This window comes from Rhizobium quercicola (genome assembly GCF_021168455.1).
GTDB classification, from domain to species: Bacteria; Pseudomonadota; Alphaproteobacteria; order Rhizobiales; family Rhizobiaceae; genus Ferranicluibacter; species Ferranicluibacter quercicola.
Window position 1 is genome coordinate 55,377 of record NZ_JAJOZR010000007.1, and the last position, 227,933, is coordinate 283,309.

Consider the following 227,933-nt stretch of genomic DNA (forward strand, 5'->3'; position numbering starts at 1 on the left):
TTCCTGCAGGACGACACCGGCGAGCTGGCGTTGACGTTCTTCAAGGTCAAGGGCAACTGGCTCGAGAAGCAGCTGCCGATCGACGACATCGTCATCGTCTCAGGAAAAGTCGACTGGTTCAACGGACGCGCGTCGATGGTGCATCCCGACCTGATGGTGCGTGAGGAGGACGCAGACAGCATGGCCCTGGTCGAGCCCGTCTACGGGCTGACGGCCGGCCTCTCGCCAAAGACGTTGCGGCGCACGATCGAGGCGGCGCTGGCGCGGATACCGAACGTCCCGGAATGGCTGGACGAAGCGCTTCTGGAGAAACAGGACTTCGTGTCCGTCCGCGACGCCTTCATCGCCCTGCACGAGCCGCGCGACGCCACGGACATCGATCCGCGCGCCCCGGCGCGGCGGCGGCTTGCCTATGACGAATTCCTGGCGGGCCAGCTTTCCCTCTCGCTCGTCCGCCAGCGCCTGCGCACTGTGCCGGGAACTCCGGTCAGGGCGACAGGCGCCCGAAGCGGGCCTGTCATCTCCGCTTTGCCCTTCTCCCTGACGGGAAGCCAGACGGCGGCAGTGGCCGACATTCTCGCCGACATGGCCCGCGAGGAGCGCATGCTTCGCCTTCTTCAGGGGGATGTCGGATCGGGCAAGACGGCCGTCGCGCTGATGGCGATGCTCGCAGCCGTCGAGGCCGGCGGTCAGGCCGCTCTCATGGCGCCGACGGAGATTCTGGCCCGCCAGCATTTTACGACGCTCAGCCGCCTCGCAGGCCCCGCAGGCGTCAGGATCGACGTTCTGACCGGACGGACGAAAAGCCGCGAGCGCGACGCCGTGCTGGAGCGGCTGGCATCGGGGGAAACCGATATCGTCATCGGCACGCACGCCCTTTTTCAGGATACGGTCTCCTATCATGGCCTGCTGCTGGCCGTGGTGGACGAGCAGCACCGCTTCGGCGTTCACCAGCGCCTGCGCCTGACCGCCAAGGGCGTGTCGCCGCACATGCTGGTGATGACCGCAACGCCGATCCCGCGCACGCTCGTGCTCGCCGCCTTCGGCGACATGGATGTCTCCAAGCTCACGGAAAAACCCGCCGGCCGCAAGCCGATCCAGACCGTGACATTGCCGACGGAGCGGCTGGACGACATCGTGGAGCGCCTGCGCGCGGCGATCGAGGAGGGCAAGAAGATCTACTGGATCTGCCCGCTGGTGGAGGAATCGGAACTCTCGGACCTCATGTCCGCCGATGAGCGCTTCCAGATCCTCGTCGCCCGCCTCGGGCCTGTCGCGGGCCTCATCCACGGGCGAATGGCCGGTCCGGAGAAGGACGCGGCCATGCTCGCCTTCACGAACGGGGAAACCCGCCTCCTCGTTGCCACCACCGTCGTGGAGGTCGGGGTGGACGTGCCGGATGCGACGATCATGGTCATCGAACATGCCGAGCGATTCGGCCTTGCCCAGCTCCACCAGCTCCGCGGCCGCGTCGGCCGTGGCGATCAGGCGTCGAGCTGCATTCTGCTCTACAAGGGGCCGCTCAGCCAGACGGCCCATGCCCGGCTGTCCATCCTGCGGGACACGGAGGACGGCTTCGTAATCGCGGAGGAGGACCTGAAGCTCCGCGGCGAAGGCGAACTGCTCGGCACGCGGCAGTCCGGCACGCCGGGCTTCCGTATCGCGAGCCTTGAGGCCCATGCGGATCTCCTCGAAATCGCGCGGAAGGATGCGGCCTATGTGATCGAGCGCGACCCCGATCTCACCACGCCGCGCGGCGAAGCCTTGCGCACGCTGCTCTATCTTCACCGCCGCGATGAAGCGATCCGCTTCCTGCGGGCGGGGTGACGATCAGGATTCGATGACGACCGGCGCGGGCTCGGCCGCCTTGCGGCCCTTGCGCGTTGTCGCGACCGCCCCGCCTTCGGGGGGCGTGACGAGCCCGACCGAGATCACCAGCTTTGCGGCATCCTCGGCACTCATGTCGAGCGGCACGATCTTGTCGCGCTGAACGAAGACGAGGAACCCCGCCGTCGGCACGGGCGTCGGCGGCATGAAGCACGCGACCATGTCGCGGCCCATCGCATCGAACTTGGAGGCGATCTCGCCCTTGGCATCGGTGGAGATGAACACCAGTGACCAGAGGCCGGCGCTCGGATACTCGATCAGCGCCGCCTTGTTGAAGGGAGTGCCCTGTTCTTTCAGCACCGTCTCGAAGATCTGCTTCAGGCTCTTGTAGAGACCGCGCACCAGCGGCGTGCGGTTCAGCACCTGTTCGCCCAGATTGACGATTGACCGGCCGATCAGGTTCTTGCCGAGAAAGCCGATGATGGTGATGACGATCAGCGCGATGAGAAGGCCGAAGCCCGGGACCGCGAAGTTCAGATAGCTGTCCGGGTTGTAGCGCGCGGGAATATAGGGCTTTACCCAGCTGTCGGCCCAGCGCACGAAGCTCCAGGTCAGCCACAGCGTGATGGCGATCGGCGCGCAGATGACCAGGCCGGCGAGAAAATTGTTTCGCAGGCGGGTGGCAAGGGAGATGCGCGTCGGAGCTTCGGTCATGCTGATTCCATCGGCACTCGGTTCGCGGCCGCACACGAATGATATGGCCTTGCCGCCGGGCGGACAATGGCAAAAGCTGCAGTGCAACCGCGCATGCTGCAGCTGCGCGGCGCGGCCGCTATTCGACGGTCACGGACTTCGCGAGATTGCGCGGCTGGTCCACGTCCGTGCCCATGAACACGGCGGTGTGGTAGGCCAGAAGCTGGATCGGCAGCGAGAAGATCATCGGCGCGATCAGCTCGTCCACGTTCGGCAGCACGATCGTGCTCATGGTCTCCAGCTTGGAGGCGGCCGCACCCCGTTCGTCCGTGATGAAGATGATCCGGCCGCCGCGGGCCGCGACCTCCTGCATGTTCGAGATGGTCTTTTCGAAGAACCGGTCGTGGGGGGCGATCACGATCACCGGCATGTTCTCGTCGATCAGCGCGATCGGCCCGTGCTTGAGCTCGCCGGCGGCGTAGCCTTCTGCATGGATGTAGGAAATCTCCTTCAGCTTCAGCGCGCCTTCCATGGCGAGCGGAAAACTGGTGCCGCGGCCGAGATACAGCACATCGCGGCACTTGGAGAGTTCCCGCGCAAGGCTTTCCATCTTCGGCTGGATGGCGTTGAGCACGCTCGCCATGATCCGCGGCATTTCGGCGAGATGGCGCACGAGCACGCGCTCCTCCTCGATCGAGATCGTGCCGCGCGCGCGCCCGGCCCCGACGGCGAGCGCTGCGAGCACCGCCAGCTGGCACGTGAAGGCCTTGGTGGAGGCGACGCCGATTTCCGGACCGGCGAGAATCGGGAAGACGGCATCCGACGAACGCGCAATGGTCGATTCGCGCGCATTGACGACCGCGCCGATCGTCAGGCCCAGATCCTTGCAGTAGCGCAGCGACGCCAGCGTGTCCGCGGTCTCACCTGATTGCGAGATGAACAGCGCTGCGGCGTCCGGCGAGAGCGGAATATCGCGATATCGGAATTCGGAGGCGACATCGATCTCGACCGGCAGCCGCGCGTAGCGCTCGAACCAGTATTTGCCGATCAGCCCGGCGAGATAGGCCGTCCCGCAGGCCGAGATGGCAAGGCTCGGGATGCGGGCGAAATCGATGGCCGAGGCAGCGGCGCTGACGCGGTTCTCCGTGAAATCGACGTAATGCCCGAGGGCGTGCGAGATGACCTCCGGCTGTTCGTAGATTTCCTTTTCCATGAAGTGCCGGTGGTTGCCCTTGTCCACCATGTAGGCGGCGGCGATCGACACCTGGCGCGGCCGCGTGACGCGGTTGCCGTCATGGTCGAGGATTTCGACGCCATCGGCCGTCAGCACCGCCCAGTCGCCATCGTTCAGATAGGTGATCTCGTTGGTGAAGGGCGCGAGCGCAATCGCATCCGAGCCGAGGAACATTTCGTGCACGCCATAGCCGACGGCAAGCGGCGGGCCGGAACGGGCGGCGAAGATCGTGCCCGGCAGGTCGGCGAAGAGGACTGCCAGCGCATAGGCACCGGTGACCGACCGCAGCATCGCCTGCATGGCCTGCTGGCCATCAAGACCGTCCCGCCGAAGCCTGGCGAGCAGCTGCGCGACGACTTCGGTGTCGGTCTGCGTCGAGAAGGAGGCGCCGTCAGCGATCAGCGTGTCCTTGATCTCGGAGAAATTCTCGATAATCCCGTTGTGCACGACGGCGACGCCATCGGTGAAATGCGGATGGGCATTGTTCTCGGTCGGCGCGCCATGCGTCGCCCAGCGCGTGTGCGCGATGCCGATCAGGCCGGGAAGAGGATCGCCCGCGAGCTTGGTTTCCAGGTTGAACAGCTTGCCTTCGGCACGCCGACGGTCGAGCTGGCCGTCATGGATTGTCGCCACGCCCGCCGAATCATACCCGCGATACTCGAGCCGCTTGAGGGCATCGACCAGCCTCTCCGCAACGGGCCGTGCCCCGACGATGCCGACGATGCCGCACATGAACTTCTCCGATATTTCGAGCCCAGACCTTGAGCCTCAAGCTGACTACTGTTTTTTGCGCCCGGAGCAACCGGCGTATCGTCACTTTCGGTGTCAGCCGGTAACGCCGCTTGGGATGGCCGGCTGCGTCAGGCCTTGCCGCTCTTGGCGGCCTTTTCGGCCAAATAGCGCTCGCGCAGCAGCTTCGCGCGGCCGGGCTTCACCGTCTGCCAGGCCCGTCCGAAGGCCGCGGAGTCGGCCGGCACATCGTCGGTGATGACGCTGCCGGATGCGACCAGCGCGCCGTCGCCGATCGTCACGGGCGCGACCAGCGAGGAGTTCGAGCCGATGAAGGCCTGCGCGCCGATGCGGGTGACGTGCTTGTTCACGCCGTCATAATTGCAGGTGATCGTACCCGCGCCGATATTGGTGCCCGCGCCCACGAAGGCGTCGCCGATATAAGTGAGATGGTTGACCTTGGCCCCCTCGCCGATCTCGGCCTTCTTGATTTCGCAGAAATTGCCGACCTTGGCATTCTCCCCGAGATGCGCCCCCGGTCGCAGCCGCGCATAGGGCCCGACGGTGGCGCCGGCCGAAACATGCGCGCCTTCCAGATGCGAAAACGCATGGATGACGGCATCGCGCTCCACCGTTACGCCGGGGCCGAAGACGACGTTCGGCTCGACCAGCACGTCCTGCGCGAGCTGGGTGTCGTAGGAGAGGAAGACAGTCTCGGGCGCGATCATCGAGACGCCGGAGACCATCAGCGCATGACGCCGGCGCGCTTGCCAGGCGGCTTCGATGGCCGCCAGCTCCGCCCGGTTGTTGCAGCCCATCAGCTCGGTCTCGGGCGCCTCGATGGCGATCGTGCGCGCACCGGCGGCGCGCGCCACCTCCACCGCGTCCGTCAGGTAATATTCGCCCTTGGCATTGGCATTGCCGATCGCATCGAGGAATTCGAGCGCCCGCGCGCCGTTCATGGCCATCAGCCCGCCATTGCAATAGGTGATCGCCCGCTCGGCCTCCGAGGCGTCCTTCTCCTCGCGGATCGCCAGCAACGTGTCGTTCTCGATGATCAACCGGCCGTAGCCTGTCGGGCGGGCCGTGTGAAAGCCGATGACCACGACATCATCGCCCGCCGCCAGCCGTGCGCGCGCGGCCTTCAGCGGTTCGGCGGTAATGAGCGGCGTATCCCCGAAGACGACGATCACATCGTCATAACCCGTCAAGATCGCATCCCGCGCTGCCAGCACGGCATGCCCGGTGCCCAGCCGCTCCGTCTGCAGATGCGTCGTCACGGCGAGATCGTCGCGGCGCGCGGCGGCGGCCACTGCCTCGGCATCCCGGCCCACCACGAGAGCGGCCGCCGCGATGCCGGCACCGGCAAGCGCCTCCATCACATGCGCGATCATCGCGCGTCCGGCGACGGGATGAAGCACCTTCGACATCGAGGACTTCATCCGCGTGCTCTCGCCTGCGGCAAGGACCACGGCAAGGCAGGTACGGGCGTCGGTGATGGTGGTGCTCATGGCGTCTCTCCCGGTCTCGTCCGGCCGGGTCGCCAGACGTCGTTCCAGCCTCATAGAGCAAAAGATGGGGTATTGCGAAGCAGAATTCCGCTGTCGCGCGCCTGCCGACGGGGTGGCGAAGGGTATCGGCAAGGGCACACCGGACCGGCGTTAACATAATCAAAAGATCACGATGCGATAAGCAAGTCCGTCCCGAACTTTAGCCGCGTTGAGGCATTTCATGGCATCCGTCGCGAATGACACCCTCGCAGCGCCGGAAGGCCGTCGATTTCCGTGGAAACGGTCCGCGCCGGTGCTCGCGCTCGGCGTCGTGCTTCTTGCGCTGCCTCTGGCGCTTTTCAAGACCCTTCATCAGCCGGTGGGCGCGATGATGTGGGATCTCTATATCTATCTGGACGCCACGAACCGGATCGCGGGCGGGCAGATCCCCTCCATCGATTTCTTCGCGCCCGTGGGCGCTCTCGGCTACTACCTCTTCGCCGGCGCAAGCTGGCTTTTCCCGAACGGACATCCGCTCTTCCTGTCGGCCTGGTCGCTCCTCATCGTCACGGCGCCGTTGATGGCGGTGGTGCTGGTCGAGGTGCAGCGCCGCTCGCCGGCCCTCGCCTTCGCCCTGCTCGCGCCGTTCCTCCTCTATTCGCTGCTGCCCTTCAACATCGGCAGCTACTACCCCTATCCCGGCTCGGAAGGCTTCGGCATCTACAACCGGCAGGTCTGCCAGCTTCTCTACGTGCTGGCTGCGGCCCTCGTTTTCGTCAAGGACGGCCGCAAGCTCTGCGGTGTCGTCGCGGCCAGCATGCTGGCGCTGTTCTTCATCAAGATCACCGGCATCGTTGCCGGCGCTCTGATGTGCGGGATGGCGCTCGCCGCGGGACAGCTGACCCTGAAACGCTCCCTGATCGCTGCCTGCATCTTCGCAGCCAGCCTGTTCGCGCTCGAACTGGCGACGGGCGTGGTATCCGCCTATATCGGCGATATCCTCGCCCTTCTCCGCCTGAACGACGAAACGCTTCTGCCGCGGCTCTTGCGCGCCGCCTCCATGAACATCGGTGCGACCCTGGCGACGGTCGCGCTATGCTGCGCGCTCCATCTCACCGATCTTCAGCGGGTGCGCCTGTGCCTGCGCGATGCCGTGTCGTCCCCGTCGCGGCAGACGATCTCCGCCGTCTTCGATCTGCCTTTCGTCTGGATCGCCGCATTTCTGCTCGCCGGTTTGTTCTTCGAAAGCCAGAACACCGGCAGTCAGGCCCTGATCTTTCTTTATCCGCTGCTGCTCGCCATCGGCCTCGATCATGGCCGGCGGCACGGACAGACGGTGCGCTCTGCCGTGGTCGCCGTGCTCGCGCTGGCTGTCGTCCTTCCCCCGGCACTTCTCGTCATCCAGAAGGCAAGCCGCGCCTGGATCGGCATGCTGGACACGACGCGCCTCGATCACCGGAACCTGAAGACGATGGGCGCCTTCGCCGTCAGGCCGGCATTCGCGGAGCGGGCACGTCTCATGGAAGCCATGTTCGTCGAGAACCGGAAAGCCTTCGATGCTCTTGCGGCCGCTGGCGAGCCCTTCTCCGTCCTGCTGTTCAGCGATTTCGACTTCCAGTGGGCGTGGCTCGAAAATGCCGATCGCGCCATTTCCGCCGTCCGCGCCCTCGAGGCCCGCGATGGCGTCAGATTCGAAACCGTGATGTCGATCGACTTCGTCAATCCTTTCCCCTGGCTGATGGACCGACAGGCCCCGCGCCATATCGCCATCGGAGCCGATCCGACACGGGCCGTTCCGCCCCCGGGCGATGCGGAATACGACGCCATCCGTGCGGTCGATCTCGCACTGATGCCGACCTGCCCCGCCACGCCGACGCAGACCGATCTGCTCGCCCTCTACGCGCCGGCGCTTCTTCCCACCCATATCCGGGTCTCTCTCACGCCCTGCTACGACGCCTTCATCCGCAATGGCCTGCTGCCGGCGTCTTGGGGATTGCAGCAGCCATAGGGCGGCCTGTGCAATTTCTCCTTAAATTGATTCCGATTTCGAAATTTATGCAGTAAGGAACGACACGGTTTGCCACGGGGCAAACGCGTGTTTTGTCGGTTGAGGTGCGCAGTCTTATGTTGGAAATGCTGAGGAGAGGCGCCCAGACCTGGGTCGTCAAAGGCCTGTTGATCGTTCTCGTCGCCTCGTTCGCAGTCTGGGGCGTTTCGTCATCCATCGCGCCCAGTGCCTCCACGGCCGTCGTGACGGTCGGCGACGTCAAGGTTTCCCCGGCCGACTTCCGGCTTGCCTATGAACGGCAGCTGGCCCAGCTTTCCCGCCAGTTCGGTACGCGCCTGTCGCGCGACCAGGCCCGTGCCTTCGGCGTCGAGGCGCAGGTCTACTCGCAGCTTGTGGCGGGCGCGACGCTCGACCAGCTGTCGAGCGACATGAATCTCGGCCTGTCGCAGGATCGCCTCGCCACCCTGATCAGCCAGGATCCGGCCTTCCGCGCCGTCAACGGGCAGTTCGATCGCACGGTCTTTTCCAGCGTCCTGCGCAATGCCGGCCTCCGCGAGGTCGATTACATCACGAATCGCAGCCAGGTCGCCGTTCGCTCGCAGATCGTCGAAGCATTGTCGGACGGCTTCAAGGCACCGACGGTGCTCACGGACGCGCTGAAGACCTACCAGAACGAGACGCGCTCGCTCGATTACCTGCTTCTCTCGAACGCCAATGTCGATCCGATCAAGGCGCCGGCCGACGATGTGCTCGCGCCCTGGTTCGAGGAACACAAGGCCGAGTATCGTGCCCCCGAATTCCGCAAAATCTCCTATGTGAAACTTGAGCCGACCGACATCGCCAACCCGGCGTCCGTCACCGACGATGAGCTGCGCGCCGACTACGAGAAGCGCAAGGCGAGCTTCAGCACGCCGGAAACGCGCACGATCGAGCAGCTGACCTTCGCCAGCCGCACCGACGCCGATGCCGCCGCTGCCAAGCTCGCCGCAGGCACGACCTTCGATGCGCTCGTCTCCGAGCAGGGCAAGACCTCCGGCGACGTGCTCCTCGGCGATTTCACCCGCGAGCGCATGCCCGACGCGAAGCTCGGCGATGCCGCCTTTGCCGTGGCGGCGGACGGGGGCACCACGCCCGTCGTGGAGGGTGCCTTCGGCCCCGTCGTTCTGCGCGTCACCAACATTCGTCCTGCCACCACGCGGTCCTTCGACGAGGTGAAGGAAGAGCTCCGCCAGGAGGTCGCCCTCGCCAATGCGAGCAACGAGATCACCGCGATTCACGACAAGTTCGAGGATGCGCGGATTTCCGGCGCGACGCTTCAGGATGCGGCGACCGAAAGCAATCTGAAGGCCGTCTCTATTGCCGCCGTCGATGCGCGCGGAAACGATGCGCAGGGCGAGAGGATCGCCGATCTGCCGCAGCCGCAGGAACTGCTGGCCGAAGTCTTCAAGGCCGACCCGGGCAGCGATACCCTGCCGATCAATCTCGGCCGCGACGGTTATGTCTGGTTCGAGGTCGAGGACGTCATGCCCGCCCGCGATCGCACGCTGGACGAATCGCGCGAAAAGGTCGTTGCCGACTGGACGGCCGAGCAGCAGCGCACCGAACTGGCCAAGCGCGCCGCAGACCTGAAAGCACGTGTCGAAAAAGGCGAGACCCTGCAGACCATCGCGGCGGAACTCGGCATCGCCGTGGAGACCAAGACCGGCCTGCGCCGCACCGCGCAGGATGCCGCGCTCTCCCCGGCCGCCGTCACCGCCGCCTTCAGCGGCCCGAACGGCCTCGTGACCAACGCAGCCGGTACGGATGGCGAAGGCCAGATCCTGCTCAGGGTCACCGCCGTCGAGACGGCGGCCGGCGACGCGCTGGATCAGGACAGCCGTCAGGTCGACGCCATCGCCCAGGCGAGCGGCGACGATATTCTCGACCAGATGGTCACGGAGCTGCAGACCCGCTACGGCGTTTCGATCAACCAGCAGGTGGCCGAAACGGCGCTGGCGCAACGATAGGCGGACGGGATCGTATGGCGGACCTCAAACCCTTCATCGCCAAGGCGGCGCTCGGTCAGTCTCTCGACCGGGACGATGCGCGGGCCGCCTTCGAGATCATCATGTCGGGCGCGGCCACGCCCTCGCAGATCGGCGGCTTCCTGATGGCGCTCCGCGTGCGCGGCGAGACGGTCGACGAGATCGTCGGTGCCGTCGGCGCCATGCGCGCCCGCATGCTGACCGTGGACGCGCCGGACGACGCCATCGACATCGTCGGCACAGGCGGGGACGGCGCCGGTACCTACAACATCTCGACGCTCGCTTCGCTCATCGTGGCCGGCGCCGGCGTGCCCGTCGCCAAGCACGGCAACCGGGCCTTGAGCTCGAAATCGGGCACGGCGGACGCCCTCTCCTGCCTCGGCGTCAAGCTGGATATCGGGCCAGACGCGATCGCCCGCTGCATTCGCGAGGCCGGCGTCGGCTTCATGTTCGCCCAGCAGCACCATTCCGCCATGCGCCATGTCGGACCCACCCGGGTCGAACTCGGCACCCGCACCATCTTCAATCTGCTGGGGCCCCTCTCGAACCCTGCGGGCGTCGGCCGCCAACTGGTCGGCGTGTTCTCGCCGCAATGGGTGGTTCCCGTGGCCGAAGTGTTGCGCGATCTCGGCTCCGTCAGCGTCTGGGTCGTCCACGGCGAAGGCCTCGACGAGATCACCACCACCGGCACGACCCACGTTGCCGCCATCGAGAACGGCGCGATCCGCACCTTCGACCTGACCCCTGCAGATTTCGGCCTGCCGACGGTGGATCTCGCAGCCCTCAAAGGCGGCGACGGTGCGCAGAATGCAAAGGCGCTCGGCGGCGTGCTCGATGGCGACGTCACGCCCTACCGCGACATCTCGCTTGCCAACGCCGCCGCCGCCCTGGTGATTTCCGGCCGGGCCGGCTCGTTGACGGATGGCATGGCAATGGCGCGCGCGGCGCTGGAAACCGGCGCTGCCCGCGCCGCGCTGGAGGCACTCGTGCGCGTCTCCAATGCCAAGGAGGCCTGACATGAGCGACATCCTGCACCGCATCGAACTGTACAAGCGTGAGGAAATTGCGGCCGCGAAAGCCCGCGTCCCGCTCGACGACCTCAAGGCCATGAGCGCCGGACAGTCGGCTCCGCGCGGTTTTCTGAAAGCGCTGGAGGCAAAGCGTGCGGCGGGCACATACGGCCTCATCGCCGAGATCAAAAAGGCCTCCCCCAGCAAGGGCCTGATCCGGCCGGACTTCGATCCACCGGCGCTCGCCAAGGCCTATGAACGCGGCGGTGCCGCCTGCCTGTCGGTGCTGACGGACGGGCCGAGCTTTCAGGGCGCACCGGAATTTCTCACGGCCGCGCGCGCCGCCTGCGCCCTGCCGGCCCTGCGCAAGGACTTCATGTTCGAAACCTATCAGGTGCACGAGGCCCGCGCCTGGGGTGCCGATTGTATTCTCCTCATCATGGCATCGCTGAGCGACGACGACGCGCGCCGGCTGGAGGATTGTGCCGTCGACCTCGGCATGGACGTGCTGGTGGAGGTGCATGACGAGCCGGAAATGGAGCGTGCGCTCCGCCTTTCATCGCCCTTGCTCGGTATCAACAACCGCAACCTGAAGACCTTCGTGGTCGATCTCGCCGTGTCCGAACGTCTTGCGCCGATGGTGCCGGACGACCGGCATCTCGTCGGCGAAAGCGGCATCTTCACGCCGCAGGACTGCGCCCGCATGAAGGCCGCCGGCATCGGCACCTTCCTCGTCGGCGAAAGCCTGATGCGGCAGGAGGATGTGGCGGCAGCCACGAGGCTCCTGCTCTCCGATCCCGCCCGCACGCAGGCGGCCGAGTGATGTCGGGCACGCCGTTGACCCATCTGGGCGAAACCGGCGAGGCCAGCATGGTGGATGTCGGCGACAAGACCGAGACGGTCCGCATCGCCATTGCCGAAGGCTACGTCCGCATGCAGCCGGAAACGCTGCGCATCATTCTGGCGGGCGACGCCAAGAAGGGCGACGTCATCGGCACGGCCCGCCTTGCCGGCATCATGGCGGCCAAGCAGACGGCCAACCTCATTCCGCTCTGCCATCCGCTGATGCTGACCAAGGTCTCCGTCGATATCGTGCCCGACGAGACGCTGCCCGGCCTGCGCGTCGAGACGCTGGCAAAGCTCAGCGGCCGCACCGGCGTCGAGATGGAAGCACTGACGGCTGCGAGTGTCGCCTGCCTCACGATCTACGATATGGCGAAGGCGGTCGATCGCGAGATGGAAATTGGCGGTATCCGTCTTCTCAAGAAGTCCGGCGGACGCTCCGGCGACTATGTACGCGAAACGCCTATCCGCGAGACCGAATCTCCATGAGCCTGCTTCCCGTCGAAGACGCGCTGGCAAGCCTGCTGTCCGCTGCCCGCCCCGTGACGGAGACGGAAGTGGTCGCGATCGGGAATGCGCAGGGTCGCGTCCTCGCGCGAGATCTGGCATCCCGCCTCACCCATCCGCCCTTTGATTCCTCCGCCATGGATGGCTACGCGCTGCGCGCGGAGGATATCGCCGAGATCGGCGCCATCGTCACCGTCATCGGCGAATCCGCAGCCGGCAACCGCTTTCCGGGAACGGTGCTCTCCGGTCAGGCGGTGCGCATCTTCACCGGCGCGCCGGTGCCGGCGGGTGCCGATACGGTGCTGATCCAGGAGGATGCCGCGCCGCTGGACGGGCATCGCATCCAAACCCGATTCGTGCCCGCCAGAGGGCGTCACATCCGGCCGCGGGGCCAGGATTTTCGCGAAGGCGATGTCGTTCTGCGCGCCGACGACCGGCTCGACGCCGGCCGCCTGACGGTCGCCGCCGGCATGAACCACGCGCATCTCGACGTCTTCAGGCGCGTCCGGGTGGCCATTCTCGCGACCGGGGACGAACTTCTGCCGCCCGGCAGCACGCTTGGGCCCGACCAGATCATCGCATCGAACACGCTCGGCATCGCGGCGATCGCGCGGGAAAACGGCGCCGAGATCATCGATCTCGGCATCGCCCCCGACAGCAAGGCGAGCATCGAGGAGCGTCTGGCGGCCGCGCAGGACGCCGGCGCGGACATTCTCGTCACGCTCGGCGGCGCCTCCGTCGGCGATCATGACCTCGTGCAGTCGACCTTGGTCGGCGCGGGCATGGTGCTCGATTTCTGGCGCATCGCCATGCGCCCCGGCAAGCCGCTGATGGTCGGCCGCCTGGGCGACATGCAGGTGCTCGGCCTTCCCGGCAATCCGGTGTCGAGCCTCGTCTGCGGCCTTCTGTTCCTCGAACCCCTCGTCCGCGCCCTCGGCCACCTGCAGGCTCGCCATCGCCTCGCAGCCGCGACCACAGCCGGGCCGCTGCCCGCCAACGACAAGCGTCAGGATTACATCCGCGCACGTCTCGATCGTCAGTCGGACGGAAGCCTGTCGGCCACGGCCTTCGAGCGGCAGGATTCCTCGATGATGCAGACATTCGCGCTGTCGGATGCGCTCATCGTCCGGGCACCGGGCGCACCGGCCGCTGATACGGGATCGCCCTGCACCGTCCTTCTCCTGCGCGACGTCTAGGCCGATCACCGGTCGCCGGGCACGGTCAGGCATCTTTCCAAATCTGCGGCCTGCCCTATCTCTTTCGTCGGTAAGTATCGGTAACGAAGGGAATATCAGCATGAACCGAAACGGACTCTACGCCCTGCTGGGCGCCTTGGTCGTCCTTGTCATCGTCATGGGCGTCTACATCTACGACCGCGAGAAGGAACCGCAGGGCGTCGAACTCAAGATCGGCGAGAACGGAATTTCGGTTCAGGAAAACTGAGCAACCCAAAGGGTGATGCAAAGCTTACGCGTTAACGCTTTGTTAACCATTCCGGCTGATACTTGCGGTCAGGTGATCTGACTACGGATGAACTAGCAGGTCACAGAAACGTCGAGAACGAAAGGTCGGGCAACCCCCGGCCTTTTTGTTTGTCACAGGCGCAGCCTTCAGACGCACGCCCGACGCCTTACCGCTCCGTCGGCGCCACGTCGAGCTTCGACACAAGGATCTTGTCGATCCGGCGGCTGTCCATATCCACCACCTCGAACCGGTAGCCGAACGCCTCCGCAACATCGCCCTCTTCGGGCGACTTGCGCAGTTCCTGCACGAGGAAGCCGGCGATGGTCTCGTAGCTGCCATCCGAATCGATCTCGTCGATGCCGATGGTCAGGTGGATCTCGTCGATCGGCGTGCGGCCGTCCACGAGATAGGAGCCGTCTTCGCGCAGGCGGATCAGCGCATGCTCGATGTCGTCATAATTCGACGGGAGAACACCGACGATCGCCTCGAGAATATCGGCGATCGTGATGATGCCTTCGATGCTGCCATACTCGTCGACGATCATCGCCATGTTGATGCGCGAGGACTTGAACGCCTCCAGAGCCTTGAGGCACGACGCCGTTTCCGGCAGCGCGTGCAGCTCCTTGACGAAGGCGCGAATGTCGAATGCGCCGCGGGCCCCGAGGTTCAAAACCTCTTTCACGAGCACAGCGCCCAGGATCTCGCCGGTGGACGTGTCCATGACCGGATAGCGCGAATGCGAGGTCTGCTCGATCTTCGCGCGCACCGCCTCCAGCGTGTCGTTCGCATCGATGAAGCTGACCTCCGTGCGGTGCGTCATGATGGATTTGACGTTGCGGTCGCCGAGCCGGATGATGCGGCGCAGCATCTCATGCTCGGACTTTTCGATGGCGCCGCTCTCGACGCCCTCCGCCATGATCGCCTGCACTTCCTCTTCCGTCACCGCATCCTTGTTGGTGGAGACCCCGAAGACATGCATGAAGACCTTGGCGGAGCCTTCGAAGAGATAGACGACCGGCGAAACGACCTTGGACAGGATGGACATCGGCCGCGCGACGAACATGGCGATGCGCTCGGAGTTGCGCAGTGCCAGCTGCTTGGGGATCAGTTCTCCAATGACGACCGAGAGATAGGTGATGAGCGTGACGACCAGGGCGACCGAGACGGTGCTGCCATAGGGGTTGATCCAGCTGATGTCGTTCAGGATCGGTGCCAGCTTGTCGGCGATCGTCGCGCCACCATAGGCGCCGGCCAGCGTCCCCACGAGGGTGATGCCGACCTGAACGGTGGACAGGAACTTGCCCGGATCTTCCGCAAGGTTCAGCGCCAACTCCGCCCGGACATTGCCTTGCCGGGCCATTTGCCGCAGGAGCGGCCGGCTGACGGAGACGAGCGCCATTTCCGACATGGCAAAGAAGGCATTGATCAGAAGAAGAACGAAAATGACGAGCAGTTCGGACATGGATCCTCGAAAACCGATGTTCCGCGCCGTGCAGGTTTCACAGCGCGCGATATCATCGTTTCCATGAAATAGGCGGAACCGCGCAATGCAGCAAGGCGGGATACGGCAAGTTTCACCATTCTTGGCGTTGCAGACCGACGATTGTCAGCCCGCGGCCGTCTCCGGCACGTCGTCCATCGCCACGCGGACGCGCGCGCGTCCGACCCGGATGACCACTTCCATCGCCGCGCGGGCGCCAGCCTCGTCGCGGCGGCTGATCTGCTCGACGATGCGGATGTGATTGCGCGAGACGTCCTCGATGCCCTCGCGGTCGGCTGCCGGCGAGCTGAGCTTGAAGATGCCAACCAGCGCCGCCTCGATCAGACTGCCGACGCTGCGCATGAAGGGATTGGCCGAAGCCTCCGCCACGGCAAGGTGAAAGCGCAGGTCTGCCACGGCCAGCGATTCGGGCGTGTGCGCGGGATCGCCCATGGCGACGGCCAGCCGCATCATATGGCTGATCTCGGCGTCGGTCGCATGGATGGCGGCAAGGGCCGCGGCATGCGGCTCGAAGGCCATGCGAACCTCGCTGATATGCGTCAGGAAATCCTCATCGATACCGTTGTGAAAGTGCCAGGTGAGAATGTCGCTGTCGAACAGGTTCCACTGGTTGCGGGCCGTCACCCGCGTTCCGATCCGCGCCCGCGGCACAATCAACCCTTTGGCCGCCAGCGTCTTCATGGCCTCGCGCAGCACGGTGCGGGACACCTTGAAACGCATCGCCAGTTCCTGGTCGCCAGGCAGGATGGTGCCCACGGGAAACTCGCCGGAAATGATGGCCCGGCCAAGGACATCCACCACCTGCGAATGGCTGGTGCGTGTATCGACGCCCGTGATCAGCGTCTCCAGCGGACCCTTCTTCATCATTCCCCCTCGTCGGACTCGATACACTACCTGTCGCCGCAGGCCTCCCGGAACGACAGAAAAATCATATCATATGACAATATGCGTGTCTTGACGGGTGTGGTGGAATTTTCATTTCATTTCAGAATGAAATAGAATTCAAAAACAATGATGGTCAACGGAACCGGTTGTCAATGACGCGCTCCAGCAGGGCCGCCTGGACGACCCTGCTGGAATAGGTTGATGAGAATGGGCCGCATGGCGACCCGACCGGACCGGCGAGTTTCCCGTGGGCACCATCCTGCCGGGCGACCAGGAGCTGGCGATGCGTTTCAAGGTGTCCCGCACCGTGCTGCGCGAGGCCATCCGGCTTATTGCGGCAGCTTGTCGTCAACACCTTCGACGTAGAAGTTGAGGCCCAGCAGAACGCCATCCTCGGCCGTCTCGCCGTCCTTCAGCCAGACGCTGCCGTCCTGCTTCTTCAGGGGGCCGGTGAACGGCTTCAGCTCGCCCGACTCGATCTTCGCCTGCGTCGCTTCGGCCATCGCCTTCACGTCATCCGGCATGTTGGTGTAGGGCGCCATGGTCAGGATGCCATCCTTCAGGCCGTCCCAGCTCGACGTCGTCGCCCACTTGCCATCGAGGAAGGCCTGCGTGCGCTTGATGTAGTAGGCGCCCCAGGTGTCCTTGATGGCGGTCAGCTGCGTCTTCGGGCCGGCTGCGATCATGTCGGAGGCCTGGCCGAAAGCCTTGATGCCGCGCTCGGCCGCAACCTGCATCGGCGCGGTCGTGTCGGTGTGCTGCGTCAGCACGTCGACACCCTGGTCGATCAAAGCCTTGGCCGCATCGGCTTCCTTGCCCGGGTCGAACCAGGTGTTCGCCCATACGACCTTGATCTTGAAGTCCGGATTGACCGACCGCGCGCCGATGAGAAACGCGTCGATGCCCATGACGACTTCCGGGATCGGGAAGGAGGCGATGTAGCCGGCGACGCCCTTTTCGGAGATCTTCGCGGCGATCTGGCCCTGGATGTAGCGGCCTTCGTAGAAGCGGCTGTTATAGGTCGCAACGTTCGGCGCGGTCTTGTAGCCGGTTGCGTGCTCGTACATGACCTTGGGGAACTTGGCGGCCACCTTGACCGTCGCGTCCATGAAGCCGAACGACGTCGTGTAGATCAGGCCGCAGCCCGAGCGCGACAGACGTTCGATGGCGCGTTCGGCATCCGGGCCTTCCGGCACGTTTTCGAGGAACTGCGTTTCGATCTTGTCGCCCAGCGCCTTTTCCAGCTCCTGCCGGCCCAGGTCGTGCGCCTGCGTCCAGCCACCGTCCGATTTCGAGCCGACATAGACGAAGCAGATCTTGGCCTTTTCCTGGGCGCTTGCCGAGGCGGCAAAGCCGATGGCCGCCGTTGTGGCGACGAGAGCGAGGATAAATTTCTTCATTTTGGACCTCTCATGTTGTCGAAATAGATATCCGCGGCCGGTCGGATCAGCGATCCGGCACGAAGGGTTTGCCGAGCGAGGCCGGCGTGTTGATCATCGTCATCCGGCGGTTCTGCGAGATGAGCACGAGGACGACGATCGTTGCAAGGTAGGGCAACGCTGACAGAAGCTGCGACGGCACATCGAAGCCATTGCCCTGTGCATAAAGCTGGCTGATCGACACGGCCCCGAAGAGATAGCCGCCGGCAACGATGCGCCATGGCCGCCAGGAGGCGAAGACCACGAGCGCGAGCGCGATCCAGCCGCGCCCGGCCGACATGTTCTCCACCCACTGTGGCGTGTAGACGAGCGACAGTTGCGCCCCGGCAAGCCCGGCACAGGCGCCGCCGAACATGACAGCGAGGTAGCGGGTGCGGATGACGTTGATGCCGAGCGCGTGAGCCGAGGTATGGCTGTCGCCGACGGAGCGAAGCTTCAGCCCGGCGCGGCTGCGAAACAGGAACCAGTGGATGCCGGCAATGAGCGCGATCGACAGGTAGAAGATCAGATCCTGCTGGAACAGCAGCCGGCCGACGACCGGGATATCGCTGAGGACGGGAAAGACGATCTGCGGCAGCTTGATGCCCGACTGGCCCGCATAGGGCTCGCCGATCTGGCCGGAAAGGCCGAGGCCGAGAATGGTCAGCGCCAGCCCGGTCGCGACCTGGTTTGCCACCAGCGTCAGCGTCAGGAAGCCGAACAGCAGCGAGAACAGTGTGCCGGACAGAATGCCCGCGAGAATGCCGATATAGGGCGAACCGGTCGCCTGTGTCGCGGCGAAGGCGCAGACGGCGCCGATGATCATCATGCCCTCGACGCCGAGATTGAGCACGCCCGACCGCTCGGTGACCAGTTCGCCCGCCGCGGCGATGACCAGAGGCGTCGCCGCCGTGATGACCGTGAGCAGAATGGCCTCGATGATACCCATGTCAGTGTGCTCCTTCCGCGACGGTCCCGCGCGTCACGCGCCGCCAGACGATGCGGATGCGATACTGGATCAGCGTGTCGCAGGAGAGCACGAAGAACAGCAGCAGCCCCTGGAACACCCGTACGACCTTGTCGGACAGCCCGAGCGAGATCTGCGCCGCCTCGCCACCCAGATAGGTCAGCCCGAGAACGAGACCGGCGACGATGATCGCGAGCGGATTGAGCCGGCCGAGGAAGGCGACGATGATCGCCGTAAAGCCGTAGCCGGGCGAGATCACCGGCTGCAGCTTGCCGATCGCGCCGGACACTTCGGAGATGCCGGCAAGCCCGGCAAAAGCACCCGACAGAAGCATGGAAAACCAGATCATCCGCCGCGAGGAGAAGCCGGCGAACCGCCCTGCCCGCTCCGACAGGCCAAGAACCGTGATCTCGAAGCCCTTGAGCGTGAAGCGCATCATGAACCAGATGGCAAGGGCCGCGACGATCGCGAAGGCGAAGCCGTAATTGGCGCGGCCCGACGCCAGCATCTCCGGCAGAATTGCTTCCGGCGCGAAGGCGCGCGTCACCGGAAAGTTGAAGCCACCCGGATCGCGCCAGGGCCCGCGCACCAGCCAGTCGAGGAACAGCTGGGCGACATAGACGAGCATCAGGCTCGTCAGGATCTCGTTCGTGTTCATCCGCGCCTTGAGAAACGCGGGAATGCCGGCATACAGCGCGCCGCCGATCATGCCCATGACCAGCATCAGCGGCAGGACGAGGGCCGAATGCCATTGATGGAAGACCACCGGGACGATGGAGCCCGCCACCGCCCCCATGATGAACTGGCCTTCCGCGCCGATATTCCAGTTGTTCGACCGGTAACAGACGGAGAGGCCGACGGCGATCAGGATCAGCGGCGCCGCCTTGATCGCAAGTTCGTGCAGCGACCAGACCTCCGTCAACGGCTCGATGAAAAAGCTGTAGAGCGCCAGCCCGGGATCCTTGCCGAGAATGACGAACATGATCGCACCGGCGACAATCGTCAGGCAGAGCGCCAGGATCGGGGACAGGAAGGTATAGAGAAGCGAGATTTTCGGCCGTTTTTCAAGCTCAATGCGCATGGGCCGTCTCTCTCACCGTCTCGGCGGCAGCCGCCTCGGACGCCGTCGTTCCCTGCATGCCGCCCATCAGAAGACCGATCTTTTCGCGTGACAGCGCAGCGGCCGGATAGATTTGGGAGAGCTTGCCATCGTTGATGACGGCGATCTCGGTCGCCACCTCGAAGATCTCGTCGAGATCCTGGCTGATGATCAATACCGCGGAGCCGGCCTTGGCGAGATCCACCAGCGCCTGGCGGATACGGCTGGCAGCGCCGGCGTCCACGCCCCAGGTCGGCTGGTTGACGATCAGCACGGCGGGTTGTCGGTCGAGCTCGCGCCCGACGATGAACTTCTGAAGATTGCCGCCGGACAGCGAGCCCGCCGGTGGGTCCTCGCCGCTCTTGCGCACGTCCATCGCCTCCGAAATCCGCCTGGCAGCCCGCTTGACGGCACCATGGCGGATCAGCCCGAGGCCGCCCCCGCCGACGAAGGCCCTGCGATCCGAAAAGTAGCGCGCGAGCACCAGATTGTCCGACAGCGGCAAGGCGGAGACGGCGGCATGTCCATGCCGCTCCTCCGGCACGAAGCCGGCCCCCAGCGCCCGCCGCTGGTTGATGCCCTGCCGGCCGACCGGCTTCTCGCGGATGAAGACGGCGTTGTTGTCGGCGGTCGGATACTCGCCGGAGAGCGCATCGAAGAGCTCGCCCTGCCCGTTGCCCGCAACGCCGGCGATCGCCAGAACCTCGCCGGCATGCACCTTCAGACAGATGTCCTTCAGCGACACCGCGAAGGGCGTACGGGCGGCAGCCTTCAGTTGCCGCGCTTCGAGCTGCACCGTGCCCTTCGCCGACGTCCCGGACGCGCTCACATGCGCGACGTCGCTGCCCACCATCATCCGGGCGAGCGAGGCCGGCGTTTCCAGCCGCGGGTCGCAGGCGCCGGTCACCTTGCCGTGGCGCAGCACCGTCGCGCGGTCGCAGATGCGCTGCACCTCTTCCAGCCTGTGGCTGATGTAGAGAACCGAGCGTCCCTCGGCCTTGAGCTTCGCCAGCGTTTCAAACAGACGGTCGGCCTCCTGCGGCGTCAGCACGGAGGTCGGTTCGTCGAGAATGATGAGCTGCGGGTTCTGCAACAGGGCCCGTACGATCTCGATCCTCTGGCGCTCGCCCACGGAAAGGTCCGCGACGTGGGCCTTCGGGTCGAGCGGCAGGCCGTAGCTGACCGACAGGGCGGCGGCCTCCTCCGAGATCTTGCCCAGCGAAACGCCCGGATCCATCGAAAGCGCAATGTTCTCCGCGACCGTCAAAGCCTCGAACAGGGAGAAATGCTGGAAGACCATGCCGATGCCGAGGCGCCGCGCAGCGCCCGGGCTTGCGATTCGCACCGGCTGGCCGCGCCAGTTTATCTGCCCGCTCGTGGGGCCGAGGACACCGAAGAGCATCTTGACGAGAGTGGATTTTCCCGCGCCGTTTTCCCCCAGAAGCGCATGGATTTCCCCCGGCCGTATATCGAGATCGATTCCGTTGCAGGCGGCGAATGTTCCGAAAATCTTCGTCAGCTTGCTGACCGACAGCAGCGTGCTGCCAGCGCTGGGTCCGTCAACCGCCACGCCATCCCTCTCTTTCAAGCCGCAGATGCCCGGGCGCCGTTTCGGCTTCTCAGGGAATCAGCAAAGTTGTTCCGCTCGTCTTTCTGGCTTCCAGATCCGCATGCGCCTGGCTTGCATCGCCAAGGGCATAGGTCTGGTTGATATTGATACGCACTTTATGGCTCCGCACAACATCAAACAGAGAGTTTGCACACGCCTCGAGCTGCGCCCGTGTCGAGGTGTAGGTGTAGAGCGTCGGACGCGTGGCGAACAGCGAGCCCTTCTGCGATAGCACGCCGATATTGAAGGCTTCTACGGCACCGGACGAGTTGCCGAAGCTGACCCACAGGCCACGCGGCTTCAGGCAGTCGAGCGAGGCGGGAAAGGTGTCCTTGCCGACGGAATCGTAAACGACATCAACGCCCTTGCCCTTGGTGATGTCTTTCACACGGGCGACGAAATCCTCCGACCGGTAATCGATGACATGGTCGTAGCCATGCTCGAGCGCCATGGCGATCTTCTCGGGCGATCCCGCCGTGCCGATCACCGTTGCGCCCAGTGCCTTGGCCCACTGCCCGGCAATCTGTCCGACGCCGCCGGCGGCCGCATGGAACAGAAGAACCGTGTCGGGGCCGACGGGAAAGGTCTGGTTCAGCAGATACTGCGCGGTCATGCCTTTCAGCATCATCGCGGCCGCCGTTTCCAGCGGAATGTCGTCGGGCACCTTGATGAGCTGCTGCTCGTCGATATTGCGCTCGCTGGCATAGGCGCCGTCCGCGCCGGCATAGGCGACCCGGTCGCCCTTGGAGAACAGGGTGACGCCATCGCCGACGGCCGTGACGATGCCGGCTCCCTCCTTGCCCGGCACAAAGGGCAGACTCGCCGCCTTGTAGAGGCCGGTCCGGAAATAGACGTCGATGAAGTTGACGCCGATCGCCTCCTGACGGATCTGCACCTCGCCGCGCGACGGCGGCGGAACGGTTACGCCCTCGATCTTCAGGACGTCGGGGCCACCCAGCTCCCGGATCATGATTGCTCTTGCCATGGCCTGTTCCTTTATTCGCGTCCGAGGTTGGGGAAGATCTGCAGAATGAACCCGATGACGTAGAGATAGACGCCCGTGCCGACGACGCCCCAGACCACCCAGGCAGGGGTCTCGAAATGCATCAGCAACGCATAGGCGCTGAGCACCGACCAGGCGGTGAAGACTGCCAGATTGAGCGGCCGCAACCGCCGCACGCGCACCGGATGGAGAAAGCTGATCGGCATGAAGGTGAGGAACACCGAGACGAAGACGACGATGGACGCCGCAAGCTCGCTCGCCTTGATGACGAAGAGCGTGAACACCACCATGTTCCAGACGACCGGGAAGCCGGAGAAGAAATACTCGTCGGTCTTCATGCCCATATCGGCATAATAGATAGCGCTGGACATGACGATCGCGCCGGCCGCGACGAACGACCAGGGCTCGCCGATCATACCGCTCTGGTAGAGCGCGAAGGCCGGCAGCAGCACATAGGTCACGTAGTCGATGACGTTGTCGAGCGTATCGCCCGACCAGTTGGGCAGCACCTCCTTGACGCGGACCTTGCGCGCGATCGGCCCGTCGATGCCATCGACGGCGAGCGCCAGACCCAGCCACCAGAACATATCCACAAAGCGGTGCTCCGCCGCGGCAACGACGCCGAGGAAGGCGAGAAACGATCCGGAGGCCGTGAGAACATGGACCGAAAAAGCCCGGATCTCGGCGTAGGGAACCGGCTTGTAATTGAAGAACTTCATCGGCAGACGCATCCTGTGCTGACGCTTCGCGTAAACTCGGTGGGCGACCCTGATCTTGCCGGGTCATGCCGCACCGCCTCCTCCGCCGCGACGGTGTCGCTGCCGGCATGTTCGTAATATGCATCGTTTGCCCTGCCCTGCCAGCAAAAACAAGCGATTGCCGAGCACCGTCCGCAATCCGCTGTGGACGTACGCGCCACGTGCGGCAACGGCGACCATTCCAAAAACGCGCGGTCGGCGCTAGATATCGGCCGAGACCGTCGCGCTCGGCATGGCCCGCGATGACCAGAGCGGCAGGACGGCCGAAGGCGAAGGAAGAGAACCCGATCATGGAACACACCGATATCGCCATCATCGGCGCCGGCCTTGCCGGGGCGCTTGCGGCCCTCGCTTTGTCGCGCGACGGGCGCACGGTCGCCCTCGTCGCACCGATGGCGCCGCACGATCGCCGCACGACGGCGCTGATGGATGAGGCGATCGGCTTTCTGAAGAGGCTGGAACTCGGTGACGCGTTTGCCCAACTTGGCGCGCCGCTTGCCACATTGCGCATCATCGACGGCACGGATCGCCTTCTGCGCGCGCCGGTGGTCACGTTCCGCGCGGCTGAAATCGGCCTCGACGCCTTCGGCTACAATCTCCCGAACGCACCCTTCCTCGAGGGGCTGAACCGCAGGATCGAGAGCGCTCCCTCCATCACCCGCATCGATGCGAGACTGGAACACCTCGAGGAGACCGCGACGGGCTGCACCCTGACGCTGGCGGACGGCCGGTCCCTGACGGCGTCCCTGGTCATCGGCGCGGACGGCCGACGCTCGCATGTCCGCCAAGCGCACGGCATCGGGACGCGCGCCTGGAGCTACCCGCAGACGGCCGTCGTGCTGAATTTCGCGCATGAGCAACCGCACGAAAACATCTCGACCGAGTTTCACACGCGGCAGGGTCCGTTCACGCAGGTCCCGCTTCCCGGCAACCGCTCCAGCCTCGTCTGGGTGATGACGCCCGATGCCGCAGCCGAGATGCTGGCGCGGGACACGGCCGCGCTGTCGAGCGCCGTGGAGCATCGGATGCAGTCCATGCTCGGCAAGGTCACGGTCGATACCGAACCCCAGGCCTTCCCTCTCTCCGGCATGGCCGCCACCCGTTTCGGCAAGGGCCGCGTCATTCTCGTGGGCGAGGCCGCGCACGCCTTCCCGCCGATCGGTGCACAGGGCCTGAACCTCAGCCTTCGCGATGTCATGACGCTGGTCGCGATGCTCGCCGAACTGCCGACCATAGCGGCGGATCTCGGTGATCGCTACGATCGGCGCCGGCGGGCCGACATTCTCAGCCGGACGGTCAGCGTGGACCTGCTCAACCGCTCTCTGCTCACCGGCTTCCTGCCGGTACAGATGCTGCGGGCGGGCGGGCTGCAGGTGCTGTCGTCGGCCGGCGCGCTGCGCAGCCTCGTGATGCAGGAAGGCCTGCGGCCGGGCAGCGCGATCCGCTCGCTGCTGGGAGACTTACGGGAAAAGATCGGCCGGCACTCCGCCTGATCCGATCAGGGCGAGAAGGCCGGTGACGCTGAGCATGGAGAGCGCCGTCGTGATGAGAATGGTCGCGGAGGCCCGCTCCTGCCCGACGCCATACTGCTCGGCGATCACGAACACGTTCGTCGCCGTCGGCAGCGCCGCGAGCAGCACCGCCGCCTGCACCCAGACTGGCTCGAAATTCCCGGCAGCGCTCAGCACGAGGTACATGACGGTGGGATGCAGGAGCAGCTTGGCCGGAACGATATAGGTCAGCTCCACCGGCGCACGCTTCAGTGGCCGCAACCCAAGCGTCACGCCCATCGCAAACAGGGCACATGGCGCGGCCGTCGGCGCCAGCGCCTCGATCAGCCGACGGATCGCAAGCGGCGGCTGGACCTGAAACGCGGCTGCGGCCACGCCGATGGTCGTCGCCAGAATGAAGGGATGCAGCAGGATCTTGCGCAGGACGGACAGCGCGAGGCGCGCAGGGTTCTGTCTCTCGGTTCCCGCGACCGCCATCAGCGCCGGCGCCGTGATGAAGTGCGCAACGTTCTCGACGGAGAAGATCAGCGCCACCGGCACGGCCGCGTGTTCACCGAGCGCGAGCAGGGCGAGGCCCGGCCCCATATAGCCGATATTGCCGTAAGCCGCCGCCAGCCCTTGGACGGTCGCTTCCGCAAGAGGCGCACGGCGAAGCCGGAGTGCCGCCACGAAGATGAGTGTGAAGATGAGATAGGTCGCGGCGACATCGGCGATGATGAAGTCGAACCGCGTCAGTTCGTGGATGGGCGTGCGGGAAATGAGGGTGAAGAACAGCGACGGCAGGGCGAGATAGAGAATGTAGACGTTCAGCCACGCCATGCCCTCGATGCCGGGTCTTGCTGGTTCCGCACCGTCCCGGTTTCGTCGGCCGAAAAGATGGGCGGCGCCGTAGCCGAGAAGGATGAGGCCGAAAAACGGTGCCACGAGGCTGAAGATGTCGGTCATGTCGTGATCCCGCCGGCGGCCTCTGCCTGTTCAGCCGATCCGCATGAGAATCGGAAAGGTCTGCTGGAACCAGATGGAGACCGTGCTGACGAAGCCGAACAGGAAGGCAAGACCCGTGACGACGAGCAGGCCACCCATGATCTTTTCCACAAGCCCCAGATGGCGGCGGAAGCGCGACAGGAATCCCATGAAGGCGCCCGAGAACGCAGCCGCGATCCAGAACGGGATGGCAAGACCGAGCGAATAGACCGCGAGAAGCACAGCGCCGTCAGACACGGTATCGCGCGCTGCCGCCACCCCGAGGATCGTACCGAGCACCGGGCCGATGCAGGGTGTCCAGCCGAAGCCGAAAGCAAGGCCCATGATGTAGGCGCCCGACAGCGTCGCCGGCTTTCCCCCGCCCTGGAAGCGCGCCTCGCGCCCGAGCAGGCCGATGCGCAGCACGCCGAGGAAATGCAGCCCCATGATGATGACCACGATGCCGCCGATTCGCGACAGCACGTCCATATGCTGTCGCAGAAGAAGGCCGACCGACGAGGCGCCGATGCCGAGCGCGATGAAGACGGTGGAAAAGCCGAGCGTGAACAGAAACGCCGACGGGAGCACCGCGCGCCGCGTCGCGACGGATGCCGCCCCATCACCCCCCCGGAACTGATCCACGGAAACGCCCGCCATGTAACAGAGATAGGGCGGCACGAGCGGTAGCACGCAGGGCGACAGGAACGACAGTGCCCCCGCGAGCACCGCGGTCCAGATCGAGATATCGGCGATCGACAAAACCAGTTCCTTTGAGACAGTCTCGTACGCATGGCAGCCCGACTGGGCGGATGACGGTGTTACCGCGCGCACGCTTCGCCAGCAATGGTGCCGGATGCCGCATCCTGCGCCACGGCCTGTCCATCCGCGCGAAATCGCGGATCCGCGGATTTATGGGTTGACCGCAACCGCGCGCCTATGCATATCTCCGCCAACTTTCGCCGGCCGCCCAGGTGACCGGCGCGGGAGCGCGTAGCTCAGTTGGTAGAGCAACGGACTTTTAATCTGTAGGTCCAGGGTTCGAATCCCTGCGCGCTCACCACTCCCTTTTCAGACACGCTTTTTCGGCATCGTGCCACGAGATGTTTTTCTCGGGAACATTCCGTCGTCCGCATCGTTTCCGGAAAACCTAAATTACGGGACGGGCAAAGTCTCCGCAATGCAGGCCAGTCAGACGCATGGTCTCTTAACGTTGCCTTATCGAGCGCGGAACGAAAACGCATGATCCTAGTTGAGGCAGCGGCAAGCGGCTGAGATGGGAGATGGCGATGATGGAGACGTGGAAGCAACGAACCAGGAAAGGTGCCAAGCCTGACGATTATAGCGCGTTCATGGTTCGCGAACTTCTGGTCTGGCTGGTCGGTGTTCCCGTACCCATCGCAATGGTCATCGGGATGTTCGTTCTCTGACGAAGGCCGCCATATCCGCCCGGCATCGAACCCGTCAGCGATCAGACGGACACGGCTAACAGGGCGAAGGTCAAGACTGATATGGCGCAGAGCGCCGCAATGACGATCATTAACTCCTTCATCATGAATGTGTACATGGCGCAGACCCTTTCTTTGCACCGATGTAAGATCGAACGGATGTGGTGCAAGCGTCCGACGTGCAACACTTTGTGATATCCGAACGGCATCACAAGCCTTCCCCGAGAGGTGGACAGCTTGCGGACAGTTTCTCCCGGCAGAATAGGATCATCGCACCAACGTCCGGTTCACGGATCGAAAACGTGCATGAGATCAATGTTCTGGAGCGAATCCCGCGACGCGCTGCGCCGCTTGGAAGGCTTCCATCGACCGAGCGGACGCTGCTATGATGAGACCCACTTCCCTGCCCCTCGGCATTATCCTGATCGCCTCTCTCGTCGCAACGGTCCTGACCATCGTTCTCGTTCCGCACCGGGGCACCGCAGCACCCCGGGCGAGCATCGAGTCCCTTCAGCGCCTCTAGCCGCCAAGCGAAACGGGAAAGTTCGTTCGGCCTACTGGCAATCCGAAACGACGATCTTGCAGTTCGGGCAGTCTTTCGTTGCCATCGTCTCGGCTGCCGTCTGGGTCGAGCCGTAGCCGATGCCGTAATTGACGCGGTCGCCGGCATAGGCGCCGCACTGTTCGAACCATACGGCAACCTTGCAGTCATCGTTTCCGGCCGACTTGCACTCGCGAATGGCGTTGCTTTCGGCTTCCTTGCGGGAACTGCCCCAGCCCATTCCATAGCCAGCTTCGTCCGCCGCCATGCCCTGCTCGTCGTTGACCGCGATGGCGCCGAAGGCGAAGGCCGAGCTGACCGGGCCGGCGAGAAGAATGGTCGTTGCAAAGGCGATACGCAGTAAGGTTTTCATGAAATCTCCCCCAAGATCGGATGTCCCGATTGTCCTCTGGCGTCGCTGCCGGAATGGCAGAGGCCCGGAGAGATTGCTACCGGACACGACGCGACCCGACAATATCGGCAAGGCTCCCGCCGGCGCTTTAATATGGAGCATAGCTAATGCGCATGGTGAACGACGGCGTCACAGCCCCTGCAGCCTATGCGCGCGGCCGGTTGGTAGAGAAAAAGCCGCAGGTTACCTAGAACGCCATCGTCACAATCAGGGAGATGACGATGGCGGAATGCAGGGATAGCAATGGAGACAAGTGGGAAATCTATGCCTCGAATGGCTGGCGTTGGCGCCGCACGGCGAGCAATGGCGTCATTGTCGGCGCTTCGACGGAAGGCTACGTCAACAAATCGGATTGCGTCGCGAACGCCCGGCGTCACGGCATGAAATGCACGCCGGTCTGATCGTGACGCGGGAACGGTCGGAGCGCCCGCGCCGGCCGGCCCCTATTTCCCGGCGAACGGATCCGCGAGAGCTGCGTCCGGCCGGCTGATCGGGTATTTCGTACCGGACACCTTGGCCGCCATGCCCTTGGCGCCCGTCTGCTTCAGAAGCGTGCGGAAAACAGGATGCATGCCGCCGTCGACATAGGCGCTCATGGACGCGGCGACCGGCACCGGTCCGCCGATCAGCGCATCGATCGCGCGGCTCTCTTCCGCGATCTTGGCCAGCGCCTGCGGCTCGATGCCGGGCGAGGCCTCGGGGCATGGCGCCAGCGGGTCGGTCGGCTCGCCGTTCAGGAAGGTTTTGTCGAAGACGTAGCGCCCGCCGCAGGCAGAAACTTTCGGCTGGCGACGGGTGATCTCGAACGCATCGTACCCCTCTTTCAGCACCCGCCAGAAAGCGAGATTCGGATCGCCGCGATGGGCCGCCATGTTCTGGCCCGTCATGCGAAAGGGGTAGGCCTGGACCTGGAAACTCGCCTGCCCACCCTCGAGCGCCCGCGCGACGATGGCGTAGATTTCGCCCACGCCCTGGTCCGTCATGGCATAGCAGCCCGACGACGAGCAGGCGCCATGCACCATCAGCGCTTCGCCCGTGTAGCCGAGCGCGCTTTCCAGCCGGTTGGGATAGCCGAGGTTGAACGACACGTAGAACTGGGAATTCGGGTTCAGCATGCCCTTGGTGACATGGTAGAAGCCTTCCGGTGCATGCCGGTCGCCCGACTTCCGCTTCGGCCCGAGATCGCCCGACCAGCGGCAGATCGGATAGGTCTTCAGCAGAGCGTATTTCCCGCTCCGGTCGACCTTCCAGATCTCCAGTTCGCTTTCCTGCTTGAAGATGCGCACGAGCACCGGGCTTTCCGCCTTCATGCCCTTGCGCGTCATCTCGGCCACCATCTTCGACGACAGCTTCGGCGGCGCCTCCGTCATGTCGAGCGCCATGCAGCCGCTGAGCGCCATGCCGAGCGCGGCGATGGCAACGGTCTGGATGCAGGCCTTGCGAAGGGCTTTCAGGCTTGGAAATGCTGGCATGCGGCCTCTATCGATCACAATCGCGACGAAGTTGTGTCGCAGCGGCGCGCAACGCACACCCCGGACACACTCGTCCTACAGGGTTAATCTTTCCTGAACCCCGCCTCCAACAGAAAAGCCGGTGCCGGGTCTACACAATGCTGCAGCGCACCCTAACCTCTTCGCATGAGCGATATGATCACATGGCTGGACCAATCCCTGCGCTGGGTGCCTGCATGGGCCGTCAGCGTCGTTCTTCTTGCGCTGCTGTTCGGTATCGGCATCGTTGTCCACAGGATCCTGTTCGAGATCGCGACGCGGATTGCCGCGAAGTACGATCTGTTCTGGCGGTCTCTCGTGGCTCGCTCGGAGCGTCCAACCCGGCTGGTCGCCATCATGATCGCCCTGTCCTTCGGCGTCTCTATCGCGCCGCTGACGGCGTCCCAGGCGGAGACCCTGCATCATATCCTGCTGCTCGGCTTCATCCTCGTCTTCGCCTGGATCGCCAAGGTGACGCTGCACATCTGGACGACGGTCTATCTGCGGCGCTTCAAGCTGGATGCGGAAGACAACCTTCTGGCCCGCAAGCACGTCACCCAATCGCGGATCATGGAGCGCATCGCCGGCTTCGTCATCATCATCCTCGGCGTCGCCGCCTGCCTGATGACCTTTCCGGCCGTTCAGCAATACGGTGTCAGCCTTCTCGCCTCCGCCGGCGTTGCGGGCATCGTGCTCGGCCTCGCGCTCCAGCCGGTCCTCAAGAACCTGTTTGCCGGCATCCAGCTCGCCATCACCCAACCCATCCGGCTGGACGATGCATTGCTGATCGAAGGCGAGTGGGGGAATGTGGAGGAGATCACCGCGACCTATGTCGTCGTCAAGATCTGGGACTGGCGCCGTCTCGTCCTGCCGCTCAGCTACTTCATCGAAAAGCCGTTCCAGAACTGGACGCGCGAGACCGCCGCCCTGATCGGCACCGTGATGGTCTATCTCGATTACAGCGTACCGGTCGATGCCGTGCGCAAGGAGGCTGAGAAGATCGCCGCGGCGTCTCCGCTCTGGGATGGGCAGGTCATCAACATCGCGGTGACGGACCTGAAGCCCGAAACGGTGGAGATCCGCATTCTCTGCTCCGCGTCGAACGCCGCACGCGCCTTCGACCTGCGCTGCGAGATGCGCGAGAAGATCATCGGCTTTATCGCGCAGACCTATCCCGGCGCCCTTCCGCACCTGCGTGCGGAACTCAAGACGGCAGAGGCCGTCGGCAATATCACCGTCGAGACGCCCTTGCGCGCGCAGGGATGAGACAGCCGATTCATTGACCGGCGAGCGTCCCCACCGGCAGATCGTAGGCAATCTTCCCAGCCGTTTCGAAGGTGAGCGTCAGGGGGATCGTGTCGCCCGGACGAAACGGCTTGCGCACGTCCATGAACATGAGGTGCAGCCCGCCGCCTGCGAGCGTCACCGTCTGCCCGGCCGGCACGGGAATGCCGTCGAGCTTGCGCATCCGCATCACGTCGTTGTCCATCGTCATTTCGTGCAGCTCGACGCGGCCGGCAACAGGGCTCTCCACCCCGACGAGCCTGTCGTCGGACGGACCCGCATTGACGATCGTCAGCCCTCCGCCCCCGACCTTTGCGCCCGGCGGCATCGGCTTGGCCGTGCCGCCGGAGAGCGTGAGCGCGCCTGCGACGACCTGTCCGCCGCGCGTGGCGGTTTCCGCGGATGCGGCCGGCAGGGCGGCGAGCGTTAAAGACGCTACCGCCGACAGGCCGGCCAGAAGGAAAAACTTTACCGAAGGCATGTGGTCGTCTCCAGGCGCGTCCGCGCGAGAGGAAAGGATGCGACCTCATTGCTATCGCGGGGCCGCGGGAAAGCAAAGCCGGAAACGCACGCCGTCGCGCGGCGGCACCCTCGTCCGACCATGCCAGCGGCGACGAAAATCTTGGTCGTTGCGACATTTTCCGCTTGCCAAGGATGCCCTATCCTTCTTATCTGAACCCGATCTTGTTGGGAGAATCCAGCTTCGAGCTGGTGCCGAAGGAGCAACCGCCCCGGAAACTCTCAGGCCCACGAACCAGCAGGATGCCGGCAGGACTCTGGAGAGAAGCATTTCGCTCGCCGAAGGGATAACAATCTCAGGCACAGGAACAGAGGGGGCTCAATCGACGGCACGACTCTGTGCGCGTTGACACGAGCCGGCGCGCATGGCGCCAACCTGGAGACCGGATTTGGACGATCACACAGCCTTGAACGATGCCCCGCTAAAGCAGACGCCGCTGCACGCTTTGCATGTCGCGCTCGGCGCCCGCATGGTGCCCTTTGCCGGCTATGACATGCCGGTCCAGTACCCCGCGGGCGTCCTGAAGGAGCACCTGCATACACGCGACGCTGCCGGTCTTTTCGACGTGTCCCACATGGGCCAGGTCGAGCTGCGCGCCGCATCCGGCACGCTGGAAGACGCGGCTCTGGCGCTCGAAAGCCTCGTGCCCGTCGATGTGCTCGGCATCGCCGAAGGCCGCCAGCGTTATGCCCTTTTCACCGACGAGACCGGCGGCATCCTCGACGACCTGATGATCGCGCGCCTGCCCGGCCGGTTTCTGATCGTCGTCAACGCCGCCTGCAAGCATGCCGATTTCGCCCATCTGAAAGCGCATCTGGGCGACCGTTTCGAACTGACCCTGCTTGAGGACCGGGCGCTGCTGGCGTTGCAGGGTCCGCGCGCGGAAAGCGTTCTGGCCGAGCTCTGGGGCGATGTCGCCGCCATGCGCTTCATGGATGTCGCCGAAGCCGCGATCCATGACGTTCCCTGCATCATTTCCCGCTCCGGCTACACCGGCGAGGACGGTTTCGAGATCTCCATTCCCGCGGACAAGGCCGAGGATATCGCCCGGCGCCTGCTCGATCATCCCGATGTTCTGCCGATCGGCCTTGGCGCGCGCGACTCGCTGCGGCTCGAAGCCGGTCTCTGCCTCTACGGCAACGACATCGACACGAGCACCTGCCCGATCGAGGCGGCGCTCGAATGGGCGATCCAGAAATCCCGTCGCACGGGCGGCACCCGCAGCGGCGGCTTTCCGGGCGCGGGCGCCATTCTGGACGCCCAGACGAACGGGACGGCGATCCGCCGCGTCGGCCTGAAGCCGGACGGCAAGGCGCCGGTGCGCGGCGGCGCAACGCTCTATTCTGACGCGACCGGCACCACCGAAATCGGCAAGGTCACGTCGGGCGGCTTCGGCCCCACCGTCGGCCACCCCGTTGCCATGGGCTATGTCGATACCCCGCTGGCGACGCCCGGCACCACCGTGTTTGCGGAACTGCGCGGCAAATATCTGCCGATGACCGTTGCCGCTCTTCCCTTCATCACCCCCACCTACAAGCGCTGATCAGGAGCCGATCCCATGCTGAAATTCACCGACGAACATGAATGGCTGCAGATCGACGGCGACGTCGCGACTGTCGGCATCACCAAGCACGCTGCCGACCAGCTCGGCGATCTCGTCTTCGTGGAATTGCCCGAAACCGGCACGGCCCTCACCAAGGGCGAGAGCGCCGCGACCGTCGAATCCGTCAAGGCTGCCTCCGACGTCTATTGTCCGCTGGACGGCGAGATTGTGGAAACCAACCCGGCCATCGTTGAGGACCCCGCGCTCGTCAATGGCGACCCGCAGGGCGCCGGCTGGTTCTTCAAGCTGAAACTCTCCGACCCGTCGGCCGCCAATGCGCTGCTGGACGAGGACGCCTACAAGGAGCTGATCGCCTGATGACGACGCCTGTGACAACGCCGGCCGATTTCACCTTCACGGATTATCAGCCATACGATTTCGCCAACCGCCGCCATATCGGCCCCTCGCCGTCCGAGATGGACGCGATGCTGAAGGTGATCGGCTATCCCTCGCTCGATGCCCTGATCGACGACACGGTTCCGGCGACCATCCGCCAGAAGACGCCGCTCGCCTGGGGGGCGGCGCTGACCGAACGCGAAGCGCTCGACACGCTGCGCGAGACGGCGAACATGAACAAGCCGCTCGTCTCTCTGATCGGCCAGGGTTACTACGGCACCATCACGCCGCCGGTCGTCCAGCGCAACATTCTGGAAAATCCCGCCTGGTACACGGCCTACACGCCCTATCAGCCCGAGATCAGCCAGGGCCGCCTCGAAGCGTTGCTGAACTACCAGACGATGGTCTGCGACCTCACCGGCCTCGACGTGGCCAATTCCTCGCTGCTGGACGAGGCAACGGCGGCCGCCGAAGCCATGGCCATGGCGGAACGCGTGTCGAAGTCCAAGCAGAAAACCTTCTTCGTGGACGAAAACTGCCATCCGCAGACGATCGCGCTCCTGCAGACCCGCGCCGATCCGCTCGGCTGGACGATCCTCGTCGGCAATCCGTTTACGGACATGCAGTCGGCGGACGTCTTCGGCGCGATCTTCCAGTATCCCGGCACCTATGGTCACGTCAGCGACTTCACGGGGCTGATCTCCCGCCTGCACCAGACCGGCGCGATCGCCGTGATCGCTGCGGATACTATGGCACTGGCGCTCTTGAAGTCGCCTGGCGAGATGGGTGCCGACATCGCTATCGGCTCGACGCAGCGCTTCGGCGTCCCCGTCGGCTATGGTGGCCCGCATGCGGCCTACATGGCCGTCAAGGACACGCACAAGCGGTCCATGCCCGGCCGCCTCGTCGGCGTCTCGGTCGATAGCCGCGGCAACCGTGCCTATCGCCTGTCGCTCCAGACCCGCGAGCAGCATATCCGCCGCGAGAAGGCGACGTCGAACATCTGCACCGCGCAGGTGCTGCTGGCCGTCATGGCGTCCATGTATGCCGTGTTCCACGGTCCGGAAGGCATCAAGGCCATCGCGCAGAGCATTCACCAGAAGACCGTCCGGCTCGCCAAGGGGCTGGAAGCTCTCGGTTACGCCGTCGAGCCGGAAACCTTCTTCGACACGGTGACCGTCGAGGTCGGCAAGCTGCAGTCCGTCATCATGAAGGCGGCGGTGGCGGAAGGCGTCAATCTGCGCAAGATCGGCGAGACCCGCATCGGCATCAGCCTTGACGAACGCTCGCGGCCAGTCACGCTCGAATCCGTCTGGCGTGCCTTCGGCGGCGATTTCAAGGTGGCACAGTTCGAGCCGGACTACCGCCTGCCATCGGCGCTCCTGCGCCGCAGCGCCTACCTCACCCACCCGATCTTCCACATGAACCGTGCGGAAAGCGAGATGACCCGCTACATCCGCCGGCTTTCCGATCGCGACCTCGCGCTCGACCGAGCCATGATCCCGCTCGGCTCCTGCACGATGAAGCTCAACGCGACAGCCGAAATGCTGCCGATCACCTGGCCGGAGTTTGCCGAGATTCACCCCTTCGTGCCTGCCGACCAAGCGCTCGGCTACAAGGCGATGATCGACGATCTCTCCGAAAAGCTCTGCGCCGTCACCGGCTACGACGCGATCTCGATGCAGCCGAACTCCGGTGCGCAGGGCGAATATGCCGGCCTCCTGACGATCCGCGCCTATCATCTCGCCAATAATGAGGGGCACCGCGACATCTGCCTGATCCCCACATCCGCCCACGGCACGAATCCCGCCTCGGCGCAGATGGTCGGCATGAAGGTTGTCGTGGTCAAGGTCAGCGCCAACGGCGATATCGACATGGCGGACTTCCGAGCGAAGGCCGAGCAGTATGCCGATACGCTCGCCTGCTGCATGATCACCTATCCCTCAACACATGGCGTGTTCGAGGAAAGCGTGCGCGAGGTCTGCGAGATCGTCCACGCCCATGGTGGCCAGGTCTATCTCGACGGCGCCAACATGAACGCCATGGTCGGCCTGTCCCGCCCGGGCGATATCGGCTCCGACGTCAGCCATCTCAACCTGCACAAGACCTTCTGCATCCCCCATGGTGGCGGCGGTCCGGGCATGGGGCCGATCGGCGTCAAGGCGCATCTGGCACCCTATCTGCCGCGTGATCCGTCGAATCCCGACAGCGCCGGTACGGGTGCGGTCTCGGCAGCGCCCTTCGGCTCGGCCTCGATCCTGCCGATCTCGTGGAGCTACTGCCTGATGATGGGCGGCGAAGGCCTGACGCAGGCGACCAAGGTCGCCATCCTCAACGCCAACTACATCGCCGCGCGTCTGAAGGGTGCCTATGACGTGCTCTACAAGTCGGAAAAGGGTCGCGTCGCGCATGAGTGCATCATCGACACGCGCCCGCTGGCCGAAAGTGCCGGCGTCACCGTGGACGATGTCGCCAAGCGTCTCATCGACTGCGGCTTCCACGCCCCGACCATGAGCTGGCCCGTCGCCGGCACGCTGATGGTCGAGCCGACCGAGTCGGAAACCAAGGCGGAAATCGATCGCTTCTGCGATGCGATGCTCGCCATCCGCGAGGAAGCCCGCGCCGTCGAGGAGGGCCGTCTCGACCGGACGAACAACCCGCTGAAGAACGCGCCGCACACGGTGGAAGACCTCGTCGGAGACTGGGATCGCCCGTACTCCCGCGAACAGGCCTGCTTCCCGCCCGGCGCCTTCCGCGTGGACAAATACTGGTCGCCGGTGAATCGCGTCGATAACGTCTATGGCGACCGCAACCTCGTCTGCACCTGCCCGCCGCTTGAGGATTACGCCGAAGCCGCGGAGTAAGCATGAAGAAAGGCCCGCTCATCGGAAGCGGGCCTTTTCACAGCGGGCGCTCCGTCAGGCCGCCGGCAGGCTGACGATGAAGCGGGCGCCGCTCCGGTATTCCGGATCGAGCACGAGCGCGCCGCCATGGCTTTCCGCGATGCGCCTTGCCAGCGACAGGCCGACGCCGGTGCCCGGGAAGACGCTTTCGTCCCGATGCAGCCGCTGGAAGATGTCGAAGATCCTGTCCGCATGTTGCGGATCGATCCCGACGCCGTTGTCGCTGAAGGCGATATGTACAGACCGCCCCGCCCGCCACCCGTTGATCAGGAGTTCCGGCAGGATGCCCGCCCGGCGGTACTTGATGGCGTTGCCGATGACGTTCTGAAAGAGGCGCTTCAACAGTTCGGGATCGCCGATCACGTCGGGTAGGTCAGCGGCCTTGATGAGGGCGCCGCTCTCGGCGATGTGACTTTGCAGGTTCCCGAGCGTCTCCTCGACGACCTCGCGCAGATCAACGCGATGCGGGCTGATGATCCGATCGGCGATCCGCGCATAATCGAGCAGGCTGTCGACCAGATGCATGAGACGCCGCGACTTGCCGCGCAGCTGCGTCGCATAAGCCGACACATTGCTTAGTTCGTTCGAGGCGATGTCGTCAGCGATCATCTCGGCGAACATCGAGATCTGCCGCATCGGCGCCTTCAGATCGTGCGAGACGCTGCTGGTGAATTGCCCGAGTGCCTCGTTCTTGCGTTGCAGCTCCGAACTCTGCTCGGCAATGCGCATCTGCTGCCGCTTGATCTCGGTGATATCGCGCCCTACCGTAACATATTCGACAAGGCGCCCGTCCTCGAACACCGCAAGTTTCGACCAGAGGATCCAGACCTCGGCGCCGGTGGCGGACACGCGGCGCTGCTCCCGGGTGGTCGCGGGCGCTTCCGGCGTCAGACGTAGAAGGATCTCCGCCAGCGGATCGCCCGCCACGCTGAAATCGAGGCAGCTTCGGCCGACGATGGCAGCGGCCGACAGGCCGATAAAGGTGGCGAAGCGCTGGTTCACGAATGTGTAGATCAGATCGGGCGACAGGCGGGTGATGAGGTCGGGAATGGTCTCGACCAGCGTCGCATAGTCCTGCCGCTGCCGCTCCAGTTCCTGTTCGACCTTTTTCAGGTCGGTCACGTCGACGCGGATGGCAACGGTGTTGCCGTCCGCCGTCAACGTGTTCTCGGCTCTCAGCCATCGGCCATTGGTGTAGGGGAAGATTTCCGGCATTCCGTCGGCCCTGCGGAACAGCTCGACCTGGCGTCGCATCCGGGCTTCGGCATCCGGCGATCCCGGCACCACCCCCTCTTCCGCCAGGATTTCCAGCGCGAAATCCGCCGCCTGCATGCCGATCCGCAGACGCTCCCCGACAGGGCCGAAAAGCTGGCGATAGGCCCGGTTGCAGAGAATCAGCCGCTCGTCCTTGTCGTAGATCGCAATGCCCTCGGCGATCACGTCGAGCGCCGTATCCACAGCGCGCGGCGACGGGACGTCGTCCGCAGCATCGCGCAGACGTTTCGCACGAATGATCCGGATGGAGGTTTGCGATGCAGCGGCTGTGTCTGGAACCAAGATGATGCGCGTCATGCCGATGAAGCGCGTGCCATCCATGCGTCTGTAAAGAACGGACACATCATGGGCGTTGCCCGCGCCATCCGGAAAGGCCTCGTCGAGCAGCGGCGCGATCGGCTGGCCGACGATCATGCCGGCCTCGAACCCGAAAAGGACCGCCGCGGCCGGGTTGACCGAAAGGATCGCCCCACCCGGCGTCGTCACGATGACGGCGTCGGGATGATCATTGTACAGAGCCTCGAGGATCGTCCGGTCCGGAATGGGCAAATCAGCGCCTCTGCCACATAGGTGAGTTTCGGCGAACGATACGGGCGAATGATTTCCGGTCGGTTGATGTTGGATGCGAAAGACCGGTCGATCAGAACCAGCAGCGGCTCCCGCGAGCCGTCGCTGTCAACGAAACGGAAGATCCCGGGCCGCCGTCCGCTTTCAGCCGACCCGGACCACGGCCTCGCCGTTTGCGGCAAGTGCTGCAAGGTCTGCAGGCTTCAGTTCGACCGATTCGCCGCAACCGCAGGCCGATGTCTGGTTGGGATTGTTGAAGGTGAAGCCGGACCGCATCTTGGTGACTTCGAAATCCATGCGCGTGCCGAGCAGATAGAGCACCGCTTCGGGCGCAACCCACACACGGGCACCCGCATGCTCGATCAGGTCGTCCTTCGCATGGGGTTCCGTCACCAGATCCACGGCATACTCCATGCCGGCGCATCCGCCCTTCTTGATGGACAGCCGGATGCCCTTCGTGTCGCCACCCGCGTTCTCGACAATGGCGTTGACGCGCTGTGCCGCCGCGTCGGACAGGCTCATGACCGCAAAACCCATGGAAATTCTCCTTGCAACACCCGGGTTCAAGGCCCGGTGCTCTGCATTCGAATGTAAGACCCTATCGCCCGTTGATCAATACCAGCCGACGGCGACTTGCGCCTCCTCGGACATGCGATCCGGCGTCCATGGCGGATCAAAGGTCATGGACACCTCGACGCCCGAAACGCCCTCCACCGCACCGACGGCATTCTCGACCCAGCCCGGCATTTCGCCGGCGACCGGGCAGCCCGGCGCCGTCAGCGTCATGGCGATCTTCACCATCCGGTCGTCCTCGATGTCGATCTTGTAGATTAATCCGAGTTCGTAGATGTCGGCCGGGATTTCCGGGTCGTAGACGGTCTTCAGCGCGGAGATCACGTCGTCCGACAAGCGCGCCAGTTCTTCCGGCGGAATAGCCGACTGGACGATGCCGTCACGCGCATCCGCGGTTTCGCCTGTGGTGTCGGCCGGGGTCTCAAGGGTCATGCTCGTATCCTCACGCAAAGAATGTCCGTGCCTGTTCCAGCGCGGCGACCAGCACGTCGACTTCGGCGCGCGTGTTGTAGAGCCCGAACGAGGCCCGGCAGGTGGATGTGACGCCGAACCGCTTGAGAAGCGGCATGGCGCAATGAGTGCCGGCCCGCACCGCGACGCCCGCACGGTCGATGACCGTGGACACGTCATGGGCATGCACCCCTTCGATCTCGAAGGAGAAGATACCGCCCTTGCCCGGCGCCTGACCGATCACCCGCAGCGAGTTCACCGACTGCAGCCGCTCGGCCGCATAGGCAGCGAGATCCGCCTCGTGCCGCGCGATCCTGTCGCGGCCGATCCCGTCCATATAGTCGAGCGCCACACCGAGGCCGATCGCCTGCACGATCGGCGGCGTTCCCGCCTCGAAACGGTGAGGCGGCTCGTTGTAGCTGATCGCGTCTTCGCTGACGTCGATGATCATCTCACCGCCGCCCATGAAGGGTTGCATCTCGGCCAGACGCTCCTTCTTGCCGTAGAGCACGCCGATGCCCGAGGGGCCGTAGAGCTTGTGGCCGGTCATGACGTACCAGTCGCAATCGATGTCCTGCACGTCCACCGGCATGTGCACGGCCGCCTGGCTGCCATCGACCAGCACCGGGATACCGCGCTCATGCGCGATGCGGCAGATCTCCTTGACATCAACGATCGTCCCGAGCGCGTTCGACATATGCGTGATGGCCACCAGCTTCGTCTTCGGCGTCAGGCATTTGACGAAGTCGTCGATGTGGAACACGCCCTGATCGTCCACCGGCGCCCAGACCAGCTTTGCGCCCTGCCGCTCGCGGATGAAGTGCCAGGGGACGATGTTGGAGTGGTGCTCCATGATCGAGATCACGATCTCGTCGTCCGCACCAAGCTTCGGCATGCCCCAGCCATAGGCGACCGTGTTGATCGCCTCGGTCGAGGACTTGGTGAACACGATGTCATCGACGGAGGGCGCATTCAGAAAGCGCCGCACCGTCTCGCGCGACTGCTCGTAGGCATCCGTCGCGGCATTCGACAGGAAATGCAGGCCGCGATGGACATTGGCGTATTCGTTGGCATAGGCATGGCTGATGGCGTCGATGACGACCTGCGGCTTCTGGGCCGAGGCGCCATTGTCGAGATAGACGAGCGGCTTGCCGTAGACGGTCCGCGACAGAATCGGAAAATCCTGCCGTATCCGCTCGACGTCATATGCCTCTAGGGAAACCGTCTGGTCCATGGGTGCCTCTGCTTTCTGCCTCGGTGCGCGCGCGCCGGATACGATCAGGCGTGCCGCGCCAGCCATTCGGCGATGATGAGTTCCAGCGGCTCGATCAGCGTTTCGCTGTCCAGCTCCTCGACGATCTCGTCCACGAAGGCGTTCACCAGCATGGCGCGCGCCCGGTTTTCCGGAATGCCGCGGGCCTGGAGATAATAGAGATGCGTCGGGTTCAGGTCGATCACGGTTGCGCCATGGCCGCACTGCACGTCGTCGGCAAAGATCTCAAGTTCGGGCTTGGCGGAGAAATCCGCGTCGTCCGACAGCAGGAGCGTGTTGCACGCCATCTTCGCATCCGTCTTCTGCGCATCCTGCGCCACACGGATCTGCCCCTGGAACACGCCGCGCGCCCGGTCGAAGAGCACGTTGCGAATAATTTCGGTCGAGGTCGTGTTGGCCACGTCATGGCCGAGCGTGAAGGTCACGTCCGTCAGGCTGTCGCCACCCATCAGGTTGATGCCGCGCAGCTTGAAGTCCGAGCCTTCGCCCGTCACCACGCCGTGCACTTCCTGGCGAACCAGCTTGCCGCCGGCATTGATGACGAACAGCTTGAACGACGCGTTTTCGCCCAGCTCGAAATTGAGCTGACCGAGATGCGTGTCGTCGTCGCCCTGCTGCTGCAGCAGGATCCAGGTTACCTCGGCGCCCGCCTCGATGATGAGGTCGGACACGGAGGAAACGAGGCTCGGCGTGCCGTCGACCGACAGATGCCGCTCGATCACGGTCGCCTTGGAACCGGGCCCGAAGGTCACCGGAAAGCGGCTGTGGCTCTGTCCCGTGCTCTGCACGATCTGGAGTTCCAGCGGCTGAACCAGCACGGTCTCTTCCGGAATCTCGATCTCGAAGCCGTCGCGAACGAAGGTGCCGTTGATGCGGCCGATGGCATCTTCGGTATTCCGCTCGACCAGATCGCCGGCCGCCGTGCCGTCGAGCAGGCTCTCGCCATAGCGCTTGACGACGACGCCCTGCGGCGCATCGCTGACGTCGGCCCGGCCATTGAGGACCGTCAGTACGGAGGAGCCGACCGCCAGAGGTGCGACCGCTTCCGCAAAGGCAGAGCCATCGAAGGCAGGAACGGTCCGCAGCAATGCGCGCAGATCGGTATAGTGCCAGGCCTCCAGCCGCCGCGTCGGCAGACCGGCATCCTTCAGGTCGGAGAGCAGCAGGTCGCGCGCCGAGAGAACGGCGCCGTCACCGGGAAGGTCGCTGACCTGATGATTATACGCTTCCAACAGTGCCGTTTCGGCAGCCGTCCGCGTGATCGTGTTCTGAATGTTCATGAGCAAACGCTCCTTCAAGCCGCCGCGCCGATGATGTCGGCATAGCCGTTGGCTTCCAGATCCAGCGCCAGCGACTTGTCGCCGGTCTTGATGACCTGGCCCTTGTAGAGGACATGGACGGTGTCCGGCACGATGTATTCCAGCAGGCGCTGATAGTGCGTGATGACGATCACGGCGCGATCCGGCGACCGAAGCGCGTTCACGCCGTCCGACACGATCTTCAGCGCGTCGATATCGAGGCCCGAATCGGTCTCGTCGAGAATGCAGAGGCTGGGTTCGAGCAGCGCCATCTGCAGGATCTCGGCGCGCTTCTTCTCACCACCCGAGAAGCCGACATTGAGCGGACGCTTCAGCATGTCGGGGTTGATCTTCAGCTCGGCCGCCGCTTCCTTCACCCGGCGGATGAAGTCCGGCGTCTTCAGCTCGTCCTCGCCGCGATACTTGCGCTGCTCGTTCATCGCCACCTTCAGGAACTGCATGGTGGCAACGCCCGGGATTTCGACCGGGTACTGAAAGGCCAGGAAAATGCCCTTCGCAGCACGCTCCGACGCATCGAGCTCGAGGATGCTCTCGCCGTTGTACAGAATGTCGCCCTCGGTCACTTCATAGTCTTTGCGGCCCGAGAGAATATACGACAGCGTCGATTTCCCCGACCCATTCGGCCCCATAATGGCCGCAACTTCCCCGGCCTTCACAGTCAGGTTCAGTCCCCGAATGATCTCGGTGCCATCCTCGGCGATCCGGGCATGGAGGTTTTTGATTTCAAGCATTGGTCATTCCTTCCGGCGGCCAGTGGCGATCACGACCAATGGCTTATTTGATCCTGAAAGACGATGGCGAAACCGCGGTTCAACCCGCGAACGTCTCTCGGGCTTGTCCCGAGGATCTGCCATCGTCTCAATTATAATTGTCCCACGTTATCGTGTTCGCGTGAGGACGATAAAGATTGTCGAGTTCATCGATACGTTCAAACAGATCGATCCACGTTGGATTGAGGCCCTCTATCAGCTTCATTTTCCACTCCCGCCGATACCGTTTCAGCGATTTCTCGCGCTGTATGGCTATGACAATGTTCGGGTGCCGTTCGAACCACACCAGCTTTTCCGCTCTGTATTTCGCCGTAAACCCTTCGTGGACATGATCCCGATGCTCACGCACTCTACACGTCAAATCGCTCGTCACGCCTGTATAGATCACGCCGCGAGGTTTATCGGTCATCATGTAAACGAAGCCTGACAACTCTGTCTCCATGGGACCCGCATCAGATCTTCGGGACAAGCCCGAGGATGACGAGGATGGTAGGAACGCGGCCCTAAAGCCTTATCACCCCACGCTCCCCTCAAGCGAAATCCCGATCAGCTTCTGCGCTTCGACTGCAAACTCCATCGGCAGTTCCTGAATGACCTCCTTGACGAAGCCGTTGACGATCAATGCGATCGCCGCCTCTTCCGGGATGCCGCGCTGCAGGCAATAGAACAGTTGGTCCTCGGAGATCTTTGAGGTCGTGGCCTCGTGTTCGAACTGCGCCGTGGAGTTCTTCGCCTCGATGTAGGGCACGGTATGCGCGCCGCAGCGGTCACCGATCAGAAGCGAATCGCACTGGGTGAAATTGCGCGCGTTCGTCGCCTTGCGGTGAGCTGAGACCTGGCCGCGATAGGTGTTCTGCGACACACCGGCGGCGATGCCCTTGGAGATGATGCGGCTCGACGTGTTCTTGCCGAGATGGATCATCTTCGTTCCGCTGTCGATCTGCTGGTGGCCGTTCGACACCGCGATCGAGTAGAACTCGCCGCGGCTGTCGTCGCCGCGCAGAATGCAGGACGGGTACTTCCAGGTGATCGCGGAGCCGGTTTCGACCTGCGTCCACGAGATCTTCGACCGGTCGCCACGGCAATCGCCGCGCTTGGTAACGAAGTTGTAGATGCCGCCCTTGCCGTCCTTGTCGCCCGGATACCAGTTCTGGACCGTCGAATACTTGATCTCGGCATCATCCAGCGCCACGAGCTCGACCACGGCCGCATGCAGCTGGTTCTCGTCGCGCTGCGGCGCCGTGCAGCCTTCGAGATAGGACACGTAGGCGCCCTCTTCCGCGATGATCAGCGTCCGCTCGAACTGACCGGTCCCCTTTTCGTTGATACGGAAATAAGTGGACAGTTCCATCGGGCAGCGAACGCCCTTGGGTACGAACACAAAGGAGCCATCGGTGAATACCGCCGAATTCAACGTCGCGTAATAGTTGTCCGTCGTCGGAACCACGGTGCCCAGATATTTTTTCACCAGGTCCGGATGCTCGCGGACGGCCTCGGAGATCGACATGAAGATCACGCCGGCCTTCTTCAGCTCCTCTTTGAAGGTCGTGACGACCGAGACCGAGTCGAACACGGCATCGACCGCGATCTTCGACGTCTTCACGCCGGCAAGCAGTTCCTGCTCGCGCAGGGGAATGCCGAGCTTTTCGTAGATCTTCAGGATTTCCGGATCGACATCGTCGATGGAGGTCGGGCCGGGCGTGCTCTTCGGCGCGGCATAGTAGGAGATCGCATTGAAATCGATCTTCGGATAGTTCACGCGTGCCCAATCCGGCTCGGTCAAGGTCAGCCAGCGGCGATAGGCCTCCAGACGCCATTCGAGCATCCAGTCGGGCTCATCCTTCTTGGCGGAAATGAACCGGATGATGTCTTCGGACAGGCCGTTCGGGGCCTTGTCCATCTCGATCATCGATTCAAAACCATACTTGTACTGGTCAACGTCGATCAGTTTCACCTGATCGATTGTTTCCTGCACGGCAGCCATGTCATTCTCCCGTCTTGCCGGATGTCAAGGATCCGGCCCTCTGTGAGGCACGATTGTGTCGTGCCGTCTATGTAATGGGCCGAGCGGGGAGTTTCACCCTTTTTCGGCCTCGAAAACTCCGCTCTTACACGCTTTCTTCATGCCGCGGCGACAGTCGACCGGCGCCGTCCGGCAATCCGGGCGAAGATGTCGATCAGCCGGTCGATCTCCTCGACCGTCGTCGTCGGCCCCATCGAGATACGCAGTGCGCCAAGCGACGGATCTTGCCCCATCGCCATCAACACGTGGCTCTGCCCCACCTTTCCCGAAGAACACGCGGACCCGGCCGACAGCGCGACACCTTCCAGATCGAAGGCGATCTGCCCGGTTTCGGCCTTCAGGCCCGGCAGGCTGAAAAACGTCGTGTTGCCCACGCGCAGCGTGTCGGTACCGTGGATCAGCACATCCGGCGCGGCTACCCGCATGCCGGCTTCCAGCCTGTCACGCAAAGTCGTGACATGCGCAGGGTAAACGCCGAGCGCATCCTGTGCCGCACGTGCAGCTGCTCCGAAACCGGCAAGCGCCGCCGGGTTCTCGGTTCCCGAGCGATGCCCTTTTTCCTGCCCGCCGCCATGGATGAGCGGGCGGGGCATCAGCACCTCGCCCCGTGCAACAAGCGCACCCGCCCCTTTCGGGCCGCCGATCTTGTGCGAGGCGACGATGAGAAAGTCCGCACCCAGATCCGAGATCGACACCGGCATGCGGCCGACAGCCTGAACGGCATCGACAACCAGAAGCCCTCCGGCCGCTTTCACGCGCGCGGACACCTCCGCGATCGGCTGGATGACGCCAGTCTCGTTGTTGACCAGCATGACGGCAACCATCGCAATGCCTTCGTCTCGCGGATGCGCTGCAAGAGCGTGGTCGAGCGCATCGAGGTCGATCGTCCCCGTCGACGTGACCGGCAGTTCCTCGACACGATCCCGGGGAAAGCGCCCGCCTTCGCGCACGGCGGGATGCTCGATGGCCGACACATAGAGACGCCCGACACCAAGGGGTGTCCGGCCCATGCGGAACTCGGTCGTCAGCACCATGTTGGCCGCTTCCGTCGCACCGCTGGTAAACGTGACGCAAGCGGCATCGGCCGCGCAGAGCGCTGCGACGTCGCGTCGCGCCGCCTCGATCACCGTCTTCAGCCGCCGGCCTTCCGCGTGGACGGAGGAGCCGTTGCCGGTCAGGTCGAACGCGGACAGAAACGCGTCGCGCGCGGCATCCGAGATCGGCGCCGTTGCGTTCCAGTCCATGTAGATCCGTGCCGTGGCCATATCGACCGTCCGTATCCTCTCCCTGACGCAGGATTGTGCGCCGGGATCTGTTCTTGCCAAAAGCGCCTGCCGGCCCATCTAAACCGGAGCAGGCACCGCATTTTCCTTGAAGTTTTCGCTTCGCTTGCCGTAAGAGACGACACCTGCACGCACGCCGTGCCAAGTTTTGAATGGTTCTAAACTGGTTTTAGAAAAGCTGAGTGCTTTCGTCAAGACAGCTCGGCCGTCTTATCCGCTTATCGGAACCATGCTCACGCCGGAGACCCAATGCCCGAAGTCATTTTCAACGGACCCGCTGGCCGACTGGAAGGCCGCTATCAGCCTTCCAAGCAGAAGAATGCCCCGATTGCGATCGTTCTGCACCCCCACCCCCAGTTCGGCGGGACGATGAACAATCAGATCGTCTACCAGCTTTTCTATATGTTCCAGAAGCGCGGCTTCACCACGCTGCGGTTTAACTTCCGCTCCATCGGCCGCAGCCAGGGCGAGTTCGATCACGGCGCCGGCGAACTGTCCGATGCCGCCTCGGCGCTCGACTGGGTCCAGAGCATGCATCCGGACAGCAAGAGCTGCTGGGTCGCAGGCTATTCGTTCGGCTCGTGGATCGGCATGCAGCTTCTGATGCGACGTCCGGAAATCGAAGGCTTCATCTCGGTCGCTCCGCAGCCCAATACCTACGACTTCTCGTTCCTCGCACCCTGCCCGTCTTCCGGCCTCATCATCAACGGCGATGTGGACAAGGTCGCTCCGGAAAAGGACGTCAACACGCTGGTCGAGAAGCTGAAGACCCAGAAGGGCATCCTGATCACCCACCACACCATCCCCGGCGCCAACCACTTCTTCAACGGCCAGGTGGATACGCTGATGGCCGAGTGCGAAGACTATCTCGACCGCCGCCTGAACGGCGAGCTGACGCCGGAGCCTGCGGCGAAGCGCATTCGCTAAAACCGATGCCATACGTCGTTATCGATACGAATGTGCTCACAAGCGCCTGTATCGGAAGCGGCGCTTCGTCCAAGGTCATCGAGCTTTGCCTTTTGAAGAAACTGACGCCGGTTCTATCGGCGTCGCTTTTCCTGGAGTATCGGGACGTCCTTTCCCGAGCGGCGATTTTCGACAGGGCGCGTCTGGACAGTCTGGAGCGCAACCTGCTGCTGCGTGCTTTTATATCGACATGCCGATGGCACGACATATATTTCAGTTGGCGGCCCAACCTCGTCGATGAAGCCGACAACCACGTTTTCGAATTGGCTGTCGCCGCAAACGGCGCTACGATCGTCACGAACAATCTCCGGGACTTTCGGTCCATGGACCTGAAGTTCCCGGACATCGTTATCGAGACGCCCCAGTCGTTGCTGCAAAGGATGATGCCATGAACGCGATCGTCATTCCGCTATCACAGGACACCGCCGAGAAGGTCGCGCGCATTGCAGGAGAACGTGGCGTGAGTGTCGAGACACTGATGTCGGATGTTGCGGTGCATATGGTCGAACAGTTCGAAGCTCGCGAACTCTACCTTCGGGAGGCCGAACGCGGGCGGCACGAAGTCGAACTGGCACTGGAGCTTCTCAGGCGCCCTTGATCCGTCGATCACGGTTTCGGACGGAAGATACCTCCGCTCACCGGTTCCCGCACGCCCGTCGTCCCTGGGAACGTCAGCGGCAAGCCGCGCAGCGAACGCACCGCGAGATAGGCCCAGGCCTCCGCCTCCATCGCACCACCATCCAGCCCCACGGCATCGGAGGAAACGACACGGGCGCCGCTCTGCCCCGCCAGCGCCGAGAATTCGCTCATGACGACCGGGTTGAGCCGACCGCCACCCGAGATGATGTAGGTCTTCGGTCGGGCCGGCAGGTGGTTTGCACAGCGCAGGATCGCAGCACCCGTGACATAGGCGAGCGTGCGCGCCCCGTCCGCGAGCGACACCTCGCCCTTGGCAGGCGGCGCGAAATCGCCGCGGTCGAGCGAGCGCCGGATGTTGTCGGTGAAGAAGGCATGGTTCAGATATCGGGCCGCCAGATCGGGCACGACGGCGCCACCTGCCGCAATCGCGCCGCCTGCATCGAACGCCCCGCATTCATGGGCCTCGACCCACTGGTCGATCAGCATGTTTCCGGGGCCGCAGTCGAAGGCAGAAAGCTGCCCGTCGTCACCGACGAAGGTCAGGTTTGAAATCCCGCCGATATTGACGAACACGACAGGCCCGTCGAGATCGCCCGGCAGATTGGCGGCAAGCGCCCGGTGATAGACGGGGATGAGCGGCGCACCTTGCCCGCCGGCCACCATGTCCGCCGCACGCATGTCATCGACGACGTCGATCCCCGTTTCCGCCGCCAGCAGAGCACCGTCGCCGATCTGCACGGTCAAGCCATCGTCCGGCCGGTGCAGCACCGTCTGCCCGTGAAAACCGATCACATCGATACCGGAAGACTTCAGCCCCTGCGCATGCAGGAAGTCGTGCACGGCCACGGCATGCAGCAGCGTCAGGTCCCGCTCGATACGCGCAAGCGCGTCCGGACGCTCGGCACGATGCCGGATCGCGCCCGCCATCACGAGCGCCGCCTTCAGCCGTGCGCGAAAGCCGCTGTCGTAGGAGAGACCGTGGCTTGGGCCGCGCCTGACGACCGCTTCGCCGTCGGTCGTCACGAGCGCGATGTCGATCCCGTCCATGCTGGTGCCGCTCATCAGCCCGATCGCCGTCTTCACCGCCGTCATTCCTGTCCCTCCCGCCCGAATCGTGTCCGCCGTCATCGTTCGCAACATTCATGACCGAGACGGATGCACTTCGCAAAAAACAATGCTAAAGGCCCGGCTTCCGCCAGATCGAAGAGTTTACGTTTATGTCCAGGTTCAAGTCCGATTTCCTCCGCACCCTCGACGAGCGCGGCTTTCTCCACCAGCTCTCCGACGAGAGCGGGCTGGACGCGCTGTTTCAGAAGGAGGTCGTTACGGCCTATATCGGCTACGATCCGACCGCATCGAGCCTGCATGTCGGCCATCTCACGCAGATCATGATGCTGCACTGGCTGCAGGAAACCGGCCACCGGCCGCTGTCGCTGATGGGCGGCGGCACCGGCATGGTCGGCGATCCCTCCTTCAAGGAGGAGGCCCGCAAGCTGATGACCGTGGAAACGATCGAGGAGAACATCGCCTCGATCAAGCGCTGCTTTGCGAACTATCTCGACTACGACAAGCCCGGCAATGCCGCGCTGATGGTCAACAATGCGGAATGGCTGCGTCCGCTCAACTACCTCGAGTTCCTGCGCGATGTCGGCCGGCATTTCTCCGTCAATCGCATGCTCTCCTTCGACAGCGTCAAGACGCGGCTCGATCGCGAGCAGTCGCTGTCCTTCCTCGAATTCAACTACATGATCCTGCAGGCCTACGATTTTGTCGAACTGGCCAAGCGCTACGACTGCCGCCTGCAGATGGGCGGCTCGGACCAGTGGGGCAACATCGTCAACGGCATCGATCTCGGTCACCGGATGGGCACGCAGCAGCTCTACGCGCTCACCTCGCCGCTGCTCACCACGTCGTCCGGTGCGAAGATGGGCAAGTCGGCCTCCGGCGCGATCTGGCTGAACGCCGAATTGCTTCCGGTCTATGATTTCTGGCAGTACTGGCGCAACACGGAAGATGCCGATGTCGGCCGCTTCCTCAAGCTCTTCACGACACTGCCCATGGACGAGATCGCCAGGTTGACGGCGCTTGGCGGCGCCGAGATCAACGAGGCGAAGAAGACGCTGGCAACCGAGGTAACCGCGATCCTGCACGGCCGCGCCGCCGCGGAAGCGGCTGCCGAGACCGCGCGCAAGACCTTCGAGGAAGGTGGCGCATCGAGTAGCCTTCCCACCGTCTCGATAAGTGATGAGGGGAAATGGTTCTACGGGCGTTCGGCTGGCGAAATCGCACTTGCTACAAATCTTTTTCCATCGAAGTCCGAGCTGCGACGGAAGATTGAGCAACGCGGGCTGAAAATAAACGATGAAGCCATTGTCGATGCCAAACAGATAATTGCGTGGAGCAATACCTATCAGGACTCGGGAGCCTTCAAAGTTCAGCTTGGCAAGAAAATCTTCTTGGTGAAGAGAGCCTAGATATCTCCTACTGAAACTCGAAAATATTCCGGAACACCCCCGGCGCGATGATCGACAGGGGGTTGATCGTCAGGTTCGGTTTGGTGAAGGAGCCGGTCAGCTTGAAGGTGATGCCGAGCAGGCCGCGATCGCGGCCGTTCCCGAGAAGGGTGCCGATCAGCGGCAATTCGCTGAAAAGGCGGTTGAGACCATAGGCCGGCATGAAGGTGCCGGTCATATCGATCTTACCGTTGGGGTCGCGCACGACGCCCTGGAAGGTCGCACCAACATCGTTGCCGCGCACGACGCCATTGTCGAGGGCGATCTGCCCGCCGTCGAGCGCGAGATTGGCAAAGCCGCGTTCGAACTTTACCGAACTCATGTCGATATCCTTCTTGACCGCCTGGTTGAGGCTTCGCCCGTCGGATGTCGAGGGCGAGGAGACCATCGACTGCAGCCGCTGCTCGTTGACGAGCGCGAATTTGCGGATATCGAGCGTTCCGCGCCAGGAGTTGCCGCCGCGGTCCCGCAGCTTCAGATTCAGAAGGCCGCCGCGCATATTGGCGTAGATATCCGCGAACCGCGCGAGTGCCCCCGCATCGCCACTCGTCAGCTGGACGATATTGTCGGCACCGGACGCCACGAGATCGCCGACCACGGCCTGTCCGGTCGAGGTCACCGCCTTCAGCTTCAGACCCTCGATCGCCTTTCCGCGGGCGGTGTAGGAGAGGTTGACGTTGGAGAGCGTTTCCGAGTGAAACCCCTGCACGCTTTCCAGCGCGGCATCGATCGAGACGCGCTTGGCCGCGGCCTCGGACACGTCGCCCTTTGCGCCGGGCGATTTCAGGCTATCGATGACCGACCGGATATCGGCCGAGCTGCCGTTGACAGTGACGCCGTAGCCGCTCTTCTGTCGCTTGACGGACACGGCATAGTTGTCGCCGGCCGCAAGGCGCACGGAGGTGAGGTCGGCGGCGGCCAGACCGGCCTTGTCGATGGTGATCGCTCCGCCGGCTCCAAAGCTCTCGCCCGAAATTTTGAAGTCGCTGATCGACGTCACCCCGTCCTTCGTCACGGCCGACAGGCTCGATGTCGCAGGCACGCCGCGCCCCTTGCTCCAGCCGATCCACGGCAGGGAGAGGGTCGCACCCTCCAGATCGACCTTGACCACCTGCTTGTCGCCGTCCTCCAGGTTCACGTCGAGGCCGACGGGTCCATCGACGATGCCGCTGAGCCCCGGTGCGAACTTCGCCAGCGCCCCGTCTGGCAAGGTGCCGGAGACAGTGCGGCTGCGCTTGACCGTGCTGTTCGCGCCGATCGGCTCCACGGCGTCGAGCTTCATGGTCACGCCGTCCACCGCCGCCTTCGCGTCGAGCACGGCGTGCTGGGGGTCGATGCGCAGCGTCCCGTCGATATCGGAGATCTCGCGGCCGGCCATCGGCGGCTTCAGCGACACGCCGTTCAGACGCATCTCCGCCTGCCATTCCGGCGGCGGCGGGTGCTGGTCGCGGGCGAGCCCGAACCGGGCGCCGACATCCGCCGTCATGGGGCCGGAAAAGTCCTCCGCCTTGAACGGGGTCTTCTGCAGCGCCTCCAGCGGCCGGTAGCTGACGAGTTCGGCAATCGCGTCGGCTTCGCCGGAAACCTGCAGCTTCAGTTCGGCCATCAGCGGTTTGCCATAGGTATCCGGGAGGATGAGGTTGCCGCCATTCAGCGTCACCGTGCGACCGGAGGGAAAATAGGCCGTGCCGCTGGTGATATCCACATCGGCCCGCTCCCCGCGCAGCGTGAAATGGCCGGTCGCGTCCCGCAGAGGCGGTATGTCTCCGGTGATGTTGACGCGCGCCCCGCCGATGTCGAAATCGATCATGAGTTCGTCCGCGGCCAGCTCCACCGGACCGGCCGTCTCCGCCAGCCGTCCTTCCTTGATCGCGAGCTCGATCTTGCCGTTGTTGACCGTTCCGCCGAAGATATTGGCGATCACCCAGCTGCGGGCCTTCTTGCCGACCCACCAGGGCCAGAGCTGCTTGATGCCGGCCGTCTGCATGTCCGTGGTCAGGCCCGCGAAGTTGATCTGCGGCGAGGTGCTCGAAAAGGCGATCGAGAGGGAACCGGCGAAGGTACCGAGCTTGCTGGCGACGGACAGCTCGCGAAACAGCATGGCGTGCCGTTCGGACTGGAAATCGCCCGCGACCTTCGCATCGAAGGTCAGCGGCGGTTCGTTGACATCGATCGGCGCGGATGTTCCGCCCTTGACGAGCACATCGATGCTGAAACCCTTCGGTAGAGCGAGCGCCATGGGGTCCGACGGAGGCGTTGCCGGAGACAGCGTGGCCGCCGGCGCCATGGAGGCCGCACTCGTCGAATCGATGTCGCGGACGGAGCCGCTGAACGGGAACACGGACTTGCCGAGACGCACCGTCGAGGTGTTCACCTCGATGCTGCCGCGTTGAAAGTCGTAAGCGAGATTGACGTCGGACGGCAGGAGATCGGATTGCAGGCCACTCGCGACGAAGACGCCCCGGTCGAGCGCGCCGGACATGGTCAGTTGCGGGGCAACGCCCGCGCCGGCCCGCACGGCCGACAGGTTGATCGAGGCCTTGGTATCGAGACCGAAGGGCGGCTCGGTCGCGGTCTCCGCGCGGTAGAGAAGGGCCGAGGTGGGAAGGCCGGTCACGGCGCCGCCGAGACGGACGATGCGACCCTTGTCACTGTCGGCCGTCAGCTGCAGTGCCGTCGACGTCCCGTCGATCGCGGCATCGCCGCGAATCGTCATGGACCCATTCTCGGCACGGGCGAAATCGAGAGAATGAACGTCGAGCTTCACCACGCGGTTGCGCGGACCGGAAAGCGGCAGCATCACATCGGCGATGCGCACCACTTGCGTGCCGCTGCGGGCGATCAGGCTGGAGATCGTGTCCATCTGCGCGAAGACGGCCTCCATCGCCCCGCTGACATCGGCAATGCGGATGCGGGTGAGGTCGAGAGGCTTGCCCTGCGGCAGGATGGCCGGCGCGAGGCGCGCACCTTCGGCTTCGATGCGCGAGACGGAAATCTTTCCGGACAGGAGCGAAAACGGGTCGAGTTCGATGAAGACAGACTCGGTCGTCAGCAGCTGCTCGTCGGAGGCGTTGCGCTTCAGCGAGACATCCTGCGCCTTCAGCGCCAGCGCGCCGTCGCCGGTCAGGCGAACCACGGTGCTGCCGACATCGACGTGATAGGCATCGCCGAGCGCATTGTTCAGCGCCGCCTGGGCGCGCGTGTTCAGAATGCGGTCGATCCCGCCGGCTTCCACCGCGATGACGAGACCGGCGGCAAACAGGATGAGGACGCAGACGAGCCCGAGAAACCCTTTGACGCAGCGGCGGGGCCAGCGGCGGCGCGTGGTGGCATGCAGGATACAGGGATCGTACGCCTGCGCCGAAGGCAGCGAGTGCAACGCGACGATGTCCTCCTTGCGGAAAACGGTCTTTTCACCCCGGATCTCACTCATGAGCGGCGTCGGCCTCTGCGAAGGTCGAAAAATGCATGTCTCGGCAAAATCCCGTGGCTCGAGGCGTACGCCTTGTCTAACAAATCAATGGACCACCGCATCCATTCTGCCTTTCGGCAGACGATGCGGCAACCGGCGTCGGAGTTTGCGCCACGAAAACCGTGCGCGCCGATGATCGTGATGGACGACACGAGCCGTCGAATCGCCGTCCATGATCCGCCGTTCTCCCCGGCGGGGATGACGGCATGCCGCTTTGCACCATATAAGTGAGGCGACAAATGGTCGGAGCGACGTCTTTCGACGTCATCCGGCGAGAAAGCGGACGAAAACAGGAGCCAACATGACCGTTATCGCCACAGGCGCCAAGGCGCCGGACTTCACCCTGCCGCGCGACGGCGGCGGAACCGTCTCGCTTGCCGAACAGGCCTGCCGCCAGGTCGTGCTCTTCTTCTACCCGAAGGACGATACCACCGGCTGCACGGCCGAATCGATCGCCTTCACGGCCAACATCAAGGCCTTCGAAGCCGCGAACGCCGTCGTGATCGGCATGTCGCCCGATTCGGCCAAGAAGCATGACAAATTCGTCGCCAAGCACGACCTTGCCGTCATTCTCGCGGCGGACGAGGACAAGACGACGCTCGAAGCCTATGGCGTCTGGGCCGAGAAGAGCATGTACGGCAAGAAATACATGGGCGTGGAGCGCACCACGGTCCTCATCGGGCCGGACGGCATCGTCACCCGCGTGTGGGAAAAGGTGAAGGTTCCCGGCCACGCCGAAGAGGTCCTCGCCGCCGTCCAGGCCGCAGCCGCGTGAGCGACGAAGCGACGGCGGGCGATTCGGCGGAAACCGCAGCCTCCGGAAACGCAAGCCCGTCTTCGCTCGCGATGCGATCGCTGCGGGACGGCGCCGCACGCGCCATTCGCGCCGCCGATCTCGACCTCAAGGCAGACCTTGCGCAGGAGGCGGCGCGCCGCTGGAGCGAGCGGCGCCTGTCCCTGCGCTCGCCGCTGGATACGCCGGTCCCTTCGCGTCCCGGCCGCCCGGAGAAGCCGGAGCTGATCCCGCCCCAGCGCGTTCCGCGTCGCGCGCTGACGACGCTGCGCGGGCGCATCGCCCTCCTCCATGCCATTGCCCATATCGAACTGAACGCCGTCGATCTCGCGCTCGACATCGTCGCCCGTTTCGCGACGGAGCGCGTGCCGAACTCGTTCTTCGATGGCTGGATGCGGGTTGCCTTCGAGGAGGCCAAGCATTTCCGGCTGGTGCGAAACCGGCTGCGTGATCTCGGCGCCGACTATGGCGACCTGCCGGCCCATGACGGGCTGTGGCAGGCCGCGCATGACACGCGAAACGACCTGACGGCGCGGCTCGCCGTCGTTCCTCTCATTCTCGAAGCCCGCGGTCTCGACGTGACGCCCGCGCTGCAGGAGAAGATGCGCCAATCGGGCGACGACGCCAGCGCCGCGGTCCTCGACATCATCTACGAGGACGAGAAGGGCCATGTGGCCGTTGGCGCCAAGTGGTTCCGCTTCCTCTGTGCCCGCGAGGGCAAGGATCCCGCGCGGGCATTCCAGGATCTCGTGCGCGCCAATTTTCGCGGCCCGCTGAAGGCGCCGTTCAACGATGTCGCCCGCGCCGAAGCCGGCCTCACGCCGTCCTTCTACCGCTCGATGACGGCCTCGGTGAACATCTGAGCCGGGACCGGATCACGGTCTCATCAAGCAAATATTAACCTTAACAAGGTCTACTCCACGCAGGAATTTAGGGCATGCGGCGGGAGTACATTGTGTCTCAGAGTTCGGGAAGCCCGATATTCGGCAAGCGCAAGGAACAGCCGATCCTGATCCTCGCCCGGGGTGAAAAAGTCCACCACATGACGGTGCGTCCATGGATGACGGCCGTCGGTGTCTCGCTCGGCGCCCTCTTTGCCGTCGGCTACCTCGCATCAACCTCCTATCTCGTGCTGCGCGACGATCTGATTGGCGGCACCATGGCGCGTCAGGCGCGCATGCAGCACGATTACGAGGATCGCATCTCGGCGCTGCGCGCCCAGGTCGATCGTGTGACCAGCCGGCAGCTGCTCGACCAGCAGGTGGTGGAGGAAAAGGTGGAGAAGCTTCTCCAGCAGCAACAGGCCCTCACCTCGCGCCACGGCAAGCTCGGCTCCCTCATCGAGCGCGCGGAGGAATCCGGCCTGGCCGATCCCGGCACCGACAAGGCCGAGAGCGAAAAGCATGCGGACGCCACGGGCGGCATCCAGGCCATCGAACGCCTGATGGGCCTTGCCGCGAAGACGGCGCCCAAGGGGCCGGCCCTTGCCTACGCCGCCCCCTTCACCCGCACCGACGCGCGCGGCGGCGATACGATCACCGATCGCGCCGACCGCCTCTTCTCCCGCGTCACCCACTCCCTGAAGGATATCGAGCGCTCGCAGAAGGACAGGATCGCGACGCTGACGTCCGGCGCCATCAGCGCGACCGATGCCATCGAGACCATCGTCGCCCGCACCGGCCTCTCCGTCACGCCGGATCCGGCCGACGTCGATGCCGCGCGAGGCCGCAGCGACGCCGACGGCACGGATACCGCGATGGGCGGTCCCTATGTCGAGCCGGACACGACGGATGTGTTCGACCGACAGCTGGTCGAACTCGACACCGCGCTTGTGCGCCTCGAGCAGGTCCGCGGCGAAGTCCGCAAGCTGCCCTTCAGCAACCCCGCCCCGCAGAGCGACATCACCAGCCAGTTCGGCAATCGGCTGGACCCGTTTCTCGGCCGTCTCGCGCTGCATGCCGGCATCGATTTCCGCGTTGCCATCGGCACCAGCGTACGCGCGACCGCGCCGGGCAAGGTCGTCGTTGCCGGCCGTAATGGCGGCTATGGCAACATGGTGGAGATCGATCACGGCAACGGCGTCAGCACGCGCTACGGGCATCTCTCGACCATTCTCGTCAATGTCGGCGATGTCGTGAAGGCCGGGGAAGCGATCGCCCGTTCCGGAAGCACGGGTCGCTCCACCGGTCCGCACCTGCATTACGAGGTCCGGCTGCACGGCGATGCGGTCGATCCGATGCGCTTCCTCAACGCCGGCATGAAGCTCAGCAGCTATATCGACTGACGCGCTTCCCAAACGGAAATTCCGTCCCATATTCAGGGTGTTCGAGCCGGATTCCCCGACTTGACGCGTCTCGATTGCCGCAAAGCGCCAGTTTTCTTGACTTTCCGCGAGCTTGGGCCTATGAGCGCCCACGACGGACCTCGAGAGCGCGGCCCGCGGCACCAGAGTTCGTTAGAACCGGAACGGAAACAGATTTCCCTTTGACAACGTTTGCTGATCTTGGCCTGAGCCAAAAAGTTCTCTCCGCCGTCACCGATGCGGGCTACACGATCCCGACGCCCATCCAGGCGAACGCCATTCCGCCGGCGCTGATGCGCCGCGATATCCTCGGGATCGCGCAGACGGGAACGGGCAAGACGGCCTCCTTCGTGCTGCCCATGCTGACGCTGCTGGAGAAGGGCCGCGCTCGGGCACGCATGCCGCGCACGCTCATTCTGGAACCGACGCGCGAACTCGCCGCCCAGGTCGCCGAGAACTTCGAGAAATACGGCAAGAACCACAAGCTCAACATCGCGCTTCTCATCGGCGGCGTGTCGTTCGACGAACAGGACCGCAAGCTGGAACGCGGCGCCGACGTGCTGATCTGCACGCCCGGCCGCCTGCTCGACCATTGCGAGCGCGGCAAGCTGCTGATGACCGGCGTCGAGATCCTCGTGATCGACGAAGCCGACCGCATGCTCGACATGGGCTTCATTCCCGATATCGAGCGCATCGCCAAGCTCATCCCGTTCACGCGCCAGACGCTGTTCTTCTCGGCCACCATGCCGCCGGAAATCCAGAAGCTGGCCGACCGCTTCCTGCAGAACCCGGAACGCATCGAGGTCGCACCGCCCTCTTCGACCGCCAAGACCGTGACGCAGCGCTTCGTCGCCACCCACGGCAAGGATTACGAGAAGCGCGCCATTCTGCGCGATCTCATCCGGTCGCAGGACGAGCTGAAAAACGCGATCATCTTCTGCAACCGCAAGCTCGATGTAGCCGATCTCTTCCGCTCGCTGTCCCGCCACGGTTTTTCGGTGGGCGCGCTGCATGGCGACATGGACCAGAGCTCGCGCACCAAGATGCTCGCGGGCTTCAAGGACAATCAGATCACGCTGCTCGTCGCCTCCGACGTTGCCGCACGCGGCCTCGACATCCCGGATGTGAGCCATGTCTTCAACTTCGACGTTCCGATCCATGCCGAGGACTACGTCCACCGGATCGGCCGCACGGGCCGCGCGGGCCGCTCCGGCGCTGCCTTCACGCTGGTCAGCCGGCGCGACGTGAAAGCGTCCGACGCGATCGAGAAGCTGATCGGCCAGAAGATCGAATGGCATAATGGCGGTCTCGACGACCTGCCGGCGCCGATGGAGAGCACGGAAACCGGTCGCCCCGAAAAAAAGGGTGGCCGTGACGGCAAGCGGCGCGGACGCGAGCGGGAACGCGATCACGCCCCGCGCCACGTCGTGGACCACAATCCCGATGCCCCGCGTCCCTACGGCACCCGGCCGGATGGCTACAGCGCCGAGAGCTACAAGCCGGATGCGGTGAAGACGGAAGCCGGCAAACCTGTCGGTCACAAGCCTGACATCAAGACAGACGATACTCATCTCCAGACCGAACCGGTGCAGCCAAGGATTGAACCCGTGAGAGCAGAACGCAAGGCAGACCCGAAGCCGCAGAACGCCGGCCCCCGGAACCACCGCCCGGCGTCGCCTGCCAACGACGACAATCGCGACCGCCGCAACCGCTATCGCCGCGACCATGACGACGGCCCGACCCCGGTCGGTTTCGGCGACGAGATCCCCGCTTTCATGCTGGTTGCCGGCAAGGCCTGATCGGCCTGACGGAGACAGCGCAAGCGCAGCGTGTTCCATGAACCGCTGCGCTTCTTGCGTTCTGCTGGACCGGCAGGCGGCTTCGCGCCATCGTGCCTGATCATGGAGGTCGCTGTGACGACATCGAAGTCTGCCGCTCCCGGCATCGATTTTCCCGGCGTCGGCTGCGGTCTCGCCATTCTGCGGGACGATCGCATCCTGCTCTGCCGCCGGCTCAAGGCGCCGGAACAGGGACACTGGACCATCACGGGCGGCAAGGTCGATATGATGGAGGACAGCCGCTCGGCGGCACGTCGCGAGGGCGTGGAAGAAAGCGGGCTCGCGATCGGCGATGCCATCGACTTTCTCTGCGTCAGCGAGCATGTGATCGAAGCGGACCGGCAGCACTGGATCTCGCTGATCTACGTCACGCGCGATACGCAGGGTGATCCTCAGGAGACCGAGCCGGACAAGCTCTCGGATATCGGATGGTACGATCTCGACGCCCTGCCCGCGCCCCTCTCCCGCTTTGCCGCCGATGCGATCGCCGCGCTCCGGGCGCAGGCGCTACTTGGCTGAGCGGACCGCCGCGTCATAGGCCAGCCGCGCCCAGCGTGTCATTTCCTCGGGATCATCGAGCGCGGCATCGGGAATCGACCAGTAGGGCATGAACACCGGCTTCTTGCCCGCTTTTCCCGCATAGCTCCACTGGCGGGCACCGGCGGCGGCAAAAAGCGGTGCGCTCTCGCGATCCGCCTTCAGCATCAGTTCGCTGTTGAGGTCGATCGCCACGATCAGCCCGTTGCGATAGACGCCCTTGCCCCCGAACATGCGCTTGATGGTCACCGGGCCGAGCCCGGAAAAGAGATCCTCGATCGCCTCGCTATCCATGTCCTACCCCTTCAGCACGCCACCGGCCGCCGCGATCGCCTCCGGCGTGTCGAGATCGAGATGGGCGGCGGGTCCGATATCGACATCGACGACCGGCAGTCCGCCCGTTTCGATCACATGCCGTGCCCCCACATCGCCTTCGAGCGTGCGGAGCGCCGGAAACAGCGCGCGTGGCAGGATCACCGGGTTACCCCGCTTGCCACCATAGACGGCGCGCACCACCACCCGTCCACCCTGTTCTTCGAACGCCGCGATCAACCGGCGAAGATCGTCTGCCGTGACGCCCGGCATGTCCGCCAGGAGCACCAGCATTCCATCCGCCTCGGGCCCGGCAGCATCGAGGCCGGCGATCAGCGACGAGGCCATGCCCGACGCGAAATCCTCATTGTGCACGAGCACCAGATCGAGGCCGGACAGCGCCTCCCGGATCTCGCCCGCCCGATGTCCCGTCACCACCACCGGTGCGGGGCTGGCGGCAAGCGCCACCGCCGTCGTCCGGCGCACCAGCGGCACGCCGTCGAAGGTCGCCAGAAGCTTGTGATGCCCCGCCGTGCCCATACGGCTCGCCTGCCCGGCCGCAAGGACGACCGGACGCACGATCAGCGGGCTCATCGCCTGAAAGCCGTTCCCATCCGTTTCGCTGCGCGCGCGCGGACGCGGACGTGTGGGAATTTCCGCCAGAAGTCCGCCAACGCCCATGCCCGTGATCTCCTGCGCACCCACCGTCTCGCCTGCAAGAATCCGGTCCAGCACCCAGTCGAAACCGTTCTCCTTCGGGCTGCGCGCGCAACCCGGCGCGCCGATGATCCTGATATCGCCGAGGGTGCCGAGCACGAGAAGATTGCCCGGATCGACCGGCATGCCCAAATGATCGACAGTGCCTCCGGCCTCACGGATGGCCGCCGGGATGACGTCGTCCCGATCGGTCACGGCCGATGCGCCGAACACGATCACCAGACGTGATCGGGCGGAGGGTTGCGCCATGGCGTCGCGGATCGCCTTGGCCACGGCACCCTGCTCGTGCGCCACGCGGACCTCGTGCAGAAGGCGGCTTCCCGAGCGCCGCAGCCGATCCTCGAGCACACGCCGCGTCTTGTCCATCACCTGCGTTTTCAACGACGGCAGCAGGGTCGAGACGAGCGTAACGTCACGCGGGATAAACGGATTGACGGCAAAGGCCGGTCCCTCGCCCAGAATCGCCGCGGCCTCATCGGCACTTCGCCGGTCCACGGCAAGCGGAATGATCTTGATCGTCGCCACCATGTCGCCCGCCCGCACCGCCACGTGATCGGCAAGGCAGGCGAGCGTGATGGCGGGGTCGATGCGGTTGAAGCGGTCCACACGGTCGCGCGTCGCGACGAAGAGGCCATCCACAGACGCGTGGACGTTCAGGCGGCCGGTCGAGGCTGGCGAGAACGTCATATGGTCCGGTGCCAGACCCGCCGCAATCAACGTCGCCGCCGCATCCTCGCCGATATCGTCGGCCCCGAGACGGGCAACGACCACCCGATCCATGCCGATCGCCGCAAGCGCCGCCACATCCGTGGCGCCAAGCCGCGTGCCTTTGGCGAGCCTCCCCTCCGGAAGGACCACGGCATGGGCGAGTATAGCCTCCTCCGCATCGCCGAGCGGAACCGGACCGAACCTCATGCGCCGACCGTCCCAGCCACCAAGACAGTGTCCGCAACCGGTCGCGCTCGAAGCGACTGGATGATATCGGCGAGGATCGACACCGCGATTTCCGCAGGCGTCGCCGCCCCGATGGCGAGGCCGATGGGCGCGGAGATACGCGCGATGGCCGCCTGCGTCAGACCCAGAGCCTGAAGCCGCTCGACGCGTCTGCCATGCGTCTTCCGGCTGCCGAGGGCACCGACATAGAAACACCCGGCCTCCAGCGCAGCCTTCAGCGCGGTATCGTCGATCTTCGGATCATGCGTGATGGCGGCCAGCGCCGTATAGGCATCGAGCGGGCGTCCCGGCAACACGTCGTCCGGCCAGTCGGCAACAAGATCGACGCCGCCAAAGCGCTCGGGCGTGGCAAAGGCGGTGCGGGGATCGATCACGAGCGTGGAAAACCCGGCGAGGTCGGCCATGGGCACCAGAGCCTGCGCGATATGCACGGCGCCGATGATCACCAGCCGCGGCGGCGGCCGGTAAATGTTGACGAAACAGTGTCCGTCGGCACCCCGTCGCGACACGCCGGACACGAAGGCCGCTCCGACATCGTCTGGCACCGCCTCGCCCTCGGCGAAAACGTGCGTGCGACCGGTCGCAAGATCGGTCGAGGATGCCACAGCACGCCGGCCGGCGCGCCATTCGTTGAGCCGACGAAGGGACGGCAGGTCGAGCCCGGCGCCGACCGTCTGCACGAGGACGCGGATCTGTCCGCCGCAGGAAAGGCCGACCTGCCAGGCCGTCTCGTCGGCCACGCCGAAGGAGAGCACGCGCGCCTCGCCGGAGGCGATCACGTCCGCCGCCTCGGCCACCACGGCCCCTTCCACGCATCCGCCGGAAACGGAACCGTCGAAATTCCCGTTCTCGTCGATGACGAGATGGCTGCCGACCGGTCGCGGCGCGGAACCCCACGTCTCGATCACCGTGGCGAGCGCCACCGCCCGGCCCTGCTGGCTCCAGGCCTGCGCAAGCAGGAGGGGATCATGCGCCTCTACATCGTTCGTCATCGACATATCTCTGATCATGGAAACCGGCGGTTGCCGCACGATGACCGATATAGGGCGTCCGCCGTCGGTTTTCAGCAACGGGGACAGCGGATTTTCCGCGACCGCTTCGCGCCTTGTTCGCGCCGCCGGCCTCGTCGTCCTTTGCGTTCTCCGAGCGAAAACATGGGCATCCCCGCGGGAACCGGCCGTTTTCCTTTGACGCGCGTCCCCGGATTGCCGAACATGGGGAAAGCCGGCCGCTTGCATCGTCATCAAAGATGCCGAGATCCGGTCGAAGAGACGGCACGTCGTTGCGTCGTGCCCCGAAAAACCGAAAGATCCATGTCCCGCGCCCTCGTCCTCATTCCCGCTTTCGCACTCGCCGCCGGCCTGGCCTCCGGTGCTGCCGCGGCCGGGCTGAAGGTCGGTGTCGTCGCCCCCGTCGAAGGGCCGCTCGCTCTGCTCGGGCGTCAGGTCCTCGAAGGCGCGCGGTTTCAGGCGGAGGCCCGCGGCTCCGAGGTGGTCGCCATTCCCGAAACCTGCGAGGCCGGCGACGCCGAGGCCCTGAAGACCGCCGTCGCTGCGGCGGGCGCCGAGGCGCTGGTCGGCTTCCTCTGCACCGAGAGCCTCGACGCCGTCCTGCCGACGCTTGCCGGCACCGGCATCCCCGCCGTCACCTTGAGCGTCCGCTCCGATATCCTCATGGAAGACGCGCGCAAGAATGGCTGGCCGCTCTACCGGCTGGTGCCGAATGCACGCAAGGAGGTCGAGACGATTGCCAGCGTCATCCTCGAGCGCTGGAAGGGCGAGCCCCTCGCCTTGATCGACGACGGCACGATCCACGGGCGCGATCTCGTGGAAGGCGTGCGGTCGGCTCTGGCCGAGGCGGGCATGACGCCGGTCTTCTCCGATACCTACCGCCCGGCGCAGGAGCAGCAGGTCAGCCTCGTGCGCCGCCTCGCCCGCAGCGGCGCGACCCATGTGCTGATCGGCGGCGACCGGAGCGATGCCGCAATCATCGCGCGCGATGCCCGCAGTGAGAAACTCGCGCTGACGCTTCTGGGCGGCGAGGCGCTCGATGCGGCCGATCCGCCGGTCCCGCTGGCGGATGGCGTCCTCGCCGTCACGCTGCCGGAGGCGTCGACCCTGCCGCAGGCAGCCGCCACGGCGGCGGCGATGCGGGCCGCCAATATCGTGCCCGAAGGCTATGCCCTGCCGGCGTTCGCCGCCATGACCTTGGCTGAGCAGGCAAAAGACCGCGCGCTGAAGGACGGCACGCCGCTTGCCGACGCGCTGCCGAAAGCGTCCTACCCGACCGTCGTCGGACCCATCCGCTTCGATGCCGGCCACGAGCTCGCCGACAATCCCTACAGAGTGATGGAATGGCGCCAGGGCCGCTTCGTGGACGCGCCGCCGCCGGGCGAGTGAGGGCCGCGACATGACGATGCGACGTGGACCCCGCAATGCGCTGACCGATGTTCCCGGACTGGCGGTCGGCCACGCGCAGGACGAGCGACTGAAGTCCGGCGTCACCGCGATCCTCTGCGATCCGCCGGCCGTCGGCGCGGTATCGATCATCGGCGGCGCGCCCGGCACGCGCGAAACAGACCTCCTGGAGCCCCACAACAGCGTGCAGACCGTGGATGCGCTCTGCCTTGCCGGCGGCTCCGCCTTCGGTCTCGATGCGGCGTCGGGCGTGCAGGCGGCGCTCCGCGCCATGGGTCGCGGGCTGAAGGTCGGACCGGCCATCGTGCCGATCGTCCCGGCCGCCATCCTGTTCGACCTCAACAATGGCGGCGACAAGAACTGGGGCACCTATGCGCCCTATCGCGACCTCGGCTACACCGCCGCCATGGCCGCGGCGGACGAGGTCGCGACCGGCAGCGTCGGTGCCGGCACCGGCGCCAACACCGCCACCGTCAAGGGCGGCCTCGGCACCGCGTCCACCATCCTTGGCAGCGGCATCACCGTCGGCGCGCTCGCCGCCGTCAACCCGCTCGGCTCGGCGACCATCGGCGACACCGCCTGCTTCTGGGCCGCCCCTTTCGAACTGGAAGAAGAGTTCGGCGGGCTGGGCCTGCCCGTGCCCCTGCCGGAAAACGCGACGGCCATCCGCACGAAGCTCGATGCCGTCACGCCGATGGCCAACACGACAATCGCCGTGATCGCCACGGACGTCTCGCTGACCAAGGCCGAAGCCAAGCGCCTTGCCGTCGCCGCGCATGACGGCTTCTCCCGCGCCCTCTGGCCATCGCACACGCCGCTCGACGGCGATCTGGTCTTTGCCCTGTCGACGGGCCGACGGCCCGGCAATCTCAGCCCGGCGGATTTTCTCGCTCTCTGTGCCGCCGCTGCCGCCACGATGGCGCGCGCGATTGCGCGTGGCGTGCACGACGCGACCCCGGCGGAAGGCGACATCCGGCCTTGCTGGCACGACCTGCAGCCCAAGAAGCCCTGAACACCCGACATTGCCGGGCCCGTCCGCCAGTGCTACTGCAACAGCACTCGGACCGGAATCGGTTCAGGGAAGAATGATGCAGCCGCTTTCCTTGCATCGAAGCGAGGGAAACGCGTCCTGGAGATTTGAGCATGCCGCGTCCCATTCGTATCGCCCCGTCCATTCTCGCCTCCGATTTCGCGCGGCTTGGTGAGGAGGTGCGCGACGTCGTGGCGGCCGGCGCCGATTGGGTGCATCTCGATGTGATGGATGGCCATTTCGTGCCCAACATCACCTTCGGCCCCGATGTCGTAAAGGCTCTGCGTCCCGTGACGGCCGCACCCTTCGACTGCCACCTGATGATTGCTCCCGCCGATCCCTATCTCGAAGCTTTCGCCAAGGCCGGATGCGACAGCATCACCGTGCATGCCGAGGCCGGCCCGCATCTGCACCGTTCGCTCCAGACAATCCGCGGCCTTGGCAAGAAGGCGGGGGTCGCCATCAACCCCGCCACGCCGGAGGCCACTGTCGAATACCTCCTCGATACGGTCGATCTTGTGCTCGTGATGACCGTTAATCCCGGCTTCGGCGGCCAGAAATTCGTCGAGCCGACGCTCGACAAGATCCGCCGCGTCCGCAGCCTCATCGGTGACCGGCCGATCGACATCCAGGTCGACGGCGGCATCACCGAGGCAACGATCGCCACCGCCGCCGCCGCCGGCGCGAATGTCTTCGTCGCGGGGTCCGCGATCTATGGCGGCGGCTCGCCCGAAGCCTATCGCACCGCGATCGACACGCTCCGCGCGCTTGCGGAAGGCGGTCGCGGATGACCATCGACGGCGGCCCGGCGCGGCTGCCGACGGGCACGCCGCGTCCGGGCCTGAGCACGGTGATCGGAGACCGGTTGCGCGCCGGTTGGCAAGACACGCGACGCCACCTGCACCTCTCACCGGTCTGGGGGCTCATGATGTCGCTTTGCGCCCTCGTCTCCCTCTTCCTGTACGGGCGGGCCGGAACCGGCCACAGCGTCTCGGTCGTGATCCTCTATTTCCTCGGCGGCATGCTCGCCTTCCCGGTCAGCGTATTCCTCTCGCGAGCGCTGGCGTTCGGCCGGCGCGCCGAAACACGCTTTGCCGGCACCTTCCTCTGTCTGACCCTTCTGACGATCGGCTTGACGGCCTTTCTGTTCGCCATGCAGTATCGCCTGTTCTTCGCCCGCTGGCATGCGCCGTTTGCCACCCGCATCTGGTTCTACCAGTTCGCCTTCACCAGTGCGGGCGCCGTCTACCAGTTCATCGTCATGGGCGTGCGGCTTTACATGCCGATCGGGCTACCGGCACTTCTCGGCATGAGCCTGTGGCTGACGCGGGAGCGCAGGCACGAGAGCGTAAACGCCGTTCGGCGTTGAGCTTGCCGGACATCTTTGATAGAGGCTCGGCCAACGATATCCGAGAGAAAGCTGACAGCCGATGATCCCCCGCTATTCCCGGCCGGAAATGGTCGCCATCTGGTCGCCCGAATCCAAGTTCCGCATCTGGTTCGAAATCGAGGCGCATGCCTGCGACGCGCTCGCCGAGCTTGGCGTCATCCCCAAGGACGCCGCGCGCACCATCTGGGAAAAGGGCGGCGCCGCCACCTTCGACGTTGACCGGATCGACGAGATCGAAGCCGTCACCAAGCACGACGTCATCGCCTTCCTCACCCATCTCGCTGAAATCGTCGGCCCGGATGCCCGTTTCGTGCATCAGGGCATGACGTCCTCGGACGTGCTCGACACCTGCTTCAGCGTCCAGCTCGTCAAGGCGACGGACCTGCTCCTGGCCGACATGGACCGCCTGCTCGACGCCCTGAAGCGCCGCGCCTTCGAGCACAAGGACACGGTCACCATCGGCCGCTCCCACGGCATCCATGCCGAGCCCACCACCTTCGGGGTGAAGCTGGCCCTCGCCTATGCCGAGTTCGAGCGCTGCCGCGCCCGCCTCGTCGTTGCGCGTGAGGAGATCGCCACCTGTGCGATCTCCGGTGCCGTCGGCACCTTCGCCAATATCGACCCCCGCGTCGAAGAGCATGTCGCCGCCGCCCTCGGCCTCAAGCCGGAGCCCGTCTCCACACAGGTCATCCCGCGCGACCGTCACGCCATGTACTTCGCCACCCTCGGCGTCATCGCGTCGTCGGTCGAGCGCGTCGCCACCGAAATCCGCCATCTGCAGCGCACGGAAGTTCTGGAAGCCGAGGAATATTTCTCGCCGGGCCAGAAGGGCTCCTCCGCCATGCCGCACAAGCGCAATCCGGTGCTGACGGAAAACCTGACGGGCCTCGCCCGCATGGTGCGCGCCTTCTCCATTCCGGCCATGGAAAACGTCGCCCTCTGGCACGAGCGTGATATCTCGCACTCCTCGGTCGAGCGCATGATCGGCCCGGACGCAACCGTGACGCTCGATTTCGCCCTCGCCCGCCTGACCAATGTCATCGACAAGCTGCTGGTCTACCCGGACAACATGATGGGCAACCTCAACAAGTTCCGCGGCCTCGTCCACTCGCAGCGCGTCCTCCTCGCCCTCACGCAGGCCGGCGCCTCGCGCGAAGACGCCTATCGCCTCGTCCAGCGCAATGCGATGCGGGTGTGGGAACAGGGCAAGGATTTCCTGGAAGAGCTTCTCGCCGATGACGAAGTGCGGGGCTACCTGCCGGAGGCCGACATCCGCGAGAAATTCGACCTCGGCTACCACACCAAGCATGTCGACACGATCTTCCGTCGCGTCTTCGGCTGAGGCCTGACGCCGATCCGTCCAGAATCGCGGGATCGGTCGCCTTCAATAGAATGCGACCGATCTTCGCAAGGCTTTGGTGAAGGCTTCCCGATAGTTTGTAAACTGCAGCTAACATGCAGACGAGGGAGCAGCACCGACATGCCGGCACAAATGGGTATGGAACGAGAGACGCGGTCCCGCGCCAAGCTCGCGGCTCGCGTCACCTGCCGGGACAAGACGAGCTCGGGCACCGTGGTCGATCTGTCGGATGCAGGCATGAGCCTGCAACTGGCCTACGATATCAAGGCAACCCAGGGCCAGGCGGTCATCATCGAGACCGAAGAGCTCGGGCGGTTGAACGGCATGGTGCAGTGGGCACGGGGCGACCAGATTGGCGTGCGCCTGATGACCTCGTCCAACACCAGCGCCAAGATCGCCTCCTACTACAAGTTTTTCCGGTAGATGACGCGCGCGGCAGGCCGCAAACGCGGTGCGTGACGCCCGCAGGTCTTGACAACGACGGCAGGCCGACGCACATCGCGAAATCATGAAAGCTTCGGAAGCAGACATCCTCATCGTCCCCGGATACACCAATTCCGGCCCGGATCACTGGCAGACACGCTGGGAAAGCAAGCTCGCCTCGGCGCGCCGCGTCGAACAGGCGGAGTGGGTGAAGCCCGTGCGCGAGGATTGGGTCGCCCGGATGAACGAGGAGATCGCGGCGGCAACGAAACCCGTCGTCATCGTTGCGCATTCCCTCGGCGTCGCCACGGCCGTGCATGCAATTTCCAAGGAAAACCAGCACAAGATTGCCGGCGCCTTCTTCGTCGCGCCACCGGATGTCGAGAACCCGAAGATCCGCCCGAAACATCTGATGACGTTCGGCCCCTACCCGCGCGACCCGCTGCCCTTCCCCTCCATGATCGTCGCCAGCCGCAACGATCATTTTGGATCCTACGAGCATGCCGGCGATATCGCCAATGCCTGGGGCTCCATCCTCGTGGATGCGGGCGAGTCCGGCCATCTCAATGCCGAATCGGGCCACGGCCCCTGGCCCGAGGGCACGATGGTCTTTGCGCAGTTTCTCAGCCGCCTAAAGCCTTGACTTACCGCAATATCTGGGTGAATCCTGATCAATGGAAAGGTGCCTGAAGACGAAACCGTCTCGGGCGATACTCCCCAGGCTGGGCGGACGTGGATGTGACGAGCGAACCTGGCAGCCAGAGCGACCGCGCTCCCCTCGACACGGTTCCGCCGGAGGAGGTTTCCCGGCGCCTGAGGCTCGCACTCGACGTCTCCAAGATCGGCGTGTTCGATGCGGATCTGGAAACCGGGCGCGTCACGCGCGATGCCGTTCTCATGCAGATTTTCGGCTACGGCGATCAGCCGGACGAAGACGAGGGCGACCTTCTCGAAAAGACGCTTCACCCCGATGACCGCGAACGGACCTGGGCGGCGATCGATGCGGGAATCGCCTCCGGCGAGCCCTTCGTCAACGCGTTCCGCATCATCCGGCCCGATGGCGAGGTGCGCTACATCCGCTCCCGCTCCGTTACGTTCCGCGATGGAAAAGGCCACCTCCGGCTGCTCGGCGCCAATTGGGATGTGACGGACGACGTCATGCTGCAGCAGAGCCTCGAACAGGCCCGCACGCTGTCGGAGACCCGGTACGAGGCCCTGGAAAGCGCCTGGCGCGAGATCGAGCGTCGCGCCCTGCAGGACCAGCTCACGGGCCTTGCGAACCGGCATGCTCTCCTGCGCTGGCTGGACGGCCTTCCCGCTCCCCCGGACGGTCCCCGTCCCGTGCACGCCGTCCTGCATATCGATCTCTCCCGCTTCAAGGAGATCAACGATACGCTCGGCCACAGGGCGGGCGACGCCGCCATCGTTCACGTGGCCGGCCTGCTGGAGAATTTGCGTCTCGAGGAGGAATGGCTCGCGCGCATCGGCGGCGACGAGTTCGCTTTCGTGCTCGCGGCCGGCGAGCGCTCGGAGAAGGCCGCAGAGATCGCGGACGAGGTCATCCGCATCCTTGAAGCGCCCATTCCCTGCGACGGCCACCTCTGTCGCTGCGGCGTCAGCATCGGCCTGTCCCGAACCGGCGACGAGGTGGATGGACGCCAGGCGCTGATCAATGCGGCGATCGCCCTGTCCTCTGCCAAGGCGCAGAAGGGCAGCCGCACCGTTCTCTTCACCGCGGAACTGGAGAACCGCAACCGCGCGATCAAGCAGACGGCCGACGACATTCTGCGCGGTCTGGACGACGACGCGTTCATGCCGTTCTATCAGCTGCAGTTCGATGCGAAGACGCTCGAGGTCTGCGGTGTCGAAACCCTGGCGCGGTGGCAGCATCCCCAGCACGGCGTTCTCGCCCCCGACCGCTTTCTGAAGATCGCCGAAGACATCGACGCGATGTGGCGCATCGACCGGTCGATTGCGGAGAAAGCCTGCGCGGACTTTATGCGCTGGGGGCGCGAAGGTCTCGGCATCCCGCGCATGTCCGTCAACATTTCCGCCCGCCGCTTGCTCGATCCGCAGTTGCTCGCCTCCTTCCCGACGAGGAACCTGCCCAAGGGCACCTTCGTTTTCGAAATGCTCGAATCGATCTTTCTCGATGCTCTCGACGGCGAGATGGCGAAAGCCATCGACCGCATCCGCAAGGCCGGCATCGCCATCGAGATCGACGACTTCGGCACCGGCCACGCCTCCGTGCTGGGCCTGACCACGCTTCACCCCAAGCGGCTGAAGATCGATCGCGCGCTCATTGCCCCGCTCACGCGCGGCGAACGCCATCGCCTCCTCATCGCCGCGATCGTCGAAATGGGCCACGCGCTCGAGATCGAGATCGTCGCGGAAGGCGTGGAGACGCAGGCGCAGATCGATCTGCTCCGGACGATGGGATGCGACGTCCTGCAGGGCTATGCCCTCGCCCGCCCCATGGCGGCTTCGGACATCGAAGCTCTTCTGCGGGCGCGCATGGCGGCAGCCGGCGCGACAGCGCACCAGACGGAAGGATCTCCCCCTGCCGCGGAGTGACGGAGCCTGCGCCATGAGGCTGGCGCAGGCCTGCAATGCAGCGATCCGCCCGTGCCTTTCCCGCGGACGGATGAGACGCCGATTGTGAAATGGTTTCTTTTCCGCTATGGACCCGGGAGAAAACACGCCCCGACTGCACCAACGAAAAGGCGCCTCTCCCAGCGCCTGCAACAATAAGAGACAGAGTCTATGAACCGTCGCCGCCGAATCTATGAAGGCAAGGCCAAGATCCTTTATGAGGGCCCGGAGCCAGGCACGCTGATCCAGTTCTTCAAGGACGATGCAACGGCCTTCAACAAGAAGAAGCATGACGTCATCGACGGCAAGGGCGTGCTGAACAACCGGATTTCGGAATATATCTTCACGCACCTGAACCGCATCGGCATTCCCACACACTTCATCCGCCGCCTGAACATGCGCGAGCAGCTGATCAAGGAAGTCGAGATCATCCCGCTGGAGATCGTCGTGCGCAACGTTGCCGCCGGCTCGCTGTCCAAGCGCCTGGGCATCGAGGAAGGCACCGTCCTCCCGCGCTCGATCATCGAGTTCTATTACAAGGCCGATGCTCTGGACGACCCGATGGTCTCCGAAGAGCACATCACGGCCTTCGGCTGGGCGAGCCCCCAGGAGCTCGACGACGTGATGGCGCTCGCCATCCGCGTCAACGACTTCCTGACCGGCCTGTTTCTCGGCGTCGGCATCCAGCTGGTCGATTTCAAGATCGAGTGCGGACGTCTGTTCGAAGGCGATATGATGCGCATCATCCTCGCCGACGAGATCTCGCCGGACAGCTGCCGTCTGTGGGACGTCGAGACCAAGGAAAAGATGGACAAGGACCGCTTCCGCCGCGACATGGGCGGGCTGGTCGAAGCCTATCAGGAAGTCGCCCGCCGTCTCGGCATCATGAATGAGAACGAGCCGCCCCGCGGCACCGGTCCGGTTCTGGTCAAGTAAGCCGCCAGAACCCGAGAGCATACAGTTTCGAGGAAAACGACAAGTGATCACCGCACGCGTAACCGTAACGCTCAAGAACGGCGTTCTCGACCCGCAGGGCAAGGCCATCGAAGGCGCGCTCGGCGCCCTCGGTTTTGAAGGCATCGGCCAGGTTCGCCAGGGCAAGGTGTTCGACCTCAAGGTCGACACCGACGACCGCGCGAAAGCCGAAACCGACGTAAAAGCCATGTGCGATAAGCTGTTGGCAAACACCGTGATCGAGAACTATACTATCTCTCTCGACTGAAGGTTGCGGGAGAGTGACATGACGAACGTCACAAACGAACTGATGTATGAGCTTCTTAAACGGATGAATGGTGACATATCGCACATCAGACATGCCGTGACGGAGCTGAAGAGCGAGATGCAGAGCATGCGTGGCACGCTTGTGTCCGTTCAGCAGGACATTCACAACATCTACAGCGTTCTCGGACGCCACGAGACCCGTCTCGACCGCATTGAAAACCGCCTCGAGCTGCGTGAGCTGGCAGAGGCACAGGCAAGGTTCGATCCGCATCCATGAAGTCCGCCGTCGTTCAGCTCCCCGGTCTCAACCGCGACCGTGACATGATCACCGCCCTGACCATGATCTCCGGCAAGCCGCCGGTCACCATCTGGCAGACGGAAACCGAAATTCCGGATGTCGATCTGATCGTCATTCCCGGCGGCTTCTCCTATGGCGACTATCTGCGCTGCGGCGCCATCGCCGCCCGCATGCCCGTCATGCAGGCGATCAAGGCCAAGGCGGAACAGGGCGTGCGCGTGCTGGGCGTCTGCAACGGCTTCCAGATCCTGCTGGAGGCTGGCCTGCTGCCGGGCGCGCTGATGCGCAACGCCTCGCTGAAGTTCGTCTGCAAGGAAATCAAGCTCGAAGTGGTCAACGCCTCGACGGACTTCACCCGCGCCTATGCGGAAGGCCAGATCATCCGCTGCCCGGTCGCCCATCACGACGGCAACTATTTTGCCGATGCGGAAACGCTGAAGGAGATCGAAGGCAACGGGCAGGTCATCTTCCGCTATGCGGCCGGCACCAATCCGAACGGCTCGATGAACGATATCGCAGCCGTAACCAATGCCCGCGGCAACGTTCTCGGCATGATGCCGCACCCGGAAAACCTGATCGAAGCCGCGCATGGCGGCTCGGACGGTCGCGCCCTGTTCGCCTCGGCGCTCGACGTCATCGCGGCCTGATCATCGGCCGCGATTCTTTCCGACACAGCGTCCGGCGTGGCCGGCCCCATATCGAGATCCAGCGATGAATCCTGCCTGCCTGTCGTCCATCGCTGCCGCCATCGCGGCTCTTCTTTCCGGCTGCCAGTCGGCACCGGAGCCGGCCCCCGTCCGCAACGTCGCGGCTCTGCCGACGATGGAGCGCATTGCGCTGAGCGCCAATGCCTGCTGGTTCAAGTCGGGCGATGCGGCGTTCAAGTCCTACCGGCTGGCACCGGAACTCAATTCCTTCTCCGGTCGCCCGCGCATCCTGCTCGTCAAGCGCAACAATCCCGAGGCCCGGCCGCTTGCCGTCATCCAGGCGGAAGGCCATCCGGCCAAGGTCGATGCGTTCGGCCCCCTGTTCAGCGAACCGGTCGGCACGCGCATGACGGGCGACATCAAGCGCTGGATGGCCGGCGAAAAAGGCTGCTGATCCGAGGCCCCGCCGTCTCGCGCCAGCCCTACGGCCTGTCCTGCTCCGCGCCATCGCGCGGGTCACGCCGACAATCTCTTTAACGGCGTTCATCGAGCAACCTGCTGCCGGGAATGAACAGCACGCCAGTTACTCGATGAAGTAGGACTTGCCGAGCTCCTCGCGGACCTCCCAGCGCGTCAGGCCGATGTCCTTCAGCTGATCGTCTGTCAGGTCCCTCAGAACGAGCCGTCCTGCACGCTTCATCCGCCAATCGGCAAATCCCTCCCACATCCGTCTGAAAAAGCCCTGCCGGCTCTGGATCGGTCTGGACAGCATGTCGCCGCTTGATCGGAACAACCGCTCGCGCTCGAATCCGTCCGGGTATATTGTAGCAATTGTATCATTGTAGCGACTGATCGACATTTGCATTGCTCCTTCATGATGGAAAATCGCTTCGGAACAATCCGTACAATTGACAAATACAATGCGGCAATGTCATTATTGTCACCATGACAAATTGGCTTCCCGATCTCTCGGCCGGCGACGGACCGCTTTATCTCAAGCTCGCGCAGTCCATCGAGGCCGCGATCGACAGCGGCGCACTGCCGCCGGGCGAGAAACTGCCGGCGCAGCGCAATCTCGCCTTCGATATCGGCGTAACCCTCGGCACCGTCAGCCGCGCCTACGCCCTCGTGCACGAACGCGGACTGGTGGCCGGCGAAGTGGGGCGCGGCACCTATGTCCGCGAACGCAAGGCCACGGCGGACACGGCACCCGATTCGATGAAATCCTTAGCCGGCACACGACCTTTCGAGGCGCTGCCGGGAAAGCTCCGCTTCGATGCGACCGGCGCGTCTCATGTCGGGCAAGCGCCTGTGGTTCAGGAGATCCTGGCGCAGGTCGTCGCCGACCATCCGACGGAGGTCGCCGATTACACCCGCGCGGCGCCGATGCACTGGCAGGACGCTGGCGCTGCCTGGATGTCACGCTCCGGCTGGGTGCCGGATGTCGCGGGAATCGTCGTCACGCAGGGCGTCCACGCCGCCATCGTCTCGGTCGTCACGGCCGTGACGGCGCCCGGTGATCGCATTCTGTTCGAAGACATGACCTACAGCCAGGTCGCCCGCGCGCTCAGCCTCATGGGCCGGCGCATTCTGGCCGGAGAGATCGACGACCAGGGCCTCGTGCCGGAGGATTTCGAACGCATCTGCCAGCAGCAGCACCCGGCCGTCGTCTTCCTGATGCCGACACTGCAGAATCCGACCCTTGCCACGATGGATCGCACCCGCCGTCAGGAGATCGCCGCCATCGCGCGGCGATACAATATTCTGGTCATCGAGGACGACATCTATGGCGTGCTGACGAACGACACCCAGCCGATGATCGCCTCCCTCGCGCCGGAGCGGACCTTCGTCGTGTCCGGCCTGTCGAAATCCGTTGCGCCCGGTATTCGCGGCGGCTGGGTCTCCTGCCCGCCGCACTTTGCCGCCCGCGTGAAGATCGCCCACAAGATGCTGACCGGCGGCACCGCCTTCCTGCTGGCGGAGTGCGCCGCAAGGCTGGTGCTGTCCGGCGAGGCGAAGGCCATCCGCAACCGCGTCGTCGCGGAGCTGGAGGCGCGGGAAGCCCTTGCCCGCGAGATCCTCGCCGGCCACGATTTCCGCTCCCGCCCCCAAATCCCCTTCCTCTGGCTGCAATTGCCCGAACCCTGGCTGGCCGGCACGTTCAAGGCCGCCGCTTTCGAGGCCGGCGTGTTGATCGACGGCGAAGACGAGTTCAAGGCCGGGCGCTCCGAGAAGGTGCACCACAGGGTCCGCATCGCCTTTTCCAATCACGGGCGCGAGGATATCCGCCGCGGCCTCCATCTCCTGAAGAACGTTCTCGATGGGGGTCTGGCCGGCTACGACAGCGCCAGTTGAGGCAAGCCTGCCGCAAGACAGACCTGCTTCAGTCCACGCACGACCTTCGTAAGCGTGGACACTCACATGATTCCTGCCGGCATCACCCAGCGAGAGCAAAGACGCCGCCCTCTGGCGCTGGCCTGCCTCCTTCTCGTCAGTGCGGAAACCGGCTTTGCCCTGCCCGCCGCCGCCGGCGACGGCACCTTCGACGAGCTCCGCTTCGGCGCCACCGCGTCCATTGCGGATGGCAACCTCCACGAAGACGGCATCTTCCCCGCAGCCACCCTGTTCTTCGATCCGTTCGACCGCGCGACGGCCGCCGGCTGGCAGGATGCGCTTGCCCGTCCGCGGGTCCATGTCGGCGGGGAGATCGGCACGGGCAGCGGCGCCAATCTGGCCTATGCCGGCCTGAACTGGACCGTCGACGTCAACCCGAAGCTGTTCCTCGACGCCGGTTTCGGCGGCCTCGTGCATGACGGCAAGCTCGATGGGTCGCGCGAGGACGGCCCCCGTCTCGGCTGCCGGCTGCTGTTCCATGAATATGCGGCCGTCGGCTATCGCCTCGATGAAAAATGGAGCCTGGTCGGCCAGGTGGAACATGCCTCTCATGCCAAGCTCTGCGACGGGCCGAACGGCGGCTTCACGCGGGCCGGCCTGATGCTCGGTTATCGATTCTGAAAACCACTTTTCCCGCCATTTGGCAGCATTCCCATGGCATTTTCCTGTCGCGCGACGGGCGGGCTTCGGCTAAGAACCGCCCAACGTCTCAGGGAACCTTCACATGGCCATCTCAAATGCCCGCCCGATCACGCCGGATCTCATCGCCTCCCACGGCCTGAAGCCGGACGAATACCAGCGCATCCTGGATCTGATCGGCCGCGAGCCGAGCTTTACCGAACTCGGCATCTTCTCGGCCATGTGGAACGAGCACTGCTCCTACAAGTCGTCCAAGAAGTGGCTGAAGACGCTGCCGACCAAGGGACCGCGCGTCATTCAGGGCCCGGGTGAAAATGCGGGCGTCGTGGATATCGATGACGGCGACTGCGTCGTCTTCAAGATGGAAAGCCACAATCACCCCTCCTTCATCGAGCCCTATCAGGGCGCGGCGACGGGCGTCGGCGGCATTCTGCGCGACGTGTTCACCATGGGCGCGCGGCCGATTGCCGCCATGAATGCCTTGCGCTTCGGCGCGCCGGATCACCCGAAGACCCGCCACCTCGTTTCCGGCGTCGTTGCCGGCGTCGGCGGTTACGGCAATTCCTTCGGCGTGCCCACGGTCGGCGGCGAGGTCGAGTTCGACGCCCGCTACAACGGCAACATCCTCGTCAACGCGTTTGCGGCGGGCCTTGCCAAGACAGACGCCATCTTCCTGTCCGAAGCGAAAGGCGTCGGCCTGCCCGTCGTCTATCTCGGCGCGAAGACCGGCCGCGACGGCGTCGGCGGTGCGACGATGGCGTCGGCCGAATTCGACGAATCGATCGAAGAGAAACGTCCGACGGTGCAGGTCGGCGACCCCTTCACCGAGAAATGCCTGCTGGAAGCCTGCCTCGAACTGATGAAGACGGGTGCCGTCATCGCCATTCAGGACATGGGCGCCGCCGGCCTCACCTGCTCGGCCGTCGAGATGGGCGCCAAGGGCGACCTCGGCATCGAGCTGATCCTCGACCAGGTGCCGGTGCGCGAAGAGCGCATGACGGCCTATGAAATGATGCTCTCCGAAAGCCAGGAGCGCATGCTCATGGTGCTGGAGCCCTCCAAGGAAGAGGTGGCCAAGGCGATCTTCGTCAAATGGGGCCTCGACTTCGCGATCGTCGGCAAGACCACGGATGACCTGCGCTTCCGGGTTCTCCACCAGGGCGAGGAAGTCGCCAACCTGCCGATCAAGGAACTGGGCGACGAAGCCCCGGAATATGATCGCCCCTGGACGCCCGCCAAAGTGCCGGCGCCCCTGGCTGCCGACGACATTCCCCAGACCGATATCGCGGACGCGCTGCTGACGCTCGTGGGATCTCCGAACAACGCGTCGCGCCGCTGGGTGTACGAGCAATACGATACGCTGATCCAGGGCAATTCGCTGCAGCTGCCCGGCGGGGACGCCGGTGTCGTGCGCGTCGAGGGCCACGCGACGAAGGCGCTCGCCTTCTCCTCGGACGTCACGCCCCGCTATGTCGAGGCCGACGCGTTCGAAGGCGGCAAGCAGGCCGTCGCCGAGTGCTGGCGCAACATGACCGCGACCGGCGCGCTGCCGCTGGCCGCCACCGACAACCTCAATTTCGGCAACCCGGAAAAGCCCGAGATCATGAGCCAGCTGGTTCATGCCATCAAGGGCATCGGTGAAGCCTGCCTCGCGCTCGACTTCCCGATCGTGTCGGGCAACGTCTCGCTCTACAACGAGACCCACGGGCAGGCGATCCTGCCGACCCCGACCATTGCCGGCGTCGGCCTCATCGACGACTGGTCGAAGATGGCCCGCATCCGCTTTGCAGCCGAAGGCCAGACGATTCTCCTGATCGGCGCGCCGGTGGAACTCGGCACCCACCTCGCCCAGTCCGTCTATATGCGCGATATTCACGGCCGCACCGACGGCCCGCCGCCGCATGTCGATCTGGCGCTGGAGCGCAAGTCCGGCGATTTCGTCCGCGAATTGATCCGCGATCGCCTCGTCACAGCCGTCCACGATTGCTCGTCCGGCGGCCTCGCCCTGGCCATCGCCGAAATGGCCATCGCCTCCGAGATCGGCGCCACGATCGATGCCGTCGAGGGCCGCGATCCCATCCCCGTCTTCTTCGGCGAGGATCAGGCCCGCTACGTCGTCACGGTCAAGACCGACGATGTCGAGGAAATCCAGAACATCGCCGAGATCCGCGGCGTCTATGCCCCCGTCATCGGCAAGACCGGCGGCGCGACCGTCACGCTGGGTGCGGCCCGCCCCGTTCCGATCGAGAGATTGCAAAAGGCGTATGAATCATGGTTCCCTGACTACATGTCCGGCGAGCTGCCCGCGACCGAATAGGCCACGGAATGAACCGGATCCGGCCCGGACGCGTTGACCGGTACGGGAACAAGGAGAACACCTCATGGCGATGAAACCGGGCGATATCGAGGACATGATCAAGACCGGCATTCCCGGTGCGCAGGTCACCATCCGCGATCTCGCCGGCGACGGCGATCATTATGCGGCTGAAGTGGTCGCGGAAGCCTTTCGCGGCAAGAGCCGGGTGCAGCAGCACCAGATGGTCTACAACGCGCTCCAGGGCAATATGGGCGGCGTGCTGCACGCGCTCGCCCTGCAGACCTCGGTGCCGGAGTAAGCGCATGGCCGGCCTGATGAAGATGCTGGTGGCGGGTGTCGTCGACGGGGTCTTGAAGGAGATCCTGAAGAAGAGCGGCACCGGCACGACGAAACGGACACGCCGAAACGCCCGCACGCCGACCGGCGTCGTGACCGGGCTCGTCAAGGATGCGATCGCCAAGGCCATGGCGCCGAAGAAGCAGGTGAGCCGCAAGCGCACCGCGGCCGCCCGCAGCAAGCAGAAGCGCGTCTGAGACACCGTACCGGCGCGTCTCCCGGGCATCCTTCGTGCCATGCGGAGGTCCCATCCTTTTTTCAAACGGGATGGGTGAAAATCGCGCCGCGGCATGCTATGTGACTGTGATCGACACCCGTCCTTGAAGCGGGACAGAGAAGGAATTCAAGTATGACCGGCATCCATGATTTCATCGACAACGAGGTCAAGACCAACGACATCGTGCTCTTCATGAAGGGCACACCGCAGTTCCCGCAGTGCGGCTTCTCGGGACAGGTCGTGCAGATCCTCGATTACCTCGGCGTCGATTACAAGGGCGTCAACATTCTCGCGGACGCGGACCTGCGCCAGGGGATCAAGGACTATTCCAACTGGCCGACCGTGCCCCAGCTCTACATCAAGGGCGAATTCATCGGCGGTTGCGATATTGTCCGCGAAATGTTCCAGGCAGGCGAACTCCAGACGCACCTTCAGGAAAACGGCGTCGAGGTCAAAGCCTCGGCCTGATCCCACCGGCCTCCCGAGATTTCCGAGCCCCGGCCTTGTGCCGGGGTCATTGTTTTCATGCGCGGCATGGCGAACCCTTGCCATGCGGACCCAAGACAGCTGCCGGACGGCGTGACGTCACGCAGCTGTTGCCGGATTGCGCTACCGAAGCCGCGGACACCGCGTTATGTTTGTTCCGGGTTGCGAATCACGTGTCGACCCGTCCTCTCAAAATCAGACCGGGACAGCAGCGATGCCTCCCATCATGGCCGGTTTCCGGCAGATTTCGTTGAAAAGCGCTATGGGCCGGTGATCTCAGGATCAGATGATCGCAAGATCGAGTGATCGCGGGATCGGCTACGACCTATGGCCGAACGTCCGGCCGATGCGCGGCGCTGCCGCGTGCGCCTGCCGGAACGCCTGCCGCAAAGCGGCGGGATGGAAGGACTTTTGAAAATGACGTCCACCACGGAACCCGCCATCGCGATGCCGTTGTCGAAGGGTCAGTTCATCGCCATCATGGCCATGCTGATGTCGATCAACGCGCTGTCGATCGACATGATGCTGCCGGGCCTGCAGGAGATCGGCCAGAGCCTCGGCGTTGCCGACGAGAACAGCCGCCAGTTCGTGATCACCTCCTACCTGATCGGCATGGGCAGCGCCCAGCTGTTTTTCGGGCCGCTGTCCGACAGGTTCGGCCGCAAGGTGCCGCTGATCGGCGGCCTGGTGATCTATGCGCTCTGCGCCTTCGCCATCGTCTTCGTGCCGAGCTTCGGGGCGCTGCTCGCGCTTCGCTTCGTGCAAGGGCTCGGCGCTGCCGCCACCCGCGTCATCAGCGTCTCCATCGTCCGCGACATCTATGGCGGGCGCATGATGGCGGAGGTCATGTCTCTCGTCATGATGGTCTTCATGGTCGTGCCGGTCATCGCGCCGAGCATCGGCCAGCTGGTCATGCTCTTTGCCGAATGGCACATGATCTTCCTGGTCATCTCCATCTACGCCTTCTTCGCGACCGTGCTCGTCGTCCTGTATCTGCCGGAAACGCTGGGGCCGGAGAACCGTCGCCCGTTCACGATCAAGGGGATAGCCGCCTCCTTCGCCATCGTGCTCGGCAATCGCACGGCGCTCTGCTACGCGCTGGCGATCTCCTTCATCTTCGGCGCCCTGTTCGGCTTCATCAATTCGGCCCAGCAGGTCATGGTTGGCGTCTTTGGCCTCGGCAATTACTTCCCGCTGGTCTTTGCCTGTTTCGCGGGCCTCATGGCGGTGGCGTCCTTCACCAATTCGCGCCTTGTCGGCCGCTACGGCATGCACCGGGTGTCCCATATCGCGCTTCTGCTCTTCGTGGCGGCCAGCGCGGTCTGGGCCCTGTTCTCCGCGGCCGGCTTCCTGCCGTTCTGGCTCTTTGCCATCCTGTACGGCAGCGCCATGTTCCAGTTCGGCCTCATCGGCGCGAACTTCAACGCCATGGCCATGGAACCGCTTGGTCACGTTGCCGGCACCGCGTCCTCCGTCATCGGCTTCATGCAGACCATCGGCGGCGCGCTCATCGGTGCCATGATCGGCCAGGCCTTCGACGGCACGGTCACGCCGCTCGCGTTCGGCTTCCTGTCCGTGGCCATCATCGGCCTCTTCTTCGTTCTGCTCGCCGAGCGCGGGCGCCTGTTCTCGTCCGATCACCACCATCCCGCCGGCTGAGCCGCAACCGTCCTTCAGATCGAGATCCGTATGTCCTCCTCCTCCACCCCGCCTCTGCCGCAAGGCTCGCAACGCATCGGCCTCGGCTTCCGCGAGTTCGTCGTCACCATCGCCCTGATGACGGCGAGCATCGCCATCGCCATCGACAGCATGCTGCCGGCGCTGCCCCATATCGCCAGCTCGCTGAACGTTGCCAACCCGAACGATGCCCAGCTGGTCATCGCCGTCTATTTCTTCGGCTTCGGCTTCGCCCAGCTCGTCTTCGGCAGCCTCGCCGATGCCTTCGGACGGCGCACGATCCTGCTGCTCGGCCTGGCGATCTTCACGGTCACGACCTTCGCCGCGGCCTGGACGGAGAGTTTTACCGCCCTCCTCGCCTTCCGCTTCGCCCAGGGCGTCGGCGGCGCCGCCATCCGCATCACCACCACGGCGATCACGCGCGACTGCTTCGACGGCCGCGAGATGGCACGGGTCATGTCCTACATCATGATCGTCTTCATGCTGGTCCCGATCCTCGCGCCGTCCTTCGGCCAGGCCGTGCTGACCTATGCAGACTGGCACTGGATCTTCATTCTGCTCGGCGTCATCGGCGCCATCCTGTTCGTCTGGGCGAGCCTGCGCATGCGCGAATCGCTGCCGGTCTCCGAGCGGCTGCCTCTCTCCGTCGCGGCGATCTCCGGCGGTTTCCGCACGGTCCTCACCAACCGCATCACCTGCGGCTACATGCTCGGCCTCACCCTGTTCACCGCCGTCATCTGCACCTTCATCGTCACGGTGCAGCAGATCTTCGGGACGGTCTATGGCCTTGGCGACTGGCTGCCCATCGCCTTTGCCGGCACGGCCTCCGGCATCGCGGTCGCCAATTTCATGAACGGCTATTTCGTCCGCCGCTTCGGCATGCGCCGCATCTCGCATGCCTGCATGATCATCTTCACGGCTCTCGGTCTGCTGGCGGTCGGCGTCGCCCTGTTCGGCACGCCGTCCTTCCTCTTCACCTATCTGATGCTCAGTATCATGCTGATGTTCTTCGCCGTCATCACCACCAACTTCACGGCGATCTGCCTGGAACCGATGGGCCATATCGCGGGGACGGCCACGGCCGTGACCGGCTTCGTCTCCACCACCGGCGGCGCGCTTCTGGGCGGCATGATCGGGCAGATGTTCGACGGCACGCTCCGTCCGCTCTTCGTCGGCTTCGCCCTCTTCGGCCTCTTCACCATCCTCGCCGTTTTCTGGGCCGAACGCGGCCAGCTCTTCACCCACCCCGGCGACGAACCCGAGATGGAACCCGGCATGGGCGGCCACTGAAAACCGCCTCGGCGGACAAAACAAAAAGGGCGGCCGGGTGGCCGCCCTTTCGTCATCAAAGCCTGTCGCCAGACGTCAGATCGTGAAGACCTCCTGCCGCAGCAGGTGCCAGCTCGCCTCGTCGGAGGCGACCAGAAGGCCGCCATCGATATGCTGCGGCTGGTAGCGGGAGCCGTCGAAGCGGCGGACATAGGCGCCAGCCTCTTCCGCGATCAGGCAGCCCGCCAGATGATCCCAGGGCATCAGCTTTTGATACATGAGGAAATGGAAGTGCCCGGCGGAGAAGGCCCGGTATTCGTGCGCCGCACACCGGTAGCTCGTCGCGATCCGAACGCGCGCCATATTGCCCATGATCGTCCGACGCGCGTCCGGCGCATAGAACCCCGTGGACGCACATCCCACGAGATCCGCAAGCGTCGCCGGCGCCGGGGTGACCGACAGCTGGTCCTGCGATCCGTCTGCACGGCAAAGCCACGCGCCGGCGCCTTTCTCCGCGATCACCCAGTCATTGCCCATCGGATCGTAAATGATCCCGGCGATCGTCTCACCGCCTGCGACCACGCTCGCCATCACACCGAACAGCGGCATTCCCGCGGCATAGTTGAAGGTGCCGTCGATCGGATCGACGATCACGGCGAGATCCGCACGGGCTAGCTTGTCGAGCAGTGCCGGATCGGCGGAGACGGACTCCTCGCCGATGAACAGCGCTCCGGGCACAACATCCCCGATGCGTGCTTTGATCAGCCGCTCCGCCGCTTCGTCGGCCTCGGTGACGAGGTCGATCGCCTCCGTCTTCATCCGGACGTCGCCGCTCGAAAGATTGCGGAAGCGCGGCATGATTTCGACCGCGGCGGCCTCCTGCAGCAGGTTGGCCAGTCCGGCAATGTCGATCTCGCGGGTCATGAAAGAGGCTCCGTTTTCGTGGGTTGCGTCGTCAGCGACTGGAAGTCGAAGAGCTTGGGGTCGAGCAGGTGCGACGGGTTGGCATGACCGAGCGCGCGCAGCATCGTGTCCTTGCGGCCGGGCATGCGCGACTCGATATCGGTCAGCATCGCCTTCATCGCATTGCGCTCCAGCCCGTCCTGCGAGCCGCAGAGGTCGCAGGGGATGATCGGAAACTGCATCGCGGCGGCGAATTTCGCGAGATCGTCTTCCGCGGCATAGGCCAGCGGCCGGAGCACCGTCAGGTCGCCCTCGTCGTTGACGAGCTTCGCCGGCATGGTCGCCAGCCGCCCGCCGTGGAAGAAGTTCATGAAGAACGTCTCGAGGATGTCCTCGCGGTGATGGCCGAGAACGAGCGCGTCGCAGCTCTCCTCGCGGGCGATCCGGTAGAGATTGCCGCGCCGCAGCCGCGAACAGAGTGCGCAATAGGTCCCGCCCGCCGGCACCTTCTCCTTCACGATCGAATAGGTGTCGCGATACTCGATGCGGTGGCGCACGCCGATGGAGGCGAGATACTCCGGCAAGATGTGCTTGGGAAAATTCGGCTGGCCCTGATCCAGATTGCAGGCGATCAGCTCGACCGGCAGCAGACCGCGCCATTGCAGGTCGATCAGCAGCGCCAGCAGGCTGTAGCTGTCCTTGCCGCCGGACACGCCGATCAGCCAGCGCTTCTGGCCGTTCAGCATGCCGAAATCGTCGATCGCCTGGCGGACGTTGCGCAGGAGCCGTTTGCGCAGCTTGTTGAAGCTGACGCTGTCCGGCATGCCACGAAAGATCGCCGGCAGATCGGCAGGAGTTTCGGCCAAAGGTTGAAGCGAAGGTTCGATATGCGAACCCTCGGCATCGTCGTTCGGAAGCAGGGAATCAGGTGTCATCGACGGGCTTTCCGGCAGAGGCTCTTCGGCGGGAGGCCGACAGGCACGCGGATGCGTTTGGATGGCCTGCCATGCCCGCCCGGCGTGTCAAGATCAAGACAAATCGGTCCGAAGAGCGTGTTACGCGCCGAACACGGACCATCCGGTGCGGTTCGCCAGCATCTCCAGCGCCACCGAGCCGAGCTGAGAATTGCCGTTCTCGTTCAGCCCCGGCGACCAGACCGCAACCGAGGCCTTGCCGGGCGCCACCGCCATGATGCCGCCGCCGACGCCGCTCTTGCCGGGAAGGCCGACATGATAGGCGAAATCGCCGGAACCGTCGTAATGGCCGCAGGTCAGCATCAGCGCGTTGATACGACGCGCGCGCTGGCGCGACACGATGGAGTGCCCCGTGCCCGGCTGCTGCCCGTTATTGGCGAGGAAGAGGCCGGCCTTGGCAAGCTGCACGCAGGTCATCGCGATGGCGCAGTGGTGGAAATAGACGCCCAGCACATGCTCCACCGGATGATCGAGCTTGCCGAAGGAGCGCATGAAATTGGCGAGCGCCGCGTTGCGGAAACCGGTCGCGGCCTCCGATTTCGCCACCTGCGGATCGATCGAGATGTCCTCGTCATCGGCCAGCATCCGCATGAAGCGCAGGATCTCGCCGATCACCTCGCGCGGCGTGTGGCCCGCAAGAATGAGGTCGCTGATGGTAATGGCACCGGCATTGATGAAGGGATTGCGCGGCTTTCCGCCTTCGTGTTCCAATTGCACGATCGAGTTGAACGCCGAACCCGACGGCTCGCGCCCCACCCGCTTCCACAACCGCTCGCCATGCTTGCCGAGCGCCAGCGTCAGCGTGAAGACCTTGGAAATGCTCTGGATGGAAAACGGGATCGCGGCATCGCCGACCGAAAACACCTGGCCGTCCACGGTGACGATCGCCATGCCGAAACGCTTCGGATCGATGCGGGCGAGTTGCGGAATATAGTCCGCGACCTTCCCCTCGCCGCGCCGCGGCTCGACCGCTGCATGGATGTCGTCCAGCACCGACTGGAGATCGAGATGTTCCGTATCCGACATGGGGTCCTCACGTCGTTGCCAGGCTTCTCTTCACATGAAAAAAGCCGCCCCGAATGGAGCGGCTTTTTCCGGAATGTGCAAGGCCGAAGCCTGCCGACACGCTTATCGCGAATAGAATTCGACGACGAGGTTCGGTTCCATGATGACGGCGTACGGCACGTCGGCGAGGAACGGAACGCGTGCGAAGGTCGCAACCATCTTGTTGTGATCGACTTCGATGTAGTCGGGAACGTCACGCTCTGCGAGGCCGACGGCTTCGAGAACGGAAACGAGCTGCTTGGACTTTTCGCGAACTTCGATAACGTCGCCGACCTTGCAGCGGTACGAACCGATGTTGACGCGAACGCCATTGACCGTGACGTGGCCGTGGTTGACGAACTGACGGGCAGCAAAGACCGTGGGCACGAACTTGGCGCGGTACACGATCGCGTCGAGACGCGACTCGAGCAGGCCGATCAGGTTCTCCGAGGTGTCACCCTTGCGGCGGTTGGCTTCGTCGTAGGTCGCGCGGAACTGCTTCTCGCGGATGTCGCCGTAGTAGCCCTTGAGCTTCTGCTTGGCGCGCAGCTGAACACCGAAGTCCGAAAGCTTGGACTTGCGACGCTGACCATGCTGGCCGGGGCCGTATTCGCGGCGGTTCACTGGGGACTTCGGACGACCCCAGATGTTCTCGCCCATACGGCGATCGATTTTGTACTTGGACGATTCGCGCTTGCTCATCGCATTTCCTTTCAGAACGTTGCACCCGCCCGTTGCCAGACAGGATGAAGGAAACACGCCCTCCTCTGAACCGCTTTCGCCGTTCTGACAGGCCTCTCACATTACGCTAACGGAGACGCCACGGGACATGTCAAATAAAACACCGGGCTTTGCGGCCCGGCGTTGTCGCGGTGTTTAGGGGCAAGTCATGGAATTGTCAACATAGGGCGAGCGTTGAGGTGGCAAGGGATCTGGTTTATATGAGAGACGGGCAAAGGATGAGCGATGCAGATCACCTTGAACATCGATGATGACGTGTTCGCGACCGCCAAAAAGGTCGCCGAACGGCAGAAGCGACCGGTCGCCAGCGTGATCTCCGAAATGGCGCGTCGTGGCATGGAGAGCGAACATCGTCTTGTCCTTCGTCACGGACGTCCGGTGCTTGTCGCACCCGAAAACGGTGAGGTCGTCACGCTGGGACAGATCCGGCAGATCCAGGACGAGATGGACGACGAAGAGGTGCGGGAGGCCAATGATTTTTCTGCTGGACGTCAACCTCCTGATCGCACTGGCCGATGAGAAGCATGCCCATCATGATCGTGCGAAAGCGTGGTTCGGCACGGATGTCCTTGATGGTTGGGCGACATGCCCCATCACGGAAAACGGCCTGATCCGCATTCTGTCGAATTCCGCCTACAACCACTCCATGCACCACTGCGCCGAGGCGGAGGCAGTCCTGTCATCACTCCGGTTTCGGGGACATCATCATTTCTGGGCCGATGACATCAGCCTGACGAATCACGCCATCTTCGATCTGAGGGGACTGTCTTCCAAAGACAGTACCGACACGTATCTTCTGGGCCTTGCCAGATCCAAAGGCGGCAAGCTCGCGACGTTCGACCGGCGCCTGTCGACGCAGGCCGTCATCGGCGGCGCCGAAGCCCTTCACGTCATCCCGACCTGACCTACTCTGCAGCGCTCCGCGCATCCATGTCGAGCGCGGCATTGGGATCGCCCGGCGCCGTCTCGGCATTCAGATCGGGAAACGCCACAATGCGCCGGCCCGATGCATCGCCATGTACGACGATCAGCCCCTGCTCCTCGAAATAGCCCAGCAGACGGCGGGCGCGGCGGGCGGAATGCGTGCCGTAGGCGCGCGCGATCATCAGGTCGGACGGGCATGGCAGCCCACGCAAGGCCGCCTGCGCGACATTGAGAAACACCCCTTGCAAATCCTCCGTCACCTGGCGCGACAGGTCGAGCGCCGTCGTCCAGGCGGCACTTGCAGCCGTCTCGGCATCGACGCCGGACCGGCTGATCGCCATCTTGCGGCGGAAGGCGGGCAGCGACAGGGCGGCCCCCGGCACGCGGCGGATCCGGCAGCGCACGAGGAAATCCTGGAACAGCTCCGCATCGGCGCGGAACGCCGCACCGGGATGATCGAGGATCTCGGCGAGGATCTGGTCGAGCAGCGCTTCGCGATCGGCCGGCGGCATGTCCGGCTGCTGCACGCGCGCCTCGACAGGTGCCACGGGTTCCGGGCGGGGACGCGACAGTTCGGCCAGAATGTCCGTCGCCGGCCGGGGTGCCGGCGCCGTGCGGCGCGTCAGCGGCCGGGTGAGTTCGTCCGGGTCGGGGGTGAAGATCAGGTCTTCCACATCCGCCATCGCCTCCGGCAACGGCGTCAGCATCGGGCTCGTCGAGCGCGCCGAGGTCTCGACCGTCCCGATCGTCACCGGCAGAGGGCGACGCGAAAGCGCGGGTCCGAGCGCCACGAAGGAGCCGCGCTTCAGGTCGCGAAACATCTCCGCCGTGCGGCGGTCCATGCCGAGCAGATCGGCGGCGCGGGCCATGTCGATATCGAGAAAAGTGCGTCCCATCAGGAAGTTGGAGGCTTCCGCTGCCACGTTCTTGGCAAGTTTTGCCAGACGCTGGGTCGCGATCACGCCGGCAAGACCACGCTTGCGGCCGCGGCACATCAGGTTGGTCATCGCGCCGAGCGAGAGCTTGCGCACCTCCTCGGTCACGTCGCCACCCACCGAGGGCGCAAACAGCTGTGCCTCGTCCACGACCACGAGGATCGGATACCAGAACTCCCGGTCCGCATCGAACAGCGCATTGAGAAACAGACCGGCGGTGCGCATCTGCTGCTCGATATCGAGCCCCTCGAGCGAGAGCACGCAGGATACGCGATGCTGGCGGATGCGCGAGGCGATGCCCACGAGCTCCGCCTCCGTGCGCTCGCCCTCCACCACCACATGGCCGAATTTATCGGCCAAGGTGACGAAGTCGCCTTCCGGATCGATGATGCACTGCTGCACCCAGGGTGCGGACTGCTCGAGAAGGCGGCGGAGCAGATGCGATTTTCCGGAACCGGAATTGCCCTGCACCAGAAGGCGCGTTGCCAGCAACTCCTCGATATCGAGCGGTACGGACGCGCCGTCCATCGCCGTCCCCATGTCGATGCCGACCTTCATGAAACCCTCGTTCTCGTCTGGAATGCCGCGCCGCCACGCCGGCAGCCTTCAGGCCTATCAGATTTTCCGCTGTCCCGCGCCCATCATCGGGCGCAACCCACAGCTAAAGCGCCGACCGATCGACCACCGTCAGCCCGAAACCCTGCAGCAGCCGCCGCGTCGCAAAGTCCGGCGCGGCCGAGGTGAAGATCGCAGGATCGATGCCCGTCAGCGGCGCGAAGCTTTCGGGCGGCGGCACCAGCCGGCGGGCCTGTCGGGCGATCGCCTCCGCCGGATCCAGCCAGTCGACCGGCCAGGGCGCGAGCTTGCGGAAGACATTGGCCATGAAGGGATAATGCGTGCAGGCGAGCACGACGATGTCGGTGCGGCGCCCGTCCACCTCACGGAAACACGGTGCGATCTCCGCGTGAACCGCGGCATCCTCGATCGTCTCCCCGCGAATATAAGCTTCCGCCATCGCCGCCAGATGCGGCGAGCCGACCAGTTGCACATCGCACTGCGCGGCAAAGGACTGAATGAGGTCGCGGGTATAGGCGCGCTTGACCGTGCCGGGCGTGGCGAGCACCGAGACCATACCGGACCGCGTGCGTTCGGCCGCCGGCTTGATCGCGGGAACCGTGCCGACGAAGCGCATCTGCGGAAAGGCCGCCCGCACCTCCGCCCCCATCAGCGTGAAGGCGGTGTTGCAGGCGATGATGCAGATTTCGGGATCGTGCTCGGCGATCAAACGCCCGAACAGCGTCACGATCCGCGCCGTCAGCGCGTCCAGATCCGTCCAGTCGCCATAGGGAAACCCGGCATCGTCGGCGACATAGACGAAGTGCCGCTCCGGCATCAGCACCCGCGCCTCGCGCAGCACCGTCAGTCCGCCGATACCGCTGTCGAAGACGAGGACCGGCTTCATGTCAGCCCTCGCTCTCGTCCGGCGTGATCGTCTCCGGCGACAGAACGGGACGGCCGGCCCCGCTCCGTCCATCCGCGGGCGCACCCGCGCCGCGCGGCGTTTCCCGCGTAAAGCGGTCGAGCGAGGAAATGACGCCGCGGATGACGCGGATTTCGGTGGCGCTGAAGCTGGGCCGCGTCAGAACCGCCCGCAGATTGTCGACCAGCTTCGGGCGCTTGGCGAGCGGCCGGAAATAGCCCCGCGCATCGAGCGCCTCTTCCACGTGGTCGAACAGCCCCTGCAGGTCCGTCTTGGTCGCCGGCTGCTGCGGCAGCGCCTGGAAGGACGTCTGGTCCTCAGACACCATGGATGTCTTCATCCACTCGTAGGACATCAGCAGCACCGCCTGCGCGAGATTGAGCGATGCGAAGGCCGGGTTGACCGGAAACGTCACAATCTCGTCGGCAAGCGCGATCTCCTCATTGGTGAGACCCGTGCGCTCGCGACCGAAGAGAATGCCGGTCTTCTCCCCCATGGCGAAGCGGCCGCGCAGCGTCTCCGCCGCGACACCCGGCGCCCGCACCGGCTTGTATCCGTAACGGTCGCGCGCCGTCGTCGCATAGACGAAATGGAGGTCGGCGACGGCCTCTTCCGTGGTCTCGTAAAGCTTGGCCGCGTTGATGACGTGGTCGGCCCGGCTGGCGGCGGCCTGCGCCTTCTCGCTCGGCCACCCGTCGCGCGGGTTGACGAGACGCAGTTCGGCCAGCCCGAAATTCGCCATCGCCCGGGCGACCATGCCGATGTTCTCGCCGAGCTGCGGATGGACCAGAATGATCGCCGGTCCTTCCGCCAGAAGCGGGCGCTCGCTGTTCGTGCCTGCCATATCGTCCCCATTCCAAGCGGTGCCGCATCCGAAACGGCACCCGTCACATGTCGCCGCTTCGTCGCACAGATCGGCCGGTTTTGAAAGACGCCGCCTATTGCGCGCCCTGCGCGGCGATGGCGGCCAGTTCCGCCTTCAGCGAGCCCTGCTCTCCGCCGCGCAGGATATCGTCGATCACGGGATGCCCGTTTTCCTCGACCACGACGAAGTGAAGTTCGGCCGGCTTCCGGTCGCCCGGATCATCGAGGCACGAGATATTGTCGAAGGTCACGGCCACATCGGCACGCCCTGCTGTGGATGTCGCCGGCGCGATCTTCAGGTCCTTCAGCGAGCAGCTGTCCTGCCCGCTGACGATCGGGTCGTAGTCGAGCGGCGAATCGCCATCCTCGAAGGCGGGAAAGCGTGTCGCGTCCTTGTAGACGCGCACGAAGTCGCGGCTGTAGATGCGGCCGAGACGCTCGTCGTCGAAGTAATCGCGCGGTTCGCCGACAGGCGTCTCCGACCAGCCGTTCTGGGCTTCCGCCATGATTTCCTTGACCGGCGCCGCGAGGTCCGCAGCCTGCGCCGCCGTGCCTACCATCACTCCGGGGCCCGCGAGAGCGAGAAGGGTAAAGAGAAGGATTCGTTTCAAGCGCGGCTCTCCTGATGCGGCCCCGGCCCGGTCGGCGGGGATGTCTGTGACGCGTCCCCCGCCTCCAGCTCCGGCTCCAGCCGCGACAGCGTCAGCGCGATCATCTCCAGGCCGACGAGGGACGATTGCCGCGATAGGCGGAAATGACGGCGCTTGCGCGGCAGCGCCGCCCGCTTCGTCAAAAATAACACGCCACCCCTCGCCTCGATCCGGTCGATGGCGGCAAGCGCCTCCGCCATCAGCGGCACCATCTGCGCGGACGGGAGACCGGCTTCAACAGGTCCCCTTGCACCGGCGATCTGCAGGTCCGGCCCGCTGCGCGCGGGATCGGCCGCAAGCCCGCCGGCAAAGGTCCGCGCCCAGTAGGTCGCGGTCATCAGCGTCATCAGCGTTTGCCGCACCACGCCCGGCCGCGTGACCAGCTGCCAGGAGGAGCCAAGCGGCCGGACGACCGAGGACAGTTCGGCATAGGCCCGCTCCAGCACCTGCGACCGGTGGATGAGATCGAAGCCGCTGCGCCCTTCCGCGGCATCCGTCAGCAGGCGCCGGAGCGCCGTGCACCAGCGCCGAAGCGCCTCGCCTGCCAGCGTTTCCGTCCGCGCGGGAAAGACGAGAAAGGCCACCGCCAGCCCCGCAAGCGAGCCGATCACGGTTTCTTCCAGTCGCAGGATCAGCACCTGCGTCGTCAGGCTGCCGATGAGGCTGTAGACCAGCGCCAGCACGATCGACACGAAGAAGGTCATGGCCGCATAGGAGACGGCAAGGAGGTAGAAGGCGAGGAACACGCAGACAGCGGCGAGGATGAGAATCACCGGCGTCATGGTTTGCAGCAGGCTCGCGGCGACGAGACCGACGGCGATGCCGAACAGCGTCCCGATGGACCGCTGCACGGCCCGCATCGCCGTATCCCCGCGCGAGCGCGTATTGGTAAAGACGAGAAAGGCCGACAGCACCGCCCAGAACCAGCGCTCCCGCGACAGCATCAGCCCGAAGACCATGGCAAGCGCGGAGGCGAGCGTGATCTGGATCGCCGTGCGCAACGCCGGGTTGGACAGGCTGAGGCCTGCCTGCTTGAGACCCACCGCTTCCGTATTGCCGGGCACCGACTGCATCCCTCGCGCGACATCCGGCGCCGCCACGAGCCGCTGTACCGCGACGGCAAGCCGCCGCCGCACGGCATCGAGCGACAGGCAGGCATCGATCGTTTCCTGCAGATAGACATCATCCGGTGCCGAACGCGCGGCGTTGCGGGCTGCCCGCTCCACCCTCTCCCGCGGCCCGGCGCGCAGCGCGGCAACCAGCCGCGCCGGCGGAAAGGCCTGCCGCGCGAGCACGACGAGGCTCTCGGCCGCGACATGCAGTTCGAAAAGGCTGATCGTCACGGCGATGCGGCGCGGGTCGTCCCGGTTCGCATCGTGGCGACCGTCCGTCTCGGGCCGCGCCGGCACGAAGCTTTCCGCCATCAGCACGGCATCCTTCAGCCGCTCAACCTGCCGGTCCATCTGCAGACGATCGCGCACGTCGATCCCGCCGGTGGTCGCGGAAATGCGGGCGAGGATGCGATCGACGCGCGTTTCCACGGCCGCCACCGCCCGGCCGAGATCGACCCGCCAGTCGTCGGCCAGCACGAAGCGGCGGACGCCCTGCCCGACGAGAAGCGCCGTCAGCGGCCCGAGCGCCGTGGCCGGCAGGTCGCCGAGCGCGGGCCGGAGATAGGCGCCGATGAAATAGGACATGAAGGCGAACATGCCGAGCGCGAAGCCGCGGGGCCCGAAGGTCCGAGCATAGGTGGCGAGGAAGATGAGCACGAGAAAGGCGAGATCCGAGACGACCCGCGTGCCTTCCAGGAGGGCGGCGAGCCAGACGACGCCGATGCAGACGCCGCAGCCGAGAAGCCGCGTCACGAACTGCTCGCGCATCGAGGCGTCCTTCACCGACAGGCCGCTCTGGATCGACAGCGTGATGGCCAGCGCATAGGCGGCTTTCGGCAGGGGCAGGATGACGACGTGCAGGGCCGCGAGCAGACCGACGGACAGGCAGACGCTCAGCGTGACGCGCAGCCCGGTGCGCAACCGGGAAAAGGCCGGATCGTTGGCGAGCAGCCAGTCCCGCAGTGATGACGCATCCATGACCATGCCGTATCGACGCTCGATCCGCTGTTTTCAAACGATAAGATCGCGAAAGTCGCACAAGTTTTCGTGCCCGCCGCTTTGCCTCGGGCCCCGCCAATGCTATAGCGCCACCTATCGTCCGTTCCGCAAACGGGGCATCCGTTCTTTCCAGCCCCACTCCAAGCTACGAGGCACGTTTTCATGAGCAAGATCAAGGTCGCCAATCCCGTCGTCGAACTCGACGGCGACGAGATGACCCGCATCATCTGGCAGTTCATCAAGGAAAAACTGATCCACCCCTATCTGGACATCGACCTTGAATACTACGATCTCGGCATGGAAAACCGCGACGCCACCGACGACAAGGTGACGATCGACGCGGCCAACGCCATCAAGAAGCACGGCGTCGGCGTCAAGTGCGCGACCATCACGCCGGACGAAGCCCGCGTCGAGGAATTCGGCCTGAAGAAGATGTGGAAGTCGCCCAACGGCACCATCCGCAACATTCTCGGCGGCGTCATCTTCCGCGAGCCGATCATCTGCAAGAACGTGCCGCGCCTCGTTCCCGGCTGGACCAAGCCGATCATCGTCGGCCGCCATGCCTTCGGCGACCAGTATCGCGCAACCGATTTCAAGTTTCCCGGCAAGGGCAAGCTGACGATGAAGTTCGTCGGCGACGACGGCACGGAAATCGAGCACGAAGTCTACGACGCACCGGCTGCCGGCGTGGCCATGGGCATGTACAACCTCGACGAATCGATCACCGATTTTGCCCGCGCATCGCTGAACTATGGCCTGCAGCGCGGCGTTCCGGTCTATCTCTCGACCAAGAACACCATTCTCAAGGTCTATGACGGCCGCTTCAAGGACATCTTCCAGGAGGTCTTCGAGAAGGAATTCGCGGACAAGTTCAAGGAAGCCAAGATCTGGTACGAACACCGCCTGATCGATGACATGGTCGCGTCCGCGCTGAAGTGGTCCGGCGGATACGTCTGGGCCTGCAAGAACTATGACGGCGACGTTCAGTCCGACATCGTGGCCCAGGGCTTCGGCTCGCTCGGCCTGATGACCTCGGTTCTGATGACGCCGGATGGCCAGACGGTAGAAGCCGAAGCCGCCCACGGCACGGTCACGCGCCACTACCGCCAGCACCAGAAGGGCGAGGAAACCTCGACCAACTCGATCGCCTCGATCTTCGCCTGGACGCGCGGCCTTGCCCATCGCGCCAAGCTCGACGACAATGCCGACCTCGCAAAGTTCGCCGACACGCTGGAGCGCGTCTGCATCGAGACCGTCGAGAACGGTTACATGACCAAGGACCTCGCGCTCCTCATCGGTCCCGACCAGCCCTGGCTCTCCACCACCGGCTTCCTCGACAAGATCGATGAAAACCTGCGCAAGGCGATGGCGGCCTGATCGGACGCACGACAGCGACGGATGCATCGAACCCGGCTTTACAGCCGGGTTCTTTCGTTTCATCACTTGCGCACAGAGAAACTGAAGCGCGCTTTCCGGCGCACGACATCTTCCGCGAGACACCGATGACGACCAGCCCCGCCCGACAGACGATCCGCCCTCTCGAACCGCAGGATCGGGCGCAGTGGGAACCGATGTGGCGCGCCTACCTCGCCTTCTACGAGACGACGCTGCCGCAGACCCAGTACGACATCACCTGGCAGCGCCTGAACGATCCGGCTGAGCCCATGCATGCTCTCGGCGCCTTCGACGCGGACGGCCGCCTCGCCGGCATTGCCCACGTCATCTTCCACCGATCCTGCTGGCTCCCGGAAACGACCTGCTATCTCCAGGACCTCTTTGTCGATCCGGCGATCCGCGGCTCGGGCACCGGCGCTGCCCTCATCGACGCCACCGCCGACCTCGCCCGCGAAAACCAGGCCGGCCGCCTCTACTGGCTCACCCAGGAAACCAACACCCCCGCCCGCCGCCTCTACGACCGCATCGCCACCGCCTCCGGCTTCATCCAGTACCGCAAGCCGCTGGATCCGTGAGGCGGACGCGACAGCCTCCGTCCACAACCCGATAGGGACGCGGTAGACGCGGCCACGGCGGTAGATCGTAGCCAATGACGAGAGCCCGCGCGTTCATCCGAAAGCGATTGACTGACGGTCAGTCATATTCTATAAGAACGGCATTCCGAATGGAGGCTCCGATGTCAGCGAAGACACTGCTACAGGCACTTTCCCGGCATAAATTCCGCAGCGACGACGAGGTGCTCACCGCTCTGGCGTCGTTCCCGCAGGACAGGGCGACGGACGCCATGCTCGCAGCCCGTCGTGTTCTGCATCACGCCCATCTTGTGGACAGAATCTTTGCCGCCAACCTCCAGCGGCACGCTCACGACCTCAAAGGGAGCTGGCAAGCTGATCCTCCACCTCTCGATGCGCTTGCACAGGATATGCGCGAAATCGACGCCTGGTATGTGGCGTACGGCGCCGGGATCACGGACGCGGACCTTGAAGAGCGCATCGATTTCACGTTCACGGATGGACAGCACGGTCGCATGTCGCGCGAGGAGATGCTGGCGCATGTCTTCACCCATGGCACCTATCACCGCGGCGAAGTCGGCCGGCTCCTTCCGGACATAGAAGCAACCGCGATGCGGGACGTTTTTGCCGGATATCTGCACGAGGCGGAACCCGAGCGCCGTCGGCCGAGCCAGTGACATCATGACGAAGTCCCCCGCCAAGTCCCAGCGAACCCGGCCACCGGAAGAGCGTCGCCGCCAGCTGATGACCGCAGCCGGGAGGCTGTTTGTCGAAAAGGGTGTCGAGACGACCTCGATCGAGGACATCACATCCGGTGCCGGCGTCTCCAAGGGATCCTTCTATCTCCACTTCAGCTCGAAGATGGAGGTTATCGAAGCCTTACGAAACGATTTCGTCGAAAATCTCTTGGGTTTCGTCAAGGCAGAGGTGGAGCGGGAACGTGACGAGGACTGGTCCGCTCGGCTTACGACCTGGGTTACCGCCTGTGCTGTCGGCTATCTCCAGGCAACGCGCCTGCACCATCTCCTGTTCAGCACCGCCCCCGCACCCTCCCGGGAGGGTCTGACGCGGAACGTTCTGATCGACGACCTGACGGACCTGCTCGAAACAGGTTGCCGAAACCAGGCCTGGCATCTGGAGGATCCGGCCTTCACGTCTGTCTTCTTGTTCAATGCGCTGCACGCCGTCGTGGATCGAGACGACCGTATTGACTGTCTCAAGGAGCGTGACGCGCTGCTCTCCAATCTGCGGCTGCACGCCCGCAGACTCGTTCTCACTCAGCCAATGGTGGACCCCGAAACAGGCGCAAACCACAGATCATCTTGAGGCTACCGGTCAACCTGCCACTTCCCGGAAGCAGACCGACACGCTGCAGCACCCGCCTTTGCGGTGGCTGTGTTCCTCCGTGCGGGGCGGCGGCCCGCCGAAAAACGCGACCGACATTCTCCACCTATCGCTTTCGATCAAGCTGCAGCCGCGATATCCGCGATCGCCTGGGCGACCGCTTCGATGGCGTCGGCGGCGAGAGTGCCGTCGGGGCCGCCGGCCTGGGCCATGTCGGGACGGCCGCCGCCGCCCTTGCCGCCGAGGGCGGCGGAGGCGATGCGGACGAGATCGACGGCGCTGTGCGCCTTGACGAGATCTTCAGTCACGCCGACGACCGCGCTGGCCTTGCCGTCATCGGCGACACCGATAAAGGCGACGATACCGGAGCCGAGGCTCTTCTTGCCATCGTCGGCCAGACCCTTCAGGTCCTTCGGATCGACGCCGGTCACGACCTTGCCGAGGAACTTGATGCCGCCGATCTCGCGCGCCGCATCCGTGGAGCCCGCAGCGCCGCCGCCGCCGAGCGCCAGCTTGCGCCGCGCATCCGCCAGTTCGCGCTCGAGCTTGCGCCGCTCGTCCATCAGGCTCTCGACGCGGCCGATGACATCGCCGGGCTGCACCTTCAGCGCGGAGGCCAGCGTTTTCAAGCGCTCGTCCTGCTCGGAGAGATAGCCGAGCGCCGAGACGCCGGTCAGCGCCTCGATGCGGCGCACGCCGGAACCGACGGCGCTTTCGCCGAGAATGCGCACGAGCCCGATCTCGCCGGTCGCACCGACATGCGTGCCGCCGCACAGCTCGACCGAATAGGGGCGGCCGGCCTTCGTGCCGCGCACGCCCTGCCCCATCGACACCACGCGCACCTCGTCGCCGTATTTTTCGCCGAACAGTGCCATCGCGCCCTCGGCAATGGCGTCATCGACGCTCATCAGGCGGGTCGTGACGGCCGTGTTCTGGACGATGATCTCGTTGGCCATATCCTCGACGATCTTCAGCTCCTCCGCCGTCATGGGCTTGGGGTGCGAGACGTCGAAGCGCAGGCGCTCGGGCGCGACCAGCGATCCCTTCTGCGCGACATGGGTGCCGAGAACCTCGCGCAGCGCCTCGTGCAGCAGGTGCGTCGCAGAGTGGTTGGCCCGCAGCCGGCCGCGCCGGGCATGATCGACGATGAGCGCCACCGCGTCGCCGGCCTTGATCGTGCCCTCATCGACCGTTGCGGTATGAACGAACACGCCCTCGCCACGCTTCTGCGTGTCGGTCACGCTGAGCCGTGCGCCGTCGGAGGCAATGACGCCGGTATCGCCCATCTGGCCACCGGATTCGCCGTAGAACGGCGTCTGGTTGACGACGATCTGGACGGTCTCGCCGGCCGAGGCGGACTCGATCGGCGCCCCGCCGCGCACCAGCGCCTGCACGACGCCTTCGGCCGTCTCCGTGTCGTAGCCGAGGAACTCGGTCGCGCCGAAGCGATCCTTCAGCTCGTACCAGATGGTTTCCGTCGCCGTGTCGCCGGAACCGGACCAGCTGGCGCGGGCCTCCGCCTTCTGGCGCTGCATCGCATCGGTAAAGCCGGTGAGATCGACGCCGATGCCGCGGCCGCGCAGCGCGTCCTGCGTCAGGTCGAGCGGGAAGCCATAGGTGTCATAAAGCTTGAAAGCCGTCTCGCCGTCGAGCGTATCGCCCTTGTCGAGCGTCGCCGTCGCATCGGCGAGCAGGCCGAGGCCGCGATCGAGCGTCTTGCGGAAGCGGGTTTCCTCGAGCTTCAGCGTCTCGGAGATCAGCGATTCCGCGCGCACCAGTTCCGGATAGGCGCGGCCCATCTCGCCGACCAGCGCCGGCAGCAGCTTCCACATCAGCGGCTCGCGGGCGCCCAGCAATTCGGCATGGCGCATGGCGCGGCGCATGATGCGGCGAAGCACATAGCCGCGCCCCTCGTTCGAGGGCAGCACGCCGTCGGCGATCAGGAAGGCGGAGGAGCGCAGATGGTCAGCGATAACACGGTGGCTCGCCCGCCGGTCGCCCTCGGCCTTGACGCCGGTCGCTTCCTCCGACGCCGAGATCAGCGCGCGGAAAAGGTCGATATCGTAATTGTCGTGCTTGCCCTGCAGCAGGGCCGCGACGCGCTCCAGCCCCATGCCCGTGTCGATCGACGGACGTGGCAGGTCGAGGCGCTCTTCCTTCGTCACCTGCTCGTATTGCATGAAGACGAGATTCCAGATCTCGATGAACCGGTCGCCATCCTCGTCCGGCGAGCCGGGCGGCCCGCCCCAGATGTGATCGCCGTGATCGTAGAAGATTTCCGAGCACGGACCGCAGGGGCCGGTATCGCCCATGGCCCAGAAATTGTCGCTGGTGGGGATGCGGATGATGCGGTCGTCGGAAAGGCCGGCGATTTTCTTCCACAGGCCGAATGCCTCGTCGTCGGTGTGGTAGACCGTGACCAGCAGGCGCTTGGCATCGATGCCGAACTCCTTCGTGATCAGGTTCCAGGCCAACTCGATGGCGCGTTCCTTGAAATAGTCGCCGAAGGAGAAGTTGCCGAGCATTTCGAAGAAGGTATGGTGGCGCGCGGTATAGCCGACATTGTCGAGATCGTTGTGCTTGCCGCCGGCGCGCACGCATTTCTGCGCCGTCGTCGCCGTGGAATAGGGGCGCTGCTCGAGACCGGTAAAAACGTTCTTGAACTGGACCATGCCGGCATTGGTGAACATCAGCGTCGGATCGTTGCGCGGCACGAGCGGGCTCGACGGCACGACCGTGTGGCCGTTCGTCTTGAAATAGTCGAGGAATGTCGACCGTATCTCGTTTACGCCGCTCATGTCTGGTCCTTCGTCCCTGCTCCACCCTGGCTGCTGCTGACGAGCGGCTCCGGGCGGTATCGATTGCTCACGTCCACGCGCAAGCCGGTTCCATCGACGGAGCAGCAGGCTTGCGCGAACCCGAGGCTTTTATCGCTCGTGCAAATCCCTGTCCAGCAGCATGTCCGGCAACAGGCTCAACCGCGGACAATCCTTTCCGCGCGAGGGCGAGATCCACGACGGGCCGTACCGCTTCCACAGCAAAAAGGCCGCCCCGGTAGGGAGCGGCCGATCGACAGGGACATGGCCCGACATCAAGACCCGCCGCGCCCGCCGAAGAGGCGCGCGTGACGATGACGCGCCCCCGCGCACCGGGAGTAAAACCCTAGCCGAGCGCGGCGTCGTCGCCGTCACTGTCCGGCTCGGGACCGCCATCTTCCAGGAATTTTTCGGCGATCAGGCCGGCATTCTGGCGAAGCGACTGTTCGATCTCGCGCGCCGTTTCCGGATTGTCGCGCAGATAGGACTTGGCGTTCTCACGCCCCTGCCCCAGCCGCTGGCTGTTATAGGAGAACCAGGCGCCGGACTTTTCGACGATGCCGGCCTTGACGCCGAGATCGACCAGTTCGCCGGTCTTCGAAACGCCTTCGCCATACATGATGTCGAATTCGACCTGCTTGAAGGGCGGTGCCATCTTGTTCTTGACGACCTTGACCTTGGTCTGGTTGCCGATGACCTCGTCCCGCTCCTTGACCGCGCCGATGCGGCGGATGTCGAGGCGAACCGAGGCGTAGAATTTCAGTGCATTGCCGCCCGTCGTCGTTTCCGGCGAACCGAACATGACGCCGATCTTCATGCGGATCTGGTTGATGAAGATCACCATGCATTTCGACTTGGAGATCGAGGCCGTCAGCTTGCGCAGCGCCTGGCTCATCAGGCGGGCCTGCAGGCCGGGAAGGCTGTCGCCCATCTCGCCTTCGATTTCCGCCCGCGGCGTCAGGGCGGCAACCGAGTCGATGACGAGAACGTCGATCGCGCCGGAGCGGACCAGCGTATCGGTGATCTCGAGCGCCTGCTCGCCGGTATCCGGCTGCGAGATCAGGAGATTTTCGAGATCGACGCCGAGCTTGCGGGCATAGACCGGATCGAGCGCATGCTCGGCATCCACGAAGGCGCAGACGCCGCCGGTCTTCTGGGCCTCGGCGATGGTCTGCAGCGCCATCGTCGTCTTGCCAGAGCTTTCCGGACCGTAGATTTCGATGATGCGACCCTTGGGAAGACCGCCGATGCCCAGCGCGATATCCAGGCCGAGAGATCCCGTCGAAACGGTCTCGATCTCGACGATGCTGTCTTTTCCACCGAGCTTCATGATCGATCCCTTGCCGAACGACCGTTCAATCTGGGAGAGTGCTGCTTCCAGCGCCTTGCTTTTATCCACCGATTTGTCCTCTACGAGCCGCAAAGAGTTCTGAGCCATTTCGTCCACCTTTAGGTTATCGGGTCAATCGAGGCAATGAACCCGCCGCTGGTCTGTATGTACCCTTTTTGTTCTCATTTCGCAAGAGGCCTTCAACACATTGACGCATCATCCGAATTCGCGCTGTGTTCCCAGCATGTTCTCACTCCTGCCTTGCCCGGATAAGGAACCGGTCCCCGCCTCGGCGGGCGAAACGAATCGGTTCGCTGGAAATATCACGGCCGGAGGCATCGCATGACGAACGTTGTCGTCTTCGGCGGCGCGCATATCGATCGGCGCGGTCGCATCGCCAGCGCCACGACGCTCGGTGCCAGCAATCCCGGCCGCTGGTTCGAGGAGGCCGGCGGCGGCGGTTTCAACGCGGCGCGCGGCATGGCGCGGCTCGGCCTGTCGGTCAGCATGGTCGCGCCGCGCGGCGGCGATGCGGAGGGCGAGACGGTCGCGCGTGCGGCGGACGCCGCCGGCGTCATCGATCGGTCGTTCACCTTCCTCGACAGGCGGACGCCGAGCTACACCGCCATTCTGGAGGCGGACGGCAATCTGGTCGTGGCGCTAGCCGACATGGAACTCTACACGATGTTTTCGCCCCGCAGGCTCCGCCAGCGGGCGCTGCGCGATCTCGTTGCCGAGGCGCATCTCGTGCTGGTGGATGCGAACCTGCCCGCCGAGACGCTGTCGGGCGCCCTGCGCATGGCAAAGGACGCCGGCGCAGCCACGGCGGCGATCGCCATCTCTCCGGCAAAGGTCGAGAGGCTGCGGCCCGCCTTTCCCCAGCTCGATCTCCTGTTTCTGAACGAAGCCGAAGCCGCGACCATCGGCGGCGAAAGAAGCACGACGGCGGAAGGCTGGCCGGCGATTCTTCGCGCGGCAGGCATTGCCGGCGGCGTGGTCACGCGCGGCGGCCGTGCCGCCGTTGCCTTTGCGGGCGACGCGGTCGCCACCGTGCGCCCGCCCGATATCGATGCGCTCGGCGACGTCACGGGCGCGGGCGATGCGCTGGCGGCCGGCTTCCTCACCGCGCGGATGCGGGGCGCGGCGCTCGGCGAATGCCTGCGCGCGGGCGTGGGCGCCGCCGCCGTCACCGTCCGCTCGCCGCTGGCCGTCGCCGACGATCTCTCCGCGGAACGGCTGGAGAAGGAATTGCAGCTTGTGCCGCCGCCGGAAATCCTGTTTTCACAGCCTCATCACCGCAGTGCCGAAAAGGATGCCCCATGACACGCCCCATCTCGCACGATCTGCCGATCGCCTATTCCGCCGACGTCGCCGCCGCCAAGGCGCGGGGCTCGGCCATCGTCGCGCTGGAATCGACCATCATCACCCACGGCATGCCCTATCCCGGCAATCTCGACATGGCCCGCAGCGTCGAGGCCATCATTCGTGACCAGGGCGCCGTTCCCGCCACCATCGCGGTCATCGACGGCACGCTGCACATCGGTCTCGATGCGGACCTGCTGGAAGCGCTGGCCCGGACGCAGGGCGCCATGAAGGTCTCGCGCGCCGATCTCGCCTTTGCCATCGCCGAACGCCGCACGGGCGCGACCACCGTCGCCGCCACCATGATCGCCGCCGCCCGCGCCGGCATCCGCGTCTTCGCCACGGGCGGCATTGGCGGCGTCCACCGCAAGGCCGAGGAGACTTTCGATATCTCGGCCGATCTCGAGGAGCTCGCCCGCACCGGCGTCATCGTGGTCTGCGCCGGCGCGAAGGCGATTCTCGACGTTCCCAAGACCCTCGAAGTGCTGGAAACGCGCGGCGTGCCGGTCGTGACCTATGACAGCGAGATCTTCCCGGCCTTCTGGTCGCGCGATTCGGGCCTGAAGAGCCCGCTGATGCTGAACAGCCCGGCGGCGATCGCCAATTTCCAGCGGATGCGCGACCGTCTCGGCATCGATGGCGGCATGCTGATCGCCAACCCGGTACCGGAAACGAGCGAGATTCCGCGCGACGAGATGGAGATCTACATCGCCCGCGCGCTCGACAATGCCGACCGCGACAAGATCATCGGCAAGGCGGTCACGCCCTATCTGCTGCAGAGCATCTTCGAGCTGACCGACGGGCGCAGCCTCGAAACCAACATCGCGCTGGTCGAGAACAATGCGCGCCTCGCCGCCGAAATCGCCGTCGCGATGATGTGACGCCGCAACAGCAAGGCGGCGCCATCGTGCCGCCTTGCCTGCACGTACGAAACGCTACCGGCTGGCGTCGTCGAACAGGCCCGACAGGCTCCACGGAATATCGCCCTGCTGGTTGGCGATATCGTCCACCTTCCAGCCGCCATGCTCCCGCACCAGCGTATAATAGAGCGTCACCGGCCCGCCATTCTCGAAGCTCACCTCCAGCTCGGCTTTGTCGTCGAGGATGATCGGCGCGCTGGTCGAAACCTTTCGCGCGCGCCCGTCATTGCCGGAGATCACCGGGTCGAAGTCGATCGCACCCACTTCGCCCTTCGGCGTGCTGTCGCGGTCGGCCTGGAAGCGCGCATTGAGCGCATCCGAGAAGAAGGGCGTGTAGGGCGACGGCGCCTCGGCATCCGTCTCGTCGGGGTCGTAGCGGTAGAGCGCCTTGATCAGCGCCTCGGGCGTCTTGTAGGTCGCCGCAAAAGACGGCGCTGCGGCGAAAAGCATCAGAAGCGTGCCGAGGAGAAGCAGGGGAAGGCGCATGGACATATCCCGTTCATTGCCGGCCAGGAGTGGCCGGAGTATCATTCCCGCGCTGCCGGATGGCGGCACGATCGCGCCGCGTCCGGCCCGGGATCAGCTGTCCAGCATCTCGCGCACGGCCACCGCCAGCTGCTTCAGCGAGAAGGGTTTCGGCAGGAATCCGAATTTCGCGTCTGCCGGCAGGTTCCGCGCAAAGGCATCCTCGGCGTAGCCGGAGACGAAGATGAACTTGAGGTCGGGATAGGTCTTGCGAAGCTCGCGCAGCAGCGACGGCCCGTCCATTTCGGGCATGACGACGTCGGAGACGACAATGTCGACCATGCCGTTCAGCTCTTCCATCACCTCCAACGCCTCGACGCCGGAGCCTGCCTCGTAGACCTTGTAGCCGCGGGTTTCCAGCATGCGCTTGCCGCCACGGCGCACGGCCTCCTCGTCCTCGACGAGGAGAACGATGGCGCTGTCGCCCGTGAGGTCCGTCGGCTCCTCGGCTTTGGCCGGGATCGAGGTGGCGAGCGTCAGCGGCTGGTCGAGCGCGCCGGGTTCGCCGGACGCGGGCAGCGCCTCCTCGATGAAGCGCGGCAGCAGGATGCGGAAGGTCGTGCCCTTGCCGACTTCGGACTCCGGATAGATGAAGCCGCCGGACTGCTTGACGATGCCATAGACCATGGAGAGGCCGAGGCCCGTCCCCTTGCCGACCTCCTTGGTGGTGAAGAACGGCTCGAAGATCTTGTCGACGATCTCGGGCGGGATGCCCGTCCCCTCGTCGCTGACCTCCACGACGACGAAATCCTCCGCCGGAAGCTCGCGCCGGTTGAGCGCCGCAGCCTCTTCCGCCGGCATGTTGCGGGTGCGGATCGTGATCGTGCCGCCGCTTGGCATGGCGTCGCGGGCATTGACCGCAAGGTTGATCAGCACCTGTTCGAACTGCCCGAGATCGGTGCGCACCGGCCAGAGGTCGCGGCCATATTCCACCTCCAGCTTCACATGCGTGCCCGTCATACGGTCCACCAGCATGCGCAGGTCGCCGATGACGTCGGTCATGTTGAGCACGGTCGGACGCATGGTCTGCTTGCGCGAGAAAGCGAGCAGCTGGCGCACCAGCACGGCGGCGCGGTTGGCGTTCCGCTTGATCTCCATCAGGTCGGCAAAGCTGGCGTCCGAGGGACGCGCCGAGAGCAGAAGGTGATCGGAGGAAAGCAGGATGGCGGTCAGCACATTGTTGAAGTCGTGCGCGATGCCGCCGGCAAGCGTCCCCACCGCATTCATCTTCTGCGTCTGCGCCATCTGGGTTTCCAGCGCCTTCTGCTCGGTGATCTCCACCGCATAGACGATGGCGGCCTCTTCGGGCGCCTGGTCGCTCTGGTCGATCACGGCATTGACGTAGAAGCGGAAAAACCGGTTCTCGTCGGTGGGATGCGGCAGGTCGAGCGGCGCGATATCGCTCTGGCGATCCTTGGCCGCCGCCAGCGCCTCCTGCAGGCGACCGCGTTCCGACGCGCGCGCGACGCTCTCCAGAAGCGCCCCGCGCTCCATATCGTCCTGCGAGACGACGCCCGAAAACAGCTTCAGGAACGGCGCATTGGTCCGCAGGATGCGGCCGTTGCCGTCCACGGAGGCGATCGCCATCGGCGTGTTGTTGAAGAAGCGCGTGAAGCGGATGGCCGCGAGCGAGGCCGAGGGATCGGCTTCCTCGTCCACCGTGCGGGCAAGAACGATCGTCCGGCTTTCGCCCGGCGCGCCGTCGCGGGCCGAGGAGACCCGGTGGACCATGCGCACGGCAAAGCTCTGCCCGTTGGCACGCCGCAGATCGAGGTCGAGCGTCTTCGTCTTGCGCAGGCCGGGGTCCGCCTGCACCGATTGCACCAGCGCCAGCCCCTCGCCGGCCACCAGATCGGCGATCGTCATGGAACCCGGCTGGAACTTGGTGAGATCGAGCCCGAGCCAGTCGGCCAGCGTCGCGTTGATGTAGAAGATCTCGCCCTTCTTGCCGGCGGAGAAGAAGCCGGCCGGCGCATGGTCGAGATAGTCGATCGCGTTCTGGAGTTCCTTGAAGAAACGCTCCTGATCGTCGCGATCGGCGGTGATGTCGGAGATCTGCCAGATATAGAGCGGATTGCGGTCGGCATCCTCGAGCGGCAGCACGCGCGCCTTCAGGCGAAACCAGTGCGCGCCGGAGCCCGCCGATCCGCCGGCGGCACGCAACGGCTTCATCAGCCGGAATTCCTCATGCCCGGCCTTGCCCTCGCGCAGCCCGTTCGTCAGGCGGTAGATCGCCTCCGTCGCCTCCCGGTCACGCGACAGGATGGTCTCCAGCGACTGCACGTCATTGGCCTTGTCGGCCCCCGTCAGCGCGCCATAGGCCGCATTGGCATAGACGATCCGGCCCTTGCGGTCGGTGATCAGCGTGCCCTCGGGATGCCCGTCGAGAAAGGCGCGCGCAAGCTCGTCGGGGCGAGACTGCGGCATGACCTCGATGAAACCGATGACGGCGGAGACCAGAAAGAAGATGCCGACCATCGCGAGGATGCCGAGAATGCCGAGCACCACCTCGTTGCCGAGCTGGTTCTTGAAGATCACGAAAGCCGCGGCCGAGGCGATCAGCACGATCGCCAGAAGCACGATGCGCAGCACGGTCCCCGGACGCGTTCCCCGATCGACGATCGGCATGCGATACTCGTCTGCCTGTCGCAGTTTCGTCATCAGGGTCCTCATTGCCCCGCCGCTTGAAATGGCCCGGCCCATGGAAGGTCCGCGCACGCGACGTCATTGGTCGATTCTCTTTATCAGCCGGCGCCGGTCTGACAAAGCGTTCTCAGGGCGTCGGGCACGCGATTTCACGCCGAATTCACAAGGAATCTCGGTATTGTAGCCCGTTGTCCGTCATTCCGCAGGCAAGGCTCGTTTCCCCTCCCGGTCTCCTGCCTTCGACGGACCGGCAGGACGAAGACAGCTGTGCGCCGGCGGGCGTTTCCGACATTCGGCGGATCGGCCCGGATTTCCGCATGGCCATGGCTGGACGCGACACGCGGCCGCTCCATTTACCGGGACAACGCGTTCTCACGGCTTGTTTCTACCGGCAAAAAGACGTCAATTCCCCATTCAGCAGCGCCGAACATACGCTGCACCTTAAAGACGAGGAGAGCGAAGATGTTTGAAGATGTCGTCGGCAACAACGGCGGTCGGTTCATCATCGCGGCCGTGGCCGTGGCCGCCGGCCTGCTGCTTCTGGTGGCCGTTCTCTGGTTCATGCGCAATCGCGCTTCCTCGCCCTTCATCCGTGGCGGCAAGAATCGCCAGCCGCGGCTCGCGGTGCTCGATGCCGCGGCCGTCGACACGCGTCGCCGGCTCGTGCTCGTGCGCCGGGACGATGTCGAGCACCTGATCATGATCGGCGGTCCGACCGATATCGTCATCGAAAGCCGGATCATCGGCGCCAGGCCGCGACTGGACGCGCCCGACGCCGGACAGGCGGCGATCTCCGCGCCACCTGCCGCAGCGCAGATCGGAGGCCAGCCCGCGGCCGCAAACCTCTCAGCGCCGGCCCGTCCGGATGCCCTGCCGGCCCTCGCCGCCCGCATCGCGCAGGAGCGGCGCCCGGAAAACCGGATGGAACCGCAGAGGGAACAGCGCCCGCAGCCCGCGCCGGAGGCACGCCCGGCAGTACGTCCCGCCCAGCCGCCGGTCTCCAACATGGGCCAGGCGCTCTACGGAGAAGAAGCCATCGCTCCGCGCCCACCCCAGGCGCCCCGCCCGGCCGCACCGGCCCAGCCCGCCGCACTCCAGACGCCAACGCCACCAGCGGCGCCGGCGGCCCGCACGGCACCCGAGGACATCCTCGAAGCCGCCCGATCGCGCGTCCTTCCCCAGATCCCGGCCCCGCCGGTCGCTGCCGCCCCCGCACAGCCGGCCGCCGCCGCCGCTGCGCGACCGAGGCCGCCGGGCACCGAGGTCGGCAAGCGCGACGAAGGCCGCGACTTCGAGCGTCTGCTGGATGCCCAGATCTCCGGCGACCTCGGTCGCCTTGCACCGGAGCCCGCGCCCCGCGCGCCGTCGATCGACGCTCCCCGCCCGGCCGCGCGAAACGAGCCGACGCTGGAAGAGGAGATGAACCGGATGCTGAGCGAGATGGGCAACGAACGCAAGCCGTGACGGACAGCGCCGCGCGATGTGGCGCCGTCACGCAGGCAAAAGCCGCCTGACGCAAAAACGGCCGCCGGAGGCGACCATTTTCTACACAGTGGATTTCTCACACACTCGAAGAGGGCACTCACTCGTCGCGATAGACCTTCTCGCGGCGCTCGTGGCGTTCCTGCGCTTCGATCGACAGGGTCGCGATGGGACGGGCGTCGAGACGGCGCAGGCCGATCGGTTCGCCGGTCTCCTCGCAATAGCCGTAGGTGCCTTCGTCGATCCGCTGCAGCGCGGCGTCGATCTTGGAGATCAGCTTGCGCTGTCGGTCGCGGGCCCGAAGCTCGATGGCGCGGTCGGTTTCCGACGAGGCGCGGTCGGCGAGATCGGGGTGATTGGCGCTCTCTTCGGCCAGGTGACCGAGCGTCTCGCGGGCTTCCCGGAGAATATCGTTCTTCCAGGCATTCAACTTGGCTCTAAAGTAAGCCCGTTGATTGGAGTTCATGAATTCATCGTCTTCGGAAAGAACGAAGGTACCAAGATCGATCTTCTCACTCAACGCGTTTCTCCTGAAGAACATCTCATGCGGCGGGTCTATAGACCTATGAAGACTGCGTTTCAAGTCTCTGCGAACGGCGAACGCATATTTCAAATTGCTCGAAAACAAAGCTTACGGCCTCATATTTCACCAGAATTACAAGAACACGACACGAAAGCGCTTGTCGGATACCCGATTGCCGCCGCACGACCGCAGGTTCAGGCGTCTGCCCTATGCAATCCGGCCGAAAAAACAGGCAGTCATTTCCGGGTCGGGCGGGCGCGGCGCAGCATTCGCGTCTTGTCCGGCGCTTGATCTTTGACGGCGGTCGGAGGACAACATCTGATCTCAGTCGTCCGGTGGCTTCTCCCATGTCTTCCGCAATGTCCCAGCCAGCCCTGTTCCTCGTCCGCCATGCCCGCGCGGGTGGCCCGCGGGCTGGAGAGCGGGATTTCGACCGGACGCTCGACGACATGGGCCGGGCGGATGCGGCCCGCATGGCCGCAACGCTGCAGAAACGCGGCTGGACGCTGGGCGATATCGCCTGTTCGTCGGCGCGCCGCTGCCGCCAGACCGCCGATATTCTGCTCGGCACAACGCCGTCCGCCTCGATCTCCTTCGAGGAGCCGCTCTATGACGGCGCGCTCGATGCCTATCTCGCGGTGATCGGCGACATCCGGTCGAGGGCCGGCGACGGTGCTCCGGTGACCATCATCGGGCACAATCCGATTCTCGAGCATCTTGCCTGGGAGTGTCTCGGCTCGGCGACCGCCACGCGCGCGCTGCCGGCCGGCTTTCTGCCGGGCATGGTCATCGCTATCGCCCGCAAGCCGGACACGGCCCCGGACGAGCTCCCCGGCCGTCTCGTCGAGGTGCTGAACCCGTAAAACATGTCGCGCAAAAGTATGCTGCGGTTTTGCGACGACGACATGCACGAAACGAGGACCTGAAGCGCAAGGAGCGATTCTCAAAAATCGCGACGCGCTTGAGCGCACGGTCTGAGGCCGATCTTTCGGCCACGCCATCGAAGCCATTGCCTTTCCCGCACGCGCGCGGCTCCCTATATCGCTAGCGGATCGCCAGTCCCCACGTCTTCTGGTCTCAACGAAGGGAAGCCAAGCCGCGTGTCTTTTCTCACCCGCATGTCCGACGATGCGAAAATCGCCCTGGATACCCTGACGGATCGCGCCGCAGGCCTCGTCAATCCCTCCGTCCGCCTCGGAGTCACCGGACTGTCGCGCGCGGGCAAGACAGTCTTCATCTCCTCCCTCGTGCACAATCTGCTGAATGGCGGGCGCCTCCCCGTATTCGAACCCGTGCGCTCGGGCCGCGTGTCGAAGATCCGGCTGGAGCCGCAGCCCGACGATGCCGTCCCGCGCTTCCAGTACGAGGATCATATCACGGCACTGGTGCGCGATCGCATCTGGCCCGATTCGACCCGCGCCATCTCGCAGCTGCGCATCACGCTCGACTACGAGAGCGCCAGCGGCTGGAACCGCATGTTCTCGCCGGGCCGCCTGTCGATCGACATCGTCGATTATCCCGGCGAATGGCTGCTCGATCTGCCGCTCCTCTCGCAGGATTATCGCACCTTCAGCGCCGCGACCGTCGCGCGCGCCCGCAGCGGCATCCGCCGCGAGCTTTCCGCCGAATGGCTGGCGCTCTGCGAAGCCGCGCAGCCGCAGGCCGAAGCCGACGAAAGCCGCACCCGCGCGCTGGCCGAGGCCTTCACCCGCTATCTCCGCGCCTGCCGCACCGACGAGCGCTCGCTCTCCACGCTCCCGCCCGGCCGCTTCCTGATGCCGGGCGATCTCGAAGGCTCGCCGGCGCTGACCTTCGCTCCTCTGCCCGACCTGCCCGACGGCCGTCCGGCCTCCGGCTCGCTGCACGCGATGATGGAACGCCGCTACGAGGCCTACAAGACGCATGTGGTCAAACCTTTCTTCCGCGAGCACTTCGCCCGCCTCGACCGTCAGATCGTTCTGGTGGACGCTCTGCAGGCGATCAATCGCGGACCCGAGGCGCTGCTCGATCTCGAAAGTGCCCTGGCCGACGTCATGGGCTGCTTCCAGCCGGGAACGAACTCGTTCCTCTCCTCCTTCCTCACCCGCCGCATCGACAAGGTGCTGATCGCCGCCACCAAGGCCGATCACCTGCACCACGAGAGCCATGACCGGCTGGAGCACATCACCGAGCGCATCGTGTCGCGGGCCATGGAGCGCATCGGCGGCAGCGGTGCCGGGGTCGAGGTCATGGCGCTCGCCTCGGTGCGCGCCACCCGCGAGGCGACCGTCAACCATGACGGCCATCCTCTGCCGGTCATCGTGGGAACGCCGATCGCCGGCGAGCGCATCAATGGCGAGCTGTTCGACGGCGAGCGCAAGACGGCGATCTTCCCCGGCGATCTGCCGCGCGATCCCGACAGCCTGTTCCGCCAGACGGACGAAGCGCCCGGGCAGGCCGTGCCGGAGGTCAATTTCGTCCGCTTCCGCCCGCCGCATATCGAGGAGACGGGTGGCGGGCTGAAACTGTCCGTTCCGCACATCCGGCTCGATCGGGCCATGCAGTTCCTGTTCGGAGACCGCCTCGCATGAGCGACCTTCCCCGCCGCCCCGCCGCCTTCACCGTCGAGGGAGAAGCGCCATTGCCGCCGGAAACCCGCCGCGCGCCGGCAAGCTTTGGCGATGGCGTCGTCCTGACGCCGGATGCCGAAGACCCCTTCGCCGAGACGACGCTCGCCACGCCCGTCGTCTCGGCGCTGGAAGAGCGCCGTCCTCGGCGGCGGTTTTCGCTCGCCAAGCTCGCGCTCGGTGCGCTCGGCGTCCTCGTCTCGCTTGCCCTCGGCCTCTGGATCGACAGCCTCGTGCGCGACCTCTTCACGCGCAACGACGCCCTCGGCTATGTCGCGATCGCCGCGGCGGCCATCGTCGTGCTCGCCGTGCTTGGCATCATCGGCCGCGAGGTCCTCGGCCTGATGCGGCTGAATGCCGTCCAGTCGTTGAAAGCGGAGGTGACGGCTGCGTTCGCCGCGCCGGGCAACACCGTCGCCCGCAAGACGATGACGGATCTCGTTCAGCATCTCGCAGCCCGTCCCGAGACGGCGAAAGGCCGCGAACGCCTGAAGGCCACGGAGGGCGAGATCATCGACGGCCCGCATCTGATCGAACTGACCGAGCGCGAGCTCCTGACGCCGCTCGACCGGCAGGCCCGCACCCTCATCCTCAACGCGTCGAAACGCGTCTCCATCGTCACCGCGGTCAGCCCGCGGGCGCTGGTCGATCTCGGCTATGTCGTGTTCGAATCCGCCCGCCTCATCCGCGCCATGGCGGATCTCTACGGCGGTCGTCCGGGAACGCTCGGCCTCTTCCGCCTCATCCACGACGTGCTCGCCCATCTCGCCGTCACCGGATCGATCGCCGTGGGCGACAGCCTCGTCCAGCAGGTCCTCGGCCACGGCATCGCGTCGAAGCTCTCGGCCCGCCTCGGCGAAGGCGTGGTCAACGGTCTCATGACCGCCCGCATCGGCATCGCCGCCATGGATCTCTGCCGCCCCATGCCCTTCCGCGCCCTGAAGCGCCCCGGCATCGGCGACTTCATCGGCGATATCGCTCCCGGCCAGAAGCGATCGACGGCAGACGACGTCTAGCCGTCCTTTGAACCTGGGATGGCTCAGATCCCGCCGTACCAGTCGTAGCCGACATCCTCCCAGAACCCGCCCTTGCCCCCGCCATAGGGGGCGAGCGTCGCGGCGAGTTCGATCGACTTGACATATTTCGCCATCTTGTAGCCGAGCTGCCGCTCGACCCGCACCCGCAGCGGCGCGCCGTTGGCGACCGACAGCGCCTGATCGTTGCAGCCATAGGCGAGAATCGTCTGTGGATGGCGGGCATCGAGAAGGTCGATGGATTCGTAATAGGGCGTCGGGCCGCCGAGGCCGAGGTTCATGGCGTCGTAACAGTGGAAGATGACGTACCGGGCCTCAGGCTTCACCTTCGCCTGATCGAGAAGGGTGGCGAGCGGCACACCGGTCCATTTGGCGATGCAGCTCCAGCCTTCCACGCAGTCGTGACGCGTGATCTGCGTGCGCGCGGGCATGACGCGGATCTCGTCGAGGCCGAGATCGAGCGGCTTTTCGACAAGCCCGGTGACGGGCAGTCGGTAGGTCGCGAACGCCGTCGCCTTCAGCGCGCGGTAATCGGGCCCATCCGGATCGGTCGAGCCGTTCGGCCGCTGCCCCTGCCGGATTTCGGTGGCCGCAAATTCCGGCGCCAGCCGGTCCCCTGCGAGCATCCGCTGGACGCGGTAGCTCAGGCTGTTTGCGGAGGCGAGCGTCTGGCGCACCGCGCTGTCGCCCGAGAAAACGCCATCGAGCATGTCGCAGCCGGCAAGCGGCACGGTGGAGGCCGCGACACCGGCGAGCGTCAGGAACCGGCGGCGGTTGGCTTGAAAGGTTCGGCTCATGATCTCGGCTCCCTGGAAACGACATCTGCCGCGGGCACAGTCTCCCGCGTGCGATAGCGGCCGGTGATAATGGAGCGCAGTTCGTTCACCGGCCCTGCCAGCAGCACCATGACGATATGCACGACGAAGAAGAGGACAAGCGCCAGCATGCAGGCGAAATGCAGCGTCCGCGCCGTCTGCCGCCCGCCGAAGAGATCGAGCAGGAACGGCCAGGCGGCATTCATGGTTGGCGACATCGCAAGCCCGGTCAGAATGACCAGCGGAAACAGGACGAAGAGCACGCCGCCATAGGACAGCTTTTGCAGAACGTTGTAGCGCCCGTCATGGCGGAACCGCAGGCGGGCATGGTCGGCGATATCGCGCGGCAGGTGCCGGAGGTCCTGCCCGGTTGGCAGCAGGTCGCGCCGCAGCCGCCGGGCAGCGATAGCGGAGGCGAGCCAGACAGCCAGCGTGAAGGCGAGCACCCAGGCAAAGAAGAAATGCACGACGCGGCCCGTCGCGAGATCCTGATAGGACGGCACCGTCGCCCAGGCGGGGAAGCCGCGATAGGCGGGGCTGTCCGCCGGCCCGCTCATGCCGAACAGACCGCTCGTGTCGAAACTGTGCCCGAACACGGTCGTCCGTCCCTGCGGATGCCCGTCAGGCCCGTAGATCGCGTCCATCCTCAGCACGCTGTTGTCGAAGGCGAAGCCCGACTGCTGGCCGATATAGAGAGTCGGATGCGCGTTGAAGATCTGCAGGCCGCTCAGGAGCAGGAAGAACAGCGCGACGGCCCAGGTCCAGTGCGTCAGGCGGGTCATCAGGCCGTGGCGATGGATCAGCCGTCCGCCACCCGCAGCGCCGGACGCGATCTCTTCAGGTGCATGCGTCATGAAGCGTCCTCCCATGTCGAAAGTTTCTGCCGACCGGCCACGTGAAGATAGCGCGGGCGACGCAAATCGAAAGCGTTGCAAATCTGCAGCGGCCGGGCAGATCGTCGCGCTTTGCACGCGCCGTCGGGCCGAGTGAAACGCTCCATTAACCATTCAAGTGCCAATGTCACCTCACGTTCTCGACACCGACCCTCAAGGATCGCCCATGTTCTCGCGCCCTTCTTTGATCGCGCGCGGCCCTGCCGCATGTATGGCCGCACTCACGCTGGCGGCGTTCGCCGCCACCTCCGCCCCCGCGCTGGCCGAAAGCCGCGACAAGGCCTTCTTCGAACAGGTCGCCGGCCAGTGGAAAGGTCCGGGCGAAATCGTCGCCGGCAAGTACAAGGGCACGAAGTTCACCTGCGACCTCACCGGAGAGCCGACCGAAGGCACCGGCATCAAGCTCGACGGCTTCTGCCGCGTCGGCGTGTTCAAGCAGCCGATGTCGGCCGTCATCAGCCAGAAGGGCAACAGCTATTCCGGCAAGTTCCTCGACGGTGCCGAGGGCAAGGGCCTCGACATCGTCTCCGGCAACGTCGCCAAGGACAAGATCGTCGTCGGCATCAACCGCAAGAAGCTGAACGGCGCGATGATCGCCCGCATGTCGGACCCGTCGCTGCTCAACATCACGATTTCGGTGAAGGTCGAGGAAACCATGGTTCCCGTCATCGGCGTCGCCCTCACGCGCCAGACCGATTCGATGGCCGTCGGCTCCATCCGCTGAAGCACGTCCGGCGAAGCGTCTCCGCTTCGCCGTTTGACAATGCGATAAAACAAGACCGTTTTTCGGGCAGGCCGCTCACGCGCCTCTGCCCGATCCGCCTGGGTCAGCCGAAAGAAGAGCGGTCCCGCCACCAGTCCTCGCGCCCGTCGACCCTCTCGATCCCCGCCGCATCGGCCGCTTCGGCCCAGGCGACGACGCTGCGACCGGCGACGATATGATCCGGCAGGATCTCCGCCAGCGGCAGCAGCACGAAACCCCGCTCCGTCATGCGCGGATGCGGCAGCGTCAGCGCCGCCGTTTCCATCGCCACCTTGTCATAGGTCAGCACGTCGAGATCGATCGTGCGCGGCCCCCAGCGTTCCAGCCGCTGCCGCTTCATCGCCTTTTCCACATCCAGACAGGCCTCGAGCAGCGCCACCGGCCTCAGCGTCGTGCGCACCACCGCGCAGGCATTGAAGAACCAGTCCTGATCGGTCTTGCCCCAGGGCGGCGTCCGGTAGAGGCTGGACACCGCGGCGACCGTCACGTCCGGATGCGCGTCGAGCCGCATCAAGGCTTCCGCGATGGCCGCGGCGGCATCGCCGATGTTCCCGCCAAGCCCGATCGCCGCCTGATGCCAACCGCCGTCTTGTCTCTCGCTCATGGCTTGGCGACATGCTCGACGGTGACCGCGACATAGTCCAGCACGCCCGGCACCGGTGCGTTCGGCTTGCGGATGGACACCTTCGCCCGCTGGATCTGCGGCCAGCGCGCGCACAGCATTTCTGCGATCTCCAACGCCAGCGCCTCGATCAGATAGCGACGGCGACCGGTGATGATCTTCTCGATCTCGGCGAACGCGATGCCGTAATGCACCGTATCCTCGATGCGGTCCTCGCGCAGCGCCGACCCCTGCTCGACCACCAGTTCGGCATCGACGAAGAATCGCTGCCCGAGAAACTCCTCCTCGTCGTGGACGCCATGCCGCGCGAAGAAAGCGCAGTTCTTGAGCGTGATCGTATAGGTCGGCGTCATATCGGGATCTCCTGCCGATGGTCGCAGCTGCCGATGGTCGCCGGTGCCGCGGGAAGGTGACGAAGGCGTCAGGGTCGTGCCGCCAGTATAGCATCCGCGACCATCAGGGCGTCCCTGTTGAATGCGACATCGTGGACGCGAAATATCGCGCCGCCGGCCAGCCGCGCCGCCACCGTGGTCGTCGCCGTCGCGACGTCCCGTGCGGCCGCGTCCCGGCCGGTGGCCGCACCGAGGAACCGTTTCCGCGACGTACCGATCAGCAGTCTGTGTCCAAGGTCCTGCAACTCACCCAGCCGCGCCATCAGCGCCCAGCTCTCGGAGGCCTCCTTGGCAAAGCCGAAACCCGGATCGAGCACGATAGCGTCGGCCGCGATCCCGGCATCCGCCGCGATCTCCAGAGAGCGGGCAAAGAACAGCCTCTGATCCGCGATCACATCCTCGGCCTTCACGCGCCCGCGCCCGGTATGCATGATGCAGACGCCGGCCCGCGCCCGCGCCACGACGGCGGCGATATCCGGCTCGCGCTGCAGACCATGCACGTCGTTGACGATATGCGCCCCGGCGGCCAGCGCCAGCCGCGCCGTTTCCGCGCGGTAGGTGTCGATCGATATCAGGGCATCCGTCTCGCGCGCCAGCCGCTCGATGACGGGGAGAACGCGATCCTGCTCCTGCGCTGCCGAAACCGCTTCCGCACCCGGGCGCGTCGATTCGCCGCCGATGTCGAGGATCTCGGCCCCGTTTGCAAGGCAGGCCCGCGCCTGTGCGAGCGCCGCCTCGACATCGAGAAAGCGGCCCCCGTCGGAGAAGGAATCGGGCGTCACGTTGACGATCGCCATGAGCACGCCGCGCGGACCGAGCGTCAGGCCGCGACCATGGCCGAGCGCCCATGTGAAGGCGGCAAAGGGATCGGCGGCATTCGGGGAATCAACCATGGCGGATCTCGGCGAAACGGCCGACCTTGTGGGGCTGCCGCGCTAACCTTGTTTCGAGGCGGCGGGCATTTCCAGTTGCGCTTGCCCAGCCTATGCCCCAAGCTTTGGGCGACATCAACCGTCGAGACAGCTTATCCATGACCACGGCCCGCAAATTCCTTCTCGTCCCGCTGGCGGCCCTCCTCATGATCACCGAGCCGCTCACGGCCGGGGCGGAAACGGTGATGAACAAGTCGATCACCTATTTCTCCGTCGGCGGCCGGACCGCGGCCGAACTCGATGCCGCGCTCTCGTCGCAGGGCCCGCAGATGCGCGAGACCGGCGCGCGCCATCCCGGCGCCACACGCATCAAGTTCGGGGGAACCGTGAGCTATGTCCGGCGCGGAAACCGCTGCGCCGTCGGCAGTGCCCGCGTGACGCTCAACACCCGGCTGATACTTCCGCGCTGGAAGAACCGCAACGCCGCCGGACGCGATCTCGGCCTCGTCTGGGACACGCTGTCGAGCGACATCAAGCGCCACGAGGAGCGCCACGCCGAAATCGCCCGCAACCACGCGCGCGAGATGGAAAAGACGTTTCTTTCGCTGCCGCCCGAGGCGGATTGCGAGCGGATGCAGGCCCGCGTTGCCCGTGCCAGCGAGGATGCGATCGTCGCGCACGACAAGGATCAGGCCGCCTTCGACCGGCGCGAGGCCGCCAATTTCGATCTGCGCATGGTGCGCCTTCTCCAGTACCGGCTGGAGCGCATGGCAAAGCCCAATGAGTCCAGAGCGCGCTAGATCCGCGCCGGTACCCGCAACAACTCATTGATGATTTCTAGCGATAGTGGCCAACGCCAAGGTCGGCTATAGTGTAATCAACGGAAGCCAAGAAGAAACGAAGCTTCCAAAGCCGATGCCACACCGTTGTGCATCGAGGCCGTCGTGTTTCCGGCTTGAAGACACCGAAGATATTCGCAAGGACTTGTGTGACACCGGATCGCGTGGCGACCGGATACGCTCCTCCCTGCCCCGTTGTTCTCCTGGCGTGTCCTGTTGCCGCGGATGATCCCTCCCTCATCCTGCGTGCGATGCGCCCTCCTGGCCCCGCTTGTCGCTGCGACAGGCGGGGCCTTTTTCGTCGCGTCAGGCCTGGCGTTCCGGCACATGGACGACGAGGCCGTCCAGCGCATCGCTCATCTTGATCTGACAGCTCAGCCGCGAGGTCGGGCGGACGTCGTAGGCGAAGTCGAGCATGTCCTCTTCCATCGCCTCCGGCGCGCCGACGGCGGCCGTCCAGGCATCATCGATATAGACGTGACAGGTGGCGCAGGCGCAGGCGCCGCCGCATTCCGCCTCGATGCCGGGCACGGAATTGCGAACGGCATTCTCCATGACGGTCGATCCGGTCTGGACCTCCAGCTCGTGGCGGGTGCCGTCGAAGGCGATGATGCTGAGTTTTGTCATGATGGCGCGGTCTCGGATGCTCGATGCGCGGGACCGCCGGTGCCAACGGGCACGACGCCCGCAAAAGGGGGTGCCCGTTTTTCTCACACTGTTTCTGGCGAGCCGTCAAGAAAACAGGTCGATTTGCCTGCTGTCCGAAGGGTGCCCTATCAGACGCAGGCCGCCGCGATCGCCCGTCGCGGACGGGGGTGCGTCGCCTGTCGCTACCGGCAGAGCTTGAGAATGAAGATCTCGGTGTCGAGCACGGCGGAGGAGAGCGACGCGAGCGTTTCGGAATCCTCCGGATGGTCCTCGACCGATGCCGCGACATGGGCGACCGTGAAGGCGCCGACGGCCAGAGCCGCACCCTTCAGGCGATGCGCGGCGGCCTTGCGAACCTCGACCTCGTCCGCCAGCAACTCCTTGACGATCTGGCGCGACTGACGCGCGAAGATCTGCAGCACCTCGATCTCCAGCGCCTTGTCGCCCATCGTCTGGTTGGCGAGATGCACGAGGTCGATCGGGCGACCGCGGGAATGGCGATGGCCGAGTGCCGTTTCGGGACTGTCGAAGGCGATGTTGAGGGCGGCCATGCAAGTCGTTCCTTGTTCTGTTTTCCAACGCTGCCGGCTCGTTGCGGGACACCCCGCAAGCTCGGAATCCGGGTGGCGATGCGCGATGGAAGGGTGGGCGTGGCTCCAGGCCTGGAGCGCCGCGAACCCGGCCCGTCGCCGCATGGCCGTCTCCTGTGGATTTCACAACAGCCGGGCTGCTATCAGATGAAAACCGGGCGCAATCAGGGCGGCTTTTCTCAACTATGGTTAACGAAGGAAAACATCCGGCATTGCAGGGCCTTCGCGGCGTCCGGTGCCGTAATTCCGTTAAGAACTTGTTAGCATTTTAACGAATGCTCCGGGGCGTTAATTGTAAGACTACCCCGGATGTGTCACTACGATACGTTACAGGATATCGGTTTCCGCAAAGGGTCCGGCATCCCTCCGGGAGGCCCTTCCCATGGCTGTGCGACCATGGGAAAAAGCATCACCGGTCGCGGTATGAAATTGGTGCGGTCATTGTATTGCGTGCATCCAATGCGCAGGAACTGTCCTCACCCCCGATCCGGCATTGTCGGCAGCCATGACAGCTGCGCGATGTCGAGACGGAAAGTTCGGTAACGAGGCGTATCTGCATGGCGACGAACAAGAGCAACGAGTCGATCGACGACAAGGCCTTCCAAGCGCTCGAAGACGCTTTGAGGATCGATTTCGACGAACTGAAGTCCGCTCTCAACGAGACGCAGCCGGAGGCCGGCCGCACGACGCCGAAGCCACAGGCTGCGGCGAGCGCCGCTCCCGCCCCGTCCCGTCCGGCGCCGCTTCCCGGCGCGGCCAAGCCCGCCCAGCCGGCTGCGGCCCAGAAGCCGCAGGCCCAGCCCCGCACGGCCCAGCCGCCGCTCGAGGAGCCGCTGGCCCCGCCGCGCAGCCTCGCGCCGGAACCCGTCCCGGCAGCCCCGGGCGCGAAGTCGCCGACCTTCGCCCCCGCCAACGACGACAGCCGCCGCGCCGCGCCAGCCATGCTGCGCTCGCTCGAAACCCGCTCGGGCCGGGCCGCGATGCGTGCGGCCGCCATTCTCTCGCTCATCTGGATCGTCGCGGGCCTCGGCATCGCCAACCTGCTCTACGGCCCGGAAATCTGGCAGATCCGTTCGCTGGCGGCCCTCGCCGCCCTGCCCGGCGCCATTGTTTCCGCCATCTTCATCATCCTGCCGGTCATGCTCTTCTTCGCCTTCGGCGTGATGATGGCCCGCGCGCAGGAAATGCGGAATGCCGCCCGCTCGATGACCGAGGTGGCACTGCGCCTGGCCGAACCGGAAACGACGGCCTCCGACCGCATCATGACGGTTGGCCAGGCGGTGCGCCGCGAAGTCTCGGCCATGAACGAAGGCATCGAGCGCACGATCGCCCGTGCGACCGAGCTGGAAACCCTCGTCCATTCCGAGGTCAACGCGCTCGAACGCAGCTACAGCGACAACGAACTGCGGGTCCGCACGCTCGTGCAGGAACTCGGCCTCGAGCGTGAGGCCATCGTCGGTCATGCCGAGCGCATCCGCTCCTCCATCACCGGCGTCCACGCCCAGCTGCGCGACGACCTGACGAACGCCAGCGAAGACCTGCAGACCCGGCTCGCGACCTCGGGCGAGGCTGCGGCCTCGCTGATCGAGACCCGCGCCGCCGCACTGATGGAAAAGTCGCAGGCCGCCTCGCAGTCGATCAGCACGCTCCTGAGCACCCGCACCGATGCGCTCGTCAGCGGTCTCAACGCGGCCGGTGCCGACATCACCAGCGAATTCGACACGCGCCTGGAAGCCCTGAACCACACGCTCATCAAGCGCGGCCAGCAGCTTCTCGGACAGTTCGAGACCCGCGCCTCGACGCTCGACACCAACACCGAAAAGCTGAATGCCGCGCTGAACGAGCGCGCCCGTCAGCTGAACGAGACGCTGATCGCCCGCACGCGCGACCTCAACGAAAGCCTCGTCATCGGCCAGCAGGCCATCACCGGCGGGCTCGACGAAATCCTCAACACGCTGAACGGCGCGCTGGACGAAAAGGGCGCAAGCTTCCGCCAGAGCCTGAAGACAGCGGCCGACGACGCCATTATGGATCTGGACCTGCGCTCCGGCTTCTTCGAGGAGAAGCTACAGGGCACGGTCGGCCAGCTGGCCACCAGCTTCGACAGCCGTTTTCACGACTTCGCGACCGCCTTCGACCGTCGGGCGAACCTGCTCGACGCCAAGATGGCCGACAGCCTCTCGCGCATCGACCAGTCCGTGGCCGGCGGCTCCGACACGCTCGGCCGCATGCTGGATGACGGTCTCGAGAAGTTCCAGTCCGCGATCGGCGATCAGTCCCTGTCCATCGCCACGACCCTCGGCGCCTCGCAGGCCATGATCGAGGAAAGCATCGCCGCGCGCACCGGCGAGATGGACAGCGTGATCGGTCAGGCGCACGAGCGGATCGACACCGTTCTCGCCACCCGGTCCGGCGCGCTTCTCGGCGCACTCTCCGCCGCACAGGACCGCATCGAGTCCGATTTCGCAGAACGCGCCGACAGCATCGAGTCCGCGCTCGGCACCACCCAGGCCCGTCTGGCCGAAACGCTCGACGCGCGCACCAGCGCCCTGATCGACGGACTGGGCGCCTCCGAAAGCCGCATCGGCGCGCTTCTCGCCGAACGCACCGGCGTCGTCGCATCCGCTCTGGAAACGACCGAGCGCCGTCTGTCGGACGCCTTCGACAGCCGCAGCGAGCGCCTTCTCGGCGCGCTCGACACCGCCCGCGGCAATATCGAGCTGGCATTCGCCACCCGCAGCGACGATGTCGCCACCGCCATCGGCAGCGCCGAACAGCGTCTGCAGGAAACGCTGGACAGCCGTGCCCGCGGCCTGCTTCAGGGGCTCGACGCCGCGCAGGATCGCATCGAGGGTTCGCTGACCGCGCGCGCCGACGACCTGGCGAACACCATCGCAACGAGCCATCAGCGTCTCGACGACACCCTGTCCGACCGCACGCTGGAACTCTCCGTCATGCTGGCCGCCAGCACCGAAGCGCTCGACAGCGCGCTGGAAGGCAATGCCGAGCGCATCGACGGCATCATGGCGTCCCGCGCCGCGACGATCACCGAAACGCTGTCGGGCAATGCGGCCCGCATCGAAACCCTGATGAGCGACCGCGCCGGCGCGCTGGACGCCACCCTGTCGAATGCCGCCCGGACCATCGAAGGCGCCTTCACCGGCACGGCCGAGCGCATTGACGACATCATCAGCGAACGCACCATGACGCTCTCGGGCGTGCTCGCCAGCTCCACCGCGGCACTCGAAGGCACGGCCGAGCAGATCGACACCCTGCTGACCGAGCGGACGCTCGCGCTCTCGGGCGTCCTCGCCGGCACGACCGCCGGCATGGAAAGCCTGTTCGAAGGCACGACGGAACAGATCGACGCGCTCCTGACCCGCGGCACGGCGACGCTCTCGGACACGCTGTCGGGTGCAACGCGCACGATCGACACCACCTTCTCCGGCACGGCCGAACGCATTGACGAGGTCATGGCGGAGCGCACGACGCGCCTCGCCGGCGTCCTCGCAGGTTCCACCGCCGCCATCGAAGGCACGAGCGAGCAGATCGACCAGATCCTGTCGCGCGGCACGAGCAGCCTCAACGCCACCCTCGCCGAGGCCACGCGCACGCTCGACAACACCTTTGCCGGCAAGGCCGAGCGCATCGACGAAATCCTGACCGAGCGCACCATGACGCTCTCCGGCGTGCTCGCTTCCTCCACCGCCGGCATCGAAAGCGCCGTCGAAGGCACGGCCGAGCAGATCGATCTCGTCCTCACGCGCGGCACCAACACCCTGACCGGCGCGCTCTCGGACGCCACCCGCACGCTCGACAATACCTTCTCGGGCACCGCCGAACGCATCGACGGGATCCTCACGGAACGCACCATGACGCTCTCGGGTGTCCTCGCCTCCTCCACCGCCGGAATCGAAAGCGCCGTCGAAGGCACGGCCGAGCAGATCGATCTCGTCCTCACACGCGGCACCAACACCCTGACCGGTGCACTCTCCGACGCCACCCGCACGCTCGACAGCACCTTCTCGGGCACCGCCGAGCGCATCGACGGGATCCTCACCGAGCGCACGATGACGCTCTCGGGTGTCCTCGCTTCGTCCACTGCCGGAATCGAAAGCGCCGTCGAAGGCACCGCCGAGCAGATCGACCTCGTCCTCACACGTGGCACCAACACCCTGACCGGCGCGCTTTCCGACGCCACCCGCACGCTCGACAATACCTTCTCGGGCACCGCCGAACGCATCGACGGGATCCTCACGGAACGCACCATGACGCTCTCGGGTGTCCTCGCCTCCTCCACCGCCGGCATCGAAAGTACCGTCGAAGGCGCGGCCGGGCAGATCGACCGTGTGCTCTCTACCAGGACCGACACCCTCGCCGGCACGCTCGCCGAAGCCGCGCGGACGCTCGACCGGACCTTTGACGGGACCGCCGAACGAATCGAAGACATCATGGTCGAGCGCACCATGACGCTCTCCGGCGTGCTGGCCTCCTCCACCGCCGGCATCGAGAGCGCCGTCGAAGGCACCGCCGAGCAGATCGACCAGGTGCTCAGCCGCGGCACCACCACCATGACCGGCGCCCTGACGGAGGCGACCCGTGCGCTGGACGGCACCTTCTCGGGCACCGCCGAGCGCATCGACGAGATCCTGGTCGAGCGCACCATGACGCTCTCCGGCGTGCTGGCCTCCTCGACCGCCGGCATCGAAAGCGCGCTCGAAGGCACCGCCGAGCAGATCGACCAGGTCCTCGCGCAGCGCACCTCCACCCTGTCGCAGACGCTCGACCAGGCAACACGCACGCTCGACACGACCCTGTCCGGCTCCACCCGCGCGATCGACGAGGTCCTCGCGGAGCGGACCATGTCCCTCTCCGGCGTCCTCGCCTCCTCCACCGCCGGCATCGAAGGCGTCATCGAGGGCACGGCCGAACAGCTCGATACGCTGCTGGCCCGCGGCACGGCCGGCCTGTCGGCAACGCTGTCCGGCGGCACGACCATGCTCGACGGCACGCTCGCCGGCTCCGCCGAACGCATCGACGCCGTTCTGGCCGCCCGCGCCCGCGACCTCGCCGCCACCACCTCGGCCATCGAAGCCGCCGTGGAAGGCAATGCCGACGATATCAACGCGGTTCTCGTCCGCGGTGCCGCCAACATCAAGAGCACGCTCTCGGAAGCGACCCGCCATCTCGACACCGCGGTCTCGGGCACGGCCGACCGCATGGACGAGATGTTCGCCACCCGCACCTCGGCTCTGTCCGACGTGCTCACCGGTTCGACCGCGGCGATCGAGACCGCCATCGACGGCACCACCGAGCGGCTGGACTTCCTGCTGGCCACCAGCGCGTCCAGCCTCGGCGACATGCTGAACGACACGACCGGCGTTCTCGAGCAGCGCGCCGCCGTCCTGTCCGGCACGCTTTCCGACGCCTCGGATCGGATCGAGCGCGCCCTCGACGGCACGACCATGCGCCTCGGCAGCATGATCGACGATCACGCCCGCGCGCTGGACGAAACGCTGACCGGCCAGACCGCGGCGCTCGACAACCGCCTCGCCGCGCGCACCGACGACCTGTCGCGGATCCTCGTCGGCCGCGCGTCCGACATCGGCGATACGCTTGCCACCCGCGTCGAGGACATCGCCGATCAGCTCTCCTTCCGCGCGACAGCCATCGCCGAAACGATGACCGACCGCATCGGCGAGATCGACCGCGACCTCACGGCCCGCACCGCCGGCATCGCCGACGACATGACCGGCCGCGTCAACGCCATCGCCGGCACCATGACCGGCGCCAGCGGCGAGATCGCCGGCGCCCTCTCCGCCCACGCGGCCGAGCTTGCCGCCGCCATCGACACGCGCGCCGGCGCCATCGAGCAGACCCTGTCGGCGCGGGCCGCCAGCCTCGACCAGACGATGTCCACGACGGAAGACCGCCTGCGCGTCACGCTCGACACGCGCATCGACGCCCTGAACAGCGCCGTCGCCGATGGCTCCACCCAGCTCTCCGACATGCTGAACGAACAGGCGGCCACCATTGCCACCACGATCGCCGCCAGCGCCGGCATGCTGGAAATGACGCTCGAGGAGCGCCAGGAGGCGCTTGCCCGCACGATCGACCAGAGCGCGGAAGCGCTCGACAACCGCCTGCGCGACAGCACCGCCCGCGTGGCCGTTCGCCTCGGCGACACCACAGCAGAGCTGACCCGTGCGACCGACGGCCTGACCGAGCGCATGGACACCTCGATCTCGGGCATCAACACCCGCTTCGACGAGACCGGCGCCCGCATCGAGGCAAGCCTCGGCCAGCTCGAAACCCGCATCCGCGACAGCGTCGGCAATGTCGATACGCTGGTAGACGAGGCCGGCAACCGCATCGCCGGCACCCTGTCGGAACGCGTGTCGGAACTCGACCACGCCAGCCGCACCGCTGCCGAGCGCATCTCCGGAAGCCTTGCCGGCCGCACGGAGGAAATCGCCCGCATCAGCAGCGAGGCCGCCAGCCGCATCGCCGAAACACTCGCCTCGCGCACCGGCGAACTCGACCGGATCAGCAGCGAAGCGGCAACGCGCATCGAAACGACCATCGAGCGCGGCACGGGCCGCATCGAGGAGCGGCTCGGCACCATGGATCGCGCTCTGACCGTCGGTCTCGACAATGTCAGCCGCACGATCGAAGGCAAGGCCGCCCATCTCGTCGGCAGCCTGCGCAGCGCGGTGTCCGACACCACGCAGGACATCGACGCCGAAGCCGTGCGCTCCTCGGACACGCTGGCCAAGGTCGGCGGCGACTTCGCGGAGGCCATGGCCGCGCGCCAGGCCGATTTCCAGAACGCCATCGAGCGGACCGCGGCCACGGCCGCCATGCGCAGCGCCGAGCTCGCCCGCAGCGTCGGCGACGCCGCCGACGCGACGCTCATCCGCGCCTCCGAGACCCAGAGCCGCATCGCCGAGCAGGGCAATGCGTTGCAGCGCAACCTCTCCGAGGTCGAGAAGGCGCTGGAAGCGCGCGGCGAAGCCATCCGCACCTCGCTCGACGAGCGCACCCGCGATCTCAACTCCATGCTTTCGGGCCGCACCAGCGAACTGTCCCGCCTCATCGACGAGCAGGCCCGCCCGGTCGTGGAAACCTACGTCGCCGCCGGCCGCGATGCCGCAGACCGTCTGACCGCCGCCGCCCGCGACGGGGCCGAGCGCCTGCGCGCCGAAAACGATGCGCTCGTCACCGCTCTGTCCGCCCGCACAGGCGAACAGCTCGGCGCCCTGTCGCAGCGCGCCGAGGAGACCGCCCGCGCGATCCAGATGGTCGAGAACCGCCTGCAGTCGACGGCGGAAGCCCTGATCGAGCGCCTCTCCACCAGCAACGCCGCCATCGCCGGCGTCGTTGAGGAGGCCACGAGCACCTTCGGCGCCATGGACGAGCGCCTGAACGCCACCGGCGACCGCTTTTCGGAAACGGCGGAGCGCACCTCCGACATGCTGTCGGCCTCCACCCGCCTGCTCGAAGGCAAGGCCGATCGGCTGGTCGCGATCTCGTCCAACACGCTGTCGCAGGTCGGCAGCCTCGTCGGCCGGTTCGAGGATCACTCGCGCATGCTCGGCCAGGCCTCCGATCTGCTGGCGGCCGCCCAGTCCAATCTTGCCGGCACGCTCGAAGAGCGCCAGGAAGCCCTGCGCACCCTCTCCGTCGGCCTCGTCAGCCGCTCGGAAGACATCGAGCGCACCATGCGGGCGCTGGAAGGCTTCGTGGAAGGCTCGTTCCAGCGCGCCGAGGATCGCTCCAACCTGATCGCCGGCAATCTGCGCAGCGGCATCCAGGCCTCGTTCAGCGATGTCGGCCGTATCCTCACCGATGCCGAAGACCGCACGCAGACGGCGGCGAACGCTATGCGCGAAGCGCTGGCCCGCGCCGGCCAGGACGCCGAACAGTCCGTCGATCAGCTGCTGGCCCGCACGGAAGAGCGCTCCGGCCAGGTCGCAGGCACCCTGCGCGACGGTGTCCAGCGTGCCGTCGCCGATGTCGATCGCACGCTCGGCGAAGCGGAAAGCCGCACCCGCACCGCCGGCGAGGCCATGCGCGACGCCATCGCCGCGGCCACCGATTCGGCCGGCGCCTCCGTCGATCGCACCTTCGCCCGTGCCGAGGAGCGTGCCGGCGAAGTCGCCGCCCGCCTGCGCGGTAGTGTCGGCTCCTCCCTGTCCGACATCGACGGCCTGCTCGACGAAACCGGCAAGCGTTCCGACGCGGTGTCCGACAAGATGCGCGAGCAGATCCGTCAGTCGGTCGACGAGGCCATCGCCCGCTTTGCCGGCGCCACCGACGAAATCCGCCGCTCGGGCGAAGAGATCCGTCGCGAACTCGACATGACCCGTGCCGAGCTGAAGCGCGGTGCCTTCGACCTGCCGGAGGAAGCCAAGGAAAACGCGGCCGTCATGCGCCGCGCCGTGTCCGAGCAGATCAAGGCCCTGCAGGAACTGTCCGACATCGTCGGCCGCTCCTCCAGCCAGCTCGAGATCGGGGAGCCGACGCCGCATCGCGGCCGCATGGCATCGCAGGCTGCCCAGCCGGCCTATGCCCCGGTCCAACCCTCCTCCGCACCGGCCCCGGCAGCCGTCGCGGCTGCGCCGTCCGGCCATGCTTACCAGCAGCCCTACACGACGGCTCCCACCACACTGCTCGGCGCCCGCGCCGCGGACGCCGCACCGGCCCGGTCGGTCGCGACCACCGAGGCATCGCCCCTGCCGCAGCGCCATCCAGCACCTGTCGCCGCAGCGCCGGCACAAGCCCGTCCCGCGCCGGCACCGTCTGCTCCGGTCCAGGCCGCGCCGGTTCCGTCTGCTCCGGTCCAGGCTGCTCCGGTCCCGCCGGCCGCGATCCAGCCGGCTCCGGCACAGGCCGCGCCGGTTCAGGCAACGCGTCCTCAGCCTGCCCAGCCCCAGCCGACACAGCCGCAGCCGACTGCACAGGTCACCGCACGGCCCGCGCAGGAAGCTGCGGCCCCGCAACGCCCCGCAGCCGCGGCCGAGACCCCGCTGCGCGGCAGCGTCGGCATTGCCGATCGCTCGCCGCTCCGCCCGGCCGCAGCTGCCGAGGACGACATGCGCGAAGGCGGTTCGGGCTGGATGCGCGATCTTCTGCGCGGAGCCTCCCGCGAGGAGGAGCCGCAGCAGATCGCGCCCGCGCGCCTGCGGCCGGAGACGGCCCCGGCTCCCGCAGCACAGGCGGCCACGACGCCGGCCCCGCGCAGCACCGACAGCCGCAATCCGCGCCATGTCATGGAATCGCTGAACTCCCTCTCGGTCGATATCGCCCGGGCGATCGATCACGACGCGTCGGTCGATCTCTGGCGCCGCTACCAGCGTGGCGAGCGTGACGTGTTCACGCGCCGCCTCTACACGCTGAAGGGTCAGCAGACCTTCGACGAGATCCAGCGGAAATACGACCGCGAGGCGGAATTCCGTACCGCCGTCGATCGCTACATCGCCGATTTCGAAAAGCTGCTGGCCGATGTCGCCCGCAACGATCGCGACCGGGTCATCACCCAGACCTACCTGACCTCGGATACCGGCAAGGTCTACACCATGCTCGCTCACGCCGCCGGTCGCTTCAGCTAGGTTCGAGCAACCCGCAGGCCGATATCGCGCTCATCTGAAACCCGCCGCACGCGTCAAGCCGTTCGGCGGGTTTCGACGTTTTCGGGCAAGGACTCCACCAGAACCGATGACAAGGGTGATGCATGGAACGATCGCGGCGGGAGAAACGTTGACATGGCAGCGCATCGAACCCGAACGTCGAGAAAGTCACCCGCATGAACAGACTGGCCATTGCCGCCGTTTCCGCCGCCCTTCTGGGCCTGACGGCATGCACCTCCGTCGGCGGGCCGGCGCAGCCGATCGAGCCGATCCCCGGCAGCATCATCTATGGCGGCCAGCCCCGCACGAAACTGATGAAGTCGCCGATCGGCAGCACCTTCAACCATCGTTTTCGCGACAATCGCGGCGGCGAGTGGCAGGAGGTCTACCGGATCGCTCCGGACCGAAGCCTCGAACTTATCGCCCGCCGTCAGATTGAACTGGATGTCGAGAACAACCGGTAAGGTGACACGCGACGGCCTCAGACAGGCGGAGGGCTCGTCCGCCCCTTAGAAAACATCGAAGGAGAAGACCATGACGAATCTCGATCTGCCGGAAGGCCATCGCGAGCATGAGGCGACCGCAACGAAGGCCCTGAATGCGGTCAAGGCGGAAGCCGCCGCCGTCCGCGACACGGCGACCGAACACCCGTCCTCGACCGTCCTTCTCCTCGGCCTCGTCGGTCTCGCCGGCTTCCTCATCGGCCACGGCGTCGGCTATCGCAAGGCCGAGGCGGAACACGTCCCGTCCTTCCGCCGCTTCTGGTCGTAAGGCGAACGAACGGCCCGAGCCGTTCTCACAAGGCCGGACATGCAGCCACAAAAAATCCCGCAGAAGCTGCGGGATTTTTCATGTCGGCAGTGTCGATGCTTAAACAGCAGCGGGCGGCCGGGTCAGTGCTCCTTGCTGGCGTAGACCGACTTCTTCGTCAGGTAGATCAGTCCGGTGAAGATCAGCAGGAAGATCAGCACCATGAAGCCGGTCCGCTTGCGCTCCTCCAGATGCGGCTCCGCGGCCCACATCAGGAAGGCGGCGACGTCGCGGGAATACTGCTCCACCGTCTGCGGCGAACCGTCGTCATAGGTCACCTGGCCGTCACTCAGCGGTTTGGCCATGGCCAGAGCCGCTGCGTTGGCAAAGTAGGGATTGTAATGCGTGCCCTGTGCGATCTCCACACCGGCCGGCGGCTCTTCATAGCCGTTCAGCAGCGCATGGATATAGTCCGGCCCGCCTTCCTGATACTGCGTGAACATATCGAAGATGAAGGTCGGGAAACCGCGCTCGATGCCACGGGCCTTCGCGATCAGCGAGAAGTCCGGCGGCGCTGCGCCGTTATTGGCCGCAGCCGCGGCTTCCGCATTGGGGAACGGCGAGACGAAATGGTCGGACGGCAGCGCCTTGCGGGTGAACATTTCACCCTCGGCATTCGGCCCGTCCTGCACTTCGTAATTCGCGGCGAAGGTCTTCACCTGCGCTTCCGAGTAACCGAGGTTTTCCAGGGTGCGGAAGGGAACCAGGTTCATCGAATGACAGGCGGAACAGACTTCCGCATAGACCTTCAGGCCGCGCTGCAGTTGGGCCTTGTCGTAATGGCCGAACGGGCCTGCGAACGACCAGTCTTCCTGATGCGGCTTCTTGATCGGAAAATGCGGCGTGCCCCCGCCATGCTCTTCGGTGGCCGTGGTGCCCTCGTGCGGCGCGTTCTCCTGCGCCAGCACGGGGCCGGCCAGAAGAGAGGTGGCAAGGAAGAGGCCGGTGATCAGCTTTTTCATCGTCTTGGAGTCCTTGGTCTCTTCTCTCGGCATCACGCCGCCACCGGGGTCTTGCGGGCCTTCTGCTCCAGCACCGCTTCGGTGATGGAGTTCGGAATGCGGCGCGGCGTCTCGAACAGGCCGAGAAGCGGCATGATCACCAGGAAGAAGCCGAAATAGTAGAGCGTGCCGATCTGCGACATCACCACATAGGCGCCTTCCGCCGGACGCGAGCCGAGCCAGCCGAGCAGGATCGCGTTGACGACGAAGATCCAGAAGAACAGCTTGTACCAGGGACGGTAGACCGCCGAGCGGACCTTCGACGTGTCGAGCCAGGGCAGGAAGAACAGGACGATGATTGCCCCGAACATCACGAGCACGCCGCCGAGCTTCGAGTCGATCGGGCCGACATTGAAGGTGATGGCGCGCAGCATCGCGTAGAACGGCAGATAGTACCATTCGGGCACGATATGGGCCGGCGTCTTGAGCGCGTTGGCCGGAATATAGTTGTCCGGATGGCCGAGGAAGTTCGGCATGTAGAACACGAACCAGGCGTAGACGATGAGAAAGATGGAGACGCCGAGCGCATCCTTCAGCGTCGCATAGGGGGTGAACGGCACCGTGTCGGTCTTGGTCTTCACCTCGACGCCGGTCGGGTTCGTCTGGCCGGTCACATGCAGTGCCCAGATGTGCAAAACGACGACGCCGGCGATCATGAAGGGCAGCAGGTAATGCAGCGAGAAGAAGCGGTTGAGCGTCGGCTGGTCCACGGCGAAGCCGCCGAGCAGGAACTGCTGGATCCATTCGCCCACCAGCGGGAAGGCGGAGAAGAAGCCGGTGATGACCGTCGCGCCCCAGAAGGACATCTGCCCCCAGGGAAGCACGTAGCCCATGAAGCCCGTCGCCATCATCAGGAGGTAGATGACAACGCCGAGAATCCAGAGAATTTCGCGCGGCGCCTTGTAGGAGCCGTAATAAAGCCCGCGGCCGATGTGCAGATAGACGGCGATGAAGAAGAACGAGGCGCCGTTGGCGTGCATGTAGCGCAGCAGCCAGCCATGGTTCACATCGCGCATGATCTTTTCGACCGAGTTGAACGCGACGGTCGTTTCGGCTGCGTAATGCATCGCCAGCACGATACCGGTGACGATCTGGATGATCAGCATCACCGCCAGCATGGCGCCGAAGGTATAGGCATAGTTCAGGTTGCGCGGAACCGGGTAGGAGATGAAGCTGTCATGGACGAGACGCGGCAGCGGCAGCCGCGAGTCCACCCATTTTTCCAGTCCGGTCGTCGGCGTATAGGTTGAATGTTCCCCACTCATATCGGCAATCCCCCTCAACCGATCTTGATGACTGTATCGGACGTGAACGCAAAACTGGGCACGGCGAGGTTCATCGGCGCCGGACCCTTTCGAATGCGGCCCGCCGTATCGTAGTGCGAGCCATGGCAGGGACAGAACCATCCGCCGAAATCGCCGGCCTGGCCAAGCGGAACGCAGCCGAGATGGGTGCAGGAGCCGATCATCACGATCCAGTTTTCCTTGCCCTCGCCCGCCGAGCGGTCGATATCGGTCGCCTGCGCGTCGGCGGCGATATTGGCGTTGCGGGCGACCGGGTCCTTCAGGTCGGAAAGCTGGACGGCTTTCGCCTCTTCCACTTCCTTCTCGGTCCGGTTGCGGATGAAGACCGGCTTGCCCCGCCATTTCGCCGTCAGCGACATGCCCGGCTGCAGGCTGGAGACGTCGACCTCGATGGAGGCGAGCGCCAGCGTCGAGGCATCCGGCCGCATCTGGTCGATGAACGGCCAGGCAACCGCTGCAACCCCGACCGCACCGGCCATGCCGGTCGCCAGATACAGGAAGTCGCGCCGTGTCGGCTCGCTCGGTGTGTCGCTTGTTGTCTGGTGTTCGCTCACGGCCTCATCATCCTCTCAACCCGGCAGCTCGAAAGCCGCCCACGCGTCCCCGACGCCGGTTCTCTCCTTACGCACTTGAGCGAAAGAACGGCGCCAAATCAATAAGGCGAGACCGGCTCGCCGCAATTTTATCCCGCTTCCCCCCGGGCCTCCCCGCCCGGTCCATGGGCAGCGCGACGCTGCTCCGGATTCTCGAGCCATTCCCGGGTTCTATGCTTGATAAACGGGCATGTCCAGCCTTGCAAATGCCGCAGGGCAGCCTTGCATCGGTCAGACCGTGACGCTTTGTCGCGGGTGTTGCCGGGATGCCGACCCTACAACGCCCGACCCTTGCAAGCGCGCGCGAAAGGAACCGAAAAACCGCGCCAACGACCAAACATGCCATCTCTCTAATGCTGCATTGCAGCATGCCCGTCTTCATGCTACCGGCCATGCACCGGATCGGCAGAGAAAGCCCCTGCATGCGCAAGACCCTTGCCCTCGTTCTCAATACGCTTGCAGCCCTCGGCCTTGTCCTCTGCGCCCTCCGCTATCTCGGCACGCTGTGGCCGCTGCTGCTGCTCAACAGCATGCAGGCGCACGCCGCTTTCGCGATCGCCGGGGCCATGCTCGCGTCTTTCGCCGTCACCCGCAGCCGGACGAGCCTGCTGTTTCTCGTCCTGTCGCTCGCGCTGGCCGGCCACGCCGTCCTGATGAAGCGCGAGTTCGCCATCGAAGCGACGGACGCGGACCGCGCCGCAGGGGCGAGTCTGCGGATCCTTTCCTTCAACATGCTGGCGGAGAATCTCGAGGGCGCGACGGATGTCGCCGACATGCTGATGGCGTCGGATGCGGATGTCGCGGTCGTTCTGGAAGCCGCGCCCCTGTTCATGCAGCTGCAACGGCTTCAAGCCGCCTATCCCTACCGGCTCGGCTGCGGCGAACGAACCCCCACCTGCGATCTCGTGATGTTCTCGAAGCACCCGATGAGCGACGTCTCCGTCGGCGATCTCAGCGATCTGCGCAAGGACCGGGTGATGTCGGCGCGCATCGCGGCACCCGGCGGCAGCTTCCGCATGGTGGCCGCCCATCTGTCGAAGCCCTTCTTCGACAACTACCACATGAAGGAGCTCGATCGCCTCGCCGCCTTCATGCGCAACACGCGGGAACCGCTGGTGCTCTCCGGCGACTTCAACTCCGGCACCATCGCGCCGGACATGCAGAGGATTCTGCGTCACCTGCGTCTGCGCACCGTGCCGCGCGAACCGGCGACATGGCCCGTGTCGCTGGCCGAGACCGGTCTCGGCGTTGCCATCGACCACATCTACAGCCGCCCGCCGCTCGTGCCGCTATCGATGACGCGTGTCGACCGCGATTACGGCTCGAACCATTACGGCCTCGTCGCCGACTTCGCCGTCCGCAAACCCTGATCGCAGCGGCATCACGGCGCCACCTCATCCCGCGCCAGAAACCCGCCGGACTGGCGCGACCAGAGCTCGGCATAAAGGCCCTTCTCCGCGACCAGCTGCGCATGCGTGCCGTCCTGGACGATCGCGCCGGCATCCATCACGATAAGGCGGTCGAGCGCGGCGATGGTCGAGAGGCGGTGGGCGATGGCCAGCACAGTCTTGCCCGTCATCAGCGTGTCCAGATTGTCCTGAATGGCGGCCTCGACCTCCGAATCGAGGGCCGACGTCGCTTCGTCCAGCACGAGGATCGGGGCGTCCTTCAGCATGACGCGCGCGATGGCGATCCGCTGGCGCTGCCCGCCGGAAAGCTTGATGCCCCGCTCGCCCACATGCGCATCGAAGCCGGTGCGCCCGCGCTGGTCTTCCAGCCGCTCGATGAAGGCCAGCGCCTCCGCTTGTTCGGCTGCCAGCCGCAGCGCCCGGTCGTCGGCGTCCGGCCGTCCGAAGAGGATGTTGTCGCGAATGGAGCGGTGCAGCAGCGACGTATCCTGGCTGACCATGCCGATCTGCGCCCGCAGCGATTCCTGCCGCACGCCGGCGATGTCCTGCCCGTCGATGGTGATGCGCCCGCCTTCCAGATCGTAGAAGCGCAGCAGCAGGTTGACGAGCGTCGATTTCCCCGCCCCCGACCGCCCGACGATGCCCACCTTCTCGCCCGGCCGGATCGTCAGCGAAAGATCGTCGATGACACCCTTCCCGCGGCCGTAATGAAAGCGGATCCCCTCGAACGCGATGCCCGGCTGGCGCACCACCAGATCGGGCGCCTGCGGCTTGTCCACGAGGTCGATCGGCTGGGCGATCATGTCGGCCGCGTTCTGGATCGTGCCGATATTGCGCATGATGCCGTTGAACTGCACCATCATGCGCGAGAGCAGGAAGTTCAGCCGCAGAACGAGCGCCAGCGTGAAGGCCACGGCGCCGGAGCTGATCGCCCCGGCCAACCACAGATGCATGGCAAGGGCCGCCATCGTCACGATCATGATGCCGGACAGCAGCGCCATCGAGGCGCGCACACCGGTGATGAACCGGGTAAACCGCAGCGTCGTCGCCTGGAAGGTATCGAAGCCGTCGCGCATGTAACGGTCGTTTTCCTCGTCGCGACCGAACAGCTTCAGCGTCTGGATGTTCGAATAGGCATCGACCATGCGGCCCGACAGCATGGAGGAAGCCTCCGCCGTTTCCTTGGAATGCGCCCGGATGCGCGGCACGAAATAGCGCGCGAGGGCCGAAAAGACGACCAGCCACACGAGCACCACGGCCGCCATCGTCAGATCCAGCTGCCCGACCAGCACCAGCGTGGAGACGGAATAGATGCCGACGAACCAGACGCTCTCCATCAGCGAGGTCACGACGTCGCCGGCCGCCTGCCCGCCTGACCAGACCTTGGTGACGATCCGCCCGGAAAAATCGTTCTGGAAGAAGGAGACCGACTGCCGCGCGACATGCAGGTAGGACTGCCAGCGCACCAGATTGTAGAAGCCGGGCGTGATGATCTGCTGGTCGACCAGCGCCATGACGAGCGTCACGACGAACCGGACGATGCCGATGAGAAGCAGCATCCCCACCAGCTCCCGCCCATGGGTCGCCAGCAGCCCCTCCCATCCGGCAGCCCGATCCACCGTCGCCAGAATGTCCACGAGCCGCCCGACGAACCAGAACAGCGCCGCCTCGATCGCCGCACTCAGGCCGCCGAGCACCAGCATAGCGACGAACGGCGCCTTGGCTTGGCGTATATAGAACCAGACGAACCCCACCAACCCCCGCGGCGGCTGCAGGGCCTCCCGGTAGGCGAAGGGCTGGATCCAGGTTTCGAAGAAGCGGAAGACGGGGCGCAGGAACATGGGCTGGAATATACGCGCCAGGCGGGTCACGACAATGCGCCGGGGCCACGGGCGCGCGTTAAATTCCGTCCATCATGTCATGGATGCGCTCCCTGATCCGGCCAGCCCCTCATCTGCCTGCCGGCATCTTCTCCCCGCATGTGGGGAGAAGAGACCACAAGCGAGCCACGGCATGTCGCGAGCAGGCCACAACGGGAACCAGAAACCATAACCGCGTTCCCTCTCCCCGCGCGCGGTGAGAGGGCTGGGGTGAGGGGCAGCCCCACCCACCGAGCCCCATAAGAAGAACGACCCGAGGCGGCTACTCCGCCGCCTCGTCCGTCTCTTCCCCATCCTCCTGCAGGAACCCGCCCGACTGCCGCGACCAGAGGTCCGCGTACAGCCCCTTTTCCGACACCAGCTCGGTATGGGTGCCAGTCTGGATGATTGCGCCCTGTTCGAGGATGACGAGCCGGTCCATCTCCGTCAGCGTCGAAAGCCGGTGGGCGATGGCGATGACGGTCTTGCCGGACATCAGGGCGAAGAGGTTTTCCTGAATGGCCTGCTCCACCTCCGAATCCAGCGCCGAGGTCGCCTCGTCAAGGATCAGGATCGGCGCGTCCTTGAGGAAGACGCGCGCGATCGCGATCCGCTGCCGCTGGCCGCCGGACAGCTTGACGCCGCGTTCGCCGACCTGGGCGTCGAGACCCTTGCGACCCTGATTGTCCTCGAGGATCGCGATGAAGTCCCAGGCATTCGCGCGCTTGGCCGCCGCGATGATCTCCGCGTCGCTCGCCTCCGGCCGGCCATAGGCGATATTGTCGCGGATGGAGCGGTGCAGCAGCGAGGTATCCTGCGTCACCACGCCGATCTGCCGGCGCAGACTGTCCTGCGTCACCGTGGCGATGTCCTGCCCGTCGATCAGGATCCGCCCCGATTTCAGGTCGTAGAACCGCAGGAGCACGTTCATCAGCGTCGTCTTGCCCGCACCCGACCGCCCGACCAGACCGACCTTCTCGCCCGGCGCGATCGACAGCGACAGCCGATCGATGACCTGCTTGTGCTTGCCGTAGTCGAAGCCGATGGCGTCGAAGACGATCCCGCCGCGCGACGCATCCAGCACCTTGGCATCGGGGATATCGACGATGTCGTGCGCCTTCGTCATCATCGACATGCCGTCATAGACCGTGCCGATATTCTCGAACAGCGCCGAAACCTCCCACATCACCCACTGCGACATGCCGTTGATGCGCATGGCGAGCGAGACGGCGATCGCGATCGAGCCGATCGAGACGTCGCTGGTCATCCACAGGTGAATGCCGAGCGACGCGATGGCAAACAGCGCGATGCAGTTGTTGGTGTAGACCAGCACATGGAACAGCGTGACCTTGCGCATCTGCTTGTGCACCGTGCCGAGGAAGGCATCCATGCTGTCCTTGGCATAGACCTCCTCCCGGCCGGCATGCGAGAACAGCTTGACGGTCGCGATATTGGTGTAGCTGTCGACGATCCGCCCCGTCATCATCGAGCGCGTATCCGCCTGCTCCTTGGAGATCTTGCGCAGGCGCGGCACGAAATAGGCGACGATGCCGATATAGCAGGCCATCCAGACGACGAGCGGCGCCAGCAGCCGCCAGTCGGCCGCGGCCACGACGACGAGCATCGAGACGAAATAGCTGACAACATAGACGAAGACGTCGAGGATCTTCATCACCGTCTCGCGGACCGCGAGCGAGGTCTGCATGACCTTGGTCGCGACGCGCCCGGCAAACTCATTGGCAAAGAACGTCATGCTCTGGCGCAGCAGATAGCGATGCATCTGCCAGCGGGCGATCATCGGGTAATTGCCGAGCAGGATCTGGTGCATGACCATGGAGTTCAGCGCGACGATGCCCGGCAGACCGACGAGGATGATGGCCCCCATGACCATGAGCCGCGTCCCCTCCGTCTGGAGGAACGTCGCGCGGTCGGCATCCGACAGCCAGTCGACCAGGCTGCCGAGAAACTGGAACAGCGCGACTTCGCCGATGGCGATCAGCATCGAGCAGAACGCCATGATGAACAGCCACGGGGCCGCCGGCCGGGAGTAGTGCCAGCAGAAGGCGAACAGGCCCGTCGGAGGCGCTGTCGGCTCCTCCTGCGGATAGGCTTCGAGGCGGGATTCAAACCAGCCGAACATGATAGGCTCCCAGTCAAGGAGATTCCGGAGCGACCCTTGACGACGGGAAAGCGGTCATGCCGAGGGATCGCGGCGAGAAAGAGGGTGATGGGAAGGCGGACACGTCCGCATTCGGGATGACGGAGCCGCAAGGGGCGTCAGGCGGCCTTCACGGCGATCGGCGTCGAAAGAGCACGATCGGACCCTGGCGAGCGGCGCTGGTCTATCCTGAAAGGGAGAAGAAGCGGCGCGAACCGGTCAGCGGCGATAGGCGGTCCGAACGGGTCGGAGCCAGGTCGCCCGGAGGTTGACGGTCACTGAGATATCCATGCAGTCCTCCGTAGGGTTCGTGTGGCGCTGGCACCCTCTTAACCAATTTTTCACGTGCGCACTAGATCGCGCAAGGCGTTTTTTCGCCCTGTCGGACGACACCGGCGCGCGCTGTTGCCAATTCGGCACGGATCGCCTAACCGACAGTCATGCTGCGCATCGCCCTTTACCAGCCCGATATCGCCGGAAACACCGGCACCATCCTGCGCCTCGCCGCCTGCCTCGGCCTTGGCGTCGATATCATCGAGCCCGCCGGCTTCGACCTGTCGGACAGGAACCTCAAGCGCGCCGGCCTCGACTATATCGCCTCCGTCACGCTCACGCGGCACGTCAACTGGCTTTCCTTCGAGGAGATTCGCCTGCGGGAGGGCCGGCGGCTGGTGTTGGCCAGCACCAAGGCGGCCCTGCCCTATACACGGTTCGCCTTCGCCGCCGGGGATACGCTGCTCTTCGGCCGTGAAAGCGCCGGCGTGCCGGACACGGTTCATGCGGCAGCGGATGCGCGCATCATCATTCCCATGGTCGAGGGCCAGCGCTCGCTCAACCTTGCCATGTCGGTGGCAATGATTGCGGGCGAAGCCATGCGCCAGACCTCTTCCGACCTCCAGCCGGGTTAATCCGCTGTCGGCAGGCGGCGCATGGTGAACTCGATCTTGTCGCCCTCGAGCTGCCGCCAGCTCTCGACCTCGGTCCAGTAGGCGGCCTTCGGAAAATGCTCGAACCATTCCTGCGCCTTCTGCCGCGCGGCGGGGCGGTCGAGCAGGAAGGTCTCGCGGACGAACAGGCCGCCACCGCTCTCGGCATGCTGCACGCGATGCCGCGCGATCTGGCGCTTCAAGCCATCGAGCGATGGAGGTGCCGGAGGTCTTGCCATGCCACGCCCTTTCGTCATCCGGAGAGATGGTATGGCAGACAAGATAGGCACCGGGCCGCGTTTTTGCGAGTCGAATCACGCGCGTCCGGGGCGAACGATCATCCTTCGGCGACGGTCGCAGACACTGCGGCAAATCCGCTAAAACAGGAGGATAGGCCGACCCCGGAATTCCGCTCGTCATCCAAATGGTCTAGAGTTTGCCCGGGATACGAAGAATCCGGTGATCCCGAAGAGACACTCTAGAAATGCGCGAACGCGACGCATCGAGGACGGCCGCGATGGAACGACCCGACCTGACACCCGGCCTGCCCGACGACATCGAGGACAAGAAGCTGCGCGCCCGCGCCTGGTTCGAAAACCTGCGCGACACGATCTGCGCGGCGCTGGAGGCCATCGAGACCGATCTGACGGGACCGCTGTCCGACGAGCCTCCCGGCCGGTTCGAGCAGAAGCCCTGGCAGCGCGACGGCGGCGAAGGCGGTGGCGGCGTCATGTCCATGATGGCGGGACGCGTCTTCGAGAAGGTCGGCGTGCACACCTCCACCGTCCACGGCGAATTCTCGCCGGAGTTCCGCGCGCAGATCCCCGGCGCGACGGAGGATCCCCGGTTCTGGGCATCCGGCATTTCGCTGATCGCCCATCCGGTGAACCCCAATGTGCCCGCCGTGCATATGAACACGCGCATGGTGGTGACCACCAGCCAGTGGTTCGGCGGCGGCGCGGACCTCACCCCCGTGCTCGACCGGCGCCGGGTCATGACCGACCCCGATACGATCCTCTTCCACAAGGGCCTCGAAATCGCCTGCGGCCGTCATGCGGTGGCCGACCATGCCCGCTACAAGGCCTGGTGCGACGAGTATTTCTTCCTAAAGCACCGCAACGAGCCGCGCGGCACGGGCGGCATCTTCTACGACTGGCTGCACTCGCCCGACGATCAGGGCGGCTGGGACGCGGACTTCGCCTTCACGCAGGATGTCGGCCGCGCCTTCGCCATGCTCTACCCGAAGATCGTCCGCGCCAATTTCAACACCCCCTGGACGGAGGAGGATCGCGACGAGCAGCTCGTCCGGCGCGGACGCTATGTCGAGTTCAACCTGCTCTACGACCGCGGCACCATCTTCGGCCTGAAGACCGGCGGCAATGTCGAGTCGATCCTCTCCTCGCTGCCGCCGGTCGTGCGCTACCCCTGAGCGCCCGTCGGCGCCACGAGCGCCGGTCGCAACCAATCCACGCCATCGACGTTGTGCTCTCGTGCAGAAGCACGGGATCAGAGGGAGCAATGACGATGGTGTACAAGGAACGGACGTTCTTCGGCACGGACCCGGGCGACGCGGCCGCCAATCAGCCTGCGGATCTGGAAACGCGCGTGGCCGACACGCTGGCGGCGATGCGGGACATCGAGGCGAGCGACGTCAGCGTCGTCTCCCGCGGCAACACCATCGTCCTCTCCGGCTTCATCGGCTCGCCCGAGGAAGCAGACCGCGCCGTGGAAGCGGCCAGGTCCGTCGAGGGCGTGGACGAGGTGGTCAATCAGCTGACGATCCCGGACATGCGGACATGAGGGAAACGTCACGCGCCGACGTCGAAGCAGAGCGGTCCGGCCTCGCATCATCGACAGGCGCCCTGAAACGACAAAGGCTGCAGAGCGATCGCCCTGCAGCCTTTGTCGTTTGAAACAGTGCCGGTCTCAGATCGCCGTCAGCGTCCAGCGTACGATATCGGCCACGACGCGGGCGCCCGCCCCGTCAAGACCCTTGATATAGGCCGGAGCGCCGGTGCCGGAAACGGGCACGGTGGCGCGGAAGGCCTTCTGGGCGCGCACGGTGCCGTTGCGATCATTGACGATCTTGGCGAAGATCTCCACCACCGCAGTCCGCGAGCCCGTCGTGTCCACCTCGAAGGAGCGGATTTCGGTCACGACCTGATAGTCGATGGCGAGCCCCTCGCCCGGCTTGCCGACGCCGCCGACCTTGCCGCTGTTCTCGAAGGCCTGAACCAGCTTCGACTGCACCATGCGCGGCAGGCGGTCGCCCCACTGCGATTTCGCGAGATATTGCAGCTCGGAGCCGGACAGCCGGATGACGATCTGGTCGCTGTCGAGCGCCTTCAGCGCCGTCGGCTCGGGCACGAGGATCTGCTTGGACGTCGCAGCCGGTCCTTCGACGGACGGCACGGATGACAGGCTGTAGGTGTCGTTGCTCGGCTTGCCCGCGCAGGCCGCAAGCGGTGCGGCGACGACGAGAAGAGCCAAAGCCCGGAGGAAACGCGATTTACCAGTACCGTTGACGTCCGGAAACATTCAGCCATGACCCTTATTGATGGGGAGCAATCTAAGCGGCGACTTGAACAAGACAAGAGCGAAACTCCATCGTTGCGCCACCTGTCGCGCGGAAAAGCGTCAAGCTGTGCAGGCATGTCACGCTTCTCGTCCGTTACACCCTGCAGAACGCGTCTTGCGAGCGCGGGATCGGCCATCGAACCCGGCCGGTCCCGCCCTTCGGGCGAATCGCCTTCAGCGTGACCGAGCCTTACCGGCGGGTGCGGCCGTCATACTGCTTCACCGTCTCGCCGCCGAAGAGAAGCCGCTGCGGGTTCTTGTCGAAGGTCGAAATCGTGTTGTCGAGCGACTGCACCGTCCGGCGCGTGTCGTCCACCAGCGCCTCAATATCGCGCAGGCCGGAACTCGTGAAGCGCTTCAGATTGTTGGCGATCGGGCCGATCTGGGCGTTGATGTTGTCGGCGACGCTGCGGAACGAGGCGAGAGTCTGGCGGGCGTCCTGCGAGATGCCGGGTGCATCCGCATCGCCCAGGAACCCGTCGAGCTTGACGAGAATGCCGTCGACGCGGCTGGAGGCGGCGTTCAGCTTGTTGGCCATCTGCGTCACGTCGGTGATCGTCTGGTCGATTTCCGGCTGGCGCTCGCGCACGCTGTCGGCCAGCGACGCGAAGGTCGAGATCGCACGGCGGGCATCGGCACTCGCGACCGAGGCGTCGTTGATCACATTGCCCACCTTCTGCGAATCGACGGCACCGAGCAGCGAATCGACCTTGGCGAGCGTCGTCGTCGCATTCGTGCCGAAGCGCTCGTAGGTCTCGGCGGTCTTGCGGATCGTCGCGATCGTGTCGGACACGCCGGCAGACGCCGCCGTCAGCTCGTCGCTCATGCGTGCGACGTTGGAGACGATGCGGTTCACGTCCTGCGGATTGACGGATTTTACCAGCGCATCGGCCGAGGTCAGTGTCGAATCGAGCTTCTCGGCGGCGCTGTTGATGGAGGTCGACAGCGCGCTCACGCTTTCGAGGAACTGGTCGATCCCCTCGGAATTGTCGGCCAGCGACTTGGAGAAGCGCTCGGCATTGGTGATGGTGCCGGTCAGCGGCCCGCGCACGTCGGAAACGAAGCCCTGAATATCGCCGATCGCGTCATTGGCGCGGTCCATGATCTTGTCGGCGGTGGCCAGCAGGCTCGTCACGCTCGACTGGTCGGCCTGGATCTGCGCCGAGGTGCCCTCGTCCAGCGCCTTGCGCAGAATGCTCGGCTCGCCCTTGTTGCCGCCGCTGAGCTCGATATAGGCCGCACCCGTCAGGCCCTGCACTTCGAGCGTCGCCTTGGTCGAGGTCAGCACCGGCGCGTCGGCCGAGACTTCCGTCACGGCGACCGAGTAGCGCGGATCGTTGGCGTTGATCGCGAGGCTGCGGACGCTGCCGACGGGAATCCCGTTGAAGCGCACCGGCGAGCCGACGCTCAGGCCGTTGGCGGAGCCGGGAATGCTCACGACCAGCTCGACCATCTCGCCGCCGCGTCCGAACTGGGACATCCAGTAGACGAACCCGAAGGCGGCGACGATCACGGCGATGGTGAAGAACCCGACGATCGTGTAGTTGGCTTTGGTTTCCATCTTTGGCGTCTACCCTGTGGCCGCGCGGGCCTGAATTGAAACTGTCTGAAACGGTCGAGGCCGGTCAGCGTGCAGGCCCGCTCTGCGGGTTGCCCTGTCGGCCGGTCTCGTCGCGCCGCGGCGCGTTCGGATCGTGGTGATGTAGGTCCTGGCCGTCGTCGCGCACGATCGAGCGCGCGCGTTTGCCACGGAAATAGGACTGCACCCAGTCGTCGTCGGAGGCGAGCATGTCCTCGATCGTCCCTTCCACCATGACCTTCTTGTTCCCGAGAACGGCAATGCGGTCGCAGACCGAAAACAGGCTGTCGAGGTCGTGAGTCACCATATACACGGTCAGCCCGAGAGTGTCCCGCAGCCGCGCGATCAATTCATCCAACTCGGCGGCACCGATCGGGTCGAGACCCGAGGTCGGCTCGTCGAGGAAGACGAGGTCCGGATCGAGCGCCAGCGCACGCGCCAGCGCCGCGCGCTTGATCATGCCGCCCGAAAGCTCGGAGGGGAACTTGTCGGCCGCTTCCGGCGCAAGGCCCACCAGCTCGATCTTCAGCCGCGCCAGATCGTCCATGATGTCCTGCGGCAGGTCCAGATATTCCCGCATCGGAACCTGGATGTTCTCCTTCACCGTCAGCGAGGAGAACAAGGCACCATGCTGGAACAGCACGCCCAGCCGCGTGTCGAGCTCCACGCGCTCCTCGTCGCTCACCGCGTCATATTCGGCGCCGAGGATCTCGATCTTGCCGGCCCGGCGCGGCAGGAGCCGCAGAACGGTGCGCATCAGCACCGACTTGCCGGTGCCCGAAGGTCCCACGAAGCCGAGGATCTCGCCACGATAGATATCGAGGTTCAGCGCATCCAGCACCACGTTCGAGCCGAAGGCAACCGTCAGGTCCTTGACCGACAGGATGACCTCGCGGTCGCCCTCGCCCTTGGTCGTGGCCCGGTCGGGCGCATCGACGTCATGGGGCGTCGTGTCCTGTGCATCGTCGGCGGTCTGCATCGGTGTCGCCTCCATCAGAAATTGATCGCCGAGTAGAAGATGGCGAAGAGGGCGTCGATGAGGATGACCACGAAGATCGACTTCACCACCGATTGCGTGACGTGCTTGCCGAGCGATTCGGCACTGCCGCCGACCTTCATGCCCTCGACCGAGGCCACGATGCCGATGATCAGCGCCATGAACGGCGCCTTGATCATGCCGGCGAGCACGGAGGAGAAATCGACCGCCTCCTGCAGGCGGGCGAGGAAGGTGTCGAGCGTGATGCCGGAATAGATGTTGACCACCAGGGCGGCACCCGAAAGCGCCGCGAAATTGGCAATGATCGTCAGCAGCGGCAGGGCGATGGTGAGCGCGACGAGGCGCGGGAAGACGAGAATGCCGATCGGGCTCAGGCCCATGACCTTCAGCGCGTCGATCTCCTCGCGCATCTTCATCGAGCCCACTTCGGCCGTGATCGCGCTGCCGGAGCGGCCGGCGATCATGATGGCGGTCAGGAGCACGCCGATTTCACGCAGCTGCAGAATGCCGACGAGATCGACCACGAACAGCTCGGCACCGAAATAGCGCAGCTGGAAGGCGCCCTGCTGCGCGATGATGGCGCCGATCAGGAACGACATCAGGGCGACGATCGGCACGGCCTGCACGCCCATGCGATCGATCTGGTTGACAATGGCGGCAGGCGACAGACCACTGTGGCGGCCGACCTTCAGCTGCGCGCCGCGAACCGCCGAGCCGACGATGTACATCGCGGCCACCATGTCGTCCCACATGGAGAGGACGGCCTTGCCGATCGGCTGGAAGACGCGATCGGCCAGCGTGCGCGCCGGCCCGTTATCGGCCTGCGGCTCGCGCAGTTCGGCCGGCAGGGCCTTCACGAGCTCGAGATAGCCGGCATTGCCGCCATCCAGCGTCACCGCCTCGTCGCCGCCGAGCTTCGTCATGAAGCGGCGGATGATCCAGGCGCCGGCCGTGTCCATGGCGGTGATGTCGGACAGGTCGAACAGCACCTGCGCGCCCTGCGGTCCGCCGGCGGGCTTGGCCATTTCGTCCAGGCGCTTGACCACGGAGGGCAGGCCGGAGGCGCGCCAGTTGCCGCCGAAGCGATAGACCGTGTCCCCCTTCTCGCCGGAATCGTCGCGCTCGACGGTCGCTTCAGTCTTGACGAGGGTTTTGGTCACGCGGCTCTGTGTTCTCTGGGCAAAGGTTGCATCGGTAGCGATCAGCCAACACTCATAGCGACTGCCGTTAACGATGTCACCGACGGAAAAGCCCCCGGAGACAATCGTGACGACAGGCAGTTGACGACCGTGATGTCGATGCCACGTTCCTTAAGGCTGCACTCACCGTGCATCGTTTCGGAAAGGCTATACGCAGATGACAACGCTTGAGATCACCGTCGAGCATTTTCCCATTGCCGGAGAATTCACCATTTCGCGCGGGTCGAAGACCGCGGCCGCCGTCGTTACCTGCCGGCTGCGGGAGGGGGTGACGAGCGGCATCGGCGAATGCGTACCCTATGCCCGTTACGGCGAGACGATCGAGAGCGTGGTGGCCGCGGTCGAGGCCTGCCGTCACGCGATCGAGCGCGGCATCGGCCGGCCGGAACTCGCCCGCATCATGCCGCCGGGTGCCGCCCGCAACGCGGTGGATTGCGCGATGTGGGACCTGGAGGCCAAGAAGAGCGCTCTGCCCGTCTGGCAGCTTGCCGGCCTGCCGCTGCCGCAGCCTCTCGTCACCGCCTACACGATTTCGCTCGCCGACGCCGAGACGATGGCGGCCCGCGCAGCCGAGGCCGCCTTCCGGCCGGTCCTCAAGGTCAAGGTCGGGACTGCCGACGACGCCGCCCGCATCCGCGCCGTCCGACGCGCCGCCCCCGAATCGATCATCATCCTCGATGCCAACGAAGGCTGGACGCCCGAGAACCTGGCAGCACATTTCGCCGTCTGCGCGGACGCCGGTATCGCGCTCATCGAACAGCCGCTGCCGGCCGGCCAGGACGAGATGCTGGCCCGCATCTCCCGGCCGGTCCCCGTCTGTGCGGATGAAAGCGTCCACACCATCGCCGATCTCGATCACCTCGCCGGCCGCTACGACGCCGTCAACATCAAGCTCGACAAGACCGGCGGCCTCACCCACGCCTTCGACATGCGCGACCGCGCGCGCGTGCTCGGCCTCGATGTCATGGTCGGCTGCATGGTCGGCACCTCGCTTGCCATGGCGCCCGCGGCCCTTCTCGCGCAGGGTGCCGCCTTCGTCGACCTCGACGGCCCGCTGCTGCTTGCGCGCGACCGCGAGCCCGGCCTGCGCTACGAGGGCTCGCTGCTCATGCCGCTGACGCCCGAACTCTGGGGCTGAAGTGTCCAGGCGGCGATGATCAGCGCGAAGCCGACGAAGGCGGCGACCGCCATGGACAGGAAGCCATGCACGCCGAACCAGCCATAGAAGATGCCGGAGACGAAGGTGCAGAGCGCCGTGAAGATGCCGGTATAGAAGAAGTAGAGCCCCTGCGCCGCCGTCTCCTGCCGCTCGGCCACGCGACGCACCAGCATGGTCTGCAATCCCGTATGCATGATGGCGTAGGTGAAAGCATGGGAGCACTGCAGCGCGAAATACCCCCAGAATCCGAGATCGAGCGGAAAGACCAGCCAGCGCAGAATGGCGAGCCCCGCGCCCGAGAAAATCATCGCCCAGAGGCTCACCCGCACGAGAATCATCTTGGCGGCGACGAACATGGCGATCTCGGCCGCAACGCCGGCACTCCAGAGCAGCCCCACCTCGGTTCCCGAAAACCCGATGCTCGTCCAGTAGAGCGCCGAAAACGCAAACAGCATGCCGTGGCTGCCATTGACGAGCCCGACGCCCATCAGCAGCATCTGGATGTCGGGCGCGCGCAGCGCCTTCGGCGGCGGCTCGGCGAGCGTCGTCAGCGTGGAGGGACGCCGCGGCGCGCCCACGCGCGGCGCCAGGAACGTGACCGCGACCATGGCGACGAACCCCACGATCATCGCCGGCAGTACCATCACCGCGCCGAAGCGGCCGATCAGCGCGCCGCCGATCATCGTCGCGCAGATGAAGGCGATGGAGCCCCAGAGTCGCATCCGCGCATAATCGAAGCCCCAGCGCCGCACGCCGGTCAGCGCCACCGCCTCGACGATCGGCACATAGGGCGAGTAGACCACCCCCTGCAGCGTGTAGATGGCAAGTACCGCCCAGAACGCATGGGACACGAACAGCCCCAGCGCCCTCAGAAGCGACAGGCCGGCCGACCAGAGCAGCAGCCGCGTCCGCTCGCCCAGCGCATCCGCGATCATGCCAGCAATCGGCGCCGAGAACACCCGCACGAACATGGGGACAGCCAGGATCACCGAAATCTGCGCCGCGTCGAACGACAGCGAGGCCAGCCAGACCGGAAAGAAGGGCAGCGCAAACCCGTTGATGAACAGCGGCGCGCTGAAGAGCAGCGCGATCCGCGCGACGAATCGCGACGGCGGCGCCGGTTCGGCCGGGGGTGGCGAGGACGGAGAATCCATGCGGGATGACCTGATGTCGATCCTGCCGGTTATCATGTTGCGGGCGGGTCGCGCCAGTGCGAACCCGCGCGCGCAACCGGGGAGAGCGCCGTCACCGGCCCGTTGTGCAAAGGTCCCGGCTCAGGCGGCGTGCCGCGCGAGCAGCGCGCCGACCAGAGCCTGCGCCTCGCCGGTGTCGTCGGCCGGCTGCGGCGCGCCCGCGCCCGCCGTCACCGCGTGCACGTTCCCGGCAAGCACGTTCCAGGTGATCAGCTCCATGCGGCCGTCGTCATGCTCGGCAATCGCCGTGCAGCTTTCCACCCAGTCGCCGGAATTCATGTAGCGGATGCCGTCGATCTCCTTGATCACCGCGTGGTGGATATGCCCGCAGACCACGCCGTCCGCCTCGGCTCTGCGTGCTTCCGCGGCCACGACCGTCTGGAACTCGCCGATGAAGTTGACGGCATGCTTGACCTGCTGCTTCGCCCAGGCCGAAAACGACCAGTAGGGCATGCCCAGCCGACGGCGCACGGCGGCAAGGCCGATATTGATGACGATCGCCATGTCGTAGGCCCAGTCGCCGAGATAGGCGAGCAGCCGCGCATTGCGCACCACGACGTCGAACTCGTCCCCGTGCAGCACGAGATAGCGCAGTCCGTCGGCGCTCTCGTGGATATGGCGCGAGGCCACTTCGATGCCGCCGAAATGCGTGCCCGGAAAAGCGCGCAGGAATTCGTCGTGATTGCCGGGAATATAGATGATCCGCGTGCCCTTGCGGGCCTTGCGCAGCAGCTTCTGCACCACGTCGTTGCACGATTGCGGCCAGTACCACGACCTCTTCAGCCGCCATCCGTCGATGATATCGCCGACGAGAATGATCGTGTCGGCATCGTGCAGGCGCAGGAAATCGAGCAGGTAATCGGTCTTCGCCGCCTTGGAGCCGAGATGCACGTCGGAAATGAACAGGGTCCGGAAATGCCGGACGGCAGGCTCGCTCACTCTCTGGTCCATCGGTCCTCTCCGGGTTTCACATGCTTTCACGTTTCAAGTGCTGCCATTCCTGAAAACAGACTCCTGTTTCAGGAGCATGACAACACCACACGTGATTGTGAGAACCCTGCCAAAACCGTGGCCGCGAACTGTACGCACCGGCGAATTCGTGCAAGAAGAACCCCGTTAAGAAAGAGGGTACTGACGCAATGAGCAGCGGCGACGACACCACGACACCGAAGACACCGGCCGGCGGCGACCTTGACGAACAGGCGCTGTTCTTCCACCGGTATCCCCGCCCCGGCAAGCTGGAGATCCAGGCCACGAAGCCGCTCGGCAACCAGCGCGACCTCGCGCTCGCCTATTCCCCGGGCGTGGCCGCGCCCTGTCTCGCCATCCGCGACGACCCGTCCATGGCCGCCGAATACACGGCGCGCGCCAACCTCGTCGCCGTGGTGTCCAACGGCTCGGCCGTGCTCGGCCTCGGCAATATCGGCCCGCTCGCCTCCAAGCCGGTGATGGAGGGCAAGGCCGTCCTCTTCAAGAAATTCGCCGGTATCGATGTGTTCGACATCGAGATCGACGCGCCGGAAATCGCCCGCATGGTCGATGTCGTCTCGGCCCTGGAACCGACCTTCGGCGGCATCAACCTCGAGGACATCAAGGCCCCGGAATGTTTCGAGGTCGAGCGCCAGCTGCGCGAGAAGATGGACATTCCCGTCTTCCACGACGACCAGCACGGCACCGCCATCATCGTCGCCGCCGCCATTCTCAACGGCCTCGAACTCGCCGGCAAGGAAATCGCCAAGGCGAAGATCGTCACCTCCGGCGCCGGCGCGGCAGCGCTCGCCTGCCTCAATCTTCTGGTCGAACTCGGCGCCCGGCGCGAAAACATCTGGGTGCACGATCTCGAAGGCCTCGTTTACGAGGGCCGCGAAGTCCTGATGGACGAGTGGAAGTCGGTCTACGCCCAGAAGAGCGACAACCGGGTGCTGGCCGACAGCATCGCCGATGCCGACGTCTTTCTCGGCCTGTCGGCGGCCGGTGTGCTGAAGCCCGAGCTCCTCGCGCAGATGGCCGAGCGGCCGCTCATCATGGCGCTTGCCAATCCGAACCCGGAAATCATGCCGAATCTCGCGCGTGCGGCGCGGCCGGACGCAATGATCTGCACCGGCCGGTCGGACTTCCCCAATCAGGTCAACAACGTCCTCTGCTTCCCCTACATCTTCCGCGGCGCGCTCGATTGCGGCGCGCGGACGATCAACGAGGAAATGAAGATGGCCGCCGTGCGCGCCATCGCCGGTCTCGCCCGCGAAGAACCGTCGGATGTCGCCGCCCGCGCCTATTCCGAGGAAACGCCGATCTTCGGCCCGGACTATCTCATCCCCTCGCCCTTCGACCAGCGGCTGATCCTGCGCATCGCTCCCGCGGTCGCCAAGGCTGCCGCCGACAGCGGTGTCGCCGCCCGGCCGATCACCGATTTCGATGCCTATCTCGACCAGCTGAACCGCTTCGTGTTCCGCTCCGGCTTCATCATGAAGCCGATCTTCACGCTGGCGAAAGCCGCCGAGAAGAAGCGGGTCATCTTTTCGGAAGGCGAGGACGAGCGCGTGCTGCGCGCCGCCCAGGTGCTGCTGGAGGAAGGCACGGCGCTGCCGATCCTCATCGGCCGTCCGCAGATCATCGAATCGCGGCTGAAGCGCTACGGCCTGCGCATCCGCCCGGACGCCGACTTCGAGGTGATCAATCCGGAAAGCGACCGCCGCTTCAAGGATTACGTCGATCAGTATCTCTCGCTGGTCGGCCGCCTCGGCGTCATCCCGGAAGCGGCCCGCACCATCGTGCGCACCAACTACACCGTCATCGGCGCTCTGGCGCTGAAGCGCGGCGAGGCCGATGCGCTGATCTGCGGTCTGGAAGGCCGCTACAGCCGCCACCTGCGCGATATCGCGCAGATCATCGGCAAGCGGCCGGGCGCGCTCGACTTCTCGGCCATGAGCCTGCTCATCTCCCAGCACGGCGCGACCTTCTTCACCGACACCTTCGTGACCTTCAACCCGACCTCGGAAGAGATCGCCCAGAAGACGATCATGGCGGCCGAAGAGATCAAGCGCTTCGGCATCACGCCGCGTGCCGCCCTCGTCTCCCACTCCAACTTCGGCTCGCGCGAATCGGAAAGCGCCAGCAAGATGCGCCGGGCGATGGAGTTCGTGCGCGAGCTTGCGCCCGACCTGGAAGCGGACGGCGAGATGCACGGCGAATCGGCCATCTCGCAGGTGCTGCGCAAGCGCGTCATGCCAAGCACGACGCTGAACGAGGATGCCAATCTCTTGGTCTTCCCCAATCTGGATGCCGCCAACATCACCTTCGGCGTGGTCAAGAGCATGATCGACGGCCTGCATGTGGGACCGATCCTGCTCGGCGCCGCCCTGCCCGCCCACATCCTGTCGCCTTCGGTCACCTCGCGCGGCGTCGTCAACATGGCGGCCCTGGCCGTCGTGGAAGCGTCGCACCCGGTCTGAAGCCCTCTTGCCGTGCAGGCCGCGCGAATGTGATCGCGCGGCGCGTTGCAGCCGGCGGCAAAGCGGCTATGATAAGGTCTTGATCCGCGCTCCCCGAGGGCGTGGATCGCATCGGTCTCTCCGGGAGACCGGACATCCCCACCGAGGCAGGCGACGTTTGAGTATCCGCAGAGTGTCCATGGCCGCATTGCTCGCGCCGCTCCTGTGCCTGTCCGCGGGTGCCGAAGCCTCTCCGCTGTGCGACAGGCTGTTCGCGCGCCTTGCCGATCTGCCCGAAACCCTGTCGAACGACAGCGGCGATCGCGGCTATGACGACACCCGCCAGCGCAATTTCACGGGCGCCATAACGCGGCAGAATCTGGAGCTGCGCAGTGCGCGCAGCCAGCAGCGGACGCTTGGCTGCAGCACGGACAGCGTCACCGTCATCAACGGCAACAACGAGGAGGCCTGCGCCGACCTCGACAACCGCATCGCCGCCATCAGCGAAGATCTCGCGGAGCTCAAAGCGCGCCGCGCGGAAGAGATTGCCGGATCGGACGATGACGCGGCCCGCCGCCGCGTGCTGGTGGCCCTGCAGGCCAATCGCTGCGAGGCGATCGACAGCGATCTCGTCAGCGCGTCCGTCTCGGGCCCGGATGCATCCGAGCCGCGCCGCTTTCGCAACATCATCGCCGACCTGCCGCCGATCGGCAGCGAAGAAACGAGCCTGAGAGGACCGTCGGACGGCCCTGTCTCCGAGCCGCCGATCTCCGACCTGTCCGTCCCCAACCTCCATCTCCTGACGCAGGACGGCCCGTTGCGCACCATGTGCGTGCGCACCTGCGACGGCTCTTTCTTCCCGATTTCCGCCAATGCGACGCCGGAGGATTTCGAGCGCGACGCGCAGGCCTGCAGCGCCCGCTGCCCGGGTGCCACGACCGAACTCTACTACCATCCGCTGACCGGCGAGACGCAGGACATGATCTCAGCCAGCACCGGCAGCCCCTATACCGATTTGCCCACGGCCTTCGCCTACAAGAGCGGCAGCGCCGCCACCCGCAGCCAGTGCGGCTGCCGGATCCCGTCGCCATCGGCCGCCACGAACCCCGGCTCCGGCTTCTCGACGCTGCCCGCCGATGCGCCCACGCCCCGCATGAGCACCCCGTCCGACAAGGCGGTGGTGACCATCACCACGAAGCCGCAACCTGCGACCGCCGCGCCGACGGCCCCGGAACCTGCCGCCGCGAAGGCGCTCCTTCCGTCCACGGCACCGGTCGAGACACCCTCGCCCGCCGTCAACGAGCGGCCCTACGACCCCAAGGCGAACCGCGTCCGCCAGGTCGGCCCCGCCTTCCTGCCCGCCGAGGAATCCGCCATCGACCTGCGCCACCCCGCAGGCCCGGGCTACCAGCAGCAGCAGACGAACTGAGACGGCCCCTTACGGCGCCGGCGCATAGCGGACGAAGGCGAAGTGTTGTCCGTCCGGGGACCAGTTCGGCACGTTCATCGTGCCCTGCCCGCCGAAGAGTTCGAACAGTTCCCGGGCGTTGCCGCCGTCAGGGTCCATCAGCCGCAGCCGCACTGTCAGGTCGCGCGGATGGTCGAACACGTCGCCGTCATAGGAAATGATGAGGACGCTGCGGCCGTCCGGCGCGGGATGCGGAAACCAGTCGCCATAGGGACTGTCGGTGATGCGTTCCGCCGGCCCGCCCGCAGCCGGCACGCGCCAGATCTGCATGCGGCCAGACCGGCTGGAGTTGAAATAGATCCAGCGCCCGTCGGCCGAATAGTCCGGCCCGTCATTGCGCCCTTCGCCCGCCGTCAGGCGCGTCTCCTCGTCGCCATCGACGGCAATCGTGTAGATATCGAACACCTGGTCGCGAATGCCGCAATAGGTCATCCGCTTGCCGTCCGGCGACCAGCCATGCCAGTAGGAAGGCAGGTTCGGCGTCACCAGCGTCGGCGTGCCGCCGCCGATCGGCAGCGTGTAGATCGCCGATTTCCCGAATTCCGTCTTGTCGCTGATCGCCAGCAGCCTACCGTCCGGCGAGACGCCGTGATCGTTGTTGAGCGTGCCGGCAAAGCCCGTGTCGATCGCCTCCGGCGCGCCGCCACCAAGAGCGAGGCGCCAGAGCCGGCCGTCGCCATTGAGGATCAGCCCGTCGCCGCCGGGCGCGAAATTCGGCGCCTCCACCAGCCTGTCCGTCTGCCAGACCACCCGCGTCTCGCCCGTTGCCACGGTGAATATCTCGACCGAACTGCGCATGCCGTCTCCTCCGCGCGGGAATGCAACACCCCGCCGAAAACCATGAAATCACAGGCCTTGTGCGTGGGAAAGCACATTCATCCCCTGTTCAACATGACAGCGGTATGACAGTCATGCGAAGAATTGGTGAAGGGAGCCGGCCATGGCGAGTTTTCAGTCTGCCGTGAACGTAAGACCCTCCGTGGACGTCTATGGACCGACAGCGGCACAGAACGCACGTCCTTCGAAGATCCTGTCCAACATTCGCAGCATCGTCGTGTCGTTTCTGCTGGCGGTCTCGCTGATCTTCCTCGTGGAATGGATCGCCCGGAATTCGGCCGCAGAAGCCTACGCCTTCTTCCTCGATCCTGCCCGCCCGGCCTTCGTCACAGCCTTCGTGTTCTTTCTGCTCTTCCTCGCCGTCGATGCGATCGTCGGCCGCGCGGAATACGGTCTGGTCCTCATCGCCCCCCTGGCGCTGGTCCCGGCGCTCGTCACGCGCCAGAAGCAGATCTTCCTCTCCGATCCGCTCTACCCCACCGACTTCCTGTTCGGCCGCCAGATCCTGGAGCTGATGCCTGTTCTGGTGCGCGATCGCCCGGGCACCGCGATCTGTATCGCCGTCGGCCTCGTGCTGTCGCTGGCCGGCCTCACCTGGCTCGTCCGCCATGCCTGGCGCCGATTCCCGCGCCTCACGCGCCGCCAGCGCATCGCGCGCCTTGCGGTCGCGCTGCCGCTTCTCGGCGGCTTCTACCATCTCATGGACTACAACCAGTTCTCTTGGGTGCGCGACCGGCTGCAGATCATCCCCATCATGTGGGACCAGACCGAGAACTACCGCCACAACGGCTTCACGCTGGCTTTCGTGCTGAACCTGCCGATGGCGAACGTCGCCGCACCGCCCGGCTACATGGCCAATGCCATCGACGCGATCCCGACGGAGCCGGTGCCCGCAGGCACGTCGCATCGCGGCAAGCCCGACGTCATCGTCCTCATGAGCGAGTCCTTCTGGGATCCGACCCGCCTGCCGAACGTCAAGCTGTCCCCGGACCCGATGCCGACGATTCGCGAAATGCAGTCGGGCGACGTCTTCTCGCCGGAGTTCGGCGGCATGACGGCCAATGTCGAGTTCGAGGCGCTGACCGGCTTCTCGAACGCCTTCCTGCCCTATGGCAGCATTCCCTACCAGCAGTACATCCGCAATCCGATCCCCTCCCTCGCCACCTTCTTCCGCGGCGAAGGCTATGTCGCGCGCGCCGTCCACCCGTTCCAGGGCTGGTTCTGGAATCGCAGCGCCGTCTACAAGTCCTTCGGCTTCGAGCAGTTCCGCTCGGAGGAAAACCTGCCGCCCATGGAAAAGCGCGGCATCTTCGCCTCCGACGAATCCCTGACCAAGGAGATCATGCGCCAGGCCGACGAGCTGCGCGATCCGTTCTTCTTCTTCACGGTGACGCTGCAGGGTCACGGGCCCTACGAGGCCAACCGCTACGCGCGCAACACCATCAAGGTCGAAGGCGACCTGCCGGAGAACGACCGGCAGGTGCTGGAAACCTATGCGCAGGGCGTCAAGGAAGCCGACGACAGCCTGAAGATGCTGATGGACTGGGCCAAGGAGCGCGACCGCGAGACGATCATCGTGCTCTTCGGCGACCACCTGCCGCCGCTGAACACCGTCTACACCTCCACCGGCTACATGCCCGACGTCACCGCATCGCGCAAAGGCACGGTCGAGCAGATGGCGGCGAGCCACGAGACGCCGCTGGTCATCTGGTCGAACAAATCAGGCCCGGTCAAGGACATCGGCACCATCAGCCCGGCCTTCCTCTCCTACCAGATCCTGAAGACCGGCGGCTTCGAACACCCGTACTACACCGCCTTTCTCGGCGATGTCTTCAACCGTTACCACGTCGTCGACCGCTACATGCTGGTCGACGCCGCCGGAAAGGACACCGAGGCCTGGTCCCGCAACAAGAAGATCCCCGCCGTGCTGCGCGACTACCGCTTCCTCCAGCACGACATGATGTTCGGCAAGCGCTACGGGACCGACCGCTTCTTCGAGACTCACGCCGAGCTCTTCCCGCAGCCCGCGATGTGATCGGTAGCCCTTCGGAACCGCCTTGCGAACAGACGTTCGGAACGCCATGCGTCTGAAAGACGAAAGGGGCGCGGACATCGTCCGCACCCCTTTCCTCCCGTCCGCTCTCGCCAGACCTTACGCCGCGCGGCGGGCACCGGCGTCGTAACCCTGCTCCAGACGGAAGCGGGCGAGGAGCTGTTGCAGCTGGCGGCTCTGGTCGGCGAGGGTCTCGCTGGCAGCGGTCGTCTCTTCCACCATGGCGGCGTTCTTCTGCGTCATCTGGTCCATGTGGTTGACCGAGGTGTTGATTTCGCCCAGCGCCGTCGCCTGCTCGCGCGAGGCGGTGGCGATGCTTTCCACATGACCATTGACCTGGTTGACCAGCTTCTCGATCTCCAGCAGCGCCGTGCCGGTGGAGCGCACCAGCGTCACACCGCCTTCCACTTCCGCGGCCGAGGCGCTGATCAGCGTCTTGATCTCCTTGGCGGCATTGGCCGAGCGCTGGGCGAGTTCGCGGACTTCCTGCGCGACGACGGCAAAGCCGCGACCGGCTTCCCCGGCCCGCGCCGCTTCGACGCCGGCATTCAACGCGAGAAGGTTGGTCTGGAAGGCGATCTCGTCGATCACGCCGATGATCTGCCCGATGCGGCTCGAGGAGTCCTCGATCCGGCCCATGGCATCGACCGCGCTGCGCACGATGGCGCCCGACCGTTCGGCACTGGCCTTCGTCTCGCGCACCATGTCCTGCGCTTCGTTTGCCCGCGTGGAGGCGGTGCGGACCGTGGCGGTGATCTCGTCGAGGGCCGCCGCCGTCTCTTCCAGCGCCGCGGCCTGCTGCTCGGTGCGCTTCGACAGGTCGTTCGCCGCCCCGCTCAGCTCCGCCGAGCTTTCCGAGATCGTCGAGCCCGCGCCGCGCACGCTCTCCATGGTGGAGCGCAGCGTGACCATCGTCGCATTGACATTGGCCTGCAGTTCGCCGAACGCGCCCTGGAAGCGGCCGTTCATGCTCTGCGTCAGGTCCGCCTGCGACAGCGCCTCGATGACGCGGCGCAGTTCGGCGATCGCCTGATCCACGCTGCCGACCAGTTCATTGACGCTGGCGGCGAAGCGGTTGAGGTCGGGCGATCCGTAATCGCGATCGATGCGCGCCGTGAAGTCGCCGGCGACGGCCGCGGCGACGACGGAGGCGATGCTCGACTGCAGGTCGCTGCTGCTTGCCTGCAGGGCCGCCTCCTGCGCCTTCATGTCCCGCATGGCGATGGCGTTGCGGCGGAAGACGTCGAGCGCCCGCGCCATCTCGCCGATCTCGTCGCGGCGTGTGGTGTCCATCGTGCCGACCTCCAGCCGTCCCTCGGACAGCGCGCGCATGACACCGGTCATCTCGCGAACCGGCGCGACGATGCCGCGGCGGGCGACGAGCAGGCTGACGAAGCCGCCAAGCGCGATGGCGGCGATGGCCGCGCCGATCTCGACGGCCATGGCCATCGACGAGCTCTGCAGGGCCTCCGCCCGGGCGGCCGCCAGTGCATCGCCGGAATAGGTGCTGTAGACCTTGACCGCGGCGGTCACCGCCTTCTGCGCGTCGAGCGCGAGCCCGAGCGGCGCCGTCATCGCGGCGGTATCGGCGCCGGGCTTGGCCGCGGCGTCCACCATCGCGTTGATCGTCACGAAATAGGCCTGAAGCTTCTCCTCGATCGTCTTCAGCTGCGCCTGTTGCGTCGCGTCGGCCGCGGCCGCGATCTTCGGCAGGCGTGCCAGCATCTCGCCCTGCCGCCGCGCCGCCTCGGTGCGGACATCCGCCGCCTTGGCCGGTTCCGCTGCCAGCTGATAGGTCATGCGGCTGATGGAGATCACGTCCACGCGCAGATCCATCGCCTCGCGGGCGACCTCCTCGCGGGCGCCGACGGAAACCATGGTTTCCTCCAGCGCGCCGATGCCCCGTATGCCGACCGCCGCGATGGCGGCGGAGGAGAGGCCCATCACGAGGACGACCAGCCCGACCTTTTTCAGGATGGAAAGATTTTGAAATGACATGCGGAAAACTCCGGTGAAGCGCATCACCGCGCAAGGACAGTTGGGGAGCGGGAGGACGTAATGTCCGTCAGGGCGCAGTCGCAGGATCCGGCACATCGCGCGGTTTCATTTTTAGCGCGAAAACGGATAACTAAGATTTAACTTACTTTGCTCATTCGCCCCGTTTCGCACCCTGCCGCGCGACGACACAGTTTCGCCGAAAACAGGGCGGCATCGCTCTCACAGACCGTCTCAGGACCCCGGAGCCCGCATGTCCACCATCGAAGATATCTCGCATCGCCTGTTCAACAAGCCGGCGGCCGCCCTCGGTGCGGTGGAGCGCCGCGTGATCGGGCGAGCGCATGCGCGCCAGACGCTGTCGGAGGACGTCAATGCCAGCTTCGTCGCCAGCCAGAGCTTTGGCGACCGCCTCGCCGACCAGATCGCCCGCGTCGGCGGCTCCTGGGCCTTCATCATCAGCTTTCTCGTCTTCCTCGCCGCCTGGGCGCTGGTCAACACCGTGCTCCTCACCCAGAGCCAAGCCTTCGATCCCTACCCCTTCATCTTCCTCAATCTCGTCCTCTCCATGGTCGCCGCCCTGCAGGCGCCGGTCATCATGATGTCGCAGAACCGGGAGGCCGCCAAGGACCGGTTGAACGCGTCGAAGGACTACGAGGTGAACCTCAAGTCGGAAATCGAACTGATCTCCCTGCACCACAAGATCGACGACGTCCTCCTCAAGGAGATCGCCACGCTGCAGGCCAATATCGCCCGCCTCCACGACCGTCTCGAAGCCTATGAGAACACGCGGCGCTGAACCGCGCCCACCCGAGGCGCCGCGCGATCCGCCGGAGCCGCGGACAGAAAAAGGGCCGAAGATCGCTCTCCGGCCCTTGTCGGTGTCACCCGTGGTGCGACGGCGGCTTATGCCCAGCCGTTGACCAGCATCCGCTTCTCGTCGCGTCCGCCCTTCATCCGCTCGGCGAGCAGGAAGGCCAGTTCCAGCGCCTGGTCGGCGTTGAGACGCGGGTCGCAATGCGTGTGGTAGCGGTCGCCGAGATCGGCGCCTGAAAGCGCGCGGGCGCCGCCCGTGCATTCCGTCACGTCGTTGCCGGTCATCTCGATGTGGATGCCACCCGGATGCGTGCCTTCGGCGCGATGGATCTGGAAGAAGCTCTCCACCTCGCTCAGGATCCGCTCGAACGGCCGCGTCTTGTAGCTGTTGAGCGTGATCGTGTTGCCATGCATCGGATCGCAGGACCAGACGACCTTCTTGCCTTCCCGCTGCACGGCGCGGATGAGGCGCGGCAGGTGCTCGGCGACCTTGTCGTGGCCGAAGCGGCAGATCAGCGTCAGACGGCCCGCCTCGTTCGCCGGGTTGAGAATGTTGATCAGCTCGATCAGCCCGTCGGCCGTCATCGACGGGCCGCACTTCAGCCCGATCGGGTTCTTGATGCCGCGGCAGTATTCGACATGCGCATGGTCCGGCTGGCGCGTGCGGTCGCCGATCCAGATCATGTGGCCCGAGGTCGCATACCAGTCGCCCGAGGTCGAATCGACGCGGGTCAGTGCCTGCTCGTAGCCGAGCAGCAGCGCCTCGTGGCTGGTGAAGAAATCGGTCTCGCGCAGCGACGGGTTGGTCTCCGGTGTGATGCCGATGGCCTTCATGAAGTCCATCGTTTCGGAAATCCGGTCGGCGAGCTTGCGGTAGCGCTCGGCCTGCGGGCTGTCCTTGACGAAGCCGAGCATCCACTGGTGCACATTGTCGAGATTGGCATAGCCGCCCATCGCGAAAGCGCGCAGCAGGTTCAGCGTCGCGGCCGACTGGCGGTAGGCCATGATCTGGCGTTCCGGGTTCGGAATGCGCGACTCAGGCGTGAAATCGATGCCGTTGATGATGTCGCCGCGATAGCTGGCCAGTTCGATATCGCCCTGTCGCTCGACGTTGGACGAGCGGGGCTTGGCGAACTGGCCGGCAATGCGGCCGACCTTGACGACCGGCTGCTGGGCGCCGAACGTCAGCACCACGGCCATCTGCAGGAAGGCGCGGAAGAAGTCGCGGATCGTGTCCGCGCCGTGCTCGGCGAAGCTTTCCGCGCAGTCGCCGCCCTGCAACAGGAAGCCGCGGCCTTCCGACACATTGGCAAGCGCCTTCTTCAGGTTGCGCGCCTCGCCGGCAAAGACCAGCGGCGGATAGGTCGCAAGCTGCGCCTCCGTTGCCGCCAGGGCGGCTGCATCCGGGAAGTCGGGAACCTGGCTGATCGGCTTCTGCCGCCAGCTGGTCGGTGTCCAGTTCTGTGCCATCTCGATCGCCTTTCACGATCCCGCCTCGTCCGGCGGGCCTCGTCGCATGGGCGCCTCCTCCGGCGCCCTCTTCGATGCGGGCTTATAGACGTTAAGATGCCACTTGCAAAGCCCGTCGCCGCCGCCGTCGGACGCGGTCGCCCGGGCCCTGGTCCGGCCTTGGCAAGACCTGTGCCGCTCAGGCGGGCGCCATCGCACCGTGCCCGGAAAACAGGCCTGCCGTGGCTTTGAGCAGCGCCGCCAGCCGCCCGATCACCAGCCGCACCTCGGGCCGGTGCCGCTCGTCGTCGTGGCTGACGATATGGAGCGCATGATCGAGCGCTGCGACGGGTTCGCCGATCCGCTCGAGCCCTGGGTCGGCGTCCCCGACAAAGACCGGCAACAGGCTGCGCCCCGCCCCGTTGCGCACCAGCCGGTGGAGAAGGTCGAAGCTCGTCGTCCAGGTGTGGATCTCGGCCTCGTGGTTTTCGAACACCCAGCGCTCCGGCGCCAGCCGCGCCGTATCCGTGGACATCGAAATCCATCGCGCCGTCGTCTCCACCGGCGCCTGCCGCGCGGCATAGACGGCGTAGCGCATGCCGATCGACCGCAGGGCCGCGACATTGCCGCCAACCGGCGCGTTTGGAAGCAGGCTCACATCCACGCCGCGAAAGGCCAGCGCCTCTGTCGTGCCCCGGCAGCAGAGCCGGAAACGATCCGACGGTGCCCGCAGCACATCGATATGGTCGGCCATGAACCCGGCCATCCAGCTGTCGCCGGCGAGCGTCACGATCGGAAACTCGAACCGCCAGCCGGCGATGCCACCGGCTGCCGCCTGCATGGCGCGCACATGGTCGAGCAGGATCTCGCCGTCATGCGCGAGCCGGTAGCCCTGCTGGCTGCGCTCGAACAGCGACCGGCCGAGCGACTTTTCCAGCGCCAGCATCCGCCGCCCGATCGTCGGCGCGCTGAGGCCCGTGCGCGCCGCTGCGGCGCTGAGGCCACCCGCCATCGCCACATGCAGGAAGAGTTGAAGGTCGTCCCAGGCCGTCTCGTCCATCCATGGTCCCCGTTGCCGGCGTCCCGCCTCGCGCGCCTGCCCCTTATAGCATCATGGCGCGACTCGGCCTCACCCGCAGGAATGAAACGCCCCTTTCATTCCTGCGTCTACGATCCCGCGCGGCAGATGGCTATCTCCCGATCAGACCCTGTGACCAAGGAGAGCCCCATGCGCGACCAGCTTCTGATCCACCCGCTGACAGGTCCCAGCAACACCCGGCCCCACGGCAGACCTGGAAAGACCGACGCCTTCGCCGATCCGCTTGAGGACCCCGCCTGGGACGGCCTGCGCTGGCTCGTGCCGCTTCTCGCCGCACTGACCCGGCAGCGCGCCCCGTCCCCGGCATCGAAACCGGCGCGCCGGCCAAGGCCGGTCGGCCTCTACACCCGCTCGCCGTTGCGCAGCCGGTAGCTCGGCGCATACATCGTCACCAGCTCTTCCGCCGCGGTGGGATGCACCGCCATCGTCCGGTCGAAATCGTCCTTGGTGACACCCGCCTTCAGCGAGACGCCCAGAAGCTGCGCCATCTCGCCGGCGCTCGGGCCGAGAATATGCGCGCCGACCACCTTGCGCGTCTGCGCATCCACGACCAGCTTCATGATCGTCTTTTCGGAGCGGCCCGACAGTGTCGCGCGCATCGGCCGGAACGCGGTCCGGTAGATCTCGACCTCCGCCAGCGTGCGCGCCGCCTCGTCCTCCGTGAGGCCGACGGTGCCGAGCTCCGGCTGGGAGAACACGGCGGTGGCGATCAGATCGTGATCGGGCGATGTCGGGTTGCCCTTGTATTCGGTCTCGATGAAGCACATGGCCTCGTGGATGGCGACCGGCGTCAGCTGCACGCGGTTGGTCACATCCCCCAGCGCATAGACGCCGGGCGCGCTGGTGCGCGAGAACGCGTCCACGATGATCGCCCCCTGTTGGTCTGTCTTCACGCCCGCGGCCTCCAGTCCGAGGCCTTCCGTGTTGGGCACGCGGCCGAGCGCCAGCATCACCTGATCCACCGTCAGGATCTCGCCCTTCAGCGTCGTCACCAGCCGCCCGCCGCCCTCGGCATCCGAAATGGTTTCGATGATGTCCTCGCAGAGGATACGGATGCCCTTCTCGGTCATCGCCGTCTGCAGCCCTTCGCGCATGTCCTTGTCGAACCGCGACAGGATCTGCCCGCCGCGATAGATCAGCGTCGTTTCGACGCCGAGCCCGTGCAGGATGTTGGCGAACTCCACGGCGATATAGCCGCCGCCGGCGATCAGGATGGATTTCGGCAGCTCGGGCAGGTCGAACACCTCGTTGGAGGTCATCGTCAGCTCATGGCCCGGCAGCGCCGTATGCGGCGCCGGACGGCCGCCCACGGCGATCACGATCCGCTCCGCAGTCACGATCCGGCCCGTCGAGACCAGCTTGACGCTGTTCGGCCCCACCAGCTCCGCCCGCGTGTGAAAAATGTCGGCGCCGGCATTGGCAAGGCCCTTCTGGTAGAGCCCTTCCAGACGGGTGATCTCGGCGTCCTTGGCCGCCACCAGCTTGTGCCAGTCGAAGGATGTCTCCCCGACCGTCCAGCCGAAGCCTTCGGCATCCTTGAAATCGGTCGAGAAGGCCGAGGCGTAGACGTAGAGCTTCTTCGGCACGCAGCCACGAATGACGCAGGTGCCGCCGTAACGGAACTCCTCGGCGATCGCGACCTTCTTGCCGAGCGATGCCGCGACGCGACCGCTGCGCACCCCGCCGGACCCGCCGCCGATGACGAAGAGATCATAATCGTAAGATGTCATGGAAGGCTCCGGGGACCGAGAAGACTGCACATGCGCGGGGGCGCGGCGCGGTCACGTCCGGCGCTGCCCGTTGGCATGGCCTTGATATAGTGCGCCGGGCTGACAAAAGAAAAGCCCCCCGGACGGTCCGGAGGGCTCGAAGACGTCGTCGCGACGATCGGGCGGCAAGCCTCAGGGCGCAGGGGCCGGAGCCGGTGCGGCCGGAGCCTGGCCGGCGGCAGCGTCGGCCGGCGGGGCGAGCGTGGCCTGCAGCGCCTTGGTGGCTTCCGCATTCAGGTCGCGCGAAACGCCAGCCGCCCAGATATCGGCCGCCTTCAGCATCTCCCGCGAAGCGATCGGACCGTCGTTCAGGAGCTTCTTGCCGGCTTCCGACTGGTAGAAGGCGCTGATCGCGTTCAGCTGCTCGACGGTAAAGGTCTTGGCATAGATGGTCGCGGCTTCCCGCTCCAGATCGGCGCGGCGGCCGGCCAGTTCCAGCGCCTTGGTGTCGATCGTGGAGGAGATCAGGTCCTGATAGTTCGGCGAAGACTGGATCAGGTTGGCCTTCAGGCGCTCGGCGAGGTTCGGCAGGATATTGTCGAAATTGTCGGTGGCGCCGATGGCGGAAATGGCGGCGCGCGCGGCCTTCAGGTGGTCTTCTGTCACATCCTGCGCGAAAGCGGCCGGTGCCGTGGTGGCGAGAAGAACGAAGGCGGTCACGACGCGGACCCGGCCTGCAAATCTGTTCATGCGAAAAAGCTCCTGTGTGTTCTTGGGCGTCGCGCCGGTTCGACGCGTCCGGTAAAGGGGAATGGGGATCAGGCCGATCGTGCGCTCGTCATCACCCGGGCACCCGCCTCGCCGGCGATGATCGCCAGAGAAGCCATGCCGATGAAGAGGCCGTGCTCGACCACGCCCGGAAGTCCGTTCAGCTCGCGCGCCAGCGCATCTGCATCAGGAATGCGGCCAAAAGATGCATCGACGATCAGATGTCCACCGTCCGTCTCGAACAGCCCGTCGCCGGAACTGCGCAGCGTAAGCGCGCCCGAAAGCCCCAGCCGCGCGGCGGTTTTCTCGATGGCGATCAGCGTCGCCTTCTGCCCGAAAGGGTTGATCTCGATCGGCAGCTTGAAGGCGCCGAGCGTGTCCACGACCTTGCTCTCGTCGGCAATGACGATCATCCGCGCCGAGGAGGAGGCCACGATCTTCTCCCGCAGGAGCGCCCCGCCGCCGCCCTTGATGAGGTTGAGGTCGGGATCCACCTCGTCCGCGCCGTCGATCGTCAGGTCCAGTTCCGGCAGCTCGTCCAGCGAGCGCAGGGGAATGCCGAGGTCGAGGCACAGCCGCGCCGTGCGCTCGGATGTCGGAACACCCTCGATGCAAAAACCGTCCGCGACCTTCTCGGCCAGCAGGCGAATGAACTCTTCGGCCGTCGAGCCGGTGCCGATCCCGAGCCGCATGCCGTCCTCGACATGCGCGAGCGCCGCCTCGGCGGCCTTGATCTTCATCTGGCGGGCATCCATGCGCCGCTGTCTCCCGTTGAACCCGTGGTCCGGGCAGGGCCCGGCCGCCCGGAGGTTTACACGGCCCATGCGACAGAGGAAAGCCCCCGGCGCGAACACCCGGCCGAAGGGACCGCATCGAGCGCCCGGCCGGGTGCCGTCAGACCGAGACAGATTGCATTTCGGCCGGCGGTCGCTTACCCCGGCAGGCAAACACCAGACCCGGACTCCAGACCCGCAAAGGCCGCGCCCATGTCTTCCTCATCCAGCTCCCTGGCCCCCGCCACCATCGTCTTCGACCTCGACGGCACGCTGGTCGATACCGCGCCGGATCTCGTGGCAAGCCTCAATCATGCGGTCACGCAGGCAGGCCTCGCCCCGGTCGGCTATGACGACCTGACCCATCTCGTCGGCCACGGCGCGCAGGCCATGATCGAGCGGACGTTCAAGCTGCGCGGCAAGCCGTTGAGCGCGGACGATCTCGCCTGGCAGATGAAGGAATTCGTCGCGCATTACCACGCCACGATGCCCGGCGCCTCCACGCCTTACCCCGGCGTGCTCGAGGCCATGGACCGGCTGTCGGACGCCGGCTACCGTCTGGCCGTCTGCACCAACAAGCTGGAAATGCTCGCACGGACGCTGCTCGAAACCCTCGGCCTCACCGCCCGCTTCGCGGCCATCACCGGCGGCGACACGTTTGACGTGCGCAAGCCCCATGCCGAGCATCTGCTCGCCACCATCCGCCTTGCCGGCGGCACGCCCGCGCGCGCGGTGATGATCGGCGACAGCCGCAACGACATTCTCGTCGCCCAGAACGCCGCCATCCCCTCCATCGCCGTTCCCTTCGGCTATTCCGACGTCGCCGTGGAAACCCTCGACCCGACCGTCGTCATCCCCCATTTCACCGAACTGACCCCCGACCTCGTCGAGCGCCTTCTGGCGGGCAGGGCCTGAGGCGCACACCCCCGCCCCCGGTCCAGACATCCCGTCATCCGGAGGACAGGCCTTCTTGCCGAGAGAACGAAGACCTTCCCGCCAGCCCTAGCCGCGCGCAGCCTTCGCCGCCATCGTCGCGAGCACGATCTCGGCCGCCCGCTCGCCCGGCGGCACGTCCGTGCGCATGATGTCCCACATCGTATCGAAGCCGCCGATCATCGCACGACGCTCCGGCGTATCGTGCGAAAGCCGCTCCATCCAGCGGGCGAGCGCGCCGGGCCGGATCGATTCGTTGAAATATTCGGGCACGATCACATAGTCGGCGATCAGGTTCGGCAGGTTGGCCGTCCAGATGCGGATACGCTTGTGCATCATCCGGATCAGCCAGTCCGCCTTGTAGGTCGACACGACGGGAATGCTGCAGAGACCGAGCTCGAGGATGACGGTGCCGGAGGCCGCCATGGCGACATCGGCCTCGGCAAACGCCTGCCACTTCGCCGGCGTCCCCACCACCACCTCGACGGCGACCGGCCAGTCGCGCACCAGCGCCCGCACGTTTTCCGCCTGTCGCGGCACGGTCGGCAACACGAAGCGGAACGCGGGCGAACGCCGCGCCAGAATCTCGACCGCCTCGCGGAACACCGGCAGCAGCCGCGTGATTTCCGAGCCGCGCGAACCGGGAAGGATAAGGCATGTCCGCGGCGCATCTTCGCCTTCAACCTTCACCCCGCGCGCCTCAAGCGCTTTGCTGCGCGCCTCGCCCCGCGACCACTGCGCCGCGCGCACCGCCAGCACATCCGTGTCGGACGCCAGCCGGTGCCCGACATAGGTCGTCGGCGGCCCGCCCAGCGTTTCCATCGCCTCCGGCTCGAACGGCAGGACGGCAAGCACATGATCGACATAGGGCCGCATCCGCAGCGCCCGCTCCGGCTTCCACGCCCAGACGCTCGGGCAGACGTAATCGACGATCGGCAGGTCGGGCAGCGACGCTCGCACCAGCCTGGCCACGCGGTGCGTGAAATCCGGGCTGTCGATGATCACCAGCACGTCGGGCTTGGCGGCGACGATCGCCCGCGCCGTCTGGCGGATGCGCAGCAGCAGCTTCGGCAGCCGGGCGAGCACCTGCGAAAGGCCCATGATCGACAGTTCGGAATAGTCGAACAGCGACACCAGCCCCTGCGCCTCCAGTTCCTCGCCACCGACGCCCACGAGCGACACGGACCCGACACGGTCCTTCAGCGCCCGGATCAGGTCTGCGCCGAGCAGATCCCCCGAAACCTCGCCGGCGATGACCGCAACCTTGATCGGACCCTGCCCGTTCTCTCTCCGCATGCACGCTCCCTAACGATCCCGCGGAACGGCCGCCCGTCCGCCTTGCATCACAGTGTCATCATCCGCCGGAAACCGGCAATGCCGTCCGCAAATTCAGGAAACCGGCCGGGCGCGATCGAGCCCGGTCACGAATAGGCCGGAACGATCGGCCCGCTCGATGGTGGCCGCCCGCTCCAGAATCAGCGCCCGGCCCGCCTCCACGGCAATGCCGGCAAGGCCGGCCGCCAGGGCGCTCTCCACCGTCGAAGGCCCGATCGAGGGCAGATCGGCACGCAGGTCCTGTTGCGGCTTGCAGAGCTTGACCAGCACGCCGCGGCGGCGCTGCGAGATCCGTCCGTCGCGGCGCAGCCCCGCCACGCGCGCGAGCATGGCGTCGGTGCCCTCGGGGCCTTCCAGCGCCACGACGCGCCCGCCGACCGCGATGGCGCCCTGCCCGACATCGAGCGCGCCCAGCGCGTTGGCCGCCGCCGTTGCCGCAGCGATATCCCGCAGGTCGTCGTCGTCGGGCGCGATCCGCCCGATCCGCCCGATCTCGGCCAGAAGGTCCGGCACGATCTCCTGCACGCCGATGACGCGGGCGCCGCTCGCCTCGATGAGCGCGATCGCCATCTTCAGAACGGCATCGTCGCCGCCCGAAATCAGCGTTTTCAGCACCGCCGGCACGCGCGAGAGCGTCTTCAGCGTCGGTCGGATGTCCCGCCATTCCGGCCGGCGCTGCACGCCGCCGGACAGCACGACCCGGTCGATGCCTTCGGTTCGAAACGTCGCACTGATGTCGCGGAAATTGCCGATGCCGAGCGTGCGGCGGTCATAGCCGTCCCAGCCGTCGCCGGCCTCGCCCGTCAGCGCGATGATATAGGGATTTTCCCCGTGTGCCCGCGCGGCCGCCGCCACATGATGCGGCAGGCCGCCGCCGCCGGCGATGATCGCCAGACGGCCTCGTCCCTTGCGATCTCCAGGCGAGTCCGGGCTTTGCGGGGGCGCGCCCGGCACGGCGCTCAGCCCTTCTTTCCCCGGGTGGGGGACGAGAGCGCGCGGTCGCTGTCTGCGCCGATGAAGTCGAGGATCTCCATGACCGGCGCGCAGTCGAGATAATCCTCGCGGATCGCGGCCGCATTGGCCCGAACCGAGCCCGTGCCCTCGAAGATCGCCTTATAGGCGCGGCGCACCTGATGGATGACCGCCTTGTCATGGCCCGCACGCGACATGCCGACGACGTTGAGCCCGGAGAGAATGCCCGGATTGCCGTTCAGCATGCCATAGGGAATGACGTCGTAGCTGACGGCGGAAAGACCGCCGACGAAAGCCTGCCGGCCGACGCGCGTAAACTGGTGCACGGCCGAGCCGCCACCGAGAATCGCCCGGTCCTCGACCACGACATGGCCGGCGAGCATCACATTGTTCGACAGGATGATGTTGTTGCCGAGGCGGCAGTCATGCGCCACATGCGCATAGGCGAGAAACAGGTTGTTGTCGCCGACGGAGGTCAGGCCGCCATGCTCCACGGTGCCCGTGTTCATGGTCACGCCCTCGCGGATCGTGCAGTTCTCGCCGATCACGAGCCGGGTATCGACCGCGCTGTGGTGCACGCTCTGCGAATCGCCGCCGATCACGGCGGACGGGAAGATCCGCGTTCCCCGGCCGACGCTGGTGCGGCCGATCACCACCACATGGCTCATCAGCACGACATCGTCGGCAAGCGCCACCTGCCCGCCGACATGGCAGAACGGGCCGATGGTGACGTTCTCGCCGATGACGGCCCCGTCCTCGATGACGGCGGACGGATGAACCTTGGCGCTCGCGGCAATCATGTCAGGCTTCGTCCTTGCTGATGATCATCGCGCCGATATCCGCTTCCGCGACGAGGTGCCCGTCGACTTTGGCGTCGCAATGAAACTTCCAGATACTGCCGCGCTGCTTCTGCTTGACCACATGATACTCGACCCGGTCGCCCGGCACCACGGGCTTGCGGAAACGCGCATTGTCGATCGTCATGAAGTAGACGAGATTGCTGCCCGTCGCCGTCTTGCGCGCACAGATCGCACCCGCCGTCTGGGCCATGCCCTCGATCAGGAGGACCCCCGGCATGATCGGCTGGTCGGGAAAATGCCCCGTGAAATGCGGCTCGTTGGCCGTGACGTTCTTGATGCCGATCGCCGAATTGTCGCTGTCGATCTCGATGATCTTGTCGACCAGCAGAAACGGATAGCGGTGGGGCAAGAGCTTCATGATCTCGCGGATGTCGGCGGTGCCGAGAACGGTTGCCCCCATATCGGCAGTCTGGGTGTCGCCCGTTGGGGTGTCGCTCATTGCTTGTCTCCCGTCGTCGTCTTACGCTTTCTTAGGTTGGCCCGCGCCGCGATCTCGGCCGCTTCCCGCAGGAAGTCGCGCATGGGGCGCGCGGGAATACCGCCATACCGCTCGCCGGCCGGCACGTCCGCGGCCACGCCGCTCATCGCGCCGATCTGGCTGCGGTCGCCGATCGTGATATGTCCGTTGATGGCCGCCGCGCCGCCGATCATGACGCCGTCGCCGATGCGCGTGCTGCCGGCAATGCCGACCTTGGCCGCGATGCCGCAATGGCGCCCGATGCGCACGTTGTGTCCCACCTGGACGAGATTGTCGATCTTGGTGCCCTCGCCGATGACCGTATCGTCCATGGCGCCGCGGTCGATCGTCGTATTGGCCCCGATCTCCACATGATCCTGCAGGATGACGCGGCCGATCTGCACGATCTTGATCATGCCGCCGCGCGGCCCCGGCGCATTGCCGAAACCGTCCTGCCCGATGCGGGCGCCGGGATGGATGATGACATTGTTGCCGATCAGCGAGCAGAGGATCGTCGCGCCGGCCGCAATCGTGCAGTCGCGGCCGATCCGCACGCCCGGGCCGATGACGACGCCGGCGGCGATGCGCGTGCCCGAGCCGATCTCGACCCCTGCCCCGATGACAGCGGTCGCCTCGATGTCGATGCCGTCCTCCAGCCGTGCCGTGGGATCCACGAAGGCTGCCGGCGAGATGCCGGACGGACCGCCCAGATTCTGGATCGGACGCAGCGCCTCGGGATGGAAGATGGCGCCGGCCAGCGCGAAGGCGGTGTGGGGATATTTGGCGAGCAACACGGGAATGTGCGGCGGCACGATGGACGCGACGCTCTCGTTGCAGATCACGGCCGCTGCCTGCGACGTCGTGAACTCGTCACGATAGCGCCGCTGCAGCATGTAGCAGATGTCGCGCGGGCCGGCCCGATAGGTCGGCGCCACCGACGAGACGATCCGCTCACCGGCCGTCTCGTCCTGCAGCGAAGCGCCGATGCGCTCCGCCAGATCGCTCAGGCGGAGCCCGTCATGCGGCGGGAAAAACCAGTTAGCATCCATGGGCCAGACTCCAGAACAGTTTGGCATGCAGTTCTGGACTGCCGATATCAGAAATTCGACGAAATACCGAACTTGATGTTCTGCACCTTGTCGTAATCTTCCTTGGCGATCGGAACCGCGTAGTCGACACGCAGCGGTCCGAAGGGCGAAGCCCACAGGAGGCCAACGCCGAGCGAGGCGCGCAGCGAGGCGTCGGTGCCGACGATGCGGTCGCTGGCGCGGGTGCTGACGTCGTTGCCGTAGAGCGTGCCGGCATCTGCGAAGACGGCGCCACGGAAGCCCGCATCGCGCGGAACGCCCGGCAGCGGGAACGTCGCCTCGGCCGAAGCCGTGAAGTAGGTCGTGCCGCCGATAGCATCGCCGTATTCGCGGCTGCGCGGACCGATCCCGTTCCGCTCGAAGCCGCGGATTTCGCTGCTGCCGATCTGGAACTGGTCGAACACTTCCATCTCGCCGCCCGTACCGACCACATGGCCCGCACCGGCCGACAGCGACGCGATCACGTCGGCATCGTCGTTGACGGTGTAGTACCACTTGGCCTTGGCCGTCAGCTTGTAGAAGTCGGACGTGCCGCCGAGACCGGCGAACTCCTGCGTCGCCGTCGCCAGAATGCCTTCATGCGGCAGCTGGGCGTCGTCGAGCGAATTGTAGGTGAACGAGTTGGAGATCGACGACCGCGTCCACGGCGAGAAGTTCACGACGCGGCGATAGGGCGACGACAGGTCGGCCAGTTCGTCGTCGGATGCGTGGTAGTCGAGTTCCGTGTAGTTGTAGCGCAGCGTCGAGGACAGGCGCTCGGTGATCGGCGCGGTGACGCGCAGGCTGAAGCCCTGATCCTCGTAGCTGTAGTTGTCGTCGTTGAAGTCGTTCTCGTTCTTGAAGACGTCGAAGCCGGCTGCCAGGCGATAGCCGAGGAAGTAGGGCTCGGTGAACGAGACGTTGTAGGTCTTGCTGTCTTCGCCGCGACCGGCCGCGACGCGGATGTACTGGCCACGGCCGAGGAAGTTCTTTTCCTCGATCGAGGCTTCCACCAGGAAGCCGCCGCCATTGCCGGCCGAGTAGCCGGCGCCGATGCCGAACGAACCGGTCGACTGGTCCTGCACGTCGACGATGACGACCACGCGGTCGGACGCGGTGCCGGCCTGGGTCGAGATGTTGACGGTCGAGAAGTAGCCGAGCGCTTCGAGGCGGCGCTTGGCCGTCGCGATCATTTCCTGGTTGAAGGCGTCGCCTTCGCTCATGTCGAACTCGCGACGGATGACATAGTCGCGCGTGCGGGTGTTGCCGCGGATTTCGATGCGTTCGATATAGGCGCGCTCGCCCTGATCGACGAGGTAGTCGACGGCGATCGTGCGGCCCGCGAAGTCGCGGTTGCCGCGCGGCGTGACGCGGGCGAAGGGATAGCCCTGCGCGGCGACGCGCTTGGAGATCTCCGACATCGTTTCCTGCACGTCCTTGGCCTTGTAGATCGTGCCCTGACGGCTCTGGACCAGACCCTTCAGTTCCTCGGCATTGATGCCTTCGACGGTCGATTCGACATTGACCGGACCGAAGTCGTAGCGTTCGCCTTCCTCGATCGTGATGGTCACCGTGTACTCGTTCGACGTCTCGTCGAGAACGGCATCCGAGCTGACGACGCGGAAGTCGGCATAGCCGCGGTTGTAATAGAACTGGCGAAGCTGCTCCTCGTCGGCGCGCAGCTTGTCGGCATTGTAGACGTCCTTCCGGTTCAGGAAGGACAGGATGCCGGACTTCTTGGTGGAGATGACGCCCTGCAGGCGGCCGTCGCTATAGGCATTGTTGCCGACGAAGTTGATCGCGCGGATCTTGGTGCGCTCACCTTCATTGACGACGAAGGCGACGTTGATGCGCCCTTCCGCGATCGGCGCAGTCTGGACCGTCACGGTCACGTCGTTGCGTCCGATGCCGGCATAGGCATCCTTGATCGACTGGACGTCGGCCTGCGCGGTCGCCTCGCTGTAGGCGCCCAGCGAGCGGGTCTTGACGACCGCGGCCAGCTTCTCGTCGGTAATCTTGCGGTTGCCGTTGAAGACCACCTGATTGATCAGGTTGTTCTCGCTGACGGACACGACCAGCGCGCCGCCGGAAACGTTGATGCTGACATTGGAGAAATAACCCGTGGCGTACAGGCGCTTCACCGAAGCGTCGATGTCGCTGTTGGTGAACTCCCGGCCGGGAACGATGGTGATGTTCGAGCGAACCGTCTCGGCGCTGACGCGCGTTGCGCCGCGAACGTCGATACGACGAATCGTCGCAGCTTCAGCGACAGACGCACTGGCAAGAACGACGACGCCAGTTCCCGATGCGACAATCCCTGCAGACAGCGCAACCGCCGACACCGCGTTCAAAAACTTTGAACCAGCCTTCATGTTCTGATCTTACCTTCTTCCAATGTCCCGCGGCGTACGCGTGCCGACTCCGGTCATGCCTGCCGTTTTACCCGCTTTTCTCATACAAGCAAGGTAGCACGTTAATTTCCGTTTACTTCAATTCCCACCGTGGCTGAACGGCCACTACTGACAAGAATTATCGTAAACAAATCGTTTCTAATCAAACCTTTGAAGAGAAGCCTTGCTCCTGTTTAGCGCCTCTTCCTTAACCTTTAGCCAACCGCGCCGCTCATTCGTCCGACAAGCGAGGAAATATCGTTCCAGGTGGCGAAAACCATCAGCATCAGCACCATGGCAAAGCCGATGCGGAAGGCGATATCCTGGGCGGAGGGGCCGAGCGGACGGCCGCGAATGGCCTCGATCGCGTAGAACATCAGGTGGCCGCCATCGAGCACCGGGACCGGCATCAGGTTGAGAAGACCGATGGAGACCGAAAGCACGGCGGCAAGCTGCAGCACGGCAGCAACGCCGAGCGTCGCCATCTGCCCGGAGGCCTGCGCCACCCGGATCGGCCCGCCCAGCTGGTCGGCCTTCATATGGCCAGTCACGAGATTGCCGATATAGGCGAAGGTGCCGGTGACGATATGCCAGCTTTCAAGGGCGCCCTGCCCGATCGCTTCCAGCGGGCCGAAACTCTGCAGGCGGAAATTGCCGCTCTCCTGGTTCGTCAGGATGCCGATGATGCCCATTTCCATCTTGTTGCCGAACTGGTCGGTGATCTCGGTGCGCTTCGGCGCCATCGGTACCTCCAGACGCTGCCCGTCGCGGCGGATCTCCACGACGATGGGCATTTCCGGGCGCACGCCGACATAGCGGCGCACGTCGTCGAAGGTCGTGACGGCCGAGCCGTCGATGGAGACGAGCAGATCGCCCGGCCGGATGCCCGATTCGGCGGCCGCGCTGCCCGGCTTCACCTCGGAGACCACGGGATCGGCGATCGGCTTGCCATAGGCAGAGAACAGCAGCGCATAGATGACGATGGCGAGAAGGAAATTGGCGATCGGCCCGGCCGCGACCGTCGCGGCGCGCTTCCAGAGTGCGGCCCCCAGAAAGGTCCGCCCGCGCTCCTCGGCCGACAGACCCTCGAGCGCCTGATAGTCCGGCGTGCTGGCCGCATCCTCGTCGCCGTAGAACTTGACGTAGCCGCCGAGCGGAATGGCGCAGAACTTCCAGCGCGTGCCGCGCCGGTCGTTGAAGCCGACGAGCTCGGGCCCGAAGCCGATGGAAAAGGCGACGATCTTGATGCCCGACCAGCGACCGACGAGGTAATGGCCCATTTCATGCACGAAAACGAGCAGCGTCAGGACCAGGAGAAACGGGACGATATAGCCCACGAAGAGATGAAGGAGATCGGCCAGGTAGGTCATTGTCGTCCTTGTCAGGTCGCCGGAGGCGGGCTTGGTCGCCGAAGGCGGGCTTGGTCGCCGAAGGCGGGCTTGGTCGTCGAAATCTTGTCGCGCCCGCACCCTTTGAACGAGGCCCGGCGGCTCCGTCTTATAGAGGCGGCGGATGCGATGCGATACGGGCCGCGAAATCACGTTTTTGAAGAACCGATGTCCCGCTGCCCCGCATCGTCGCCGCTATCGCCTCAAAGCCCCAGGAGCAACGAACCGACCTTGCCGCCGGCGCCGGTCATGGCTTCCCCGAGCGCGATGATCAGCGCCGCGAAGCAGGCGACCACGAGCCCGTCCACGCGGTCCCAGACGCCGCCATGCCCGGGAATGATGCGGCCGCTATCCTTCACGCCGCACCGGCGCTTCACATAGGACTCGAACAGGTCTCCGCACTGGCTGGCGATCGAGAGCACGAGCGCGACCAGCGGGATGCGCGCGTCTTCGAGCGAGAAGTACAGGGCGTAGACGGCCGTTCCCGCAACGACGCCCGAGATCGCGCCGCCGATGGCGCCGGACCATGTCTTGCCGGGCGAAATGCTGGGCGCGAGCTTCGGGCCGCCGATGGCCCGGCCGAAGAAGAAGGCGAGGATGTCCGTCGCCCAGACGACGGCGAAGACGAAGAGCATGGCGACGAAACCGACCTGCGTGTCGTCGCGGATGGTCGCAAGCGAGATCGTCGTCATCCCGGCATAGGCGACGCCGCCCGGCAGCCACCAGCCGCGGCCATGGAAGCGCGACCAGACGATGGCGGCGATGGCGGCGAGAATGAGGACCGGCAGCGCATATTCGTCGCCACCGCCGATGATGAGCACGGCGACGACCGCCTGCACGCCCCAGCCGGCGAAATAGGCGCCGCGATCGCCCTCGGCGATCCGCGTCATGCTCGCCCATTCATGCCAGACGGCAAGCCCGATGATGGCCGAGAGAATGGCGAAGGCCGGACCGCCGATCCAGGTGTCGCCGAGCGCGACGGCCGCAAGCACGGTGCCGGACATGATCCGGAGCTGGAGTTCGCGGCTCATCACGAACCGACCGCAAGGCTGGCCGGCGGCGGCGTGGCGGGCGAGGCGGCGGCGGTCGACGCGACATTGCCAAAGCGCCGGTCGCGCTGCCGGTAGACATCGATGGCGCGCATCAGCAGCGTCCGGTCGAAGTCGGGCCAGTATTCCGGCAGGAAGACGAACTCCGAATAGGCGGATTGCCAGAGCAGGAAATTGGACAGCCGCTCCTCGCCGCTGGTGCGGATCACGAGATCGGGATCCGGAATGCCGGCCGTATCGAGCCGGCTGGCGATCAGCGGCGGCGTGATCTGCTCGGGGCGCAGCCGCCCCTCGGCGACATCCACCGCCAGCGACTGCATGGCCCGGGCGATCTCGTCGCGCGAGCCGTAGTTGAAGGCGATGCAGACGGTGATCGACGTATTGTTGCGCGTCGTCTCCTCCGCCTCCAAGAGCAGCGGCAGCACGTCGCTGCGCAGGTTCCAGCGGTCGCCGATGATGCGGATCCGCACGTTCTGGCGGTGCAGCTCCGCCAGATCCCGGCGGATGAACACCTTCAGCAGCCCCATGAGGTCGTTCACCTCGGGCTCCGGCCGGCTCCAGTTTTCCGAAGAGAACGCATAGAGCGTGAGATAGCGGATGCCGAGTTCGCCGGCCGCGCGCACCGTCTCACGAACGGCCTCGACACCTTTCCGGTGCCCCATGGTCCGCGGCAGGCCGCGCCGTGCGGCCCAACGGCCATTGCCGTCCATGATGATGGCGACATGGAGGGGAAGCTTTCTGGCGGACGGATCGGACATGGACGGCCTGACTTCGCGGAGGAGGAGAAAACGCAACGGGCACCCTAGACCTGCATGATTTCCTTTTCCTTATCGACGAGCAAGCGGTCGACGTCGGAAATCATGTCGTCGGTCATCTTCTGGACCTTCTCCGACTGGATGCGGCTGATGTCCTGGCCGATCGTGCCGTCCTTTTCCGCCTTTTTCAGGTTGTCCATGCCGTCGCGGCGCACATGACGGATCGCGACCTTGCTCTTTTCGGCATAATCATGCGCCACCTTCACCAGCGAGCGGCGACGCTCCTCGTTCAGTTCCGGCAGGGGAATGCGCAGCGTCTGGCCGTCCATGATCGGGTTCAGGCCGAGATTCGATTCGCGAATCGCCCGGTCCACCGCATTGACCATCGAGCGGTCCCAGACGGACACGCCCAGCATGCGCGGTTCGGGCACCGTGATGTTGGCGACTTGGTTGAGCGGCACGCGCGAACCATAGGCTTCGACCATCACCGGATCGAGAACGTTGGCCGAGGCCCGCCCCGTCCGCAGCGAGGCGATGTCGTTCTTGAACGCATTGATCGCCCCGTCCATGCGGCGCTTCAGGTCGTTGAGGTCGATACCTTCACTCATGTTCTATGCTCCGTGCTCGGCCCGTGCGATCGCGCTTTCTGCGAGATCCTGCCGTTTCAGTTGTCGGTGACGATGGTGGCGCGGCCGCCGCCCGTCAGGATATCGGTGAACCCGCCCTTCTCGTGGATCGAGAAGACGATGATCGGAATGCTGTTTTCGCGCGCGAGCGCCACGGCCGAAACGTCCATCACGGCGAGTCCCTTGTCCAGCACCTCGCTATGCGTCAGCCGTTCGAAGCGGGTCGCGTTCGGATCCTTCTTGGGGTCGGCGGAGTAGATGCCGTCCACCTGCGTGCCCTTGAAGATCGCCTGCGCGCCCATTTCCGCGGCACGCAGCGCCGCGGCCGAATCGGTCGTGAAGAAGGGATTGCCCGTGCCGCCGGCGAAGATCACGACGCGGCCGAGCGACAGATGGTAGAGCGTCGCGCGCTGGGAGAAGCTCTCGCAGATCTCCGGCATGGCGATGGCGGACAGGACCACCGTGTCGATGTCGAGCTTGCGCAGCGAGGTCGCCAGCGCCAGCGCGTTGATGACGGTCGCCAGCATGCCCATATGGTCGCCCGTGACGCGGTCGCCCCCCTTGGAGGCCACGGCGACACCGCGAAAGATGTTGCCACCACCGACGACCACGCCCACCTCGACGCCCATGCCGCGCGCAGCGGCGATGTCGGAGGCGATCCGGTCGACAACGGTGACGTCGATGCCAAACCCCTGATTGCCCATCAGCGCTTCGCCGGAGGCCTTCAAAAGCACGCGTTTGTAGAGCGGTTCGGCCGACATCGTCACTCCTGTCGTGGTGCGCGTCCGGACGTCCGGCGCGCTGTTGGGTCAAGCATACGGCACCCGCGGGGGCTGCATCGCATCCGGAGAATCCATCCGCCGGGTGGACGCTCTGCGTCGAGCCGGATGGACGCAATTGCGTCAAGCCGGCTGGAAGCAATTGCGTCCAGCCGGATACACGAAGGGCACCGCGTTGTCCACGCGATGCCCTCCCGATTTGCGCGAAGCCGAAGAAGAATCAGCCCTTGGCGACGGCGGCCACTTCGGCTGCGAAATCGCTCTCTTCCTTCTCGACGCCTTCGCCGAGCAGGAGGCGGGCCATGCCCGTGACTTCGATCGGCGCGCCGACCGTCTTTTCGGCTTCCTTGATGGCAGCCTCGACCGTCAGGTCGGGGTTCATCACGAAGGCCTGGCTGAGCAGCGCGACTTCTTCGAAGAACTTGCGCATGCGGCCTTCGACCATCTTCTCGATGATGTTGTCCGGCTTGCCAGAGGCGCGGGACTGTTCGATGAAGACGTTACGTTCGCGTTCGGCGACCGCGGCATCGACTTCCGTCGAGCGGATGGCGAGCGGGTTGGTCGCAGCGATGTGCATGGCGACCTGGCGGCCGATGGCGTTCAGGGCATCCTTGTCGCCGGTCGATTTCAGCGCGACGAGAACGCCGAGCTTGCCGAGGCCGTCCGTCACCGCATTGTGGATGTAGGTCGAGACGACGCCGTCCTCGACGGAGAGCAGGGCTGCACGGCGCAGCGTCATGTTCTCGCCGATCGTGCCGATCGCGTCCTTGATGCTGTCGGACACCGACTTGCCGGTCGCCGGATAGGTGGCGGCATTGATCGCATCGACCGTGCCGTCCGTCTCGACGGCAACCTTGGCAAAGCCGCGGACAAGTTCCTGGAAAGCCTCGTTCCGGGCGACGAAGTCGGTCTCGGAGTTGACTTCGATGACGACGGCCTTGGTGCCGGCGCTGGTGATGCCGATCAGGCCTTCGGCGGCCGTGCGGCCCGACTTCTTGTCGGCCTTGGCGATGCCCTTGGCGCGCAGCCAGTCGATCGCGGCTTCCATGTCGCCGTTGGTTTCGCCCAGTGCCTTCTTGCAATCCATCATGCCTGCGCCGGACTTCTCGCGCAGTTCCTTCACCATTGCTGCAGTAATGGTCGTCATCGTCTTGGCCTCTTTCTGTGTCTCGTCCGGTGCGCTCAGATGCGGTCGAGCGGCGTTGTCCGGAAAGTGTGTGAGGGTGTGGCCCCTCAAGATGACATCGTGATGAACAATCTCACCCGATGCGGATCCGCCCGCAGGCGGTCTCCTCGAAAAGAAGCGGGGCCGCCCACTTCATCAGTCGCAAACGGCCCCGTTCGGTCAATCGTGACGGGCACCGCGTCGGGTGCCTGCCGTGATCGTGCTTGGTATCAGGCGTCGGTCGCGACGGCTTCTTCTTCCAGAGCCGGCTCGACGAGCGTCAGCTCGCTGGCAGCGCCGAGGTCGCGGCCGGAAGCGCCCTGCTGACGGGCGATGCCGTCGAGAGCGGCACGGGCGATCAGGTCGCAGTAGAGCGAGATGGCGCGCGAAGCGTCGTCATTGCCGGGGATCGCGTAGTCGATCTGGTCCGGATCGCAGTTCGAGTCGATCACCGCGACGACCGGAATGCCGAGACGCTTGGCTTCCTCGATCGCGATCGACTCCTTGTTGGTGTCGATGATGAACATCAGGTCGGGAACGCCGCCCATGTCGCGGATACCGCCGAGAGCGCGGTTGAGCTTTTCGCGCTCGCGCTCGAGGTTCAGGCGTTCCTTCTTGGTGAAGCCCGAAGCGTCGGAGGCGAGGATCTCGTCGAGCTTGCGCAGGCGCTGGATCGAGTTGGAGATCGTCTTCCAGTTGGTCATCATGCCGCCGAGCCAGCGGGCGTTGACGTAGTACTGGGCCGAACGCTTGGCGCTATCGGCGATGATGTCCGAGGCCTGGCGCTTGGTGCCGACGAAGAGAACGCGGCCGCCCTTGGCAACCGTGTCGCTGACGGCCTGAAGGGCGCGCGACAGCATGGGCACGGTCTGTGCAAGGTCGATGATGTGAACGTTGGAACGCTCGCCGAAGATGTAGGGCTTCATCTTCGGGTTCCAGCGGTGAGTCTGGTGGCCGAAGTGAACACCAGCTTCGAGAAGCTGGCGCATGCTGAAATCGGGCAATGCCATGCCGTTTATCCTTTTCCGGTTGAACCTCCGTGGGGAAAACAGCACCGTCGGATGACGGTGCCACCGGGCGGAACGCAACGGATGTCTCCCGAAACGTCCCAGACCCCACGTGTGGAATGCGGCCCGCCATACAGCGGGACGCCGCGAATATCAAGAAAAAAGGCGTGAAGTTCGAGGTTTTATACGCTCAACCGCCGATGCCGCCTACTTGCAGGTGCCCTCGCCGCCCGGCTTGAACATTTCGAGGTTCGCCAGCTTGCCGCTCAGCACGAAGTCGCCGTAATCCATCGTCAGGTCGCGCGTGATGCCGTTCTCGTAGAGCTTGAAGGCCATGCGATAGATCGGCACGGCGTCGCCCGTCGCCTCGTCGTTGAAATAGGAGATCGTCACCGGCCAGAAAGGCTTCTGCGCCATCACGCCGGCCTTGCCGACATCCGCATCCTCGTCGCCGGCCTTCGGCTTGTGCTGCGCGCCGACCAGCGTCGTCGTCACCAGCGTCTTGTCGCCGCTGTCGGAGCCGTCGAAGATCCGCGATTCGAAGATCTTGTCGCCGCGCTTTGCCCGGTCGATCACCTCGAGCATGTGCTCGGTCGGAAACAGGCTGTGGGCCAGCGCCACCTCGCGCTTGTCCGGCGAGGTCAGGTCCACCGTCACGCCGTCCTTGGCGTCGTGGGCGAGCCCGCGCACCTCCTTGTCCAGCTTCTCGTCGGTGAAGGAGCGCGTGAGAAAGCGGAAATTGCCGGTCTTCAGATCCTCGAAGGTCGTCGTCTGCTGGTCCGTCAGCCGCGTGTCCTCGCCAGTGTCCACCTTGGTCACGAAACGGAAGCTCACCGTGTAGCCGTCGCAGGCCGAGCCGTTGAATTCGTAGACCATGCGGCCATACATGCTGGAAATGCCGGAACGCTCGGAAGAATCCTTCAGCTCGAGATCGTAGACGGCACGGTGCGGAACCAGGATGTTCGCCGTGGCGTTCTCCGTCCCGACCACCATCGTCCCCAGAAGGGATGCGGCTGCAACGATGTAACGGGTCATGCCTGAACGAAACATTCAACTGCTCCTGTTGGATCGACGCGCGATGCTATATGGAAGCATGCGTCGAAAGCGGGGCGGCGGATCGGTTTCCGCTGCAACGCACAACACGTGCATGACGCATTCCCCATGAGAATACAATATTGTCCGGAGACATCCATGTCCGCAGAAATCGAAGCCCGCATCGAACAGCTCGGCATCACCCTGCCGGTTGCCGCCGCCCCGGCCGCAAATTACGTCCCCTTCGTCATCAGCGGCCAGCATCTCTATATTTCCGGACAGCTGCCCATGGAGAACGGCAAGGTCGCCGTGCTCGGCCTCGTCGGCGCTGATGTCGATGTGACCGCCGCCCAGCGCGCCGCCGAACTCTGCGCCATCAACGTGCTGGCCCAGGCCAAGGCGGCGCTGGACGGCGACCTCGGCCGCATCCGCCGCATCGTCAAGCTGAACGGCTTCATCGCGTCGGCCCCCGGCTTCACCGAGCAGCACCTCGTGATGAACGGCGCGTCGAACCTCATCGTCACCATCCTCGGCGAGGCCGGCGTTCACGCCCGCGCCGCCGTCGGCATGGCCGGCCTGCCCTTCAACGCCGCCGTCGAGATCGACGCCGTCATCGAGATCGCGTGAAGCCCATGCCCGCAGCGTCTCAGAACAGGGATCCGTCGTTCCTCAAGGCCCAGCCGGTCGCCCATCGCGGCTATCACGACATGAACAATGCGATCTGGGAAAACACCATTTCCGCCTTCCAGCGCGCCATCGACCATGGCTACGCCATCGAATGCGACCTGCAATACACGGCGGACGGCGTGCCCGTCGTGTTCCACGATGACGACATGCAGCGCCTCTGCGGCGTCGAGGGCGATATCCGCCTGAAGACCGTGGGCGAGCTCGGCCTGTTCTCCATCGGCAACACCGCGGATCGGATTCCCTCGCTCTCCCAGCTGCTGCGCCTCGTCAAGGGCCGCGTTCCCCTGGTGCTGGAGCTGAAGGGTCGCCAGGGCGACGACGAGGGCTTTGCCGATTCGGTGGTCGATATCCTCGAAAGCTACAGCGGCCCCGTCGCGCTGATGAGCTTCGACCACTGGCTGTTGAAAGACCTGAAGGCCCTCGAATCGCGCTTCCCCCTCGGCCTCACCGCCGAAGGCGCGCGGCCGGAGGAGTTCGCGCTTCACGAGGAGGCCATGGCGCTCGGTCTCGATTTCATCTCCTACCATTATGGCCACCTGCCCAATCCCTTCATCTCGGCCCAGCGCGAGCTCGGCCGGACCGTCATCACCTGGACGGTGCGCGACGAGGCGGCGGCGGACCATACCTTCCTCCATGCCGATCAGATGACCTTCGAGGGCTTCGAGCCGCGTCCCCGGTCGACCGGGGATCTGGTGGCCTGACGCATGGCAGACGAGGTCAGCATCCGCATCGAGACGTCGTTCAGGGACATCGACAAGGCGGCCTGGGATCGCCTCATCGGCACGTCGAAGGCGTCGAGCACCGCCGAAGTGCCCTACAACCCTTTCGTCTCCCACGCCTATCTCTCGGCGCTGGAGGACTCCGGCTCGGCCACGGCGGAGACCGGCTGGCTCGGCCAGCACCTTCTGATGGAGGACGGCAACGGCGCGCTGGCCGGCGCGCTCGTCTGCTACCTGAAGAACCACAGCCAGGGCGAATACGTCTTCGACCACGGCTGGGCGGACGCGCTGGAGCGGGCGGGCGGGCGCTATTACCCGAAGCTGCAGAGCTCCGTGCCCTTCACGCCGGCCACCGGCCCGCGCCTGCTCGCGACATCCGAGCCCTTCGCGCCGGAGGCCGTCAGACAAGCGCTGGCGGCGGGCCTGACGGAGCTTGCCAAGCGGCACAAGGTCTCCTCCGCCCACGTCACCTTCGTGCCAGAAGCGGAAATCCCGACCTTCGAGGATGCCGACTTCCTGCACCGCACAGACCAGCAATTCCACTTCACCAATGACAACTATGCCAGCCACGACGATTTCCTCGAGACGCTCGCCTCCCGCAAGCGCAAGGCGCTGAAGAGGGAGCGCCGCGCCGCGCTCGAAAACGGCTTCACCGTGGACTGGCTGACCGGCGCCGACCTGACCGAGGAGATCTGGGACCAGTTTTTCCGCTTCTACATGGACACCGGCAGCCGCAAATGGGGCCGCCCCTATCTCACCCGCGCCTTCTATTCCCTGATCGGCCAGCGCATGGCCGACGACATCCTCCTCGTCATGGCCAGACGCGAGGGCCGCTATGTCGCCGGCGCCATCAATTTCATCGGCGGCGATGCCCTCTATGGTCGCCACTGGGGCGCGATCGAGGATCACCCCTTCCTGCATTTCGAGGTCTGCTACCACCAGGCCATCGATTTTGCGATTGCGCGCGGCCTGAAGCGCGTGGAGGCCGGCGCGCAAGGGGAGCATAAGCTCGCCCGCGGCTATCTCCCGGTCACCACCCACTCCGCCCACTATTTCACGCATCCCGGCCTGAAACGCGCGGTCGCCGACTATCTCGAGCGCGAACGCCTCGACGTGGAAGCCATGGGCGATATCCTCACGGAGCACAGCCCCTTTCGCAAGGGCGAGCGGCAGGACGTGGACTCCGACACCTGAAGACGACAGTGCAGACCAGAAGGGACCTCCGATGACCCAGTACGACACCAGCAACATCTTCGCCAAGATCCTGCGCGGCGAGATCCCCTCCCACACCGTCTACGAAGACGAGGCCGTCATCGCCTTCATGGACGTCATGCCGCAGGCCGACGGCCACGCCCTCGTCGTGCCGAAATCCCCCTCGCGCAACCTGCTGGACGCCGATCCGGCCACCCTGCCCGCCGTCATCGCCGCCGTTCAGACCGTCGCGATCGCCTCCAAGAAGGCCTTCTCCGCCGACGGCATCACCATCCTCCAGTTCAACGAAGCCCCCGCCGGCCAGTCCGTCTTCCACCTCCACTTTCACATCATCCCCCGCCACGAAGGCCACCCCATGCGCGCCCATTCCGGCACCATGGAAGACGGCGACATCCTGAAGGCCAACGCCGAAAAGCTCCGCGCCGCGCTGGGCTGAGGAGGCCGCACACGCTCTATCGTCATGCCTGGGCCTGTCACGAGCATCTGCAATGGCTTGATTTCGTTTAATTTGTATTTTGTCAGACGGTAATTGCGAAATATTCGGCATGTCCGAGGCAAGCGACACAATCTCTTGGCCTAGACTTTGCACGGTGGCATCCGACTTCGCGCGTCCCGGCAAGTCGAGCCAAAACGGCTTCATCAACGGCGATCAAGAGGAGGCTCACGTCGGAATTCCGGGACGCCCACTGTTCCCGAGTCTTGCGGATTCCCGCGAAAAATCGCCGACTCGGCGCCGCCACTAGAATGAGAAACGCCCTCACTTGGCTGTCGGATATAAAGTCGCGATTGACCTGAATAAGCCCGGTTGCGTAACCCGCCGGCCATCGTGACGGAACCGGAGAACTCTAAAACGCTCGTCGGCCAAAGACTTGGTCCCGAAGCAATCTGGCGCCGCGCAAGGCTGGCGCGCGAGGCCTGAAGCCGGGCGTTGGGCTGCACCGGCCGCCCTGCCCGCCCTTCTACCCCGCGCCATCCGCGCCGCCAAGAGCCCGGCCCACGACGCGCGAAACACGGTCCGGCGACAAAAAAGAAAAAAGCCTGCCGCGGGAGGAGGTGCGGCAGGCTTTGTAAAAGGATCCAAGGGTCGGGAGGAGCTGACCCGGATCTCTCGATGCGCCCGGGAGGAGGAGGATGGGCGCTTCGATAGCTTCAAGATAATATTGCATTGCAGCAAAAACAAGATGGCGAGGACGATTTTCTCCGCCCCGCCCGCCGTGCCCCGTGCGAGGCCGCGAATAACCCCGGTCTCGACCGCAGCCCGCCTAGCGCCAGATGCGCGAGGCCAGCGTCTCCCGCCGCTCGCCTGAGCCCAGCAGATAGCCGGCAACGAAGGCTGCGGCGCCCACCAGGAGCAGCACGGACCCGGTCGCTGCCCGGTGGTCCTGCGCGGTGGCGACCACGGCACCCGCCTCGCGTTGCACGGCAGTCGTTGCGCGCTTCACCTGCGCGGCCACCGTCGTCTTGTCTTCCAGTTCGCCGGTAAATCCCGTCTTGATGTCGGACATCTCGCTGCTCCGGTTGTAAGTGATGTGAACATCTCCAACATCGCGGAGAGGAATTTTGTTCCGCAGTGCCGAAACAAACCGCGTTTTCAGGGCAATCCGTTTTTGCAGTGCAGTATAACGAGGCAAATTTTGCTCGAGAAGCCGGTTTTATTTTCCGTTTTTGGAAATTTTCTCTGGTTGCATCGTCCTGTTTCTGGCAAGCTCTTCGTGAGGTGCCTCATAAAAACCCGCTTCGCAGCCGCAAATGCCTGAGTCGCGAAAACACGTCGCAGAAAAGTGATCGGAAAAAGAGGCGAGGGAGAGAATCATGGTCGAGGACAATCTGTATCGCATCGTTGAAGTCAGCGTGAAGCGTGGCACCGACCGGCGCGATGTCGGCATCATGACGGTGCGCCAGGCTCTGGCCCTGCCCGATGTGCCGAGTCTCGAATATACCGACCCGGACCGCAAGACGCGCAGCGGCGGCCCCTTCATCACCCGCGCCCAGCTCCAGGCCTACGCCTGCCGCTGACGGCCGCGACCGGGATGGACGACCGGCGACGGTTCCCGCGCCGGCCGGCATCTTCTGACGGGCGGTCAAGGGTGTGCGAATGCACCGCCCCGTCTTCCCCGCGGCTCCGTCCGGGTGCTATCCTGCCGCTGTCGTCACCAGCATCCGGATTGCCATGAACACCGTCATCCCCGCCGCCCCGCCCGTCATCCTGCCCGTTCGCGGCAGCGAGGCCGGGTTTCCCGTTCGTCGCGTCTACTGCGTCGGCCGCAATTATGCCGCCCACGCGATCGAGATGGGGCACGATCCCTCCCGTGAGCCGCCCTTCTTCTTCCAGAAGAACCCGGAAAATCTCGTCCTGCCGGCGTCGGGCTTCCCCTATCCTGCGCAGTCCGCCGACGTGCACCACGAGGTCGAACTCGTCGTGGCGCTGAAAGCCGGCGGCACGGAGATCGATCCGGCCGCCGCGATGGCGTGCGTCTGGGGCTACGGCGTCGGCATCGATTTCACCCGGCGCGACCTCCAGGCGGAGGCCAAGACCAAGGGCCATCCCTGGGCCGCCGCCAAGGCCTTCGAGCATTCCGGCCCCGTCTCCCCGCTCGTTGCCGCCGCGGATTGCCCCGATCCGGCCAGCGGCCGTATCCACCTCAGCGTCAACGGCGAGACCCGGCAGGATGGTGATCTCGCGCAGATGACGTGGAAGATCCCGGAGATCATCGCCGAACTGTCCAAGCTCTTCACGCTGGCCGCCGGCGATATCATCCTCACCGGCACGCCCGCCGGCGTCAGTGCCGTCAACCGCGGCGATGTCGTCACCTGCGGCGTCGACGGGTTCGGCGACCTCACCGTTACCATCGTCTGAACCGGTTTCCGGCGCGCCCGGCGATCGGCCGGACACCGTCCGACAGATCCGGCCTGCGGGGAGCCACCGCGCAGGCCAACAGCCCCGCCCCACGCCCTTGGAGCCATCATGCCCCTCTACGCCCTCGGCACCACCAGACCCACCTGCCCGCCCCCCGGCCGCTACTGGATCGCGCCGGATGCGCATGTCGTCGGCGATGTCGTGCTGGGGGAGGATGTCGGCATCTGGTTCGGCGCCGTGCTGCGCGGCGACAACGAACCGATCCGTGTGGGCACCGGCACCAATATCCAGGAGGGCGCCGTCGTCCATGTCGATGCCGGCTTCCCCGTCAGCATCGGCCAAGGCTGCACCATCGGCCACCGCGCCATCGTGCACGGCTGCACCATCGGCGAGAACAGCCTCGTCGGCATGGGCGCGACCATCCTCAACGGGGCCGTCATCGGCCGGAATTGCCTCGTCGGCGCAAATGCGCTCGTCACCGAAGGCAAGGTGTTCCCCGACAATTCCCTGATCGTCGGCGCCCCGGCCCGCGTCCTGCGCACGCTCGACGACACCGCGATCGAAGGCCTGCGCACCTCGGCCGAACACTACGTCCGCAATTGGCAGACCTTCGCAGCGACGCTCACACGCATCGAGGAGGAGTGAGCCATCGCTCTCAGGCCGTGCAGTTGCCGCAATGCCCGCGCATCTCGATCGTGGTCTTCTCGGTCTTGAACTGCCGCTTGGTGGCCAGCGCCGCCAGACGGTCCTCGATCTCGGGGTCGCTGATCTCGCTCACCTGTCCGCAATCCTCGCAGATTGCAAAGGCGATCACGGCCTTCTCCGGTCCGTGATCGTGCGGATGGGTGCAGGCAACAAACGCGTTGAGGCTCTCCAGCCGGTGCACGATGCCGAATTCGGTCAGCTTCTCCAGCGCCCGGTACACCTGCAGCGGCGCGCGGAACCCCTGGTCGCGCAGCTTGTCGAGGATCGTATAGGCGCTGAGCGGCGCCTCGGCATGGGTCAGCGTCTCCAGGACCAGCGCCTGGTTGCGGGTCAGCTTGCGTGGCTCCATCAGTGATGTCCTTCCGGCGGTGAATACGGCGTGCCGTCCCGGCTGCGCCGGCCGATCGGCAGCAGGCTGAGGACGAAGATGACGAGGGCGGCGACCACGATCGAGGGGCCGGACGGCGTGTCGAAATGCAGCGAGCCGAACAGCCCGCCGACCACAGACACCGCACCGATCAGCGAGGCGAACACCGCCATGATCTCGGGCGAGGCCGAAAAGCGGCGTGCCGTGGCGGCGGGAATGATCAGCAGCGAGGTGATCAGCAGAATGCCGACGATCTTCATGGCGATGGCGATGACCAGCGCCATCAGCAGCATGAAGAACAGCCGCGACCGCTCGGGGTTCAGCCCCTCGGCCTCGGCGATCTCCGGATTGACCGTGGAGGCCAGCAACGGGCGCCAGAGCATGACCAGCGCCATGAGAACGAGGATGCCCCCGCCCCAGACGATGTCGATATCGGCTTCCGACACGGCGAGAATGTCGCCGAACAGAAAGCCGACGAGATCGATCCGCACCCAGGTCATGAAGGCGACGATGACGAGGCCGATGGAGAGCGCCGAGTGCGAGAGAATGCCGAGCAGCGCGTCCGTCGAGAGCCCGCCGCGCTTCTGCAGCGCCAGCAGGAGCAGCGACACCATCGCCGCGACGATGAACACGCTCACCATCAGGTTCAGGTCGAGCAGCAAAGAGAGGGCGACGCCCAGCAGCGCCGAATGGGCCATGGTGTCGCCGAAATAGGCCATGCGGCGCCACACCACGAAGCAGCCGAGCGGCCCGACCGTGATGGCGAGACCGACGCCGGCGATAAGGGCGCGGATGAAGAAATCGTCAAGCACGGTCGCGCTTCCCCGGTTCGAGCCGCTTCAGGCGGATCTGGCTGTGGCCGCATCCGCAGCTTTCGTCATGCACGTGGTCCGCAACGGCCGTATCATCCGCGTGGTGGCCATCATCGGGATGGCAATGGTCCGTCAGGCTTCCGTCCGCATGCAGGACACGGCCGTCGGGCAGATGGGTGTGGTCATGATCGTGATTGTAGACGGCAAGGGTTTGTGCGGCCTTCACTCCGAACAGACGCTGATATTCCGGGCTCTGGCTCACGGCCTGCGGCGTGCCGCGGCAGCAGACGTGCCCGTTGAGGCAGATCACCGTGTCCGTCTCCGCCATCACCACATGCAGGTCGTGCGAAATCAGCAGAATGCCGCAGCCGGTCCGGTTGCGAATGGTCTTGATCAGGTCGTAGAGCGCGATCTCGCCGGAAAAATCCACGCCCTGCACCGGCTCGTCCAGCACGAGAAGATCCGGCCGGCGGGCGATCGCCCGCGCCAGCAGCGCGCGCTGAAACTCGCCGCCGGACAAGTGCTGCACCTCCGCCCGCGCCAGATGCAGGATCCCCGTGGAGGACAACGCCTCGGCAATCTCGGCGCGTTTCAGCGGCCCCGTCAGCGTCATCAGCCGCTCGACCGTCAGCGGCAGCGTCCAGTCGATGGCGAGCTTCTGCGGGACATAGCCGACCTTCAGGCCGCCGATCCTGTCCACCCGCCCCTCGTCCGGCTTCAGCACGCCGATCGCGGTCTTGGCCGTGGTCGATTTTCCCGAGCCGTTCGGCCCGATCAACGTCACGATCTCGCCGCGCGAGACGGAGAAATCGACGCCCCGCACCAGCCATCGGCCGCTCCGGCGGATGCCCACCTCCCGCAGCGTCACCAGCGCATCGCGCCCGGCGCGCGCAGGCCCGCCCGAACGCGCGGGCGCGCCCGTACGCGAAGGGGCGGCATGGGAATGAGCGTCGGTTTCGGACATCGGAAATTTCCCGGAGGACCCTGTTGCCAGCGGCTATGCCACACGTTATAGCATAACGCAATTGATGTAATAACATTACGAAGAGATTACAAGGTGTTGGCACCCGCCCCGATTACGGCCGACATCGTGAAACATCGCCCGTCCGCCCGCCGCCCGCAGACCTGTCGTCGCAAGGCATGGCGACCGGACCCGCATGAACCCTGCAGGAGCTTGCCCATGCCCTTTCGCGCCTCGCTGATCCTGGCCGCCACCGCCCTCCTCGGCGCCGGCACGGCCCACGCCCGCACACCCGACGTGGTCGTGTCGATCAAGCCGATCCACGCGCTCGTCGCCTCCATCATGGCCGGTGTCGGCGAGCCGAAGCTGATCGTGGAAGGTGCCGCCTCCCCCCACACCTACAATATGAAGCCCTCCAATGCCGCGGCGCTCGAAAAGGCCGATATCGTCTTCTGGATGGGCGAAGGCATGGAGCACTTCCTGGAGAAGCCGCTGGAAACGCTGGGCTCCAGGGCAACCGTCGTCGCGCTCGAGGAGGCGCCGGGCGTGGAAAAACTGCCGCAGCGCGAAGGCGGCCCCTTCGAGCCGCACGACGATGGCGACGAGGCCGAAGGGGCCCATGCCCATGAGGCCGCGGACGTCCATGACAAGAAGCATGCCGGCGACCTCAAGCATGCGCACGACGACGGCGCCTTCGACATGCATTCCTGGCTCGACCCGCGCAACGCCAAGGCCATGGCCGCCGAGATCGAAACCGTGCTGGCGAAGGCCGACCCCGAGCATGCTGCGACCTACCGCGCCAACCGCGCCACGCTGGACGCCCGCATCGACGCCCTCGACCTCGCCATCGCCGCGACGCTCGCCCCGATCAAGGATCGCCCCTTCATCGTCTTCCACGATGCCTACCAGTATTTCGAAAACCGCTACGGCGTCACGGTCGCCGGCTCCATCACGGTCAGCCCGGAAACGACGCCGGGCGCCCAGCGCCTGAAGGACATCCGGGCCAAGATCGCAACGCTCGGCGCCACCTGCATCTTTGCCGAACCGCAGTTCGAGCCGAAGCTGGTCAATGTCGTGCTGGAAGGCACGAACGCCAGATCCGGCACGCTCGACCCCGAGGCGGGAACGCTGACCGCCGGGCCGGACCTCTACTTCCAGCTGATGAACGGCATCGCCCAGTCGCTGGCAAACTGCCTGTCCCAGGAGGGCTGATCGCCTCGCACAAGGTCCCTTTGCCATCATCCCGGCTTCGGTAAAAGACAGGCTAGACGCTATGACGGGACGATTGGCAAACGCAAACAAGGCGTATGAGAGCGGCGACTATATGGCCGCGCTCACGCTCTTGAGCAGCATGGTCGATGACGGCGCGGATACCGCCGTGCTGACGCTGCTCGGGCAAAGCTTCCAGAAGCTCGGCCTAGAAAAGGATGCACTCGATCTCTTCAGCCGCGCCGTCAATCTCGATCCGACGCCCGCAGCTCTTCAGCGCGCCGCCCTCTCGGCCGTCGCCGTGGGGGACGATGCGCGGGCGCTGCTCTATGGTATGCGGCTCTTCGTGATCGAGCCCGACAACGCGCCTGTGGCAGCTCTCGTCGCCGCCACCTTCATTCGCTCGGGCGATCCCGCGTCGGCGCAACTCGTCCGATCGGCTCTGGTCGAGAGCGAAGACCCCGCCCATATCCATCTCGCCGCTGAGCTATACGCCGAGGAGAACCGCGATCCGGCAGCCCTTACCGTCTATCGGAAACTGGCACGGCTGAACCCCGACGATCCCTATGCTCAGGCCACCTACATGGCGATCGCGCGGGATTTCTGCGATTATGACGCGCTGGCTGACCTCGAGCGTCGATGGGAAACGGCCTCCTGGGACACCACGACGGCAACGCCACGGCTCCTCGAAGCGGAAACGGCCTATGCCAATCTCCTCCACTGCGACAACGAGCGCCTGAACCGGCTGGCGACCAACGGCACCTCCCGAGACCGCTCGAAGCCGGCCTTCTCCGGCCGTCCCCTCATGAGCCGGAAGCGCGGCACGCAGCCGCTGCGGATCGGCTACCTCTCCAGCGACTTCTGGAGCGGCCATGCCACGATGCGCCTGCTGCAGGCCGTCCTCACCCTGCACGACCGCAACCGGTTCGACGTCACGCTCTATTGCCACACGCCGGAAGAGTTTACGCAAATCGATTCCTGCGACCGGACGCTCTGGGGGCGCATCGTCCCGATCCACGCCCTGTCGGACGCGGAAGCCGCCCGGAAAATCCGGGCCGACGGCATCGACATTCTGGTCGATCTCAAAGGTTCGACGTCCGGCAACCGGGGCGCCATCCTCAACGAGAACGTCGCAGCCGTGCAGATCGCCTGGCTCGGCTTTCCCGGAAGCAACATCGGTATCGACTGCGACTACGTCATCGGCGACCCGATCGTCACGCCGCCAACATCGGCGCCCGTCTACCACGAGCAGATCTGCCGCCTGCCCGAGACCTACCAGCCGAATGACCCGTTCCACCGCGCCCTGCCGCCTGCGACCCCGCGTGCCGCGCTCGGCCTTCCCGAAGATCGCTTCGTCTTCGCCGCCTTCAACGTGATGCGGAAGATGACGATCGGAACGATCGACATCTGGGCCGAAATTCTTCGACAAGCGCCGGAGGTCCTGCTCTGGGTCCTGGTCGACGGCGATATCGCACGCGAAAACTTCCGAAGGGCCATGGCGTCCCGCGGCGTCGACGAGACGCAGATCGTCTTTGCCGCCAAAGCCTCCTATGAAACCCATATCGCCAGGCTTCAGGCCGCCGACCTCGGCCTCGATACCTTCCCCTATAACGGGCACACCACCACATCCGACCAGCTCTGGGCCGGCCTCCCGGTTATCACCATGCGAGGACGGAATTTCGCGTCGCGGGTGTCCGAAAGCCTGCTGACGGCGATCGGCCTGCCCGACCTCGTCCTGCCGGATCGGCAGGCGCTGATCGATCGGGCCGTTGCGCTTGCACGACATCCGCAAGAGATCGCGAGCCTCAGGCAGCGGCTGGTCGACAACAGGGATTGCGCGCCGCTGTTCGATGCCGAGCGTTTCTGCCGCCACCTCGAAGCCGCCTATGAGAGAATGGCCGACAGGGCGAGGCTGAGGTTGCCGCCGGCATCGTTCGACGTACCGGCGCTGCCGAAGCGGACGGGACCTTTTCGCTGAGAGTGGACACCGCAGCTCCGCAAGGGGAGCTGCGGTGGATTTGGCTTAACGGCCGGAGGCGAGACCCACGATCACGCCGGTCGCGACGCTGATGAGCAGGAAGTCGTTGTCGACCTTGACCCAGCGCTGGCCGCGCGGCGGGGCGTTCAGGCGGTATCGGCGGTAGTCGCGGATCTCGGCGGTGCGGCGGCGCTCGGCCGGCGACAGGCGGTGGCCACGGGCCCAGCGATTCTTGCGCACGACCGTCTTCTTGATCGTGGTGGTCGTCTGACGCTCGACCGTCCGGCCCCGCGCGCCGTCATGCCGGTCCTGCGGCGCGGCGAAGGCGCCGGGCGCAGCAAGGAAGGATGTGGCGAGAAGGATGATGATGAGGCGTTTCATGAGGCATGTCCTTCGTGTTTCGAGACAGCCGGAACCTAGGCCCGGGATGATGAACGGGAAATGAAGGCACACATTACATTTCCGTAACCATATCAGCATATTATAAGTCATTCATCATCAAACGCTTGAAATTGGATGACACACCGCCGTCGATTGGCTCGCCCCACACGGATTAAAACCCTGGCCACACCGTCTCTTCGACTTTCGTCGCATGCATGCCAAACCGCTTGAACACAGGCCTGAAATCCGCACTGTGGCAGGAGAACGGCCGCTGGGGAGAGCGGCAGAGAGGGAGGACATCGACATGACACCATTGCTGGGCCTCAGCCGCCTGATCGACGCGACGACGGAGTTCATCGGCAAATCCGTGACCTGGCTGATCCTCGTCGCCGTGCTCGTCAGCGCCGGCAACGCGATCGTCCGCAAGGCCTTCAACCTCTCGTCCAACGCCTGGCTGGAAGCGCAGTGGTACCTCTTCGGCGCCGCCTTCATGCTGGCTGCGGCCTACACGCTGAAGCAGAACGAGCACATCCGCATCGACGTGGTCTACGGCAATTTCTCGCGCCGTGTGCAGCACTGGATCGACCTTCTCGGACACCTTCTGTTCCTGATGCCGTTCGTGCTCGTGATGATCGTCTACCTCATCCCCTATGTCCGCATGAGCTACGTCTCCGCCGAAATGTCCTCCAGCGCCGGCGGTCTCATCCTCTGGCCGGCCAAGGCGATCCTGCTCGCCGGCTTCGTGCTGCTGGCCTTCCAGGGCGTGTCCGAGATCATCAAGAAGATCGCCATCATGCGCGGCGACATGGACGATCCCGCCCCTTACGTGCCGACGCATGCGCCGCTGGAGATACCGGCAAATCCCGCGCCGGAGGTGCGCCCGTGATCGAGTTCATCGCCGAAAATCTCGCGCCCATCATGTTCCTCTCGCTGATCGTCTTCATGTTGATCGGCTATCCCGTCGCCTTCTCGCTGGCTGCGAACGGCCTCCTGTTCTTCGTCATCGGTGTTGAACTCGCCCCCTATTCCGACAGCATCAACCTGTCCTGGCCGCTGCTCAACGCCCTGCCGGATCGCTTCTGGGGGGTAATGTCGAACGACACGCTGCTCGCAATCCCTTTCTTCACCTTCATGGGCATCGTGCTGGAAAAATCCGGCATGGCCGAGGATCTGCTGGATACGATCGGCCAGCTGTTCGGCCCCGTCCGCGGCGGGCTTGCCTATGCCGTCATCTTCGTCGGAGCGCTGCTGGCCGCCACCACCGGCGTGGTCGCGGCCTCCGTCATCGCCATGGGCCTCATATCGCTGCCGATCATGCTGCGCTACGGCTACGACCGCAGCATCGCCTCCGGCGTCATCGCCGCCTCCGGCACGCTGGCGCAGATCATCCCGCCCTCGCTGGTCCTCATCGTCCTTGCCGACCAGCTCGGCCGCTCGGTCGGCGACATGTATGCCGGCGCACTCATCCCGGGCCTCGTCCTCACAGGCCTCTACATGGGCTATGTCCTGCTGATGTCGTTCCTGAAGCGCGAGGCCATGCCGGCGCTGCCGCTGGAGGCGCGCACCCTCGGCTCGGGGGTCACCTCGCTCCTCGTCGCCCTCGTCGTCGCCTTCGCCTTCGCCTATGCCGCCCATGTCCTGCTGTCACCGACCTATGGGCCGGATGCCGATATTCTCGGCGGCACCTGCGGCGTCGCCTTCATCTACGTCGTCGCCCTCATCGACCGGGCGACGAAGCTCAACATGATGTCGCGGCTCGCCCAGCAGGTCATCATCGTCCTCATCCCGCCGCTGGCGCTGATCTTCCTCGTGCTCGGCACCATCTTCCTCGGCATTGCCACGCCCACGGAAGGCGGCGCCATGGGCGCGGTCGGCGCGCTGGTCATGGCCGGCGCCAAGGGCCGCCTGTCGATGGAGGTGATCCGGTCGGCGCTCGCCGCCACGACGCGCCTGTCGGCCTTCGTCCTCTTCATCCTCATCGGCGCCCGCGTCTTTTCGCTGACCTTCTACGGCGTCAACGGCCATATCTGGGTCGAACATCTGCTGACGGCCATGCCGGGCGGGGAAACCGGGTTTCTGATCGCGGTCAATGCGCTCGTCTTCTTCCTGGCCTTCTTCCTCGATTTCTTCGAGCTCGCCTTCATCATCGTACCGCTGCTCGCGCCGGCGGCCGACAAGCTCGGCATCGATCTCATCTGGTTCGGCGTACTGCTCGGCATCAACATGCAGACGAGCTTCATGCACCCGCCCTTCGGCTTCGCGCTGTTCTACCTGCGCTCCGTCGCTCCGAAGATCCCCTATCTCGACCGCCTCACCGGCAAGATGACGCCGCCGGTGACGACCGGGCAGATCTACTGGGGTGCCGTGCCCTTCGTCTGCATCCAGATCCTCATGGTGGCCCTGACGATCATGTTTCCACAGATGGTCATGCACTACAAGGGTGACGGCGCCGTGGTGGACCCGAACACGATCAAGATCGAGGTGCCCGGCTTCGGCACCAATGGCGGTGGCCTGAGCCTGCCGGGCGGCCTGCAGCTTCCGTCCGGAAACCCGCTCGACGGCACGAAACCGGCCGACCCAGCCGCGGCACCGCCCATGAACGACCTCAGCGCCCCGCCGTCGTTCAAGTGAGCGCGGAAGACTCGAAGGAAACGGCCGGGCTCATCCCCGGCCGTTTCTCGTATGGTAAAACCGACAAACGAAACCGCCGGAGCCCGTGTTCGACAACGGGCTCCGGCGGAGGTTTTTGAAGGGGTGAAAGGGATCAGAGCTTGCCGTTGCGCTGCTGGATCATCATGAACGTATCGTAGTTGTATTCCGCGATCTGGGCGTTCAGGTAGAACTCGGCGCGGAAAGCCTTGATCGAGCCCCAGATCTTCTTGAAGGCCGGGTTCGTCGCTTCCATCTCGGCATAGACGGTGTTGGACGCGTCGAAGCAGGCGGAGAGAATATCGGCGCTGAAGGGGCTGAGCTTGGCGCCGGAGGCCACAAGGCGCTTGATCGCGGCGGGGTTCAGATAGTCGTACTTCTGCAGCATATTGGCGTCCGCCGCCTGGCAGGCGGTGCGCAGCAGCGACTGGTAGGCCTTCGGCAGGCCGTCGAAGGCCGCCTTGTTGAACATGGCGTGGACGGTCGGGCCGCCCTCCCACCAGCCGGGATAGTAGTAATAGGGTGCGACCTTGTAGAAGCCGAGCTTCTCGTCGTCATAGGGGCCGACCCATTCCGCCGCGTCGATCGTGCCCTTTTCGAGCGAAGGATAGATGTCGCCGCCGGCGATTTGCTGCGGCACGACGCCAAGCGTCTGCATGACCTTGCCGGCAAAGCCGCCGACACGCATCTTCAGGCCCTGCAGGTCGGCAACGGTCTTGATCTCCTTGCGGAACCAGCCGCCCATCTGCACGCCGGTATTGCCGCCGGGATAGGCGACCAGACCCTGCGGCGCCAGGAACTCGTTGAACATGTCGATGCCGCCGCCGTGATACTGCCAGGCATTGTGGCCACGCGCGTTGAGCGCGAAGGGAACGGCGGCGCCCAGCGCCCAGACCGGGTCCTTGCCCCAGTAGTAATAGGAAACCGTGTGGCAGGCCTCGACGGTGCCGGATGCCGCCGCATCCGCCGCCTGCAGGCCGGGAACGATCTCGCCGGCCGCAAAGACCTGGATCTGGAAATTGCCGTCGGTCGCCTCGGACACGTATTTCGCGATAACCTCGGCACCGCCATAGATCGTGTCGAGCGATTTCGGGAAGGACGACGTCAGTCGCCAGGAGACTTTCGGTGTGGTCTGCGCGATGGCGGGTGCTGCCAGAACGGTTGCAGCGGCGGCTCCCGCGCCGCCAATCCCTGCCCGGCGAATAAATGAACGACGATCCATGTCCTGTCCCTCCTCCTGTCGCAGTCAGCCGGTAGAATGCCGGTCTGTCCTCCCTGCGCGCGCCCTTGCAGGCATCCGATCCCACACGCGGTTTCCCTCGATGGACCGCCTGCCCGAACAGGAGATTACACGCCCCGGTCGCCGTGTCCAGCAAAGGCGGCGCGCGGTCCGTTCGACTTTCGCAGCAATTCAACTTTCGCAGCAAAGGGAGACAGGTCCATGACGACGACAGGTTTTCTGCAGGTGCACCATTACCGGCAATAATTTTCCCGCAGGGTCGGACAACCGGTGATAGCCGACCTCGGCCAGGCGATGACACGCCCCTATGATGCCCCTATCAACAGACCGGAGACTTGCATGAAACGCTTCCTTCTGATCGGTGCCGCCCTTGCCGCACTGACCGCTTCCGCCCATGCCGACGACAAGCTGCTGAACGCCTCCTACGATATCTCGCGGGAGCTGTTCGAAAAGGTCAACGAAGCCTTCGTCGCCAAGCATCCCGGCGTCACGGTCGACCAGTCGCATGGCGGATCGTCGAAGCAGGCGCGCGCCATTCTGGAAGGTCTGGAAGCCGATGTCGTCACGTTCAACCAGGTGATCGACATCGACGCCCTCGTGAAGGGCGACTTCGTCACCGACGACTGGAAGACGGATTTCCCGAACAACGCCTCGCCCTACTTTTCCTTCCCGGCCTTCCTCGTGCGGGAGGGCAACCCGAAGGGCATCAAGGACTGGAGCGACCTCGTCCGGGACGACGTCAAGGTCATCTTCCCCAATCCGAAAACCTCCGGCAATGCGCGCTACACCTATCTCGCAGCCCTCGCCTTCGCCAAGGAGACCTTCAAGGACGATCCGGCCAAGGTAGACGCGTTCATCGCCAAGCTGTTCGACAATGTCCCCGTGTTCGACACCGGCGGCCGCGCCGCCACCACGACCTTCGTGGAGCGCGAGACCGGCGACGTGCTGATCACCTTCGAGGCGGAAACCAAGGGCATCGCCAAGGAATTCGGCGAGGACAAGTTCGACATCGTCGTTCCCTCGGTCAGCCTGCTCGCGGAATTCCCGGTCGCCGTGGTCGACAAGGTCGTGGACAAGCATGGGACGCGCGATCTCGCGAAATCCTATCTCGACTTCCTCTACACGCCCGAAGGCCAGACGATTCTTGCCGAGAACGGCAACCGCGTGAACGACGCGACCATTGCGGCGAAGTTCAAGGACCAGTTCCCGGACGTCCGCCTTCTCAAGGTCGAGGACGTGTTCGGCGGATGGGCGAACGTGAAGAAGGAAGAGTTCGCCGAAGGCGGCCATCTCGACAAACTTTACGGCAGCCGTTGATCGCAGGGCCGATCTATGGAAAACGGAAGCCGCGGCGGGACACGACGTCCCCCGCGGCTTCCATCCGTTTGCAGCCTGCCCCATCGTCACCCGTGATGACCAGGCTGCGGCCCATGAACGACCGCAGGACGGCCTCCGCCGCGCCCGCGACCTGACAGAAAGAGGACCGGCCTTGGCTCGGCGCATTCTTCCCGGCTTGCCGCTGACCCTCGGCATCACGCTGGTCTATGTCGCCGTGATCGTGGTGCTGCCGCTCGGCGCGCTGATCTTCAAGGCGGCCAGCCTCGGTCCGGGCGATTACTGGACGATCGTCTCCTCCGACCGTGCCGTCGCCAGCTATCGCGTGACGCTGCTCTGCGCTGCCGCCGCGACCGCCTTCAACCTCGTCTTCGGCATGGCGCTCGCCTGGGTCATCGTGCGCTATCGCTTCCCCGGCCGCCGCATCGTCGATGCGCTGGTGGATCTGCCCTTCGCGCTTCCGACCGCGGTGGCGGGCATCGCGCTGACGACGCTGTTTGCGAGCAACGGCTGGTTCGGCAGTGCCTTGTCGAGCCTTGGCATCAAGGTCGCCTACACCCCCCTCGGCATCATCATCGCCATGGCCTTCACCAGCCTGCCCTTCATCGTGCGCACGGTGCAGCCGGTGCTGGAAGAGCTCGACGGCGCGCTGGAAGAGGCCGCACAAACGCTGGGCGCGAGCGATGGCGAGATCTTCGCCAAGGTGCTGCTGCCGCAGCTCTTCCCCGCCCTCCTCGCCGGCCTGTCGCTGTCCTTCGCCCGCAGTCTCGGGGAGTTCGGCGCCATCATCTTCATCGCCGGCAATCAGCCCTACGAGACGGAAATCACCGCCCTCCTCGCCTTCATCCGGTTGGAGGAATACGACTACCCCGCCTCCGCCGCCATCGCCTCCGTCATGCTCATGGCCGCGTTCCTGATGCTCGCGATCACCAATATCCTGCAGACCCGCGCCATGCGCTACACGGTGAAGGGCTGACCATGACCCGGACGAAAACCCGCCGCCCGCCGCGCATCGGCGAAAAGCCGCTCTTTCGCAACGCCCTCATCACGGTCGTTCTGGTGCTGGTCGCACTGGTCATTGTCGCCCCGCTCGCCATCATCGGCGTGCAGGCCTTCTCCAAGGGCGCGGCGTTCTTCGCAAAATCGATCACCGACCGCGACACCGTGCACGCGATCTGGATGACGGCGCTGACGGCGCTGATCGCCGTTCCCATCAACACCATCTTCGGCGTGGCCGCCGCCTGGGCCATCACCAAGTTCGACTTTCCCGGACGCCGCCTGCTGCTCGTCGTCATCGAGATCCCCTTCTCGGTCTCCCCGATCGTCGCCGGCGTCGCCTACCTCTTCGTCTACGGCCTTCAGGGCCTGTTCGGCGAGACGCTGCAATCGGCCGACATGAAGATCCTCTTCGCCTTGCCCGGCATCGTGCTCGCCAGCCTCTTCGTCACCGCCCCCTTCGTCGCCCGCGAACTCATTCCGCTGATGCAGGCGCAGGGACGCGATCTGGAGGAGGCCGCGACCTCGCTCGGCGCCAGCGGCTGGCGGACATTCGTCTCGGTCACGCTGCCCAACATCAAATGGGCGCTGCTCTACGGCGTCATCCTGTGCAATTCCCGCGTCATGGGGGAATTCGGCGCCGTCTCGGTGGTCTCCGGCAATATCCGCGGCCAGACCAATACGCTGCCGCTGCATATCGAGCTGCTCTACCACGACTATAACGCGGTCGGCGCCTTTGCCGCCGCCTCGATCCTTGCCAGCCTCGCCATCGTGACGCTGATCGCCAAGGTCGCACTGGAGCGCCGCGGCGCCGGCCGCGTCCGGCGGCCGGCATTGGCGGGTCCGACCCTTGAAACGACTGAACCGGGGATATCCAAGCCGTGAAGATCCGCCTCGATACGATCGTCAAGACCTTCGACACCTTCCGTGCCGTTCACGGCGTCTCGCTGGAGATCGAAAGCGGCGAGCTGGTCGCTTTGCTCGGCCCTTCGGGCTCCGGCAAGACGACGATCCTGCGCATGGTCGCAGGCCTCGAATATCCCGATGAGGGCGCGATCTATTTCGGTGAGGAGAACGCCACCGACATCGAGGTCCGCCACCGCGGCGTCGGCTTCGTGTTCCAGCATTATGCGCTCTTTCCGCACATGACGATCGGCGAGAACATCGCCTTCGGCATGAAGGTCTCCAAGACCCGCCGCTCGACGGCCGAGATCACGGAGCGCGTGGCCGACCTCCTCAAGCTGGTCCAGCTCGACGGGCTGAAGGATCGCTTCCCCGCGCAGATCTCCGGCGGCCAGCGACAACGCGTGGCGCTGGCGCGCGCGCTCGCGGTCGATCCGAAGGTGCTGCTGCTCGACGAACCGTTCGGCGCGCTCGACGCCAATGTGCGGCGCGACCTTCGTCGCTGGCTGCGCAAGATCCACGAGGAGCTCGGCATCACCACGCTCTTCGTCACCCACGATCAGGCCGAAGCGCTCGATCTCGCCGATCGCGTCGTCATCCTCGACAAGGGCCGGATCGTGCAGACCGGCACGCCGGAAGAGGTCTGCCGCGCGCCGGAAAATGCCTTTGTGATGAATTTCCTCGGCGATGCCAACCGCTTGAGGGCGACGGTGACGGCCGGTCGCGCCAGCGTCAACGAGGTCCTGTTCGATGCGGCGGGCGTGCCCGACGGTCCGGCGGAGGTGTTCTTCCGCCCCGCCGACGTCATCTGGCGCGAGGACGGCGCCGGCATCCCCGCCGTCATCCTGCGCGTCATCGATCGCCCGGATTCCAAGCGCATCCTCGCCGTGACCGCAGACGGCCAGCATGTCGAGTTCGACACCGCGCCGGAATTTCCCTTCCGCACGACGGCCCGCGGCACGCTGGAAATCCTGCGCCCACGCGTGTTCGCCACCACGACGGCGTGAGGCGGAGGCTCGGCAAGCCGGCACGGGGCCGGCTCGCCCATTCTTAAGCCCTCAGGCCCGTTCGGCGGACTTGGCCCAGAGGTTGATGTCGGCCTCGCGGGCATAGGTGTCGATCTCGGCCAGTTCCTCGGCCGTGAACGCCAGATTGTCGATCGCCTTGACGCAATCCACGATCTGCGACGTCTTGCTGGCGCCGATCAGCGCCGACGTCACGCGTCCGCCGCGCAGCACCCAGGCGATCGCCATTTGCGCGAGCGTCTGGCCGCGACGGGTGGCGATCTCGTTGAGCTTGCGGACGTTGTCGATGACCTCCGGGCGGATGAGGCGCTGGTTGAGATAGTGGTTCAGCGCAGCGCGGCTGTCGTCGGGAATACCGTTCAGATACTTCGTCGTCAGCATGCCCTGCGCCAGCGGCGAGAACACGATGGAACCGACGCCGAGATCCTCGACCGTGTCCAGCAGGCCGTCATCCTCGACCCAGCGGTTGATCATGGAATAGCTCGGCTGGTGGATCAGGAGCGGCGTGCCGAGGTCCTTGAGGATCGCGGCCGCTTCGCGGGTCCGCTGCGAGTTGTAGGACGATATGCCGACATAGAGCGCCCGGCCGGAGCGGACGATATGGTCGAGCGCGCCGCAGGTCTCTTCGAGCGGCGTCTCGGGATCGAAGCGGTGCGAGTAGAAGATATCGACATAGTCGAGACCCATGCGCTTCAGGCTCTGGTCGCAGGAGGCGATGAGATACTTGCGGCTGCCCCATTCGCCGTACGGACCCGGCCACATATCGTAGCCGGCCTTGGAGGAAATGATCATCTCGTCGCGATAGGGCTTGAAGTCCTGCGCAAAGATCGCGCCGAAGGCCGTTTCGGCAGCGCCGTAGGGCGGGCCGTAATTGTTGGCGAGGTCGAAATGGGTGATGCCGAGATCGAAGGCCGTCTGGCACATCTCGCGCTTCAGCGCATGCGGCGTCGTTTCGCCGAACGTGTGCCACAGCCCGAACGAGATCGCCGGCAGCTTGAGACCGGAGCGGCCGCAGCGGTTGTAGATCATCGTGTCGTAGCGGGTGTCGGCGGGATGCCAGGTCATGGTGTTGTCCTCCGTTCGTCGGTGTTGGCGTGGTCTATCGCAGAACGCCCGCTGCAGGAACCGCTACACGGATTTTGTTTGCGTCGGGGGTAAACCAGCCCCTCACCCTAATCCTCTCCCCGCTTGCGGGGAGAGGGGACGTGCCATGCGTGATGTTTTCATATGGAGCAGACGCAGTGCCACGAGTCCCTTCGCCCCGCCTGGCGGGGAGAAGGTCCCGGCAGGGGGATGAGGGGCGGCCCTGACCGTCGCCGTCTACCGCAGCAGCGCCCGCGCCGCCTCGATGCCGAGCGGGGCCGGCTGGGTGCAGGTGGTGGTGAGATCGACGAAGCGACCCTCGTCGCCCGACTTCAGGATCGAGACCATGACATCGACGCCGTGCAGGGTGCGCTCCAGCGAGCAGCGCGGGTCCCGGCCCTCGGTGATCGCCTGCGCCATGTCGGCAAGGCCGGCCGTGCGGTAGTTCGCGAGCGGACCCTGCGCATGGTCCTGGTTCTCGACGGAGAACGGGTGATCCCAGCGCTCGACCGGCGAGATCTCCTTGCCCTTGCCGCTGACCTCGACCTTGCCGCCGAAGAAGTTGGGGTCCGGCACGTAGAGCGAGCCCTCCGTGCCGTAGAGCTCCATATTCCCGTGGCGATGCGACCAGACGTCCCAGCTCGCCGTCAGCGTCACCGTCGCGCCGCTGTGGAATTCGAGGAGTGCGTGGATATTGGTCGGCGTCTTCACCGGGATGACCTGCCCCTTGCGCGGCTCGCTCGAGATCGTGCGGGTCTTCGCCGCCTTGGAGGCAAGGGCCGCGACGCGCTTGATCGGGCCGATGAGGTTGATCAGGTTGGCGACGTAATAGGGCCCGAGATCGAGCACCGGACCGGCGCCCGGCAGGAAGAAGAAGTCCGGGTTCGGATGCCACATTTCCATGCCCGGGCTCATGACGTGGCAGGTGCCGGAGGTCACGCGGCCGATACGGCCGCTATCGACCTGGGCGCGGGCCAGCTGATGCGCCCCGCCGAGAAACGTATCCGGCGCGCAGCAGACCGTGAGGCCCTTCGCGGTCGCAAGCGAGCGAAGCGCCTCGCCCTGCTCCAGCGTCAGAACGAGCGGTTTTTCGGAATAGACATGCTTGCCCGCTTCCAGAATCTGTCTGGAGACGGGAAAATGCGCGTCCGGGATCGTCAGATTGACGACGATATCGATATCCGGGTTGGCGAGGAGGTCATCGATCGACTGCGCCTTGACGCCGTACTCGCCGGCCCGTGCTTCGGCCGCAGCCGGGTTGATGTCGGCGCAGGCGCGGATCTCGATGCCCTTGAACAGGGGCGCGAGCCGGAAATAGGTGGTGGAGATATTGCCGCATCCGATGATGCCGACGCCGAGATCCTGTGTCATGACGTATGTTCCTTTGAAAAGGTCGTGCTGTCAGAAGGTCTTGATAGAGGCGATGGAGCGCTCGGCCAGACGGGCAAGATCGCTCGGATTGTCGTGCTCGACGATGTAGGTCGTGGCCGGCGTCGCGGCGAGACGGGCGTAGAGCCCCTTCCAGTCGACCGTTCCATGTCCGACATCCGCCCAGCCGTCTTCGTCCGTATTCTCGCCGGCCGCGGCGATGTCCTTGACGTGAACCGCGGTGATGCGGTCGGCATAGCGGTCGATCCAGGCCAGTGGATCAGCACCGCCGCGGATCACCCAGGCGATGTCGGCTTCCCATTCGAGATCCGGGCCGCCCTCGAAGATCAGGTCCATCGGCACGGTGCCGTCCGGCAGGGCCTTGAATTCAAAGTCGTGATTGTGCCAGCCGAAACCGAGCCCGGCTGCCCGGACTTTCTCTCCGGCCTTCTGCAGCCGGGCACCGAAGGCCTTCCAGCCAGCCGCATCCGTCGGACGGTTTTCGGGCAGGACATAGGGGCAGTAGATCGTTTCGATGCCGAGTATCTTCGCGACTTCGATGGCGCGTTCCGGATGGCTCTCCAGCATGTCGAGGCTGAAATGCCCGGTCGGCATGGTCAGCCCGTTGCGGTCGAGATCGGCCTTCAGCGCCGTCACCGCGCTGTCGTCGTGATCGCCATAGAGCGCGCCATAGCCTTCGACCTGTGTATAGCCGGCCTTGGCCACGAGATGCAGGGCATCGGACAGCGGCGGAAAGTTGCGGGCGGAGTAGAGCTGGAAGCTGAGCGGTCTCATGGGACTGTCCTTTTTCAAAAGAATGCGGGTCGATCTGCGGCTCCGTCGGGGAGCGTCAGCCGGCCGAGGATTGCAGGTCGTAGGCGGTGAAGGCCGGCGACGGGCCCTCGCCCGGCGTCGTCGGTGTGAAGCGAACCGTGCGGCTTGTCCCCGCGGTCAGGTCGAAGGCGTTGTCGCTGAAGCGGCCGGGAACATCGGCCTCGACCATCACGTGGAGAGCGAGGCCCTTTGCCGAGATCGTGACATCGATGCCACCATCTCGAATGGCCGTCGTCATTTGCAGGCCGGAGGGTTCGAGATCGAGCGCCTTGTAGGTTCCGGGAACGTAGTGCCCCTCGCCCCGCGCGCCGTCCGATGCCTCGAAGCTCCAGAAGAGCAGCATGCCGTCCGGGACATCGGCCGCGGAAAGCTCGACGAGCGTTGCGGCGCGATCGGCCGGGCACGTGCCGCTTGCCGCCATCAGCGGACGGCGCTCCCCCGACAGCGAGACGAGGAACGTCTGCACCTCGATGCTGACATCCGCCCGCGTGTCGTTGACCATCGAAAGCGCAATGGTCTTCCCATCGTCGGACGGGATCGCGGCGACGGCGACCGGCTGGAAGAAGCGGCGCACCATGTAGTGCATGGCCTTCCAGCTGCCGCCATAGTCGAGGCTCGACCACGATGCGACCGGCCAGGTGTCGTTGAGCTGCCAGTAGAGCGTGCCCATGCAATGGGGTTTGAGCGACCGCCAGAACTCGACGGCCGTCTTGATGGCGAGGCCCTGCTGGATCTGGCTGAGATAGACGAAGCTCGAAAAATCCTTGGGGAAGCGGAAGTAGCGGAACATGGTGCCCGCGATCCGCTCGTTGCCGCCCGCATTCTTCTGGTGGCTCTCCATCACCGGCGAGGCGATGTTGAGGTCCTTGGCCGCGGCGAATTGGTGGATGACGGGCATGGACGTGTAGGACTGGAAACCGAACTCCGAGCAGAAGCGCGGGCGCACGGTACGGTAATTGTCGAACGACTTGTTTTCGTGCCAGACGGACCAGTAGTGCATGTCGCCGGCGCCGTCCGCGTGCCAGGCATCGCCGAAGTTGAGCGGGCCGACGGCCGGGCTCGACGGCCACCAGATCAGGTCCGGCGCAGCCTTCTTCATCGTGGTCTCGATGGTCCGGTTCAGGCGGTCGTAGGAGACGAGATAGCGATCGCGATCCCTCCGGCTCTCCTCGAACCAGGTCAGCGCGCCCACAAGCTCGTTATCGCCGCACCAGAGCGCGATGGAGGGATGCGACGACAGGCGGCGCACCTGATCGTCCACTTCGGCCGCGACGTTGTCGAGGAAGTCCGTGGTCGAGGGATAGAGGTTGCAGGCGAACATGAAGTCCTGCCAGACCATGAGGCCCAGCCGGTCGCAGAGGTCGTAGAACCAGTCCGGCTCGTAGAAGCCGCCGCCCCAGACGCGGATCATGTTCATATGCGCATCGACCGCCGACTGCAGCAGATCTTCGACGCCGGCCTGCGTGACGCGCGAAAACAGCGCATCAGCCGGAATCCAGTTCGCCCCGCGGCAAAAGATCTCGACGCCGTTGACCCGGAAGGCGAAGCGGCTGCCGGCCTCGTCCGGATCGGTCAGAAGCTCGATCCTGCGGAAACCGATCGTCTTTGAGACACGATCGCCAGCGACAGAGACGATAAGGCGCGACAGTGGCTGCGCGCCGCTGCCGGCCGGCCACCAGAGGTCCGGTTGCCGGACGGAAAAGACGTGCTCGACCGTGGTCGTCCCCCTGGCAAGATCGACGTCCAGCGTCTGCACGGTGCCGTCGAGATCGACGGTGACGGAGGTGTGGCCGTGATGTGCGGCAAAGAGCGTGGCGGTGACGACGAGATCGACCGAGCCGTCGTCCCGCCAATCCTGCCGCGTCGTCACATGCTCGATCCGCGCCGCCGCCAACCGCTTGAGAAGCGGCGGCTCGTAGACGCCCAGAGGGGCGATGGCGATGTTCCAGTCCCAGCCGAAATGGCACTGGACCTTGCGCAGCATGCTGCCGTTGGGAATAGGAGAATTGGCGGTGGAATAGGGAATGTAGAAGGGCTGCCTGGCCTGCCGCTCGGCGCTCTCGCGCACGGAGGATTTGATGACCAGCTTCAGCCGGTTCACGCCGGGAACGAGCTTGCCGGTGACGTCGGGGCGGTGGCGGCGGAAGCTGTTGTCGGCCTCGAGCACGAGGGCGTCGTTGAGATAGACATCCACCACCGTGTCGAGCCCGGCAAGGTCGAGATACCAGCTGTCGGTCGCGGCGGCATCGGTGATGTCGAAGGTGTGCTCCAGCACCCAGTCCTGTTCGGCCACCCACTGCACGTCGGCCTCGTTGCGGCCGACATAAGGGTCCGGGATGATGCCTGCTGCGAGCAGCGCGCTGTGGACATCCCCGGGGACCGGCATGGTGAGGGTGTGTTTCGCGTCGAGGCTCGACAGCGCCCAGGTGCCGGAGAGATCGGTGGTGTGGGTGGTGGCAGTGTTGGTCATTTCGGGTCTCTGCTCGGTCATGTTTGCTCGGTTCGTTTTGCGACAAGGCCGCAATCGCTCAGCGCGCTGCGAGGTCGCAGCCCCTCATCCGCCTGCCGGCACCTTCTCCCCGCGAGCGGGGCGAAGGGACTCGCAGCGGCCTTTAGGCACGTCCCCTCTCCCCGCAGGCGGGGAGAGGGCTAGGGTGAGGGGCAGCGGCACATCAAAGCGCCTGTCGTCACAGCCGTTGCTCCGTGCCCGCATCGAAGATCGAGGCCATGCCCATGTCGATGCCGAGGCGGACCTGCGAGCCCGGGGCATAGCGCCGGGCACCGGCGATCCGCACCGACATGGTCTGTCCGGCCAGCTTTAGCCAGAGAAGGTTGTCGGCGCCCATCGGCTCCTCGATATCGACCACGGCGGCATGCGCATCGCCGCCGGCCGGCACGTCGTCCACCGTCACATGCTCCGGGCGAATGCCGAGCACGACGTTGGTGCCGGGGCGGATGGGTGCGCGAGCGGGATAGGCGTCGATGGCGAAATCCACGCCGCCGACATGCACGACCTTGCGGCCGCCCTTCTCCTCCACCGCGCCGCGGAAGAAGTTCATCGACGGCGAGCCGATGAAGCCCGCGACGAAGAGATTTTCCGGTGCATTGTAGATTGTCATCGGATCGGCCAGCTGCTGGATGACGCCGCTCTTCATGACGGCGATGCGGTCGGCCAGCGTCAGCGCCTCGATCTGGTCGTGCGTGACGTAGATCATCGTGTTCTTCAGCGACTGGTGCAGCCGCTTGATCTCCACGCGCAGTTCCGAGCGCAGCTTGGCGTCGAGGTTCGACAGCGGCTCGTCGAACAGGAAGACGTCGACGTCGCGAACGAGGGCCCGTCCGATGGCCACGCGCTGGCGCTGGCCGCCGGAAAGCTCGGCCGGCTTGCGCTTCAGGAGCGGCTGGATCTGCAGGATCTCGGCGGCGCGGGCGACGCGCTTATCGATCTCAACCTGCGGCATCTTCGCGACCTTCAGGCCGAAGGACAGGTTCTTCTCGACGGTCATCTGCGGGTAGAGCGCATAGGACTGGAACACCATGCCGATCCCGCGGTCCTTGGGCTCTTCCCAGGTGACGTTCCTGCCCTTGATGAAGATCTGCCCGTCGGTGATTTCCAGAAGCCCGGCGATGCAGTTGAGCAGCGTCGATTTTCCGCAGCCGGACGAGCCGAGCAGCACGAGGAACTCGCCGTCGCGGATATCGAGGTTGAGGTTCTCAAGAACGGTGACCGCGCCGAAGCTCAGCGACAGATCCTGGATGGAAACGCTTGACGTCATGAGGATCAGCCTTTCACGGCGCCGGCGGCGATGCCGCGGACAAACAGGCGCCCGGAAACGAAATAGACGATGAGGGGAACGGCGCCGGTGAGAAGCGTGGCGGCCATGTTGACGTTGTATTCCTTCACGCCCTGCACCGAATTGACGATGTTGTTGAGCTGGACGGTGATCGGATAATATTCCGGCCGGGTGAACACGACGCCGAACAGGAAGTCGTTCCAGATGCCGGTGATCTGCAGGATCATGGCGACCACGAAGATCGGCAGCGACATGGGCAGCATGATCCGAAAATAGATCATCCAGAACCCCGCCCCGTCGATCCGCGCCGCCTTGAACAGCTCCTCCGGCAGCGAGACGAAATAGTTGCGGAACAGCAGCGTCAGGATCGGCATGCCGAAGATCGAGTGCACGATGATGAGGCCGGTGAGCGTACCGTAGATGCCGAGTTCGCGCAGGATGATGACCAGCGGGTAGATCATCACCTGATAGGGAATGAACGCCCCGATGATGAGGACGATGAAGAAGGTCTCCGACCCCTTGAAGCGCCAGTTGGCCAGCGCATAGCCGTTGATCGAGGCAAGCGCGATGGAGGCGATGGTGGAAGGCACGGTGATGCGCACCGAATTCCAGAAGCCGCGCGACAGGCCGTCGCAATTCAGCCCGGTGCAGGCGCTGGACCAGGCCTTCACCCACGGCTCGAAGGTGATCTCGACCGGGGGCGAGAAGATGTTGCCGAGCCGGATCTCGGGCATGCCCTTCAGCGAGGTCACGACCATCACGTAGAGCGGCAGCAGGTAGTAGCAGGCGAAGACGAGCAGCGTTCCGTAGACCATGATGTTGGTGCCGGAAAAGGCGCGGGCCGGGCGCTTGCCGCGCGGACCGGCGGCCAATTGCGGTCTGGCAGCGTCGATCGCGGCAGCGGCGGTGTTGAGGGAGGCGATATCAGCCACGCTTGCGTCCTCCGAATTCGAGATAGGCCCAGGGAATGATGATGATCGCGACGGCCAGCAGCATCATGGTGGAGGCTGCAAAGCCCTGGCCGAGGTTCTGGGCCTGGAACATGTAGTCGTAGACGTATTTCGCAGGAACTTCGGACGCGATGCCGGGTCCGCCGCTGGTCTGCGCCACCACGAGGTCGTAAACCTTGACGATGCCGGAGGCGATGATGACGAGCGTGGTGATGAAGACCGGCCGCATCATGGGAATGACGATGAAGAGATAGGTCTTCCAGGCGGGAATGCCGTCGATGCGCGAGGCCTTCCAGATCTCCCCGTCGATGCCGCGCAGGCCCGCCAGCATCAGGCACATGACGAGGCCCGTTCCCTGCCAGAGCGCGGCGATGAGGATGCCGTACATCACGAGGGCGGGATCGTAGAGCGGATCGAAGCGGAAGGACGTCCAGCCGAGCGAGCGGATGACCGACTGGATGCCGAATTCCGGATTGAGGATCCACTGCCAGACGAGGCCGGTGACGATGAAGGAGAGCGCGAAGGGATAGAGGAAAATGGTGCGGAAGGTGTTTTCGAACCGGATCTTCTGATCCATCAGCGCCGCCAGCAGGAAGCCGATCATTAGGCTGAAGATCAGCGAGAAGATGCCGTAGATGCCGAGATTGACGATCGACACCGTCCAGCGGGGTGCGGCCCACAGGCGCTCGTACTGGTCGAGGCCGACGAAGCTCATGCGCGGCAGCAGCCGCGAATTGGTGAAGGAATAGAGCACCGTCCAGAGCGTGCCTCCGGCGAAGATGACCACGGCGGTGAGGATCATCGGAATGGACGCGATCTTCGCGCTCATATTGCGGAAATACTGGTTCGGCCGGGTGGATCTTCGGGCCGGTAGGGCAGCTGTTGTCGCTGGAACCGTCATCGTCAGGCGCCTCCTCGTGGCTCTCGCCGATGGGCGGAGCGCGGCAAACATGAGACGAGTCCGTCAGGTTCACGTTGAACCCGCCAGACCCTGGCTTCTGGTGTCGTCGCCCGTCTCTTCGGGACGGCCGGGGTCCCCGTATCCCGGACAAATGCTCGGGCGGGCGGTCCCGGGCCTCGTTCAGGCCCGGGCTGCGAATGTGGAGGATGATCGCGGGTGGGGATGGTGACGGCGACAGGCCGTCACCGCTTCATCACTCGGCGGACGCGATGATCCCGGCCCAGCGCTTCTGCGCATCCTCGACGGTCATCGTGGTGCTGGCGAAGAATTCGGAGAACAGGTCCTCCTTCTGCTTCTGGATATCGGCCGAGAGCAACTCGTCCGTGCCCTGAACCACATCACCCTTGGCCAGGATATCGAGACCCTTCTTCATGCAGTCATTGGCAGCATTGAGATCGACATCGCCGCGCACCGGCAGCGAGCCCTTCTTGAGATTGAAGGCGACCTGCGTGGCCGGATCGAGCAGCGACTTCGCCAGCGCCTCCTGCGCCTTCGACTTGTCCTCGTCCTTCAGGAGCGGGAAGTAGAAGGCGTCGCCGGCCGTTGCGAGAAAGCCGTTCATGCCGAGCCCCGGCAGGCAGGAATAGTCGGTACCGGCCTTCTGGTTGGCCAGCTGGAACTCGCCCTGCGCCCAGTCGCCCATCACCTGCCCGCCGGCCTTGCCGGTGATGACGAGGTTGGTGGCCTGGTTCCAGTCCTGGACATTGCTGCCCTTGGCCATCTTGCGGGCATCGTCCGCGGCCTTGAAGATCTTGGCGATCTCCGGCCCCGTCGCCGTCTCGCCGTCCTTGTCCTTGTAGACCTTGAGATAGAGATCCTTGCCGCCGAGCGAAATCAGCAGCACATCGAACAGGCCGGCCGACTGCCAGGCCTGACCGCCGAGCGCCAGCGGAACGATACCGGCCTTCTCGAGCGCCGGGGCGGCCGCAACATATTCGTCCCAGGTCTTCGGCACCTCGACGCCGGCCGTCTTGAAGGCCGCGTTGGAGAGCCACAGCCACTGCCAGGAATGGATGTTGACGGGCGCGCAATAGATCTTGCCATCGATCGTGCAGGCGTCGAGCAGGCTCGCCGGACGGATGACCTCTTTCCACTTTTCGGCGGTGGCGACATCGGTGAGGTCGCGCATCAGGCCGGCCTGCACGAGTTCCTCGGCCTGGCGACCGTGATTGAACTGCGTGGCGCCCATGGGGTCGCCGCCGGTGATGCGGCTGATCATGATGGGGCGTGCCGTGCCGCCCGAGCCGGCAATCGCGCCGTCCACCCATTTGTTGCCGGTCGCATCGAACGCCTTGGCCAGTTCCGCGACCGCCGCAGCCTCCCCGCCGGACGTCCACCAATGCGTTACTTCCAGATCCGTGGCATGAGCCGCACCGAGCGGCAGTACCACACCGGCAGCCAGAATTGCTGCGCGAAAGCGTGTCATCATGAGTCTCCTCCCTCACTGTAACGTTGCCGTAAAAACGTAGCGGATGTGTTCGAGCCACGCAACAGAGCAACCTCCAAATTATTCGTGAAGCCGACGTTTCTACCGGAAGGAGAATTCGTAGCGGAGCAGCGGTGTCTTCGAAGAGAATAAATGCGGTGCAACAATCGTCCTCAGATGCAAGAGGCGCGTTGAATGGGCATCGAATTTTCGGGAATTGCCTCATAGGATAGCACAATGCCGCTTTGCAGCGCAGCAATGTGACGAGGTCGTTGACGCTCTCCTCCGATGATTGCAACCTGACCGAAACCGTCGGAAAGATGACCATGATTAACTGTATCGTTGCAGTTTTTTCGTGTAGGCACGGAGCGGGTGACATTGGTCAAGCCGCATCGAACCGGCTAGGATGAGCGGCAAAACACCGGTTGCAAGGACCGGACGGAAGGGCAGGCGTCGATGGACGAGAAGACGAAGACCGATGGTTTGCGACCGACGGCGACACAGTCTGGTGCCCCGTCAACCGCGCAGTCCGGCCTCCAGACCGGCAGCCCGCTGGCCGCGCCCCACCCCCCCGGCAACGACCGCCCGACGCTGAAGACGATCGCCTACATGACCGGGCTCGGCATCACCACCGTGTCGCGTGCCTTGAAGGATGCGCCCGATATCGGCGCGGACACCAAGGAGCGCGTTCGTCTCGTCGCGCGGCAGGTCGGCTACCAGCCGAACCGAGCAGGCGTCAGGCTGCGCACCGGCAAGACCAACGTCATCAGCCTCGTCCTGTCGCTGGAGGAGGAAATCATGGGCCTTACCAGCCCGATCGTCGTGGGCATTTCCGAGGTGCTGGCGGCCACGCCCTACCACCTCGTGGTGACGCCCTACAGCCCCTCGCGGGACGCCCTCGCCCCGGTTCGCTACGTGCTCGACACGGGTGCCGCCGATGGCGTCATCATCTCGCGCACGGAACCACAGGATGCGCGCGTTGCGCTGATGCTGGAGCGAAACTTCCCCTTCGCCACCCATGGCCGCACCGATATGGGGCTCGCACATCCCTATCACGACTATGACAATGAAGGCTTCGCCTATGCCGCCGTGCGGGCGCTGGTGGAGCGCGGACGCCGTCGCCTGACGCTGCTGCAGCCGCCGCGCCACCTCACCTTTCACCGGCATATGCGCAACGGCTTCGACCGCGCGGTGCGCGATTTCGGCGTCGAGACCATCCCCTTCGACACCGTCGACATCGATCATTCGCTGATCGACATCCGCACCGCTTTCGAAAGCCTGCTGCGCGGCGGCGCGGTCCCGGATGGCATCGTCTCGGGAAGCGGCGCGGGAACGATCGCCCTGATCGCCGCCATCGAGGCGACGGGCCGCAAGATCGGCAACGACCTCGATGTCGTGTCCAAGGTTCCGAGCGATTTCCTCGGCTGGCTGCGCCCGGAGGTCATCACCATGAAGGAAGATATTCGGCATGCGGGCCATGAGCTCGCCAAGGCCGTCCTCGCCCGCATCGCCGGCCGGCCGCCGGAAGAGCTTCAGAGCCTGAGCAGCCTCGACACAGCGAAGACCTGACAACGGCCGACGAGAAAGTTGGACAGAAAGAAGGCCGCGCGACAGATGCCGCGCGGCCTTCTTTTGTCGGAGCGGTTCGCGCCTTCGGATCAGGAGCGTTCGGCGACGAGGCCGCTGCCCCATGGGCCGTGATGCGAATCCTTGCCGTCCGTGCGGTCATAGCCATGCGCGCCGAAATAGTCGCGCTGGGCCTGGATCATGTTCGCCGTGCCGCGGGCGCGACGGTAGCTGTCGAAGTAGCCGAGCGCCGAGGCAAGCGCGGGAACCGGAAGCCCACCGAGAACGGCCGTGGAGACGACGCGGCGGAGAGGCGCGTCGGTATCCTTGACCATGGCGGCAAAGGCCGGGGTGACGATGAGGTTCGCCGCATCCGGCGATTCGGTGAAGGCCTTGGTGATTTCGTCGAGGAACTGCGAGCGGATGATGCAGCCGGCACGCCAGATGCGGGCGATGGTCGGCATCGGCAGGTTCCAGCCGAATTCGCGCGATGCCGCCGCCATGACGGCGAAGCCCTGCGCATAGGCGCCGATCTTGGCCGCGAGCAGGGCGTTTTCGAGATCGGCAAGGAAGGCCGTCTTGTCGCCGACCGACAGCGGCGGAACATCCGGCAGGCCGAGAATTTTCTCGGCAGCTTCGCGCTCGGCCTTCATCGACGACAGGCTGCGGGCAGCCACGGCGGCCTCGATGCCGGTGGCCGGCACGCCCATGTTCTGCGCCTCGATCACCGACCACTTGCCGGTGCCCTTCTGGCCGGCCTTGTCGAGGATGACATCGACGAGCGGCCCGGAACCGAGCTGGTCGCCGGCGCGCAGCACGATTTCGGAAATCTCGATCAGGAAGGAATTCAGGCGGCCCTTGTTCCAGGTCGCGAAAACCTCGGCGATCTCGGTCGCGGTCATCTTCAGGCCGTCGCGCAGGATGCCGTAGATCTCGGCGATCATCTGCATGTCGGCATATTCGATGCCGTTGTGGATGGTCTTGACGAAGTGGCCGGCCCCGTTCTCGCCGAGCCATGCGACGCACGGATCGCCCTCATAGCGGGCGGCAATGGAGGTCAGGACCTTCTCGACGCGCTTCCAGCTTTCTTCCAGGCCGCCGACCATGATCGAGGGGCCATGGCGCGCACCTTCCTCGCCACCGGACACGCCCATGCCGATGAACGTCAGGCCGCTGTCCTTCAGCGTATCGAAGCGGCGCATCGTATCGCGGAAATTGGCGTTGCCGGCATCGATCATGATGTCGTGCGCCTCGAGATGCGGCTTCAGGATTTCCATCTGCTGGTCGACGGCATCGCCGGCCTTGATCATGATGATGATCGGCCGCGGCGGCTTGATGGCCGCAACGAAGTCTTCGATCGTCTCGCAGGGGATGATGCGATCCTTCAGATCGCCTGCCTCTTCGTAGAATTCTCTCGTGCGCTCGACCGTGCGGTTGAACACCGCGATCGTGTTGCCCTTCTCGGCAATGTTGAGCGCGAGGTTGGACCCCATGACGCCGAGCCCGATTAGGCCGATTTCCGCCTGTGCCACGTATAAGCCTCCATAGATGCTGGAACGCGGGGATGCCGTTCATCGGCGGGCGTTCCATTGATGTGCCGTACCCGCAGTGCCGACCGTTGCAGTCGGTTGCCGAATGGGTGAACGCCGCAAGTTTTGGCACCGGAAAGAGTGAACCACAAGACATTGTTGAAGTTCGCAGCTACATTTCCTCCCGGATGCCGGCGGACGGAACGGCGGCATGCGGCGCGGCCGCGAGGGAGCGGCGGTGGCACCGGCAGGACCGGCCGGCGGAGCCGAGGGAGAGAGCGCCATGGCGATGAATGTGCGAACCGTCGAGGTCGTCATCAATCGGGATGCGGCTGCGGTTTATGCCTATGCGCATCGCCCCGAGACCATGCCGCTCTGGGCATCCGGGCTTGCGAGCGGGCTGCAGCCGGCCGGCGATCACTGGGTCGCGAGCGGGCCGCTCGGAACGGTGACGATCTTCTTCGCGCCGCCGAACGATCTGGGCGTGATGGACCACACGGTCGTCGAGGCAACCGGCGTCTCGACCTACAACGCCTTTCGCGTGACACCGAACGGGGCCGACGCCGTGGTCGTGTTCACGCTGCTGCAGGCGGCGGATGCGACGGACGAGAGCTTCGCCTGCGATATCGATTGGGTGCGCAAGGACCTGACCCGGCTCAAGGCCATTCTGGAAGGCGAAGCGGACGCGACGATCTGAACCGCCTGCCCGGAAACGGCTGACCGCTCCGTCAGGCAGCGATGGCGCGGCGGCGGTTGGCAAGCTCCTGGTAGACCACGATGGCGCCGATGATCTGCCCCGTCGATGTCCGGCACGGCGTCATGCGGGACCGGATGACGATGGTCCGGCCGTCGATCTCGCGGGCATAGGTCGTATCCACCGTCTCGCCGGCAAAGCAGCGGTCGAGGCGGGGTTTGACATTGTCCTCGAAGAACTGGAGCCCGGAAAACTCGAGAATCGTCCGCCCGATGAGGGACAGCGGCGTTTCATCGAGAGACTGCGCGTGCAGAACATTCGCATAGAGATAGCGGTAATCCGGCGTGATGACGCAGACGCGATCCGGCAGACTGTCGAGAATCGCCTCGTTCAACAGCCCCTCGTCCGCCCGGAGCTTGGGGAGCGGCGCGCCCGGTGCAGCCGGAACGCCCGGATACCGGACGACGAGATGCCCGGTCCCCGCCTCGACGAAATAGCGCTCGGCGAGCTTGGACAGCGCATTGCTGTGCCGCAGGACATGGGAACTGTCGCCGGCTTCGATCTTCAGGAGATCGAGCAGAAACTGGAACTGAAGGCGGGCATCCGCGAGCGACGTCGCACGTTCGTTCTCGACGGCCCTGAGAAGAGGGTCGATCTCGCTGTCGAGGACGTCGATCAGCAAGGTTTCCCCGCTGGCAACCGCCTGTTGGATCTGGCTGTACTTCACCCAGAACAAATCGATCAGCGTCTTCACGAACCTTTTCCCTCATATCCATGCATCACCGAAAACAGACAAAGATTGTCTATTTCGACAGCACAACCATAATGTATCACAAAACGCCGGATTTGCGCCGTTTCACTGTACACGCGCTGCCAGCCCGTTCAACCTTTCCTTTGCAATATCATGAATTCGATATGTCTTTTTTATAATTGAAACCGAGACAGCAGACATCTGCCTGAGGACTACCGCGAAGCTGTGACAGCCTGTCGAAGGCTTGCGCCTACATCTTCGTATTGGTTTCGCGCGCCAGCTTGCGCTTCACCTGCCAGCGGTCGTGATACCAGAGCCACTGACCGGGATATTCGCGGACCCAGCGCTCGACCGTGTCGTTCAGAAGCTGCGCTGTTGCCTCGACATCCACGCTGCCACCCTCCTTGCGCGGAATCGTGACGGCGGGTTCGATTTCCAGGCGGAATCGATTACCGGGCAAGCGAATGCAGCGCGCCGGGTAAACTTCGCAGCCGAACTGACGGACGAGCTTCGCAAGCAGCGGATTGGTCTTGACCGGCTGTCCGAAGAATGTGGTGCTCAGGCCCTTCTTGAACTTCTGATCGACGAGAACGCCGATCCCCTGCCCTTCGTCCAGCTTGCGCGCAAGCGTAAAGGACGATCCGGCGTGTGACGGCACGAGCGTTCCCATGCGCTTGGCCCGGAAGTCGTAGACCTTCTTGGCCATGGTCGCATTGTTCGGCGGGCGAAAGAGCACGGTGACATCGAGACCGAACGCCGATCCTGCAACCGGCAACATCTCGAAACTGCCGGTATGGCCGGTGAAGACGATGAAGGGGCGCGGATTGTCGCGCAGATCGAGGAAGATCGGTGCGCCGACAACCTCCACCCGGCCCGGCGCGCCCCGCGTCGGGTCGTAGTCGAACAGGCGGTCGAGAAAGACGTACTCGGCGGCGAGACGCCCGATAGACCCCCAGCTTTCCATCGCGATCGCCTCGATCTCGCTCTGACTTTTTTCCGGGAAGGCGGCACGGAGATTGGCCAGCGTCAGCAGATGGCGACCGCGCATGAAGCGCGGGCCGGCAAGCCGCGCCGCGCGGTCCATGACGTTCAGCGCGGTGTCCGGTGGCAGAAGCTTCAGCAGCAGCAGCGGCAGAAACGCCAGCTGCGCGACGATCCAGTCGCTCGCGTGCCGGTAAAACAGAACGAGCCGCGTGATCAGACTGCGCACCGGGATCAATCCAGCCGCAGGACGATCTTGCCGAACACCTGCCGGCCTTCCATGCGCTCGAGCGCGCGATCGATGTTTTCGAAGGTCACTTCGGTGTCGATGACGGGATGGACGAGGCCGCGTGCCATCTTCTGCATCGCATCCGCCATATTCTCCATCCGGCAGCCGAACGAGCCGATCAGCTTCAGCTGCTGCTGGAACAACATCATCAGGTTCATGTCGGTGGAAACGCCCGAGGTGGAGCCGCAGGTGACGAGACGCCCGCCCCGCTTCATGCAGAGCATGGAGCCGGCCCAAGTGTCCTTGCCGACATGCTCGAACACGACGTCGACGCCCTTCTTCTTCGTCAGCTTGCGCACCACGCCTTCGAAGCGGTCGGTGCGGTAGTTGATGACGTGATCGGCGCCGAGCGCCTTGGCCTTCTCGATCTTGTCGTCGGAGCCGACCGTGGTGATGACGGTGCAGCCGATCTTCTTGGCGAGCTGGATCGCCGCGGAACCGATGCCGGAGCCCCCGGCATGGATGAGGATGGTCTCGCCCGGCTCGAGCTTGGCATTGTCGAACAGCATGTGCTCCACCGTACCGAAGGTAACGGGCGCCAGCGCTGCGGCGACGGCGTCGACGCCGGGCGGTGCGGGCACGAGGAGACGGGCGGGAAGATTGACCTTCTCCTGCGCGAAGCCGTCGAGGTGGAAGCCGTGAACGCCGCTGACATGTTCGCAGAGATTGTCGCGACCCTCGCGGCAGGGGCGGCAGAGACCGCAGGTGCGCGCGCCATAGATCGACACGAGCTGACCCGGCAGGACGTTGGCAACACCCGGCCCGATGGTCTCGACCACGCCGGCCGCTTCCGCGCCGATGACGAGCGGCATCTTGCGCTTGGCGAACGCCATGCCGCGCCAGCCCCAGACGTCGATATGGTTGAGCGCCACGGCCTTGACGCGCAGCGTCACCTCGCCCGGGCCCGGAGCGGCCGGTTCCGGCAGGTCCGTGACTTCGAGCTTCCGGTCGTCGATCAGTTGCAGGGCGCGCATGGTCTTTTCCTTATCGTTTCCGCGAGGTCGTCGATGTCGCCGGCCTCAGGCCGGTTCGGCCGTCATGACCAGGCTGGCATTCTGCCCGCCGAAGCCGAAGGAGTTGGAGAGCACGGCCGTCACCTGCGCATCGCGCTTGACGTTCGGCACCACATCCAGGGCAATGGCCGGATCGGGGTTCTGGTAGTTGATGGTCGGCGGCAGCGTGCCCGTGAGAATGGTCTGCAGCGAGAAGACCGCCTCGACGGCACCGGCCGCCGTCAGCGTGTGGCCGATCATCGACTTGTTGGAGGAGACCGGGATACGCGCGAGCCCCTCGCCAAAGACGGCCGACATCGCGCCATATTCCATCTTGTCGTTCTCGGGCGTCGATGTGCCATGCGCGTTGACATAGCCGATGTCACTCTCGGCGATGCCGGCATCGGCAAGTGCGGCGCGGATCGTGGCGATGGCCGGTCCGCCGTCCGGCGAGGAGCGCGTGCGGTGGAAGAGATCGGCCTTTTCGCCGCAGCCCTTGAGAATGCCCAGCACCTTCGCGCCGCGCGCAACGGCGGCTTCGAGCGATTCGAGCACCAGAGTGGCCGCACCTTCGGCGATGACAAAGCCGTCGCGATCGCGCGTGAAGGGCTTGGAGGCCTTTTCCGGCGGGTCGTTCTGGGTGGAAAGGGCCGAGAGCAGCGAGAAGCGGATCAGCGCTTCCGCACTCACCGAGCCATCGGTCGCAACCGTCAGCGCGCGGGTCGTGCGGCCCTGGCGAATGGCCTCGACGCCGAGCTGGATGGCGGTGGCACCCGAGGCGCAGGCCGTGGACAAGGTCACCGGCAGGCCACGCGTTCCGAACCGGTCGGACAGCCGCTCGGAGATCGCGCCGAACAGGGCCGCCTCGTAGAAGACCGGATCGGCCTTCTCCCGCATGGCGGCGAGGAAACGGTTATAGGCGTCCGCCGGCTTTTCGGACGGCGGCGAACGATCGGCGAGCGCAAAGCGCGCGCTCCATTCCGGCTCGATCGGCGGCGCGGCCAGGAAGAGCGGGCCGTCGAAATCGCCGGAGATGCCGGCCTGCGCCAGAGCCTCCAGCGTCGTCTCGCGCGCCATGGCGTAGGACCGCTCGACCGAGTTTTCGGCGGGCACATCGATGAAATCCACGGTTCCGCAGATTCGTGTCGACAGCCCGTCCGTTGGGAAGCGGGTGATCTTGTGGATGCCGGACACGCCGCCTGTCAGCGCGGCCCAATTGTCCTGAAGCCCCTGGCCGAGCGACGTGATGACGCCCATGCCGGTGACGGCGATCAGCGGGCGACCCAGGTGATCCTTATAGGCATTGGTCATGACGAATGCTCCTCTGCACCGGCTCTGGCATGGGCTGTGAGAACGGCGATGCCCTCGCCTCGGCCGTGGCCGAGCGTCGTAACGATCGCATGCTTCGGTGCGCGCGTCATGGATGGCTCCGACGGATCGAATGGCGGCACGACGGCCCCGGCATCGAGTGCAAGCGCGGCGAGCGCGAGCCCCAGCGGAAACTGCGCCTCGATCCCGTGCCCGACGGCGCCGCTATAGCCGCGCACCGGGGCATCGGGAAAGCGCGTCTGCAGCCATGTCCGTTCCTGCGCGGCGAGACCGGCAAGGCCGCTGGCGCCGGAAAACACGATGGTCTCCGCGCCCGGCGCGGCCTCGCTCAACCGGTCCAGCCGGCGCTCCAGCCCGCCGCCGTCGCGCTGGCCGCGATCGCCGCCGACGGCATCGATGGTCGCATAGATCCGCGCGCCGCGACCTTCCGCATGTTCGCGCGATTCGAGCACCAGAAAGGCGCCGACGGACCCGAGGATGATGCCGCCGCCCTCGCCGTCCGCGCGCGACCAGAGCGGATGCCACGGCCCTGTCGCATGCGCCTGCAGCGCTTCCACGAGAAGGATGATGTCGAGCCGCTCGGCCGACAGCGCGCCGCCGACGAGCGTGTGGCTCGACTGGCCGGCCTTGATGCGGGCGAAAGCCGTTTCGACGGCGGAAATGCCGGCGGCTTCCTCGCCCATGAAGGTGCGCGACGATCCCGTGACCTTGTGGACGATCGAGATGTTGCCGGCCATCAGATTGGAGAGCTGGGCGAGGAACAGCGTCGGGCGCAGTTCGGTTGTCAGTTTTTCGTTGAGGAGATGTTCGCGGTCGTTGCGCTTCAGGCCTTCGTCCACGATCAGGCTGTCGACCGCGATATCGCGCTCGCCGCCGCCGGCCGCGACGATCATGTCCATGGTGCCGCAGGCTTCCGCGTCGTCCTTCAACCCGGCATCGTCGAGCGCGAGGCCGGCGCTGAAGACGCCGAGGCGCTGCCAGTTCTCCATCTGCCGCTGGTCGCCACGCTTGGCGATCTGCGCGGACCAGTCGATGGCCGGCAGCGGATGCACGGGATAGGGCGCGAAACGCTCCGTCTCCACCACCACTGCGGGCGGCTCGCCTGCCGTGAGCATGGCGACATGCGGCGCGACGCCCACGCCCTGGCTGGTGACGATCCCCACCCCGGTGATCACGACGTCGTTGGCGGCCTTCATGCGGTCACTCCTTGGGCGATTCTGGGGACGATTCCGGGCGCAGGTCCGGGGATAGCTGGCCAGCCAGTGCGGCCGTCAAACCGACCTCTTCGGCCCGCTTGCGGACGATGGGGCCGAGCGGCAGCTGATCGAACGGGACGGTCCGCAGCTTCAGCTGTGCGTCGGCGATCCGCTTGCCGGCCGACGAGATCTTCGCCTTCGTGACCGCAAAGCCAGAGCCGTCATGTTCCAGCACGACCTCGATATCGAGCACGGCTTCCGGCTCGACGAAGGAGCGCATCTTGGCGCCATCCACCGTCATGAGGAACGGCATGGCGGCAAAATCGGTGACGGCTAGCACGAGGAAGCCGGAGGCCTGCGCCATGGTCTCGATGAGGAGGACGCCTGGGACAAGCGGATAGCCGGGAAAATGCCCCTCGAAGACCGGGCTTTGCGCGGGCACGACGGAACGGGCGCGCAGCGTCTTCGCCGTCATGTCGACGGCCTCGACACGGTCGATCATCTGGAAATATTCAAGCAGCATAAGACATCATCCGCTGACCACCTTCACACCCGCGACGGGAGACCCGCAACAGGCATCAAGGACCGGTGACGGCGGCACCCGGACGTTGCGTTCGAGGCCGTCAGGTAGAAATGGCGATGCCGCCTGTCAAGCACGCAAGAGCGGCGTCAGGCGGCATCGCGGAACGGGTACCGTTGGAAAGGCCGATCAGGCCTTGGCAGCGCGCAGTTCGTCGATCTTGGCACAGAGGTTCTTCAGGACGAAGTATTCCTCCGTCGAGGCCTTGCCTTCGTTGACATCCTGCGTCCACTTTTCCAGCGGAATCTTGATGCCGAATTCCTTGTCGATCGCAAACACGATGTCGAGAAAATCGAGGCTGTCGATGCCCAGATCGTCGATCGTGTGGCTTTCCGGCGTGATCGTCTCGCGATCGATCTCGCTGGTTTCTGCAATGATATCGGCGACCTTGTCGAATGTGGCTGTCACGCGCGGACCTCTTTGAGTGGCAAGTTTTGCCGAAGCTATAGGGTAACTGCGCAGGAAAAGCCAATGGCCTTGCGGCCATGCGGGGATTTTTGCCGGCCCCTGTTGCCGAAAGGACCGCGTTGCAGCATCGGCGATCATCCCGATGCGACAACGGGACGCGCAATCCCCGGTTCGCCCTAGCAACCAAGGGAAATCGCCGCCGCAGGATGGGAGGGGTCAGAACACCGACAGAGCCACGGCCATGCCGATCACGGCGGCGAGTGCCAGCGTGCAGGCTGCGTGGAAGACCCGGACGCCGCGCAGGATATCGTCCGCCGTGGCGACCGGCCGCCCGGCGGCATTCATCATCGGCTCCTCGACCCGGCCACCGGCATAGAGGCGAGGACCGGCGAGCTGGAGATCGAGCGCGCCGGCCATCGCCGCCTCCGGCCAGCCGGAATTGGGCGAGCGGTGCAGACCCTGATCGCGCAGGGCGACGGAAAGCGCGTTGCGCCCGGCCCGCAGCCCCAGCCGCCACCACGCGCCCCCCGCGATGAGCAGCATCGACAGCCGTGCGGCCGGGAGGTTGGCGACATCGTCCAGCCGAGCCGACGCCCGGCCGAAGTGGAGATAGCGCTCGGTCTTGTGGCCGATCATCGAATCGGCCGTGTTCAGCATCTTGTAGGCAAGCAGGCCCGGAAGCCCCGCGATCGCATACCAGACGAGCGGCGCGACGACACCGTCCGAAAAATTTTCCGCAAGGCTCTCGATGGCGGCCCGGCAGACGCCGGCCTCGTCCAGGCTCTCGGGATCCCGCCCGACGATCATCGAGACCGCACGCCGACCGCCCGCAAGCCCGCTTTCTTCAAGGCCCTTAGCCACGCGCAGCACGTGATCGGACAGGCTCTTCTGCGCCAGGAAGACCGCGACGATCAGGGCCTCGATGGCGGTGCCCCAAAGACCGAGCGACGACAGGCCAATATGAAGGAGACCGCCAATCGCTGCGGACAGCACGAGGAGACCCGCGATGACGCCCGCCCCGCGCCTGCGCAGCTGCGAGCCGCCGAGATGCGGCCGGTTCAGCCGGCGTTCACAGGCGGCGATCGCCGTGCCGAACAAGACGACGGGATGCGGCAGGCGGCGCCAGAGGCGGTCCGGATCGCCGACGATGCGGTCGATCGCAAGGCCGGTGGCGAGAATGACGAGGCGCATCAGCGGGCAACCTTGCGAAGGGCGGCGAGAAGGCGGAGGTCGGCGTCCGGATCGGGCGTCAGGCCGATTCGCAGCCAGCCGGGCGCGTAGTCGAAGCTGCGCGTGAGGATATGCCGCTCGCAAAGGGCATGCTGCAGGGCGGCGCCATCGGCGACCGCGACAAGCGAGAACAGATGCGTGCCGCCGACGGTGCGCAGACCGGCTTGCGACAGCACCGCGTCCAGCCCGGCTTTCCGCGCGGCGATCCGGATGCGAAGGCTTTCGATATCACCCTGCAGAAGCTGCTCGGCGACGGCAAGCGCCGGCCCCGAGACGGCCCAGGGACCGAGCGCCGTGGCAAGCGCCTCGAGCACGGCGGGTACGGCCATGACGAAGCCCAGCCGGATGCCGGCATGGCCGAAGACCTTGCCGAAGGAGCGGAAGACGATGAGGCCGGGATGTGCGAAGGCCTTGGCGGCGACGCTGTTGCCCGACACCCCGTCGCCGAAGGCCTCGTCCACAACCAGCCGTCCGCCCTGCGCGGCCATGCGGTCGGCGATGGCGAGCAGCGTGTCGCGTGGCAGAAGACGGCCGGTCGGGTTGTTCGGATTGACGATGACGGCGAGACCGTGATCGGGGCGAAGTTCGCCCGTATCGGCGATCGGATCGACGCGGAAACCGGAGAGCGACAGGACCCGCCGATACTCGCCATAGGTCGGGCCGAGAATCGCGACCGGACGGCCCGGCGGCGCGAACGCCGGCAGCTGCTGGATGACGGATTGCGTGCCCGGCACGGCCAGAGGCTGGTGCTCCCCGGTGCCGTAGAATGCGGCAGCGGCGGCCTCGGCACGGCGCACGAGATCGGCATCCGGCAGGCGGTGCCAGGCGGATGCGGGAATGTCCGGCAGCGGCGGTGGACAGGGATTGATGCCGGTGGAAAGGTCGAGCCAGTCCCGCGCGGTGCCGCCATAGCGGCCGATCGCCCCGGACAGGCCGCCGCCATGCTGGATCGGCGCCGTCATGCCGTCTCCGCGCTGGCAAGGTCCGGCGCGCGGTCGATGAGGTGCATGAAGGAGCCGGCGACGGACCCGACGCGCAGGCCGGCGGTACCCAGAGAGGTGCCGGCCGCATCCTCGACGGCGAACAGCGGTGCGGCCTCGCCTTCCGAGATGATCGTCGCATAGTGAAATTCATGCGCCATCATCGGCTTGAAGAATCCGGTTTCGTCCAGAGGCCGCACGCGGCGGTAGCCGAGATGCCGGCGCCGCTCGGCAAAGCTGGTGGTCAGCGGCAGGAGACCGAGCATCGGGTAGCGTGTCCCCGAGGCATCGACAAGCCCGTCACCGAGCGTCATGTAGCCGCCGCACTCCCCGAAGATCCGCGCCTTGCGCCGGGCGACGGCCTGCATGCCGGCGCGGAAGGTTTCGGCCGTGGACAATGCCCCCGCATGCAGTTCGGGATAGCCGCCGGGGAGATAGACGGCATCGGCATCGCCTGCCGGCGCCTCGTCCGCGAGCGGCGAGAAGAAGGTAAGGCTCGCGCCCGCCGTGTGCCATCCGGCGAGCAGGTGCTGATAGGCGAAGGCGAAGGCGACGTCGCGGGCGACCGCGATTTGCGACCCGAGCGGGTCCATGGCGACGACGGGTTCTGCGAGCGGCTGCACCGGACGGGCCTGCCGTCCGAGCGCCACCAGCGCGTCGAGATCGCATCCCGATTCGACCGAATCGGCGGCGTGGTCGATGAAGCGATCGAGCCCACCATGCTCGCCGGCCTGCACGAGGCCGAGATGCCGCTCGGGCAAGGCCAGGCCCGGATCGCGGCCGATGATGCCGAGCACCGGCATGGCGATATCCGCCAGTGCGCCGCGCAGCATCGCCTCGTGCTTGGCACTGCCGACCTTGTTGAGGATGACGCCGGCGAGCCGGATATCGGCGCGGAAGCGGGCGTAGCCGGACACGAGCGCCGCCACCGACTGCGCCATGCGGCCGCAATCGACCACCAGCACCACCGGCAGTCCCAGAGATGCCGCGAGATCGGCCGGCGCGCCGGTGCCGTCCATCGCCGCATCAAACAGGCCCATCATGGCCTCGATGACGAGAAGGCGGCCATCGTGCCGCGCGCGGGATGCCTGCGCATCGAGCAAGGCGGGGCGCATGGCCCAGGGATCGTAGTTGACGCAGGCGATGCCGCAGGCGGCCGTATGGAAGGCCGGATCGATATAGTCCGGGCCCGCCTTTCCGGGAGACACCGCGACCCCGCGCCGGCTGAGCGCGCGCAAAAGGCCGAGCGTGATGGTGGTCTTGCCGGAGCCGGACGACGGGGCGGCGATCAGGATGCCGCTCATGCCGTGCAGTCTCCCGCCGATGCCGAATCGATCTGCGCGGAGCCCAACCAGTCGAGAACGGACCGCAGCCGCACGACCTCGCCGAGCACCACGATCGCCGGTGGCGAAACGCCGGCTGAGGCGGCGTCGGCCGCCGCGCGGCCCAGCGTTGTTTCGAGAACCGACTGGCGAGATGTCGCCGCATTGCTGACGAAGGCGAGCGGCTCGTCCGGCGCGCGGCCGGCGGCCAGAAGGTTCGCGGTGATCTCGCTGATATGCTTCATCGCCATGTACATGACGATGACCGGCGACCCCTTGGCGACGCTCGCCCAATCGACGCGATCCGGCACGAGGCCCGAGGAGTCGTGACCGGTGAGGAAGGTGACGACATGGGTGATGTCGCGGTGGGTGACCGGGATGCCGGCATAGGCGAGACCGCCGATACCCGCCGTGATGCCGGGTACGACGCGGAAGGGAATGCCGTGCTCGACCAGCACCAGCGCCTCTTCGCCACCACGGCCGAAGACGAAGGGATCGCCGCCCTTCAGCCGCAGCACGCGCTTGCCCTCGCGGGCGAGCGCGACGAGGCGGAGCGAAATGTCGCGCTGCTTCGGCGAGGGCTTGCCGCCGCGCTTGCCGGCGAACTCCAGCACGGCACCGGGCCGCGCGAGCGACAGGCAGGCGGCGTCCACCAGGGCATCATGCACGATGACATCCGCCTGTCGCAGGGCGTTGACCGCATGCAGCGTCAGCAGGCCGGGATCGCCCGGCCCCGCGCCCACCAGCCAGACGGCGCCCGGCGCCATCAGCGGCAGACCGTCGAAGGAGAAATCCCTCATCCCGCCAACTCCAAGGCCGGCGCGGATGATTCGATGTGGGAAGGTGCGACCAAACCGGTCGAAGACAGCGCGGCAAGCAGCTGTTTCGAATGGGCTTCCACCACGGCAGCGGTCGCCTGGCGGGACGCGTGCTTTTCCACCACCAGCCGTCCGCCGCGCCCGGCAGCCGCAAGGGCGGAGGCCTCCGCGACGCTGTGGCATCCGGTCAGGCGAAAGACATCCGGCGAGGGCGACGCGATGCGCGGCGTTTCAGTCTCCAGCCGGACGGCGTCGAATGTCAGGAGGGGAACGGCAAACCGGTCGGCGAGGGCGAGGATGGCGGGCTCCGTGGCGCGGGCGTCGATCGATGCGATGGCGTGGAGCGGACGTTCGGGGTAGCCGGCCTTCGCCAGCACGGAAAGAGCGAGATCGAGGACATCGGCAAAGGGCGAACCCGGCCGGCAGCCGAGGCCGAGAACCAGCCCGCGCTCCATCGTCTCACCACACTTGGCCATTCCACGCTCTCCGCTGCACGCCACCTGCGCCCCAAGGGGCCGCACAGGAAAGCCGCGTTTCAGATCCTGCAGCGATGCGGCGGTCGAGGACTCGTCACAGGCTCCAGTCGCGCAGACGCCGAGCGGCCGGGGATCTCTCCCCGGTCGAGGCCTCGACAGCTCCGGCATGAGCCCCCGCTCAGGGTCGGCCGCACCGGACGCGTTTTCAGCCCGAACCGGGCGCCGTCGCATGACGCGTGTCTTACAAGAGATTTGCGCCGACAGGAATTGCTTATGGAGCGCCTGCGGCAAAATCGGCGCGGCGGGAAGGCGGGACAGCGCGAGAGGCGTGCCGCGCGAGACCCCTTCCCTTTGCCCGCCGGCTCTGCCAAAGAGCGTGCGCGTCCCTACACAGCCCGTTGCCGGCGACACGGCCCAAGGTCCATCGTGCACGATCTCGCGTTTCATCTGCTCCTTTTCCTCTTCCTCGCGGCATTCATCGCCGGCTTCATCGACAGCATTGCCGGCGGCGGCGGCATGATCACCGTGCCGGCCATGCTGCTGGCCGGCCTGCCACCACTGGAAACGCTCGGCACCAACAAACTCCAGTCCCTGTTCGGCTCGGGCTCGGCAAGCCTTGCCTATGCCCGCGCCGGTCACGTGGACCTGAAAAGCCAGCTGCCCATGGCATTCCTGTCGCTGGCCGGCGGCGCAATCGGGGCCATGGTGGCGACCGTGGTGCCCGGCGACGTGCTGCGCGCCGTGCTTCCCTTCCTGCTCATCGGCATCGCGCTCTATTTCGCGCTGAAGCCGAACGTCGCCGATCTCGATCGCACCCAGCGGATCACACCCTTCGTCTTCGGCCTCACCATCGTGCCGGCCATCGGCTTCTACGACGGCATCTTCGGCCCCGGCACCGGCTCCTTCTTCATGCTGGCCTTCATCGCGCTTGCCGGCTTCGGCGTGCTGAAGGCGACGGCGCATACCAAGCTCCTCAATTTCGGTTCCAATATCGGCGGCTTCCTCGTGCTTGCCCTGTATGGCGTCGTCCTGTGGAAGGTCGGGCTGATGATGGGCGCCGGACAGTTCGCCGGGGCGCAGGTCGGCTCTCGCTTTGCCATGAAGCGCGGCGCCAAGATCATCAAACCGCTGCTGGTCCTCACCTGCATCGCACTCGCCATCCGCCTTCTCGCCGATCCCGCAAATCCGGTTCGGGTCTGGTTCGGGATCTAATACTCCACACCCACCTGCGCCTTGATGCCCGAGCGGAACGGGTGCTTGACGAGCTCCATCTCGGTCACGAGGTCGGCGATCTCGATCAGTTCCTCGCGGGCATTGCGGCCGGTCAGCACCACATGCGTCATCGGCGGCTTTTCCTCGCTGAGGAAGCGCACGACCTCGTGGATGTCGATATAGTCGTAGCGCAGCGCGATGTTGATCTCGTCCAGCAGCACCATGGAATTGGCGGGATCGCGGATCAGCTCTTTCGAGGTTTCCCAGGCCTTCTGCGCCATCGCCACATCGCGGGCGCGGTCCTGTGTTTCCCAGGTAAAGCCTTCGCCCAGCGTATAGAAGCGGCAGAGATGCTGGAAATGCATCTCGATCAGCGTGCGCTCGCCGGTCTCCCAGCCGCCCTTGATGTACTGGACGACCGCCGACGGCATGCCGTGAGCGATGTGGCGGAAGATCATGCCGAAACCGGCGGTGGTCTTGCCCTTGCCCTTGCCGGTATGCACCATGATGAGGCCCTTGCCATCGGTCTTCGTCGCCATGATCTTCTCGCGCGCGACCTTCTTCTTCGCCATCTTCATGGCGTGGCGCTCCAGATCGACCTCGGCGGCCGGTGTTTCCTCGGTCATATCAGTCCCTTTGGGTTCTCACGACGCCCGGAGCGTCAGGCTGCTGGAAAGCTCGAAGCGCGCCGAATTGGACCGCGGCTGCCAGTATCCCCGGTCGATGGCGTCCGTCAGGCGCGCGGCCAAATCGCGGAAGGCGTGGCGGTTCGCCGCCTCCATGAAGGCACGCACGGCATCATCCAGCACGAAGGCCTGATAGACCGCCTCGAAATGCTGGCTGCGGACGGCACCCGTGGTGGCGGCGAAGGCGAAGAGATAGTCGACCGTCGCCGCCATCTCGAAGGCGCCCTTGTAGCCGTGCCGCATCATGCCGGCGATCCATTTCGGATTGACCACGCGCCCGCGCACGACCCGGCCGATCTCCTCCTCGAGCGACCGGATGACCGGCTTTTCCGGCCGGGAATGGTCGTTGTGGTAGATGACCGGGCGCGTGCCCGAAAGCTGCTCGACGGCCGCGCTCATGCCGCCTTCGAACTGGTAGTAGTCGTCGCTGTCGAGAAGATCGTGCTCGCGATTGTCCTGATTCTGTACCACGGCCTGCACGCCGGCAAGGCGCGTTTCCAGCACCGCGCGCGCGTCGCGGCCCTCCGCATGCGCGCCATAGGCATAGCCACCCCAGGTAAGATAGGCGTCGGCAAGCTCGGCACGTTCGGGGCCGCGCGTCTCGTCCATCAGAGCCTGCAGGCCGGCGCCGTAGGAGCCGGGCTTGGAGCCGAAGACGCGGTAGGAGGCGCGGCGTTCGGCCTCAGCCGCACTCAGGCCCTTCTCGCGCCATTCCGCGCTCTCCCGGCGGATGCGGGCGGCGATCGCGTTGTCCTCGTCGTCTTCCTCCAGCGCACCGATGGCCCGCACCGCGCTGTCGAACAGCGCGATCTGCTCGGGAAACGCATCGCGGAAGAAGCCGGAGACGCGCAGGGTGACATCGACGCGCGGGCGGCCGAGAAGCGCCAGCGGCACGATCTCGTAGCCCGTGACGCGCCGCGACATCGGATCCCAGAGCGGCTTTGCCCCGATGAGGGCCAGCGCCTGCGCGATATCGTCGCCGCCGGTGCGCATGTTGGAGGTGCCCCAGGCGGTCAGGCCGAGCGCCGTCGGCCACTCGCCATGATCCTGGAGGTAGCGCCGGATGAGGAGATCGGCGGACTTCTTGCCGAGTTCGAAGGCGGCCGGCGTCGGCACGGCGCGGCTGTCGACGGAGTAGAAGTTGCGCCCCGTCGGCAGCACGTCCGGACGCCCGCGCGTCGGCGCACCGGAGGGACCGGGCGCGACGAACCGTCCATCGAGACCGGCCAGCAGGCCGGCAATTTCCGCAGGCCCGCAGGCGATCAGGGACGGTCTCAGCCGCGCCTCGACGGCATCGAGAACGCCGCGCGTCGCCGGCCAGCCGTCCGGGCACGGGATGTCCCCGCCGACGAGCTTTGCCGCAAGCAACTCGATGCGCTCGACGGTGTCGCCTTCGCTGCGCCACGTGTCCTCGCTGACGGCCGAGAGCATTGCCGGGCGCGGCCCCTGCCAGAGCGTGGCGGGTGCGCAATCCAGCGGGTCGAACACGGGCGCCTCGACACCCTCCCCGTTGACGAGCCCGCAATCCCGCGCGATCGCCCGCTGCAGGCTCGCATCGCCGCCCTCGCCGGTGCCACGCGGCACGCGCGCGAGCGCCAGTGTCAGGTCGGTCAAAAGCCGTCCTTCGGGCGAGACGCCGAAGACGTGGAGACCGTCGCGGATCTGCATTTCCTTCAGATCGCAGAGATAGGCGTCGAGCTTCTGCAGCGCCGCATCCTCGCCATCCGTCTCGGCGATGCCGGCATCCGCATCGAGCCCGATGTCGCGCACGAGGTGCAGGATCTGGCTGGACAGCAGCCGCAGCCGCCGCGGATCGCCGCCGGCCGCGTCGTAATACTCATCGACCAGACCTTCGAGGTCGCGCAGCGCGCCGTAGGTCTCCGCGCGCGTCAGCGGCGGGGTCAGATGGTCGATGATGACGGCCGCCGAGCGGCGCTTGGCCTGCGTCCCCTCGCCGGGATCGTTGACGATGAACGGGTAGAGATGCGGCAGCGGGCCGAACACGGCTTCGGGGTAGCACGTCTCCGACAGCGCCAGCGCCTTGCCCGGCAGCCATTCGAGATTGCCGTGCTTGCCCATGTGGATGATGGCATGCGCGCCGAAGGCGCGGCGCAGGAACGCATAGAAGGCGAAATAGCCATGCGGCGGCACGAGGTCCGGCGAATGGTAGGTTTCCTTCGGATCGATATTGTAGCCCCGCGCCGGCTGGATGCCGATGACGACGCCGCCAAGCCGCGCGAGCGGCAATGCAAAACGGTCGCCGTCGGCGTAGGGATCGCGCGAAGGATCGCCCCAGCGTGCCGTGACCTCGGCTTGAATCCGTTCGGGAAGCGTCGCGAAGAACGCGTTGTAATCGTTGAAGGATAATGTTTCGCGGATATGCCGCCCGTCGCGCGCGGCATTGGTCGGGCCTTCCATCAGATGCCGGATCAGCGCGTCACCATCCGTCGGCAGATCGGTCACCGGATAGCCGGCCGCGGCCATCGCGCGCAGCACCTCGATCGTGCCGGCCGGCGTATCCAGGCCGACGCCGTTGCCGAGGCGACCGTCGCGGTTCGGGTAATTGGCGAGCACGATGGCGACCTTGCGGTCGGCGGGCGGCGTGTGGCGCAGGAGCGCCCAGTTCGCCGCGAGCTTCGCCACGAAGGCGACCCTGTCCGGCAGCGGCGCATGCCCGACGATGTTGGTCTCGACCGCCTCGTCATAGATCGCCGCCGCCTTGAAGGAAACGGCACGGGAGAGAATGCGACCGTCCACCTCGGGAAGCGCGACGTTCATCGCGAGATCGCGCGCCATGAGGCCTTGCGACGAGCTTTCCCAGGCCTGGCGGGTCGAGGCGGAGAACAGCACCTGCA

At 65.3% G+C, this 227,933-nt stretch carries 204 protein-coding genes, 1 tRNA gene, 3 pseudogenes and 2 riboswitches (2 of these 210 cut by a window edge); of the genes and pseudogenes, 94 read left to right on the forward strand and 114 right to left on the reverse strand.

Going from position 1 to position 227,933, the window contains the following annotated elements:
* Positions 1–1,827: the 3' portion of an ATP-dependent DNA helicase RecG gene (gene recG, locus LRX75_RS11945; protein ID WP_231814640.1), read on the forward strand. It extends 279 nt beyond the left edge of the window; the window shows 1,827 of its 2,106 coding nt (coding positions 280–2,106); its start codon lies beyond the left edge, outside the window; the stop codon is at positions 1,825–1,827.
* A gap of 3 nt (positions 1,828–1,830) precedes the next feature.
* On the opposite strand, the gene LRX75_RS11950 is transcribed toward recG, so the two are convergent.
* The 3 genes from LRX75_RS11950 to glmU form a co-directional block, all read right to left on the reverse strand.
* The gene (locus LRX75_RS11950) at positions 1,831–2,541 is read right to left on the reverse strand and encodes a DUF502 domain-containing protein (protein ID WP_231814642.1); all 711 of its coding nucleotides are present in this window, start codon (positions 2,539–2,541) and stop codon (positions 1,831–1,833) included.
* Positions 2,542–2,659: 118 nt separating this feature from the next.
* The gene (gene glmS / locus LRX75_RS11955) at positions 2,660–4,486 is read right to left on the reverse strand and encodes a glutamine--fructose-6-phosphate transaminase (isomerizing) (RefSeq protein ID WP_231814644.1); all 1,827 of its coding nucleotides are present in this window, start codon (positions 4,484–4,486) and stop codon (positions 2,660–2,662) included.
* A 128-nt stretch (positions 4,487–4,614) separates the two neighbouring features.
* Positions 4,615–5,994, reverse strand: a complete 1,380-nt coding sequence (gene glmU, locus LRX75_RS11960; RefSeq protein WP_231814646.1) for a bifunctional UDP-N-acetylglucosamine diphosphorylase/glucosamine-1-phosphate N-acetyltransferase GlmU — start codon at positions 5,992–5,994, stop codon at positions 4,615–4,617.
* Positions 5,995–6,214: 220 nt separating this feature from the next.
* Here glmU and LRX75_RS11965 point away from each other — a divergent pair, with 220 nt between their 5' ends.
* From LRX75_RS11965 to LRX75_RS11995, 7 genes are all read left to right on the forward strand, one after another.
* Positions 6,215–7,981: a hypothetical protein gene (locus LRX75_RS11965; RefSeq protein ID WP_231814648.1), complete on the forward strand. Its 1,767-nt coding sequence runs from the start codon at positions 6,215–6,217 to the stop codon at positions 7,979–7,981.
* A 116-nt stretch (positions 7,982–8,097) separates the two neighbouring features.
* Positions 8,098–9,987 carry a peptidylprolyl isomerase gene (locus tag LRX75_RS11970; RefSeq protein WP_231814650.1) on the forward strand — a complete coding sequence of 630 codons (1,890 nt, stop codon included), beginning with the start codon at positions 8,098–8,100 and terminating at the stop codon, positions 9,985–9,987.
* 14 nt (positions 9,988–10,001) lie between these two features.
* Positions 10,002–11,021 carry an anthranilate phosphoribosyltransferase gene (gene trpD, locus LRX75_RS11975; protein ID WP_231814652.1) on the forward strand — a complete coding sequence of 340 codons (1,020 nt, stop codon included), beginning with the start codon at positions 10,002–10,004 and terminating at the stop codon, positions 11,019–11,021.
* 1 nt (position 11,022) lies between these two features.
* Complete coding sequence (gene trpC, locus LRX75_RS11980; RefSeq protein ID WP_231814654.1) at positions 11,023–11,838, forward strand: indole-3-glycerol phosphate synthase TrpC; 816 nt, start codon at positions 11,023–11,025, stop codon at positions 11,836–11,838.
* Positions 11,838–12,347 (forward strand): cyclic pyranopterin monophosphate synthase MoaC, encoded by a 510-nt coding sequence (gene moaC / locus LRX75_RS11985; RefSeq protein ID WP_231814656.1) that lies wholly within the window; start codon positions 11,838–11,840, stop codon positions 12,345–12,347. Before trpC ends, moaC begins: the two co-directional genes overlap by 1 nt.
* Positions 12,344–13,561 carry a molybdopterin molybdotransferase MoeA gene (locus tag LRX75_RS11990; protein WP_231814658.1) on the forward strand — a complete coding sequence of 406 codons (1,218 nt, stop codon included), beginning with the start codon at positions 12,344–12,346 and terminating at the stop codon, positions 13,559–13,561. The genes moaC and LRX75_RS11990 overlap by 4 nt, the downstream gene beginning before the upstream one ends.
* Before the next feature lie 100 nt (positions 13,562–13,661).
* A complete protein-coding gene (locus LRX75_RS11995) occupies positions 13,662–13,808 on the forward strand; it encodes a hypothetical protein (RefSeq protein ID WP_092983769.1) in 147 nt (48 codons plus the stop codon).
* Positions 13,809–13,995: 187 nt separating this feature from the next.
* On the opposite strand, the gene LRX75_RS12000 is transcribed toward LRX75_RS11995, so the two are convergent.
* Both LRX75_RS12000 and LRX75_RS12005 read right to left on the reverse strand, forming a co-directional pair.
* On the reverse strand, positions 13,996–15,291 hold the full coding sequence (locus LRX75_RS12000) for a hemolysin family protein (protein ID WP_113151684.1): 1,296 nt from the start codon (positions 15,289–15,291) through the stop codon (positions 13,996–13,998).
* 144 nt (positions 15,292–15,435) lie between these two features.
* Complete coding sequence (locus LRX75_RS12005; protein ID WP_231815011.1) at positions 15,436–16,194, reverse strand: FadR/GntR family transcriptional regulator; 759 nt, start codon at positions 16,192–16,194, stop codon at positions 15,436–15,438.
* Positions 16,195–16,450: 256 nt separating this feature from the next.
* Here LRX75_RS12005 and LRX75_RS12010 point away from each other — a divergent pair.
* A pseudogene (locus tag LRX75_RS12010) lies at positions 16,451–16,555 on the forward strand (GntR family transcriptional regulator); the annotation flags it as partial.
* Here LRX75_RS12010 and LRX75_RS12015 read toward each other — a convergent pair.
* The 6 genes from LRX75_RS12015 to pcsA are packed head-to-tail and all read right to left on the reverse strand — an operon-like array spanning position 16,545 to position 23,030.
* Positions 16,545–17,615, reverse strand: coding sequence for a BMP family ABC transporter substrate-binding protein (locus tag LRX75_RS12015; RefSeq protein WP_231814660.1), 1,071 nt, complete (start codon positions 17,613–17,615; stop codon positions 16,545–16,547). The pseudogene LRX75_RS12010 and the gene LRX75_RS12015 sit on opposite strands and share 11 nt — an antisense overlap.
* A 46-nt stretch (positions 17,616–17,661) precedes the next feature.
* Positions 17,662–18,582: an ABC transporter permease gene (locus tag LRX75_RS12020; protein WP_113151687.1), complete on the reverse strand. Its 921-nt coding sequence runs from the start codon at positions 18,580–18,582 to the stop codon at positions 17,662–17,664.
* A 1-nt stretch (position 18,583) separates the two neighbouring features.
* Positions 18,584–19,681 carry an ABC transporter permease gene (locus tag LRX75_RS12025; RefSeq protein ID WP_231814662.1) on the reverse strand — a complete coding sequence of 366 codons (1,098 nt, stop codon included), beginning with the start codon at positions 19,679–19,681 and terminating at the stop codon, positions 18,584–18,586.
* Positions 19,671–21,269, reverse strand: a complete 1,599-nt coding sequence (locus LRX75_RS12030) for an ABC transporter ATP-binding protein (RefSeq protein WP_231814664.1) — start codon at positions 21,267–21,269, stop codon at positions 19,671–19,673. The genes LRX75_RS12025 and LRX75_RS12030 overlap by 11 nt, the downstream gene beginning before the upstream one ends.
* Positions 21,270–21,318: 49 nt before the next feature.
* Complete coding sequence (locus LRX75_RS12035) at positions 21,319–22,293, reverse strand: quinone oxidoreductase family protein (RefSeq protein WP_231814666.1); 975 nt, start codon at positions 22,291–22,293, stop codon at positions 21,319–21,321.
* Between the two features lie 11 nt (positions 22,294–22,304).
* Positions 22,305–23,030: a phosphatidylcholine synthase gene (gene pcsA, locus LRX75_RS12040; protein ID WP_231814667.1), complete on the reverse strand. Its 726-nt coding sequence runs from the start codon at positions 23,028–23,030 to the stop codon at positions 22,305–22,307.
* A gap of 329 nt (positions 23,031–23,359) precedes the next feature.
* Between pcsA and LRX75_RS12045 the strand changes: the two genes are divergently transcribed.
* Positions 23,360–24,562: a UbiH/UbiF family hydroxylase gene (locus LRX75_RS12045; protein ID WP_231814668.1), complete on the forward strand. Its 1,203-nt coding sequence runs from the start codon at positions 23,360–23,362 to the stop codon at positions 24,560–24,562.
* Here LRX75_RS12045 and LRX75_RS12050 read toward each other — a convergent pair.
* Together LRX75_RS12050 and LRX75_RS12055 are read right to left on the reverse strand one after the other, a co-directional pair.
* Positions 24,530–25,525, reverse strand: coding sequence for an AEC family transporter (locus LRX75_RS12050; protein ID WP_231814669.1), 996 nt, complete (start codon positions 25,523–25,525; stop codon positions 24,530–24,532). The genes LRX75_RS12045 and LRX75_RS12050 overlap by 33 nt on opposite strands.
* Positions 25,526–25,555: 30 nt before the next feature.
* Positions 25,556–26,302, reverse strand: coding sequence for a cytochrome c biogenesis CcdA family protein (locus LRX75_RS12055; RefSeq protein WP_231814670.1), 747 nt, complete (start codon positions 26,300–26,302; stop codon positions 25,556–25,558).
* A gap of 225 nt (positions 26,303–26,527) precedes the next feature.
* On the opposite strand from LRX75_RS12055, the gene LRX75_RS12060 reads away from it, so the two are divergent.
* The 3 genes from LRX75_RS12060 (at position 26,528) to LRX75_RS12070 (ending at position 27,511) form a co-directional block, all read left to right on the forward strand.
* Positions 26,528–26,603: transfer RNA gene (locus LRX75_RS12060), tRNA-Lys, on the forward strand.
* A 226-nt stretch (positions 26,604–26,829) separates the two neighbouring features.
* Positions 26,830–26,970: a hypothetical protein gene (locus tag LRX75_RS12065; protein WP_231814671.1), complete on the forward strand. Its 141-nt coding sequence runs from the start codon at positions 26,830–26,832 to the stop codon at positions 26,968–26,970.
* 403 nt (positions 26,971–27,373) lie between these two features.
* The gene (locus LRX75_RS12070) at positions 27,374–27,511 is read left to right on the forward strand and encodes a hypothetical protein (RefSeq protein WP_162743069.1); all 138 of its coding nucleotides are present in this window, start codon (positions 27,374–27,376) and stop codon (positions 27,509–27,511) included.
* Between the two features lie 31 nt (positions 27,512–27,542).
* On the opposite strand, the gene LRX75_RS12075 is transcribed toward LRX75_RS12070, so the two are convergent.
* Positions 27,543–27,902, reverse strand: coding sequence for a DUF4189 domain-containing protein (locus tag LRX75_RS12075; protein WP_231814672.1), 360 nt, complete (start codon positions 27,900–27,902; stop codon positions 27,543–27,545).
* A gap of 260 nt (positions 27,903–28,162) precedes the next feature.
* On the opposite strand from LRX75_RS12075, the gene LRX75_RS12080 reads away from it, so the two are divergent.
* Positions 28,163–28,342 (forward strand): DUF1508 domain-containing protein, encoded by a 180-nt coding sequence (locus LRX75_RS12080; protein ID WP_231814673.1) that lies wholly within the window; start codon positions 28,163–28,165, stop codon positions 28,340–28,342.
* A 42-nt stretch (positions 28,343–28,384) separates the two neighbouring features.
* On the opposite strand, the gene LRX75_RS12085 is transcribed toward LRX75_RS12080, so the two are convergent.
* Complete coding sequence (locus LRX75_RS12085; RefSeq protein WP_231814674.1) at positions 28,385–29,413, reverse strand: L,D-transpeptidase family protein; 1,029 nt, start codon at positions 29,411–29,413, stop codon at positions 28,385–28,387.
* 165 nt (positions 29,414–29,578) lie between these two features.
* Between LRX75_RS12085 and LRX75_RS12090 the strand changes: the two genes are divergently transcribed.
* On the forward strand, positions 29,579–30,697 hold the full coding sequence (locus LRX75_RS12090) for a mechanosensitive ion channel family protein (RefSeq protein ID WP_231814675.1): 1,119 nt from the start codon (positions 29,579–29,581) through the stop codon (positions 30,695–30,697).
* A 10-nt stretch (positions 30,698–30,707) separates the two neighbouring features.
* Here the strand turns inward: LRX75_RS12090 and LRX75_RS12095 are convergent.
* A pseudogene (locus tag LRX75_RS12095) lies at positions 30,708–31,142 on the reverse strand (copper chaperone PCu(A)C); the annotation flags it as partial.
* 251 nt (positions 31,143–31,393) lie between these two features.
* A riboswitch (glycine riboswitch) is annotated at positions 31,394–31,478 on the forward strand.
* 3 nt (positions 31,479–31,481) lie between these two features.
* Positions 31,482–31,556, forward strand: a riboswitch (glycine riboswitch).
* A gap of 43 nt (positions 31,557–31,599) precedes the next feature.
* On the opposite strand from LRX75_RS12095, the gene gcvT reads away from it, so the two are divergent.
* Genes gcvT through gcvP form a run of 3 tightly spaced genes read left to right on the forward strand, consistent with a single transcriptional unit; the run spans position 31,600 to position 36,038 of the window.
* Complete coding sequence (gene gcvT, locus LRX75_RS12100; RefSeq protein WP_420851189.1) at positions 31,600–32,778, forward strand: glycine cleavage system aminomethyltransferase GcvT; 1,179 nt, start codon at positions 31,600–31,602, stop codon at positions 32,776–32,778.
* Between the two features lie 15 nt (positions 32,779–32,793).
* On the forward strand, positions 32,794–33,156 hold the full coding sequence (gene gcvH, locus LRX75_RS12105; protein WP_110727898.1) for a glycine cleavage system protein GcvH: 363 nt from the start codon (positions 32,794–32,796) through the stop codon (positions 33,154–33,156).
* Between the two features lie 11 nt (positions 33,157–33,167).
* Entirely contained in the window at positions 33,168–36,038 is a 2,871-nt protein-coding gene (gene gcvP / locus LRX75_RS12110; RefSeq protein WP_231815015.1) for an aminomethyl-transferring glycine dehydrogenase, read from the forward strand.
* 54 nt (positions 36,039–36,092) lie between these two features.
* On the opposite strand, the gene LRX75_RS12115 is transcribed toward gcvP, so the two are convergent.
* The 9 genes from LRX75_RS12115 to LRX75_RS12155 all read right to left on the reverse strand — a co-directional run bounded on the left by LRX75_RS12115 (position 36,093) and on the right by LRX75_RS12155 (position 45,592).
* Positions 36,093–37,901 (reverse strand): PAS domain S-box protein, encoded by a 1,809-nt coding sequence (locus tag LRX75_RS12115; protein ID WP_231814676.1) that lies wholly within the window; start codon positions 37,899–37,901, stop codon positions 36,093–36,095.
* Positions 37,902–38,063: 162 nt separating this feature from the next.
* On the reverse strand, positions 38,064–38,456 hold the full coding sequence (sufA, locus tag LRX75_RS12120; RefSeq protein WP_231814677.1) for a Fe-S cluster assembly scaffold SufA: 393 nt from the start codon (positions 38,454–38,456) through the stop codon (positions 38,064–38,066).
* A 75-nt stretch (positions 38,457–38,531) separates the two neighbouring features.
* Complete coding sequence (locus LRX75_RS12125; RefSeq protein ID WP_113151703.1) at positions 38,532–38,924, reverse strand: SUF system Fe-S cluster assembly protein; 393 nt, start codon at positions 38,922–38,924, stop codon at positions 38,532–38,534.
* A gap of 10 nt (positions 38,925–38,934) precedes the next feature.
* Complete coding sequence (locus LRX75_RS12130; protein WP_231814678.1) at positions 38,935–40,176, reverse strand: cysteine desulfurase; 1,242 nt, start codon at positions 40,174–40,176, stop codon at positions 38,935–38,937.
* 44 nt (positions 40,177–40,220) lie between these two features.
* Positions 40,221–41,495, reverse strand: a complete 1,275-nt coding sequence (gene sufD, locus LRX75_RS12135; RefSeq protein ID WP_231814679.1) for a Fe-S cluster assembly protein SufD — start codon at positions 41,493–41,495, stop codon at positions 40,221–40,223.
* 14 nt (positions 41,496–41,509) lie between these two features.
* Positions 41,510–42,265 (reverse strand): Fe-S cluster assembly ATPase SufC, encoded by a 756-nt coding sequence (gene sufC, locus LRX75_RS12140; protein ID WP_113151705.1) that lies wholly within the window; start codon positions 42,263–42,265, stop codon positions 41,510–41,512.
* A 127-nt stretch (positions 42,266–42,392) separates the two neighbouring features.
* The gene (locus LRX75_RS12145; RefSeq protein WP_231814680.1) at positions 42,393–42,716 is read right to left on the reverse strand and encodes a GIY-YIG nuclease family protein; all 324 of its coding nucleotides are present in this window, start codon (positions 42,714–42,716) and stop codon (positions 42,393–42,395) included.
* 102 nt (positions 42,717–42,818) lie between these two features.
* A complete protein-coding gene (gene sufB / locus LRX75_RS12150; RefSeq protein ID WP_231814681.1) occupies positions 42,819–44,288 on the reverse strand; it encodes a Fe-S cluster assembly protein SufB in 1,470 nt (489 codons plus the stop codon).
* 137 nt (positions 44,289–44,425) lie between these two features.
* Entirely contained in the window at positions 44,426–45,592 is a 1,167-nt protein-coding gene (locus LRX75_RS12155; RefSeq protein ID WP_231814683.1) for a cysteine desulfurase family protein, read from the reverse strand.
* Between the two features lie 267 nt (positions 45,593–45,859).
* Between LRX75_RS12155 and LRX75_RS12160 the strand changes: the two genes are divergently transcribed.
* The 3 genes from LRX75_RS12160 to LRX75_RS12170 are packed head-to-tail and all read left to right on the forward strand — an operon-like array spanning position 45,860 to position 47,174.
* The gene (locus LRX75_RS12160; protein WP_231814685.1) at positions 45,860–46,537 is read left to right on the forward strand and encodes an alpha/beta hydrolase; all 678 of its coding nucleotides are present in this window, start codon (positions 45,860–45,862) and stop codon (positions 46,535–46,537) included.
* A gap of 5 nt (positions 46,538–46,542) precedes the next feature.
* Positions 46,543–46,968, forward strand: a complete 426-nt coding sequence (locus LRX75_RS12165) for a putative toxin-antitoxin system toxin component, PIN family (RefSeq protein ID WP_231814687.1) — start codon at positions 46,543–46,545, stop codon at positions 46,966–46,968.
* On the forward strand, positions 46,965–47,174 hold the full coding sequence (locus tag LRX75_RS12170) for a hypothetical protein (RefSeq protein ID WP_231814689.1): 210 nt from the start codon (positions 46,965–46,967) through the stop codon (positions 47,172–47,174). Before LRX75_RS12165 ends, LRX75_RS12170 begins: the two co-directional genes overlap by 4 nt.
* A gap of 8 nt (positions 47,175–47,182) precedes the next feature.
* Here the strand turns inward: LRX75_RS12170 and LRX75_RS12175 are convergent, their stop codons facing one another.
* Complete coding sequence (locus LRX75_RS12175) at positions 47,183–48,307, reverse strand: anhydro-N-acetylmuramic acid kinase (RefSeq protein WP_231814691.1); 1,125 nt, start codon at positions 48,305–48,307, stop codon at positions 47,183–47,185.
* Positions 48,308–48,432: 125 nt separating this feature from the next.
* Here LRX75_RS12175 and tyrS point away from each other — a divergent pair, with 125 nt between their 5' ends.
* Complete coding sequence (gene tyrS / locus LRX75_RS12180; RefSeq protein WP_231814693.1) at positions 48,433–49,689, forward strand: tyrosine--tRNA ligase; 1,257 nt, start codon at positions 48,433–48,435, stop codon at positions 49,687–49,689.
* Between the two features lie 7 nt (positions 49,690–49,696).
* Here the strand turns inward: tyrS and LRX75_RS12185 are convergent, their stop codons facing one another.
* Positions 49,697–53,161 carry a DUF3971 domain-containing protein gene (locus tag LRX75_RS12185; protein ID WP_231814695.1) on the reverse strand — a complete coding sequence of 1,155 codons (3,465 nt, stop codon included), beginning with the start codon at positions 53,159–53,161 and terminating at the stop codon, positions 49,697–49,699.
* Positions 53,162–53,501: 340 nt separating this feature from the next.
* Between LRX75_RS12185 and LRX75_RS12190 the strand changes: the two genes are divergently transcribed.
* From LRX75_RS12190 to LRX75_RS12210, 5 genes are all read left to right on the forward strand, one after another.
* A complete protein-coding gene (locus tag LRX75_RS12190; RefSeq protein WP_231814697.1) occupies positions 53,502–53,975 on the forward strand; it encodes a peroxiredoxin in 474 nt (157 codons plus the stop codon).
* A 71-nt stretch (positions 53,976–54,046) separates the two neighbouring features.
* Entirely contained in the window at positions 54,047–54,856 is an 810-nt protein-coding gene (locus tag LRX75_RS12195) for a ferritin-like domain-containing protein (RefSeq protein ID WP_231815017.1), read from the forward strand.
* Positions 54,857–54,948: 92 nt separating this feature from the next.
* Positions 54,949–56,277 carry a M23 family metallopeptidase gene (locus LRX75_RS12200; protein WP_231814699.1) on the forward strand — a complete coding sequence of 443 codons (1,329 nt, stop codon included), beginning with the start codon at positions 54,949–54,951 and terminating at the stop codon, positions 56,275–56,277.
* A 200-nt stretch (positions 56,278–56,477) separates the two neighbouring features.
* Complete coding sequence (locus LRX75_RS12205; protein ID WP_113151717.1) at positions 56,478–58,094, forward strand: DEAD/DEAH box helicase; 1,617 nt, start codon at positions 56,478–56,480, stop codon at positions 58,092–58,094.
* Positions 58,095–58,208: 114 nt separating this feature from the next.
* Entirely contained in the window at positions 58,209–58,652 is a 444-nt protein-coding gene (locus LRX75_RS12210) for an NUDIX domain-containing protein (protein WP_231814701.1), read from the forward strand.
* Here the strand turns inward: LRX75_RS12210 and LRX75_RS12215 are convergent.
* Genes LRX75_RS12215 through LRX75_RS12225 form a run of 3 tightly spaced genes read right to left on the reverse strand, consistent with a single transcriptional unit; the run spans position 58,641 to position 61,645 of the window.
* Positions 58,641–58,964, reverse strand: a complete 324-nt coding sequence (locus LRX75_RS12215; RefSeq protein WP_231814703.1) for a TfoX/Sxy family protein — start codon at positions 58,962–58,964, stop codon at positions 58,641–58,643. The two genes, LRX75_RS12210 and LRX75_RS12215, sit on opposite strands and share 12 nt — an antisense overlap.
* Positions 58,965–58,967: 3 nt before the next feature.
* Entirely contained in the window at positions 58,968–60,614 is a 1,647-nt protein-coding gene (locus LRX75_RS12220) for an NTP transferase domain-containing protein (RefSeq protein WP_231814704.1), read from the reverse strand.
* Positions 60,611–61,645, reverse strand: coding sequence for an XdhC family protein (locus LRX75_RS12225; RefSeq protein ID WP_231814706.1), 1,035 nt, complete (start codon positions 61,643–61,645; stop codon positions 60,611–60,613). Before LRX75_RS12225 ends, LRX75_RS12220 begins: the two co-directional genes overlap by 4 nt.
* Positions 61,646–61,966: 321 nt before the next feature.
* Between LRX75_RS12225 and LRX75_RS12230 the strand changes: the two genes are divergently transcribed.
* From LRX75_RS12230 to LRX75_RS12290, 13 genes are all read left to right on the forward strand, one after another.
* A complete protein-coding gene (locus tag LRX75_RS12230) occupies positions 61,967–63,052 on the forward strand; it encodes an ABC transporter substrate-binding protein (protein WP_231814708.1) in 1,086 nt (361 codons plus the stop codon).
* A gap of 16 nt (positions 63,053–63,068) precedes the next feature.
* Positions 63,069–64,082 (forward strand): P1 family peptidase, encoded by a 1,014-nt coding sequence (locus tag LRX75_RS12235; protein WP_231815019.1) that lies wholly within the window; start codon positions 63,069–63,071, stop codon positions 64,080–64,082.
* 131 nt (positions 64,083–64,213) lie between these two features.
* The gene (gene rpe / locus LRX75_RS12240; RefSeq protein ID WP_231814710.1) at positions 64,214–64,891 is read left to right on the forward strand and encodes a ribulose-phosphate 3-epimerase; all 678 of its coding nucleotides are present in this window, start codon (positions 64,214–64,216) and stop codon (positions 64,889–64,891) included.
* Positions 64,888–65,469: a hypothetical protein gene (locus LRX75_RS12245; RefSeq protein ID WP_231814712.1), complete on the forward strand. Its 582-nt coding sequence runs from the start codon at positions 64,888–64,890 to the stop codon at positions 65,467–65,469. The genes rpe and LRX75_RS12245 overlap by 4 nt, the downstream gene beginning before the upstream one ends.
* Positions 65,470–65,530: 61 nt before the next feature.
* Positions 65,531–66,832, forward strand: coding sequence for an adenylosuccinate lyase (purB, locus tag LRX75_RS12250; RefSeq protein ID WP_231814714.1), 1,302 nt, complete (start codon positions 65,531–65,533; stop codon positions 66,830–66,832).
* Positions 66,833–66,970: 138 nt separating this feature from the next.
* A complete protein-coding gene (locus LRX75_RS12255) occupies positions 66,971–67,273 on the forward strand; it encodes a PilZ domain-containing protein (RefSeq protein ID WP_231814716.1) in 303 nt (100 codons plus the stop codon).
* Between the two features lie 85 nt (positions 67,274–67,358).
* Entirely contained in the window at positions 67,359–67,916 is a 558-nt protein-coding gene (locus tag LRX75_RS12260; RefSeq protein WP_231814718.1) for an RBBP9/YdeN family alpha/beta hydrolase, read from the forward strand.
* A 95-nt stretch (positions 67,917–68,011) separates the two neighbouring features.
* On the forward strand, positions 68,012–69,847 hold the full coding sequence (locus LRX75_RS12265; protein WP_231814720.1) for a putative bifunctional diguanylate cyclase/phosphodiesterase: 1,836 nt from the start codon (positions 68,012–68,014) through the stop codon (positions 69,845–69,847).
* A 189-nt stretch (positions 69,848–70,036) separates the two neighbouring features.
* Positions 70,037–70,801 carry a phosphoribosylaminoimidazolesuccinocarboxamide synthase gene (gene purC, locus LRX75_RS12270; protein WP_092983852.1) on the forward strand — a complete coding sequence of 255 codons (765 nt, stop codon included), beginning with the start codon at positions 70,037–70,039 and terminating at the stop codon, positions 70,799–70,801.
* 43 nt (positions 70,802–70,844) lie between these two features.
* Positions 70,845–71,087 (forward strand): phosphoribosylformylglycinamidine synthase subunit PurS, encoded by a 243-nt coding sequence (gene purS, locus LRX75_RS12275; protein WP_231814722.1) that lies wholly within the window; start codon positions 70,845–70,847, stop codon positions 71,085–71,087.
* Positions 71,088–71,105: 18 nt separating this feature from the next.
* Positions 71,106–71,363, forward strand: coding sequence for a hypothetical protein (locus LRX75_RS12280; protein ID WP_231814724.1), 258 nt, complete (start codon positions 71,106–71,108; stop codon positions 71,361–71,363).
* Positions 71,360–72,031, forward strand: coding sequence for a phosphoribosylformylglycinamidine synthase subunit PurQ (gene purQ / locus LRX75_RS12285; RefSeq protein WP_231814726.1), 672 nt, complete (start codon positions 71,360–71,362; stop codon positions 72,029–72,031). Before LRX75_RS12280 ends, purQ begins: the two co-directional genes overlap by 4 nt.
* A gap of 64 nt (positions 72,032–72,095) precedes the next feature.
* Positions 72,096–72,485 (forward strand): hypothetical protein, encoded by a 390-nt coding sequence (locus LRX75_RS12290; protein ID WP_110727930.1) that lies wholly within the window; start codon positions 72,096–72,098, stop codon positions 72,483–72,485.
* Between the two features lie 129 nt (positions 72,486–72,614).
* Here LRX75_RS12290 and LRX75_RS23350 read toward each other — a convergent pair whose 3' ends face one another.
* Positions 72,615–72,896: a DUF1127 domain-containing protein gene (locus LRX75_RS23350; protein WP_338110311.1), complete on the reverse strand. Its 282-nt coding sequence runs from the start codon at positions 72,894–72,896 to the stop codon at positions 72,615–72,617.
* An 80-nt stretch (positions 72,897–72,976) separates the two neighbouring features.
* Between LRX75_RS23350 and LRX75_RS12300 the strand changes: the two genes are divergently transcribed.
* The 8 genes from LRX75_RS12300 (at position 72,977) to LRX75_RS12335 (ending at position 81,387) form a co-directional block, all read left to right on the forward strand.
* Positions 72,977–74,386, forward strand: a complete 1,410-nt coding sequence (locus LRX75_RS12300; RefSeq protein ID WP_231814729.1) for an aminotransferase-like domain-containing protein — start codon at positions 72,977–72,979, stop codon at positions 74,384–74,386.
* 66 nt (positions 74,387–74,452) lie between these two features.
* Complete coding sequence (locus tag LRX75_RS12305; RefSeq protein WP_231814731.1) at positions 74,453–75,046, forward strand: acyloxyacyl hydrolase; 594 nt, start codon at positions 74,453–74,455, stop codon at positions 75,044–75,046.
* A gap of 103 nt (positions 75,047–75,149) precedes the next feature.
* Positions 75,150–77,381: a phosphoribosylformylglycinamidine synthase subunit PurL gene (gene purL / locus LRX75_RS12310; RefSeq protein WP_231814733.1), complete on the forward strand. Its 2,232-nt coding sequence runs from the start codon at positions 75,150–75,152 to the stop codon at positions 77,379–77,381.
* Between the two features lie 64 nt (positions 77,382–77,445).
* Positions 77,446–77,679 (forward strand): BolA/IbaG family iron-sulfur metabolism protein, encoded by a 234-nt coding sequence (locus tag LRX75_RS12315; protein WP_062593005.1) that lies wholly within the window; start codon positions 77,446–77,448, stop codon positions 77,677–77,679.
* Positions 77,680–77,683: 4 nt separating this feature from the next.
* Complete coding sequence (locus tag LRX75_RS12320; protein WP_231814735.1) at positions 77,684–77,914, forward strand: hypothetical protein; 231 nt, start codon at positions 77,684–77,686, stop codon at positions 77,912–77,914.
* Between the two features lie 152 nt (positions 77,915–78,066).
* Positions 78,067–78,402, forward strand: a complete 336-nt coding sequence (gene grxD, locus LRX75_RS12325) for a Grx4 family monothiol glutaredoxin (RefSeq protein ID WP_092933899.1) — start codon at positions 78,067–78,069, stop codon at positions 78,400–78,402.
* A gap of 435 nt (positions 78,403–78,837) precedes the next feature.
* Positions 78,838–80,079, forward strand: coding sequence for a multidrug effflux MFS transporter (locus LRX75_RS12330; RefSeq protein WP_162743073.1), 1,242 nt, complete (start codon positions 78,838–78,840; stop codon positions 80,077–80,079).
* 30 nt (positions 80,080–80,109) lie between these two features.
* Entirely contained in the window at positions 80,110–81,387 is a 1,278-nt protein-coding gene (locus LRX75_RS12335) for a multidrug effflux MFS transporter (RefSeq protein WP_231814737.1), read from the forward strand.
* 75 nt (positions 81,388–81,462) lie between these two features.
* On the opposite strand, the gene LRX75_RS12340 is transcribed toward LRX75_RS12335, so the two are convergent.
* The 4 genes and pseudogenes from LRX75_RS12340 to rpsD all read right to left on the reverse strand — a co-directional run bounded on the left by LRX75_RS12340 (position 81,463) and on the right by rpsD (position 84,989).
* Complete coding sequence (locus LRX75_RS12340; protein ID WP_231814739.1) at positions 81,463–82,290, reverse strand: inositol monophosphatase family protein; 828 nt, start codon at positions 82,288–82,290, stop codon at positions 81,463–81,465.
* Positions 82,287–83,105 (reverse strand): annotated as a pseudogene (ttcA, locus tag LRX75_RS12345) (tRNA 2-thiocytidine(32) synthetase TtcA); the annotation flags it as partial. The gene LRX75_RS12340 and the pseudogene ttcA, both read right to left, overlap by 4 nt.
* Positions 83,106–83,324: 219 nt before the next feature.
* Positions 83,325–84,269 carry a glutaminase gene (locus LRX75_RS12350; RefSeq protein ID WP_231814743.1) on the reverse strand — a complete coding sequence of 315 codons (945 nt, stop codon included), beginning with the start codon at positions 84,267–84,269 and terminating at the stop codon, positions 83,325–83,327.
* Positions 84,270–84,371: 102 nt separating this feature from the next.
* Complete coding sequence (rpsD, locus tag LRX75_RS12355; RefSeq protein ID WP_231814745.1) at positions 84,372–84,989, reverse strand: 30S ribosomal protein S4; 618 nt, start codon at positions 84,987–84,989, stop codon at positions 84,372–84,374.
* 264 nt (positions 84,990–85,253) lie between these two features.
* Here rpsD and LRX75_RS12360 point away from each other — a divergent pair, with 264 nt between their 5' ends.
* Complete coding sequence (locus LRX75_RS12360) at positions 85,254–85,547, forward strand: CopG family transcriptional regulator (protein ID WP_231814746.1); 294 nt, start codon at positions 85,254–85,256, stop codon at positions 85,545–85,547.
* Complete coding sequence (locus tag LRX75_RS12365) at positions 85,501–85,932, forward strand: TA system VapC family ribonuclease toxin (protein WP_231814747.1); 432 nt, start codon at positions 85,501–85,503, stop codon at positions 85,930–85,932. The genes LRX75_RS12360 and LRX75_RS12365 overlap by 47 nt, the downstream gene beginning before the upstream one ends.
* 1 nt (position 85,933) lies before the next feature.
* Here LRX75_RS12365 and LRX75_RS12370 read toward each other — a convergent pair whose 3' ends face one another.
* The 5 genes from LRX75_RS12370 to LRX75_RS12390 all read right to left on the reverse strand — a co-directional run bounded on the left by LRX75_RS12370 (position 85,934) and on the right by LRX75_RS12390 (position 91,971).
* Complete coding sequence (locus tag LRX75_RS12370) at positions 85,934–87,445, reverse strand: helicase HerA domain-containing protein (RefSeq protein WP_231814749.1); 1,512 nt, start codon at positions 87,443–87,445, stop codon at positions 85,934–85,936.
* Between the two features lie 103 nt (positions 87,446–87,548).
* Positions 87,549–88,349 (reverse strand): glutamate racemase, encoded by an 801-nt coding sequence (gene murI / locus LRX75_RS12375; RefSeq protein ID WP_231814751.1) that lies wholly within the window; start codon positions 88,347–88,349, stop codon positions 87,549–87,551.
* 1 nt (position 88,350) lies between these two features.
* Positions 88,351–89,211, reverse strand: coding sequence for an RNA methyltransferase (locus LRX75_RS12380; protein WP_231814753.1), 861 nt, complete (start codon positions 89,209–89,211; stop codon positions 88,351–88,353).
* 94 nt (positions 89,212–89,305) lie between these two features.
* Positions 89,306–89,842, reverse strand: a complete 537-nt coding sequence (locus tag LRX75_RS12385) for a hypothetical protein (protein ID WP_231814755.1) — start codon at positions 89,840–89,842, stop codon at positions 89,306–89,308.
* Positions 89,839–91,971 (reverse strand): FUSC family protein, encoded by a 2,133-nt coding sequence (locus LRX75_RS12390; RefSeq protein ID WP_231814757.1) that lies wholly within the window; start codon positions 91,969–91,971, stop codon positions 89,839–89,841. Before LRX75_RS12390 ends, LRX75_RS12385 begins: the two co-directional genes overlap by 4 nt.
* Positions 91,972–92,154: 183 nt before the next feature.
* Here LRX75_RS12390 and LRX75_RS12395 point away from each other — a divergent pair, with 183 nt between their 5' ends.
* The 4 genes from LRX75_RS12395 to LRX75_RS12410 all read left to right on the forward strand — a co-directional run bounded on the left by LRX75_RS12395 (position 92,155) and on the right by LRX75_RS12410 (position 95,285).
* Positions 92,155–93,369 carry an NADP-dependent isocitrate dehydrogenase gene (locus LRX75_RS12395; protein ID WP_113151744.1) on the forward strand — a complete coding sequence of 405 codons (1,215 nt, stop codon included), beginning with the start codon at positions 92,155–92,157 and terminating at the stop codon, positions 93,367–93,369.
* A gap of 125 nt (positions 93,370–93,494) precedes the next feature.
* Positions 93,495–93,962: a GNAT family N-acetyltransferase gene (locus LRX75_RS12400; RefSeq protein ID WP_231814759.1), complete on the forward strand. Its 468-nt coding sequence runs from the start codon at positions 93,495–93,497 to the stop codon at positions 93,960–93,962.
* A 161-nt stretch (positions 93,963–94,123) separates the two neighbouring features.
* Complete coding sequence (locus tag LRX75_RS12405) at positions 94,124–94,636, forward strand: DinB family protein (protein WP_231814761.1); 513 nt, start codon at positions 94,124–94,126, stop codon at positions 94,634–94,636.
* 4 nt (positions 94,637–94,640) lie between these two features.
* Positions 94,641–95,285 carry a TetR/AcrR family transcriptional regulator gene (locus LRX75_RS12410; RefSeq protein WP_231814763.1) on the forward strand — a complete coding sequence of 215 codons (645 nt, stop codon included), beginning with the start codon at positions 94,641–94,643 and terminating at the stop codon, positions 95,283–95,285.
* Positions 95,286–95,422: 137 nt separating this feature from the next.
* Here LRX75_RS12410 and alaS read toward each other — a convergent pair whose 3' ends face one another.
* Positions 95,423–98,101: an alanine--tRNA ligase gene (gene alaS, locus LRX75_RS12415; protein WP_231814765.1), complete on the reverse strand. Its 2,679-nt coding sequence runs from the start codon at positions 98,099–98,101 to the stop codon at positions 95,423–95,425.
* Positions 98,102–98,465: 364 nt separating this feature from the next.
* Complete coding sequence (gene recA, locus LRX75_RS12420) at positions 98,466–99,557, reverse strand: recombinase RecA (protein WP_113151760.1); 1,092 nt, start codon at positions 99,555–99,557, stop codon at positions 98,466–98,468.
* Positions 99,558–99,791: 234 nt separating this feature from the next.
* On the opposite strand from recA, the gene LRX75_RS12425 reads away from it, so the two are divergent.
* Both LRX75_RS12425 and LRX75_RS12430 read left to right on the forward strand, forming a co-directional pair.
* Positions 99,792–100,772, forward strand: a complete 981-nt coding sequence (locus LRX75_RS12425; protein ID WP_231814767.1) for a carbohydrate kinase family protein — start codon at positions 99,792–99,794, stop codon at positions 100,770–100,772.
* Entirely contained in the window at positions 100,769–101,692 is a 924-nt protein-coding gene (locus LRX75_RS12430) for a pseudouridine-5'-phosphate glycosidase (protein ID WP_113151749.1), read from the forward strand. The genes LRX75_RS12425 and LRX75_RS12430 overlap by 4 nt, the downstream gene beginning before the upstream one ends.
* Before the next feature lie 54 nt (positions 101,693–101,746).
* Here LRX75_RS12430 and LRX75_RS12435 read toward each other — a convergent pair whose 3' ends face one another.
* Positions 101,747–102,217: a YbjP/YqhG family protein gene (locus LRX75_RS12435; RefSeq protein WP_231814769.1), complete on the reverse strand. Its 471-nt coding sequence runs from the start codon at positions 102,215–102,217 to the stop codon at positions 101,747–101,749.
* Between the two features lie 93 nt (positions 102,218–102,310).
* Positions 102,311–104,959: a cell cycle histidine kinase CckA gene (cckA, locus tag LRX75_RS12440; protein ID WP_420851190.1), complete on the reverse strand. Its 2,649-nt coding sequence runs from the start codon at positions 104,957–104,959 to the stop codon at positions 102,311–102,313.
* Between the two features lie 405 nt (positions 104,960–105,364).
* Between cckA and LRX75_RS12445 the strand changes: the two genes are divergently transcribed.
* Entirely contained in the window at positions 105,365–106,366 is a 1,002-nt protein-coding gene (locus tag LRX75_RS12445) for a flagellar biosynthetic protein FliO (RefSeq protein ID WP_231814772.1), read from the forward strand.
* Between the two features lie 118 nt (positions 106,367–106,484).
* On the opposite strand, the gene dksA is transcribed toward LRX75_RS12445, so the two are convergent.
* The gene (dksA, locus tag LRX75_RS12450; protein ID WP_062473690.1) at positions 106,485–106,904 is read right to left on the reverse strand and encodes an RNA polymerase-binding protein DksA; all 420 of its coding nucleotides are present in this window, start codon (positions 106,902–106,904) and stop codon (positions 106,485–106,487) included.
* A 350-nt stretch (positions 106,905–107,254) separates the two neighbouring features.
* On the opposite strand from dksA, the gene LRX75_RS12455 reads away from it, so the two are divergent.
* The 3 genes from LRX75_RS12455 to LRX75_RS12465 all read left to right on the forward strand — a co-directional run bounded on the left by LRX75_RS12455 (position 107,255) and on the right by LRX75_RS12465 (position 110,529).
* Entirely contained in the window at positions 107,255–107,770 is a 516-nt protein-coding gene (locus tag LRX75_RS12455; protein WP_231814774.1) for a SixA phosphatase family protein, read from the forward strand.
* Positions 107,771–108,025: 255 nt separating this feature from the next.
* On the forward strand, positions 108,026–109,477 hold the full coding sequence (locus tag LRX75_RS12460; protein WP_231815021.1) for a YcjX family GTP-binding protein: 1,452 nt from the start codon (positions 108,026–108,028) through the stop codon (positions 109,475–109,477).
* Positions 109,474–110,529: a YcjF family protein gene (locus tag LRX75_RS12465; RefSeq protein WP_231814776.1), complete on the forward strand. Its 1,056-nt coding sequence runs from the start codon at positions 109,474–109,476 to the stop codon at positions 110,527–110,529. Before LRX75_RS12460 ends, LRX75_RS12465 begins: the two co-directional genes overlap by 4 nt.
* 23 nt (positions 110,530–110,552) lie before the next feature.
* Here the strand turns inward: LRX75_RS12465 and LRX75_RS12470 are convergent, their stop codons facing one another.
* Both LRX75_RS12470 and LRX75_RS12475 read right to left on the reverse strand, forming a co-directional pair.
* On the reverse strand, positions 110,553–111,344 hold the full coding sequence (locus LRX75_RS12470; protein WP_231814778.1) for a molybdopterin-binding protein: 792 nt from the start codon (positions 111,342–111,344) through the stop codon (positions 110,553–110,555).
* On the reverse strand, positions 111,341–112,216 hold the full coding sequence (locus tag LRX75_RS12475; protein WP_231814780.1) for a cytochrome b/b6 domain-containing protein: 876 nt from the start codon (positions 112,214–112,216) through the stop codon (positions 111,341–111,343). The genes LRX75_RS12470 and LRX75_RS12475 overlap by 4 nt, the downstream gene beginning before the upstream one ends.
* Positions 112,217–112,421: 205 nt before the next feature.
* On the opposite strand from LRX75_RS12475, the gene LRX75_RS12480 reads away from it, so the two are divergent.
* Positions 112,422–112,979, forward strand: coding sequence for a hypothetical protein (locus LRX75_RS12480; RefSeq protein ID WP_231814782.1), 558 nt, complete (start codon positions 112,422–112,424; stop codon positions 112,977–112,979).
* A gap of 103 nt (positions 112,980–113,082) precedes the next feature.
* Here the strand turns inward: LRX75_RS12480 and folK are convergent, their stop codons facing one another.
* The 3 genes from folK to folP form a co-directional block, all read right to left on the reverse strand.
* On the reverse strand, positions 113,083–113,622 hold the full coding sequence (folK, locus tag LRX75_RS12485; protein WP_231814784.1) for a 2-amino-4-hydroxy-6-hydroxymethyldihydropteridine diphosphokinase: 540 nt from the start codon (positions 113,620–113,622) through the stop codon (positions 113,083–113,085).
* Entirely contained in the window at positions 113,619–113,993 is a 375-nt protein-coding gene (gene folB, locus LRX75_RS12490) for a dihydroneopterin aldolase (protein ID WP_231814786.1), read from the reverse strand. Before folB ends, folK begins: the two co-directional genes overlap by 4 nt.
* Before the next feature lie 68 nt (positions 113,994–114,061).
* Entirely contained in the window at positions 114,062–114,925 is an 864-nt protein-coding gene (gene folP, locus LRX75_RS12495; RefSeq protein WP_231814788.1) for a dihydropteroate synthase, read from the reverse strand.
* Between the two features lie 137 nt (positions 114,926–115,062).
* Between folP and LRX75_RS12500 the strand changes: the two genes are divergently transcribed.
* A complete protein-coding gene (locus tag LRX75_RS12500) occupies positions 115,063–115,704 on the forward strand; it encodes a DUF922 domain-containing Zn-dependent protease (RefSeq protein ID WP_420851191.1) in 642 nt (213 codons plus the stop codon).
* Positions 115,705–116,049: 345 nt separating this feature from the next.
* On the opposite strand, the gene LRX75_RS12505 is transcribed toward LRX75_RS12500, so the two are convergent.
* The gene (locus LRX75_RS12505; RefSeq protein ID WP_110798998.1) at positions 116,050–116,370 is read right to left on the reverse strand and encodes a 2Fe-2S iron-sulfur cluster-binding protein; all 321 of its coding nucleotides are present in this window, start codon (positions 116,368–116,370) and stop codon (positions 116,050–116,052) included.
* Between the two features lie 203 nt (positions 116,371–116,573).
* The gene (locus LRX75_RS12510) at positions 116,574–116,942 is read right to left on the reverse strand and encodes an Hpt domain-containing protein (RefSeq protein ID WP_231814790.1); all 369 of its coding nucleotides are present in this window, start codon (positions 116,940–116,942) and stop codon (positions 116,574–116,576) included.
* A 596-nt stretch (positions 116,943–117,538) separates the two neighbouring features.
* Between LRX75_RS12510 and LRX75_RS12515 the strand changes: the two genes are divergently transcribed.
* The 3 genes from LRX75_RS12515 (at position 117,539) to LRX75_RS12525 (ending at position 127,381) form a co-directional block, all read left to right on the forward strand.
* Complete coding sequence (locus tag LRX75_RS12515; protein ID WP_231814792.1) at positions 117,539–126,592, forward strand: apolipoprotein A-IV repeat region-like domain-containing protein; 9,054 nt, start codon at positions 117,539–117,541, stop codon at positions 126,590–126,592.
* Between the two features lie 194 nt (positions 126,593–126,786).
* Positions 126,787–127,074: a hypothetical protein gene (locus LRX75_RS12520; RefSeq protein WP_231814794.1), complete on the forward strand. Its 288-nt coding sequence runs from the start codon at positions 126,787–126,789 to the stop codon at positions 127,072–127,074.
* Positions 127,075–127,144: 70 nt separating this feature from the next.
* Positions 127,145–127,381, forward strand: a complete 237-nt coding sequence (locus tag LRX75_RS12525; protein ID WP_113148591.1) for a hypothetical protein — start codon at positions 127,145–127,147, stop codon at positions 127,379–127,381.
* A gap of 122 nt (positions 127,382–127,503) precedes the next feature.
* On the opposite strand, the gene LRX75_RS12530 is transcribed toward LRX75_RS12525, so the two are convergent.
* From LRX75_RS12530 to petA, 3 genes are read right to left on the reverse strand one after another with little or no spacing between them, the layout of a single operon-like run.
* Positions 127,504–128,382 carry a cytochrome c1 gene (locus LRX75_RS12530; RefSeq protein WP_231814796.1) on the reverse strand — a complete coding sequence of 293 codons (879 nt, stop codon included), beginning with the start codon at positions 128,380–128,382 and terminating at the stop codon, positions 127,504–127,506.
* Positions 128,383–128,414: 32 nt separating this feature from the next.
* Entirely contained in the window at positions 128,415–129,686 is a 1,272-nt protein-coding gene (locus LRX75_RS12535; protein ID WP_113148590.1) for a cytochrome b, read from the reverse strand.
* A 14-nt stretch (positions 129,687–129,700) separates the two neighbouring features.
* On the reverse strand, positions 129,701–130,279 hold the full coding sequence (gene petA, locus LRX75_RS12540) for a ubiquinol-cytochrome c reductase iron-sulfur subunit (protein WP_231814798.1): 579 nt from the start codon (positions 130,277–130,279) through the stop codon (positions 129,701–129,703).
* 461 nt (positions 130,280–130,740) lie between these two features.
* Between petA and LRX75_RS12545 the strand changes: the two genes are divergently transcribed.
* Entirely contained in the window at positions 130,741–131,688 is a 948-nt protein-coding gene (locus LRX75_RS12545; protein ID WP_231814799.1) for an endonuclease/exonuclease/phosphatase family protein, read from the forward strand.
* An 11-nt stretch (positions 131,689–131,699) separates the two neighbouring features.
* Here LRX75_RS12545 and LRX75_RS12550 read toward each other — a convergent pair whose 3' ends face one another.
* Positions 131,700–133,568, reverse strand: a complete 1,869-nt coding sequence (locus LRX75_RS12550) for an ABC transporter ATP-binding protein (RefSeq protein WP_231815025.1) — start codon at positions 133,566–133,568, stop codon at positions 131,700–131,702.
* A gap of 301 nt (positions 133,569–133,869) precedes the next feature.
* Entirely contained in the window at positions 133,870–135,726 is a 1,857-nt protein-coding gene (locus tag LRX75_RS12555; protein ID WP_231814801.1) for an ABC transporter ATP-binding protein, read from the reverse strand.
* Positions 135,727–136,184: 458 nt separating this feature from the next.
* Here LRX75_RS12555 and LRX75_RS12560 point away from each other — a divergent pair, with 458 nt between their 5' ends.
* Positions 136,185–136,652, forward strand: coding sequence for a tRNA (cytidine(34)-2'-O)-methyltransferase (locus LRX75_RS12560; RefSeq protein WP_231814803.1), 468 nt, complete (start codon positions 136,185–136,187; stop codon positions 136,650–136,652).
* Here LRX75_RS12560 and LRX75_RS12565 read toward each other — a convergent pair.
* Positions 136,649–136,909, reverse strand: coding sequence for a hypothetical protein (locus LRX75_RS12565; protein WP_231814805.1), 261 nt, complete (start codon positions 136,907–136,909; stop codon positions 136,649–136,651). The two genes, LRX75_RS12560 and LRX75_RS12565, sit on opposite strands and share 4 nt — an antisense overlap.
* Positions 136,910–137,187: 278 nt before the next feature.
* Here LRX75_RS12565 and hemF point away from each other — a divergent pair, with 278 nt between their 5' ends.
* Complete coding sequence (hemF, locus tag LRX75_RS12570; RefSeq protein WP_231814807.1) at positions 137,188–138,099, forward strand: oxygen-dependent coproporphyrinogen oxidase; 912 nt, start codon at positions 137,188–137,190, stop codon at positions 138,097–138,099.
* 89 nt (positions 138,100–138,188) lie between these two features.
* On the forward strand, positions 138,189–138,470 hold the full coding sequence (locus tag LRX75_RS12575) for a BON domain-containing protein (protein WP_231814809.1): 282 nt from the start codon (positions 138,189–138,191) through the stop codon (positions 138,468–138,470).
* Positions 138,471–138,596: 126 nt separating this feature from the next.
* On the opposite strand, the gene LRX75_RS12580 is transcribed toward LRX75_RS12575, so the two are convergent.
* From LRX75_RS12580 to LRX75_RS12595, 4 genes are all read right to left on the reverse strand, one after another.
* Positions 138,597–139,208 (reverse strand): ABC-type transport auxiliary lipoprotein family protein, encoded by a 612-nt coding sequence (locus tag LRX75_RS12580; RefSeq protein ID WP_113148580.1) that lies wholly within the window; start codon positions 139,206–139,208, stop codon positions 138,597–138,599.
* Positions 139,209–139,437: 229 nt separating this feature from the next.
* Positions 139,438–140,808: an MlaD family protein gene (locus LRX75_RS12585; RefSeq protein WP_113148579.1), complete on the reverse strand. Its 1,371-nt coding sequence runs from the start codon at positions 140,806–140,808 to the stop codon at positions 139,438–139,440.
* A 64-nt stretch (positions 140,809–140,872) separates the two neighbouring features.
* Positions 140,873–141,805 (reverse strand): ABC transporter ATP-binding protein, encoded by a 933-nt coding sequence (locus tag LRX75_RS12590; RefSeq protein WP_269456181.1) that lies wholly within the window; start codon positions 141,803–141,805, stop codon positions 140,873–140,875.
* 14 nt (positions 141,806–141,819) lie between these two features.
* Positions 141,820–142,983: an MlaE family ABC transporter permease gene (locus LRX75_RS12595; protein WP_420851192.1), complete on the reverse strand. Its 1,164-nt coding sequence runs from the start codon at positions 142,981–142,983 to the stop codon at positions 141,820–141,822.
* A gap of 196 nt (positions 142,984–143,179) precedes the next feature.
* On the opposite strand from LRX75_RS12595, the gene dgcA reads away from it, so the two are divergent.
* Positions 143,180–144,160, forward strand: coding sequence for an N-acetyl-D-Glu racemase DgcA (gene dgcA / locus LRX75_RS12600; protein WP_231814845.1), 981 nt, complete (start codon positions 143,180–143,182; stop codon positions 144,158–144,160).
* Here the strand turns inward: dgcA and LRX75_RS12605 are convergent.
* Both LRX75_RS12605 and LRX75_RS12610 read right to left on the reverse strand, forming a co-directional pair.
* Positions 144,112–145,335 carry an MFS transporter gene (locus LRX75_RS12605; protein WP_231814847.1) on the reverse strand — a complete coding sequence of 408 codons (1,224 nt, stop codon included), beginning with the start codon at positions 145,333–145,335 and terminating at the stop codon, positions 144,112–144,114. The genes dgcA and LRX75_RS12605 overlap by 49 nt on opposite strands.
* Before the next feature lie 120 nt (positions 145,336–145,455).
* Positions 145,456–146,325, reverse strand: a complete 870-nt coding sequence (locus tag LRX75_RS12610) for a UDP-2,3-diacylglucosamine diphosphatase (protein ID WP_231814849.1) — start codon at positions 146,323–146,325, stop codon at positions 145,456–145,458.
* Positions 146,326–146,513: 188 nt separating this feature from the next.
* Here LRX75_RS12610 and LRX75_RS12615 point away from each other — a divergent pair, with 188 nt between their 5' ends.
* A complete protein-coding gene (locus tag LRX75_RS12615; protein WP_231814851.1) occupies positions 146,514–148,826 on the forward strand; it encodes an NADP-dependent malic enzyme in 2,313 nt (770 codons plus the stop codon).
* 178 nt (positions 148,827–149,004) lie between these two features.
* The gene (locus LRX75_RS12620) at positions 149,005–150,234 is read left to right on the forward strand and encodes a DUF2865 domain-containing protein (protein WP_231814853.1); all 1,230 of its coding nucleotides are present in this window, start codon (positions 149,005–149,007) and stop codon (positions 150,232–150,234) included.
* Between the two features lie 9 nt (positions 150,235–150,243).
* On the opposite strand, the gene LRX75_RS12625 is transcribed toward LRX75_RS12620, so the two are convergent.
* Positions 150,244–151,071: a TolB family protein gene (locus tag LRX75_RS12625; RefSeq protein WP_231814855.1), complete on the reverse strand. Its 828-nt coding sequence runs from the start codon at positions 151,069–151,071 to the stop codon at positions 150,244–150,246.
* Between the two features lie 142 nt (positions 151,072–151,213).
* On the opposite strand from LRX75_RS12625, the gene LRX75_RS12630 reads away from it, so the two are divergent.
* Positions 151,214–153,145 carry an LTA synthase family protein gene (locus LRX75_RS12630; protein WP_231814857.1) on the forward strand — a complete coding sequence of 644 codons (1,932 nt, stop codon included), beginning with the start codon at positions 151,214–151,216 and terminating at the stop codon, positions 153,143–153,145.
* A 117-nt stretch (positions 153,146–153,262) separates the two neighbouring features.
* On the opposite strand, the gene LRX75_RS12635 is transcribed toward LRX75_RS12630, so the two are convergent.
* Positions 153,263–155,161 carry a methyl-accepting chemotaxis protein gene (locus tag LRX75_RS12635; RefSeq protein ID WP_231814858.1) on the reverse strand — a complete coding sequence of 633 codons (1,899 nt, stop codon included), beginning with the start codon at positions 155,159–155,161 and terminating at the stop codon, positions 153,263–153,265.
* A gap of 250 nt (positions 155,162–155,411) precedes the next feature.
* Between LRX75_RS12635 and LRX75_RS12640 the strand changes: the two genes are divergently transcribed.
* Positions 155,412–155,957, forward strand: a complete 546-nt coding sequence (locus tag LRX75_RS12640; RefSeq protein WP_231814859.1) for a DUF1003 domain-containing protein — start codon at positions 155,412–155,414, stop codon at positions 155,955–155,957.
* Positions 155,958–156,064: 107 nt separating this feature from the next.
* Here the strand turns inward: LRX75_RS12640 and LRX75_RS12645 are convergent, their stop codons facing one another.
* Positions 156,065–157,444 carry a class II 3-deoxy-7-phosphoheptulonate synthase gene (locus LRX75_RS12645; RefSeq protein WP_113148569.1) on the reverse strand — a complete coding sequence of 460 codons (1,380 nt, stop codon included), beginning with the start codon at positions 157,442–157,444 and terminating at the stop codon, positions 156,065–156,067.
* A 178-nt stretch (positions 157,445–157,622) separates the two neighbouring features.
* Positions 157,623–158,483 carry a LysR family transcriptional regulator gene (locus LRX75_RS12650; RefSeq protein WP_231814861.1) on the reverse strand — a complete coding sequence of 287 codons (861 nt, stop codon included), beginning with the start codon at positions 158,481–158,483 and terminating at the stop codon, positions 157,623–157,625.
* 168 nt (positions 158,484–158,651) lie between these two features.
* On the opposite strand from LRX75_RS12650, the gene LRX75_RS12655 reads away from it, so the two are divergent.
* A complete protein-coding gene (locus LRX75_RS12655) occupies positions 158,652–158,894 on the forward strand; it encodes a hypothetical protein (RefSeq protein ID WP_231814863.1) in 243 nt (80 codons plus the stop codon).
* Here the strand turns inward: LRX75_RS12655 and gor are convergent.
* The 3 genes from gor to rpiA form a co-directional block, all read right to left on the reverse strand.
* The gene (gor, locus tag LRX75_RS12660; RefSeq protein WP_231814865.1) at positions 158,864–160,252 is read right to left on the reverse strand and encodes a glutathione-disulfide reductase; all 1,389 of its coding nucleotides are present in this window, start codon (positions 160,250–160,252) and stop codon (positions 158,864–158,866) included. The two genes, LRX75_RS12655 and gor, sit on opposite strands and share 31 nt — an antisense overlap.
* 171 nt (positions 160,253–160,423) lie before the next feature.
* Positions 160,424–160,981, reverse strand: coding sequence for a DUF2059 domain-containing protein (locus LRX75_RS12665; protein ID WP_113148565.1), 558 nt, complete (start codon positions 160,979–160,981; stop codon positions 160,424–160,426).
* Between the two features lie 68 nt (positions 160,982–161,049).
* Entirely contained in the window at positions 161,050–161,754 is a 705-nt protein-coding gene (gene rpiA, locus LRX75_RS12670) for a ribose-5-phosphate isomerase RpiA (protein WP_231814867.1), read from the reverse strand.
* 231 nt (positions 161,755–161,985) lie between these two features.
* Here rpiA and LRX75_RS12675 point away from each other — a divergent pair, with 231 nt between their 5' ends.
* Positions 161,986–162,687, forward strand: coding sequence for an HAD family hydrolase (locus LRX75_RS12675; protein ID WP_420851193.1), 702 nt, complete (start codon positions 161,986–161,988; stop codon positions 162,685–162,687).
* Between the two features lie 87 nt (positions 162,688–162,774).
* Here LRX75_RS12675 and lpxB read toward each other — a convergent pair whose 3' ends face one another.
* The 14 genes from lpxB to LRX75_RS12745 form a co-directional block, all read right to left on the reverse strand.
* Complete coding sequence (gene lpxB / locus LRX75_RS12680; protein ID WP_231814869.1) at positions 162,775–164,001, reverse strand: lipid-A-disaccharide synthase; 1,227 nt, start codon at positions 163,999–164,001, stop codon at positions 162,775–162,777.
* Positions 164,002–164,094: 93 nt separating this feature from the next.
* The gene (locus tag LRX75_RS12685) at positions 164,095–164,994 is read right to left on the reverse strand and encodes an LpxI family protein (protein ID WP_231814871.1); all 900 of its coding nucleotides are present in this window, start codon (positions 164,992–164,994) and stop codon (positions 164,095–164,097) included.
* A 5-nt stretch (positions 164,995–164,999) separates the two neighbouring features.
* Complete coding sequence (gene lpxA, locus LRX75_RS12690; RefSeq protein ID WP_231814873.1) at positions 165,000–165,812, reverse strand: acyl-ACP--UDP-N-acetylglucosamine O-acyltransferase; 813 nt, start codon at positions 165,810–165,812, stop codon at positions 165,000–165,002.
* 1 nt (position 165,813) lies between these two features.
* The gene (gene fabZ, locus LRX75_RS12695; protein WP_231815032.1) at positions 165,814–166,272 is read right to left on the reverse strand and encodes a 3-hydroxyacyl-ACP dehydratase FabZ; all 459 of its coding nucleotides are present in this window, start codon (positions 166,270–166,272) and stop codon (positions 165,814–165,816) included.
* Between the two features lie 35 nt (positions 166,273–166,307).
* Complete coding sequence (gene lpxD, locus LRX75_RS12700) at positions 166,308–167,378, reverse strand: UDP-3-O-(3-hydroxymyristoyl)glucosamine N-acyltransferase (protein WP_231814875.1); 1,071 nt, start codon at positions 167,376–167,378, stop codon at positions 166,308–166,310.
* A gap of 47 nt (positions 167,379–167,425) precedes the next feature.
* A complete protein-coding gene (bamA, locus tag LRX75_RS12705) occupies positions 167,426–169,768 on the reverse strand; it encodes an outer membrane protein assembly factor BamA (RefSeq protein ID WP_231814877.1) in 2,343 nt (780 codons plus the stop codon).
* Between the two features lie 233 nt (positions 169,769–170,001).
* Entirely contained in the window at positions 170,002–171,156 is a 1,155-nt protein-coding gene (rseP, locus tag LRX75_RS12710; RefSeq protein WP_231814879.1) for an RIP metalloprotease RseP, read from the reverse strand.
* A gap of 221 nt (positions 171,157–171,377) precedes the next feature.
* Positions 171,378–172,205, reverse strand: a complete 828-nt coding sequence (locus tag LRX75_RS12715) for a phosphatidate cytidylyltransferase (RefSeq protein WP_231814881.1) — start codon at positions 172,203–172,205, stop codon at positions 171,378–171,380.
* On the reverse strand, positions 172,205–172,981 hold the full coding sequence (locus tag LRX75_RS12720; protein ID WP_231814883.1) for an isoprenyl transferase: 777 nt from the start codon (positions 172,979–172,981) through the stop codon (positions 172,205–172,207). The genes LRX75_RS12715 and LRX75_RS12720 overlap by 1 nt, the downstream gene beginning before the upstream one ends.
* A gap of 44 nt (positions 172,982–173,025) precedes the next feature.
* On the reverse strand, positions 173,026–173,586 hold the full coding sequence (gene frr / locus LRX75_RS12725) for a ribosome recycling factor (protein WP_092983997.1): 561 nt from the start codon (positions 173,584–173,586) through the stop codon (positions 173,026–173,028).
* Positions 173,587–173,642: 56 nt separating this feature from the next.
* Complete coding sequence (gene pyrH, locus LRX75_RS12730; protein WP_113148610.1) at positions 173,643–174,365, reverse strand: UMP kinase; 723 nt, start codon at positions 174,363–174,365, stop codon at positions 173,643–173,645.
* A gap of 238 nt (positions 174,366–174,603) precedes the next feature.
* A complete protein-coding gene (tsf, locus tag LRX75_RS12735; protein ID WP_113148555.1) occupies positions 174,604–175,530 on the reverse strand; it encodes a translation elongation factor Ts in 927 nt (308 codons plus the stop codon).
* A 248-nt stretch (positions 175,531–175,778) separates the two neighbouring features.
* The gene (gene rpsB, locus LRX75_RS12740; RefSeq protein ID WP_113148554.1) at positions 175,779–176,558 is read right to left on the reverse strand and encodes a 30S ribosomal protein S2; all 780 of its coding nucleotides are present in this window, start codon (positions 176,556–176,558) and stop codon (positions 175,779–175,781) included.
* A 204-nt stretch (positions 176,559–176,762) separates the two neighbouring features.
* Entirely contained in the window at positions 176,763–177,605 is an 843-nt protein-coding gene (locus LRX75_RS12745) for a cell envelope integrity EipB family protein (RefSeq protein ID WP_420851194.1), read from the reverse strand.
* Between the two features lie 141 nt (positions 177,606–177,746).
* Here LRX75_RS12745 and LRX75_RS12750 point away from each other — a divergent pair, with 141 nt between their 5' ends.
* From LRX75_RS12750 to LRX75_RS12765, 4 genes are read left to right on the forward strand one after another with little or no spacing between them, the layout of a single operon-like run.
* Positions 177,747–178,214, forward strand: a complete 468-nt coding sequence (locus LRX75_RS12750) for a RidA family protein (RefSeq protein WP_113148552.1) — start codon at positions 177,747–177,749, stop codon at positions 178,212–178,214.
* 5 nt (positions 178,215–178,219) lie between these two features.
* Positions 178,220–178,975 carry a glycerophosphodiester phosphodiesterase gene (locus LRX75_RS12755; protein WP_231814885.1) on the forward strand — a complete coding sequence of 252 codons (756 nt, stop codon included), beginning with the start codon at positions 178,220–178,222 and terminating at the stop codon, positions 178,973–178,975.
* A gap of 3 nt (positions 178,976–178,978) precedes the next feature.
* Positions 178,979–180,187, forward strand: coding sequence for a GNAT family N-acetyltransferase (locus LRX75_RS12760; RefSeq protein WP_231814887.1), 1,209 nt, complete (start codon positions 178,979–178,981; stop codon positions 180,185–180,187).
* Between the two features lie 31 nt (positions 180,188–180,218).
* Positions 180,219–180,641: an HIT family protein gene (locus LRX75_RS12765; protein ID WP_231814889.1), complete on the forward strand. Its 423-nt coding sequence runs from the start codon at positions 180,219–180,221 to the stop codon at positions 180,639–180,641.
* Positions 180,642–181,467: 826 nt separating this feature from the next.
* Here the strand turns inward: LRX75_RS12765 and LRX75_RS12770 are convergent.
* Positions 181,468–181,710, reverse strand: coding sequence for a hypothetical protein (locus LRX75_RS12770; protein WP_231814890.1), 243 nt, complete (start codon positions 181,708–181,710; stop codon positions 181,468–181,470).
* Positions 181,711–182,017: 307 nt separating this feature from the next.
* Here LRX75_RS12770 and LRX75_RS12775 point away from each other — a divergent pair, with 307 nt between their 5' ends.
* The 3 genes from LRX75_RS12775 to LRX75_RS12785 all read left to right on the forward strand — a co-directional run bounded on the left by LRX75_RS12775 (position 182,018) and on the right by LRX75_RS12785 (position 183,707).
* Positions 182,018–182,221 (forward strand): hypothetical protein, encoded by a 204-nt coding sequence (locus LRX75_RS12775; protein WP_231814892.1) that lies wholly within the window; start codon positions 182,018–182,020, stop codon positions 182,219–182,221.
* A gap of 154 nt (positions 182,222–182,375) precedes the next feature.
* The gene (locus tag LRX75_RS12780) at positions 182,376–183,062 is read left to right on the forward strand and encodes a fumarylacetoacetate hydrolase family protein (protein WP_231814894.1); all 687 of its coding nucleotides are present in this window, start codon (positions 182,376–182,378) and stop codon (positions 183,060–183,062) included.
* A gap of 108 nt (positions 183,063–183,170) precedes the next feature.
* Entirely contained in the window at positions 183,171–183,707 is a 537-nt protein-coding gene (locus LRX75_RS12785; RefSeq protein WP_231814896.1) for a gamma carbonic anhydrase family protein, read from the forward strand.
* A 10-nt stretch (positions 183,708–183,717) separates the two neighbouring features.
* On the opposite strand, the gene LRX75_RS12790 is transcribed toward LRX75_RS12785, so the two are convergent.
* The 3 genes from LRX75_RS12790 to LRX75_RS12800 are packed head-to-tail and all read right to left on the reverse strand — an operon-like array spanning position 183,718 to position 185,910.
* Complete coding sequence (locus LRX75_RS12790) at positions 183,718–184,116, reverse strand: Fur family transcriptional regulator (RefSeq protein ID WP_231814898.1); 399 nt, start codon at positions 184,114–184,116, stop codon at positions 183,718–183,720.
* A complete protein-coding gene (locus LRX75_RS12795; RefSeq protein ID WP_113148839.1) occupies positions 184,116–184,946 on the reverse strand; it encodes an iron chelate uptake ABC transporter family permease subunit in 831 nt (276 codons plus the stop codon). Before LRX75_RS12795 ends, LRX75_RS12790 begins: the two co-directional genes overlap by 1 nt.
* A complete protein-coding gene (locus tag LRX75_RS12800; protein WP_231814900.1) occupies positions 184,939–185,910 on the reverse strand; it encodes an ATP-binding cassette domain-containing protein in 972 nt (323 codons plus the stop codon). The genes LRX75_RS12795 and LRX75_RS12800 overlap by 8 nt, the downstream gene beginning before the upstream one ends.
* 216 nt (positions 185,911–186,126) lie before the next feature.
* Between LRX75_RS12800 and LRX75_RS12805 the strand changes: the two genes are divergently transcribed.
* Both LRX75_RS12805 and LRX75_RS12810 read left to right on the forward strand, forming a co-directional pair.
* Positions 186,127–187,119 (forward strand): zinc ABC transporter substrate-binding protein, encoded by a 993-nt coding sequence (locus LRX75_RS12805; RefSeq protein ID WP_231814902.1) that lies wholly within the window; start codon positions 186,127–186,129, stop codon positions 187,117–187,119.
* A gap of 73 nt (positions 187,120–187,192) precedes the next feature.
* Positions 187,193–189,094, forward strand: a complete 1,902-nt coding sequence (locus tag LRX75_RS12810) for an O-linked N-acetylglucosamine transferase, SPINDLY family protein (protein WP_231814903.1) — start codon at positions 187,193–187,195, stop codon at positions 189,092–189,094.
* A gap of 45 nt (positions 189,095–189,139) precedes the next feature.
* Here LRX75_RS12810 and LRX75_RS12815 read toward each other — a convergent pair whose 3' ends face one another.
* Positions 189,140–189,475: an RcnB family protein gene (locus LRX75_RS12815; protein WP_231814905.1), complete on the reverse strand. Its 336-nt coding sequence runs from the start codon at positions 189,473–189,475 to the stop codon at positions 189,140–189,142.
* A 304-nt stretch (positions 189,476–189,779) separates the two neighbouring features.
* On the opposite strand from LRX75_RS12815, the gene LRX75_RS12820 reads away from it, so the two are divergent.
* On the forward strand, positions 189,780–190,361 hold the full coding sequence (locus LRX75_RS12820) for a TRAP transporter small permease subunit (RefSeq protein WP_231814907.1): 582 nt from the start codon (positions 189,780–189,782) through the stop codon (positions 190,359–190,361).
* A complete protein-coding gene (locus tag LRX75_RS12825; RefSeq protein ID WP_231814909.1) occupies positions 190,358–192,106 on the forward strand; it encodes a TRAP transporter large permease in 1,749 nt (582 codons plus the stop codon). The genes LRX75_RS12820 and LRX75_RS12825 overlap by 4 nt, the downstream gene beginning before the upstream one ends.
* 133 nt (positions 192,107–192,239) lie before the next feature.
* Here the strand turns inward: LRX75_RS12825 and LRX75_RS12830 are convergent, their stop codons facing one another.
* Positions 192,240–193,346 (reverse strand): TRAP transporter substrate-binding protein, encoded by a 1,107-nt coding sequence (locus tag LRX75_RS12830; protein WP_231814911.1) that lies wholly within the window; start codon positions 193,344–193,346, stop codon positions 192,240–192,242.
* Positions 193,347–193,703: 357 nt separating this feature from the next.
* Between LRX75_RS12830 and LRX75_RS12835 the strand changes: the two genes are divergently transcribed.
* The 4 genes from LRX75_RS12835 to LRX75_RS12850 all read left to right on the forward strand — a co-directional run bounded on the left by LRX75_RS12835 (position 193,704) and on the right by LRX75_RS12850 (position 197,605).
* Entirely contained in the window at positions 193,704–194,681 is a 978-nt protein-coding gene (locus tag LRX75_RS12835) for a sulfate ABC transporter substrate-binding protein (protein ID WP_231814913.1), read from the forward strand.
* A gap of 172 nt (positions 194,682–194,853) precedes the next feature.
* The gene (cysT, locus tag LRX75_RS12840; RefSeq protein WP_231814915.1) at positions 194,854–195,675 is read left to right on the forward strand and encodes a sulfate ABC transporter permease subunit CysT; all 822 of its coding nucleotides are present in this window, start codon (positions 194,854–194,856) and stop codon (positions 195,673–195,675) included.
* A 2-nt stretch (positions 195,676–195,677) separates the two neighbouring features.
* The gene (gene cysW / locus LRX75_RS12845) at positions 195,678–196,580 is read left to right on the forward strand and encodes a sulfate ABC transporter permease subunit CysW (RefSeq protein WP_231814917.1); all 903 of its coding nucleotides are present in this window, start codon (positions 195,678–195,680) and stop codon (positions 196,578–196,580) included.
* Positions 196,577–197,605, forward strand: coding sequence for a sulfate/molybdate ABC transporter ATP-binding protein (locus tag LRX75_RS12850; RefSeq protein WP_231814919.1), 1,029 nt, complete (start codon positions 196,577–196,579; stop codon positions 197,603–197,605). The genes cysW and LRX75_RS12850 overlap by 4 nt, the downstream gene beginning before the upstream one ends.
* 51 nt (positions 197,606–197,656) lie before the next feature.
* Here LRX75_RS12850 and mgrA read toward each other — a convergent pair whose 3' ends face one another.
* The 8 genes from mgrA to LRX75_RS12890 all read right to left on the reverse strand — a co-directional run bounded on the left by mgrA (position 197,657) and on the right by LRX75_RS12890 (position 208,042).
* Positions 197,657–198,688 (reverse strand): L-glyceraldehyde 3-phosphate reductase, encoded by a 1,032-nt coding sequence (gene mgrA, locus LRX75_RS12855; RefSeq protein WP_231814921.1) that lies wholly within the window; start codon positions 198,686–198,688, stop codon positions 197,657–197,659.
* Between the two features lie 255 nt (positions 198,689–198,943).
* The gene (locus LRX75_RS12860; RefSeq protein WP_231814923.1) at positions 198,944–200,077 is read right to left on the reverse strand and encodes a Gfo/Idh/MocA family protein; all 1,134 of its coding nucleotides are present in this window, start codon (positions 200,075–200,077) and stop codon (positions 198,944–198,946) included.
* A 30-nt stretch (positions 200,078–200,107) separates the two neighbouring features.
* Positions 200,108–200,869 (reverse strand): sugar phosphate isomerase/epimerase family protein, encoded by a 762-nt coding sequence (locus LRX75_RS12865; protein ID WP_231814925.1) that lies wholly within the window; start codon positions 200,867–200,869, stop codon positions 200,108–200,110.
* Between the two features lie 55 nt (positions 200,870–200,924).
* Positions 200,925–203,378: a glycoside hydrolase family 2 protein gene (locus tag LRX75_RS12870; RefSeq protein ID WP_231814927.1), complete on the reverse strand. Its 2,454-nt coding sequence runs from the start codon at positions 203,376–203,378 to the stop codon at positions 200,925–200,927.
* 217 nt (positions 203,379–203,595) lie between these two features.
* Positions 203,596–204,684: an ABC transporter ATP-binding protein gene (locus LRX75_RS12875; RefSeq protein ID WP_231814929.1), complete on the reverse strand. Its 1,089-nt coding sequence runs from the start codon at positions 204,682–204,684 to the stop codon at positions 203,596–203,598.
* A gap of 5 nt (positions 204,685–204,689) precedes the next feature.
* On the reverse strand, positions 204,690–205,634 hold the full coding sequence (locus tag LRX75_RS12880; RefSeq protein WP_231814931.1) for a carbohydrate ABC transporter permease: 945 nt from the start codon (positions 205,632–205,634) through the stop codon (positions 204,690–204,692).
* Complete coding sequence (locus tag LRX75_RS12885) at positions 205,627–206,553, reverse strand: carbohydrate ABC transporter permease (protein WP_231814933.1); 927 nt, start codon at positions 206,551–206,553, stop codon at positions 205,627–205,629. The genes LRX75_RS12880 and LRX75_RS12885 overlap by 8 nt, the downstream gene beginning before the upstream one ends.
* 253 nt (positions 206,554–206,806) lie before the next feature.
* A complete protein-coding gene (locus LRX75_RS12890; RefSeq protein WP_231814935.1) occupies positions 206,807–208,042 on the reverse strand; it encodes an ABC transporter substrate-binding protein in 1,236 nt (411 codons plus the stop codon).
* A gap of 453 nt (positions 208,043–208,495) precedes the next feature.
* On the opposite strand from LRX75_RS12890, the gene LRX75_RS12895 reads away from it, so the two are divergent.
* Positions 208,496–209,608, forward strand: a complete 1,113-nt coding sequence (locus LRX75_RS12895) for a LacI family transcriptional regulator (RefSeq protein WP_231814937.1) — start codon at positions 208,496–208,498, stop codon at positions 209,606–209,608.
* An 89-nt stretch (positions 209,609–209,697) separates the two neighbouring features.
* Here LRX75_RS12895 and gndA read toward each other — a convergent pair whose 3' ends face one another.
* Positions 209,698–211,137: an NADP-dependent phosphogluconate dehydrogenase gene (gene gndA / locus LRX75_RS12900; protein WP_231814938.1), complete on the reverse strand. Its 1,440-nt coding sequence runs from the start codon at positions 211,135–211,137 to the stop codon at positions 209,698–209,700.
* 280 nt (positions 211,138–211,417) lie between these two features.
* Here gndA and LRX75_RS12905 point away from each other — a divergent pair, with 280 nt between their 5' ends.
* Positions 211,418–211,831: an SRPBCC family protein gene (locus LRX75_RS12905; RefSeq protein WP_231814940.1), complete on the forward strand. Its 414-nt coding sequence runs from the start codon at positions 211,418–211,420 to the stop codon at positions 211,829–211,831.
* A 31-nt stretch (positions 211,832–211,862) separates the two neighbouring features.
* Here LRX75_RS12905 and LRX75_RS12910 read toward each other — a convergent pair whose 3' ends face one another.
* From LRX75_RS12910 to LRX75_RS12965, 12 genes are all read right to left on the reverse strand, one after another.
* On the reverse strand, positions 211,863–212,582 hold the full coding sequence (locus LRX75_RS12910; protein ID WP_231814942.1) for a PAS domain-containing protein: 720 nt from the start codon (positions 212,580–212,582) through the stop codon (positions 211,863–211,865).
* Between the two features lie 247 nt (positions 212,583–212,829).
* Positions 212,830–213,798 (reverse strand): lipid A biosynthesis lauroyl acyltransferase, encoded by a 969-nt coding sequence (locus tag LRX75_RS12915; RefSeq protein ID WP_231814944.1) that lies wholly within the window; start codon positions 213,796–213,798, stop codon positions 212,830–212,832.
* Positions 213,795–214,823, reverse strand: a complete 1,029-nt coding sequence (locus LRX75_RS12920; protein WP_231814946.1) for a zinc-binding dehydrogenase — start codon at positions 214,821–214,823, stop codon at positions 213,795–213,797. Before LRX75_RS12920 ends, LRX75_RS12915 begins: the two co-directional genes overlap by 4 nt.
* Positions 214,824–214,868: 45 nt before the next feature.
* The gene (locus LRX75_RS12925; protein WP_231814948.1) at positions 214,869–216,152 is read right to left on the reverse strand and encodes a beta-ketoacyl-ACP synthase; all 1,284 of its coding nucleotides are present in this window, start codon (positions 216,150–216,152) and stop codon (positions 214,869–214,871) included.
* A complete protein-coding gene (locus tag LRX75_RS12930) occupies positions 216,149–217,366 on the reverse strand; it encodes a beta-ketoacyl-ACP synthase (protein WP_231814950.1) in 1,218 nt (405 codons plus the stop codon). The genes LRX75_RS12925 and LRX75_RS12930 overlap by 4 nt, the downstream gene beginning before the upstream one ends.
* A 4-nt stretch (positions 217,367–217,370) precedes the next feature.
* A complete protein-coding gene (locus tag LRX75_RS12935) occupies positions 217,371–217,889 on the reverse strand; it encodes a 3-hydroxyacyl-ACP dehydratase FabZ family protein (RefSeq protein ID WP_231814952.1) in 519 nt (172 codons plus the stop codon).
* Positions 217,890–218,075: 186 nt separating this feature from the next.
* A complete protein-coding gene (locus tag LRX75_RS12940; RefSeq protein ID WP_062592716.1) occupies positions 218,076–218,354 on the reverse strand; it encodes an acyl carrier protein in 279 nt (92 codons plus the stop codon).
* A 216-nt stretch (positions 218,355–218,570) separates the two neighbouring features.
* Entirely contained in the window at positions 218,571–219,545 is a 975-nt protein-coding gene (gene cbiB, locus LRX75_RS12945) for an adenosylcobinamide-phosphate synthase CbiB (RefSeq protein WP_231814954.1), read from the reverse strand.
* Positions 219,545–220,546, reverse strand: a complete 1,002-nt coding sequence (cobD, locus tag LRX75_RS12950) for a threonine-phosphate decarboxylase CobD (protein WP_231814956.1) — start codon at positions 220,544–220,546, stop codon at positions 219,545–219,547. The genes cbiB and cobD overlap by 1 nt, the downstream gene beginning before the upstream one ends.
* Entirely contained in the window at positions 220,543–221,868 is a 1,326-nt protein-coding gene (locus tag LRX75_RS12955; RefSeq protein WP_231814958.1) for a cobyrinic acid a,c-diamide synthase CobB, read from the reverse strand. The genes cobD and LRX75_RS12955 overlap by 4 nt, the downstream gene beginning before the upstream one ends.
* Positions 221,865–222,686, reverse strand: coding sequence for a uroporphyrinogen-III C-methyltransferase (cobA, locus tag LRX75_RS12960; RefSeq protein ID WP_113148870.1), 822 nt, complete (start codon positions 222,684–222,686; stop codon positions 221,865–221,867). Before cobA ends, LRX75_RS12955 begins: the two co-directional genes overlap by 4 nt.
* Complete coding sequence (locus LRX75_RS12965; RefSeq protein ID WP_231814960.1) at positions 222,683–223,180, reverse strand: cobalamin biosynthesis protein; 498 nt, start codon at positions 223,178–223,180, stop codon at positions 222,683–222,685. The genes cobA and LRX75_RS12965 overlap by 4 nt, the downstream gene beginning before the upstream one ends.
* A gap of 426 nt (positions 223,181–223,606) precedes the next feature.
* Between LRX75_RS12965 and LRX75_RS12970 the strand changes: the two genes are divergently transcribed.
* Positions 223,607–224,392: a TSUP family transporter gene (locus LRX75_RS12970; protein WP_231814962.1), complete on the forward strand. Its 786-nt coding sequence runs from the start codon at positions 223,607–223,609 to the stop codon at positions 224,390–224,392.
* On the opposite strand, the gene cobO is transcribed toward LRX75_RS12970, so the two are convergent.
* Both cobO and cobN read right to left on the reverse strand, forming a co-directional pair.
* Positions 224,389–225,018, reverse strand: coding sequence for a cob(I)yrinic acid a,c-diamide adenosyltransferase (gene cobO, locus LRX75_RS12975; protein WP_231814964.1), 630 nt, complete (start codon positions 225,016–225,018; stop codon positions 224,389–224,391). The two genes, LRX75_RS12970 and cobO, sit on opposite strands and share 4 nt — an antisense overlap.
* A gap of 18 nt (positions 225,019–225,036) precedes the next feature.
* On the reverse strand, positions 225,037–227,933 hold the 3' portion of the coding sequence (gene cobN / locus LRX75_RS12980) for a cobaltochelatase subunit CobN (protein ID WP_231814966.1). The gene runs 865 nt beyond the window's last position; the window shows 2,897 of its 3,762 coding nt (coding positions 866–3,762); its start codon lies off the right edge, out of view; it ends in the stop codon at positions 225,037–225,039.

What these genes read in the sequence shown, in the direction of transcription:
- LRX75_RS12750 (WP_113148552.1), top strand. Translation starts at nt 177,747, where the DNA reads ATGTCCGCAGAAATCGAAGCCCGCATCGAACAGCTCGGCATCACCCTG.
- folB (WP_231814786.1), bottom strand. Translation starts at nt 113,993, where the DNA reads ATGACGCCGACCTATACGATCACGCTCAAGAACTGCGCTTTCTTCGCG.
- trpD (WP_231814652.1), top strand. Translation starts at nt 10,002, where the DNA reads ATGGCGGACCTCAAACCCTTCATCGCCAAGGCGGCGCTCGGTCAGTCT.
- LRX75_RS12390 (WP_231814757.1), bottom strand. Translation starts at nt 91,971, where the DNA reads ATGGATGCGTCATCACTGCGGGACTGGCTGCTCGCCAACGATCCGGCC.
- LRX75_RS12815 (WP_231814905.1), bottom strand. Translation starts at nt 189,475, where the DNA reads ATGAAACGCCTCATCATCATCCTTCTCGCCACATCCTTCCTTGCTGCG.
- rseP (WP_231814879.1), bottom strand. Translation starts at nt 171,156, where the DNA reads ATGACCTACCTGGCCGATCTCCTTCATCTCTTCGTGGGCTATATCGTC.
- purQ (WP_231814726.1), top strand. Translation starts at nt 71,360, where the DNA reads ATGAAGTCCGCCGTCGTTCAGCTCCCCGGTCTCAACCGCGACCGTGAC.
- LRX75_RS12065 (WP_231814671.1), top strand. Translation starts at nt 26,830, where the DNA reads ATGATGGAGACGTGGAAGCAACGAACCAGGAAAGGTGCCAAGCCTGAC.
- LRX75_RS12195 (WP_231815017.1), top strand. Translation starts at nt 54,047, where the DNA reads ATGCGATCGCTGCGGGACGGCGCCGCACGCGCCATTCGCGCCGCCGAT.
- LRX75_RS12905 (WP_231814940.1), top strand. Translation starts at nt 211,418, where the DNA reads ATGGCGATGAATGTGCGAACCGTCGAGGTCGTCATCAATCGGGATGCG.
- LRX75_RS12330 (WP_162743073.1), top strand. Translation starts at nt 78,838, where the DNA reads ATGACGTCCACCACGGAACCCGCCATCGCGATGCCGTTGTCGAAGGGT.
- LRX75_RS12245 (WP_231814712.1), top strand. Translation starts at nt 64,888, where the DNA reads ATGACCATCGACGGCGGCCCGGCGCGGCTGCCGACGGGCACGCCGCGT.
- LRX75_RS12895 (WP_231814937.1), top strand. Translation starts at nt 208,496, where the DNA reads ATGGACGAGAAGACGAAGACCGATGGTTTGCGACCGACGGCGACACAG.
- LRX75_RS12025 (WP_231814662.1), bottom strand. Translation starts at nt 19,681, where the DNA reads ATGCGCATTGAGCTTGAAAAACGGCCGAAAATCTCGCTTCTCTATACC.
- tsf (WP_113148555.1), bottom strand. Translation starts at nt 175,530, where the DNA reads ATGACGACCATTACTGCAGCAATGGTGAAGGAACTGCGCGAGAAGTCC.
- cysW (WP_231814917.1), top strand. Translation starts at nt 195,678, where the DNA reads ATGACCCGGACGAAAACCCGCCGCCCGCCGCGCATCGGCGAAAAGCCG.
- LRX75_RS12500 (WP_420851191.1), top strand. Translation starts at nt 115,063, where the DNA reads ATGACCACGGCCCGCAAATTCCTTCTCGTCCCGCTGGCGGCCCTCCTC.
- LRX75_RS12565 (WP_231814805.1), bottom strand. Translation starts at nt 136,909, where the DNA reads ATGGCAAGACCTCCGGCACCTCCATCGCTCGATGGCTTGAAGCGCCAG.
- LRX75_RS12085 (WP_231814674.1), bottom strand. Translation starts at nt 29,413, where the DNA reads ATGCCAGCATTTCCAAGCCTGAAAGCCCTTCGCAAGGCCTGCATCCAG.
- glmS (WP_231814644.1), bottom strand. Translation starts at nt 4,486, where the DNA reads ATGTGCGGCATCGTCGGCATCGTCGGGGCACGGCCCGTTGCGGAGAGG.
- LRX75_RS12675 (WP_420851193.1), top strand. Translation starts at nt 161,986, where the DNA reads ATGTCTTCCTCATCCAGCTCCCTGGCCCCCGCCACCATCGTCTTCGAC.
- LRX75_RS12230 (WP_231814708.1), top strand. Translation starts at nt 61,967, where the DNA reads ATGTCCCGCGCCCTCGTCCTCATTCCCGCTTTCGCACTCGCCGCCGGC.
- LRX75_RS12145 (WP_231814680.1), bottom strand. Translation starts at nt 42,716, where the DNA reads ATGATGACCGATAAACCTCGCGGCGTGATCTATACAGGCGTGACGAGC.
- LRX75_RS12070 (WP_162743069.1), top strand. Translation starts at nt 27,374, where the DNA reads ATGATGAGACCCACTTCCCTGCCCCTCGGCATTATCCTGATCGCCTCT.
- LRX75_RS11965 (WP_231814648.1), top strand. Translation starts at nt 6,215, where the DNA reads ATGGCATCCGTCGCGAATGACACCCTCGCAGCGCCGGAAGGCCGTCGA.
- LRX75_RS12175 (WP_231814691.1), bottom strand. Translation starts at nt 48,307, where the DNA reads ATGACGGCGGTGAAGACGGCGATCGGGCTGATGAGCGGCACCAGCATG.
- LRX75_RS12535 (WP_113148590.1), bottom strand. Translation starts at nt 129,686, where the DNA reads ATGAGTGGGGAACATTCAACCTATACGCCGACGACCGGACTGGAAAAA.
- LRX75_RS12800 (WP_231814900.1), bottom strand. Translation starts at nt 185,910, where the DNA reads ATGTCCGAAACCGACGCTCATTCCCATGCCGCCCCTTCGCGTACGGGC.
- LRX75_RS12835 (WP_231814913.1), top strand. Translation starts at nt 193,704, where the DNA reads ATGAAACGCTTCCTTCTGATCGGTGCCGCCCTTGCCGCACTGACCGCT.
- LRX75_RS12520 (WP_231814794.1), top strand. Translation starts at nt 126,787, where the DNA reads ATGAACAGACTGGCCATTGCCGCCGTTTCCGCCGCCCTTCTGGGCCTG.
- LRX75_RS12215 (WP_231814703.1), bottom strand. Translation starts at nt 58,964, where the DNA reads ATGGATAGCGAGGCGATCGAGGATCTCTTTTCCGGGCTCGGCCCGGTG.
- LRX75_RS12625 (WP_231814855.1), bottom strand. Translation starts at nt 151,071, where the DNA reads ATGCGCAGTTCGGTCGAGATATTCACCGTGGCAACGGGCGAGACGCGG.
- LRX75_RS12580 (WP_113148580.1), bottom strand. Translation starts at nt 139,208, where the DNA reads ATGTTTCCGGACGTCAACGGTACTGGTAAATCGCGTTTCCTCCGGGCT.
- LRX75_RS12080 (WP_231814673.1), top strand. Translation starts at nt 28,163, where the DNA reads ATGGCGGAATGCAGGGATAGCAATGGAGACAAGTGGGAAATCTATGCC.
- bamA (WP_231814877.1), bottom strand. Translation starts at nt 169,768, where the DNA reads ATGAAGGCTGGTTCAAAGTTTTTGAACGCGGTGTCGGCGGTTGCGCTG.
- pyrH (WP_113148610.1), bottom strand. Translation starts at nt 174,365, where the DNA reads ATGTCGGCCGAACCGCTCTACAAACGCGTGCTTTTGAAGGCCTCCGGC.
- purC (WP_092983852.1), top strand. Translation starts at nt 70,037, where the DNA reads ATGAACCGTCGCCGCCGAATCTATGAAGGCAAGGCCAAGATCCTTTAT.
- LRX75_RS12090 (WP_231814675.1), top strand. Translation starts at nt 29,579, where the DNA reads ATGAGCGATATGATCACATGGCTGGACCAATCCCTGCGCTGGGTGCCT.
- LRX75_RS12395 (WP_113151744.1), top strand. Translation starts at nt 92,155, where the DNA reads ATGAGCAAGATCAAGGTCGCCAATCCCGTCGTCGAACTCGACGGCGAC.
- LRX75_RS12360 (WP_231814746.1), top strand. Translation starts at nt 85,254, where the DNA reads ATGCAGATCACCTTGAACATCGATGATGACGTGTTCGCGACCGCCAAA.
- LRX75_RS12785 (WP_231814896.1), top strand. Translation starts at nt 183,171, where the DNA reads ATGCCCCTCTACGCCCTCGGCACCACCAGACCCACCTGCCCGCCCCCC.
- LRX75_RS12260 (WP_231814718.1), top strand. Translation starts at nt 67,359, where the DNA reads ATGAAAGCTTCGGAAGCAGACATCCTCATCGTCCCCGGATACACCAAT.
- LRX75_RS12005 (WP_231815011.1), bottom strand. Translation starts at nt 16,194, where the DNA reads ATGAAGAAGGGTCCGCTGGAGACGCTGATCACGGGCGTCGATACACGC.
- moaC (WP_231814656.1), top strand. Translation starts at nt 11,838, where the DNA reads ATGTCGGGCACGCCGTTGACCCATCTGGGCGAAACCGGCGAGGCCAGC.
- sufC (WP_113151705.1), bottom strand. Translation starts at nt 42,265, where the DNA reads ATGCTTGAAATCAAAAACCTCCATGCCCGGATCGCCGAGGATGGCACC.
- LRX75_RS12015 (WP_231814660.1), bottom strand. Translation starts at nt 17,615, where the DNA reads ATGAAGAAATTTATCCTCGCTCTCGTCGCCACAACGGCGGCCATCGGC.
- LRX75_RS23350 (WP_338110311.1), bottom strand. Translation starts at nt 72,896, where the DNA reads ATGCAAATGTCGATCAGTCGCTACAATGATACAATTGCTACAATATAC.
- frr (WP_092983997.1), bottom strand. Translation starts at nt 173,586, where the DNA reads ATGAGTGAAGGTATCGACCTCAACGACCTGAAGCGCCGCATGGACGGG.
- recA (WP_113151760.1), bottom strand. Translation starts at nt 99,557, where the DNA reads ATGGCTCAGAACTCTTTGCGGCTCGTAGAGGACAAATCGGTGGATAAA.
- LRX75_RS12315 (WP_062593005.1), top strand. Translation starts at nt 77,446, where the DNA reads ATGGCGATGAAACCGGGCGATATCGAGGACATGATCAAGACCGGCATT.
- LRX75_RS12715 (WP_231814881.1), bottom strand. Translation starts at nt 172,205, where the DNA reads ATGAGCCGCGAACTCCAGCTCCGGATCATGTCCGGCACCGTGCTTGCG.
- rpsD (WP_231814745.1), bottom strand. Translation starts at nt 84,989, where the DNA reads ATGAGCAAGCGCGAATCGTCCAAGTACAAAATCGATCGCCGTATGGGC.
- pcsA (WP_231814667.1), bottom strand. Translation starts at nt 23,030, where the DNA reads ATGAAGTTCTTCAATTACAAGCCGGTTCCCTACGCCGAGATCCGGGCT.
- gcvH (WP_110727898.1), top strand. Translation starts at nt 32,794, where the DNA reads ATGCTGAAATTCACCGACGAACATGAATGGCTGCAGATCGACGGCGAC.
- gcvT (WP_420851189.1), top strand. Translation starts at nt 31,600, where the DNA reads ATGGCGCCAACCTGGAGACCGGATTTGGACGATCACACAGCCTTGAAC.
- LRX75_RS12405 (WP_231814761.1), top strand. Translation starts at nt 94,124, where the DNA reads ATGTCAGCGAAGACACTGCTACAGGCACTTTCCCGGCATAAATTCCGC.
- LRX75_RS12365 (WP_231814747.1), top strand. Translation starts at nt 85,501, where the DNA reads ATGATTTTTCTGCTGGACGTCAACCTCCTGATCGCACTGGCCGATGAG.
- LRX75_RS12650 (WP_231814861.1), bottom strand. Translation starts at nt 158,483, where the DNA reads ATGGACGAGACGGCCTGGGACGACCTTCAACTCTTCCTGCATGTGGCG.
- LRX75_RS12075 (WP_231814672.1), bottom strand. Translation starts at nt 27,902, where the DNA reads ATGAAAACCTTACTGCGTATCGCCTTTGCAACGACCATTCTTCTCGCC.
- LRX75_RS12510 (WP_231814790.1), bottom strand. Translation starts at nt 116,942, where the DNA reads ATGGCCGCCCTCAACATCGCCTTCGACAGTCCCGAAACGGCACTCGGC.
- LRX75_RS12870 (WP_231814927.1), bottom strand. Translation starts at nt 203,378, where the DNA reads ATGACCAACACTGCCACCACCCACACCACCGATCTCTCCGGCACCTGG.
- LRX75_RS12455 (WP_231814774.1), top strand. Translation starts at nt 107,255, where the DNA reads ATGTCTTCCGCAATGTCCCAGCCAGCCCTGTTCCTCGTCCGCCATGCC.
- LRX75_RS12445 (WP_231814772.1), top strand. Translation starts at nt 105,365, where the DNA reads ATGTTTGAAGATGTCGTCGGCAACAACGGCGGTCGGTTCATCATCGCG.
- LRX75_RS11950 (WP_231814642.1), bottom strand. Translation starts at nt 2,541, where the DNA reads ATGACCGAAGCTCCGACGCGCATCTCCCTTGCCACCCGCCTGCGAAAC.
- LRX75_RS12530 (WP_231814796.1), bottom strand. Translation starts at nt 128,382, where the DNA reads ATGAAAAAGCTGATCACCGGCCTCTTCCTTGCCACCTCTCTTCTGGCC.
- LRX75_RS12035 (WP_231814666.1), bottom strand. Translation starts at nt 22,293, where the DNA reads ATGGCAAGAGCAATCATGATCCGGGAGCTGGGTGGCCCCGACGTCCTG.
- trpC (WP_231814654.1), top strand. Translation starts at nt 11,023, where the DNA reads ATGAGCGACATCCTGCACCGCATCGAACTGTACAAGCGTGAGGAAATT.
- LRX75_RS12550 (WP_231815025.1), bottom strand. Translation starts at nt 133,568, where the DNA reads ATGTTCCTGCGCCCCGTCTTCCGCTTCTTCGAAACCTGGATCCAGCCC.
- LRX75_RS12875 (WP_231814929.1), bottom strand. Translation starts at nt 204,684, where the DNA reads ATGACGTCAAGCGTTTCCATCCAGGATCTGTCGCTGAGCTTCGGCGCG.
- grxD (WP_092933899.1), top strand. Translation starts at nt 78,067, where the DNA reads ATGACCGGCATCCATGATTTCATCGACAACGAGGTCAAGACCAACGAC.
- LRX75_RS12235 (WP_231815019.1), top strand. Translation starts at nt 63,069, where the DNA reads ATGCGACGTGGACCCCGCAATGCGCTGACCGATGTTCCCGGACTGGCG.
- LRX75_RS12645 (WP_113148569.1), bottom strand. Translation starts at nt 157,444, where the DNA reads ATGGCACAGAACTGGACACCGACCAGCTGGCGGCAGAAGCCGATCAGC.
- LRX75_RS12370 (WP_231814749.1), bottom strand. Translation starts at nt 87,445, where the DNA reads ATGAAGGTCGGCATCGACATGGGGACGGCGATGGACGGCGCGTCCGTA.
- LRX75_RS12170 (WP_231814689.1), top strand. Translation starts at nt 46,965, where the DNA reads ATGAACGCGATCGTCATTCCGCTATCACAGGACACCGCCGAGAAGGTC.
- glmU (WP_231814646.1), bottom strand. Translation starts at nt 5,994, where the DNA reads ATGAGCACCACCATCACCGACGCCCGTACCTGCCTTGCCGTGGTCCTT.
- LRX75_RS12930 (WP_231814950.1), bottom strand. Translation starts at nt 217,366, where the DNA reads ATGAAGGCCGCCAACGACGTCGTGATCACCGGGGTGGGGATCGTCACC.
- LRX75_RS12790 (WP_231814898.1), bottom strand. Translation starts at nt 184,116, where the DNA reads ATGGAGCCACGCAAGCTGACCCGCAACCAGGCGCTGGTCCTGGAGACG.
- LRX75_RS12555 (WP_231814801.1), bottom strand. Translation starts at nt 135,726, where the DNA reads ATGTTCGGCTGGTTTGAATCCCGCCTCGAAGCCTATCCGCAGGAGGAG.
- LRX75_RS12890 (WP_231814935.1), bottom strand. Translation starts at nt 208,042, where the DNA reads ATGATGACACGCTTTCGCGCAGCAATTCTGGCTGCCGGTGTGGTACTG.
- LRX75_RS12620 (WP_231814853.1), top strand. Translation starts at nt 149,005, where the DNA reads ATGGCCGCATTGCTCGCGCCGCTCCTGTGCCTGTCCGCGGGTGCCGAA.
- LRX75_RS12380 (WP_231814753.1), bottom strand. Translation starts at nt 89,211, where the DNA reads ATGGCAGGCACGAACAGCGAGCGCCCGCTTCTGGCGGAAGGACCGGCG.
- LRX75_RS12020 (WP_113151687.1), bottom strand. Translation starts at nt 18,582, where the DNA reads ATGGGTATCATCGAGGCCATTCTGCTCACGGTCATCACGGCGGCGACG.
- LRX75_RS12280 (WP_231814724.1), top strand. Translation starts at nt 71,106, where the DNA reads ATGACGAACGTCACAAACGAACTGATGTATGAGCTTCTTAAACGGATG.
- LRX75_RS12045 (WP_231814668.1), top strand. Translation starts at nt 23,360, where the DNA reads ATGGAACACACCGATATCGCCATCATCGGCGCCGGCCTTGCCGGGGCG.
- sufA (WP_231814677.1), bottom strand. Translation starts at nt 38,456, where the DNA reads ATGGGTTTTGCGGTCATGAGCCTGTCCGACGCGGCGGCACAGCGCGTC.
- LRX75_RS12935 (WP_231814952.1), bottom strand. Translation starts at nt 217,889, where the DNA reads ATGCTGCTTGAATATTTCCAGATGATCGACCGTGTCGAGGCCGTCGAC.
- LRX75_RS12775 (WP_231814892.1), top strand. Translation starts at nt 182,018, where the DNA reads ATGGTCGAGGACAATCTGTATCGCATCGTTGAAGTCAGCGTGAAGCGT.
- LRX75_RS12615 (WP_231814851.1), top strand. Translation starts at nt 146,514, where the DNA reads ATGAGCAGCGGCGACGACACCACGACACCGAAGACACCGGCCGGCGGC.
- LRX75_RS12225 (WP_231814706.1), bottom strand. Translation starts at nt 61,645, where the DNA reads ATGACGAACGATGTAGAGGCGCATGATCCCCTCCTGCTTGCGCAGGCC.
- LRX75_RS12655 (WP_231814863.1), top strand. Translation starts at nt 158,652, where the DNA reads ATGCGCGACCAGCTTCTGATCCACCCGCTGACAGGTCCCAGCAACACC.
- LRX75_RS12305 (WP_231814731.1), top strand. Translation starts at nt 74,453, where the DNA reads ATGATTCCTGCCGGCATCACCCAGCGAGAGCAAAGACGCCGCCCTCTG.
- LRX75_RS12820 (WP_231814907.1), top strand. Translation starts at nt 189,780, where the DNA reads ATGACACCATTGCTGGGCCTCAGCCGCCTGATCGACGCGACGACGGAG.
- tyrS (WP_231814693.1), top strand. Translation starts at nt 48,433, where the DNA reads ATGTCCAGGTTCAAGTCCGATTTCCTCCGCACCCTCGACGAGCGCGGC.
- LRX75_RS12515 (WP_231814792.1), top strand. Translation starts at nt 117,539, where the DNA reads ATGGCGACGAACAAGAGCAACGAGTCGATCGACGACAAGGCCTTCCAA.
- folK (WP_231814784.1), bottom strand. Translation starts at nt 113,622, where the DNA reads ATGAGCGAGAGACAAGACGGCGGTTGGCATCAGGCGGCGATCGGGCTT.
- LRX75_RS12465 (WP_231814776.1), top strand. Translation starts at nt 109,474, where the DNA reads ATGAGCGACCTTCCCCGCCGCCCCGCCGCCTTCACCGTCGAGGGAGAA.
- LRX75_RS12130 (WP_231814678.1), bottom strand. Translation starts at nt 40,176, where the DNA reads ATGGACCAGACGGTTTCCCTAGAGGCATATGACGTCGAGCGGATACGG.
- LRX75_RS12745 (WP_420851194.1), bottom strand. Translation starts at nt 177,605, where the DNA reads ATGTTTCGTTCAGGCATGACCCGTTACATCGTTGCAGCCGCATCCCTT.
- LRX75_RS12765 (WP_231814889.1), top strand. Translation starts at nt 180,219, where the DNA reads ATGACCCAGTACGACACCAGCAACATCTTCGCCAAGATCCTGCGCGGC.
- LRX75_RS12255 (WP_231814716.1), top strand. Translation starts at nt 66,971, where the DNA reads ATGCCGGCACAAATGGGTATGGAACGAGAGACGCGGTCCCGCGCCAAG.
- murI (WP_231814751.1), bottom strand. Translation starts at nt 88,349, where the DNA reads ATGAAGCCGGTCCTCGTCTTCGACAGCGGTATCGGCGGACTGACGGTG.
- mgrA (WP_231814921.1), bottom strand. Translation starts at nt 198,688, where the DNA reads ATGACCTGGCATCCCGCCGACACCCGCTACGACACGATGATCTACAAC.
- rpe (WP_231814710.1), top strand. Translation starts at nt 64,214, where the DNA reads ATGCCGCGTCCCATTCGTATCGCCCCGTCCATTCTCGCCTCCGATTTC.
- LRX75_RS12125 (WP_113151703.1), bottom strand. Translation starts at nt 38,924, where the DNA reads ATGACCCTTGAGACCCCGGCCGACACCACAGGCGAAACCGCGGATGCG.
- LRX75_RS12860 (WP_231814923.1), bottom strand. Translation starts at nt 200,077, where the DNA reads ATGACACAGGATCTCGGCGTCGGCATCATCGGATGCGGCAATATCTCC.
- LRX75_RS12965 (WP_231814960.1), bottom strand. Translation starts at nt 223,180, where the DNA reads ATGGCCAAGTGTGGTGAGACGATGGAGCGCGGGCTGGTTCTCGGCCTC.
- LRX75_RS12335 (WP_231814737.1), top strand. Translation starts at nt 80,110, where the DNA reads ATGTCCTCCTCCTCCACCCCGCCTCTGCCGCAAGGCTCGCAACGCATC.
- cobD (WP_231814956.1), bottom strand. Translation starts at nt 220,546, where the DNA reads ATGACGGCGCCGATCCAGCATGGCGGCGGCCTGTCCGGGGCGATCGGC.
- LRX75_RS12220 (WP_231814704.1), bottom strand. Translation starts at nt 60,614, where the DNA reads ATGAGGTTCGGTCCGGTTCCGCTCGGCGATGCGGAGGAGGCTATACTC.
- hemF (WP_231814807.1), top strand. Translation starts at nt 137,188, where the DNA reads ATGGAACGACCCGACCTGACACCCGGCCTGCCCGACGACATCGAGGAC.
- LRX75_RS12480 (WP_231814782.1), top strand. Translation starts at nt 112,422, where the DNA reads ATGTTCTCGCGCCCTTCTTTGATCGCGCGCGGCCCTGCCGCATGTATG.
- LRX75_RS12955 (WP_231814958.1), bottom strand. Translation starts at nt 221,868, where the DNA reads ATGAGCGGCATCCTGATCGCCGCCCCGTCGTCCGGCTCCGGCAAGACC.
- LRX75_RS12290 (WP_110727930.1), top strand. Translation starts at nt 72,096, where the DNA reads ATGAATCCTGCCTGCCTGTCGTCCATCGCTGCCGCCATCGCGGCTCTT.
- LRX75_RS12865 (WP_231814925.1), bottom strand. Translation starts at nt 200,869, where the DNA reads ATGAGACCGCTCAGCTTCCAGCTCTACTCCGCCCGCAACTTTCCGCCG.
- LRX75_RS12920 (WP_231814946.1), bottom strand. Translation starts at nt 214,823, where the DNA reads ATGCGCGCCCTGCAACTGATCGACGACCGGAAGCTCGAAGTCACGGAC.
- lpxD (WP_231814875.1), bottom strand. Translation starts at nt 167,378, where the DNA reads ATGGATGCTAACTGGTTTTTCCCGCCGCATGACGGGCTCCGCCTGAGC.
- LRX75_RS12190 (WP_231814697.1), top strand. Translation starts at nt 53,502, where the DNA reads ATGACCGTTATCGCCACAGGCGCCAAGGCGCCGGACTTCACCCTGCCG.
- LRX75_RS12630 (WP_231814857.1), top strand. Translation starts at nt 151,214, where the DNA reads ATGGCGAGTTTTCAGTCTGCCGTGAACGTAAGACCCTCCGTGGACGTC.
- LRX75_RS12885 (WP_231814933.1), bottom strand. Translation starts at nt 206,553, where the DNA reads ATGACGGTTCCAGCGACAACAGCTGCCCTACCGGCCCGAAGATCCACC.
- LRX75_RS12340 (WP_231814739.1), bottom strand. Translation starts at nt 82,290, where the DNA reads ATGACCCGCGAGATCGACATTGCCGGACTGGCCAACCTGCTGCAGGAG.
- LRX75_RS11970 (WP_231814650.1), top strand. Translation starts at nt 8,098, where the DNA reads ATGTTGGAAATGCTGAGGAGAGGCGCCCAGACCTGGGTCGTCAAAGGC.
- LRX75_RS12425 (WP_231814767.1), top strand. Translation starts at nt 99,792, where the DNA reads ATGACGAACGTTGTCGTCTTCGGCGGCGCGCATATCGATCGGCGCGGT.
- cckA (WP_420851190.1), bottom strand. Translation starts at nt 104,959, where the DNA reads ATGGGCCGGGCCATTTCAAGCGGCGGGGCAATGAGGACCCTGATGACG.
- LRX75_RS12665 (WP_113148565.1), bottom strand. Translation starts at nt 160,981, where the DNA reads ATGAACAGATTTGCAGGCCGGGTCCGCGTCGTGACCGCCTTCGTTCTT.
- LRX75_RS11995 (WP_092983769.1), top strand. Translation starts at nt 13,662, where the DNA reads ATGAACCGAAACGGACTCTACGCCCTGCTGGGCGCCTTGGTCGTCCTT.
- LRX75_RS12435 (WP_231814769.1), bottom strand. Translation starts at nt 102,217, where the DNA reads ATGCGCCTTCCCCTGCTTCTCCTCGGCACGCTTCTGATGCTTTTCGCC.
- LRX75_RS12525 (WP_113148591.1), top strand. Translation starts at nt 127,145, where the DNA reads ATGACGAATCTCGATCTGCCGGAAGGCCATCGCGAGCATGAGGCGACC.
- LRX75_RS12160 (WP_231814685.1), top strand. Translation starts at nt 45,860, where the DNA reads ATGCCCGAAGTCATTTTCAACGGACCCGCTGGCCGACTGGAAGGCCGC.
- LRX75_RS12590 (WP_269456181.1), bottom strand. Translation starts at nt 141,805, where the DNA reads ATGCAGACCGCCGACGATGCACAGGACACGACGCCCCATGACGTCGAT.
- LRX75_RS12925 (WP_231814948.1), bottom strand. Translation starts at nt 216,152, where the DNA reads ATGACCAATGCCTATAAGGATCACCTGGGTCGCCCGCTGATCGCCGTC.
- sufB (WP_231814681.1), bottom strand. Translation starts at nt 44,288, where the DNA reads ATGGCTGCCGTGCAGGAAACAATCGATCAGGTGAAACTGATCGACGTT.
- LRX75_RS12430 (WP_113151749.1), top strand. Translation starts at nt 100,769, where the DNA reads ATGACACGCCCCATCTCGCACGATCTGCCGATCGCCTATTCCGCCGAC.
- sufD (WP_231814679.1), bottom strand. Translation starts at nt 41,495, where the DNA reads ATGAACATTCAGAACACGATCACGCGGACGGCTGCCGAAACGGCACTG.
- LRX75_RS12410 (WP_231814763.1), top strand. Translation starts at nt 94,641, where the DNA reads ATGACGAAGTCCCCCGCCAAGTCCCAGCGAACCCGGCCACCGGAAGAG.
- LRX75_RS12460 (WP_231815021.1), top strand. Translation starts at nt 108,026, where the DNA reads ATGTCCGACGATGCGAAAATCGCCCTGGATACCCTGACGGATCGCGCC.
- LRX75_RS12155 (WP_231814683.1), bottom strand. Translation starts at nt 45,592, where the DNA reads ATGGCCACGGCACGGATCTACATGGACTGGAACGCAACGGCGCCGATC.
- lpxB (WP_231814869.1), bottom strand. Translation starts at nt 164,001, where the DNA reads ATGCGGAGAGAGAACGGGCAGGGTCCGATCAAGGTTGCGGTCATCGCC.
- LRX75_RS12635 (WP_231814858.1), bottom strand. Translation starts at nt 155,161, where the DNA reads ATGTCATTTCAAAATCTTTCCATCCTGAAAAAGGTCGGGCTGGTCGTC.
- folP (WP_231814788.1), bottom strand. Translation starts at nt 114,925, where the DNA reads ATGGTTGATTCCCCGAATGCCGCCGATCCCTTTGCCGCCTTCACATGG.
- LRX75_RS12560 (WP_231814803.1), top strand. Translation starts at nt 136,185, where the DNA reads ATGCTGCGCATCGCCCTTTACCAGCCCGATATCGCCGGAAACACCGGC.
- LRX75_RS12605 (WP_231814847.1), bottom strand. Translation starts at nt 145,335, where the DNA reads ATGGATTCTCCGTCCTCGCCACCCCCGGCCGAACCGGCGCCGCCGTCG.
- LRX75_RS12545 (WP_231814799.1), top strand. Translation starts at nt 130,741, where the DNA reads ATGCGCAAGACCCTTGCCCTCGTTCTCAATACGCTTGCAGCCCTCGGC.
- purL (WP_231814733.1), top strand. Translation starts at nt 75,150, where the DNA reads ATGGCCATCTCAAATGCCCGCCCGATCACGCCGGATCTCATCGCCTCC.
- LRX75_RS12780 (WP_231814894.1), top strand. Translation starts at nt 182,376, where the DNA reads ATGAACACCGTCATCCCCGCCGCCCCGCCCGTCATCCTGCCCGTTCGC.
- purB (WP_231814714.1), top strand. Translation starts at nt 65,531, where the DNA reads ATGATCCCCCGCTATTCCCGGCCGGAAATGGTCGCCATCTGGTCGCCC.
- LRX75_RS12755 (WP_231814885.1), top strand. Translation starts at nt 178,220, where the DNA reads ATGCCCGCAGCGTCTCAGAACAGGGATCCGTCGTTCCTCAAGGCCCAG.
- dgcA (WP_231814845.1), top strand. Translation starts at nt 143,180, where the DNA reads ATGACAACGCTTGAGATCACCGTCGAGCATTTTCCCATTGCCGGAGAA.
- LRX75_RS12470 (WP_231814778.1), bottom strand. Translation starts at nt 111,344, where the DNA reads ATGAGCCGAACCTTTCAAGCCAACCGCCGCCGGTTCCTGACGCTCGCC.
- fabZ (WP_231815032.1), bottom strand. Translation starts at nt 166,272, where the DNA reads ATGGGGGCAACCGTTCTCGGCACCGCCGACATCCGCGAGATCATGAAG.
- LRX75_RS12770 (WP_231814890.1), bottom strand. Translation starts at nt 181,710, where the DNA reads ATGTCCGACATCAAGACGGGATTTACCGGCGAACTGGAAGACAAGACG.
- LRX75_RS12585 (WP_113148579.1), bottom strand. Translation starts at nt 140,808, where the DNA reads ATGGAAACCAAAGCCAACTACACGATCGTCGGGTTCTTCACCATCGCC.
- LRX75_RS11990 (WP_231814658.1), top strand. Translation starts at nt 12,344, where the DNA reads ATGAGCCTGCTTCCCGTCGAAGACGCGCTGGCAAGCCTGCTGTCCGCT.
- LRX75_RS12610 (WP_231814849.1), bottom strand. Translation starts at nt 146,325, where the DNA reads ATGGACCAGAGAGTGAGCGAGCCTGCCGTCCGGCATTTCCGGACCCTG.
- lpxA (WP_231814873.1), bottom strand. Translation starts at nt 165,812, where the DNA reads ATGATTGCCGCGAGCGCCAAGGTTCATCCGTCCGCCGTCATCGAGGAC.
- rpiA (WP_231814867.1), bottom strand. Translation starts at nt 161,754, where the DNA reads ATGGATGCCCGCCAGATGAAGATCAAGGCCGCCGAGGCGGCGCTCGCG.
- LRX75_RS12300 (WP_231814729.1), top strand. Translation starts at nt 72,977, where the DNA reads ATGACAAATTGGCTTCCCGATCTCTCGGCCGGCGACGGACCGCTTTAT.
- alaS (WP_231814765.1), bottom strand. Translation starts at nt 98,101, where the DNA reads ATGAGCGGCGTAAACGAGATACGGTCGACATTCCTCGACTATTTCAAG.
- rpsB (WP_113148554.1), bottom strand. Translation starts at nt 176,558, where the DNA reads ATGGCATTGCCCGATTTCAGCATGCGCCAGCTTCTCGAAGCTGGTGTT.
- LRX75_RS12050 (WP_231814669.1), bottom strand. Translation starts at nt 25,525, where the DNA reads ATGACCGACATCTTCAGCCTCGTGGCACCGTTTTTCGGCCTCATCCTT.
- cobA (WP_113148870.1), bottom strand. Translation starts at nt 222,686, where the DNA reads ATGAGGGATTTCTCCTTCGACGGTCTGCCGCTGATGGCGCCGGGCGCC.
- LRX75_RS12575 (WP_231814809.1), top strand. Translation starts at nt 138,189, where the DNA reads ATGACGATGGTGTACAAGGAACGGACGTTCTTCGGCACGGACCCGGGC.
- gor (WP_231814865.1), bottom strand. Translation starts at nt 160,252, where the DNA reads ATGACATCTTACGATTATGATCTCTTCGTCATCGGCGGCGGGTCCGGC.
- LRX75_RS12720 (WP_231814883.1), bottom strand. Translation starts at nt 172,981, where the DNA reads ATGTCCGATCCGTCCGCCAGAAAGCTTCCCCTCCATGTCGCCATCATC.
- LRX75_RS12475 (WP_231814780.1), bottom strand. Translation starts at nt 112,216, where the DNA reads ATGACGCATGCACCTGAAGAGATCGCGTCCGGCGCTGCGGGTGGCGGA.
- LRX75_RS12185 (WP_231814695.1), bottom strand. Translation starts at nt 53,161, where the DNA reads ATGAGTGAGATCCGGGGTGAAAAGACCGTTTTCCGCAAGGAGGACATC.
- LRX75_RS12805 (WP_231814902.1), top strand. Translation starts at nt 186,127, where the DNA reads ATGCCCTTTCGCGCCTCGCTGATCCTGGCCGCCACCGCCCTCCTCGGC.
- LRX75_RS12350 (WP_231814743.1), bottom strand. Translation starts at nt 84,269, where the DNA reads ATGTCGGATACGGAACATCTCGATCTCCAGTCGGTGCTGGACGACATC.
- LRX75_RS12640 (WP_231814859.1), top strand. Translation starts at nt 155,412, where the DNA reads ATGTCCACCATCGAAGATATCTCGCATCGCCTGTTCAACAAGCCGGCG.
- LRX75_RS12320 (WP_231814735.1), top strand. Translation starts at nt 77,684, where the DNA reads ATGGCCGGCCTGATGAAGATGCTGGTGGCGGGTGTCGTCGACGGGGTC.
- LRX75_RS12400 (WP_231814759.1), top strand. Translation starts at nt 93,495, where the DNA reads ATGACGACCAGCCCCGCCCGACAGACGATCCGCCCTCTCGAACCGCAG.
- LRX75_RS12760 (WP_231814887.1), top strand. Translation starts at nt 178,979, where the DNA reads ATGGCAGACGAGGTCAGCATCCGCATCGAGACGTCGTTCAGGGACATC.
- cbiB (WP_231814954.1), bottom strand. Translation starts at nt 219,545, where the DNA reads ATGCGCCTCGTCATTCTCGCCACCGGCCTTGCGATCGACCGCATCGTC.
- LRX75_RS12165 (WP_231814687.1), top strand. Translation starts at nt 46,543, where the DNA reads ATGCCATACGTCGTTATCGATACGAATGTGCTCACAAGCGCCTGTATC.
- LRX75_RS12505 (WP_110798998.1), bottom strand. Translation starts at nt 116,370, where the DNA reads ATGACAAAACTCAGCATCATCGCCTTCGACGGCACCCGCCACGAGCTG.
- LRX75_RS12830 (WP_231814911.1), bottom strand. Translation starts at nt 193,346, where the DNA reads ATGGATCGTCGTTCATTTATTCGCCGGGCAGGGATTGGCGGCGCGGGA.
- cobO (WP_231814964.1), bottom strand. Translation starts at nt 225,018, where the DNA reads ATGACCGAGGAAACACCGGCCGCCGAGGTCGATCTGGAGCGCCACGCC.
- LRX75_RS12000 (WP_113151684.1), bottom strand. Translation starts at nt 15,291, where the DNA reads ATGTCCGAACTGCTCGTCATTTTCGTTCTTCTTCTGATCAATGCCTTC.